The sequence below is a fragment of the Allobosea sp. genome (assembly GCF_017308015.1).
Taxonomy (GTDB): Bacteria; Pseudomonadota; Alphaproteobacteria; order Rhizobiales; family Beijerinckiaceae; genus Allobosea.
In genome coordinates, this window is the sequence record NZ_JAFKFW010000002.1 from 393,418 (window position 1) to 619,404 (window position 225,987).

General features: G+C 66.3%; 217 protein-coding genes, 1 tRNA gene and 1 riboswitch (2 of these 219 cut by a window edge). Of the genes, 106 read left to right on the forward strand and 112 right to left on the reverse strand.

The window, feature by feature from the left end:
• Together J0I42_RS01905 and otnK are read right to left on the reverse strand one after the other, a co-directional pair.
• Nucleotides 1-848 carry the 5' portion of a malonyl-CoA decarboxylase gene (locus J0I42_RS01905; protein ID WP_366509787.1) on the reverse strand. The gene continues 481 nt to the left of window position 1, outside the view, so 848 of the gene's 1,329 nt are visible here — the first part of the coding sequence; it begins with the start codon at nt 846-848; its stop codon lies off the left edge, out of view.
• A gap of 64 nt (nt 849-912) precedes the next feature.
• Nucleotides 913-2,178 carry a 3-oxo-tetronate kinase gene (otnK, locus tag J0I42_RS01910; RefSeq protein ID WP_291652240.1) on the reverse strand — a complete coding sequence of 422 codons (1,266 nt, stop codon included), beginning with the start codon at nt 2,176-2,178 and terminating at the stop codon, nt 913-915.
• 304 nt (nt 2,179-2,482) lie between these two features.
• On the opposite strand from otnK, the gene J0I42_RS01915 reads away from it, so the two are divergent.
• The 6 genes from J0I42_RS01915 (at nt 2,483) to J0I42_RS01940 (ending at nt 9,073) form a co-directional block, all read left to right on the forward strand.
• Nucleotides 2,483-3,988 (forward strand): ABC transporter substrate-binding protein, encoded by a 1,506-nt coding sequence (locus tag J0I42_RS01915; RefSeq protein ID WP_291652241.1) that lies wholly within the window; start codon nt 2,483-2,485, stop codon nt 3,986-3,988.
• A 27-nt stretch (nt 3,989-4,015) separates the two neighbouring features.
• Entirely contained in the window at nt 4,016-4,960 is a 945-nt protein-coding gene (locus J0I42_RS01920) for an ABC transporter permease (RefSeq protein WP_291652242.1), read from the forward strand.
• Nucleotides 4,960-5,841 carry an ABC transporter permease gene (locus J0I42_RS01925; RefSeq protein WP_291652243.1) on the forward strand — a complete coding sequence of 294 codons (882 nt, stop codon included), beginning with the start codon at nt 4,960-4,962 and terminating at the stop codon, nt 5,839-5,841. Before J0I42_RS01920 ends, J0I42_RS01925 begins: the two co-directional genes overlap by 1 nt.
• 17 nt (nt 5,842-5,858) lie before the next feature.
• Complete coding sequence (locus tag J0I42_RS01930; RefSeq protein WP_291652244.1) at nt 5,859-7,658, forward strand: gamma-glutamyltransferase family protein; 1,800 nt, start codon at nt 5,859-5,861, stop codon at nt 7,656-7,658.
• Between the two features lie 12 nt (nt 7,659-7,670).
• Nucleotides 7,671-8,399, forward strand: coding sequence for a DUF1028 domain-containing protein (locus tag J0I42_RS01935; protein ID WP_291652245.1), 729 nt, complete (start codon nt 7,671-7,673; stop codon nt 8,397-8,399).
• Between the two features lie 83 nt (nt 8,400-8,482).
• The gene (locus tag J0I42_RS01940; RefSeq protein ID WP_291652246.1) at nt 8,483-9,073 is read left to right on the forward strand and encodes a hypothetical protein; all 591 of its coding nucleotides are present in this window, start codon (nt 8,483-8,485) and stop codon (nt 9,071-9,073) included.
• Nucleotides 9,074-9,106: 33 nt separating this feature from the next.
• Here the strand turns inward: J0I42_RS01940 and J0I42_RS01945 are convergent, their stop codons facing one another.
• From J0I42_RS01945 to J0I42_RS01990, 10 genes are all read right to left on the reverse strand, one after another.
• Nucleotides 9,107-10,222, reverse strand: coding sequence for an alanine racemase (locus tag J0I42_RS01945; RefSeq protein ID WP_291652247.1), 1,116 nt, complete (start codon nt 10,220-10,222; stop codon nt 9,107-9,109).
• Between the two features lie 2 nt (nt 10,223-10,224).
• The gene (locus J0I42_RS01950; protein ID WP_291652248.1) at nt 10,225-10,683 is read right to left on the reverse strand and encodes a RidA family protein; all 459 of its coding nucleotides are present in this window, start codon (nt 10,681-10,683) and stop codon (nt 10,225-10,227) included.
• A gap of 51 nt (nt 10,684-10,734) precedes the next feature.
• A complete protein-coding gene (locus J0I42_RS01955) occupies nt 10,735-11,244 on the reverse strand; it encodes a GNAT family N-acetyltransferase (RefSeq protein ID WP_291652249.1) in 510 nt (169 codons plus the stop codon).
• A gap of 6 nt (nt 11,245-11,250) precedes the next feature.
• Entirely contained in the window at nt 11,251-12,414 is a 1,164-nt protein-coding gene (locus tag J0I42_RS01960) for an amidohydrolase/deacetylase family metallohydrolase (protein WP_291652250.1), read from the reverse strand.
• Nucleotides 12,415-12,435: 21 nt separating this feature from the next.
• Entirely contained in the window at nt 12,436-13,371 is a 936-nt protein-coding gene (locus tag J0I42_RS01965; RefSeq protein WP_291652251.1) for an N-carbamoyl-D-amino-acid hydrolase, read from the reverse strand.
• Between the two features lie 129 nt (nt 13,372-13,500).
• On the reverse strand, nt 13,501-14,355 hold the full coding sequence (locus J0I42_RS01970; RefSeq protein ID WP_291652667.1) for an ABC transporter permease: 855 nt from the start codon (nt 14,353-14,355) through the stop codon (nt 13,501-13,503).
• A 38-nt stretch (nt 14,356-14,393) separates the two neighbouring features.
• Complete coding sequence (locus tag J0I42_RS01975) at nt 14,394-15,335, reverse strand: ABC transporter permease (RefSeq protein ID WP_291652252.1); 942 nt, start codon at nt 15,333-15,335, stop codon at nt 14,394-14,396.
• Between the two features lie 132 nt (nt 15,336-15,467).
• Nucleotides 15,468-17,063 (reverse strand): ABC transporter substrate-binding protein, encoded by a 1,596-nt coding sequence (locus J0I42_RS01980; protein ID WP_291652253.1) that lies wholly within the window; start codon nt 17,061-17,063, stop codon nt 15,468-15,470.
• A gap of 216 nt (nt 17,064-17,279) precedes the next feature.
• Complete coding sequence (locus J0I42_RS01985; RefSeq protein WP_291652254.1) at nt 17,280-18,692, reverse strand: amidase; 1,413 nt, start codon at nt 18,690-18,692, stop codon at nt 17,280-17,282.
• 13 nt (nt 18,693-18,705) lie between these two features.
• Entirely contained in the window at nt 18,706-19,935 is a 1,230-nt protein-coding gene (locus J0I42_RS01990; protein WP_291652255.1) for a M20 family metallo-hydrolase, read from the reverse strand.
• Between the two features lie 145 nt (nt 19,936-20,080).
• On the opposite strand from J0I42_RS01990, the gene J0I42_RS01995 reads away from it, so the two are divergent.
• The 3 genes from J0I42_RS01995 (at nt 20,081) to J0I42_RS02005 (ending at nt 23,388) form a co-directional block, all read left to right on the forward strand.
• Nucleotides 20,081-21,487, forward strand: a complete 1,407-nt coding sequence (locus J0I42_RS01995; RefSeq protein WP_291652256.1) for an MATE family efflux transporter — start codon at nt 20,081-20,083, stop codon at nt 21,485-21,487.
• A 241-nt stretch (nt 21,488-21,728) separates the two neighbouring features.
• Entirely contained in the window at nt 21,729-22,439 is a 711-nt protein-coding gene (locus J0I42_RS02000) for a L,D-transpeptidase (RefSeq protein WP_291652257.1), read from the forward strand.
• A 154-nt stretch (nt 22,440-22,593) separates the two neighbouring features.
• The gene (locus tag J0I42_RS02005; RefSeq protein WP_291652258.1) at nt 22,594-23,388 is read left to right on the forward strand and encodes a DUF2076 domain-containing protein; all 795 of its coding nucleotides are present in this window, start codon (nt 22,594-22,596) and stop codon (nt 23,386-23,388) included.
• Nucleotides 23,389-23,482: 94 nt separating this feature from the next.
• Here the strand turns inward: J0I42_RS02005 and J0I42_RS02010 are convergent, their stop codons facing one another.
• Both J0I42_RS02010 and J0I42_RS02015 read right to left on the reverse strand, forming a co-directional pair.
• A complete protein-coding gene (locus tag J0I42_RS02010; protein ID WP_291652259.1) occupies nt 23,483-24,301 on the reverse strand; it encodes a L,D-transpeptidase in 819 nt (272 codons plus the stop codon).
• A 162-nt stretch (nt 24,302-24,463) separates the two neighbouring features.
• Nucleotides 24,464-25,894, reverse strand: coding sequence for a polysaccharide biosynthesis protein (locus J0I42_RS02015; protein WP_291652260.1), 1,431 nt, complete (start codon nt 25,892-25,894; stop codon nt 24,464-24,466).
• Between the two features lie 209 nt (nt 25,895-26,103).
• On the opposite strand from J0I42_RS02015, the gene J0I42_RS02020 reads away from it, so the two are divergent.
• The gene (locus J0I42_RS02020) at nt 26,104-26,595 is read left to right on the forward strand and encodes a GNAT family N-acetyltransferase (protein ID WP_291652261.1); all 492 of its coding nucleotides are present in this window, start codon (nt 26,104-26,106) and stop codon (nt 26,593-26,595) included.
• A complete protein-coding gene (locus J0I42_RS02025) occupies nt 26,592-27,434 on the forward strand; it encodes a DMT family transporter (RefSeq protein ID WP_291652262.1) in 843 nt (280 codons plus the stop codon). Before J0I42_RS02020 ends, J0I42_RS02025 begins: the two co-directional genes overlap by 4 nt.
• On the opposite strand, the gene J0I42_RS02030 is transcribed toward J0I42_RS02025, so the two are convergent.
• The 3 genes from J0I42_RS02030 to J0I42_RS02040 form a co-directional block, all read right to left on the reverse strand.
• Complete coding sequence (locus J0I42_RS02030) at nt 27,421-27,633, reverse strand: hypothetical protein (protein ID WP_291652263.1); 213 nt, start codon at nt 27,631-27,633, stop codon at nt 27,421-27,423. The two genes, J0I42_RS02025 and J0I42_RS02030, sit on opposite strands and share 14 nt — an antisense overlap.
• Before the next feature lie 250 nt (nt 27,634-27,883).
• Nucleotides 27,884-28,366 (reverse strand): PaaI family thioesterase, encoded by a 483-nt coding sequence (locus tag J0I42_RS02035; RefSeq protein ID WP_291652264.1) that lies wholly within the window; start codon nt 28,364-28,366, stop codon nt 27,884-27,886.
• Nucleotides 28,367-28,526: 160 nt separating this feature from the next.
• Nucleotides 28,527-28,988, reverse strand: a complete 462-nt coding sequence (locus J0I42_RS02040) for a MarR family winged helix-turn-helix transcriptional regulator (protein ID WP_291652265.1) — start codon at nt 28,986-28,988, stop codon at nt 28,527-28,529.
• A gap of 228 nt (nt 28,989-29,216) precedes the next feature.
• On the opposite strand from J0I42_RS02040, the gene groES reads away from it, so the two are divergent.
• The 5 genes from groES (at nt 29,217) to J0I42_RS02065 (ending at nt 35,829) form a co-directional block, all read left to right on the forward strand.
• A complete protein-coding gene (gene groES / locus J0I42_RS02045) occupies nt 29,217-29,504 on the forward strand; it encodes a co-chaperone GroES (protein WP_291652266.1) in 288 nt (95 codons plus the stop codon).
• Between the two features lie 54 nt (nt 29,505-29,558).
• On the forward strand, nt 29,559-31,196 hold the full coding sequence (groL, locus tag J0I42_RS02050; RefSeq protein WP_291652267.1) for a chaperonin GroEL: 1,638 nt from the start codon (nt 29,559-29,561) through the stop codon (nt 31,194-31,196).
• A 145-nt stretch (nt 31,197-31,341) separates the two neighbouring features.
• Nucleotides 31,342-32,256 (forward strand): phosphate/phosphite/phosphonate ABC transporter substrate-binding protein, encoded by a 915-nt coding sequence (gene phnD / locus J0I42_RS02055; protein WP_291652268.1) that lies wholly within the window; start codon nt 31,342-31,344, stop codon nt 32,254-32,256.
• Between the two features lie 153 nt (nt 32,257-32,409).
• Nucleotides 32,410-33,522 (forward strand): branched-chain amino acid ABC transporter substrate-binding protein, encoded by a 1,113-nt coding sequence (locus J0I42_RS02060; protein ID WP_465247625.1) that lies wholly within the window; start codon nt 32,410-32,412, stop codon nt 33,520-33,522.
• 213 nt (nt 33,523-33,735) lie between these two features.
• A complete protein-coding gene (locus J0I42_RS02065; protein WP_291652272.1) occupies nt 33,736-35,829 on the forward strand; it encodes an ABC transporter ATP-binding protein/permease in 2,094 nt (697 codons plus the stop codon).
• A 144-nt stretch (nt 35,830-35,973) separates the two neighbouring features.
• Here J0I42_RS02065 and J0I42_RS02070 read toward each other — a convergent pair whose 3' ends face one another.
• The 8 genes from J0I42_RS02070 to J0I42_RS02105 form a co-directional block, all read right to left on the reverse strand.
• The gene (locus tag J0I42_RS02070) at nt 35,974-36,459 is read right to left on the reverse strand and encodes an META domain-containing protein (RefSeq protein ID WP_291652275.1); all 486 of its coding nucleotides are present in this window, start codon (nt 36,457-36,459) and stop codon (nt 35,974-35,976) included.
• Nucleotides 36,460-36,593: 134 nt separating this feature from the next.
• The gene (hisG, locus tag J0I42_RS02075) at nt 36,594-37,571 is read right to left on the reverse strand and encodes an ATP phosphoribosyltransferase (RefSeq protein ID WP_291652669.1); all 978 of its coding nucleotides are present in this window, start codon (nt 37,569-37,571) and stop codon (nt 36,594-36,596) included.
• 5 nt (nt 37,572-37,576) lie between these two features.
• The gene (locus tag J0I42_RS02080; protein ID WP_291652277.1) at nt 37,577-38,689 is read right to left on the reverse strand and encodes an ATP phosphoribosyltransferase regulatory subunit; all 1,113 of its coding nucleotides are present in this window, start codon (nt 38,687-38,689) and stop codon (nt 37,577-37,579) included.
• A 135-nt stretch (nt 38,690-38,824) separates the two neighbouring features.
• Nucleotides 38,825-40,399 (reverse strand): histidine--tRNA ligase, encoded by a 1,575-nt coding sequence (hisS, locus tag J0I42_RS02085; protein ID WP_291652279.1) that lies wholly within the window; start codon nt 40,397-40,399, stop codon nt 38,825-38,827.
• A 205-nt stretch (nt 40,400-40,604) separates the two neighbouring features.
• A complete protein-coding gene (glcF, locus tag J0I42_RS02090) occupies nt 40,605-41,978 on the reverse strand; it encodes a glycolate oxidase subunit GlcF (RefSeq protein ID WP_291652282.1) in 1,374 nt (457 codons plus the stop codon).
• A 4-nt stretch (nt 41,979-41,982) separates the two neighbouring features.
• Complete coding sequence (locus J0I42_RS02095) at nt 41,983-42,618, reverse strand: DUF2585 domain-containing protein (protein WP_291652284.1); 636 nt, start codon at nt 42,616-42,618, stop codon at nt 41,983-41,985.
• Nucleotides 42,618-43,805: an FAD-binding protein gene (locus J0I42_RS02100; protein ID WP_291652285.1), complete on the reverse strand. Its 1,188-nt coding sequence runs from the start codon at nt 43,803-43,805 to the stop codon at nt 42,618-42,620. Before J0I42_RS02100 ends, J0I42_RS02095 begins: the two co-directional genes overlap by 1 nt.
• Nucleotides 43,802-45,238: an FAD-binding oxidoreductase gene (locus J0I42_RS02105; protein WP_291652288.1), complete on the reverse strand. Its 1,437-nt coding sequence runs from the start codon at nt 45,236-45,238 to the stop codon at nt 43,802-43,804. The genes J0I42_RS02100 and J0I42_RS02105 overlap by 4 nt, the downstream gene beginning before the upstream one ends.
• Before the next feature lie 135 nt (nt 45,239-45,373).
• Here J0I42_RS02105 and J0I42_RS02110 point away from each other — a divergent pair, with 135 nt between their 5' ends.
• Together J0I42_RS02110 and J0I42_RS02115 are read left to right on the forward strand one after the other, a co-directional pair.
• Nucleotides 45,374-46,279, forward strand: a complete 906-nt coding sequence (locus J0I42_RS02110) for a LysR family transcriptional regulator (RefSeq protein WP_291652290.1) — start codon at nt 45,374-45,376, stop codon at nt 46,277-46,279.
• Nucleotides 46,280-46,339: 60 nt separating this feature from the next.
• On the forward strand, nt 46,340-47,275 hold the full coding sequence (locus tag J0I42_RS02115) for an SMP-30/gluconolactonase/LRE family protein (protein ID WP_291652292.1): 936 nt from the start codon (nt 46,340-46,342) through the stop codon (nt 47,273-47,275).
• A gap of 18 nt (nt 47,276-47,293) precedes the next feature.
• Here the strand turns inward: J0I42_RS02115 and J0I42_RS02120 are convergent, their stop codons facing one another.
• From J0I42_RS02120 to mscL, 3 genes are all read right to left on the reverse strand, one after another.
• The gene (locus J0I42_RS02120) at nt 47,294-48,355 is read right to left on the reverse strand and encodes an AbrB family transcriptional regulator (RefSeq protein ID WP_291652294.1); all 1,062 of its coding nucleotides are present in this window, start codon (nt 48,353-48,355) and stop codon (nt 47,294-47,296) included.
• A gap of 119 nt (nt 48,356-48,474) precedes the next feature.
• On the reverse strand, nt 48,475-49,668 hold the full coding sequence (locus J0I42_RS02125; protein WP_291652296.1) for a pyridoxal phosphate-dependent aminotransferase: 1,194 nt from the start codon (nt 49,666-49,668) through the stop codon (nt 48,475-48,477).
• A gap of 120 nt (nt 49,669-49,788) precedes the next feature.
• Complete coding sequence (gene mscL / locus J0I42_RS02130) at nt 49,789-50,208, reverse strand: large conductance mechanosensitive channel protein MscL (RefSeq protein WP_291652297.1); 420 nt, start codon at nt 50,206-50,208, stop codon at nt 49,789-49,791.
• A gap of 272 nt (nt 50,209-50,480) precedes the next feature.
• Between mscL and J0I42_RS02135 the strand changes: the two genes are divergently transcribed.
• Nucleotides 50,481-54,053: a NahK/ErcS family hybrid sensor histidine kinase/response regulator gene (locus J0I42_RS02135; RefSeq protein ID WP_291652300.1), complete on the forward strand. Its 3,573-nt coding sequence runs from the start codon at nt 50,481-50,483 to the stop codon at nt 54,051-54,053.
• Nucleotides 54,054-54,057: 4 nt separating this feature from the next.
• On the opposite strand, the gene J0I42_RS02140 is transcribed toward J0I42_RS02135, so the two are convergent.
• Complete coding sequence (locus tag J0I42_RS02140; RefSeq protein WP_291652302.1) at nt 54,058-54,615, reverse strand: thioesterase family protein; 558 nt, start codon at nt 54,613-54,615, stop codon at nt 54,058-54,060.
• A 105-nt stretch (nt 54,616-54,720) separates the two neighbouring features.
• Here J0I42_RS02140 and J0I42_RS02145 point away from each other — a divergent pair, with 105 nt between their 5' ends.
• From J0I42_RS02145 to J0I42_RS02160, 4 genes are all read left to right on the forward strand, one after another.
• Nucleotides 54,721-55,233, forward strand: coding sequence for a tyrosine phosphatase family protein (locus J0I42_RS02145; protein WP_291652304.1), 513 nt, complete (start codon nt 54,721-54,723; stop codon nt 55,231-55,233).
• A gap of 148 nt (nt 55,234-55,381) precedes the next feature.
• Nucleotides 55,382-55,846 (forward strand): Lrp/AsnC family transcriptional regulator, encoded by a 465-nt coding sequence (locus J0I42_RS02150; RefSeq protein ID WP_291652671.1) that lies wholly within the window; start codon nt 55,382-55,384, stop codon nt 55,844-55,846.
• Nucleotides 55,847-55,921: 75 nt separating this feature from the next.
• Complete coding sequence (locus tag J0I42_RS02155) at nt 55,922-56,179, forward strand: exodeoxyribonuclease VII small subunit (RefSeq protein WP_291652306.1); 258 nt, start codon at nt 55,922-55,924, stop codon at nt 56,177-56,179.
• A 169-nt stretch (nt 56,180-56,348) separates the two neighbouring features.
• A complete protein-coding gene (locus tag J0I42_RS02160; RefSeq protein WP_291652308.1) occupies nt 56,349-57,269 on the forward strand; it encodes a pirin family protein in 921 nt (306 codons plus the stop codon).
• A gap of 10 nt (nt 57,270-57,279) precedes the next feature.
• Here the strand turns inward: J0I42_RS02160 and J0I42_RS02165 are convergent, their stop codons facing one another.
• Complete coding sequence (locus J0I42_RS02165; protein WP_291652310.1) at nt 57,280-58,509, reverse strand: MFS transporter; 1,230 nt, start codon at nt 58,507-58,509, stop codon at nt 57,280-57,282.
• A 181-nt stretch (nt 58,510-58,690) separates the two neighbouring features.
• Here J0I42_RS02165 and dxs point away from each other — a divergent pair, with 181 nt between their 5' ends.
• On the forward strand, nt 58,691-60,601 hold the full coding sequence (gene dxs, locus J0I42_RS02170) for a 1-deoxy-D-xylulose-5-phosphate synthase (RefSeq protein WP_291652312.1): 1,911 nt from the start codon (nt 58,691-58,693) through the stop codon (nt 60,599-60,601).
• Between the two features lie 10 nt (nt 60,602-60,611).
• Entirely contained in the window at nt 60,612-61,334 is a 723-nt protein-coding gene (locus J0I42_RS02175; protein ID WP_291652314.1) for a TlyA family RNA methyltransferase, read from the forward strand.
• A 14-nt stretch (nt 61,335-61,348) separates the two neighbouring features.
• On the opposite strand, the gene J0I42_RS02180 is transcribed toward J0I42_RS02175, so the two are convergent.
• Nucleotides 61,349-61,849 (reverse strand): hypothetical protein, encoded by a 501-nt coding sequence (locus J0I42_RS02180; RefSeq protein ID WP_291652316.1) that lies wholly within the window; start codon nt 61,847-61,849, stop codon nt 61,349-61,351.
• Between the two features lie 87 nt (nt 61,850-61,936).
• Here J0I42_RS02180 and J0I42_RS02185 point away from each other — a divergent pair, with 87 nt between their 5' ends.
• A complete protein-coding gene (locus J0I42_RS02185; RefSeq protein WP_291652318.1) occupies nt 61,937-62,704 on the forward strand; it encodes an SOS response-associated peptidase in 768 nt (255 codons plus the stop codon).
• Between the two features lie 53 nt (nt 62,705-62,757).
• The gene (locus tag J0I42_RS02190; RefSeq protein WP_291652320.1) at nt 62,758-64,353 is read left to right on the forward strand and encodes a gamma-glutamyltransferase family protein; all 1,596 of its coding nucleotides are present in this window, start codon (nt 62,758-62,760) and stop codon (nt 64,351-64,353) included.
• 212 nt (nt 64,354-64,565) lie between these two features.
• Here the strand turns inward: J0I42_RS02190 and J0I42_RS02195 are convergent, their stop codons facing one another.
• A complete protein-coding gene (locus J0I42_RS02195; RefSeq protein WP_291652322.1) occupies nt 64,566-65,978 on the reverse strand; it encodes an FAD-binding oxidoreductase in 1,413 nt (470 codons plus the stop codon).
• A 115-nt stretch (nt 65,979-66,093) separates the two neighbouring features.
• Nucleotides 66,094-67,332: a class I SAM-dependent RNA methyltransferase gene (locus J0I42_RS02200; RefSeq protein WP_291652324.1), complete on the reverse strand. Its 1,239-nt coding sequence runs from the start codon at nt 67,330-67,332 to the stop codon at nt 66,094-66,096.
• Nucleotides 67,333-67,473: 141 nt separating this feature from the next.
• Here J0I42_RS02200 and J0I42_RS02205 point away from each other — a divergent pair, with 141 nt between their 5' ends.
• Nucleotides 67,474-68,520, forward strand: a complete 1,047-nt coding sequence (locus tag J0I42_RS02205) for a cysteine synthase A (RefSeq protein WP_291652326.1) — start codon at nt 67,474-67,476, stop codon at nt 68,518-68,520.
• A 102-nt stretch (nt 68,521-68,622) separates the two neighbouring features.
• Nucleotides 68,623-69,681 (forward strand): magnesium and cobalt transport protein CorA, encoded by a 1,059-nt coding sequence (locus J0I42_RS02210; protein WP_291652327.1) that lies wholly within the window; start codon nt 68,623-68,625, stop codon nt 69,679-69,681.
• Here the strand turns inward: J0I42_RS02210 and J0I42_RS02215 are convergent, their stop codons facing one another.
• The 4 genes from J0I42_RS02215 to J0I42_RS02230 form a co-directional block, all read right to left on the reverse strand.
• On the reverse strand, nt 69,682-71,460 hold the full coding sequence (locus tag J0I42_RS02215; protein ID WP_291652328.1) for an SLC13 family permease: 1,779 nt from the start codon (nt 71,458-71,460) through the stop codon (nt 69,682-69,684).
• A 31-nt stretch (nt 71,461-71,491) separates the two neighbouring features.
• The gene (locus J0I42_RS02220) at nt 71,492-72,481 is read right to left on the reverse strand and encodes a magnesium transporter CorA family protein (RefSeq protein ID WP_291652330.1); all 990 of its coding nucleotides are present in this window, start codon (nt 72,479-72,481) and stop codon (nt 71,492-71,494) included.
• A gap of 103 nt (nt 72,482-72,584) precedes the next feature.
• Complete coding sequence (locus J0I42_RS02225) at nt 72,585-73,445, reverse strand: SDR family oxidoreductase (protein ID WP_291652332.1); 861 nt, start codon at nt 73,443-73,445, stop codon at nt 72,585-72,587.
• Nucleotides 73,429-74,310: an SDR family NAD(P)-dependent oxidoreductase gene (locus J0I42_RS02230; RefSeq protein WP_291652334.1), complete on the reverse strand. Its 882-nt coding sequence runs from the start codon at nt 74,308-74,310 to the stop codon at nt 73,429-73,431. Before J0I42_RS02230 ends, J0I42_RS02225 begins: the two co-directional genes overlap by 17 nt.
• A gap of 80 nt (nt 74,311-74,390) precedes the next feature.
• Between J0I42_RS02230 and J0I42_RS02235 the strand changes: the two genes are divergently transcribed.
• Nucleotides 74,391-75,185: a class I SAM-dependent methyltransferase gene (locus tag J0I42_RS02235; RefSeq protein ID WP_291652336.1), complete on the forward strand. Its 795-nt coding sequence runs from the start codon at nt 74,391-74,393 to the stop codon at nt 75,183-75,185.
• Between the two features lie 20 nt (nt 75,186-75,205).
• On the opposite strand, the gene J0I42_RS02240 is transcribed toward J0I42_RS02235, so the two are convergent.
• Nucleotides 75,206-76,981 (reverse strand): acyl-CoA dehydrogenase, encoded by a 1,776-nt coding sequence (locus J0I42_RS02240; protein ID WP_291652337.1) that lies wholly within the window; start codon nt 76,979-76,981, stop codon nt 75,206-75,208.
• Nucleotides 76,982-77,159: 178 nt separating this feature from the next.
• Between J0I42_RS02240 and J0I42_RS02245 the strand changes: the two genes are divergently transcribed.
• Together J0I42_RS02245 and J0I42_RS02250 are read left to right on the forward strand one after the other, a co-directional pair.
• Nucleotides 77,160-78,140: an L-threonylcarbamoyladenylate synthase gene (locus tag J0I42_RS02245; protein ID WP_291652338.1), complete on the forward strand. Its 981-nt coding sequence runs from the start codon at nt 77,160-77,162 to the stop codon at nt 78,138-78,140.
• A gap of 83 nt (nt 78,141-78,223) precedes the next feature.
• Nucleotides 78,224-79,123: a LysR family transcriptional regulator gene (locus J0I42_RS02250; RefSeq protein WP_291652341.1), complete on the forward strand. Its 900-nt coding sequence runs from the start codon at nt 78,224-78,226 to the stop codon at nt 79,121-79,123.
• Nucleotides 79,124-79,126: 3 nt separating this feature from the next.
• Here J0I42_RS02250 and acuI read toward each other — a convergent pair whose 3' ends face one another.
• Nucleotides 79,127-80,113, reverse strand: a complete 987-nt coding sequence (acuI, locus tag J0I42_RS02255; protein ID WP_291652343.1) for an acrylyl-CoA reductase (NADPH) — start codon at nt 80,111-80,113, stop codon at nt 79,127-79,129.
• A 97-nt stretch (nt 80,114-80,210) separates the two neighbouring features.
• A complete protein-coding gene (locus J0I42_RS02260; RefSeq protein ID WP_291652345.1) occupies nt 80,211-81,443 on the reverse strand; it encodes an MFS transporter in 1,233 nt (410 codons plus the stop codon).
• 224 nt (nt 81,444-81,667) lie between these two features.
• On the opposite strand from J0I42_RS02260, the gene J0I42_RS02265 reads away from it, so the two are divergent.
• Entirely contained in the window at nt 81,668-82,975 is a 1,308-nt protein-coding gene (locus tag J0I42_RS02265; RefSeq protein ID WP_291652347.1) for a cell wall hydrolase, read from the forward strand.
• Between the two features lie 569 nt (nt 82,976-83,544).
• Nucleotides 83,545-84,138, forward strand: coding sequence for a hypothetical protein (locus J0I42_RS02270; RefSeq protein WP_291652349.1), 594 nt, complete (start codon nt 83,545-83,547; stop codon nt 84,136-84,138).
• 299 nt (nt 84,139-84,437) lie between these two features.
• Here the strand turns inward: J0I42_RS02270 and J0I42_RS02275 are convergent, their stop codons facing one another.
• From J0I42_RS02275 to J0I42_RS02305, 7 genes are all read right to left on the reverse strand, one after another.
• Nucleotides 84,438-84,704 (reverse strand): hypothetical protein, encoded by a 267-nt coding sequence (locus tag J0I42_RS02275; RefSeq protein ID WP_291652351.1) that lies wholly within the window; start codon nt 84,702-84,704, stop codon nt 84,438-84,440.
• A gap of 8 nt (nt 84,705-84,712) precedes the next feature.
• Complete coding sequence (gene infA / locus J0I42_RS02280) at nt 84,713-84,982, reverse strand: translation initiation factor IF-1 (RefSeq protein ID WP_061964687.1); 270 nt, start codon at nt 84,980-84,982, stop codon at nt 84,713-84,715.
• A gap of 78 nt (nt 84,983-85,060) precedes the next feature.
• Nucleotides 85,061-86,524, reverse strand: coding sequence for a DEAD/DEAH box helicase (locus J0I42_RS02285; protein WP_291652357.1), 1,464 nt, complete (start codon nt 86,522-86,524; stop codon nt 85,061-85,063).
• Nucleotides 86,525-86,805: 281 nt separating this feature from the next.
• A complete protein-coding gene (locus J0I42_RS02290) occupies nt 86,806-87,015 on the reverse strand; it encodes a cold-shock protein (RefSeq protein WP_047578161.1) in 210 nt (69 codons plus the stop codon).
• Between the two features lie 223 nt (nt 87,016-87,238).
• The gene (locus J0I42_RS02295) at nt 87,239-87,952 is read right to left on the reverse strand and encodes an HAD family hydrolase (protein ID WP_291652360.1); all 714 of its coding nucleotides are present in this window, start codon (nt 87,950-87,952) and stop codon (nt 87,239-87,241) included.
• A gap of 9 nt (nt 87,953-87,961) precedes the next feature.
• Nucleotides 87,962-90,646 carry a pyruvate, phosphate dikinase gene (gene ppdK / locus J0I42_RS02300; protein WP_291652362.1) on the reverse strand — a complete coding sequence of 895 codons (2,685 nt, stop codon included), beginning with the start codon at nt 90,644-90,646 and terminating at the stop codon, nt 87,962-87,964.
• 187 nt (nt 90,647-90,833) lie between these two features.
• A complete protein-coding gene (locus J0I42_RS02305; protein ID WP_291652364.1) occupies nt 90,834-91,328 on the reverse strand; it encodes a YcgN family cysteine cluster protein in 495 nt (164 codons plus the stop codon).
• Nucleotides 91,329-91,549: 221 nt separating this feature from the next.
• Here J0I42_RS02305 and J0I42_RS02310 point away from each other — a divergent pair, with 221 nt between their 5' ends.
• The 3 genes from J0I42_RS02310 to J0I42_RS02320 all read left to right on the forward strand — a co-directional run bounded on the left by J0I42_RS02310 (nt 91,550) and on the right by J0I42_RS02320 (nt 95,179).
• Nucleotides 91,550-93,772, forward strand: coding sequence for a transglycosylase domain-containing protein (locus J0I42_RS02310; protein ID WP_291652366.1), 2,223 nt, complete (start codon nt 91,550-91,552; stop codon nt 93,770-93,772).
• Nucleotides 93,773-93,974: 202 nt separating this feature from the next.
• Nucleotides 93,975-94,550: a DUF1214 domain-containing protein gene (locus tag J0I42_RS02315; protein WP_291652367.1), complete on the forward strand. Its 576-nt coding sequence runs from the start codon at nt 93,975-93,977 to the stop codon at nt 94,548-94,550.
• Entirely contained in the window at nt 94,547-95,179 is a 633-nt protein-coding gene (locus tag J0I42_RS02320) for a DUF1254 domain-containing protein (protein ID WP_291652369.1), read from the forward strand. Before J0I42_RS02315 ends, J0I42_RS02320 begins: the two co-directional genes overlap by 4 nt.
• 1 nt (nt 95,180) lies before the next feature.
• Here the strand turns inward: J0I42_RS02320 and J0I42_RS02325 are convergent, their stop codons facing one another.
• Both J0I42_RS02325 and J0I42_RS02330 read right to left on the reverse strand, forming a co-directional pair.
• Nucleotides 95,181-95,942 carry a hypothetical protein gene (locus J0I42_RS02325; protein ID WP_291652371.1) on the reverse strand — a complete coding sequence of 254 codons (762 nt, stop codon included), beginning with the start codon at nt 95,940-95,942 and terminating at the stop codon, nt 95,181-95,183.
• Nucleotides 95,939-96,148 carry a hypothetical protein gene (locus J0I42_RS02330; RefSeq protein WP_291652373.1) on the reverse strand — a complete coding sequence of 70 codons (210 nt, stop codon included), beginning with the start codon at nt 96,146-96,148 and terminating at the stop codon, nt 95,939-95,941. The genes J0I42_RS02325 and J0I42_RS02330 overlap by 4 nt, the downstream gene beginning before the upstream one ends.
• A gap of 168 nt (nt 96,149-96,316) precedes the next feature.
• Here J0I42_RS02330 and J0I42_RS02335 point away from each other — a divergent pair, with 168 nt between their 5' ends.
• Nucleotides 96,317-97,450 carry a DUF2336 domain-containing protein gene (locus J0I42_RS02335; RefSeq protein WP_291652375.1) on the forward strand — a complete coding sequence of 378 codons (1,134 nt, stop codon included), beginning with the start codon at nt 96,317-96,319 and terminating at the stop codon, nt 97,448-97,450.
• 23 nt (nt 97,451-97,473) lie between these two features.
• Here J0I42_RS02335 and J0I42_RS02340 read toward each other — a convergent pair whose 3' ends face one another.
• From J0I42_RS02340 to J0I42_RS02350, 3 genes are read right to left on the reverse strand one after another with little or no spacing between them, the layout of a single operon-like run.
• A complete protein-coding gene (locus tag J0I42_RS02340) occupies nt 97,474-97,809 on the reverse strand; it encodes a DUF1491 family protein (RefSeq protein WP_291652377.1) in 336 nt (111 codons plus the stop codon).
• 15 nt (nt 97,810-97,824) lie between these two features.
• The gene (locus J0I42_RS02345) at nt 97,825-98,391 is read right to left on the reverse strand and encodes a hypothetical protein (RefSeq protein ID WP_291652379.1); all 567 of its coding nucleotides are present in this window, start codon (nt 98,389-98,391) and stop codon (nt 97,825-97,827) included.
• 14 nt (nt 98,392-98,405) lie between these two features.
• On the reverse strand, nt 98,406-100,214 hold the full coding sequence (locus J0I42_RS02350; RefSeq protein WP_291652381.1) for a PAS domain-containing sensor histidine kinase: 1,809 nt from the start codon (nt 100,212-100,214) through the stop codon (nt 98,406-98,408).
• Nucleotides 100,215-100,539: 325 nt separating this feature from the next.
• Here J0I42_RS02350 and J0I42_RS02355 point away from each other — a divergent pair, with 325 nt between their 5' ends.
• Both J0I42_RS02355 and J0I42_RS02360 read left to right on the forward strand, forming a co-directional pair.
• Nucleotides 100,540-100,809: a hypothetical protein gene (locus J0I42_RS02355; protein ID WP_291652383.1), complete on the forward strand. Its 270-nt coding sequence runs from the start codon at nt 100,540-100,542 to the stop codon at nt 100,807-100,809.
• A 40-nt stretch (nt 100,810-100,849) separates the two neighbouring features.
• Complete coding sequence (locus tag J0I42_RS02360; protein WP_291652384.1) at nt 100,850-101,278, forward strand: SufE family protein; 429 nt, start codon at nt 100,850-100,852, stop codon at nt 101,276-101,278.
• Nucleotides 101,279-101,284: 6 nt separating this feature from the next.
• On the opposite strand, the gene J0I42_RS02365 is transcribed toward J0I42_RS02360, so the two are convergent.
• From J0I42_RS02365 to J0I42_RS02375, 3 genes are all read right to left on the reverse strand, one after another.
• The gene (locus J0I42_RS02365; protein ID WP_291652387.1) at nt 101,285-102,079 is read right to left on the reverse strand and encodes a DUF6456 domain-containing protein; all 795 of its coding nucleotides are present in this window, start codon (nt 102,077-102,079) and stop codon (nt 101,285-101,287) included.
• Nucleotides 102,076-102,444 carry a helix-turn-helix domain-containing protein gene (locus J0I42_RS02370; protein ID WP_291652389.1) on the reverse strand — a complete coding sequence of 123 codons (369 nt, stop codon included), beginning with the start codon at nt 102,442-102,444 and terminating at the stop codon, nt 102,076-102,078. The genes J0I42_RS02365 and J0I42_RS02370 overlap by 4 nt, the downstream gene beginning before the upstream one ends.
• Nucleotides 102,445-102,640: 196 nt before the next feature.
• Nucleotides 102,641-103,057 (reverse strand): Ros/MucR family transcriptional regulator, encoded by a 417-nt coding sequence (locus tag J0I42_RS02375; RefSeq protein WP_291652391.1) that lies wholly within the window; start codon nt 103,055-103,057, stop codon nt 102,641-102,643.
• Nucleotides 103,058-103,386: 329 nt separating this feature from the next.
• Between J0I42_RS02375 and J0I42_RS02380 the strand changes: the two genes are divergently transcribed.
• The gene (locus J0I42_RS02380; RefSeq protein ID WP_291652393.1) at nt 103,387-105,558 is read left to right on the forward strand and encodes a S9 family peptidase; all 2,172 of its coding nucleotides are present in this window, start codon (nt 103,387-103,389) and stop codon (nt 105,556-105,558) included.
• On the opposite strand, the gene J0I42_RS02385 is transcribed toward J0I42_RS02380, so the two are convergent.
• Nucleotides 105,559-106,986 (reverse strand): hypothetical protein, encoded by a 1,428-nt coding sequence (locus J0I42_RS02385; RefSeq protein ID WP_291652395.1) that lies wholly within the window; start codon nt 106,984-106,986, stop codon nt 105,559-105,561.
• Between the two features lie 288 nt (nt 106,987-107,274).
• Here J0I42_RS02385 and J0I42_RS02390 point away from each other — a divergent pair, with 288 nt between their 5' ends.
• Nucleotides 107,275-107,871, forward strand: a complete 597-nt coding sequence (locus J0I42_RS02390) for a superoxide dismutase (protein ID WP_257732534.1) — start codon at nt 107,275-107,277, stop codon at nt 107,869-107,871.
• Between the two features lie 68 nt (nt 107,872-107,939).
• On the opposite strand, the gene J0I42_RS02395 is transcribed toward J0I42_RS02390, so the two are convergent.
• Complete coding sequence (locus J0I42_RS02395; protein ID WP_291652398.1) at nt 107,940-109,664, reverse strand: methyl-accepting chemotaxis protein; 1,725 nt, start codon at nt 109,662-109,664, stop codon at nt 107,940-107,942.
• A gap of 73 nt (nt 109,665-109,737) precedes the next feature.
• Entirely contained in the window at nt 109,738-110,571 is an 834-nt protein-coding gene (locus tag J0I42_RS02400) for a ChbG/HpnK family deacetylase (RefSeq protein ID WP_291652400.1), read from the reverse strand.
• Between the two features lie 200 nt (nt 110,572-110,771).
• Between J0I42_RS02400 and J0I42_RS02405 the strand changes: the two genes are divergently transcribed.
• Together J0I42_RS02405 and murJ are read left to right on the forward strand one after the other, a co-directional pair.
• Complete coding sequence (locus tag J0I42_RS02405) at nt 110,772-111,794, forward strand: glycosyltransferase family 2 protein (RefSeq protein WP_291652672.1); 1,023 nt, start codon at nt 110,772-110,774, stop codon at nt 111,792-111,794.
• A gap of 9 nt (nt 111,795-111,803) precedes the next feature.
• Nucleotides 111,804-113,330: a murein biosynthesis integral membrane protein MurJ gene (gene murJ, locus J0I42_RS02410; RefSeq protein WP_291652402.1), complete on the forward strand. Its 1,527-nt coding sequence runs from the start codon at nt 111,804-111,806 to the stop codon at nt 113,328-113,330.
• A 71-nt stretch (nt 113,331-113,401) separates the two neighbouring features.
• Here the strand turns inward: murJ and J0I42_RS02415 are convergent, their stop codons facing one another.
• The 4 genes from J0I42_RS02415 to J0I42_RS02430 form a co-directional block, all read right to left on the reverse strand.
• Nucleotides 113,402-114,379, reverse strand: coding sequence for an NAD(P)H-dependent flavin oxidoreductase (locus J0I42_RS02415; RefSeq protein WP_291652404.1), 978 nt, complete (start codon nt 114,377-114,379; stop codon nt 113,402-113,404).
• Between the two features lie 17 nt (nt 114,380-114,396).
• Nucleotides 114,397-115,269 (reverse strand): branched-chain amino acid aminotransferase, encoded by an 873-nt coding sequence (locus tag J0I42_RS02420; protein ID WP_291652406.1) that lies wholly within the window; start codon nt 115,267-115,269, stop codon nt 114,397-114,399.
• 126 nt (nt 115,270-115,395) lie between these two features.
• Nucleotides 115,396-115,713, reverse strand: coding sequence for an AzlD family protein (locus J0I42_RS02425; protein ID WP_291652407.1), 318 nt, complete (start codon nt 115,711-115,713; stop codon nt 115,396-115,398).
• Complete coding sequence (locus J0I42_RS02430; RefSeq protein WP_291652409.1) at nt 115,700-116,431, reverse strand: AzlC family ABC transporter permease; 732 nt, start codon at nt 116,429-116,431, stop codon at nt 115,700-115,702. The genes J0I42_RS02425 and J0I42_RS02430 overlap by 14 nt, the downstream gene beginning before the upstream one ends.
• Before the next feature lie 240 nt (nt 116,432-116,671).
• Between J0I42_RS02430 and J0I42_RS02435 the strand changes: the two genes are divergently transcribed.
• Nucleotides 116,672-117,193 carry a 4'-phosphopantetheinyl transferase family protein gene (locus tag J0I42_RS02435; RefSeq protein WP_291652411.1) on the forward strand — a complete coding sequence of 174 codons (522 nt, stop codon included), beginning with the start codon at nt 116,672-116,674 and terminating at the stop codon, nt 117,191-117,193.
• Here the strand turns inward: J0I42_RS02435 and J0I42_RS02440 are convergent.
• The 8 genes from J0I42_RS02440 to pheS form a co-directional block, all read right to left on the reverse strand.
• The gene (locus tag J0I42_RS02440; RefSeq protein ID WP_291652413.1) at nt 117,162-117,905 is read right to left on the reverse strand and encodes a TerC family protein; all 744 of its coding nucleotides are present in this window, start codon (nt 117,903-117,905) and stop codon (nt 117,162-117,164) included. The two genes, J0I42_RS02435 and J0I42_RS02440, sit on opposite strands and share 32 nt — an antisense overlap.
• A gap of 26 nt (nt 117,906-117,931) precedes the next feature.
• Nucleotides 117,932-118,636, reverse strand: coding sequence for a TerC family protein (locus tag J0I42_RS02445; RefSeq protein ID WP_291652415.1), 705 nt, complete (start codon nt 118,634-118,636; stop codon nt 117,932-117,934).
• Nucleotides 118,637-118,688: 52 nt separating this feature from the next.
• Nucleotides 118,689-119,765, reverse strand: coding sequence for a tartrate dehydrogenase (locus J0I42_RS02450; protein ID WP_291652417.1), 1,077 nt, complete (start codon nt 119,763-119,765; stop codon nt 118,689-118,691).
• The gene (locus J0I42_RS02455; RefSeq protein WP_291652419.1) at nt 119,762-120,664 is read right to left on the reverse strand and encodes an alpha/beta fold hydrolase; all 903 of its coding nucleotides are present in this window, start codon (nt 120,662-120,664) and stop codon (nt 119,762-119,764) included. Before J0I42_RS02455 ends, J0I42_RS02450 begins: the two co-directional genes overlap by 4 nt.
• Before the next feature lie 225 nt (nt 120,665-120,889).
• Complete coding sequence (gene pheT / locus J0I42_RS02460) at nt 120,890-123,313, reverse strand: phenylalanine--tRNA ligase subunit beta (protein WP_291652421.1); 2,424 nt, start codon at nt 123,311-123,313, stop codon at nt 120,890-120,892.
• Nucleotides 123,310-123,735 (reverse strand): ASCH domain-containing protein, encoded by a 426-nt coding sequence (locus J0I42_RS02465; RefSeq protein WP_291652422.1) that lies wholly within the window; start codon nt 123,733-123,735, stop codon nt 123,310-123,312. Before J0I42_RS02465 ends, pheT begins: the two co-directional genes overlap by 4 nt.
• Nucleotides 123,725-124,906 (reverse strand): ceramide glucosyltransferase, encoded by a 1,182-nt coding sequence (locus J0I42_RS02470; RefSeq protein WP_291652424.1) that lies wholly within the window; start codon nt 124,904-124,906, stop codon nt 123,725-123,727. Before J0I42_RS02470 ends, J0I42_RS02465 begins: the two co-directional genes overlap by 11 nt.
• A 28-nt stretch (nt 124,907-124,934) precedes the next feature.
• Nucleotides 124,935-126,017: a phenylalanine--tRNA ligase subunit alpha gene (pheS, locus tag J0I42_RS02475; RefSeq protein WP_291652426.1), complete on the reverse strand. Its 1,083-nt coding sequence runs from the start codon at nt 126,015-126,017 to the stop codon at nt 124,935-124,937.
• 138 nt (nt 126,018-126,155) lie between these two features.
• On the opposite strand from pheS, the gene J0I42_RS02480 reads away from it, so the two are divergent.
• Entirely contained in the window at nt 126,156-126,875 is a 720-nt protein-coding gene (locus tag J0I42_RS02480) for an LOG family protein (protein WP_291652673.1), read from the forward strand.
• 296 nt (nt 126,876-127,171) lie between these two features.
• On the opposite strand, the gene rplT is transcribed toward J0I42_RS02480, so the two are convergent.
• The 3 genes from rplT to J0I42_RS02495 form a co-directional block, all read right to left on the reverse strand.
• On the reverse strand, nt 127,172-127,546 hold the full coding sequence (gene rplT / locus J0I42_RS02485; RefSeq protein WP_291652427.1) for a 50S ribosomal protein L20: 375 nt from the start codon (nt 127,544-127,546) through the stop codon (nt 127,172-127,174).
• Nucleotides 127,547-127,574: 28 nt separating this feature from the next.
• The gene (gene rpmI, locus J0I42_RS02490; protein WP_047575639.1) at nt 127,575-127,775 is read right to left on the reverse strand and encodes a 50S ribosomal protein L35; all 201 of its coding nucleotides are present in this window, start codon (nt 127,773-127,775) and stop codon (nt 127,575-127,577) included.
• 192 nt (nt 127,776-127,967) lie between these two features.
• The gene (locus tag J0I42_RS02495; RefSeq protein ID WP_291652432.1) at nt 127,968-129,176 is read right to left on the reverse strand and encodes an MFS transporter; all 1,209 of its coding nucleotides are present in this window, start codon (nt 129,174-129,176) and stop codon (nt 127,968-127,970) included.
• A 126-nt stretch (nt 129,177-129,302) separates the two neighbouring features.
• Between J0I42_RS02495 and J0I42_RS02500 the strand changes: the two genes are divergently transcribed.
• Nucleotides 129,303-129,866, forward strand: coding sequence for a TetR/AcrR family transcriptional regulator (locus J0I42_RS02500; RefSeq protein WP_291652434.1), 564 nt, complete (start codon nt 129,303-129,305; stop codon nt 129,864-129,866).
• A gap of 126 nt (nt 129,867-129,992) precedes the next feature.
• Here J0I42_RS02500 and infC read toward each other — a convergent pair whose 3' ends face one another.
• Together infC and J0I42_RS02510 are read right to left on the reverse strand one after the other, a co-directional pair.
• The gene (infC, locus tag J0I42_RS02505) at nt 129,993-130,535 is read right to left on the reverse strand and encodes a translation initiation factor IF-3 (protein ID WP_047575650.1); all 543 of its coding nucleotides are present in this window, start codon (nt 130,533-130,535) and stop codon (nt 129,993-129,995) included.
• A 117-nt stretch (nt 130,536-130,652) separates the two neighbouring features.
• Entirely contained in the window at nt 130,653-131,870 is a 1,218-nt protein-coding gene (locus J0I42_RS02510; protein ID WP_291652436.1) for a glycosyltransferase family 4 protein, read from the reverse strand.
• Between the two features lie 107 nt (nt 131,871-131,977).
• Between J0I42_RS02510 and J0I42_RS02515 the strand changes: the two genes are divergently transcribed.
• Nucleotides 131,978-132,754 carry an alpha/beta hydrolase gene (locus J0I42_RS02515; RefSeq protein ID WP_291652438.1) on the forward strand — a complete coding sequence of 259 codons (777 nt, stop codon included), beginning with the start codon at nt 131,978-131,980 and terminating at the stop codon, nt 132,752-132,754.
• Between the two features lie 18 nt (nt 132,755-132,772).
• On the opposite strand, the gene J0I42_RS02520 is transcribed toward J0I42_RS02515, so the two are convergent.
• The 5 genes from J0I42_RS02520 to J0I42_RS02540 all read right to left on the reverse strand — a co-directional run bounded on the left by J0I42_RS02520 (nt 132,773) and on the right by J0I42_RS02540 (nt 135,303).
• Nucleotides 132,773-133,039 (reverse strand): BQ00720 family protein, encoded by a 267-nt coding sequence (locus tag J0I42_RS02520; protein WP_291652440.1) that lies wholly within the window; start codon nt 133,037-133,039, stop codon nt 132,773-132,775.
• A gap of 110 nt (nt 133,040-133,149) precedes the next feature.
• On the reverse strand, nt 133,150-133,578 hold the full coding sequence (locus J0I42_RS02525; RefSeq protein WP_291652441.1) for an Hsp20 family protein: 429 nt from the start codon (nt 133,576-133,578) through the stop codon (nt 133,150-133,152).
• Between the two features lie 183 nt (nt 133,579-133,761).
• Nucleotides 133,762-133,838, reverse strand: a tRNA-His gene (locus tag J0I42_RS02530).
• Nucleotides 133,839-133,987: 149 nt separating this feature from the next.
• Entirely contained in the window at nt 133,988-134,812 is an 825-nt protein-coding gene (locus J0I42_RS02535) for a phasin family protein (protein ID WP_291652443.1), read from the reverse strand.
• Nucleotides 134,813-134,907: 95 nt separating this feature from the next.
• Nucleotides 134,908-135,303: a phasin gene (locus tag J0I42_RS02540; RefSeq protein ID WP_291652445.1), complete on the reverse strand. Its 396-nt coding sequence runs from the start codon at nt 135,301-135,303 to the stop codon at nt 134,908-134,910.
• Between the two features lie 224 nt (nt 135,304-135,527).
• Here J0I42_RS02540 and J0I42_RS02545 point away from each other — a divergent pair, with 224 nt between their 5' ends.
• Nucleotides 135,528-138,479, forward strand: coding sequence for a sensor histidine kinase (locus J0I42_RS02545; RefSeq protein ID WP_291652447.1), 2,952 nt, complete (start codon nt 135,528-135,530; stop codon nt 138,477-138,479).
• A gap of 60 nt (nt 138,480-138,539) precedes the next feature.
• Here the strand turns inward: J0I42_RS02545 and mgtE are convergent, their stop codons facing one another.
• On the reverse strand, nt 138,540-139,907 hold the full coding sequence (mgtE, locus tag J0I42_RS02550; protein WP_291652449.1) for a magnesium transporter: 1,368 nt from the start codon (nt 139,905-139,907) through the stop codon (nt 138,540-138,542).
• A 322-nt stretch (nt 139,908-140,229) separates the two neighbouring features.
• On the opposite strand from mgtE, the gene J0I42_RS02555 reads away from it, so the two are divergent.
• The 7 genes from J0I42_RS02555 to J0I42_RS02585 all read left to right on the forward strand — a co-directional run bounded on the left by J0I42_RS02555 (nt 140,230) and on the right by J0I42_RS02585 (nt 146,827).
• The gene (locus J0I42_RS02555; RefSeq protein ID WP_291652450.1) at nt 140,230-140,892 is read left to right on the forward strand and encodes a glutathione S-transferase family protein; all 663 of its coding nucleotides are present in this window, start codon (nt 140,230-140,232) and stop codon (nt 140,890-140,892) included.
• 91 nt (nt 140,893-140,983) lie between these two features.
• Nucleotides 140,984-141,919: a DMT family transporter gene (locus tag J0I42_RS02560; protein WP_291652452.1), complete on the forward strand. Its 936-nt coding sequence runs from the start codon at nt 140,984-140,986 to the stop codon at nt 141,917-141,919.
• Between the two features lie 179 nt (nt 141,920-142,098).
• Nucleotides 142,099-143,082 (forward strand): LysR family transcriptional regulator, encoded by a 984-nt coding sequence (locus J0I42_RS02565; protein ID WP_291652455.1) that lies wholly within the window; start codon nt 142,099-142,101, stop codon nt 143,080-143,082.
• Nucleotides 143,082-143,600, forward strand: a complete 519-nt coding sequence (locus J0I42_RS02570; RefSeq protein WP_291652457.1) for a tripartite tricarboxylate transporter TctB family protein — start codon at nt 143,082-143,084, stop codon at nt 143,598-143,600. Before J0I42_RS02565 ends, J0I42_RS02570 begins: the two co-directional genes overlap by 1 nt.
• 3 nt (nt 143,601-143,603) lie before the next feature.
• On the forward strand, nt 143,604-145,106 hold the full coding sequence (locus J0I42_RS02575) for a tripartite tricarboxylate transporter permease (protein ID WP_291652459.1): 1,503 nt from the start codon (nt 143,604-143,606) through the stop codon (nt 145,104-145,106).
• Between the two features lie 64 nt (nt 145,107-145,170).
• Entirely contained in the window at nt 145,171-146,145 is a 975-nt protein-coding gene (locus tag J0I42_RS02580; RefSeq protein ID WP_291652461.1) for a tripartite tricarboxylate transporter substrate-binding protein, read from the forward strand.
• A gap of 250 nt (nt 146,146-146,395) precedes the next feature.
• The gene (locus tag J0I42_RS02585; RefSeq protein WP_291652463.1) at nt 146,396-146,827 is read left to right on the forward strand and encodes a DUF1236 domain-containing protein; all 432 of its coding nucleotides are present in this window, start codon (nt 146,396-146,398) and stop codon (nt 146,825-146,827) included.
• Nucleotides 146,828-146,932: 105 nt separating this feature from the next.
• On the opposite strand, the gene upp is transcribed toward J0I42_RS02585, so the two are convergent.
• From upp to J0I42_RS02615, 6 genes are all read right to left on the reverse strand, one after another.
• On the reverse strand, nt 146,933-147,574 hold the full coding sequence (upp, locus tag J0I42_RS02590; RefSeq protein ID WP_291652465.1) for a uracil phosphoribosyltransferase: 642 nt from the start codon (nt 147,572-147,574) through the stop codon (nt 146,933-146,935).
• Between the two features lie 39 nt (nt 147,575-147,613).
• The gene (locus J0I42_RS02595; protein WP_291652467.1) at nt 147,614-148,831 is read right to left on the reverse strand and encodes a URC4/urg3 family protein; all 1,218 of its coding nucleotides are present in this window, start codon (nt 148,829-148,831) and stop codon (nt 147,614-147,616) included.
• A gap of 25 nt (nt 148,832-148,856) precedes the next feature.
• Nucleotides 148,857-150,119, reverse strand: coding sequence for a GTP cyclohydrolase II (locus tag J0I42_RS02600; RefSeq protein ID WP_291652469.1), 1,263 nt, complete (start codon nt 150,117-150,119; stop codon nt 148,857-148,859).
• 103 nt (nt 150,120-150,222) lie between these two features.
• A complete protein-coding gene (locus tag J0I42_RS02605; protein ID WP_091855869.1) occupies nt 150,223-150,384 on the reverse strand; it encodes a Thivi_2564 family membrane protein in 162 nt (53 codons plus the stop codon).
• A gap of 319 nt (nt 150,385-150,703) precedes the next feature.
• Complete coding sequence (gene glyS, locus J0I42_RS02610; RefSeq protein WP_291652472.1) at nt 150,704-152,881, reverse strand: glycine--tRNA ligase subunit beta; 2,178 nt, start codon at nt 152,879-152,881, stop codon at nt 150,704-150,706.
• Nucleotides 152,881-153,783: a glycine--tRNA ligase subunit alpha gene (locus J0I42_RS02615; RefSeq protein ID WP_291652474.1), complete on the reverse strand. Its 903-nt coding sequence runs from the start codon at nt 153,781-153,783 to the stop codon at nt 152,881-152,883. The genes glyS and J0I42_RS02615 overlap by 1 nt, the downstream gene beginning before the upstream one ends.
• Before the next feature lie 256 nt (nt 153,784-154,039).
• On the opposite strand from J0I42_RS02615, the gene J0I42_RS02620 reads away from it, so the two are divergent.
• The 3 genes from J0I42_RS02620 to J0I42_RS02630 all read left to right on the forward strand — a co-directional run bounded on the left by J0I42_RS02620 (nt 154,040) and on the right by J0I42_RS02630 (nt 155,145).
• Nucleotides 154,040-154,312 carry a hypothetical protein gene (locus J0I42_RS02620; RefSeq protein WP_291652476.1) on the forward strand — a complete coding sequence of 91 codons (273 nt, stop codon included), beginning with the start codon at nt 154,040-154,042 and terminating at the stop codon, nt 154,310-154,312.
• 84 nt (nt 154,313-154,396) lie between these two features.
• Complete coding sequence (locus J0I42_RS02625; RefSeq protein ID WP_291652478.1) at nt 154,397-154,681, forward strand: hypothetical protein; 285 nt, start codon at nt 154,397-154,399, stop codon at nt 154,679-154,681.
• Nucleotides 154,682-154,836: 155 nt separating this feature from the next.
• Nucleotides 154,837-155,145 (forward strand): hypothetical protein, encoded by a 309-nt coding sequence (locus tag J0I42_RS02630; protein WP_291652480.1) that lies wholly within the window; start codon nt 154,837-154,839, stop codon nt 155,143-155,145.
• Here J0I42_RS02630 and J0I42_RS02635 read toward each other — a convergent pair.
• Nucleotides 155,136-155,921, reverse strand: coding sequence for a tRNA1(Val) (adenine(37)-N6)-methyltransferase (locus J0I42_RS02635; RefSeq protein ID WP_291652482.1), 786 nt, complete (start codon nt 155,919-155,921; stop codon nt 155,136-155,138). The two genes, J0I42_RS02630 and J0I42_RS02635, sit on opposite strands and share 10 nt — an antisense overlap.
• The gene (locus J0I42_RS02640) at nt 155,914-156,138 is read right to left on the reverse strand and encodes a putative signal transducing protein (protein ID WP_291652484.1); all 225 of its coding nucleotides are present in this window, start codon (nt 156,136-156,138) and stop codon (nt 155,914-155,916) included. Before J0I42_RS02640 ends, J0I42_RS02635 begins: the two co-directional genes overlap by 8 nt.
• A gap of 173 nt (nt 156,139-156,311) precedes the next feature.
• Between J0I42_RS02640 and J0I42_RS02645 the strand changes: the two genes are divergently transcribed.
• Nucleotides 156,312-157,328, forward strand: coding sequence for a polyprenyl synthetase family protein (locus J0I42_RS02645; protein WP_291652676.1), 1,017 nt, complete (start codon nt 156,312-156,314; stop codon nt 157,326-157,328).
• An 8-nt stretch (nt 157,329-157,336) separates the two neighbouring features.
• On the forward strand, nt 157,337-157,918 hold the full coding sequence (locus J0I42_RS02650; RefSeq protein WP_291652486.1) for an NUDIX domain-containing protein: 582 nt from the start codon (nt 157,337-157,339) through the stop codon (nt 157,916-157,918).
• A gap of 18 nt (nt 157,919-157,936) precedes the next feature.
• Here J0I42_RS02650 and J0I42_RS02655 read toward each other — a convergent pair whose 3' ends face one another.
• From J0I42_RS02655 to J0I42_RS02665, 3 genes are all read right to left on the reverse strand, one after another.
• The gene (locus tag J0I42_RS02655) at nt 157,937-158,812 is read right to left on the reverse strand and encodes a 4-(cytidine 5'-diphospho)-2-C-methyl-D-erythritol kinase (protein ID WP_291652488.1); all 876 of its coding nucleotides are present in this window, start codon (nt 158,810-158,812) and stop codon (nt 157,937-157,939) included.
• A 26-nt stretch (nt 158,813-158,838) separates the two neighbouring features.
• Nucleotides 158,839-160,605 (reverse strand): tetratricopeptide repeat protein, encoded by a 1,767-nt coding sequence (locus J0I42_RS02660; protein WP_291652490.1) that lies wholly within the window; start codon nt 160,603-160,605, stop codon nt 158,839-158,841.
• A 470-nt stretch (nt 160,606-161,075) separates the two neighbouring features.
• Nucleotides 161,076-162,755 (reverse strand): electron transfer flavoprotein-ubiquinone oxidoreductase, encoded by a 1,680-nt coding sequence (locus J0I42_RS02665; RefSeq protein ID WP_291652492.1) that lies wholly within the window; start codon nt 162,753-162,755, stop codon nt 161,076-161,078.
• A gap of 171 nt (nt 162,756-162,926) precedes the next feature.
• On the opposite strand from J0I42_RS02665, the gene J0I42_RS02670 reads away from it, so the two are divergent.
• From J0I42_RS02670 to ypfJ, 4 genes are all read left to right on the forward strand, one after another.
• On the forward strand, nt 162,927-163,757 hold the full coding sequence (locus tag J0I42_RS02670) for a uracil-DNA glycosylase (protein WP_291652494.1): 831 nt from the start codon (nt 162,927-162,929) through the stop codon (nt 163,755-163,757).
• A gap of 115 nt (nt 163,758-163,872) precedes the next feature.
• On the forward strand, nt 163,873-165,303 hold the full coding sequence (locus J0I42_RS02675) for a cytochrome ubiquinol oxidase subunit I (RefSeq protein WP_291652496.1): 1,431 nt from the start codon (nt 163,873-163,875) through the stop codon (nt 165,301-165,303).
• An 11-nt stretch (nt 165,304-165,314) separates the two neighbouring features.
• A complete protein-coding gene (cydB, locus tag J0I42_RS02680) occupies nt 165,315-166,319 on the forward strand; it encodes a cytochrome d ubiquinol oxidase subunit II (RefSeq protein ID WP_291652498.1) in 1,005 nt (334 codons plus the stop codon).
• 107 nt (nt 166,320-166,426) lie between these two features.
• Nucleotides 166,427-167,308, forward strand: a complete 882-nt coding sequence (gene ypfJ / locus J0I42_RS02685; protein WP_291652500.1) for a KPN_02809 family neutral zinc metallopeptidase — start codon at nt 166,427-166,429, stop codon at nt 167,306-167,308.
• A 30-nt stretch (nt 167,309-167,338) separates the two neighbouring features.
• Here the strand turns inward: ypfJ and J0I42_RS02690 are convergent, their stop codons facing one another.
• The 3 genes from J0I42_RS02690 to J0I42_RS02700 form a co-directional block, all read right to left on the reverse strand.
• A complete protein-coding gene (locus tag J0I42_RS02690) occupies nt 167,339-167,857 on the reverse strand; it encodes a 2'-5' RNA ligase family protein (protein ID WP_291652503.1) in 519 nt (172 codons plus the stop codon).
• 172 nt (nt 167,858-168,029) lie between these two features.
• Nucleotides 168,030-168,155: a hypothetical protein gene (locus J0I42_RS02695; protein ID WP_265058305.1), complete on the reverse strand. Its 126-nt coding sequence runs from the start codon at nt 168,153-168,155 to the stop codon at nt 168,030-168,032.
• A gap of 150 nt (nt 168,156-168,305) precedes the next feature.
• Nucleotides 168,306-168,791, reverse strand: a complete 486-nt coding sequence (locus tag J0I42_RS02700; RefSeq protein ID WP_291652506.1) for a hypothetical protein — start codon at nt 168,789-168,791, stop codon at nt 168,306-168,308.
• 233 nt (nt 168,792-169,024) lie between these two features.
• Between J0I42_RS02700 and J0I42_RS02705 the strand changes: the two genes are divergently transcribed.
• From J0I42_RS02705 to J0I42_RS02715, 3 genes are all read left to right on the forward strand, one after another.
• Nucleotides 169,025-170,110, forward strand: coding sequence for a PA0069 family radical SAM protein (locus J0I42_RS02705; RefSeq protein ID WP_291652678.1), 1,086 nt, complete (start codon nt 169,025-169,027; stop codon nt 170,108-170,110).
• 81 nt (nt 170,111-170,191) lie between these two features.
• Complete coding sequence (gene rnhB / locus J0I42_RS02710) at nt 170,192-170,803, forward strand: ribonuclease HII (protein WP_291652507.1); 612 nt, start codon at nt 170,192-170,194, stop codon at nt 170,801-170,803.
• 216 nt (nt 170,804-171,019) lie between these two features.
• Nucleotides 171,020-172,222: a DNA methyltransferase gene (locus J0I42_RS02715; RefSeq protein ID WP_465247626.1), complete on the forward strand. Its 1,203-nt coding sequence runs from the start codon at nt 171,020-171,022 to the stop codon at nt 172,220-172,222.
• Here J0I42_RS02715 and mutY read toward each other — a convergent pair.
• The gene (gene mutY, locus J0I42_RS02720) at nt 172,197-173,270 is read right to left on the reverse strand and encodes an A/G-specific adenine glycosylase (protein ID WP_291652511.1); all 1,074 of its coding nucleotides are present in this window, start codon (nt 173,268-173,270) and stop codon (nt 172,197-172,199) included. The genes J0I42_RS02715 and mutY overlap by 26 nt on opposite strands.
• Nucleotides 173,271-173,356: 86 nt before the next feature.
• Here mutY and J0I42_RS02725 point away from each other — a divergent pair, with 86 nt between their 5' ends.
• From J0I42_RS02725 to J0I42_RS02765, 9 genes are all read left to right on the forward strand, one after another.
• Nucleotides 173,357-173,854 carry a DUF721 domain-containing protein gene (locus J0I42_RS02725; RefSeq protein ID WP_291652514.1) on the forward strand — a complete coding sequence of 166 codons (498 nt, stop codon included), beginning with the start codon at nt 173,357-173,359 and terminating at the stop codon, nt 173,852-173,854.
• A 93-nt stretch (nt 173,855-173,947) separates the two neighbouring features.
• Complete coding sequence (locus J0I42_RS02730; protein ID WP_291652516.1) at nt 173,948-174,568, forward strand: DsbA family protein; 621 nt, start codon at nt 173,948-173,950, stop codon at nt 174,566-174,568.
• Nucleotides 174,569-174,691: 123 nt separating this feature from the next.
• On the forward strand, nt 174,692-178,147 hold the full coding sequence (locus tag J0I42_RS02735) for a chromosome segregation SMC family protein (protein ID WP_291652518.1): 3,456 nt from the start codon (nt 174,692-174,694) through the stop codon (nt 178,145-178,147).
• 401 nt (nt 178,148-178,548) lie between these two features.
• Complete coding sequence (locus J0I42_RS02740) at nt 178,549-178,899, forward strand: AtpZ/AtpI family protein (RefSeq protein ID WP_291652519.1); 351 nt, start codon at nt 178,549-178,551, stop codon at nt 178,897-178,899.
• A gap of 42 nt (nt 178,900-178,941) precedes the next feature.
• A complete protein-coding gene (locus J0I42_RS02745; RefSeq protein WP_291652521.1) occupies nt 178,942-179,712 on the forward strand; it encodes a F0F1 ATP synthase subunit A in 771 nt (256 codons plus the stop codon).
• 66 nt (nt 179,713-179,778) lie between these two features.
• Nucleotides 179,779-180,006, forward strand: coding sequence for a F0F1 ATP synthase subunit C (locus J0I42_RS02750; RefSeq protein WP_038360954.1), 228 nt, complete (start codon nt 179,779-179,781; stop codon nt 180,004-180,006).
• Between the two features lie 90 nt (nt 180,007-180,096).
• Nucleotides 180,097-180,708 carry a F0F1 ATP synthase subunit B family protein gene (locus tag J0I42_RS02755; RefSeq protein WP_291652523.1) on the forward strand — a complete coding sequence of 204 codons (612 nt, stop codon included), beginning with the start codon at nt 180,097-180,099 and terminating at the stop codon, nt 180,706-180,708.
• An 11-nt stretch (nt 180,709-180,719) separates the two neighbouring features.
• A complete protein-coding gene (locus J0I42_RS02760) occupies nt 180,720-181,196 on the forward strand; it encodes a F0F1 ATP synthase subunit B family protein (RefSeq protein ID WP_291652525.1) in 477 nt (158 codons plus the stop codon).
• 142 nt (nt 181,197-181,338) lie between these two features.
• On the forward strand, nt 181,339-182,145 hold the full coding sequence (locus J0I42_RS02765; RefSeq protein ID WP_291652527.1) for a dienelactone hydrolase family protein: 807 nt from the start codon (nt 181,339-181,341) through the stop codon (nt 182,143-182,145).
• Nucleotides 182,146-182,165: 20 nt separating this feature from the next.
• Here J0I42_RS02765 and J0I42_RS02770 read toward each other — a convergent pair whose 3' ends face one another.
• The 7 genes from J0I42_RS02770 to J0I42_RS02800 form a co-directional block, all read right to left on the reverse strand.
• Nucleotides 182,166-183,425 (reverse strand): L,D-transpeptidase family protein, encoded by a 1,260-nt coding sequence (locus J0I42_RS02770; RefSeq protein ID WP_291652529.1) that lies wholly within the window; start codon nt 183,423-183,425, stop codon nt 182,166-182,168.
• Nucleotides 183,426-183,549: 124 nt separating this feature from the next.
• Nucleotides 183,550-185,121 (reverse strand): aminomethyl-transferring glycine dehydrogenase subunit GcvPB, encoded by a 1,572-nt coding sequence (gene gcvPB, locus J0I42_RS02775; protein WP_291652530.1) that lies wholly within the window; start codon nt 185,119-185,121, stop codon nt 183,550-183,552.
• On the reverse strand, nt 185,121-186,461 hold the full coding sequence (gene gcvPA / locus J0I42_RS02780; RefSeq protein WP_291652533.1) for an aminomethyl-transferring glycine dehydrogenase subunit GcvPA: 1,341 nt from the start codon (nt 186,459-186,461) through the stop codon (nt 185,121-185,123). Before gcvPA ends, gcvPB begins: the two co-directional genes overlap by 1 nt.
• A gap of 164 nt (nt 186,462-186,625) precedes the next feature.
• Nucleotides 186,626-187,000, reverse strand: coding sequence for a glycine cleavage system protein GcvH (gene gcvH, locus J0I42_RS02785; protein ID WP_291652535.1), 375 nt, complete (start codon nt 186,998-187,000; stop codon nt 186,626-186,628).
• Nucleotides 187,001-187,036: 36 nt separating this feature from the next.
• A complete protein-coding gene (gcvT, locus tag J0I42_RS02790) occupies nt 187,037-188,191 on the reverse strand; it encodes a glycine cleavage system aminomethyltransferase GcvT (RefSeq protein WP_291652537.1) in 1,155 nt (384 codons plus the stop codon).
• A gap of 159 nt (nt 188,192-188,350) precedes the next feature.
• Nucleotides 188,351-188,442, reverse strand: a riboswitch (glycine riboswitch).
• Between the two features lie 77 nt (nt 188,443-188,519).
• Nucleotides 188,520-189,119, reverse strand: coding sequence for a hypothetical protein (locus J0I42_RS02795; protein WP_291652540.1), 600 nt, complete (start codon nt 189,117-189,119; stop codon nt 188,520-188,522).
• A complete protein-coding gene (locus tag J0I42_RS02800; RefSeq protein ID WP_291652680.1) occupies nt 189,116-189,622 on the reverse strand; it encodes an invasion associated locus B family protein in 507 nt (168 codons plus the stop codon). The genes J0I42_RS02795 and J0I42_RS02800 overlap by 4 nt, the downstream gene beginning before the upstream one ends.
• 347 nt (nt 189,623-189,969) lie before the next feature.
• Here J0I42_RS02800 and coxB point away from each other — a divergent pair, with 347 nt between their 5' ends.
• The 12 genes from coxB to J0I42_RS02860 all read left to right on the forward strand — a co-directional run bounded on the left by coxB (nt 189,970) and on the right by J0I42_RS02860 (nt 203,134).
• The gene (coxB, locus tag J0I42_RS02805; RefSeq protein ID WP_465247627.1) at nt 189,970-190,848 is read left to right on the forward strand and encodes a cytochrome c oxidase subunit II; all 879 of its coding nucleotides are present in this window, start codon (nt 189,970-189,972) and stop codon (nt 190,846-190,848) included.
• Between the two features lie 19 nt (nt 190,849-190,867).
• The gene (gene ctaD / locus J0I42_RS02810; protein ID WP_291652542.1) at nt 190,868-192,499 is read left to right on the forward strand and encodes a cytochrome c oxidase subunit I; all 1,632 of its coding nucleotides are present in this window, start codon (nt 190,868-190,870) and stop codon (nt 192,497-192,499) included.
• A 143-nt stretch (nt 192,500-192,642) separates the two neighbouring features.
• Complete coding sequence (locus J0I42_RS02815) at nt 192,643-193,587, forward strand: heme o synthase (RefSeq protein WP_291652544.1); 945 nt, start codon at nt 192,643-192,645, stop codon at nt 193,585-193,587.
• Nucleotides 193,584-193,757, forward strand: coding sequence for a hypothetical protein (locus J0I42_RS02820; RefSeq protein WP_291652546.1), 174 nt, complete (start codon nt 193,584-193,586; stop codon nt 193,755-193,757). Before J0I42_RS02815 ends, J0I42_RS02820 begins: the two co-directional genes overlap by 4 nt.
• Complete coding sequence (locus J0I42_RS02825; protein ID WP_291652547.1) at nt 193,757-194,368, forward strand: cytochrome c oxidase assembly protein; 612 nt, start codon at nt 193,757-193,759, stop codon at nt 194,366-194,368. The genes J0I42_RS02820 and J0I42_RS02825 overlap by 1 nt, the downstream gene beginning before the upstream one ends.
• A gap of 53 nt (nt 194,369-194,421) precedes the next feature.
• Nucleotides 194,422-195,282: a cytochrome c oxidase subunit 3 gene (locus J0I42_RS02830; protein ID WP_291652549.1), complete on the forward strand. Its 861-nt coding sequence runs from the start codon at nt 194,422-194,424 to the stop codon at nt 195,280-195,282.
• A 145-nt stretch (nt 195,283-195,427) separates the two neighbouring features.
• The gene (locus J0I42_RS02835; RefSeq protein ID WP_291652551.1) at nt 195,428-195,802 is read left to right on the forward strand and encodes a DUF983 domain-containing protein; all 375 of its coding nucleotides are present in this window, start codon (nt 195,428-195,430) and stop codon (nt 195,800-195,802) included.
• A 5-nt stretch (nt 195,803-195,807) separates the two neighbouring features.
• On the forward strand, nt 195,808-196,581 hold the full coding sequence (locus tag J0I42_RS02840) for an SURF1 family protein (protein WP_291652683.1): 774 nt from the start codon (nt 195,808-195,810) through the stop codon (nt 196,579-196,581).
• A gap of 177 nt (nt 196,582-196,758) precedes the next feature.
• Nucleotides 196,759-198,174: a threonine synthase gene (gene thrC, locus J0I42_RS02845; protein WP_291652553.1), complete on the forward strand. Its 1,416-nt coding sequence runs from the start codon at nt 196,759-196,761 to the stop codon at nt 198,172-198,174.
• 35 nt (nt 198,175-198,209) lie between these two features.
• Nucleotides 198,210-199,511: a M16 family metallopeptidase gene (locus J0I42_RS02850; protein ID WP_291652685.1), complete on the forward strand. Its 1,302-nt coding sequence runs from the start codon at nt 198,210-198,212 to the stop codon at nt 199,509-199,511.
• A gap of 6 nt (nt 199,512-199,517) precedes the next feature.
• Complete coding sequence (locus J0I42_RS02855; protein WP_291652555.1) at nt 199,518-200,117, forward strand: GNAT family N-acetyltransferase; 600 nt, start codon at nt 199,518-199,520, stop codon at nt 200,115-200,117.
• Between the two features lie 77 nt (nt 200,118-200,194).
• Entirely contained in the window at nt 200,195-203,134 is a 2,940-nt protein-coding gene (locus J0I42_RS02860; RefSeq protein WP_291652557.1) for an EAL domain-containing protein, read from the forward strand.
• A 26-nt stretch (nt 203,135-203,160) separates the two neighbouring features.
• Here the strand turns inward: J0I42_RS02860 and J0I42_RS02865 are convergent, their stop codons facing one another.
• Nucleotides 203,161-203,781, reverse strand: coding sequence for a YqgE/AlgH family protein (locus tag J0I42_RS02865; RefSeq protein WP_465247628.1), 621 nt, complete (start codon nt 203,779-203,781; stop codon nt 203,161-203,163).
• A 247-nt stretch (nt 203,782-204,028) separates the two neighbouring features.
• Here J0I42_RS02865 and J0I42_RS02870 point away from each other — a divergent pair, with 247 nt between their 5' ends.
• The 6 genes from J0I42_RS02870 (at nt 204,029) to J0I42_RS02895 (ending at nt 209,143) form a co-directional block, all read left to right on the forward strand.
• Complete coding sequence (locus J0I42_RS02870; RefSeq protein ID WP_291652559.1) at nt 204,029-204,892, forward strand: protein-disulfide reductase DsbD domain-containing protein; 864 nt, start codon at nt 204,029-204,031, stop codon at nt 204,890-204,892.
• A gap of 53 nt (nt 204,893-204,945) precedes the next feature.
• Nucleotides 204,946-205,434 carry a peroxiredoxin gene (locus J0I42_RS02875; protein WP_291652561.1) on the forward strand — a complete coding sequence of 163 codons (489 nt, stop codon included), beginning with the start codon at nt 204,946-204,948 and terminating at the stop codon, nt 205,432-205,434.
• Nucleotides 205,435-205,974: 540 nt separating this feature from the next.
• Nucleotides 205,975-206,742 carry a phosphatase PAP2 family protein gene (locus tag J0I42_RS02880; RefSeq protein WP_291652563.1) on the forward strand — a complete coding sequence of 256 codons (768 nt, stop codon included), beginning with the start codon at nt 205,975-205,977 and terminating at the stop codon, nt 206,740-206,742.
• A 491-nt stretch (nt 206,743-207,233) separates the two neighbouring features.
• A complete protein-coding gene (locus J0I42_RS02885) occupies nt 207,234-207,590 on the forward strand; it encodes an antibiotic biosynthesis monooxygenase family protein (protein WP_291652565.1) in 357 nt (118 codons plus the stop codon).
• Between the two features lie 261 nt (nt 207,591-207,851).
• Nucleotides 207,852-208,301 carry a GNAT family N-acetyltransferase gene (locus J0I42_RS02890; RefSeq protein WP_291652566.1) on the forward strand — a complete coding sequence of 150 codons (450 nt, stop codon included), beginning with the start codon at nt 207,852-207,854 and terminating at the stop codon, nt 208,299-208,301.
• A 20-nt stretch (nt 208,302-208,321) separates the two neighbouring features.
• Nucleotides 208,322-209,143 (forward strand): GNAT family N-acetyltransferase, encoded by an 822-nt coding sequence (locus J0I42_RS02895; RefSeq protein WP_291652568.1) that lies wholly within the window; start codon nt 208,322-208,324, stop codon nt 209,141-209,143.
• Here the strand turns inward: J0I42_RS02895 and rnhA are convergent.
• From rnhA to ispH, 3 genes are read right to left on the reverse strand one after another with little or no spacing between them, the layout of a single operon-like run.
• Complete coding sequence (rnhA, locus tag J0I42_RS02900; protein ID WP_291652569.1) at nt 209,124-209,576, reverse strand: ribonuclease HI; 453 nt, start codon at nt 209,574-209,576, stop codon at nt 209,124-209,126. The genes J0I42_RS02895 and rnhA overlap by 20 nt on opposite strands.
• Nucleotides 209,573-210,538, reverse strand: a complete 966-nt coding sequence (locus J0I42_RS02905) for a homoserine kinase (RefSeq protein WP_291652571.1) — start codon at nt 210,536-210,538, stop codon at nt 209,573-209,575. The genes rnhA and J0I42_RS02905 overlap by 4 nt, the downstream gene beginning before the upstream one ends.
• Nucleotides 210,539-210,559: 21 nt before the next feature.
• Nucleotides 210,560-211,531 carry a 4-hydroxy-3-methylbut-2-enyl diphosphate reductase gene (gene ispH / locus J0I42_RS02910; protein WP_291652573.1) on the reverse strand — a complete coding sequence of 324 codons (972 nt, stop codon included), beginning with the start codon at nt 211,529-211,531 and terminating at the stop codon, nt 210,560-210,562.
• A 198-nt stretch (nt 211,532-211,729) separates the two neighbouring features.
• Here ispH and J0I42_RS02915 point away from each other — a divergent pair, with 198 nt between their 5' ends.
• Genes J0I42_RS02915 through J0I42_RS02925 form a run of 3 tightly spaced genes read left to right on the forward strand, consistent with a single transcriptional unit; the run spans nt 211,730 to nt 215,915 of the window.
• Entirely contained in the window at nt 211,730-213,595 is a 1,866-nt protein-coding gene (locus J0I42_RS02915) for a monovalent cation:proton antiporter-2 (CPA2) family protein (RefSeq protein ID WP_291652576.1), read from the forward strand.
• Nucleotides 213,592-215,034 carry an MATE family efflux transporter gene (locus J0I42_RS02920; RefSeq protein ID WP_291652578.1) on the forward strand — a complete coding sequence of 481 codons (1,443 nt, stop codon included), beginning with the start codon at nt 213,592-213,594 and terminating at the stop codon, nt 215,032-215,034. Before J0I42_RS02915 ends, J0I42_RS02920 begins: the two co-directional genes overlap by 4 nt.
• Nucleotides 215,031-215,915, forward strand: coding sequence for a DUF937 domain-containing protein (locus J0I42_RS02925; protein ID WP_291652580.1), 885 nt, complete (start codon nt 215,031-215,033; stop codon nt 215,913-215,915). The genes J0I42_RS02920 and J0I42_RS02925 overlap by 4 nt, the downstream gene beginning before the upstream one ends.
• Before the next feature lie 85 nt (nt 215,916-216,000).
• Here the strand turns inward: J0I42_RS02925 and J0I42_RS02930 are convergent, their stop codons facing one another.
• Nucleotides 216,001-216,363, reverse strand: coding sequence for a DUF1127 domain-containing protein (locus J0I42_RS02930; RefSeq protein ID WP_291652582.1), 363 nt, complete (start codon nt 216,361-216,363; stop codon nt 216,001-216,003).
• A gap of 177 nt (nt 216,364-216,540) precedes the next feature.
• On the opposite strand from J0I42_RS02930, the gene J0I42_RS02935 reads away from it, so the two are divergent.
• Nucleotides 216,541-217,422, forward strand: coding sequence for a LysR substrate-binding domain-containing protein (locus J0I42_RS02935; RefSeq protein ID WP_291652584.1), 882 nt, complete (start codon nt 216,541-216,543; stop codon nt 217,420-217,422).
• A 56-nt stretch (nt 217,423-217,478) separates the two neighbouring features.
• Here the strand turns inward: J0I42_RS02935 and J0I42_RS02940 are convergent, their stop codons facing one another.
• The 3 genes from J0I42_RS02940 to J0I42_RS02950 all read right to left on the reverse strand — a co-directional run bounded on the left by J0I42_RS02940 (nt 217,479) and on the right by J0I42_RS02950 (nt 220,039).
• A complete protein-coding gene (locus J0I42_RS02940; RefSeq protein ID WP_291652586.1) occupies nt 217,479-217,655 on the reverse strand; it encodes a Flp family type IVb pilin in 177 nt (58 codons plus the stop codon).
• 90 nt (nt 217,656-217,745) lie between these two features.
• A complete protein-coding gene (locus tag J0I42_RS02945) occupies nt 217,746-219,125 on the reverse strand; it encodes a glutamate--cysteine ligase (protein WP_291652588.1) in 1,380 nt (459 codons plus the stop codon).
• A 167-nt stretch (nt 219,126-219,292) separates the two neighbouring features.
• Nucleotides 219,293-220,039, reverse strand: a complete 747-nt coding sequence (locus tag J0I42_RS02950) for a 16S rRNA (uracil(1498)-N(3))-methyltransferase (protein WP_291652590.1) — start codon at nt 220,037-220,039, stop codon at nt 219,293-219,295.
• Nucleotides 220,040-220,246: 207 nt separating this feature from the next.
• On the opposite strand from J0I42_RS02950, the gene J0I42_RS02955 reads away from it, so the two are divergent.
• Together J0I42_RS02955 and ubiA are read left to right on the forward strand one after the other, a co-directional pair.
• Nucleotides 220,247-220,714, forward strand: coding sequence for a hypothetical protein (locus J0I42_RS02955; protein ID WP_291652592.1), 468 nt, complete (start codon nt 220,247-220,249; stop codon nt 220,712-220,714).
• Between the two features lie 16 nt (nt 220,715-220,730).
• A complete protein-coding gene (ubiA, locus tag J0I42_RS02960; protein ID WP_291652594.1) occupies nt 220,731-221,711 on the forward strand; it encodes a 4-hydroxybenzoate octaprenyltransferase in 981 nt (326 codons plus the stop codon).
• Between the two features lie 2 nt (nt 221,712-221,713).
• Here the strand turns inward: ubiA and J0I42_RS02965 are convergent, their stop codons facing one another.
• On the reverse strand, nt 221,714-222,235 hold the full coding sequence (locus J0I42_RS02965; RefSeq protein ID WP_291652596.1) for a DUF6101 family protein: 522 nt from the start codon (nt 222,233-222,235) through the stop codon (nt 221,714-221,716).
• 248 nt (nt 222,236-222,483) lie between these two features.
• On the opposite strand from J0I42_RS02965, the gene J0I42_RS02970 reads away from it, so the two are divergent.
• The 5 genes from J0I42_RS02970 to lpxK all read left to right on the forward strand — a co-directional run.
• Nucleotides 222,484-223,311 carry a 3'(2'),5'-bisphosphate nucleotidase CysQ gene (locus tag J0I42_RS02970; RefSeq protein WP_291652597.1) on the forward strand — a complete coding sequence of 276 codons (828 nt, stop codon included), beginning with the start codon at nt 222,484-222,486 and terminating at the stop codon, nt 223,309-223,311.
• Between the two features lie 88 nt (nt 223,312-223,399).
• Nucleotides 223,400-223,642, forward strand: a complete 243-nt coding sequence (locus J0I42_RS02975) for a DUF4170 domain-containing protein (protein WP_291652600.1) — start codon at nt 223,400-223,402, stop codon at nt 223,640-223,642.
• Between the two features lie 28 nt (nt 223,643-223,670).
• A complete protein-coding gene (locus J0I42_RS02980; RefSeq protein WP_291652602.1) occupies nt 223,671-224,408 on the forward strand; it encodes a lysophospholipid acyltransferase family protein in 738 nt (245 codons plus the stop codon).
• Nucleotides 224,405-225,709, forward strand: a complete 1,305-nt coding sequence (locus tag J0I42_RS02985; protein ID WP_291652604.1) for a 3-deoxy-D-manno-octulosonic acid transferase — start codon at nt 224,405-224,407, stop codon at nt 225,707-225,709. Before J0I42_RS02980 ends, J0I42_RS02985 begins: the two co-directional genes overlap by 4 nt.
• Nucleotides 225,709-225,987, forward strand: partial view of a tetraacyldisaccharide 4'-kinase gene (gene lpxK / locus J0I42_RS02990; RefSeq protein WP_291652606.1) — the beginning only. Its footprint extends 726 nt past the window's final position; 279 of the gene's 1,005 nt are visible here — the first part of the coding sequence; it begins with the start codon at nt 225,709-225,711; its stop codon lies beyond the right edge, outside the window. The genes J0I42_RS02985 and lpxK overlap by 1 nt, the downstream gene beginning before the upstream one ends.

The window sequence follows — 225,987 nt, forward strand, 5'->3', positions numbered from 1 at the left end:
TCGGCGACCTGCTTGATCAGGAAATTACCGAAGGAGATGCCACGCAGGCCCTCCTGGCAGTTTGAGATCGAATAGAATACCGCCGTCGTCGCCTGCTGCGCTGGCAGGACCTCACGCTCAGGCTCCAGCACTTCGCTGATGCTGCGCGGGATATCCCCGGTCAGCGCTACCTCGACGAAGATCAGCGGGTCGTCGACGAGCTGGGGATGGAAGAAGGCAAAACAGCGCCGATCCGCAGGCTCCAGCCGGCGCCTGAGATCGTCCCAACCCTGGATCTCGTGGACCGCCTCGTAGCGGATGATCTTCTCCAGGACGTTTGCGGGGGTGCGCCAGTCGATCCGGCGCAGGACCAGGAAGCCGCGGTTGAACCAGGAGCCGAAGAGATGACGGAAATCGTCGTCGATGCCCTTCAGCTCCGGCTCCGCCGCGATCGCCTCGAACAGGGCTTCACGCATCCGCACCAGCACATGCGTGCCCTCGGGCGCAAGATTAAGGCGACGAAACAGTTCCTGCCGGCGCGGCTCGGACGCCTGATGCAGAGCCGCCACCGTCGCCGGGCAGGGCTTGGCGCGATAGGCCTCGATCGCCGCGTCGAGCCGCTCGTGATCAGGGCCGAAACGCTCCCGCAGCATGGTGAAGAAGGCGAGCCGGCCGGGCTTGTCGAGCTTCTGCCACGCTTCCAGCACGGCCTGCGCCAACGCCATCCCAGAGGCCTCGCCACGACCGGAGAGGAGATCCTCGCAGAGCTTGTCGATCGGGCGCGAGCGATTGCCAAGAAAGCGCTCGAAGCCGATCAGCGCGCGGCCGCGATCCGCCACGTTGATCAGAAGTTCGCCGAGAAATGCCATGTCCATACCGTTTCCCAGTTCGCGGGCCGAGCCTACAGGAGATTCAGGGCAGGAAAATCGGGCATCAGCGCAGCAAATTCCAGGCTTTCACGAAGAAATCCGGCGTGCCGAAATTGCCGGATTTCAGGGCCACGACCATTTCCGGCCCATCGACGACGCGCGTCCAGGGCACGCCTGGGTCAATTTCCGGGCCGATTTCGAGGGTGCGGATGCCCAAGCCCAGCACCGTTGCGCCCGAGGTCTCGCCGCCAGCGACGAGAAGCCGCGTCACACCGCCTTCGGAAAGCCGGCGCGCCAGCTCGGCGAAGGCGTGTTCGACGATGCTGCCGGCCCGCTCGCGGCCCAGCTTGCCCTGCACAGCCGCGACCTCAGCCGGATCATCGCTGGAATAGACGAGGAACGGTTTGTCGGCCGGCTGCGCCAGCGCCCAGGCGGCGAGGCCGACGGCATCCTGGCTGCCGTCGACCAGAGCGAAGGGATCGACCTTCAGCGCAGGAAAGCCAGCCGCGAGCGCCGCCTTGATCTGGCCGCGTGTCGCGGTGGAGCAACTGCCGGAAATGATACCGGCACGCCCGGCGGGCGCCTTCAAGTCCTGCGGGCCGGGACGCTCCGGCAGCAGGCCGGCGCGGCGGAAATTCTGCGGCAGGCCCATCGCGATGCCCGAGCCGCCGGTCAGCAGGACATGCTCCGACACGGCGTGGCCGAGCGTCATCAGGTCCTCGTTTGTCAGGGCGTCGGTCACGGCATAGCGGATGCCGTCAGCCTCCAGCTTCGCGAGCCGCGCCTTCACCGCGGCCGGGCCCGCGAGCACGGTGGCGTAGTCGACGAGACCGGTTTCGGTCTTCGCCTGCGTCGACATCAGGCGCATCAGGCTGGAATCCCGCATCGGCGTCAGCGGATGGTCCTTCATCGAGCTTTCATGCAGCGGCACGGCGCCGACGAAGAGATAGCCCTGATAGATCGAGCGGCCATTCGCCGGGAACGCCGGACAGATGATGGCGAGCCTGGCGCCCAGCCGTTCCGCCAGCGCATTCGCCACCGGCCCGATATTGCCCTGCGCCGTCGAATCGAAGGTCGAGCAGTATTTGAACAGGATCTGGCGCGCGCCAGCTTTCAGCAGCGCCTCGCAGGCGGCGAGCGAATCCGCGATGGCCTCAGCCACCGGATTGGTCCGCGATTTCAGCGCGACGACGACAGCATCGGCCTCCGGCAGCGCAGTGCCGGCCGGCGGCACGCCGATGACCTGGACGGTGCGCATGCCCGCCCGATTCAGCATCAGCGCAACATCGGTCGCGCCCGTCATGTCGTCGGCGATCACGCCCAGCAGCATGCCCAATCTCCCTCAGGCCCAGACGGCCCATGCCTTGTCGATCGCCGTTCTAGCTTCTGCCGAAAGAGGTGGCGACAGCCATGGCCGCATCGGGCACGCCCATCCCGGACATGGAACCCGCCTCACGGCAAGACGGTGCCCGCCCAGACTGCAGGCCGAGTTGCCAGCGAATTGATGCGGCGCATCATCGACGCCGGCCGCAAACTGAGTCAGGTTAGTGCCACAAGGAACGAATTGAGCAGAACGACCCGCTGCCAACGCGGCGGAAACGTTCGCCGACAACCGTCCGGAACGAGGGGAAATCATGAAGCTTTTGAAGGTTGCGATCTCGGCCGCCGCGCTCGCGCTCGCGACAATGCCGGCCCTGGCCCAGGCTCCGTCCACCCTGCGGATCGGGCTTCAGGAAGACCCCGACATGCTCGACCCGCACAAGGCGCGCACCTTCGTCGGCCGCATCGTCTTCATGGGACTGTGCGACCGGCTGGTCGATATCACGCCGGACCTGAAGCTGGTGCCGCGCCTGGCGACGGAATGGAATTTCTCCGTCGATGGCCTGACGCTGACGATGAAGCTGCGCAGCGACGCCAAGTTCCATGACGGCGAGGCCTTCAACGCCGAGGCTGCCAAGGCCAATCTAGACCGCGCCCGCACCTTGCCCGACTCGCTGCGCAAGGCCGAGCTCGGCTCGGTCGACAGCGTCGAAGCGCCCGACGCGACCACGCTGGTGCTGAAGCTGAAGCGCCCCGACGCCACCCTGCTCTCGCAGCTCACCGATCGCGCCGGCATGATGCTCTCGCCCAAGACCCTGTCGGGCGACGTCGCGGCGAAGCCGGTCTGCTCCGGCCCCTATAAATTCGTCGAGCGCGTGCAGAACGACCGCATCGTGCTGGAGAAGTTCAAGGAGCATTGGGAGGCCGACAAGTACAGTTTCGACCGTGTGCTCTACCGCTCGATCCCCGACACGACGGTGCGCCTCGCCAATCTGCGCTCGGGCGAACTCGACATGCTGGAGCGGCTGGCCCCGACCGACGTGAAATCGGCTCAGTCGGACAAGTCGCTGAAGGTCGAGAGCATCGCCAATCTCGGCTACCAGGGCATCACCATCAACACCAACAATGGTGAAGCCGCGAACCAGCCGATGGGCAAGGACAAGCGCGTGCGCCAGGCACTCTCCCTGTCGATCGACCGCAAGGTGCTGAGCCAGGTCGTGTTCGAGGGGCTCTACGCGCCGTCGAACCAGCCCTTCAACCCCGGCAACTACTATGTCAGCGCCGATCTGCCGGTGCCCGCCCGCGACCTCGCCAAGGCCAAGGCCCTGCTCAAGGAAGCCGGGCAGTCCAAAGTCTCGGTCGAGCTCTTCGTCACCAACAATCCGGTCGATGCCCAGCTCGGGCAGGTGATCCAGGCGATGGCCCAGGAAGCCGGCATCGACATCCAGATCCGCTCGACCGAATTCGCCAGCCAGCTGCGCGACCAGCAGCAGGGCAAGTTCCAGATGAGCCGCGTCGGCTGGTCCGGCCGAATCGATCCGGACGGCAACATCCATCCGTTCGCCCATTCGAAGGGCAACCAGAACGACGGCAAATACGCCAATGCGGAGGTCGACAAGCTCCTCGACGAGGCCCGCACGATCTACGAGCCGGCCGAACGCAAGAAGCGCTACGACGCCGCGCAGAAGATCCTGCAGGACGAGTTGCCGATCATCTACCTCTATAACCAGACGGTGTTCTTCGCGATGCGCTCCGACATGCAGGGCTTTGCGATCAACCCGGACGGGATGATCCGGCTGGCCGGGCTGAAGCGCTCGTGAGGACGTTCATGCTCTGAGAGGTGGCCCATGGCCACGCTCATCCTCCGCCGCATCCTGATCGCGATACCGACGCTGTTTCTGGTATCGCTCTTCGTCTTCGCCCTGCAGCGCGCGCTGCCGGGCGACCCGTTCCTCGTCATCGCCGGCGAGGAACGCGACCCCGAGGTGATCGCGCGGCTGCGCGAGATCTACCGGCTGGACGATCCGATCTTCGTCCAGTTCTTCGCCTGGCTCGGACAGGTCGTGCAGGGCGATTTCGGCCGCTCGCTGCGCACCGGCGAGCCAGTGCTGAACCTGATCCTGCAAAAGCTGCCGGTGACGATCCAGCTCGCCACCGCCTCGATCCTGGTCGCGATCTGCATCGGCATCCCGATCGGCATCCTGGCCGCACGGCGCAAGGGCACGATCGTCGACTACTCCGCCAGCGCGGTCGCGCTGTCGGGGCTGTCGATCCCGAATTTCTGGTTCGGGATCATGCTGATCCTGCTGGTCTCGGTGCATCTGAAATGGCTGCCGGCATCCGGTTATGAATCGATCTTCGTCCACCCCTGGGAGGCGATCCAGCGCCTGATCATGCCGGCCTTCGTGCTCGGCAACGGACTCGCCGCCTTCCTGATGCGCCACACCCGCTCGGCGATGCTGGAGGTGCTGCGGTCGGACTATGTCCGCACCGCCCGCGCGAAGGGGCTCGACGAGGATGCGGTCGTGCATCGCCATGCGCTGCGCAATGCGCTGATGCCGATCATCACGCTGACGACCCTGCTCTTCGGCGAATTGCTGGCGGGCGCTGTGCTGACCGAACAGGTCTTCACCATTCCCGGCTTCGGCAAGCTGATCGTCGATGCGGTGTTCAACCGCGACTATGGCGTGGTGCAGGGCGTGGTGCTGTGCACCGCCATCGGCTTCATCCTGATGAACCTCATCGCCGATATCCTCTATGTCCTCGTCAACCCGCGTCTGAGGACAGGCTGATGGCATCGCTCGATTCCATCTCCTCGACCGGGAGCGCGAGCGGCGTGAGCGCCCGCCCCGGCGTCTTCGCCCGGCTGATCCGCAACAAATCGGCGCTGATCGGCGGCAGCATCGTGCTGGTCTTCCTGCTGATGGCTGTCCTGGCGCCGGTATTGCCGCTGGCCGACCCGTTCAAGTCGAACTTCCTCGCCATCCGCAAGCCGCCGTCGGAACTCTACTGGTTCGGCACGGACGAACTCGGCCGCGATCAGGTCTCGCGGCTCTTCTACGGGGCGCAGGCCTCGCTGCTCGCCGGCATCGTCTCGGTGCTGATCGCGGTTGCGATCGGCCTGCCCTTCGGCATGCTCGCCGGCTGGTATGGCGGCTGGATCGACATCGTGATCTCGCGCGTCACCGAAGCCTTGCTCGCCTGCCCGTTCCTGATCCTCGCCATAGCCTTCGCCGCCGTGCTCGGCCCGTCGCTGACCAATGCGATGATCGCGATCGGCCTGTCGGCGGTACCGATCTTCATCCGGCTGATCCGTGGCCAGGTGATGAGCGTGAAGGCGGAGGATTTCGTCGAAGGAGCGCGGGCGGTCGGTGCGCGCGATCTCCGGTTGATGTTCCGTCATGTCCTGCCCAACACCCTGTCCCCCATCGTGGTGCAGTCGACATTGTTCATGGCGCAGGCGATCATCCTGGAAGCCGCCCTCTCCTTCCTCGGCCTTGGCCAGCAGCCACCTGCACCGTCCTGGGGGCAGATGCTCAACGTCGCCAAGAACTTCATGGAGCAGGCGCCGTGGATGTCGGTGGCACCGGGCATCTGCATCTTCCTCGCCGTGCTCGGCTTCAACCTGCTCGGCGACGGCCTGCGCGACGCGCTCGACCCGAAAGAAAACTAGGCTTCAGGGATACGCCCATGTTCACCACCCGCCCCGAAATCCTCGGCACCTTCGGCGTCGTGACCTCGACGCACTGGCTGGCGACCGCTTCCGGCATGGCCATGCTGGAAAAGGGCGGCAACGCCTTCGACGCCTGCGCCGCCGCGGCCTTCGTGCTGCAGGTGGTGGAGCCGCATCTCGTCGGGCCAGCCGGCGACATGCCTGCCGTGTTCTATTCGGCCGAAACCGGGAAGGTCGAGACGCTCTGCGCGCAGGGCCCCGCTCCTCAGGCGGCGACCATCGCCGCCTACAAGGCGCTCGGCCTCGACCTGATCCCCGGCTCTGGTCTGCTCGCGACCGTCATCCCCGGCGCCTTCGGCGGCTGGATGACGCTGCTGCGCGATCATGGCCGGCTGAAGCTGCGCGATGTCCTCGAACCGGCGATCGGCTATTTCGAGAACGGCCACCCGATGCTGCCGCGCGTCTCGGATTCGATCCGGGAACTGACCGATCTCTTCAGCAACGAGTGGTCGACCTCGGGCGAGGTCTACCTGCCGGGCGGCAATGTCCCGGAGGCGCGCAAGCTCTTCGCCAACAAAGCCGCGGCCGAGACCTACAAGCGCATCCTTTCGGAGGCGGAAGCCAAGGGCGGCGACCGGCAGGAGCAGATCCAGGGCGCCTATGACGCCTGGTACAAGGGCTTCGTCGCCGAGGCGATGGACCGTTTCTGCCGCACGCAGGAGGTGATGGATTCCTCCGGCCGCCGCAACAAGGGCCTGCTCACCGCGCAGGACATGGCGAACTACAAGCCGACCTACGAGACGCCGACCTCGGTGACCTATCACGACTGGGAGGTCTTCAAGATCGGCCCCTGGGGCCAGGGACCGGCCTTCCTGCAGACGCTGAAGATCCTGGAGGGCGTCGATCTCGCGGGAATGGGGCCGGCCAGCCCCGACTTCGTCCATCATGTCGTCGAGGCGATGAAGCTCGCCTTCGCCGACCGCGAGGCCTATTACGGCGACCCGGATTTCGTGAAAGTGCCGCTCGCGACGCTGCTCTCCGAGGACTACGCAGCCGGACGGCGCGGCCTGATCGGCGAGCGCGCCTCGCTAGAGCTGCGGCCCGGTACCGTCTCCGGCTACGAGGCGCAGGTTGCGCATGCCATGAGGGCGCTTGGCGCCATCGCCCAGCCAACCCAGGGCGGCGCCAGCGTCGGCGAACCGACCATGGCGTCGATGGTCGCAGCGGGACGCAAGGGCGACACCGTCCATATCGACGTCATCGACAGATGGGGCAACATGATCGCGGCGACGCCCTCCGGCGGCTGGCTGCAATCCTCGCCGGTCATTCCCGAGCTCGGCTTCCCGCTGAATTCCCGCGCCCAGATGTTCTGGCTGGAAGAGGGCCTGCCCTCATCGCTCGCGCCGGGCAAGCGGCCGCGCACGACACTGACGCCCTCGATCGCCTTCGAGCACGGCAAGCCCCGCCTCGCCTTCGGCACGCCGGGCGGTGACCAGCAGGAGCAGTGGCAGCTCGGCCTGTTCCTGCGCCGCGTCCATCACGGCCTCAACCTGCAGGAAGCGATCGACCTGCCACTGTTCCACACGCAGCACTTCCCCTCCTCCTTCTATCCACGCTCGTCGCGGCCTGGCCATATGATGATCGAGGAGAGCATCGGCGCTGCCGCACTGGCCGAGCTGGAGCGGCGCGGTCACGCCGTCGAGAAGGCACCTGCGTGGACCGTCGGCCGGCTCACTGCGGCAGAACGCAGCGACGACGGGCTCTTGCGCGCTGCCGCGACGCCGCGTCTGATGCAGGCTTATGCCGCTGGCCGTTGAGGAGCTGACTACATGACCTGGTCCATCGTCGCCCGCGACGCCGCGACCGGCGCCTATGGCGTCGCCGTCTCGACCTGCGCCTTCGCCGTCGGTGCCCGCGTGCCTTATGGCGGCGGGCGGATCGGCGCGATCGCCACACAGGCCTTCGTCAATCCGCTCTACGGCATCGACGGCCTCCGGCTGCTGCAGGAAGGGCGCTCGGCGGTCGAAATCATCGCGACGCTGACCGCGGCCGACGAAGGCCGCGCCCATCGTCAGCTCCATGTCATCGACCGCGACGGCAAGATCGCCTCGCATACGGGCGCAGCCTGCATCGACTGGTGCGGCGCCGTCGACGGGCCGCAGGTCTCGGTCGCCGGCAACATGCTCGCCGGACCAGAGGTCGTGCAGCAGACGCTGAAGGCCTATATCGCTTCCTCTGCGCTCGATTTCGACGAGAGGCTGCTGGTGGCGCTGGAAGCCGGCGAGAAGGCCGGTGGCGACAAGCGCGGCAAGCAATCCGCCGCGATCCGCATCTGGAACGGCGAGCCTGTGCCGAGCATCGATATCCGCGTCGACGACCATACCGACCCGCTGACGGAACTGCGCCGGCTCTGGCGCGTCGCGCATCAGCGCTCGGTGCCGTTCCAGCAGGCCTCGCCGTCGCGCGGGCGCCCTGCCGGCGTCACCGACCGGGCCGAGCTCGACCGCCTCTGCACGGAATACGCAGCCTCCTGGAACTCCCGACATCCGGAGACCTGAGCGGCCAAATGCATTCTCGGCGTAGCCGCGTCGTGATAGGCTGACGCTTCGTCATTCTGTCATGCCGACGAGCGGGGAATGCGATGGCCGATCCCAACACCGAAGCCCTCCAGAAGCGCATCGCCACGCTGGAGGCGCAGGTCGCAGCCCTGTTGCAGGCGATATCCGCGGATCGCGGCGGCAATGTCGTCATCAACGCGCCTGGTTCTCTGACCGTCAATTGCGGGATGGGCATCGCGTTCACAGCCGGCAGCGTGATGACGCTGACGGCGGGTGCCAACCTTGCAGTGACCGCAGGCGCCAATGCCACGATGGTGGTCGGTAACCGCCTGCGCGTCAGCAGCGGCCATGAAGCCTCGTTCGAGACACGAAGTTTCAACGTCGACGCGGCAGTGAGTTGCGAGATCGACAGCGGGCAAAACCTCGCCATCACAGCGGGCAAGGACATGGCGATGAGGATCGGAGCGGGTATGGCCGTCAGTGTCGGCAAGACGCTTGCGATCGAAAGCGCCGACGCAGCAACACTCAAGAGCGGCGATGCCAGGCTCAGCATGAAGAAGGATGGCAGCGTCGAATTGCAGGGGCGCGATATCGCACTCAAGGCTTCCGGACGCCTCGAAGCCAAGGCGTCCGGCAATGTCACGATCAAGGGATCGAAAATCCTGCAGAACTAGAGAACGCCGGCTTCTGACGGCGCTGTTCGATGTTCAGGTCAGACGACCCCGCGCCGCAACCGGCAGTTCCCCGATCAGCTTGTCGCCGCGCACGGTGATCAGGCGATCGACCATATTGACGACGACGCAGACATGGTTCGGCACGACGCGGACGACCTCGCCGACGAGCGGGCGCTTGTTCGAGGCGGAGAGATCGAGGAAGCCGTGCTCCTCGGCGAATTGCGCGATCCGCGCCGCCGGATATTCGAGGATATAGCCGTGGCCGTCGAGATTGCCCTTGTCGCTGGTCAGCGTCTTCGAGCCTGAATCGAGGATGCCGCGCTCAGGCCCGGCCCGGCTCACCACGGTCGCATAGACCATGAGCGCGCAATCATCGAGCGTCGCGACGCCGGCCGCGATCTGCATGCGGTCGTTGAAGATCGAGGTGCCCGAGCGATGCTCGGTCGAGCCCTTGAGCTTGCCGATATGGGGCAGATTGGGCGAGCCGCCGGTCGAGACGATGTCGGCCTTGAGGCCGACCTCGCGCAGGCCGGCATTGGCGGTGTCGAGGAAGGCCTGCGTGCGCTCCCAGCCATCCTCCGGCGGGTACATCAGGAAGCCGGCGAAGCGCAGGCCGGGCGAAGCCGCGACCATCCTGGCGAGCTCGACCGCTTCACCGGGCGTCTCGACGCCGGCGCGCTTGCGGCCGGTATCGCATTCGATGACGACCTCAAGATCACGACCTGCGATCTCCCCCGCCCGCGGCAAGCCGGAGATGGTGACGGGATTGTCGGCGGCGACGATCATGCGGACGCGTCTTTGCAACGCTCCCAGACGCCCCAGCTTCTCCTCGCCGAGGATGTTGTAGCTGATCAGGATGTCGTCGATGCCGCCATCGGCCATGATCTCGGCCTCGCCGAGCTTCTGGCAGGTGATGCCGCGCGCACCGGCCTCGATCTGGAGTCGGGCCAGCTCGGGCGATTTATGCGTCTTGATATGCGGGCGATTGGCCAGGCCGGCGGCGTCGCAGGTCGCCTGAAGGCGCGTGATATTGGCATCGACCTTGTCGAGATCGATCACAACGGCGGGCGTGCCGTAGACGCGGGCGATCTCGGCGGCGAGCGGGGTGGCGGCAGGCTGATCGACGGCCCTGGAGGTAGTTGCGGTCATGCTCATGAGTGCACCTTGACGATAACTTCGATCTCGACGGTCATGCGGTTCGGCAGGGAGCCCATGCCGACGGCCGAACGGGCATGTCGGCCGCGGTCGCCGAGGACGGCGACGAACAGATCCGAGCAACCATTGATGACCTTGGGATGATCGGAGAACTCGGGCACGGCATTGACCATGCCCAGCAGCTTGACCACCTCGACCTTGTCGAGCGAGCCGGCGGCCTTCTTCATCGCTGCTAGCAGGCCGAGGCCCGTGTGCCTGGCATGCTCGTAGGCCTGCTCGACCGTGACGTCGGCGCCGACCTTGCCGGTCGGATAGGTACCATCGGCCCGCCTCGGCCCCTGGCCGGAGAGATAGACCATGTCGCCGACCTGCTTGAAGCTGACATAGGTGGCGACCGGCGTCGGCATGGCCGGCAGGGTCAGACCCAGCTCCTTCAGCCTGTCTTCGGGGCTCATGGCGTTTCTCTCCTCAAATCCTGCCGGCATCTCGGGCGCCGGCCCGTCCTGTCAGTCGTTCAGTTCGCGGCGCATGTAGCGGGCCGCATCGTCATAGCTCGCGAGCTTGCGATCAAGCGCAGGGTCATGCACCTCGCGAAAGCCCTGCCGCCGCCAGAAGCCGGTCGAGTCGTTGACCGCGACGAGCGCGAGGCTCGTATGGCCGGCCGCGGCGGCATGGCGGGCGATCGCGGTGACGATCGCGACCGCCGCTCCGCTGCCCCGCCCGGCCGGCAGCAGCGCAAGGTCGTGGATATACCAGTTGGCGACGCCGTCCGGGATTCGGCCGAGCCGGGAATTCAGAGCCGGAACCGTATCCGCTGGCCAGGGATGGCTGACGAGATAGCCTTGAAGTGCCCCGCCACTTGCCGCGAGCACATGGCAGCCCTCGGGTGCCAGGCGCAAACGCTCGACGAAGATGGCCTCATCCTCGGGATAGTCCGGGTGCACGACGGCCGCGATCGCCATCACGGCCGGCATGTCGGCGGGCGCCATGCAGCGCCAGCCCGTTTCGTGTGACATGAAAACCTACGCCGCGACCTTCGGGAACTTGCCGGTGCGCTTCGGGTGCCACCACTTGCCCTTGAGCACAACACCTTCGGAGACGATCTTGCGGTCGCCCATCAGGTGCTCGCCGACGACGTCGACATAGTCGAACTTGCCTTCCTTGACGGTGAGGATCGTTGCGTCGCCGAGCGAGCCGACCTTGAGCGAGCCGTATTCCGGACGCTTCAGCGCCATGGCGGCATTCACGGTCGAGGCGGCGATGACGTTGTTCAGGCTCATGCCCATGCAGAGGAACTTCGACATGGTGGTGACCTGGTCATAGGCCGGGCCGTCGATGCAGAGCTTGTGCACATCGGACGAGATCACGTCAGGTTCGAAGCCGTTGGCGAGCATCGCGCGGGTGGTCTTGAACGAGAACGAGCCCTTGCCGTGGCCGATGTCGAAGATGACGCCGCGCTTGCGGGCGGCCAGCACCTCCGGCTTCACCGTGCCCTGAGCCGTCGAAGGCGCGTTCGGGAAGGGACGAAAAGCGTGAGTCAGCACGTCGCCCGGCCGCAGCATGCCGATGACTTCCTCATAGGACGGCGGCGGATGGTCGATATGGCACATCAGCGGCATGCCGACCTCGTTGGCGACCTGCAGCGCGATGTTGAGCGGCACGGTGCCGGAATTTCCGGAAGCATGCAGGCCGACGCGGACCTTGATCCCGACGATGTAGTCGCGGTTCTCGTCCGCGACCCTGGCGCAGTCGATCGGGTTCATCAGGCGCAGGTCGCCGCTCTCGCCCACCATGACGCGATGGTCGAAGCCGTAGATGCCGGCATGCGAGACGTGGAGATAGGCGAGGATGCGCGCCTGGCTCGGCTCGATGACATGCTTGCGGAATCCGGCCCAGTTGCCGGGACCGGCCGAGCCGGTATCGACCGAGGTGGTGACGCCGGAGACGCGGCAGAACTCGTCGGCATCGATGCCGAGCGAGGTACCGCCCCAATAGACATGGGTATGCAGGTCGATCAGACCGGGCGAGACGATGTAACCGGAGACGTCGCGGATCTCCTTGGCGCCCTTCAGGTCCTTGCCGAAGCCGGAGACCTTGCCGTTCGTGAAGGCGACATCGAGGATGCCGTCATGCTTCTGGGAGGGGTCGATGACGCGACCGCCCTTCAGGATGAGATCATGGGTCATTATGTGTCCTCTGGAGGCTGATCAAACCGGGGAGACGGCGCCCTTGCGCTCGACGATCAGGCCATAGGCCTGGGGCTCGCGATGCCTGGCGAAATTGAAGGTCGAGGCCTTGTAGCTCTTGCCGAGATCCATGTCGCAGCGGGCGATGACGAGCTCGTCATCCTCCGTCACAGCCTGGGCCACGACCTCGCCGGTCGGCGCGATGATGCAGGAGCCGCCGATCTGGTCGACGCCGGCCTCCAGCCCCGCCTTGGCCACGCCGACGACCCAGGTGGCGTTCTGGTAAGCGCCGGCCTGCATCACGAGCTGGTTGTGGAAGTTGCCGAGCCGATCATGGTCCGGAGCCGGCGGGTTGTGCTTGGGCGTATTGTAGCCGAGCACGATCAGTTCGACATCCTGCAGGCCCATCGAGCGATAACTCTCCGGCCAGCGGCGGTCGTTGCAGATCATCATGCCGATATTGGCGTCCATCGTCCGCCAGACCGGCCAGCCGAGCTCTCCGGTCTCGAAATAGCGCTTCTCCAGGTTCTGGAAGGACGCGGCGGGGCGGTGCTCGGGATGGCCCGGCAAGTGGATCTTGCGATACTTGCCGACGATCGAGCCCGATTTGTCGACGAGGATCGCGGTGTTGAAGCGGCGCTTGCGGCCCTGCTCGAAGGCAAGCTCGCAATAACCGAGATGGAAGCCGACGCCGAGGCGCTTGCTTTCCTCGAAGAGCGGCGCAGTCTCGTTCGAGGGCATCGCACTCTCGAAATGGCTGTCGATCTCGGCTTCGTCGTCGATCCACCAATGCGGGAAGAAGGCGGTGAGCGCGGCTTCCGGATAAACAACGAGATCGGCGCCGTGACTTTTCGCCTGCCGCATCAGCTCGACCATGCGGGCGACGGCCGAAACCCGGCTCTCGTCGCGCTGGATCGGACCGAGCTGGGCGGCGGCGACGGTGAGGATGCGGGTCACGTCATAAGCTCCGGATGAGGATCGCCGTGTAAGGCAAGGCTTCGATGTGCCGGGCCGGCGCGTCAAGCGCCGGCAATGCAGGGCGTGGGTTGTCCCAGTTGCGGGGCAGGCTCTCAGAGCGATTGCTTCTCAGAGGGTCTTGGCGAGCCTCGGATCGAGCGAGTCTCGCAGCCCGTCGCCGAGCAGGTTGACCGCGAGCACGGTGATCGAGAGGAAGACCGCCGGGAACAGGATGATGTGCGGCCGGACCTGCCAGAGTGCCCTGCCCTCGGCCATGATATTGCCCCAGGACGGCGTCGCCGGTGGCACGCCGGCGCCGATGAAGGACAGGATCGCCTCGACGATCATGGCGCTGGCGCAGATATAGGTCGCCTGCACGCTCATCGGCGCGAAGGTGTTGGGCAGGATGTGCCGGAAGATGATGCGCGGCACCCGCGCACCATTGGCGACGGCCGCCTCGACATAAGGCTGCTCGCGCAGGGAGAGCACGACACCGCGTACGAGCCGGGCCACGCGCGGAATCTCGGCGATGGTGATGGCGATGATGACATTCTGAATCGATCCGCGGGTCAGCGCCATCAGGGCGATGGCGAGCAGGATCGGCGGGATCGACATCATGCCGTCGATGATGCGCATGATCACGCCGTCGGCCCAGCGGATGAAGCCGGCGAAAAGGCCGATCGCCAATCCGATGACCGAGGACAGGACTGCCACGCTGAAGCCAACGAGCAGCGAGACGCGGGCGCCGTAGATCACGCGCGAATAGACGTCGCGGCCGAGCATGTCGGTGCCGAACCAGTAGAGCTCGGAGGGGACGCGGGTGCGGCGGGACGGCGCGATCGCGGTCGGGTCGGTGGTCCAGAGCAGCGGCGCGAAAATGCCGATCAGCGCCATCAGGATGAGGAGACCACCGCCGACGGCAACGGAAGGATGCCGGCGCAGATAGCGGCGGAAGCGTGCGGCGCGGCCGGGTTCGGCCTTCACCGGTTCAGCGGCAGTTGCCGCAACGGTCGATGGAGCGGTCAATAGCGTATCCTCGGGTCGACGAGGGTGTAGGTCAGGTCGATCAGCAGATTCACGAGCACGTAGACCAGGCTGAACATCAGCACGACGCCCTGGATGACGGGGTAATCGCGGCGCAGGATCGCATCGACGGTGAGCCGGCCGAGGCCGGGAATGGCGAAGACGCTCTCGGTGACGACGGCACCGCCGATCAGCAGCGCGATGCCGATGCCGATGATGGTCACGATCGGTACGGCTGCGTTCTTGAGGGAATGCAGGAAGAGCACGTCCTTCTGCGCCACGCCCTTGGCCTGGGCGGTGCGGACGTAATCCTGCTGGAGCACCTCGAGCATGGTGGCGCGGGTGATGCGGGCGATCAACGCGATATAGACCAGGCCCAGCGTGACGGCCGGCAGGATGAGGTTGCGGAGCCAGGGCCAGAAGCCCTGCGAGAACGGCGTGTAGCCCTGCACCGGCAGCCAGTCGAGCTTCAGCGCGAATACCCAGGCGAGCAGATAACCGACGACGAAGACCGGCACGGAGAAGCCGAGCACGGCGAAGCCCATCGCCGCCTTGTCGACCCAGCTTCCCGCCTTCCAGGCCGCGACCACGCCCATCGGCACGGCGACCACGACGGCAAAGATCAGCGTCAGCACCATCAGGGACAGCGTCGGCTCGATGCGCTGCGCGATGAGCTGCGTCACCGGCAGGTTGGTGAAGATCGAGGTGCCGAGATCGCCCTGGATCACGCGGAACGACCATTCGGCGAAACGAACCAGATAAGGCCGGTCCAGGCCGAGGCTGGCGCGGATGCGCTCGACATCGGCGGGGGACGCCTGGTCACCGGCGATGATGGCGGCGGGATCGCCGGGCGCGACATAGAGCAACGAAAAGACGAACAGCGCCACGAAAGCCATCACGGGGATGGTCGTGACGATGCGCCTGACGACAAAAGCGAGCATGGGGCCGTCGGACCTCGTTCACAGCGTATCCGGAGGTCGCGGCCGGGATTTCTTCCGGGTCGCGACGAAGCGAGGCAGCGGAGCCCGCGGGCTCCGGAAAGGCGGAGCGGCGTCGCCGCTCCGCGAGAGCGATCAGGCCTTCCCGACGTCCCAGAAGAACGGCAGCGGTCCGCTAACCACGCCGGTGACGTTCTTCCGCCAGGCCTGATAGCCTAGGTAGAAGCCCGTCGGCGCAAAGACGACATTTTCGACGGCGGCCTTGTTGAGGCGGGCCATCGCCGCTTTCTCCTCGGCCAGGTCCTTGGCGTTGAACCAGTTGGTGACCTCGGTCTCGACAGCCGGGACATCGGGCCAGCCGAACCAGGCCTTGTCACCATTGGCGCGGATTGCGGTGTAGGCCGCCGGATTGATGCAGTCGGCGCCGGCATGCCAGGTGTGGAACATGCTCCAGCCGCCCTGGCCCGGAGGCGTCTTCTGGGCGCGGCGAGAGCCGACCGTGCCCCAGTCGGTCGCGACGAAATCGACATTCATGCCGATGCTCTTGAGCAGCGCGGCGGTGACGTCGCCCATCGACTTCGTCGCCGCCATGTCCTGTGCGACGACGCAGACTACCGGCTCGCCCTTGTAGCCGGCTTCGGCGAGGAGCTTCTTGGCCTCGGCGACATTGCGCTTCTTCAGGATGTCGCCGCCTTCCTCGGTGTAGAGCGGCGTGCCCGGGGTGAAGAAGCCGGGCAGCGGCTTCCAGAGCTTTTCGTCGTCGCCGACGACGGCGCGCATATAGTCTTCCTGGTTCAGTGCCGTCAGAACGGCCTGGCGAACCTTCAGGTTGTTGAAGGGCGGGAACAGGTGGTTCATGCGGAAGGCGCCGACATTGCCGAGCGGGTCGCCGATGTCGACATTGATGTCCTTGTGGCCCTTCAGCACCGGCACGAGGTCGGCGAGCGGGGTCTCCCACCAATCGACCTCACCGTTCTGGAGCGCGGCGGCGGCCGTCGCCGCATCGGGCATGATCACCCATTCGACCCGGTCGACGAGGATGTTCTTGCCGCCGGCGAGCCAGTCCGCCTTCTCGGAGCGAGGCTTGTAGTCGGCGAATTTCTCGAACACTGCCTTGGCGCCCGGCACCCAGTCGCTGCGCAGGAACTTCATCGGGCCAGAGCCGATATATTCGGTGATCTGCGTGAACGGATCGGTCCTGGCGATGCGCTCGGGCATCACGAAGGAACAGGGCGCGTTGTTCTTGGCCAGTGCCAGCAACATCTTCGGGAAGGGCTGCTTCAGCGACCATTTCCACGTCAGCTCGTCGACAGGCGCGAGCTCGACCTGGATGGCGCGCAGCATCAACCCCATCGGATCGCGCGCCGACCAGCGCACCAGGCTTGCAACCACGTCCTTGGACGTGACGGACGTGCCGTCATGGAACTTGAGGCCGGAACGCAGCTTGAAGGTCCAGTTCAGGCCGTCGGAGGAGACCTCCTCGCTCTCGACCATCTGGCGCTGCGGCTGGAATTTCGAGTCGATGCCGTAGAGCGTGTCCCAGACCAGCGCCGCGGCGTTGCGGACGACGTATTGCGTCCCCCAGATCGGGTCGAAATTGGCGAGATTGGCCTGCGGTACGAAGCGTAGGGTCTTGCTCGGACTTTGCGCGAGGGCCGGCATCGCGAGCCCTCCGGTCGCGGCAGCCATGCCGGCGCCCGTCGCGGATTTCAGAAATGTCCTGCGATCCATCTTGCTCTCCCCTAAAGCGGCGCCTCTGAGCGGGCTGCCTTGGCGCGAGTTTGAGCAGAAAAATTCCGCCTGACAACACACCGCACCTCCCGGTCGAGGCTGCCGCACCGCTTGCACGGTTCGTGCCAGCCGGAACTTTCGGGCGGGGAACCCGCTGTTTCAGCTCCCGGACGCGCTCTTTTCGGCTCGTTCCGGGAAACGCGAAAAAATCCGCGGCTAGATCGGCGTGACAGGCTCGTCCACCCGAGCAAACGGGCGAGCCTGCTCGAAGGCCGCCGCCGCCCGGAGCACGAGTGCGTCCTTGCCGAAGGCGCCGACGATCTGGAGGCCGGCCGGCAGACCCGCCCTGGTCAAGCCGCAGGGCACCGAGACAGCCGGCTGCTCGGTGATGTTGAAGGGGTAGGTGAAGGGCGTCCAGCGCGTCCAGTCATCGCCATAGGCGCCGTGCTCGGGCGTGTCGCGCCCGACCGCGAAAGCCGGCAGCGGCAGGGTCGGCGTCAGCAACAGGTCGTATTGCTGGTGGAACTGCGCCATGCGGTAGGCCAGTGCATTGCGCTGGTTCAGGAGCGCATCGACATAGGCGGAGGCCGGGATGCGCTCCCCCTGCTCCGCCACCGCCACGAGGCCAGGGTCCATCTGTTTGCGGCCGGCGGCGTCGGTGTTCTTCAACGCCAGCGCGGCACCGGATGACCAAAGAGTCATCAAAATCCCGATCGGATCATCGAAGCCGGGATCGACCTCTTCCACCGCCGCGCCAAGCTCGGTGAAGACCTGCGCCGCTGCGGCCGTCAGAGCCGCGATCTCGGGATCGACCGTCACGCTCTGGCCAAGGCGCGGGGACCAGGCGACGCGCAGCCCCCTCATGCTGCCCCTGAGCCCGTCGACGTAGTCCGGCGGACGATCCTGCAGCGCGGTCATGTCGCGTGCATCGGGCTGGCCTATCACCTTCATGGCGAGCGCCGTATCCATGACGGTGCGGGTGAGCGGCCCGAGATGGGCGAGGAAGCCCATGACCGAGATCGGCCAGGCCGGGACGCGGCCATAGCTCGGCTTCAGGCCGACGACGCCCGTGAAGGCCGCGGGGATACGGATCGAACCCGCCCCGTCAGTCCCCATATGCAGGCAGCCGAGATTGAGCGCGGCACAGACAGCCGCGCCCGACGACGAGCCTCCCGGCCCCGTGCCGGTGCTCCAGGGATTGCGGGTGATCCCGGTCAACGGGGAGTCGCCGACGCCCTTCCAGCCGTATTCCGGCATGGTGGTCTTGCCGAGAAAGACCGTGCCTGCCTCACGCAGCCGTGCCGTGATAGGGGAATCCTCGGCGCTTGGCTCGGCGGAAGCGATGGCCGAGCCGCGCTGCATCGACCAGCCGGCGACGCCGAGATTGTCCTTGATCGTGACGGGCACGCCGTCGAGCGGACCAATCGCCTCGCCTTTCAGCCAGCGCCCCTGCGAGGCCTCTGCCATGGCCAGCGTCACCGCCTCGTCGCGGACGGCGAAGGCGTTGACCGTAGGTTCGAAGCGCTCGATGCGGGCGAGCGTGTCCCTCGCGACCTCGACCGGGGAGAGTTGCTTGCTGGCATAGAGCGGGCCGAGCTCGGCGGCGGAAAGCGAGGCGATCGTCGTCATGCGGAGAGACCTCTCAGGCGTTGGCGACGCGCCAGGCGGTGGTGAGCAGGATATTGGCGCCGGCGACCATGTCGTCGTCGGTGCTGAACTCCGCCGGATTGTGCGAGAGCCCGCCGACCGAGGGAATGAACACCATCGCCGTCGGGCAGAGCCGCGCCATCATCTGGGCATCGTGACCGGCACCGGAGATCATGCGGCGGATCGGCAAGCCGAACTCGCCGGCGCTGCGCTCGACTTCGGCGATGATCTCCTCGGCGAAGGGCGTCGCCGGGAAGCGAGCGAGATCGCGGAAGGAGATCTCGATGCCATCGCGCTCGGCCAATTCGGCGCAGAAGCGGCGCACCGCTTCCTCGGCCTGGGCAAGCGGCGCATCGAGCGGGTTGCGCAGGTCGAGCGTCATCACCACGGTCTCCGGCACGACATTGACGTTGCCAGGCTGCACCCGGATCACGCCGCTGTTGGCGAGCTGGTTGGGAATGGTCCTGGTCAATTCGTTGGCGAAGATGTTGATGCGGGCAGCGGCGAGGCCGGGATCCTTGCGATAGGCCATCGGCGTCGTGCCGGCATGGCTCGGGCGGCCCTTGAGCGTGAGTTCCAGCCAGCAGATACCCTGGATGCCCGTGACGGCGCCAAGCCCGCCGCCCTCGTTCTCGAGCACCGGCCCCTGTTCGATATGCATCTCGATATAGGCATGCGCCGGCAGGAAGCCCGGCTTCTCTGCGCCCTCGTAGCCGATGCGCTTCAATTCGGCGCCGAGCCCGATCCCATCGGAATCGACTTCCGCGTGTGCCGCCTCGACGCTCATGCCACCGGCCCAGACATAGGAGCCGAGCATGTCGGGGTGGAAGCGCGCGCCCTCCTCGTTGGTGAAGGCGATCACCGCCATGTCGCGCTTCGGCGTCAGGCCGGCGTCGCGGAGCGCCGCGAGAACCTCGACGCCGGCGACGACGCCGAGCGCTCCGTCAAAGCGCCCGCCCGTACCGACCGTGTCGATATGCGAGCCCATGATGACGGCCGGGCCGCTCTCCTGCCCCTTGAGGACGCCGACGATATTGCCGATGGCATCGACGCGGATATCGAGCCCGAGCCCCTTCATCTGGCCGACCAGCCAATCGCGCCCCTGCCTGTCCTCGTCGGTCAGGGCGAGGCGGCGGCAGCCGCCTTCCGGCGTCGCACCGATCTTCGAAAGCTCGGCAAGGCGCGAGGTCAGCCTCGCGCCATCGATCCTCAGATTGGTGCTCATCGGTTCAGGCTCTCCAGCAGTGTTCGAGGCAAGATGCAGACCACGACCGGACTTGTCGACCCGCGTCCAGCGCATCGGCTCCGGACGGTGAAGCGCGCAGCGGCGACTGTTTCGATGCATCGATCGGCGGTAGAAGCGGCGCCCCATGTCCGAGATCGCAGAATCCCGCCCGCATCATTCCTGGCTCGCGGAAGCCCGCGCCATGCTGGCCCTGAGCTGGCCGATGGTGCTGACCAATGTCGCGCAGACCGCGATGACGGCGACCGATGTCATCATGATGGGCCATCTCGGCCCGGATGCACTGGCGGCCGGTGCGCTCGGCACCAATCTCTACAATGCCTCGCTGATCTTCGGCATCGGCGCAATGGGCGCGGTCTCGCCGATGATCGCGATCGAACTGGGCCGCAACCGGCATGCGGTGCGCGATCTGCGCCGCACGGTCCGGCAGGGTTTCTGGGCCGCAGCCACCATGGTCGGGCCGATGTGGCTGTTCCTCTGGCAGGCCGAGTTCATTCTCACCGCGATGGGGCAGGACCCTGCCCTGTCCAGAGCGGCGGCCTCCTATATCCACACGCTGCAATGGGGCCTGCTGCCCTTCTTCCTCTATCTGTGCCTGCGCGGCTTCGTCGCCGCCCTGCAGCGGCCGCGCTGGGCCTTCATCGTGGTGCTGTTCGCGGTGGCGTTCAACGCCTTCGCCAACTGGTGTCTGATGTTCGGGCGGCTCGGCTTCCCGGCACTCGGCCTGCCGGGCTCCGGCATGGCGACAGCACTATCCTCGACCCTGATGTTCTTCGGCCTCGCGCTCGTCGTCTCGCTCGACCGGCGCTTCCGGCGCTACCAGCTCTTCGGCCGCTTCTGGGTGCCGGACTGGCCGCGCTACCGCGCTTTCTGGCGCATGGGCCTGCCGATCTCGCTGACACTCTCCTTCGAATCGCTGATCTTCTACGGCGCCGCCTTCATGATGGGGCTGATCGGAACGACCGCGCTCGCGGCCCACGCCATCGCGATCCAGATCGCTTCGCTCGCCTTCATGGTGCCGCTCGGCATCGGCCAGGCCGGGACCGTGCGGGTCGGTCGCGCCTTCGGCTCCGGCGACAAGGAGGGCATCCGGCGGGCCGGCACGATGGCGCTGATCCTGGCGCTGAGCTTCATGAGCTTCACGGCGCTCCTGATGGCGACCGTGCCGCACTGGCTGATCGCCCCCTTCCTCGACCGGTCGAAGCCCGGTGCGGAAGCTGTCGCCCAGATCGCCGTGATCTTCCTGTTCTATGGTGCGATCTTCCAGATCGCGGACGGGGCGCAGGTCATCGGCTCGTCGATCCTGCGCGGGCTGGGCGATACCCGCCTTCCGATGCTCTTCGCCGGCATCGGCTATTGGGGCGTCGGCCTGCCGCTTTCCGCGGCCTTGGGTTTCTTGACGCCGCTTGCCGGCCGGGGCATCTGGATGGGGCTCGTGATCGGGCTTTCCCTCGTCGCCGTGATGATGCTCTGGCGCTGGCGGGCCCGCGAAAGGCTGGGGCTGCTCAAATGGGGGCTCCGGGAAGCGGTCTGAGCCATCGGGCCGGATTTCCGGCAAGCGCACCGCCTGTTGCCGAACGGCCACAGCGTTGCACGGACACAATTTGGCCATCTCCTGTTCACCCCGAGGCCATCTCGGCAACCTTGAACGAAGGTCAGCAACGGCGCATGGAACCACCGCGCCGCCCAGCCGTTCATTCATGCCCGTAACGCCGAGTTGTCCGTCGATGTCCTCCGTCCGTCCGTCTCCCCCCCTCGCCCGGCCGACCCGCCGCATGTTTGCGGCCCTCAGCCCCCTTTTCCTCGCTGCCTGCGTCAGCCAGCGCCAGCAGCCGATCGAGGTCGCCGCGCATCAGGGTCCGCATATCAGCGCCGAATATCTGGCGATGTATGGCGAACGCCCGGATGAGCAGCATCCGCTGCCCGCGACGGATCTCTCCGAGGTCGAACCGCAGTTCCTGCGCCGCATCGTCTCCTACCCGACCCGCGAGCAGCCCGGCACGATCGTCGTCGATACCGACAACCGCTATCTCTATCTCGTGATGGAAGGCGGCCGGGCCGTGCGCTACGGCATCGGCGTCGGCAAGCAGGGCATGTCCTGGCGGGGCCGGGCAACCGTCGCCCGCAAAGCGCAGTGGCCGCGCTGGACCCCGACCCCGGCCATGATCGCCCGCGAGCCGGAACGGAATCGTCCCTGGGCCGGCGGCATGGCCGGTGGCATCGAGAACCCACTGGGCGCCCGCGCGCTCTATCTCTACCAGGGTGGCCGCGACACGCTGTACCGCATTCACGGCACCTCCGAGCCGTGGTCGATCGGCAAGTCGGTGTCGTCAGGCTGCATCCGCCTGTTCAACCAGGACATCATCGACCTCTACGGCCGCGTCCCGACCGGCACGACGGTCGTTGTGCTCAACCGCGGCACCCTGCAGGCGCCGTCCGAAATCGACGAGATGCCGCCGCCGGACGACGATTTCGGCAGCATCTGACGCCAGGCGGCCGACGGTTGCCGCATCGGTCCTTCTCAAACAGGAATCGGTTTTTCGGTGCGAAGGGGCCGCACCGCCGCCTTGATACCGTCACAGGCCGATCCCACTTCTCGTTGCGCGGCGCAACCGCACCGCGCAACGAGAGGAGATGACGATGACGCCGCAGGAACGCGACGTGATCGCCGGGATTTTCGACCGCCTTCGGCAGGCGGCCAATCAGCCCCGCGACCCCGAGGCTGAGAATTTCATTGCGGAACGCCTGCGCGAGCAGCCCTATGCGCCCTACGCCATGGCCCAGGCGGTTTATGTACAGGAGCAGGCGCTCGCCAACCTGAACCAGCAGGTCGAGACCCTGCAGGCGCAATTGCGTGAGGCGCAGAGCCGCGCCAGCGAGGCGGCACAGCCGCAGGCGGGCGGCTTCCTGTCCGGCATTTTTGGTGGTGGATCGGTGCCGCGCACCGGCTCGGTTCCGCCCGTGCCGCCGCGCAACGATGCCGCCGCGCCTTCCGGCGTCTGGAACACGCAGCCGCAGGCGCAGGGCGCTCCCGGCCAGGCCATGCCTATGCAGGCGCAGGGCCAGCCCGGCCCGTGGATCAATCAGCCGCAGCAGCAGTCCCGTGGCGGCGGCTTCATGGCAAGCGCGCTGACCACCGCGGCGGGTGTCGCCGGCGGCATGATGCTGGGAAATGTGCTGACCAACGCCTTCGGCGGCAGCAAGCCAGCGGCTCAGACCGCAAGCGACACCGGTTCGAGCTCCAGCCCAAGTTCAGCGGCCCCGCAACAGGCAGCCGATCAAAGCGCCGGTGCCCAGCCTGCGGCCGACCAGACCGCTCAGGATGGCGGCTACGGCCAGGGCTATGACGGCGAGGCCAATTACCAGAGCGCTGGCTATGACGATGCCGATCCCGGCTTCGACGATGGTGGTGGGGACGACGATAGCTGGGTCTGACGGCGCGCGTCGCCTCGGACTGACCAAGATATGAAAAGCGGCGGCCCGCGATGCGCGGCCGCCGTTTTTCATGGTGGTCGATCCGGCTTTCGCCTCAGATCACCAGCACCCTCGCGCCGACGCGGACGCGTTCGTAGAGGTCGGTGACGTCGTCATTGGTCATGCGGATACAGCCTGACGACACCGCCTGCCCGATCGTGTTCGGCTCGTTGGTGCCGTGGATGCGGTAGAGCGTCGAGCCGAGATACATGGCGCGCGCGCCCATCGGGTTGTCGGGACCGCCGGCCATGAAGCGCGGCAGGTCGGGGCGGCGCTTCAGCATCTCGGCCGGGGGCGTCCAGCTCGGCCATTCCGCCTTGCGGGTGATGGTCTTCATGCCGGCCCAGGAGAAGCCCGGCCGTCCGACGCCGATACCGTAGCGCATGGCGCGGCCGCCCGGCTGCACCAGGAAGAGGAAGCGCTGCGGCGTGTCGATGATGATCGTGCCCGGCTTGTGCGGGCCATCATAGGCCACTTCCTGCTTACGGAAACGCGGATCGACGATTTGCTGGATGCCCTGCTGCGGCTCGACCGGCTCGCCGAGCGCCGCCATCCGGCGGCTGGCGCGCGGCGGGCGGGCCGCCTCGAACGGATCGACCTCATAGCCGCTCTGCGGCAGCATGCGCTGGCCATAGGCATAGCCGCCGGGGCGATTGTAGACAGCGCCGCTGCGCCCGTGAGGCGTCGGATCGCGGCCGGTCATCAGCATCTCGATGAAGCCCCCGCCATAGTTGCCGCGCCCGCCGCCGCCCGCCATGGGGTCGTTCGGGGCGGCATAGCCGTGATTCTGGCGGTAGCCCTGCGCAAAGCCCGGCCCGGCCATGGCGAGGGCTCCGGCTGCTGCGAGGAGTGGGAGGACAATCTTTCGACGCATGACGCAATACTCTCGACATCGACTGCCGGAAGCCTGCGGCGTGCCCTGAAAGGAATGGTGAATCGTTGACTCTCAGGCGCGGAAACCGGCCTTACCCCAAGCAATTCGCAAAATTAACCTTAGCAGGCGGTCAAGCGACAGGGTGAAGGAACCCTTGCCGTCTCACCGGCGTGCCGAGCGCCGGGCGAGCCAGCGCAACTTCAAACCGGTGCGCCAGCGGCCAACATCGCAGGTCAGGATCACCCCCGCATAAACCAGCCCTCCAAGCCCGATCTGAAGCGGCAGCTCCAGCGCCGCCGGCAGCGCGTCGCGCAGCAGCCAGAGCGTAAGCCCCATCGCGGCACCGGCAGCAAGGATGCACATGATCTCCCGCAGCGGCGGCAGGACCGGCAGTGCACGCAGGGCGAATACGGCCATGACCAGCAAGGCGCACAGATAGGCGGCGCTCTGCGCCACCGAAACCGTCACCGGGGCCAACGCTCCCGGCAAAGCGAGGATGATCGCGAGATTGACCGCAAGCCCCACCAGCGAAGCGAGGATCGCGACGAGCGTGCGCTTCGCCAGCAGAAAGACCGGCGCGAGACCGGCCTGAAACAGCGCTATCGCCGCAAAGCCCGGCAGCAGCAACGCCATATGGCCGGCGAAATGGCCGCGGAAGCTCGCGGGAACGAAAAGTCGCTCGAAGGACGGCAGAACCAGCCAGAAGCCAAGCGCAACCGGCAGCACGCAGGCGACCACAACGACCATGTTGCGGGCGATGCGCTTCTGCGCGGCCACGCGCCCTCGCGTCTCGTCGAGGCGGATGACCTCACGCAGCAGCACGATCTCCAGCATCGAGGCCAGTACCGGGAAGAGCCTGAGGCCGATATCGGAAGCCAGCGAGAAATAGCCTGCCTCGGCGAAACCATGGCTCTCAGCCAGGATGGCACGGTTGAGGAGCGGGATTGCGGCATAGACCGCGTTGCTCGCGACCAGAGGCAGCGCGTAGCGCGCGAAACTGCGCATCAGGTCCGTCCGCAACGCTCCCGGTGCCGGTTTCCCATCGGCCAGTCGCCGGCGGTTGGCCAGAACTGCGGCGACCGCGCTGAGCACACCGCCAAGCAGGACGATGGTCGGGTCACGGGTCAACCAGGCACCGAAGACCATCAGCAGCAGGGCCGCGATGCTTCGGACAAGCACGAGCCGGGCATAGGCGGCATCGAGGAAACGGGCGCGGGCTATGGCCGCGTGGTAGTCGAACCAGCCTGCGGCGATGCCGCCAGCGACCGACACCATCAGCAACACAGCCGGGAGCCCGGCATCGATACCTGCGAGCAGTGCAGCCGCAAGGAGCGCGCAAAGCGACAGGGTGACGCCGAGGAAGAGCAGGTCGAGTGTCGCCCGGATACCGGGATCGCTCTCGCGAGTTCCGAGAGAGTAGAAGCGGACGACGGAAAGCTTCAGCCAGTCGAGCAGCGCCGTGTTGATGAGCACGACGGCAGCGGCGCCGATGGCGTAAAGCCCGAAGGCCTCCGGGCCGAGGAACAGGGCGACGAGCAGCCCAAGGACGAAATTCAGCCCGGCATTGACGATGAAGGGCAGAAGAACGGTCATCGTGCCTTCGCAATCGGTCCGATCTTCATGGGGCCTGGGTCAAAGCGCGCGACTCGATCGAACTGCACCGCAATCCGGGTAACCGGACGGGGCAGGTTTTCCAAGGGGAAGTTGTGGGGCCGAGCCAGCCGTCGGCCCTGCCGAACGGCACCGCCCGACGTCGCTTATGCATCTGTACTGCGGCAGGTTTTGGCTCTAAGGCAAGCGTCATGACGCCATCCATCCGCCTCGCCCGCGACGACGATTCCGGCCCGCTCTCTGCCCTCATCTCCGCAAGCTTCGCGGAATATCCGGGCTGCCTCTTCGTGCCGGAGGAGTTTCCGGAGCTTCGCCGGCCCGCGACAGCTTTTACGGCGAAGAGCGGCATACTCTGGATTGCCGACGGGTTAGATGGCCGCATCGCAGGCTCGCTCGGCGTCGCGCCCGTTCCCGAACAGAATGCCGTCGAGCTCACCAAGGTCTATGTCGACGGCGCCTTACGGGGTTCCGGCCTGGCGCAGGCCCTCTTCGCCAAGGCGCTCGACTTTGCGGAGCGCGGCGGGTTCTCCGAGATCATGCTGTGGTCCGATTCGCGTTTCGCGCGCGGCCATCGTTTCTACGAGAAGCTCGGCTTCGCGCGCTGGCCGGGCGAGCGCTATCTGGGCGATGTCTCGGAAAGCTGGGAATATCATTTCCGAAAGCGGCTTCGCGACGGCCCGTGACCCTTTCCGTCGCCTTCCGGGCCGCCCTCGGCATTGCCCTGCTCACCGCCATGGATGCGGTTATCAAAGGCCAGATGCAGCAGCACCCCTTCATCGTGGCGCTGTTCATGCGCTTCGTGATGGGCGGCATCTGCGCACTCGTCGTGCTCGCCGTCGCCCGCCCGCCCCGCCCGACGCAAGCGAGCCTGATCGGCAACCTGGCGCGGATTCCGCTGGTCGTGCTCACCGCCGGCAGCTTCTTCTATTCCGTTTCGGTGCTGCCGCTGGCGGAGGCCCTGACCCTTTCCTTCCTGGCGCCGGTTTTCGTGGCCCTGCTCGGCGGGCTCCTGCTCAAGGAGAAGATCGACAAGCGCATCCTTCAGGCGCTCGGTTTCGGGATCGCCGGCATGCTTGTGATGGTCTGGCCCCGCCTGCAGGGCCATGTCAGCGGCGCCGGTCTCGGGGTTGCCGCCGCACTGTTCTCGGCAGTGAGCTACGCCTTCAACCTGATCCTGCTTCGGCGCATCGCGCTCAGGGAACATCCGGCCGTCATCGTCGCCTTCCAGAATGTCGGGCCGGCGCTCTGCCTCGCCATTCCGGCCGCCCTCGCGTTCGTGCCGATGACGCCGACGGATTGCGCAGCCTATCTCTTCGCCGGAGCGCTCGGCGTCGCGGGCCATCTGACGCTGACCTCGGCCTATGCCAGAGCCGCCGCCTCGCGCCTGGCGCCGATCGACTATACGGCGCTGATCTGGGCAAGCCTGCTCGGCTTCCTCGTATTCGGCGAGGTGCCGCTCTATACGACCTATGCCGGTGCCCTGCTGATCGTCGCCGGCGCGGCCGCGGTCAGCCGGCGCTGACACCGCTCTTGCCGCGATAGGTCAGGGCAAGCGCGATGCAATGGTCGAGCGCCTCCAACGGAACCGCATCGTTGAGGCGGAACACCAGAGCTCGCTCGCCATCCACCCGCAGGATGCCCGGATAGAGCTGCCGGAACGTGCCCGCCAAGCTGGTCTGACAATGAACGTAGAGCGCATAGGCGTCGCATTCGCCCCGCATCGGGCCAAGGCGGATCGTCGTGCCGATGCGCGGCCTCTCAGGGTTTCGGCGATGGCACCGATGGCGGGCGTTGCTGCCGCAACCTCAAAGATGCGCTGGCGCAGCGCGAGCAACGGATTCTGGAGCGGCGCCGGGAAGGAACGGTATCGCGCCGCGACATCCGGGGCCTGGAATGGAACGAACGGCATCTGGCAGCTCCCGCAACGATACTCGCCCCATCGCGCAGCCGCATCAAGCCGAACAGCGCCCCTCAGCCTTCCGCGCGCTTGCCCGGCAGGATCAGGCAGGTCTCGGTGCCATGCGCGAGCAATTTGCCGCGGGCATCGACGAGGCGCCCCTCCGTCGTCACCACCGTATTGCCACGGTGGATCAGCTTGCCCTCGCAGCGCACCACGCCGCTTTCCGGCATGACCGGGCGGACATAGTTCAGCTTCATCTCCAGCGTGGTGTAACCCTCGCCCGGCCGCAGCGTCGCGTGCGCGGCGCAGGCCATGGCGGAATCGAGGATGGTCGCTGTCCAGCCGCCATGGATCGTGCCGAGCGGGTTGAAGAAACGCGGCGAGGGGCGCCCCACGAACACCACCCTGCCCTCGTCCGCCTCGGCCAGTTCGAAATCCATGGCATCGGCGAAGGGCGGCGCCGGGTTGGTGCCGGCGATGATCCCGCGCAGGAAGCTCAAGCCATCGCCCGCGACCAGTTCCTCGCGAGACACCACTCCAACCGCGCGCTTCATGTCGATCCCCATTCGTGTATCTGCACGATATGAAAGGAATTGGGAACGCGTCAACCGGCGCGAGGAGGCGAACCTTCAACCCTGCGCCATCCCGGACGCAGTGAAGCGGAGATCCGGGGTGACCGCTGAAAGGCACGAATTCGACTTCGGGAACCCGGCTTCAGCGTTGGCGTTCGCCGCGCGCGGCACGGCGCAGGGCCTTGAGGCCGTCCCGGGTTTCGCGCCAGCGCTCTTCACCGAAGCCGCCCTCGATCTTGTCCTGCGCAGCACGCCAATAGGGGATCGCGACCTCTATCGCAGCCCTGCCCTTCTCCGTCACCGCATAGACCGAGGCCCTGCCGCGGCACTCGACCGGTTCGACCATGCCTTCCACCGCCAGAAGCTGGAGATTGCGTGTCAGCGAGGTCCGCTCCAGAGCGAAGCGTTCCGCCAGTTCCGTGACGGATTTCCACTGCCCGGTGCTGAGCGCCGAAAGGAGCACGAACTGGGTGATCTTGAGGCCGCTCGGCCGCATCGCCTCGTCATAGGCCCGCGTCACCGCCCGCGCCGTCATGCGGACATGCAGTGCAACGCAGGAACGGGCGATGGCGTCGAGGCGCGGATCGGGCGAGGGCGTCGTCATTCGGCCATGTTAGCGTGTTCAAGCGCTGGTGCCAGCAGGCCCGAAGCGACCTGCGACACTGCATCCGCCAGCGTTCACTTTATCGCGGAGTGCTTCCTTGACTCTCCGCACCCTCGCGCCTATCTCCCCGCCATCTGTTAGCACTCCCTCCAGGAGACTGCTAACAGCTTCCCCCGGGAGCCCTTCAGCGGCACCCGAACCGAATAAGACCGAGAGGAAGACAGAACCATGAAGTTCCGTCCGTTGCATGACCGCGTCGTGGTCCGCCGCCTTGACAGCGAAGAGAAGACCAAGGGCGGCATCATCATCCCCGAGACCGCCAAGGAAAAGCCCCAGGAGGGCGAGGTCGTCGCCGTGGGTCCCGGCGCGCGTGACGAAGCCGGCAAGCTCGTTGCCCTCGACGTCAAGAAGGGCGACCGCGTCCTGTTCGGCAAGTGGTCGGGCACCGAGGTGAAGATCGATGGTCAGGACCTCCTGATCATGAAGGAATCCGACATCATGGGCGTCGTCGGCTGATAGCCGCCTGACCGCTTCGTTACCTTTTCAGTTCCAGTCCAAGGAGTAGCTCTCATGGCTGCCAAAGACGTCAAATTCGGCACCGATGCCCGCGACAAGATGCTGCGCGGCGTGGATATCCTCGCCAACGCCGTGAAGGTCACGCTGGGCCCGAAGGGCCGTAACGTCGTGATCGAGAAGTCGTTCGGCGCTCCGCGCATCACCAAGGACGGCGTCACCGTCGCCAAGGAGATCGAGCTTGCCGACAAGTTCGAGAACATGGGCGCCCAGATGGTCCGCGAAGTCGCTTCGCGCCAGAACGACCATGCCGGCGACGGCACCACGACCGCCACGGTTCTCGCCCAGGCGATCGTCCGGGAAGGCGCCAAGTCGGTTGCGGCCGGCATGAACCCGATGGACCTGAAGCGCGGCATCGATCTCGCCGTGGACGCCATCGTCGCCGACCTCAAGAAGAACTCCAAGAAGGTCACGTCCAACGCGGAAGTCGCGCAGGTCGGCACCATCTCGGCGAACGGTGACGAGTCGGTCGGCAAGATGATCTCGACCGCCATGCAGAAGGTCGGCAACGAGGGTGTCATCACCGTCGAGGAAGCCAAGACCGCCGAGACCGAACTCGACGTCGTCGAGGGCATGCAGTTCGACCGCGGCTATCTCTCGCCGTACTTCATCACCAACTCGGAGAAGATGGTCGCCGAGCTGGAAGACCCCTACATCCTGATCTTCGAGAAGAAGCTGTCCTCGCTTCAGGCGATGCTCCCGATCCTCGAGGCCGTGGTGCAGACCGGCAAGCCGCTGCTCATCATCGCCGAGGACGTCGAGGGCGAGGCCCTGGCCACGCTCGTCGTCAACAAGCTCCGTGGCGGCCTGAAGGTCGCGGCCGTCAAGGCTCCGGGCTTCGGCGATCGCCGCAAGGCCATGCTCGAGGACATCTCGATCCTGACCGCCGGCCAGATGATCTCGGAAGATCTCGGCATCAAGCTCGAGACGGTGACGCTCAACATGCTCGGCCGCGCCAAGAAGGTGCGCATCGAGAAGGAGAACACCACGATCATCGACGGCGCCGGCAAGAAGAAGGACATCGAGGCTCGCGTCGGCCAGATCAAGGCCCAGATCGAAGAGACCACCTCGGACTACGACCGTGAGAAGCTCCAGGAGCGTCTGGCCAAGCTCGCCGGCGGCGTCGCGGTCATCCGCGTCGGCGGCGCGACCGAGGTCGAGGTCAAGGAGAAGAAGGATCGCGTCGACGACGCGCTGAACGCGACCCGCGCTGCGGTCGAGGAAGGCATTCTTCCGGGTGGTGGCGTTGCGCTCCTGCGCGCCCTGTCCTCGGTGAAGGGCCTCAAGACCCAGAACGACGACCAGAAGACCGGCGTCGAGATCGTCCGCAAGGCGATCGCTGCCCCGGCCCGCCAGATCGTCGACAACGCCGGCGATGACGGCGCGGTCGTGGTCGGCAAGCTGCTCGAGGCGAAGGAATACGCCTGGGGCTACAACGCCCAGACCGGCGAGTACGGTGACCTGGTCAAGGCCGGCATCATCGACCCGACCAAGGTCGTGCGTACGGCGATCCAGGATGCGGCTTCGATCGCGGGCCTGCTGATCACCACCGAGGCGATGGTTGCCGAGCAGCCGAAGAAGGACGCCCCGATGCCCCCGATGGGCGGCGGCGGCATGGGCGGCATGGACTTCTGATCCATCGCTCCCAGCGAGAAGACAGGAAGGCCCGGCGCAAGCCGGGCCTTCTTTCGTTTCACGGCACTGTCATCGGCCCGCCATCCGGCCGTCGTGCTGGGCGCGCATCAAGGCGCGATCGGATTCCACCGCGCCAGAGACCATCATGCCGACACGCCGTTCCGTTCTCGCCGGCCTCGCTGCCAGCAGCCTCACGCCTGCCCTCGCCCAAGGTTCGGATTGGCGCCAGAGCGTCAAGGAGGTCCGTTTTGGCGTCTCCTCCGCCGAGAACGAGGCGGGGGCCATCGCCCGCACCCAGCCGATGGTGGATTACCTGTCGCAACGCCTCGGCGTGCCCGTCCGCTTCTTCAGGGTCTCGGATTACGCCGGCCTCGTCGAGGCGATGCGGGCAGATCAGGTCGACTTCGCCCGCTTCGGGCCCGCGGTCTATGCGCTCGGCCGACGGGTGCTCGGCAACAAGCTCCAGCCGCTGATCCGCGACGTCGATAACCAGGGGCAAGAAGGCTACTATTCCGTGCTGCTGGTCCGCGCCGAGAGCCCTTATCAGAGCGTTGCCGACCTCAAGGGCAAGGTGATGGCCTTCGCCGATCCGAACTCGACTTCCGGCTACGCCTTCCCCTCCTATTTCCTGCGCAAGCAGGGCATCGACCCGAAAGTCCATTTCAGCGGCACGGTCTTCTCCGGCGGCCATGACAATTCGGTGCTGGCACTGGTGCGGGGCCAGTTCGACGTCGTCGCGACCTATCAGGTCAATGCCGAGCATGGTGTCGCGCAACGGCTCGCCCAGAAGGGTATGATCCCGGCCGGCTCGACCAGGGTTCTCTGGACCTCGCCCCTGATCCCGGCGAGCCCGTTCTCGACCCGCGCCAACCTGCCGCAGGGGCTGAAGGACGATTTCGTTGTCGCCATGAACGCGATGAAGGAGGCCGCCCCGGAGGCGTGGAAGAGCTTCACCGACGGCTATGTCTCGCGCTATGCGCCGGCCCGGCACGAGGATTATCTCGACGTCATCGCCGTCACCGAGGAGCTGGAAGCTCAACGCAAGGCTCGCAGCGGCTGAACGCGTACATCGCCCCTGCCGTATCGCCATGCATTTCCCGACGAGGCTGATGAAAGCGCAAGCAGTGCCCTTCGCCGCATCCTGGCCTATACAGGCTGCAAGCGATCCCGCGCGGGATCGCGCGCTAAAATTGCATGTCGTAGGGAGATGCAGATGAAAAAGTCCCAACTCCTGTCAGGCGCCGCGCTGGCCGCCGCCCTCTTCTTCTCCGCCCAGGCCGCGCAGGCCGACATCACCATCGGCCTCGTCGCGCCGCTGACGGGCCCCGTCGCCGCCTATGGCGACCAGGTCAAGAACGGCGCCCAGACCGCCGTCGATGTGATCAACAAGAATGGCGGCGTGCTCGGCGAGAAGCTCGTGCTGAAGCTCGCCGACGATGCCGGCGACCCGAAGCAGGGCGTCTCTTCCGCCAACCTCCTGGTCGGTGAGAAGGTCAAGTTCGTGGTCGGCCCGGTGACCTCCGGCGTCGCCATGGCGGTCTCCGACGTGTTCTCCGAGAGCGGCGTGCTCATGGTGACGCCGACCGCGACCTCGCCGGCCCTGACGACGCGCGGCCTGACCAATGTCTTCCGCACCTGCGGCCGCGACGACCAGCAAGCCGATATCGCCGCTTCCTACGTCCTCAAAAATCTGAAGGACAAGAAGATCGCGATCGTTCACGACAAAGGCACCTACGGCAAGGGCCTGGCCGATGCCTTCCAGAAGGGCGTCAATGCCGGGGGGATCAAGGAGGTCATCGCGCTGACCGTCAACCCCGGCGACAAGGACCTGTCGGCCGTGGTGACGCGGCTGAAGGCTGCGAATGTCGAGGTGATCTATTTCGGCGGCTATCACCCCGAGGGCGGCCTTCTCGCACGCCAGCTCGCTGATGCCGGCGTCAAGGCGACGATCATCGGCGGCGAAGGCCTGTCGAACACCGAATACGCCGCGATCGGCGGGGACCATGCCACCGGTACGCTCTTCACCAACGCAACCGACGCGCTGAAGAACCCCGACTCGGCGCAGGCCGTCGCCGCTCTGAAGGAGAAGGGCATTCCGCCCGAGGCCTTCACGCTGAACGCCTATGCCGCGGTCGAGGTGCTCAAGGCTGCGATCGAGAAGGCCGGCAAGCCGGGCGACGCGAACGGCGCCGCCAAGGCTCTCCAGTCCGGTATGCCGGTCAAGACCGCGATCGGCACGCTGACCTACGGCAAGACGGGCGACCTGAGCTCGCCGAGCTTCTCGATGTACAGGTGGGACGCCGGCAAGATCGTCGCTGCCGAGTGACCGGCCGGGCGGCGAACCGCCAGCCCATATCAGTTTTGCGCCCCGGTCGAGCTCCGCTCGTCCGGGGCGTTCCGTTTCCGGAAGGCCAGTTCGCCGCCGCCTCTCCGCCCGATGACAATTTGCTCATTCGGGCGTGTCGCCATTGAAAGGCCGCCACTGCTGCGACATGGTCCGAATCGTGGCATTCACCGTCTCCCGCCAGGATTCCCATTTATGCGCCTGTTGAGCATCCTCGCCGCCCTGCTGGCGGCTGCCACGCTGGTCGCCGGCCAACAAGCCGGCTCCGCCGCACTGATCGGCATGGGCGTCATCGGCCTGCTGCTGGCGGCGGTGACCTTCCGTTCGCCCACCCTGCCCTTCTTTCTGCGGATATTTTCCGGCGTCTTCGCAATCGAGTACCTGCTGTTCGGCGCGGCCGCGGTTGCCGCCCAGCTCGGCTGGTGGCCGGAAGCGCTTGGCATCCCACCGGTCCCGACCAGCCTGCCGACGACGGTCGGCGTCTTCGCGATCCTGATCTACGCCATCTCGTTCGTGCCGGTGATCGCGCGCATCGCACGGCTGGCCTCGCCGTATTTCGAATCCGATGAGGTCACGACCGCCAATCTCTGGCCGATCGGGCCGTTCAAGATCCGGCTCGGCGCCCTCGCGGTCTCGCTCTTCGTCTTCCTGATCGTGCTCAACCAGATACAGGTCGGCATCACGCTGCGCCTCTCCTTCTTCAACCGCGACATGTACGACGCGCTGCAGAACAAGGATGCGACGGCATTCTGGTACCAGCTCTTCTACGTCTTCTGCGTCTGGGCGGTGCTCTGGGTCGCCTCGAATCTGATCGAGCTGTTCGCCAACTACACGATCCTGATCCGCTGGCGGCAGTTCATGGCGAACGCCTATACGAAAGCCTGGCTCGACCACGCCACCCACTACCGGATCGCGCTCGCCGGCAGCGTCGACAACCCCGACCAGCGCATCGCCGAAGACACGCGTTCCTTCGTCAACCAGACCTACGGCTTCGCGCTTCCCCTGCTCTCGCAGGTCTCCACGCTGGTCTCGTTCTCTATCATCCTCTGGAACATTCAGGTCAGCTTCACCCTGCCGGGCACATCGCTTGCGATACCCGGCTATGTCTTCTGGGTGGCGTTCTTCTATGCCGCGGCGGCCACCTGGCTCACCCATATGATCGGCCGCCCGCTGATCCGCCTCGAATTCGAGCAGGAGAAGCGCGAGGCGAATTTCCGCTTCGCTCTGGCGCGCCTGCGCGAATACTCCGAGCAGATCGCGCTGATGGTCGGCGAGCCGACCGAGCGCAGCCATCTCGCCCAGCGCTTCCGCGATATCGTCGAGAATTTCTACCGGCTGGTCTGGCGCCGGCTGAAGCTGACGAGCTTCACCCTGTCCTACAACCAGCTCAGCGTCGTCCTGCCCTATATCATTCTTGCGCCGTACTATTTCGCGGGCACGATCACGCTCGGCATCATGATGCAGGTCGCCGGCGCCTTCGACCGGGTCCAGACCGCGCTGTCCTTCATCATCAACAGCTATTCCTCGATCGCCCAGTATCTCGCCGCCATCAGCCGTCTGACCACCTTCGAGGCCGCGGTCTCCGATGCGCAGCACGGCGCGATCAGCGAGGAGGCACTCGGCCGCGAGACCTCGCGCGACGACAGCCTGCATATCCGCGACGCCACGCTTCTCCTGCCGAACGGCCGGCCGATCGTGAAGCTCGGCGCGCTCGATCTCGGCACCGCGCGCTCGACGCTGCTGATCGGCCCTTCCGGCTCCGGCAAGTCGACGCTGTTCCGCGCCATTGCCGGAATCTGGCCCTTCGGCGATGGCAAGGTCGGCATTCCCGCGGAAGCCGAGATCATGCTGCTGCCGCAACGCCCCTATCTGCCGCAGGGCTCGCTCAGGGCGGCACTCGCCTATCCGGCCGAGGAAGGCGCATATGACGACGCCGCCATCCGTGCCGCGATGGAGAAGGTCAAGCTCGGCCATCTCGCCGACAAGCTCGACGAAATCGACCTGTGGGGGCAGCGCCTCTCGGGCGGCGAACAGCAGCGGCTTGCCGTCGCGCGCGCGCTTCTGAGCAAGCCGGACTGGCTCTTCCTCGACGAGGCGACCGCCTCGCTCGACGAGAAGCTGGAAGGCGAAATCTACGCGACGATCGAGCGCGAGCTGCCGCAGACCCGCATCGTCTCGATCGGCCACCGCACGACGCTGCGCGCGATGCACGACACCGTCGTCGTCATGGAGCCGAACGCGGACGGAACCTTCACGCCGATGCCGACCGCAAAAACGCCCACTGCCTGAGGCTCAGGCCAGCTGCGCGCCGTGACAGCGCAGAATGTTCGCCGATGCGCCAGACATCGCATCGGCGAAACAGAAAAAGGTCGCTCACGCGACCCTTTCATTGGCTGATATTGTGCCCTCCCGAAGGGCGGAGAAACGCGCTGGTCAGAGCGAGCGGCTGAGGGTCAATTCTCCAGCGCCGCCCTTCAGGACGAGACGGCCATTGACCAGATCCCATTTCTGGGTCGCCCGCAGGGCCATCAGGAACGCCTTCTCGAAACCGAGCAGCCCCTTGTCGCAACTGCGCTTGGTGATAGCGATCGGACCGACCGCCAGCCCCTGCTGACGCAAGGGATAGGCCGAAGCCGAGAAGGTGTTGCAGCCAGCAAAGCCGGTGCCGCGCAGATTCTGGTCGATCATCAATGTTGCACGCCGATCCTGAACCGGCTTGCCATTCAGCGCCACAACGCTCCAGCTCGCGCCAAGTGGGAAGGTCTTCTCCTGCTGCGGCGTCGGGATCGGCGCGGTCCCGCCGGCCCTCTCCTCGGCGGAGATCGCCGCCCCGCGGCGCTGCGCAGCCGCCTCGTCAGGCATCAGCATCGGCACGGCCAGTGCCGCAAGAACGGCCGCAAGGCCAAGGCGTCGGATCATGATCGTCTTACCTGCATTCACTCGCGCGGCAACGCGACGTGCCGCCAAACCGGTTAACACGCCTAGAGGCCAATTCGTTCGGGATCAAGGCTGAACCGCGGGCGATCCCGTCATTCCGATGACGCCACGCGGCATCAGATGCGGGCGTTCAACCGCTCCTGAAGACGGTTTGCACGGCGAAAAACGTAGGCCGGAGCACCGACGGTCACATCGTCCGCACCGAGGCCGCCGAGATGCTCGACCAGCGCGAAGACGGCTTTTTCCGGACAATGCAGTGTCAGCGGCGTGCCGGCAGCGGGCGGCCCGAACGGCAGGCGGGCCGCAAAGCGCTCCTCCAGCCCGGCCAGCGCATCCGGAGCAAGGTCGAGCCGGGCGCGGACTTCGCGGAGCGTGCGCCCCTCCTCCTCGGCCGCGATCCGCGACAGGATGGTCTTCGCCGCCGCCTTCGCCCGGCCGCCCCAGGCCGCCCGCATCGAGGCCACGAGATTGGCTTCGGAGGCCAGCATCACACCGTCGTCGAGCACCTTCAGCGCATTCGCGGAGAGGGTCGCTCCGGTCGTGGTGATGTCCACGACGATCTCGGCCGTGCCGGCGGCGGGAGCCCCTTCGGTAGCGCCGAGGCTTTCGACGATGCGATAATCGGCGAGGCCGTGCTCAGCGAAGAAGCGGCGGGTCAGGTTCACGTATTTGGTCGCAACGCGCAGCTTCTTGCCGTGGCGAGCCCGCATGGCAGAGGCGACGTCGTCGAGATCGGCCATGTTGCGCACGTCGATCCAGGCCTGCGGCACGGCGACGACGACATTGGCGTGGCCGAAGCCAAGCGGGGTGAGCATCTCGACCGCCGCATCGGCATCGGAGAGCTGTTCGCGGACGAGATCCTCACCGGTGATGCCGATATGGGCGGCACCGGAGGAGAGCTGCGCGACGATCTCGGAAGCCGACAGGAAGGCGACTTCCGCGCCATCCACGCCAGCAATGGCGCCGCGATAATCGCGCTCGCCGCGCGACTTGACGAATTTCAGGCCGGCGCGGCCGAAGAAGGCGGTGGCGTTCTCCTGCAGGCGCCCCTTGGAGGGGACCGCGAGGACGAGCGGGGCGTCGTTGTCCGGCATCTGGCTCATGCAGCGTCTCCCGTCAGGCGGTCGAGCCAGAGCGAGGCGCCGACAGCCGGGATCGGGCGGCTCGCGCCCAGTCGTCCGAGGACGTTGTCGTAGCGACCACCGCCGGCAACCGGCTTGCCGTCACCGCGGGCCGAGTCGTGAAGCTCGAAGATGAAGCCGGTATAGTAGTCGAGATTGCGGGCGAAGCCGGCCGAGAAGCGGATCGCGCCGATATCGACGCCGCGTGCGGCAAGGAAGCCGGTGCGCTCGTCGAAGGCGTCGAGCTGGCGACCGATATCGAGCGAAGCCTGATCGGCGAGCGCCCGCAGCGAGGCCGAGGCCGCATCGGGATCACCGGAGACCGCGAGCACCCGCGCCAGCAGCGCCTTGACGTCGCCATTGACCGGGTTTTCGCGCTCGGCTGCACGCGCCAGGAAGCGCTCGGCGATATCGGCAGCGGAGCGCCCGCCGACGGTCGAGATGCCGGCGATCGAGAGCACATCCTCGACGAAGGCGCGGGCGGCCTTGGGGTCCTGTCCTTCCAGCGCCTTGAGCAGGCCGGCATGGGCGGCCTCACCCTCGGCGGTCGGAGGATCGAGCGCATCGACAGCGTCGGTACCCTTGCCCTGGACCACGGCGCGGACCAGCCTGCGGCGGGCGCCCTGCGGCACCGCAAGTCCGTCCAGCAGCGCGCCGAGCACGGCGACATCGCCCATGACAATGCGCGGCTCGGCAAGGCCGAGCATGGCCGTAGCCTCGATGGTCAGCGCCATGATCTCGGCATCGGCGGCAGTGAAATCGTCGCGGCCGAAGGATTCAATACCGGCCTGCAGGAACTCGCCCGGCTCCCCGGAGCGCATCCGGAAGACCGGGCCGGCATAGGCATAGGCCGCCGGCTCGGTCTTGCCCGAGGCGATGTGATCGAGCGCGACGGGGATGGTATATTCGGGCCGCAGGCACCAGTCGCGGCCGTCGGCATCCTGCGTCATGAAGATGCGGCGGCGAATGTCCTCGCCGGAGAGATCGAGGAAGACATCGGCTGGCTGCAGGATCGCCGGCTCGGCATGGGCATAACCCTCGCCGGCGAAGAGCGCGATCACGGTCTCGATGCTGGCGCGGCTTGCGGGCACGGCTCGTCCTGTCCTGTTGCGAGCGCCGTCCTAGCAGCGATGCAACGCATTTTCGAGGGATTTGAGGGAAATGGGTGAACGGGAATCGAAAGACTGAGCGGAACCCTCTCCTGCCGGGAGAGGGTTCTCAGTGCCTTACGAATGTCGCGCGAGCACCCGCTTCACGCCCTCGACCAGTTCCGCGACCGGCACGGCGAATTGGGCCTCGGCCTGCTTGGCCTTGTGCTCGGCGGAATCCTTGACGTCGCGGCTCGCGGCAGCGAGCTCGGCGCCGAGGATCAGGTCCTTGATGACGACCGTCCCGGCCTCGCGCTCCGACGAGCCCTGGATGATCGCGCAGGTCGCGCCGCGGCGGTCGGCATATTTCATCTGGGCATTGAAGCCGGAGGCGCCGAGATAGAGATCGGCACGCAGCAGCGGCTTGCCCTCGGCATCCTTGGCCTGACGCAGGCCTGCGACCATCGCCTGATAGCCCGGCATGAATTCCGGCGACTTGTTGTCCATCGCCGTGACAACGACGAGCGGCAATTCGTTGCGGCTGTCGACGATCGGCGATTTCACCGCCTTCAGCGCCGAGAACAGCCGCGAGACGCCGATCGAGAAGCCGGTCGCCGGCACGGGCTCGGCGCGGAAGCGGCCGACGAGCCCGTCATAGCGCCCGCCGCCCGCGACCGAGCCGAAGCGCACGACCTGGCCGTCGTCATTGGTGACCGGAAAGGTCAATTCCACCTCGTAGACCGGGCCGGTATAGTATTCGAGGCCGCGGACGATCGAGGGATCGATGATGATCCGCCCGAGATAGCCCGCCGCCGTGATCAGCTCGCGGATCTGCTCCAGCTCCGCGATGCCAGCCTGACCATTCTCGGCGCCTTCGACGAGACCGCTGAGATCGGTGAGCGCTGCGGCCGAGAGCCTGGCAGAGCCTTCGCTGTCCTGAGCGTTGGTCTTGCCCAGTTCCGCGAGCTTCTGGCCGAGTTCGAGATAGCGCAGGATGCGATCGGACTGCGCGTCCGAGAGGCCTGCGCCCTTGGTGAAGTCGCCGCTTTCGTCCTTGCGGCCTTCGCCCAGAAGCTTGCGAACTTCCTCAAGCGGAAACTTATCGGCCTTGTCGATCGCCCGCAGCACGGTGAGGCGCGCGGCTGGGGCGATCCCGGCCGCATCCATCACGCCGTCGAGCACCTTGCGGTTGTTGACCTTCACCACATAGTCGCCGCGCCTGATGCCGAGCTTTTCCATCGTGTCGGCGGCGAGCATGCAGATCTCGGCATCGCCCGCGACGGTACCGCTACCCACGATATCGGCATCGAACTGCATGAACTGGCGGAAGCGGCCCGGCCCCGGCTTCTCGTTGCGGAAGACGTAGCCGACGCGATAGCTGCGATAGGGCTTCGGCAGCGCGTCGAAATTCTCCGCGACATAGCGGGCGAGCGGCGCCGTCAGGTCATAGCGCAGCGAGAGCCACTGCTCGTCGTCGTCCTGGAAGGAAAAGACGCCCTCGTTCGGCCGGTCCTGATCCGGCAGGAACTTGCCGAGCGCGTCGGTGTACTCGACGAAAGGCGTCTCGACGGGATCGAAGCCATAGACGGAGAAGCTCTCGCGGATGACGGAGAGCATGCGCTCGGTGGCGGCGACATCGGCCGGGCCACGATCGACGAAGCCGCGCGGCTGGCGGGCCTTCAGCTTGGCAGGGGCGGATTTGTCGGCGGACATGGCGTGCGGAACTCAATCAGAGTGGAAGGTCGTGCATAAAAAATTATGCACGCGGGTTAGACCGCCACGACGCATGGAGCAAGTCACGGGGCGTCATTCTCGGGCGGAGCAGAGCGCAGACCCGAGAATCTCAGGACACGAAGGTACCGACGCCCTCTTCGGCAAGAGATGCTCGGGTCAAGCCCGAGCATGACGCGCTGCTTGGCTATTCGGCCGCCGCCAGCGCCTTTTCCTGTAACGGCCGATCCTCGATCCCCGCCCGCGCCAGCTTCTCCGGCAACGGGCCGCCGGTCGCCCAGTCCAGCAATTCGGCCGTGTGCACCACCGGCGTCGTCGCGCCCTTGTCCGAAAAACCCTTTGCGAGCTGGGTCATGCAGCCGATATTTCCGGTCGCGACCAGCACCGGCCTGGTGCGCTCGATATTGCCGATCTTGCGCTCACGCAGTTGCCCCGCGATCTCGGGCTGGAGGATGTTGTAGACGCCGGCCGAGCCGCAGCAGATATGGCCCTCCGGAACTTCCTTGACCTTGAATCCGGCACCGGAGAGCAGGCGCTTCGGCCCGTCCTTGAGCTGCTGGCCGTGCTGCATCGAGCAGGCCGAGTGATAGGCGATAGGCATGGCGACATCGCGCACCGGGGCAAGCTCCAGCGTCTCCAGGAATTCGGTGACGTCCTTCGCCAGCGCGGAGACCTTCGCCGCCTTCTCGGCATAGGCGGGCTCGTTGCGGAACATGAACCCGTAGTCCTTGATCGTGGTGCCGCAGCCCGAGGCGGTGATCAGGATCGCGTCGAGCCCCTCGCCGTCGACCTCCGCCACCCAGGAGTCGATATTCGCACGGGCGAAGGACAAGGCATCGTGCTCCTGCCCCATATGATGGACGAGCGCGCCGCAGCAGCCCTCCCCCTTCGGTAGCACGACCTCGACGCCATGGCGGTTGAGCAGGCGGATCGTCGCCTCGTTGATGGCGGGATCGAGCACCGGCTGGGCGCAGCCGGAGAGGAGCGCGACGCGGCGCTTGCGCTCGGCCGGCGGCGGGAAGTTCTGCGGGCCTTCCATGGCGGAGCGTGTCGGCAAGCGCGCGGGCGCCAGCGCCAGCATCGCCTTCAGGCGCGAACCAACAACCGGGAGCACGCCCAGCACCGGAGCAAGCGGCTTGCCGATCAGCGCCATCAGCATCGCCGCGCGGAAACGGCCGGGATAGGGCAGGATCGCCGCCAGCACCTTGCGCAGCAAACGGTCATGCCAGGAGCGCGTGTAGGTCTCCTCGATATGGGCGCGGGCATGGTCGACGAGGTGCATGTAGTGCACGCCCGAGGGGCAGGTCGACATGCAGGAGAGGCAGGAGAGGCAGCGGTCGACATGCTTCACCACCTCTTCGGTGGCGGGCTTGCCGTTCTCCAGCATGTCCTTGATCAGGTAGATGCGCCCGCGGGGGGAATCGAGCTCGTCGCCGAGCAGGAGATAGGTCGGGCAGGTCGCGGTGCAGAAGCCGCAATGCACGCAGGTCCGCAGGATCTTCTCCGAAGCCGGCATGCGCGGATCGGAGGCGAGGCGCTCGGGAGTGAAGTTCGTCTGCATCGGTTCAGGCCCCGCCCTGCCAGGCTTTGATCCAGTCCATCGGCCAGAGCAGCATGATGACGTTGAGGGTGAGGTTGTCGCGGATCAGCCAGCCGACGATCAGCTCCATCGCCAATGCGCTGGCCACCGTCAGCCAGACGGGCGCGAAGCGAGCGACGAGGAAGCCCAGCGCCATTGAGAGGATGTCGCAGACCGAGTTCAGGACGCTGTCGCCGTAATAGTCGAGCGAGATCGTCGCCGAGCGGTAATGCTCGATCACGCCATTGGTGTTCTCGGCGATCTCCCAGGCGCCTTCGAGCAGGATCGAGAGGAGAAGCGCGAGCCCGAACGAGATCGGCAGGCCGGTAACGCGACGGATCAGCCAGAACAGGCCGTAAAACAGGAAGCCGTGGATGATGTGCGAGAAGGTGTACCAGTCGGCGATGTGCTGGGAGTTCTCGGAGGACATCACCGTGCCTTGCCAGAACTTGATCGTCCCGCATTTGCAGATCGGCTCGCGGCCCATCCAGAGCAGGATCGCAGCGACGCCCGCGATCAGCAGCGCGGCGACCAGCACGAGCGCCAAGGGGCCGAGCCGGTTCGGCGCCCAGCTTGCGCGGCTGTCACGGGTTTCAGCGGAAAGCGTGTCAGCAAGCGTCATCAGATCCCCGCATAGATCCGGCCGGGCTCGAAGATGCCGGCGGGATCGAAGCTTTTCTTGATGCCGGCCGTCACCCGCATCAGCGGCTCGGCCAAGGGCTGGAACACATCGACGGTGGCGCGGATCGCATCGGGCGCGCGCACCAGCGTCGCATGGCCGCCAAGCGGCTTCAGCGCGGCGCGGATCGTAGCAGCACCGGCATCGCCATCGGCGGTAGCCGCAAGCCAGACCAGCCCGCCGCCCCAATCGTAAAAGCAGCGCGCGGCAGGGACCATGCGAGCGATGGCGGCGGCCGCCTTCGGACCGTTGGTCGGCGCGAGCGAGAGACGCCAGACCGCCTCATCGCTGCCAGCGAAGAAGGAAGCGTCGCGGATATCGGTCCAGAGCGCGGTCGGCGCGGCTCCTTCGAGACGCTCCGGCACGCCGTATTCGCCGAGCAGCAAGGCGAGCTCGCCGGAGCGGTATTCGATCGAATCCGAGAAATTCTCCAGCCGCAGCAGCGTGCACGCTACGTCACCCGCCAGCCCGGCAGGCAGATGCGCGGCCGCCATCGGCTCGAAGGGTGAGCCCAGAGCCTTGCACAAGAGCGCGACGCCGTCACTGTCCGACAGGCCGCTCCATTGCAGCGTGACGATGCGCTCCGGCCGCGGCAGCACGCGGAAGGTGACTTCCGTGAGGAAACCGAGCGTGCCGTGGCTACCGCTGAGGAGCTTCACCAGATCGAGGCCGGTGACGTTCTTCATCACGCGTCCACCGGATTTGATCATCTCGCCACGGCCGTTGACCAGCCTGACGCCGATCAGGGAATCGCGAGCGGCACCGGCATTGATCCGGCGCGGGCCGGAGATATTGCAGGCGGCGATGGCGCCGATGGTCGGCTCGCCCTCGCTGCCATAGAGGGCGCGATGGTCCATCGGTTCGAAGGGCAGCATCTGGCCGCGTTCAGCCAGCGTTTCCTGCACCAGCGCGAGCGGCGTGCCGGCGCGGGCAGCGATGACCATCTCGGCCGGCTCGTAGAGCGTGATGCCGGTGAGGCCCGCGCTGGAGAGCGTGCTCGCAGCCTGGGCCGGGCGGCCGAGGCCAGCGCGCGTGCCGCCGCCGCGCAGGGTGAGCGGCACGGCGTTGTCGACGACCGATTTCACGACGGCGCAGGCCTGCGCCTCGGTAGTAGGAGTATGGACGATCACGCTGCCACCCTGCCTTCCAGCGGGAACACCTTCGCCGGGTTGAGCAGCCAGCGCTCGTCGAACACCGCCCTCACCCGCATCTGCTGGGCGAGGTCTTCCGGGTTGAACTGGAAGGTCATCAGGTCGCGCTTCTCGATCCCGACGCCGTGCTCGCCGGTGAGGCAGCCGCCGACCTCGACGCAGAGCTTGAGGATGTCCATGCCCGCATCCTCGGCCTTCTGCGCCTCGACCGGGTCGTTGCAATTATAGAGGATGAGCGGGTGGAGATTGCCGTCGCCGGCGTGAAAGACGTTGGCGACGCGCAGGCCATAGCCCTTCACGATCTCGTCCATGCGCCGGAGCACATAGGGCAATTGCCCGGTCGGGATCGTGCCGTCCATGCAGATATAATCGGCGATGCGGCCGGTAGCGCCGAAGGCCGACTTGCGACCCTTCCAGATCGCCGCAGCCTCCATCGCCGATTTCGATTCCTTGACGGTGCTGACGCCGTGCTCCCGCGCTATCGCGACGATGCGGGCGAGCTGAGCGTCCATCTCGTCGTCGGAGCCCTCGACCTCGATGATCAGGAGCGCCTCGACATCCATCGGGTAGCCGGCCTTGGCGAAGGCTTCGCAGATTTCGATCGCCGGCTTGTCCATGAATTCCATCGCGACCGGAATGATGCCGGCGCCGATGATGGCGGCGACCGCCGCCCCCGCCTGCTCGCTGGTCGGGAAGCCGAACAGCACGGGGCGCGCGCCTTCAGCCGTGCGCAGGATGCGGACGGTCGCCTCTGTGACGATGCCGAGCTGGCCTTCCGAACCGTTGATCAGGCCGAGCAGGTCATAACCGGGCGCGTCGAGATGGGAGCCGCCGATCTCGACGATCGAGCCGTCGAGCATGACCATCGTGACACCGAGCACATTGTTGGTTGTAACGCCGTATTTCAGGCAGTGCGCCCCGCCCGAATTCATGCCGATATTGCCGCCGATAGAGCAGGCGAGCTGCGAGGACGGATCGGGCGCGTAGAAAAAGCCTTCGGCCGAGACCGCGCCGGTGACGGCGAGATTGGTGACGCCGGCCTCGACCCGTGCGACGCGGTTGGCATAGTCGATCTCGAGGATGCGGTTCATCCTGGAGACGCCGATGACCACCGCATCCTCCTGCGGAATCGCGCCGCCCGCGAGCGAAGTGCCGGAGCCGCGTGGCACCACCGGCACGCCTTCCTCCCGGCAATAGCGCAGGACGGCCGCGACCTCCCGCGTGGTCGAGGGCAAGACGACGGCGAGCGGCATGCGGCGATAGGCGGTCAGAGCATCCGTTTCATAAGGGCGACGCTCGTCTTCGCTGGTGATGAGGGCCTGTGGCGGGACAAGGCGCGCGAGGCCGGCGACGATCGATTCGCGGCGGGCGAGAATGCCGGCGTCCGGCACCGGAAAGGCTATCGCGCTCATCTCTCCCGTCGACCTCCATGGCTCGCGGCACGCTACGCACGCGTTCTGTCTGTGCGACAGATTAGAGCAATTCAATGGCACTTGCAGCGCGGTCAAAGCCAGCCATTATTTCCAGATTGGAAAAGGTGCGCAGCTATGGACCGGTTCGGCGATCTCGACGTGTTCGCTCATGTGGTGACGACCAAGAGCATGTCGGCGGCCGGGCGGCAGCTGAACCTGTCGCCGGCGGTGATCTCGAAGCGCATCCGCAGGCTGGAGGAAAGGCTGGGCGTGCGGCTGCTCCAGCGCACAACGCGGCAGCTCGCCCTGACCGAGGCGGGACAGGGCTTCTACGAGCGCGTCGTCTCGATCCTGTCCTCGATCGAGGAGGCCGAATCCTGGGTATCGAGCGGTGCCGGCCAGGTGCGCGGCACGCTCAGAGTATCGGCACCGACCTCCTTCGGCCGGATGCATGTCGCGCCGCATCTCAAGCGCTTCCTCGATGCCAACCCGCTGGTGACGGTCGAGCTCGTGCTCAGCGACGCCTTCGTCGACGTCGTCGGCGAGGGCTTCGATCTCGCGATCCGCATCGCCGATCTGCAGGATTCGAGCCTCGTCGCCAAGCGCCTCGCCCGCAACCACCGGGTGCTCTGCGCGACACCCGGCTATCTCGCGGAGCATGGTACTCCGGCCGATATCGCCGAGCTGCCGCGCCATACGCTGATTGCGCACAATGCCGATCATTGGCGGCTGGACGGGCCGGAAGGGCCGATCTCGGTGCGGGTCAACGGCCCGCTCAGGACCAATTCGAGCGAGGTCGTGCGCGAGGCTCTGCTGGGTGGCGTCGGCATCGCCCTGCGCTCGACCTGGGATGTCGGGCCGGAGCTGAAATCGGGAGCGCTGCAGCGCGTCCTGCCTGCCTATGCGGTCGGCTCGCGCGTCGCGGTCTATGCGGTCTATCCGAGCCGTCGGCACCTCGAACAGAAGGTGCGCGCCTTCGTCGACTATCTCGGCGAGCTCTACGGTGCCACGCCCTATTGGGATGCGGGGCTTGCGCTGTAGGGCATTGCCCTGTCCCGCGCGGGCAGTGATGCTCCAGCCTGAATTTCAGGGAGGTTTGGTATGTTCGGCCTGCTCGAAGGCACGGGAGTTACGGTCCTCGATCCGCGGTTCCATGGCGTCATTCCGGGCTCGGCCCGGGTTGAGCGGCTCTGGACAGGTGCGCGCTGGTCGGAGGGGCCGGCCTGGTTCCCTGCCCATAACACGCTCATCTGGTCGGACATCCCGAACGACCGCATGCTGCGCTACGACGCGCTGAGCGGCCAGGTCGGCACCTTTCGCCAGCCTGCGCGCCATTCCAACGGCAACACGGTCGACGCACAAGGGCGCCTCGTGACCTGCGAACATAGCGGGCGACAGGTGACGCGCACCGAGCATGACGGCTCGATCACCGTTCTCGCCAGTCATTTCGGAGGCAGGCGATTGAACTCGCCGAACGATGCGGTGGTGAAATCCGACGGATCGATCTGGTTCACCGATCCCGACTACGGCATCCTAAGCGATTACGAAGGCGACAAGTCCCCGAGCGAGATCGGCGCCTGCCATGTCTACCGGATCGACGGTCGAACCGGCGAGATCGCCGTTGTCGCCGATGATTTCGTCAAGCCCAACGGCCTCGCCTTCTCGCCGGACGAAAGCATCCTCTACATCGCCGATACCGGCGGAAGCCATGATCCCGAGAACGGGCCGCGGCATATCCGCAGCTTCAGGATGGGGCGGGACGGCATCACACTCGGCGCTTCAAAGGTATTCGCCACCTGCACTGCCGGGCTGTTCGACGGCTTCCGTCTCGATATCGAGGGCCGAATCTGGACCAGTGCCGCCGATGGCGTCCATGTCTACCATCCGGACGGCACGCTGATCGGCAAGGTCGCGATCCCGGAGATCGTCGCGAATGTCTGCTGGGGCGGACCGAAGCTCAACCGCCTGTTCATCTGCGGCACGACCTCGCTCTACTCCGTCATGACCCATACGAACGGAGCGCAGCATCCGGGTTAAGGACGCTCGTGCTGGCGATCAACGCGGCGGCGCGCTCTTCACGCGGCTCAGAACCAGCGGCATCGCCAGCCCGATCGCGACGAAACGCACGAGATGGTGCGCGCCGACATAGAGCGTATCGAGCCCCATCGCGAAGGCGAGCATCGCCATCGCCTCCAGCCCACCCGGCGCGAAGGCCGCCATGCCGCTGGCGTAGGAGACATTGGCGAGCCAGGCGGCCGGCCAGGCGAAGAGAAAAGCGACGCCGATCGAGACGGCGAAACCGCCGATGGCGAGCGGGAACAGCCCCTTCAGCTCGCCCCGCGGAATATGTGCGATGCGCCCACCCATGGTGGCACCGAGCAGGATCTGCACCGCGATCTGGATCGGCATGGGCAGAGCGCCCTCGACAAGGCCGCTGCCATGCAGGGAGGCACTGGCGAAGGTCGCGCCGAACATCAGCGGCGCGGAGAGTCCGAGCCGCTCGAAGACGAGCCCGAGCGCCAGCCCCGCCATGGCCACACCGAACATGGTACCGGCATCGACCGACTTGATGTCGGGAACCGGCATACCGGCAGCGGCGCCGCTCAATTGCATGACGCTCGGCAGCAGCGCCACCAGCACGAGCAGGCGAAACAACTGCACGACCGAGATGCGGCCGATATTGGCGCCTTTCTCCTGAGCCACCGCCAGCACAGTCGACAGGGCGCCGGGCGCAGAGGCCAGCAGGGCGTCGATCCAGGGCCAACGCGCGACATGGCGCAGATAGGCGCCGGTGGCGAACATGATCACGGTGGCGCCGACGAGCAGGAGAACGAGGGAGGTCGGATAGCGCGCCACAGCCGCGAGCGCCTCCGGCGTCACCGCCGAGCCGAGGATCGCGCCGGAGAGCATCATGGTCGAGTCGAACCAGGGCCGGCGTAGGTTCGGCAGCGGGCGCACCAGCGCGACGACGGCGCTGATCAGCATCGAGCCGGAAAGCCAGGCCGCCGGCATGCCGAGCAGGGCGAAGGCTCCGCCTCCGACAGTCGCCAGCCCGATGACCAGCGCTTCCCGCCAGAATATGACCAGCCGGTTCGTAGGATAGCCGAATGGTTTCATCGCGTTCCCGTCGCGCCGGGAACGGGCGGCGCCGGGTGTTCATGGCGATGGCCCGGCGACGGGTCAACCGACCCGCTGCCCACCGCATGCAGGGCGGCGATGCGCCGCCCGCCTCGAACTCAGGCGGCGGCCAGAGCCTTCTGCAGACGCGCGACGGCCTCAACCAGATCGCTGGACTTGCGCGCGAAGCAGAGGCGCAAGCCCGTCTCGCCGCCGGGGCCGAAGGCGGTGCCGGGCGCAAGGCCGACATTGGCGCTGTCGACCAGATCGAGTGCGAGCTTGCGCGAGTCCTCGCGGCCATCGACCGAGAAGAACTGGTAGAACGCCCCGACCGGGGCCGAGAGCGTGACGCGGTTCGTCGCCTTCAGGCCCTCGAACACGATGCGGCGCCCTTCGGCCGCGCGCGAGATCTGCTCGGCGACGAAGCCCTCGCCCTCGTCGAGGGCGGCGATGGCGCCCCGCTGGACGAAGACCGGCGAGCCGGAAGTCGAATACTGGATCAGGTTCTCGACGACCTGCCCGAAAGCGAGGGGCACCTCGATCCAGCCGATGCGCCAGCCAGTCATCGCCCAGTTCTTCGAGAAGGTCTGGACGAAGATGACGCGGTCCTCCGCCTCCATGATGTCGTGGAAGGAAGGTGCGCGCTCCGAGCCATCATAGATGAAGCGGCCGTAGATCTCGTCGGCGACGATCCAGATACCATGCTTGCGCGAGAGCGCGAGCAGCGCCTCCTGCTCGGCCCTGGTTGCAGTCCAGCCCGTGGGGTTCGACGGCGAGTTCACGAGGATGCCGCGGGTGCGCGGCGTGATCGCAGCGGCGAGTCTGTCGAGATCGAGAGTGAACTGGCCGTGAGCGTAGTCCATCGGAACGCAGACGGTGCTCGCGCCGCTGATCGAGACTGCGGCGCCGAAATTCGGCCAGGCCGGAGTCGGGATCAGGATCTCGTCGCCGGGGCCGGAGATCATCCGCACCGCGATCTGGACCGACTGCATGCCCGAGCCGGTGACGTAGAAGCTTTCAGGTGAGAATGGGCGGCCATAGAGGCGCTGATGATAGCGGGCGAGCGCCTCGCGCAGCTCGGGGATACCGCGCTGCCAGGTGTAGAAGGTCTCGCCCGCTGCGAGCGAGCGCGCCGCCGCATCGGCGATGAAGGCGGGGGTCGAGAGGTCGCCCTCCCCGACCCAGAGCGGGATCAGGCCGGGCTTCAGCCGGCCGTGATTGACCACCTCCACGATCCCGCTTTCCGGCGCGTTGCGGGCCTCGGGGCGAAGCTCGGCAAGCAGGGTGCTGCCCGGCAGGATGGCGCTGTTCATAGGTTCGGCCTCGCGAAACTCGATGGCCCACCTTTAGCCGATCGCGGCGCGGCGAGGCATGAAATCGCGAGATCGGGTCGATCGGCGGCCGTGATGATTCACGGCCGCGCGAGGCTGCGATCAGACCTGCTTCTGCTTCAGCAGGTCGCGGATCTCGCCGAGCAGGACGACGTCCTCGGCCTTGGCCGCAGGAGCCTCTTCCTTCGGCGGCTGCTGCTTCTGCAGCTTGTTGATGCCCTTCACCACCATGAAGAGGACAAAGGCGATGATCAGGAAGTTGATGCCCACCGTGACAAAGTTGCCATAGGCGAGCACCGCACCCTGCTTCTTGGCCTCGGAAAGGATCGGCGAGGTGACGGCGCTGTTGAGACCGATGAAGTAGTTCGAGAAATCGACGCCGCCGAGCGCGCCGATAAAGGGCATGATGATGTCAGCGACGAGGGAGTCGACGATCTTGCTGAAGGCCGCACCGATGATGACACCGATGGCGAGATCGACGACATTGCCCTTCAGGGCGAATTTCTTGAATTCTTCGAACATGAAACACCCCTTGAGAATCGGCAAGGCTACCCCGACAGCCTGAGCTCGACGCTAGACCAGCCGCGCAGAACAGGGAAAGCCCGAAAACACGTCGAAGCCGGCCCAACGGCGCGTGAAACGCAAAGAGTTGGGGATGAATCCGTCGCGAAGGCTTGGGCCAATGACCTATGGCGAGCCGACGGACCGTCCGATACTCTGCGGAGAATTCCGAAGCGGAAAACCATGACGCCTGTACCCCGGCCTGTTTGGCATACAGCCTCCGTGAGTTTGGCATGATCCCCGCTTGGTCAGTGGTACTGGTCGCGCTTGCCTATCTGTGCGGGCTCTTCGCCGTCGCGCACATGGCCGACACGTCCGGGCGCAAGCTGATGACAGGCCGGGCGCGGACGACGATCTACGCGCTGGCGCTGGGTGTCTATTGCACCTCCTGGACCTTCTACGGCTCTGTCGGCTTCGCCAATCGCGCCGGCTTCGACTTCCTCGGCATCTATGTCGGGCCGATCCTCGTCATCGGGCTGGGGCATCGTTTCGTCGCCCGCATCGTCAGCATCGCCAAGTCGCAGAACATCACCTCGATCGCCGATTTCGTCGGCGCCCGCTACGGCAAGAGCGAGCGCGTCGCCGCTCTGGTCTGCATCGTCGCGGTGATCGGCGCCCTGCCCTATATCTCCCTGCAGCTCAAGGCCGTCGCCAACTCGCTTTCGGTCTTCCTGGCGGCGACCGGCGGCCATCCCCCGACGCCGGACGTGCCCGTGCTCAGCGACCTGCCCTTCCTGGTCGCCATCGTGCTCGCCGGCTTCGCCTGCGCCTTCGGCACCCGCCATATCGATGCGACCGAGCACCAGGACGGACTCGTCCTGGCGATCGCGGTCGAGTCGCTGATCAAGCTCGTCGCCTTCCTCGTGATCGGCTTCTTCGTCGTCTATGGACTGTTCGGCGGTCCGGGCGACCTGCTGGCACAGGCGGCGAAACCCGCCGGAGACGCGCTGCCGATCTGGGAACGGACCTCGAACTGGCCGAACTTCCTGACGCTGACGCTCCTGTCGAGCTGTGCCGCGCTCCTGCTGGCGCGGCAGTTCCACATGACGATCGTCGAGAACCGCGACGTGCGCGACGTGCGCCGGGCGGCCTGGATGTTCCCGCTCTACCTCGTGCTGATCAACCTGTTCGTGCTGCCGCTGGCAACGGCGGGCGAGATCCTGATTCCCGGCAGCGGCATCGACCGCGACATGACGGTGCTGTTGCTACCGCTGCAGCGCGAGGCCGGGGTGATCGCGCTCCTGGTCTTCGTCGGCGGCCTCTCGGCAGCGACGGCGATGGTGATTGTCGCTTCCGTCGCGCTCGCGATCATGATCTCGAACCATCTCGTGATGCCGCTGCTGCTGCGCGGGCAGCGGGGGCTGAGCGATCCGGGGCGAACGGTCCGGCTGTTCGGCGGGCGCGGCACCGGCAACAGCAATCTCGGCGGCGACCTCGGCTCGCAGGTCGTGATCATCCGGCGGCTGAGCATCTTCCTCGTGATCCTGCTCGGCTATCTCTATTACCGTGCCTCCGGCGAGGCCGCGCTCGTCTCGATCGGCCTGCTTTCCTTCGCGGCGACGGCGCAGATCGCACCGGCCTTCTTCGGCGGCCTGTTCTGGCGGCGCGGCACGGCGCTGGGCGCCGCAGCGGGACTGACGATCGGGACGCTGGTCTGGGCCTATACGCTTCTGATGCCGAGCCTCGCATTGCCCGGCGGCTGGTGGAGCAGCATCGTATCCAACGGCCCGTTCGGGGTCGGCATCTTCAGGCCGGAAGCGATGTTCGGACTGGAATGGCAAGCGCTGCCCCATGGCGTCTTCTGGAGCCTTGGCTTCAACATCCTCGCCTATATCGGCTTCTCGCTGCTGCGGCCCGCAAACGCGATGGAGCGGCTGCAGGCCAATGCCTTCGTCGAGTCACAACCGACGACGATGGCACAATCCTTCTCCCTCTGGCGCACCACGATCACCGAGGGCGAGCTGCAATCGACGATCGCGCGCTATCTCGGAGCGGAGCGCACCCAGCGCGCCTTCGAAGGCTTCAACAGCGGCCGCGGCGAAGCCTCGGAAAGCGCACGCCAGGCCGATATCCATCTGCTGCGTTTCGGCGAGCACCTGCTGTCTTCGGCCATCGGCGCGGCTTCTTCGCGCCTCGTGCTGTCCTTGCTCCTGAAGCGGCGCAACCTCTCGACCGAAGCCGCCTTCAAGCTGCTCGACGATGCCTCTGCCGCGCTCCAGTACAATCGAGACATCCTCCAGCACGGGCTCGACCATGCCGGCCAGGGCATCACCGTGCTCGACCGGGATCTGCGCCTTCTCGCCTGGAACCAGGCCTTCATCCAGCTCTACGACCTGCCGGCCTCGCTGGTCCGGTTCGGCACGGGCCTCGACGAGATCGTCCGCTACAATGCCGGGCGCGGCGCCTATGGCACCGGCGCGCGCGACGAATTGATGGCAGCGCGGCTCGAAAGCTTCATCAACGACCGCGAACCCGTCCGCCTCAAGCTCTACCCGTCAAAGAAGGTCATCGAGGTTCGCACCAACGCGCTGCCGGATGGCGGCTTCGTCACGACCTATACCGACATCACCGACACCGTCGCCGGCGAGGAGGAACTCGAACGCGCGAACGAGAGTCTCGAACGCCGCGTCGCCGAACGCACCGAAGAGCTGCTGCACGTCAATGCCGAGTTGCAGCGCGCCAAGGCCGAGGCCGAGGCTGCCAACGCCTCGAAGACCCGTTTCCTCGCCGCCGCCAGCCATGACATCCTGCAGCCCCTCAACGCCGCACGGCTCTATGCGACCTCCCTGGTCGAGCGCGACCGTGGCAGCGGCCAGCCCGAACTCGCCGAGAACATCGACGCCTCACTCGACGCCGTCGAGGAGATCCTGACCGCGCTCCTGGAAATCTCGCGGCTCGACGGCGGGGCACTCAAGCCGGAGCTCTCCTCCTTCCGGCTCGACGAACTGATGCGCCAGCTCCAGCGTGAGTTCGAGCCGAGCGCGCAGGAAAAAGGCCTGAAGCTCGTCTTCATGCCGACCAGCCTGACCCTGCGCTCGGACCGGCGCCTGCTGCGCCGCCTGCTGCAGAACCTGATCTCGAACGCGATCAAGTACACTCCGAGCGGCAAGGTTCTGATCGGCTGCCGGCGCCGGGGCAACCAGGTCGCGGTCGAGGTGATCGATACCGGCCTCGGCATCCCCCAGAGCAAGCAGAAGACAGTCTTCCGCGAATTCCAGCGGCTCGACCAGGGCGCGAAGGTGGCGCGAGGCCTGGGTCTCGGGCTCTCGATCGTGCAACGCATCGCCCGCGCGCTCGACCACGGGCTGACACTCGATTCGGCGCCCGGACGGGGTACGCGCTTCTCGGTCTCGGTCCCACGCGCCGCACCACTGCCGGCGATGACCACCGCAGCCGCGCCCCGCCATGCTCCAGCCGGACAACTCGCCGGCATGCGGCTTCTGGTCTTGGACAACGAACCCGCCATCCTCGACGGCATGAAGCGCCTTCTCGAAGGCTGGGGCTGCCGCGTCACGATCGCCGCCAGCCTGGAGGAGGCGCTGCCGCATGTCGGTTCAAAGGGCGAAGCGGATGTGCTGATAGCCGACTATCATCTCGACCATGGCAACGGGCTGACCGCGATCGGCGCTTTGCGGGCGCGAGCCCGCACGCCGATGCCGGCGATCCTGCTCACCGCCGACCGGACCCAGCATGTGCGCGAGGCCGCGAACGCGCTCGACGTGCATCTGCTCAACAAGCCGCTGAAGCCGGCCGCGCTGCGCGCGCTGCTGGCGCAATGGCGGGCGACGCGGCTGGCGGCGGAATAGCCCTTCAACCGGCCGCCGCGGCGCTGCGCATGGCATCCTCGGTCGCCAGGAAGGCTGCGACTTCCGGACTCGGCTGCGGGCTATCCGCGGACACCCCGATCTCGCCCAGCAAACGCGCCACCGGAACGTAGGCCCGCGCTCTCTTGTCGTAGAGCGCCGCCCGCACCAGCGCGACCGCAGCGACGATCTCCGTGCGATCCCGGCCCTGCATCAGCATGCGGTGCTGCATCACCAGCCAGTTGTCGCTCCAGCACAGGATCGCCGTCTCGACCCGGAACGGCCGGAACAGGCGCATCTCGCGACGGAAGCGGATGGTGCCGGCATTGACCACCGGCAGCCAGCGATGGCGCAGCACCGCGCGCCAGAGACCGCTGCGCAGCATCAGGTCGAGCCGCCCCAGATCCATCAGCGACCAATAGCGCCCGTTGTTCATGTGCAGGCTGGTGTCGAGATCGTGGAACCAGACCCGGAAGGGCAGGACCGAAGCCTGCCCGGGGAGGTTGAGCCGCGGGCGGAAGCGCGTCGTCAGCAGGAGCCAGATCAGGCGGAACCAGAGATTCATGGGAGCTTTTCAGGAGCGGGATCGATCAGATTCTCGCCTCCATCTCATGGAGACGCCGACGATGTCGATCATGCTATCGTCGGCCCGTTGTCCCGGAGTCAGCCCTTGCCCACCCTTCATGTTTCCCCGCTGTCGCGACTCGACGAAACCGTCACGGCCGTCCGGGCCCGCCATCTCGTGACGCTGATCAATGTCGGCACGACGGTCGTGCCGCCGGCCGGAATAGCGCCGGACCGGCATCTCTTCCTGGGCATGTCCGACATCAATCAGGCGCTCGACGGCCATGTGCTCGCCGGCCAGGAGCATATGGCGCGGCTGCTCGCCTTCCTGCGCGACTGGGATCGCACTGAACCGATGGTGATCCATTGCTGGGCCGGGATCAGCCGTTCGACGGCGGCGGCCTATATCGCCGCCTGCATGCTCGGCCCCGATCGGGATGAGGAAGAAGTGGCCGGCGCGCTGCGCGTCGCCGCCCCGTCCGCTACCCCCAATGCCCGGCTCGTCGCGCTGGCCGATGCGGCGCTGGCGCGCCGGGGCCGGATGATCCGCGCCATCGAACGCATCGGACGCGGCGCCGATGCCTTCGAAGGCACGCCATTCACCATGCCATTGACTTGATCTCTCGATTCTCAGCACGCATCTTCCTGCGCGCCTTCTTCATTAACGTTGTGAAAACTACGCTCCCTTCCCTGGTTCGCTGCAGAAAATTGCTTGCATTGCAAGAATTTTGCGACGATGCATCGCGCGGGAGGCTTTTACCGTGACCATGACGATCGAGCTCGATTCACGCGACCGCTCCATCCTGCGGATTCTCCAGCAGGATGGGCGCATCACCAATTCGGACCTCGCCGAGAAGGTGCATCTCTCGCCTTCTGCCTGCCTGCGCCGCGTGCGCCAGCTCGAGGAAAGCGGCCTGATCCGCAGCTATGCCATGGTGCTCGATGACAAGATCGCAGGCTTTCCCGGCACCGCCTTCGTCTTCGTCACGCTCGACCAGCAAGGCCGCGCCTCACTGGAGAGCTTCGAGCAGGCTGTGCAGAGCCTGCCCGAGATTCTCGAATGCCATCTGCTGGCCGGCGCCCATGATTACCTGATGCGCGTGATCTATCGCGACAGCGCCGATTTCGAGCGCATCCACACCGATATCATCACGCAATTGCCTGGCGTCACACGCGTTCAGTCGACGCTGACGCTGCGCACGATCAAGAAAACCTCGGCCCTGCCAGTCTGAGGCAGGATCGCCGCGAAGCGGGTTGCGGCCGGACGCGCTCCGGCCGATAAGCTCCCCGCAGAGAGGAATCAGGCCGTGAGCGAAGAGAACACCAACGCCAATGTCGCCACCCTGCCCTTCGAGGCGGCGATGAAGGAACTCGAGGCCATCGTCGCGCGACTGGAACGCGGCGACGTTCCGCTCGAGGAATCGATCGCGATCTACACGCGCGGCGAAGCGCTAAAGGCGCGCTGCGACGCGCTGCTGAAGCAGGCCGAAGCCCGGATCGAGCGCATCACGCTCGGTGCCGACGGCAAGCCGACGGGCGTAACGCCGCTCGACGTCGAGAACTGAGCCAAACGAACAAGCGCCTTTTGGCCGCGGAGCCGAAAGCTCATCGTCGCGCAATGCCGCGACGGCCCTGCCGTGACGGCATTGCATTTCCGCCAGCGGCCGGTTGCAACGGGGCGCTTGCCTGTGAGCCTCCACAGGGCCAGATTCGGCCTCAACCAAGGAGGCCATCATGTCGCAACTCCCCGCTGACGATCCGGTCCTGGGCGATGCCCGCTCCTGCGAGGCGATCGAGAAGGTGATCGTGCCTCGCTCGCACGATCTCGGCGGCTTCCAGGTTCGCCGGGCGCTGCCGGCCATCGGCCAGCGCATGGTCGGCCCCTTCATCTTCTTCGATCAGATGGGCCCGGCGGAGTTCCATCTCGGCGAGGGGCTGGACGTGCGCCCGCACCCGCATATCGGCCTCTCCACCGTGACCTATCTCTTCGACGGCGAGATCATGCATCGCGACTCGCTCGGCACGGCACTCGCCATCAAGCCGGGGGCGGTGAACCTGATGACGGCCGGGCGCGGCATCGTCCATTCCGAGCGCACGGGCATGGAGGCCCGCGCCACCGGGCCGAAGCTCTACGGTATCCAGGCCTGGCTGGCCCTGCCGAAGACGCATGAGGAGGTCGCGCCCGAGTTCAAGCATCACGGCGCGCAAGACCTGCCGCGCATCGTCGAGGGCGGCAAGCGCATCAGCCTGATCATGGGCTCGGCCTATGGCCAGACCTCGCCGGTGCAATTCCCCTGGGACGCTCTCTATGCCGAAGCCGTGCTCTCGCCCGGCTCGATCCTGCCGCTCGACCCCGACTATGACGAGCGCGCGATCTATATCGTCTCCGGCAAGATCGACATCGCCGGAGACGAGTTCGGCGCCGGCCAGCTCCTCGTCTTCAAGCCGGGCGACCGCATCTCGATCCTCGCCATCGACCAGAGCCGCGTGATGATCGTCGGCGGCGAGCCGATGGACGGCCCGCGCAACATCTGGTGGAACTTCGTCTCCTCCTCGAAGGAGCGCATCGAGCAGGCCAAGCAGGAGTGGAAGACAGGCCGCTTCGACACCGTGCCCGGCGACGAGAGCGAGTTCATCCCGCTGCCTGAGGGCTGAGGCAGTCGCCTCAGACCGCCTCGGAGATGTCCCGCAGCTTCGGCACCTGCGAGAAGCCGATCACCAGCAGCTGGACGAGGAAGCCTGCAGCCGCGAGGCCAAGGCACGCGGCAATGCCGAGATGCGCGGCCACGATGGCGCCGATCGCGGCACCCACCGGCCGCGCGCCGAAGGTCGCCGTCATGATCAGGGCCGAGACCCGGCCGAGCATCGCATTGGGCGTCACCGCCTGGCGCAATGTCATGGTCGAGATCGTCCAGATGATCGGCCCGACGCCGAACAGGAAGAAGCTCGCAGCGACGAGATAGACCGAGGGCAGCCACAGCGTCGCGAACATCACGCCTGCGGCGCAGAGCCCGGCGAAGGGGCCGAGCAGGATCAATGTCCCGAAGGTGACCTGCTTCGAGATGGCCGGCGCGAGGACGGCACCGACGATCATGCCCGCGCCGTAGATGCCGAGCGAGATGCCGACCTGCGTCGCGCTCAGGCTCAGATCCTGCACGGCATAGGCGACATAGACCGCCTGGAAGATGAACCACGAGACGTTGAAGAACACCGCCGTCATCAGGATCGGCCGGAGCAGGTCATGGCCGGCGACGAAGCGGGCGCCTTCCTTCAGATCATGCAACAGGTCGCGCCGCGGACCTGACGGCGCCTCGTCCCTCGGCAAGCCGGCCAGCAGCATCGCCGCGAGGACCGAGAGCCCGGCAGCCAGGCCATAGGCCGTCGAGACCCCGATCCAGCCGACGAGCGCTCCGCCCAGCGCCGGCCCGCCGGCATAGGCGGCGCTGCGGGCCAGCTCCAGCCAGCGATTGGCGTCGGCGAGCCGCTCGCGGGGCACGATCGAGGGAACGAAGGCCGGCGCTGCGACGCTGTAGCAGACCGTACCGATGGCGCCGAACGCACCAAGCAGGGCGAGCCAGCCCAGGTTGAGGCTGCCGACGGCGAGCAGCAGCGGGATCGTCAGCAGGGATACCGCGCGCAAGGCTTCCGTGCCGACCATAAGCCGGCGCCGCGAAGCCCGGTCGACCATCAGGCCGGCGGGAATCGAAAGCAGAAGGAAGGGCAAGGTCTGCGCCGTCTGCAGCCAGCCGGTCTCGGCGGGACCGGCCGCGAGCAGCAGCACTGCGGCCAGAGGCGCAGCGGCAAGCGCGACCTGCTCCGAGAACTGGGCAAAGAGATTGGACCAGCCGATGCGACGAAATGCCGTCGGCAATGGTGCGATATCGGTCGATTGCATCGTGTCACGTCCCCGGAAGCGGTCGTGACGGTACTGAAATCCGTTGCCGACATGGGAACCACCCGTTTCGTGGGAAGACGAGCGCAGATCGACGATCCGACCTGCAAGCACAACTGTGGTTTGCAAGCGCGCCGCGCAGGCTCTATTTCGAAGGCACCCCAGCGAAGGATCAGACAGCCTCGTGCCCCGTCCCGCCACGCCGCTCCTCGACACGATCCACGACACCGCCGATCTGCGGGCCCTCGACGACGCGAAGCTGCGCCAGGTCGCCGACGAGCTTCGGCTCGAGACGATCGACGCCGTCTCCGTCACCGGCGGGCATCTCGGCGCCGGACTCGGCGTAGTCGAGCTCACCGTCGCGCTGCATCATGTCTTCGACACCCCCCGCGACCGCCTGATCTGGGATGTCGGGCATCAGGCCTATCCGCACAAAATCCTGACGGGGCGGCGCGAGCGCATCCGCACGCTGCGCCAGCCGGGCGGCCTTTCCGGCTTCACCAAGCGGGCCGAGAGCGACTACGACCCGTTCGGCGCGGCGCATTCCTCGACCTCGATCTCGGCCGGGCTCGGCATGGCGGTCGGTCGCGATCTCTCCGACGGGCGCAACAACGTCATCGCCGTGATTGGCGACGGCGCCATGTCGGCCGGCATGGCCTATGAGGCCATGAACAATGCCGGCGCGCTCGGCTCGCGCCTGATCGTCATCCTCAACGACAACGACATGTCGATCGCCCCGCCGGTCGGCGCGATGTCGGCCTATCTCGCACGGCTCGTCTCGGGGCGAACCTATCGCTCGATCCGCGAGGTTGCCAAGCAACTCGCCGAGAAGCTGCCGCGCTTCTTCCACGACAAGGCCAGGCGCACCGAGGAATATGCCCGTGGCTTCTGGACGGGCGGGACGATGTTCGAGGAGCTCGGCTTCTACTATGTCGGGCCGATCGACGGGCATAATCTCGACCATCTGCTGCCGGTGCTGCGCAATGTGCGTGATGCCGAGAGCGGGCCGATCCTCGTCCATGTCGTGACGCAGAAGGGCAAGGGCTACGCCCCGGCCGAGGCCAGCGCCGACAAGTACCATGGCGTGGTCAAGTTCGACCCGGTCACCGGCCAGCAGGCCAAGGCACCGGCGAATGCGCCGAGCTACACCAATGTCTTCGCCCAGGCCCTGATCAAGCAGGCGCGGGAGGACGACAAGGTCGTGGCCGTCACCGCCGCGATGCCGTCCGGCACCGGGCTCGATGCCTTCGGCAAGGAATTCCCCGGCCGCACCTTCGATGTCGGCATCGCCGAACAGCATGCGGTGACGTTTGCGGCCGGTCTCGCCACCGAGGGCTTCAAGCCTTTCGTCGCGATCTACTCGACCTTCATGCAGCGCGCCTACGACCAGATCGTTCATGACGTGGCGATCCAGAAGCTGCCGGTGCGCTTCGCGCTCGATCGGGCCGGCCTCGTCGGCGCGGACGGCGCGACGCATGCCGGCTCCTTCGATATCGCCTATCTCGCCTGCCTGCCGGACATGGTGGTGATGGCGGCGGCCGACGAGGCCGAACTCACCCATATGGTCGCGACCGCTACCGCCTATGACGAGGGGCCGATCGCCTTCCGCTATCCGCGCGGCGAAGGCGTCGGCGTCGAGATTCCCGATGTCGGCGTGCCCCTCCCGATCGGAAAGGGCCGCATCGTCCGCGAGGGTACGCGGATCGCAATGCTCTCGCTCGGGACGCGCCTTGCCGAATGCCTCAAGGCCGCCGATCTGCTGGCGCAGCGCGGCCTATCGACCACGGTCGCCGATGCGCGCTTCGCCAAGCCACTCGACGAGGCGCTGATCCTCAAGCTCGCCCGCGAGCACGAGGTTCTCGTCACCGTCGAGGAGGGCTCGGTCGGTGGCTTCGGCAGCCATGTCCTGCATCTGCTGGCGCAGAACGGCGCGCTCGATGCCGGCCTGAAGATCAGGAGCCTGACACTGCCCGACGTCTTCCAGGACCATGACAAGCCGGACGCGATGTATGCCGCCGCCGGGCTCGATGCCGCCGGCATCGTCAAGGCCGTCGAGACTGCACTGGGCCGGCCCAGTGCCGTGAAACTCGCCTGACGACCCGGCCATGAAGAGCCGTGCCGACCAGTTGCTCGTCGAGCGCGGCTTCTTCGAAAGCCGTGCGCGTGCGCAGGCCGCGATCGCAGCCGGGCTCGTCACCGCCAATGGTGCGCCCGTCCGCAAGGCCTCGGAGATGGTGGCCGATGATGCGGAGCTGACTGCGCAGGCGCCGCACCCTTACGTCTCGCGTGGCGGACTGAAGCTGGCCGGAGCGCTCGATGTTTTCGGCTTCGATCCGCAAGGGCTTGTCTGCCTCGATGTCGGCTCCTCGACCGGCGGCTTCACCGACCTGCTGCTCCAGCGTGGCGCACGCCATGTCGTCGCCGTCGATGTCGGGCGTGACCAGCTCCACGCCTCCCTGCGTGCCGATCCGCGTGTGACGAGCTTCGAAGGGCAGGATATCCGGACGCTCGATGCGAGTGTGCTGCCAGAGCGTCCGAGCGTCGCCGCCATCGATGTCAGCTTCATCTCGCTCAAGCTGGTGCTGCCAGCGATCGCAGCGCTCCTCGCGCCTGCGGCCGGCATCGCCGCATTGATCAAGCCGCAATTCGAAGCCGGCCGCGCCGCACTCAAGAAGGGCATCGTGCGCGACGAGGCGATCCAGCTTCAGGTTTGCGACGAGATCGTCGCCGTGTTGCAGGGACTAGGTTTTACGGTGCAGGGACCGATCCCCTCCCCGATTGAGGGCGGCGACGGCAATCGCGAGTTTCTTGTGGCGGCGCGGCGCTGAGGCAAAAGCCCTGATCAGCGCGCGAGCAAGGCATCGATCTGGGCCTGTAGGGCCGTATCCTCGAACTTTCCGATATCGATCGTACCGTTCGCATTGATGAACTGGGTCGCGCGGGCGATCTGCCGGCGCAGCGCCTCGCCGGCGACCTCGACGATCTCCGGCAGTTCCGGCGAGGGCGGGGTTTCCGCGAGCAGCGCCGTCACCGTGCGCACCAGACGCGTCATCGCGTGGCAGGCCTCGTCGAAGGCCCGGGCCCGGTTCGGGTTCAGATCGTCATAGGCGGCGAGAGCCGAGGCGGCACAGCGCAGGGCAGAAGTGGCGAAATGCTCGCGGTAGCCGACGGCTTGCCAGGTCTGAAGATCAGAGAGGATGGTCTCGTCCATCGCGACCATCTCGATCAGCATCAGGGCTTCGCTGTAGCGGTTGAGAAAGTCGGTCGACAGACGCGGATGGACACCGGCGTCGAGCCGATCGGCCGCCGTTCCAGCCAGCATGTCCGTCGCGATGACGCTCATCCGCTACCCCAAATCGGCGCGACTATGTTCGTGCAACCGCAAATAAAGTGTTGCTTCCATCCGCTCGTCTCGACGTAAACAGCGGGCATGTGCGGACGCTATGCGATCACCCTGCCCCCCGAGGCGATGCGCGAGACCTTCGGCTATCGCGAGCAGCCGAACTTCCCGCCGCGTTACAATATCGCGCCGACACAACCGGTGCCGGTCGTCAGGCCTCATGACGGGGCGCGGCAGTTCATGCTGATGCGCTGGGGCTTCATTCCCGGCTGGGTGAAGGATCCCAAGGATTTCCCGCTCGTCATCAATATCCGGATGGAGAGCGCCGCCGAAAGGCCATCCTTCCGCAACGCTCTGACGCGGCGGCGCTGCCTGCTGCCGGCTGATGGCTTCTACGAGTGGCGGCGCAGCGGCACCGGCAAGCAGACCCGCAGCGAGGCCTTCCTGTTCCGCAAGCGCGATCGCAGCCTCTTCGCCTTCGCCGGGCTGTGGGAGACCTGGCATTCGCCGGATGGGTCCGAGATCGACACGGTCGCGATGATGACGGGGCCGGCCAACGGCACGATGGCCCCGATACACCATCGCAGCCCGATCATCATCGACCCGCGCGATCACGACGCCTGGCTCGATCCGCAGGCGACTTCGGAACAGACCGGGCGCCTGCTGAAGCCGCCCCCGGACGATCTGCTGGAAGCCGTGGCGATCGGCAACGCCGTGAACAAGGTCGCCAATGACGCGTCCGAGATCCAGTTGCCGCTGGCCGAGCTTCCGCCGGAAGAAGCCCCCGAAGAACCCAAGCGCCATGCGCGCAAAGCGACCCGGCCTCCCGCAGATGACGGGCAAGGCAGCCTGTTCTAGCGCCGAATTCGTGCTCTGATCGTCGCCGGAAGACGACGAGGAGGAGACTGAAGATGCATGGCCGCCGCCCCACGATGACGTCCCGCCACGGCATGGTTGCCGCGGCCCATCCTTTGGCGGCACAGGCCGGCGCAAAACTGCTGGCGCAGGGCGGCAATGCCTTCGATGCGGCAGCCGCCACCGCGGCCGCTCTCAACGTAGTCGAGCCCTTCATGTCGGGCCTAGCCGGCATGGGCCTGTCGACGATGTGGGTCGCGGCTGAGAAGCGGGTCCGCGTGCTCGATTTCGTGCCGCCGATCCCGGCGAGCTTCCCGGCCGACCGCTTCAGCAAGCGCACCGATCTCGAACGCGGCGCACTCGCCATCGCCTCGCCCGGCAATCTCGCCGGCTGGTGCGAACTGGTGAAGACCTATGGCCGCAAATCGCTGGCGGATGTCTTCGCGCCGGCGATCGCGCTGGCCCGGGACGGGTTCGCGCTGGCCGAGTTCGGCGCGGCAGAATTCGAGGAGAACGACCCGCTGCTGGAGAAGATCCCGGCGCTCTATCCGGCCTGGTCGAAGAACTACCAGCCCAATGGCGCGATGCATCTCGGCTCCGTGCTCGTCCAGTCCGATCTCGCTGGGACATTGAGCGAAATCGCCGAGAAGGGGCCGGATCATTTCTATCGCGGCGCGCTCGGCGAGAAGATCATCGCGCATCTGCAAGCGCTCGGCGGCTCATTGACCATGGCCGATCTCGCGGCGGTGAAGATGGTCTGGCGCGAGCCGATGGCGGTGAGCTTCAAGGGACTGTCGGTGCATGTGCCGCCGCCGCCCTGCGAGGGCTTCCAGTTCCTGCTGACGCTCAAGCTGCTCGACGGGATCGACCTTGCGTCGAAGCCGAGGGATGGGGCTGACCATCTCGACCTCGTCTATCGCGCGATACGCCTCGCGGCGGGCGCGCGCATCGCCCATAACAACCCCTCGCCGGAGAAGCTCGCCGAGATCATGTCGGAGGCTTCGGTCGCGCTCTTGCGCCAGCGCCTGACCGACGGCAAGCCGGTGACCGGCCCGACCGAGCAATGGGTGCCGCAGGACAAGGAAGACCCGGCGCACACGACCTCACTCTCGGTCGCCGACAGCGATGGCAACCTGATCTGCATCACGCAGAGTCTCGGCAGCCCGTTCGGCAGTGGCGTCGTCGTGCCCGGGACGGGACTCTGCTTCAACAACTTCCTGTACTGGGCCGACGTCCAGCCCGGCAGCCCGAACCGCTCCAAGCCTGGCGACGAACTGCCGATGTGCATGTCGCCGACGCTCTCGACCCGCGACGGCAAGCCGGTGCTCGCGCTCGGCACGCCCGGCAGCTACGGCATCATGCAGACGCAGGCGCAGGCCATGGTCCAGCATCTCGTCTACGGCCTGCCGCTTCAGGATGCGATCGAAGCGCCCCGCGCCCGGCTCTGGGACGGCCGCCTCGTCGAGATCGAGAACCGCATCGCGCCGGAGACGATCGCCGAGCTGGTCAAGCGCGGACACGAGGCGCGCCCCTTCGATGTCGGCTGGACGATGCGTTGCGGCGGCATGCAGGCGGTGGCGGTCGATCCTGCGACCGGGGTGTTTACGGGCGCCGCCGATCCGCGTCGCGATGGCTATGTCGCGACGCCCTGAGACGTCACAGCTGGGTTCAGGAAAAGGCGCGGGATCCCCTCTCCTGTAAGGAGAGGGGTAGGGGTGAGGTGTCGGCCCTGGACCAGTTCGTATTGATCTCACAGCAGCAGCGATCGGGTCGCGTTCAAACGACCAACGGCCTACCCCTCACCCTGCCCTCTCCCTATGGGAGAGGGTTCCCCGCGCTGTCCGAGCCTACTTGGTGATCTAGCCTATTTGACTGCCAACACGGCGCCCGGGTTCAGGATGCCCTTCGGGTCGAGCGTCTGCTTGATGGTCCGCATCAGGTCGAGCTCGACCGGATCCTTCACGCCCGGCAGCAGGTCGCGCTTCAGACGACCGATGCCGTGCTCGGCCGAAATCGAGCCGTGGAGCTCCGCGACGATGGCGTGGACCGCCTCGTTCATCTCGCTCCAGCGCGCGAGGAAGCCCGCTTTGTCCGCGCCAACCGGCTGGCTGACGTTGAAGTGGATGTTGCCGTCGCCGAGATGACCGAAGGGCACCGGCCGGCAGCCCGGCACCATCGCCTCCACCGCCGCGATGGCCCGCGCCAGAAATTCCGGCGTTGCGTGGATCGGCACGGAAACGTCGTGCTTGATCGAGCCGCCCTCATAGGTCTGCACCTCCGAGAGCATCTCGCGCAGCTTCCAGAAATCGGCGCGCTGGGTCAGCGACCCCGCCAGGGCCGCGTCGGTGACGATGCCCTTCTCCAGGGCTTCGCCGAGGAAGGCCTCGACATGCTCGTCGAGCCCCGAAGCCTGCTGGGCGGAAACCTCCATCAGCACATACCAGGGCGACGGCTCGGAGAGCGGGTCGCGCGTGCCGGAAGCGTGGCGCAGGACGAAGTCCATCCCGATGCGCGGCATCAGTTCGAAGGTCGTCAGCGTGCCGCCGGCGCCGGCCTTGGCGGCGTTCAGGAGTTCGAGCGCCGCCGCCGGATCGGGCACGGCGAGGAAGGCGGTGGCGCGCGCCGCCGGCGCGGGGAAGAGCTTCAGCACAGCGGCGGTGATGATGCCGAGCGTGCCTTCGGCGCCGATGAAGAGGTTCTTCAGGTCGTAGCCGGTATTGTCCTTGCGGAGCTGGCGCAGGCCGTTCCAGATGCGGCCGTCCGGCAGCACGACCTCAAGGCCCATGCAGAGTTCGCGGGCATTGCCATAGGCGAGCACGGCGGTGCCGCCGGCATTGGTCGAGAGATTGCCGCCGATGGTGCAGGAGCCTTCGGAAGCCAGAGAGAGAGGGAAGAGCCGGCCAGCGGCTTCCGCCGCATCCTGCGCGCGCTTCAGGGTGACGCCGGCCTCGACGATCATCGTGTCGCCATCGGTATCGACGGCGCGGACCTTGTCGAGGCGCTGCAGCGAGAGGATGACCTCCTTGCCCTCGGAGATCGGGATCTGGCCACCGACGAGGCCGGTATTGCCGCCCTGCGGCACCAGCACCGTGCCGGTCTCGGCCGCCAGTTTCACCAGCTCGGCGACTTCGGCGGTCGAGCTCGGGCGAACGATACCCTGCGCCTTGCCGCGGAACAGATCGCGCCATTCCTTGAGGTAGGGCACCATCGCGTCGGCATCGGTGATGACGTTCTTCGCGCCGACGATAGCGGCCATGCGATCGAGAATTGCGCTCATCCTGAAGCCCTGCCTTCGAGAAATTCTGCGGTTCTGCAAACCGCAGAACGTCTCTCAATTTTGCCCTACCGCATTTTCTTCACGCGAACCGGTACCCACTTCGCTCGAAAATGCCTCAACCCTTCCTGCTACGCCGGAACACGCCGACGAGCTCGACATGAGCGGAATAGCGGAACTGATCGACCGGCGTCACGGTCTCCAGCGCATAGCCGCCCGCAACGAGGGTCGCGGCGTCGCGCGCGAAGCTCGCCGCATCGCAGGAGACGTAGATCACGTCCTTGACCTTGGAGGCCGCCAATCGCTTGACCTGCGCCTCCGCGCCGGCGCGCGGCGGGTCGAGCACGATGACATCGAAACCGTTGAGCTCATGTTCCAGAAGCGGGCGGCGGAACAGGTCGCGCGTCTCGGTCGCGATCGGCTTCAGGCCTTGTGTCGCGCCCGCGCCCTTGGCGAGTGCCAGCATCGCGGCCTTGTCGCTTTCGATGGCGAGCACCTGCATCTTCTCGGCAATGTGGAAGCCGAACGGGCCACAGCCGGCGAAGAGGTCGGCCGCGCGCTTGCCCTTGGGTAGCGCCGCCATGACGAGCCCGGCCAGCACCTCCTCGCCTGCCGCCGTCGCCTGCAGGAAGCCGCCAGCGGCCGGCGCGACCAGCGCCTTGCCCATGCGCTGCAAGGGCGGGCGGCGCTCGACGACGATCTCGCCATGGTTGGAGAGCCGGGCGAGATCGAGCCGCTCGGCCAACTGCGTCAGGGCGAGCCGAAGCTTGTCACCGAGCGGGCCATGGCCGCGGATATCGACATCGAGCCCGGCTTCCGAGGCGGTGACCTGGATATCGAGCGGCTTGTTGGCCCCGCCCATGCGGTTCGCCAACATCAGGGCGACGGCCGGGGCGCGGTCGAGCCCCGGCGCCAGCACCGGACAGGCTTCGACGGAAATCAGGTCATGGCTGCGCGCCGCCATGAAACCGACGACCATCGCCTCACCCTGCCGGCGGGCATGGAAAGTGACACGGCGACGGCCGGCACCATGGGCATCGACGAGATCGCCGACCGGCGCCTCGATGCCGGCGCGGCTCAAGGCGGTGACGACTTGCTGGCGCTTCCATTCACGGTAGAGGCCGGGCGCCATGTGCTGGGCCGCGCAGCCGCCGCAGCGGGTGAAGAGCGGGCAGATCGCGGCGATGCGGGAATCCGACGGGGTGATGATCTCGACGAGCTGGCCGCGCTCGCCATCGACCACGGCGCGCACGGTCTCGCCGGGCAGTGCATAGGGAATGAAGATGCTGCCGGAGGCAGCCTGCACGATGCCGTCACCCTTCTGGCCGAGGCGATCGACGCTCAGGATTTCATTCATGGCGAGCTTCGGAGAAGAATCGTCTCCGGCGTGCGACTTGGCGACTGGCATTGTTCCGAATTCGGGGCGAAAGGCCCGCTCACTGATGACCGCTGAGAGGCTTTCGCCTATCAGGTTGGAGAGAAATTGGGAAATCCTGGCATGACCATCCGCAACGGCGTCATCGAAGCCATCGGCAGCACCCCGCTCATCAAGCTCGAACGCGCCTCGGCGGACACCGGCTGCATCATTCTCGGCAAAGCCGAGTTCATGAATCCCGGCCAGTCGGTGAAGGACCGTGCCGCGCTCGCCATCATCCGCGATGCCGAGGCGAAGGGGCAGTTGAAGCCCGGAGGCATCATCGTCGAGGGTACCGCGGGCAATACCGGGATCGGCATCGCGCTCGTCGGCAACGCGCTGGGCTATCGCTCGGTCATCGTCATCCCGGAGACACAGAGCCAGGAAAAGAAGGACATGCTGCGGCTGGCCGGCGCGACGCTGGTCGAGGTGCCGGCGGCTCCTTACGCCAATCCGAACAACTATGTGAAGGTCTCGGGCCGTCTCGCCGAGGAACTGGCGAAGACCGAGCCGAACGGCGCGATCTGGGCCAACCAGTTCGACAATGTCGCGAACCGGCAGGGCCATCTCGAAACGACCGGCCCGGAAATCTGGGAGCAGACGGCAGGCAAGGTCGACGGCTTCATCTGCGCGGTCGGCTCAGGGGGAACGCTGGCCGGTGTCGGCATGGCGCTGAAGGCGCGCAATCCCAAGGTGACGATCGGGCTGGCCGATCCGATGGGCGCAGCGCTCTATTCCTATTACACGGCGGGCGTGCTCAAGGCCGAGGGCTCCTCGATCACCGAGGGCATCGGCCAAGGCCGGATCACCGCCAATCTGGTCGATGCGCCGGTCGATATCGCCTTCCAGATTCCCGATGCGGAAGCGGTGCAGATCGTCTTCGACCTGCTGGAGCATGAGGGGCTGTGCCTCGGCGGCTCGTCCGGCATCAATGTCGCCGGAGCGATCCGGCTGGCGAAGCGGATGGGACCGGGCCACACCATCGTGACGGTGCTGTGCGACTACGGCACGCGCTACCAGTCGAAGCTGTTCAATCCGGAATTCCTACGTTCAAAGAACCTGCCGGTTCCCGGCTGGCTGGAGCGGAGTGGCTCGGCCCTGCAGCAGTTCGTGGCGAAGGTGATGGCCTGAGGCACGGCTTCGACAATTGGCGCAGCCGCAAAAGTGGTTTCCACGAGGACCGAACGGTCCTAGCCTGCGCTTCGATGATCCAGCGATCGGCGAGGTGGTCGCATGTCAGTCTCGGAAACCCGGCTCACATCCGCCACCGCGCGGGAAGCGGCCCCCGCTGCCATCCCGCTCGGACAGGGCCACCCGCATCAGGACGGTGTCATCGCGTCCGGCGTCTATGTCCACGGCGTGCGTGTCGCCGATATTCCGGTCATGGAAGCGGGGGAATGGGCCCGCAAGGACGACCATGTCGTCTGGATCGGCCTGTTCGAGCCTGAGCCCGCGCTCCTGCGCTTGGTGCAGCAGCAATTCAACCTGCATCCCCTCGCGGTCGAAGATGCCACCAACGCCCATCAGCGGCCCAAGCTCGAGCAATACGGCGACGCGCTCTTCGTCGTCGCCCGCACGGCCCAGTTGATCGATGGGCGCATCGCCTTCGGCGAGACGCATATTTTCGTCGGCCGCGGCTATATCGTCAGCGTGCGGCACGGCGCCTCGACCTCCTACAAATCGGTCAGGCAGCATTGGGAGACCTGCCCGACCTCGCTGGCGAAGGGCGAGGATTTCATCCTCTATGCGATCCTGGATTTCATCGTCGACAATTACATGCCGGTGCTGGAAGCGATCCATGACGAGGTCGAGGAGATCGAGGACAAGGTCCTGGCCAAGCCGATGGGACGCTCCGATATCGAGCGGCTCTACATGCTCAGACGTGACCTGCTGCGCCTGCGCAACGCGGTGGCACCGCTGGTCGATGTCTGCCAGCGCCTGATGAACGGCACGGTGCCGCAGGTCCGGCCGACGCTCGCCCCGATGTTCCGCGACGTGACAGACCATGTCCGCACCGTGCAGGAGAAGATCGACAGCCTGCGCGAAGTCCTCGCCTTCGCCTTCGAGGCGAGCCTACTGGTCGGGCAGAGCCAGGAAAGCCTGATCACCAAGCGCCTCGCCTCATGGGCCGCCATTCTGGCCGTGCCGACGGCGGTCGCCGGCATTTATGGCATGAACTTCAAGAACATGCCGGAACTGGAGATGCACTACGGCTATTACGCCGTGATCTGCGTGATCGTGACGGCCTGCTCGTTCCTGTACTGGCGCTTCAAGCAGAACGGTTGGCTGTAGTTATCTCAAGGGCCAGACCAGCAGGATCATCGGCACGGCGAGCAGGATGACCAGCAGCGACAACGGCGCGCCGAGCCTCGCATAATCGCTGAAGCGATAGCCGCCCGGCCCCATCACCAGCGTATTGCACTGGTGGCCGATCGGCGTGAGGAAGTCGCAGGCGGCCCCGATCGCCACCGCCATCAGAAAGGCGTCGGGATTGTAGCCGAGGTTTTTCGCGAAGCCGGCCCCGATCGGCGCCATCACCAGCACTGTCGCGGCATTGTTCAGGAAGGGCGTCACCGCCATTGCCGCGACGAGGATGAGCGCGACCGACGCCCAGCCCGGCAAGCCACCGCCGATCATCGCGAGCCAGGAGGCGAAGAGATCGGTCGCACCGGTGGTCCGCAATGAGTCGGAGACCGGGATCAACGCCGCCAGCATCAGCAGGATCGGCGCATCGATGCTGTGATAGGCCTCGCGCAGGGGCACGCAACGGAACGCGATCAAGAGCACCGCCGCGGCAAAGAAGACGAAGGGAACCGGAGCAAGCCCCGCCGCCAGCGCGACGATGGCGGCGAGCGCGATCGTGACGGTCAGCACGACGCGGCGGGTCGAGCCAAGCGGCACCAGCCGGTCGGCCAGCGGCAACAGGCTGAGCTCTGAGAGCTTTTCCGGCAGCAGCTTCTCGTCGCCCTGGATGACGACGATGTCGCCGGCCCGCAGGCGGATATCGCGCAGACGCTGGCTGAAGCGCTCGCCGGAACGGCTGATCGCGATCATGTTGACACCGAAGCGGCGATGCAGCGCGATATCGCCAGCCGACTGGCCGATCAGCGTCGAGTCCGGGCCGATGATGGCCTCGGCGATACGGTCGGGATCGAGCGCATCCTGCTTCTGCGTCGGACGGTCCTTGCCGGTGAGATCGAGCCCGCCTTCCGCGACCACCCGTTCCAGTACCGCGGCATCGCCGCGCAGCAGCAGGATATCGCCAGCCTTGAGCGAGGCGTCTGGCAGCGGCGCCTGGGCGCGACGCGTGTTGCGAAGGATCGAGACGATCTCGATGGCCTCACCGCCGATCGCCTTGAGATCGGCGACCGTCCTGCCGGCGAGCGGCGACTTCTCGCGGATCTTGGCTTCGGTCAGGTAATCCTTGATGTCGATCGCCTGGTCGAGCGAGACCGCACCGCGGCGCTCGCGCGGCAGCAGGCGATAGCCGACGCTGAGAAAGAGGCAGCCTGCGACGGCCACGACGATGCCGACCGGGGCAAAATCGAACATGCGGAAGGGTTCGCCGCCGAGCTCCTGCCGGACGCGGGCGACGATGACGTTCGGCGAGGTGCCGACCAGCGTGACGATGCCGCCGAGCAGCGAGGCGAAGGCCATCGGCATCAGGAAGACCGACGGCGATTTCCCGCTCTTGCGGGCAAGCTGGTAGGCGATCGGCAGCATCATCGCGAGCGCGCCGATATTCTTGATGATCGCCGACATCACCGCGACGACGAAGACGAGCAACGGTACCTGCAACTGCGTCGAGGTCAGGCCCGAGCCCAGCTTCGAGAACAGCCGCTCGATGATGCGCGAACGTGCGACTGCCGCGCTCAGGACCAGCGCGCTGCCGACGATGATGACGATATCGTCCGAGAACCCCTTGAAAGCCTCCGCTGCCGGCACCAATCCCAGCAGAACCGAAAGCAACAGCGCCAGCATGGCGACGATGTCATAGCGCAGCCGCCCCCACACGAAGGCGGCCATCATGCCAGTGACGAGAAGAACGGAGAGAATCTGCGGCTGGGTCATCCGGCCTTCGATGAATCGCGCGGTGAATGGCTCACAACCACTTCTTCCACCGGAAGAACATATAGGGCAGCACGGCGAACAAAATCATCAGGCCGACCGCCATCGGATAGCCCCACTGCCACTCCAACTCCGGCATCGTCTTGAAGTTCATGCCGTAGATCGAGGCGATCAGCGTCGGCGGCATCAGCGCCACCGAAACGACCGAGAAGAGCTTGATGATCTTGTTCTGCTCGATCGAGACGAGGCCGAGCGTGGCATCCATCATGAATTGCAACTTGTTCGACAGGAAAGCGGCATGCTCCTCGATGGCCTGTACGTCGCGCACCGCGGAACGCCATTCCGCTGAGAAGCCGGTCTGCGCCTTCTTCGGCCGCGTATAGTTGGCCGACAGGAAGAGCAGCACGCGCTCGACCGAGACCATGCTCTCGCGGACATTCGAGATGATGTGCTCGTACTGACCGATCTTCTGGATCACGACCTGATAGACCCCGCCGCGCTCGACATCCTGCGCCCGCCCGGCAAAGACGCGGCGCGAGGCGATATCGATCCTGTCGCCGACGCCGCGCAGTACCTCGGCGGCACGATCGACGATGGCCTCGATCAAACCATCCAGCACGGCTTCGGGCTGCTGGCCGCAGCCGCCGGGCTTGGTCGCACGGTTGAGGAAGATGTTGAAGGCGCCCGGCTCGTCATAGCGCACCGTCACCAGCGCCTTGTCGGTCAGGATAAAGGTGACGTCAGCCAGCAGCGGAACGATGGTGTCGGACTGGCAGATGATCCGCGCCGTCATGTAGCGCGCACCGTTCTCGGTATAGATGATCTCGGAGGGCTCGAGATCGTGCATTTCCTCGCGCGTCGGGATCGAGATGCCCAAATGCTTCTCGACCCGCCTGTCCTCTTCAGGCGTCGGCTTGAGCAGGTCGATCCAGACGACATCTTCTGGAAAATCCCCGTACGGGTCGAGCTTACCGGGCCGAAGCTTGTCGCGCGTGTCGGGGCAGGTGCCGTGGATCGTCAGCATGGGCGCGAATCTCGCTGCACGGTCGGGATGGAAACCGGCAGGAACTCCGATCCGAGCCGCGTGTCAAACCGATGACGGCCCGGACCGAAGTGCTGCCGCAGCGTCAGACGCCGCCCGTTACGCCCTGCGGCGGCAGGCTGTCGGCCGGCACAAAGAAATCCGGCATCAGTGGCACGGAGGGATCGACGCGGTACTGGCCGAAATCGGTGACGCCCTCGCCGGCCATGAAACTGTCGTCGATCAGGAAGTTGCCGGAGAACTCGCGGGAAGGCTTCGAGAAGATCATATGGGCGGCATCGGCGAGAATCTCCGGCGTGCGGCTCGCCTGCACCATCTTGTCGCCGCCGAGCAAGTTCTGGACGGCTGCGGTCGCGATCGTGGTGCGCGGCCAGAGCGCATTGACCGCGATCCCCTGGCGCGCGAGCTCGCCGGCAAGGCCGAGCACGCACAGGCTCATGCCGTATTTGGCGATCGAATACGCCAGGTGCGGCGCGAACCACTGCGTCTTCATGTCGAGCGGCGGCGAGAGCATCAGGATATGCGGGTTCTGCGCCTTCTCCAGATGGGGAATGGCGTATTTCGAGACCATGAAGGTGCCGCGCGTGTTGATCTGATGCATCAGATCGAAGCGCTTCATGTCGGTCATCTGCGTGTTGGTGAGCTGGATCGCGCTGGCATTGTTCACGACGATATCGATGCCGCCGAAGGTCTCTGCGGTTTTCGTGATCGCCTCGGCAACGCTCTGTTCGTCGCGGACATCGACCATCAGGGGCAGGCATTTGCCGCCGGCCGCCTCGATCTCGGCGGCAGAGGTATAGATCGTCCCGGGGAGCTTGGGATGTGGCTCCGCCGTCTTTGCGGCGATGGTGACATTGGCGCCATCTTTCGCCGCCCGGAGCGCGATGGCGAGGCCGATGCCACGCGAGCCGCCGGTGATGAAAAGCGTCTTACCCTTGAGCGACATCGCCGCCTCCCTGTTCATTGGTGATGACGTAGCGGGCCGGCTGCGAACCATTCCGGTCGGTGAAGCCATAGGCGCGCGCGAGGTCAGCGACATGCAGCACCTGCCCCGTGTGACGGGCGACATCGGGATCGCCAGCGAGCGCCACGACGGCGCGGCCAGCATAGAGCGGGGTTTCGGTCGTCTGGTCGCCGAGGCCGGCGTCGCGGACGCGCTCGGTCAGGACATGGCCGGGCGACAGGCCCAGCGCCGTGACGCCGAAGGGCTCCAACTCCTGCGCCATCGCGAAGCTCAGGCGGTTCATCGCCGCCTTGGCGAGGTCGTAGAAGACATCGCCAAGATAATCGCCCGCCATCTCGAAGCTCAGCGTGACGATCAGCCCTGAGCGCGCCTGCACCATGGCCGGGGCCACTGCCCGCGCCAAAAGCAACTGCGCGTAGACGCCGCTCTCGAAGCTCTCGCCCAAGCGCGCCGCCGGACGACGCCAGAACGGCGTGCCGAAACCGGAGCCGTCAGGATAGCGCTCGCCGTCATAGCCTTCATTGCCGCCCCAGACCGCATCGACCACGCAGTCGAGCCGGCCGAAGCGGCGCAGGGCCCAGGCGACGAGCCCGTCGACATCACGCTCGCTGGTATGGTCGCAGCGATAGGGATAGCCCTTGCCGCCGGCCGCCTCGACCTCGCGGGCCGTGTCCTCGAAGGTCTCGGAGCGCTGGTCCGTGCGCGGCCCCGCCTCGCTGGAGCGGCCAGTGACGATGACGGTCGCGCCAGCCTCGCCAAGAGCCCTGGCGATGCCGCGCCCTAACCCGCGCGAAGCGCCCGCCACGAGACAGATGCGGCCGGAGAGGGACGGTTGGGCCGTGGTCATGCGAATCCCCGGCGAATCGTCTCTGGCGTTGACTGGCCGGCTGCTCTATAGCCCCGCTCCCCTCGCGATGGAGCAGCACCATGGACAGCATCGATGTCGCCGCCTGCTGGGAGGCCAATGCCGAAACCTGGACCCGGCATGCGCGGGCCGGCTACGACCTCTATCGCGACGCGCTGAACACCCCGGTCTTCCTGGCGAATCTGCCAGATATCGCCGGGCTCACCGGCCTCGATATCGGCTGCGGCGAAGGCGCGAACACGCGCAAGCTGGCGGAAGCCGGCGGGCGCATGATCGCCGTGGACATCGCTCCGACCTTCATCCGCCATGCGCAGGAGGCCGAGGCCGCCGCACCGCTCGGCATCGACTACCGGCTCGGGGACGGCACCGCCCTGCCCTTCCCGGATGCCCAGTTCGATTTCGCCACGGCCTTCATGTCGATGATGGACATGCCGTTTCAGAACAGGGCGCTGACGGAGGCCGCGCGCGTGCTGAAGCCGGGTGGCTTTTTGCAGTTCTCCATCCTCCACCCGTGCTTTGCGCCGCCCTATCGCAAGGTGCTGCGCGACGATGCCGGGAACATTCGCGCGATCGAGGTCGGCCGCTATTTCGACGGCATCGACGGCGAGATCGAGACCTGGCGCTTCGGCGCCGCCCCGGTCGCGGTCAAAGCCAGTGTCGAGCCGTTCCGCGTGCCGCGCTTCCACCGCACGCTGAGCGAGTGGGTGGCGATGATCGTCGCGGCCGGGCTCACGATCGAGCATATGGCCGAGCCGCATGTCGATGCGGAGACGGCGAAGGCCATCCCCTATCTCGCCGACACGCATATCGCGCCACTGTTCCTGCATATCCGCGCCCGCAGGGGCGCCGCAGCCTGACCGGAGCGCTGCTGCAAGGCTCACGCGTCGAAGACCGCTGCCGCATCGGCTATGGCGCCTGCGCCTTCCGTCACCGCGAGTTCGAGAGCCGGGGCCTCGGTCGCAATGCATTCGGCATGGAAGCGGGCAGTTGCGAGATCGGCCGCGCCCTCCGCCTCGGAACGGGTCGCGAGCGCCTTCTTCGCCAGCCCCGTACCGCCCTGCGCCAGCGCGAAGAGCTTCAGATAGGGCGTGGCGCCCGCCAGCGCGTCGGCCTGGCTCGTGCCAAGCGTGTTCAGCATCCAATCCGTCGCACGCTCCAGTGCATCGACGGCGGCGCCGAGCCGGGCGGCGGCGTGACCGAAGCCCGGATTATTGGCGCGCTCGACCTCGCCGACGATGCCGCGCAACTCCATGATCAGCGCCTTCACCGCCCCGCCGCCGGAGAGCGGCAATTTGCGGGTGACGAGGTCGATCGCCTGGATGCCGTTGGTGCCCTCGTAGATCGCAGCGATGCGGGCGTCGCGCAGATGCTGGGCGGCGCCGGTCTCCTCGACGAAGCCCATACCGCCATGGACCTGCACGCCGGTCGAGGCCACATCGATGCCGATATCCGTGGCATAGGCCTTGGCGATGGGCGTGAGGATGGCGGCGCGCTCGGAGGCGACCTTGCGCTTGCCCTCGTCGGTCTCGCGATGCGAGCGGTCGAGCGCCTCCGCGACCTGATAGGAGATCGCGCGGGCACCCTGCGTCTTGGCGCGCATGTCCATCAGCATGCGGCGCACGTCCGGATGGACGATGATCGGGCTCATCGGGGCGCCCTTGGGCGCATCGAGCGCCGCGCCCTGCTTGCGCTCATGAGCAAAGGCGAGCGCCTGCTGATAGGCGCGCTCGGCAATGGCGACACCCTGCAGGGCGACGTTGAGGCGGGCGTTGTTCATCATCGTGAACATGCAGGCGAGACCGCGATTTTCCTCACCGATCAGCCAACCGATCGCGCCGCCATTGTCGCCAAAGGCCATCGAACAGGTCGGCGAGGCGTGGATGCCGAGCTTGTGCTCGATGCCGGAGCAACGCAGATCATTGTGAACGCCGAGCGATCCATCGGCATTGACGATGAATTTCGGCACGAGGAAGAGCGAGATGCCGCGCGTGCCGGCAGGGGCGTCCGGCAGGCGCGCCAGCACGAGATGCACGATGTTCTCGGTCAGGTCGTGCTCGCCATAGGTGATGAAGATCTTCTGGCCGGTGATGCGATAGGTGCCGTCGCCGACACGCTCGGCCTTGCTGCGCAGCGCGTTGAGGTCCGAGCCGGCCTGGGGCTCGGTCAGGTTCATCGTACCCATCCACTCGCCGGAGACGAGCTTGGCGAGATAGGTCTCCTTGAGATGGTCGGAACCATGGGCATGGAGCGCCTCGATCGCGCCGACCGTCAGCAACGGGCCGAGAGCGAAGGCGAAGGCCGCCGAGTTCCACATCTCGATGCAGGCCGATTGCAGCAAGGTCGGCAGCCCCTGCCCGCCATAGGCTTCCGGCGCCGGGAGCGCGTTCCAGCCCGCTTCGGCCCAGGCCTTGTAGGCCTCCTTCCAGCCCGGCGGGGTGGTGACGGCGCCGTCCTTCAGCTTCGAGCCGTTGAGATCGCCGACACGGTTCAGCGGCGCGATCACGTCGGCGGCGAATTTCGCGGCCTCGTCGAGCACGGCTTCGGCGACGCCGCCGTCGAGCTCCGGCGCGAGCCCGTCGGCGATGAGCCGGTCGAGCCCCGCAACGTGGCGCATGGTGGAGAGCATGTCGGAAACCGGGGCGCGATAGCTCATAGGTCGTCTCTCCTCGAGGCCGCTACTTACCCATGAAAGCAGCCGCAGCCTGCATTTGCCGTTGCCGCGATGGTAGCGAGGAACTATCGCCTAAGCCACGCGCAAGCGAGCGCGACCTTCGTCCCGTGTCGTGCTCACCAGTTAGTTTATATATAAACCATCATCGGTCAATCGCGTCGTGAACCAGCTCCTGCCCTCCTCCCGCCAGACGAAGCTCCTCGCCGCCGATGTCTCCAGCATCGCTGATGCGGCGGCGCTGCTGCGCGCAGGCGGGCTCGTCGCGATGCCGACCGAGACCGTCTACGGGCTCGCGGCGGACGCGACTTCGGGCACGGCGGTTGCCGGCATCTACGCTGCCAAGGAGCGTCCGAGCTTCAACCCGCTGATCTCGCATCTGCCCGATCTCATGAGCGCGCGCCGTCAGGGCCTGTTCGATGCGAACGCACTGGCGCTGGCGCAAGCATTCTGGCCGGGGCCATTGACGCTGGTCGTGCCGGCTTCGTCAGGCTGCACCGTCAGCGATCTGGCGCGGGCGGGACTTCCGTCCGTCGCATTGCGCGTCCCGTCCCATCCGGTCGCACATGCTGTGCTGGAGGCTGCCGGACGGCCGATCGCGGCGCCCTCCGCCAACCGCTCCGGGCGGATCAGCGCGACCAGCGCCGCTCATGTGCTGGCCGACCTTGAAGGCCGCATCGACGCCATCCTCGATGCCGGTTCGACCGAGGTCGGGGTCGAATCCACCATCGTCGCCTGCCTCGACGGCGCGCCGCGCCTGCTGCGCCCGGGCGGCGTTCCGCGCGAGGCGATCGAGCATGTGATCGGCCGGCCGCTGGTCATCGCGGGCGATGCCGGCCATGCGCCGATCTCGCCCGGCATGCTCGCCTCGCATTATGCGCCGGCAGCGCGGGTCAGGCTCGACGCCGACGCGCCCGATGATGGCGAAGCCTGGCTCGGCTTCGGCCCCGAGGAGCACAAGCATCCGGCTTCGCTCAATCTCAGCCCGAGCGGCGACCTGCATGAGGCTGCCGCCCATCTCTTCGGCTACATGCGCCGGCTCGACGAGATGGGGCGGAAAACCATCGCAGTTGCCCGCATCCCCGAGCGTGAGCTGGGCGAGGCGATCAATGATCGTCTGCGGCGCGCCGCCGCGCCGCGCTGATTCCGCTCTCTCGGATTTGAACTCCTCCAGCTTGCATCACTGCAAGATATCGGCTTGCGTGCCCGCAGGAGGATGCCTCGCCGATGAACGCCAAACTCGCCTGGGACGATTTCCGGCTTATCAAGGCCATTGCCGATCATGACGGGCTGACCGGGGCGGCGGCCGCGCTATCCGTCAATCATTCGACCGTGTTCCGGCGGCTCGGCCAGATCGAGGAGCTCGTCGGCCTGCCGCTCTTCGAGCGCCGCAAGTCCGGCTATGTCGCGACCGTCGCCGGTGCCGAGATGGCAGCGCTGGCAAGCCGAATGGACGAGGATGTCACCGCCTTCGCGCGACGCCTCGCCGGGCGCGACGTCGCCCCCTCGGGCGAATTGCGGATCACCACGACCGACACGCTCTACCAGAACGTGCTGCTGCCGATCTTCGCGGCCTTTCGCCGGGCGCATCCCTTGATCCGGCTCGATGTCGTCATCGGCAATCAGGCGCTCAACCTGTCGAAGCGCGACGCCGATATCGCGATCCGCGCCAGCGACACGCCGGGCGAGACGCTGGTCGGCCGCCGCATCGCCACCATCGCCTGGGCGATCTACGGCCGCGCCGCGGACGGGATCACGACCGAGGAGGAAGCGAGCCCCGCCCTGCTCTATCAGCGCGACTGGGTCGCGCTCGGCGACCAGCTCTCGCATGTGAAGGCAGCCCGCTTCGTGCGCGAGCATGTCGTGCCGGAGCGGATCGCGCTGAAAAGCTCGGCGGTTCTCGGCATCGCGGAAGCTGTCGCGCAGGGCCTCGGCATCGGACCGCTGCCCTGCTTCATCGCCGACCAGCGGTCCGACCTGATCCGGCTCCTGCCGCCGAATCCGGATTTCGCCACGGGTCTCTGGGTGTTGACACATCCCGATATCCGGCACGTGCCGCGTGTACGCGCCTTCATGGATTTCTGCAGCAACGAGCTCGCCAGGCAGCGGGCGCTGTTCGAGGGATAGGCCTCAGCCGATCTCGACGACGACGCGGCCCTTGACCTTGCCGTCCACGATGGCCTTGCCGGTCTCGACCACGGCTTCCAGCGGGATCGTCGTGGTGATCAGGGCGAGCTTGTCGCGATCGAGGTCGCTGGCGAGGCGCCGCCACGCCTCGATCCGGCGCGGCTTCGGGCACATCACCGAATCGACGCCGAGCAGGGCGACGCCGCGCAGGATGAAGGGCGCGACCGAGGCCGGCAGGTCCATGCCCTGCGCCAGACCGCAGGCAGCAATGGCGCCGCCGTACTTGGTCATCGAGAGCAGGTTCGCCAGGGTATGCGAGCCGACCGCGTCGACGCCGGCAATCCAGCGCTCCTTGCCCAGCGGACGGCCGGGCGCCGCCAACTCGTTGCGGTCGATGATCTCGGCCGCGCCGAGGCTCCTCAGGTATTCGGCCTCCTCCGCCCGGCCGGTCGACGCCATGACCTGCCAACCGGCCTTGGCCAGGAGCGCTATCGCGACCGAGCCGACGCCGCCGGCAGCGCCCGTGACCACGACCGGGCCGTCGGCGGGTTTCAGACCGTGCTTCTCGAGCGCCAGCACGCAAAGCATCGCTGTGTAGCCGGCCGTGCCGATCGCCATCGCCTCGGCAGGGGTCAGGCCCGCCGGCAGCGGCACCAGCCAGTCGCCCTTGACCCGGCTCTTCTGGGCGTAGGCGCCGAGATGCGTCTCGCCGGTACCCCAGCCGTTGAGCACGACGAGATCGCCCGGCTTGAACCCGGGGTGTTCGGAGGACTCGACCCGGCCAGCGAAGTCGATGCCGGGGATCATCGGCCAACGACGCACCACCGGCGCCTTGCCGGTAATGGCGAGCCCGTCCTTGTAGTTCACCGTCGAGTGGGTGACGCGGACGGTGACGTCGCCCTCCATCAGGTCGCTCTCGGCAAAATCGGTGAAGGCGAGATTCGGCCCGGTCTCGCCCTTGGTCGCCACGAGGGCCTTGAACGTCGTCATCACCATCTCCGAAACCTGCAAACGCGAAGGCCGACAAGGTTGCAGCGGCGTGGCGCCACCGCAACCCCATCGGCCGTGTGTAGACGCGCCATCCCGATCAGGCGGGCTGCGCTTCCGGCCGCTGCACCGGCCGCTCAACGATCGGCAGGTTGATCAGGGCCGAGGCGACGCCGAGCGCAACCGAGAGCCACCAGACGAACTGGTAGTTGCCCATCGATTCGTAGAGCACGCCACCGAGCCAGACCCCAAGAAACCCGCCGACCTGATGCGAAAAGAAGGCGAAACCGTAGAGCATCGCCATGTACTTGGTGCCGAACATCAGCATGACCAGCGACGAGGTCGGCGGCACGGTCGAGAGCCAGAACAGACCGATGACGATACCGAAGGTGATCGCCGTGGTTGGGCTCGGCGGCAGCAGGATGAAAGCGGCGATCGCGACCGCCCGGCCGAGATAGATCCAGGCGAGGAGATGGCGCTTCGGCATCCGCGTCGAGAGCCAGCCCGAGGAAAGCGAACCCACGGCATTGGCGAGACCGATGACCGCGAGCGTCCAGCCGCCGACCCAGGCCGGCAGGCCGGCATCCTTGAGATAAGCCGGCATATGCACGGTGATGAAGGCGAGCTGGAAGCCGCAGGTGAAGAAGCCGAGCACGAGCAGGACGTAGCTGCGATGCTTGAAGGCCTCGCTCAGCGCCTGCACGATCGTCTGGTTGGGCAAATTGGCTGCTGCAGCGCCTGCCGCAACACCGGTCTTGCGCGTCGCCAGCACGACCGAGATCGGCAGGATCGGCAGCAGCGTGAAAGCGAAGACGATAAGCGCCTGCTGCCAGCCCAGCGTGTCGATCAGGATGTTGCCGATCGGCGGGAACAGGAACTGGCCGAAGGAGCCCGCGGCAGTCCCGGCGCCGAAGGCCATCGGCCGCCACTGCTCCGGCAGGAGCTTGCCGAAGGCGGCGAGCACGAGGTTGAACGAGCAGGCAGAGAGGCCGAAGCCGATCAGCACGCCGGCACCCAGATGAAGCTGGAGCGGCGTCGTCGCATACGCCATCATGACGAGGCCGGCGGCATAGAGGATGGCCCCGACGCAGAGCACGCGCACCGTGCCGTAACGATCCGCGATCGCGCCGGCGAAGGGCGCGCCGAGCCCCCAGAGCAGGTTCTGGATCGCCAGCGCCAGGCCGAAGATATCGCGGCCCCAGTTGAACTGAACCGTCATCGGGATCTGGAACAGACCGGCACTGGCACGCGGGCCGAAGGTGATCAGGGCGATCAGGCAGCCGGCAGCGACGATGATCTCGGGAGCGTAGCTGCGCGCTGGCGTGGACGTCATGGCTATCTCCGAGGCGTCGTATGTGTGTCTACACGTTACCGCCCTGCCCTCAGGGCAACCAACGCGATTTCGTGAAATCTCGCATCACGACAACGCATGGAAGGCAAGGGGTGTGTGCGCTGTTAACCGGTGCTCAACCTTACCGAGGTGATAACGGATTCCAACGAAGGCGCGCGGGTATGGCTGCGTTTTTCGTTCCGTGCGATCGGGACGGGTGTGTCGCTTTGAGTCATTGGCGTGTGCACAGGCATGGGCGGAAGGCGCGCCCCCTCGGCATCAGATGGGCCGCGAGCACCGTCGCGCCCTGGGCCCTGTCCGTCGGCATGCTCGTCTCCTTCACCGCCTCCGCCGGCCAGAACTTCGGGCCGACAGGCCTTCCCTCCAGCGCCATTCCACGAGTTGCGCCCGGCCCGGTCTCGGAACTGGCCGAAGGCCCTTCGATGCTGGTCGCAGCCAGCGCGTTTCGACTGCCCGGCCTCGCCCTGAGCTCGGCCGTGATGCAGGCGAAGCTTTCTTTCGAAGACCCGGAGCGGCGCATCGTCGTCGACCCGCGCGCGCCGCGCGAGGACATGAAGCGTTCCGCCGCAGCGACCTTTCCCGAGGTCGACCGCACCGCCAAGGGCGACATGCTGCCGAGCCTGCGACCAGGCCTCACCGAACATCCTTCCATCGAGCTGGAACGCGTGGTCTTCGGCGATACCCAGCCGAAGCTGATTTCGGGCGGCTTCTCCATCGACGCGATGCGGGCGGCCGAGGCCGTCGACGGACCGCAGACCGGTTTCGAGCCCTATGCCGATGACGAAGGGCTGACCGATCCGGCGTTGTCCGACTCCTCGCCCATCTCGCCACTGAAGCCGAAGATCCTCTCGGCGCGGCAAGCGGAGCTGCACCTCGAAAGCATCGACGGCTCGTCGCCCTCGGTCCCGCCTGCGAGCCAGGTTTCCTCGTCGACACCGCTCGTCGGCTCGGTCATGGGTACCCTGACGCCATCCGCCCTGCCGGCCCATCCGGCGCCACAGCAGCGGGGACGCATCGCAATGGCCTCCGCGCCGGCCAATCGCGACCTGCGGCTCGCCGAGCCCGGCGTGAAGCAGGACTACACCAAGCTGATCGCGCCGGAGAACATGGCGAAGGAACAGCGCTGCCTTGCAGAAGCGGTTTATTTCGAGGCTCGCTCCGAGTCGCTTCAGGGACAGGCGGCCGTGGCGCAGGTGGTGCTCAACCGCGTAAAGAGCGGGCTCTATCCGAGCAGCGTCTGCGGCGTGGTCTACCAGAACAGCAACCGCTATCTCTCCTGCCAGTTCACCTTTACCTGCGAGGGCAAGTCGCTGCGCATCACCGAGCCCGCCGCCTGGCGCGATGCGGTCAGGATCGCTCGCGAGGTCTATGACGGCACGAGCTATCTACCGGAGGTCGGCGCCTCGACGCATTATCACGCCAATTACGTGCGTCCCTATTGGGCGAAGAAGCTGAAGAAAATGGATACGATCGGCCAGCACGTCTTCTACCAGTTGCGGCCGGGGCAGACGTGAGGACGGCAGGCTCCTCCGCCCTCTTGGGGCCCGGGAAGGCGAACCGGCGCGAAGGCTACCCGAACAGGAAATGCCAGAAGCCGTAGCCGACCACACCGAGCCAGCCCAGCGTTACGACCGTGGTCAGGCCCAGATAGAGCGCTATAAGCGCGTTGTCCTTGATATCCCCCATGCAACCTTCCGCGAAGAGTACCGGGCGATCTGTTCCGGCACCGGACCGGCCCGCCAGGATTCGGCATGAGCCGACGCGCGCCCGGCGTAGGTCGTAGCGACAAGCGGATGAAATCGACATCCTGCGTTCGAAGGACGCGACCGGGGGCAGGCCGCTTCGGACATCGCCCCAGCCGTCAAGACGCTGGGTCCGCGCCGTCGCTCGCGGGCGGGGCGGCAAAACACTAAAAAGCGAGCGTTCCCATTCATTTGAGCGCAAGCTGCGTGAATGCGCCGAGCTGCCCCGAACTGGTTAATTTTACCTTGTTTTAGCGTTTACCTTGCGTTCATCACTTCCAGCGGGCTTCCTGTCCCCAACGAACGGCGTCTGGCGCCGAAACCGACAGGTCAGGTCCAACATGGTGCGCTCGCTTTCCTCAGGGTTCATCGCCGCTTCCGGCCTCGCAACCGCACTTGTGCTCGGCGCCTCGGCCGCCCAGGCCGGCAGCGGATGCCGCGGCTCCGCCTGCTACAACCTCGTCAACACGCCGCCGGTCTATGGTTCGATCAACGAGACCTACCAGGTTCGGCCGGCCCAGGTGCAGCGCCGCATCATCCCGGCCGAGTACGAGACGGTCACCGACAATGTGATGATCGCCCCCGAGCGCCGCATCCCGCATCACCGCGCAGCGGTCTACGAGACCGTGACCGAGAAGGTGATGATCTCGGCAGCCACACGCCGCTGGGAGGTGACCCGGGACGCTTATGGCAACACGGTCGGCTGCTGGGTCAATGTGCCGGCCCGCTACGGCTACCAAAGCCGCCGTGTCGAGGTTTCCCCGGCGACGATCGATTACGAGACGGTGCCCGCCGTCTACACGCAGCGTCAGCGCCAGGTGATGGTGCGTCCGACCCAGGTGGTGCGGGAAGAGATCCCCGCCGTCTACGAAACCCGGCAGCGCCAGGTGATGGTCAGCCCCGGCGCGCAGTATTGGTCCCGCGCCCGCTATTGAGCGGATCGGGACAGAGTTTCACGCAGACCCTTTTTTACCACGGAACGACCACTTTCACCCCGGCCTTGCGCCGGGGTTTTTTCTTGGGCGGTTTTTCCTGGGCCGTTTTCACAGCATCTCGTCAATCCCGGGAGACGGCAAAGCCATGAGCCCGGAATTCAGAGCAGCAGAATCTGACGGAGGAGAACGAAGAACGTCGACGCCGTTCCGAAGGGCGACGTCGGTTCCGGATTCCGGGCCCTTCGCTGATACGAAGCACCGGAATGACGGCGGCGTTCAGCGCGACGCGAAGAGCCCGCTTAAGCGAACTTGTCGCCGAGCAGAACGATGCAGACGCCGACGACGAAGGCCAGGAAACGGGCGGGCATCCCCACCAGCGTGCCGGGCGAACGGCCCGCCGCGTAACCGACGAGCAGTTCGACGAAGCCCAGGCCGATCAGCACTATGGCGAAGGGCGGCAGGGCGCCGTTGGGAGCCACGAGGCCGGCCTTGACGGCGTAGGCGACGACAGCACCAAGGACGGCGCCCAGCGCAACGAACAGGAGCTCGTTTCGCGACAGGCGCATCGCGTTGATCAGCGCCGGCGGAAGTTCTGGCGCGGCGGACCGCCCGGAGCGGGACCAGCCGTCTTCTGACGGAAATTGATACGGCCGCGATCGAGATCGTAAGGTGACATTTCGACGATGACGCGATCGCCCGCGATCGTACGGATGCGGTTCTTCTTCATCTTGCCGGCAGCATAGGCCAGGATGATGTGCTCGTTGTCGAGCTTCACCCTGTAGTTGCCGTCGGGGAGCACCTCGACCACCGTGCCGTCGAATTCAAGCAGTTCTTCTTTCGCCATCTGTCGTCCTTCGTGAGCCCTAGGGCGCGTGGGCGAGCCATTGTTTCAGAGGCTCGCCCTGTTCTGGTCGATCGCGCGTCAGCGCGCGCGCCGCCGGGCGCCGTTGGTGCGTGGTTGCTGTGTTCTTTGCTGCAAGAACGCGACGCCGCCAAGCCCTTCTTTTGCGGAAGCGCCGTCTTTTCGCTGTACCGCCTGCTCAGGGCGCGGGCCGCGCTCGGGGTGACGGGGGCGCTCGTGACGCTCCTGACGCTGACTGCCGTTGGCCGGCTGGCTGCGCTGGCCGCCCTGCTCAGGCTTGCCGACGCGTGGCTGCTGCCCCTGCGGGCGAGCTTGACCGCGCCCGCCGCCGTTCTGCTGCTGGCCGCGGCCGCCGCGCTGGTTCTGCGGCGGCTTCTTCGGCGTGCGGCCGTCCCAGTAGGGCACCGCGCCGATCGGGGTGATCGCGACCTTGGTCAGCTTCTCGATCGCAGCGAGATCGCCGCGCTCTTCCGGCGTGCAGAAGGCGATGGCGAGGCCCGACGCGCCGGCGCGCGCCGTGCGGCCGATGCGATGGACATAAGTCTCCGGCACGTTCGGCAGGTCGAAATTGACGACATGGCTGATGCCGTCGACATCGATACCGCGCGCCGCGATGTCGGTGGCGACGAGGATGCGCAAGGAACCGTCGCGGAAGGCGCCGAGGGCGCGCTCGCGCTGGCTCTGGCTCTTGTTGCCATGAATCGCGGCCGCCTCGATGCCGGAGGTGCCGAGCTGGCGCACGACCTTGTCGGCCCCGTGCTTGGTGCGGGTGAAGACGATGGCGCGCTCGAGTTCGGGCACGTTCAGCGTCTTCGCCAGCAGTGCCGGCTTGTCGTGAGCTTCCGTGAAGATGACGCGCTGGTCGATCTTCTCGGCGGTGGTCGCGACCGGCGCCACCGCGACCTCGACCGGATCGGTGAGATAAGCGGAGGCGATATCGCGGATCGGCTTCGGCATGGTCGCCGAGAAGAGCAGCGTGTGGCGCTCCTTCGGGATCAGGGTCGCGATGCGGCGCAGCGCGTGGATGAAGCCGAGGTCGAGCATCTGGTCGGCCTCGTCGAGGACGAGGAACTCGATCTCGCGCAGCGAGACCGCGCGCTGATCGACAAGGTCGAGCAGGCGGCCGGGCGTGGCGACGAGGATGTCGACCTTTTCGCCGAGCGCACGGATCTGCTTGCCGACGGGCACGCCGCCGAAGATCACCGTCGATTTCAACGAGGTGAAGCGGGCATAGGTACGGATGCTCGCCTCGATCTGGGCCGAGAGCTCACGTGTCGGCGACAGGATGAGCGCACGCACGGCACGGGCCGGCATCTGGCGCGGCTTGGCGAGCAGGCGATGCAGCATCGGCAGCGAGAAGGCAGCGGTCTTGCCGGTGCCGGTCTGGGCGGCGCCGAGCAGGTCGCGGCCCTGAAGAATATGGGGGATCGCCTGCGCCTGGATCGGCGTCGGCGTTTCATAGCCCTCGGCCGCGAGCGCCTTGAGAAGGGGCTCGGCGAGGCCGAGATCGGTAAACTTGGTCAAGAAGGATCTTTCCGGACGCCGCGATGCGAGGGGCGCATGTGGGTTTCGGCTGCGCCGCAGGCCCGCATCCGGCCTGTACTTGTCTTTAGTCGGACCTGCCGGCGAACCGCTAGCCACAGCGCCGGCAGGCTTGTCGTGGACCGGGGCCGCTACAGCGTCGGACCGAAAAGCGGAATCCACTCTTCGGAAAATTCCGATGCGGCAACAAAGAGATGAATCACCATTACCGCGTCCTATCGGACGCTTGATGATCCAGGCACTCCCGGTCGATCAGGATCAGCTCAGGCGACGACGAGGTTGCCAGCCGAGGTCTTGCCGGTCTTGCGATCGGCAACGAGTTCGTAGGAGACGACCTGGCCGTCACGCAGTTCGCGCAGGCCGGCCCGCTCGACGGCGGAGATGTGGACGAACACGTCCTGGCCGCCGTTCTCAGGGGTGATGAAGCCGTAGCCCTTGGTGGCGTTGAACCACTTCACGGTGCCTTTTTCCATGGCATGGAATCCTTACGTTTCAGATCCGCGTATCGTTCGACCCAGAGCTCGACGCGCGGACGCCTTGCAGTGGTATTGTAGCGATGTGTGGTGGATCTGAATCGTGCCCGCCGACCGGATTACCCGCGCGGAGGATTGGCCAGAACCCGGCCGCATCTCGTCATACATCTGTGCGGATAGCACGAAATGCAAGAACCGTCCAGCAACCGCCTCAAGCCCGCCGCTATCGCACGGCCGGGCCGAGCTGCCGCAGGATTTCGCCGAGCCCGCCGAGGTCGCCGATCCTGCGATAGCGATCATGTTCCGCCGGTTCGTCGGCATGCTCCAGCACCCAGGTCAGCTCATGCGGAACATGGACGGCCCAGGAACCGGCCTCCAGCGCCGGCAGGATGTCGGACTTCAGGGAGTTGCCGACCATCATCGCCCGCCCTGCCCCGTCACCATGGCGGGCGAAGATGCGGCCATAGGTTTCCGGCTTCTTGTCGCTGACGATCTCGACCGCATGGAAGAAATCACCAAGGCCGGATTGCGCGAGCTTGCGCTCCTGATCGAAGAGATCGCCCTTGGTGATCAGAACCAGCCGGTAGTCGCCGGAGAGCGCTGCGAGCGTCTGACGGACATGCGGCAGGGTCTCGACGGGATGGGCCGCCATTTCGCGACCGGCGGCTAGAATTTCGGCGATGACTGCAGCGGGAACCTGTCCCTTGGTGATGTCGATCGCCGTCTCGATCATCGAGAGCACGAAGCCTTTGATGCCGAAGCCGTAGACGCCGATATTGCGCTTCTCGGCCTCGAGCAGGCGCTCGGAAATCCCGGCCGCCTCACCATGCTCGCCGAGCAGCGCGACGAAGCGTTCCTCCGTCATCCGGAAGAACTGCTCGTTCTGCCAGAGCGTGTCGTCGGCATCGAAGCCGATGATGGTCAGCTTCGATGCCATGACGGGTTCTCAGCCATCCTTCGGCTTGATCGCACCCAGAGCCGCCTGCGCGGCGGCAAGCCGGGCGATCGGCACACGGAAGGGCGAGCAGGAGACGTAGTCGAGGCCGACACTCTCGCAGAAGCCGATCGAGGCCGGGTCGCCGCCATGCTCGCCGCAGATGCCGAGCTTGATGCCGGAGCGGGTCTTGCGGCCCCGCTCGGCGGCGAGCTTGACCAGTTCGCCGACACCGTCCTGGTCGATGGTGACGAAGGGGTCGGCGTCGAGCAGGCCCTTGGCGGTGTAGGAGCCGAGGAAGGAGGAAGCGTCGTCGCGGCTGATGCCGAGCGTCGTCTGGGTCAGGTCGTTGGTGCCGAAGGAGAAGAACTCCGCACTCTCGGCGATCTCGGCGGCGCGTAGGGCTGCGCGCGGCAGTTCGATCATCGTGCCGACCTGATAGTCGATCTTGGTGCCGCTCTCGGCGATCACGGCCGTGGCCATGGCGTCGATGCGGGCCTTGACGAGGTCGAGCTCGGGCTTGCCCATGACGAGCGGCACCATCACCTCGGGGATCACCGGCTTGCCGGTCTCCTTGGCGGCGATCACCGCCGCCTCGAAGATGGCGCGAGCCTGCATCTCGGCGATCTCGGGGAAAGCCACCGCCAGACGGCAGCCGCGGAAGCCGAGCATCGGGTTGAACTCGTGCAGTTCTGCAGCACGGTGCTTCAGTGCGTCGGGCGTGACGCCGAGCGCGGCCGCGACCTCGCCGATCTCCTTCTCACCCTGCGGCAGGAACTCGTGCAGCGGCGGGTCGAGCAGGCGGATCGTCACCGGCAGACCGCTCATGATGGTGAAGAGCTGGACGAAGTCCTGGCGCTGCACCGGCAGGAGCTTGGCAAGCGCAGCCCGCCTGCCCTTGTCGTCCTGGGAGAGGATCATCTCGCGGACGGCCTGGATGCGGCCCTCGTCGAAGAACATATGTTCGGTGCGACAGAGCCCGATGCCCTCGGCCCCGAACTCGCGTGCGGTCTTCGCATCCTCCGGCGTCTCGGCATTGGCGCGGACCTTGAGGCGGCGGACCTTGTCGGCCCAGCCCATCAGCGTTGCGAACTCGCCGGACAGCTCCGGCTTCTGCATCCTGATCTCGCCGAGGAGCACCTGGCCGTTGCCGCCGTCTATGGTCAGGAAGTCGCCGGCCTTCAGCGTGGTCGGGCCGACGGAGAGCGTGCCCCTGGCATAGTCGACGCGGATCTGACCGGCGCCGGAGACGCAGGGCTTGCCCATACCGCGCGCCACGACGGCCGCATGCGAGGTCATGCCGCCACGGGTGGTCAGGATGCCCTCGGCTGCGTGCATGCCGTGGATATCCTCAGGCGATGTCTCGACGCGGACGAGGATGACTTTCTTGCCGGCCTTCTTCGCGGCTTCCGCATCGTCGGAATTGAAGACGATCTCGCCGGCCGCGGCGCCGGGCGAGGCCGGCAGGCCGGTGGTCAGCACGCGGCGCTCGGCCTTGGGATCGATCGTCGGATGCAGGAGCTGGTCGAGCGCGCCGGGCTCGACGCGGCCGACGGCTTCCTCCTGCGTGATCAGCCCTTCGCTGGCGAGATCGACCGCGATCCTGAGCGCGGCCTTGGCAGTGCGCTTGCCGGACCGGGTCTGCAGCATCCAGAGCTTGCCCTCCTGGATGGTGAACTCCATGTCCTGCATGTCGCGATAGTGCTTCTCGAGGATGCCGTAGATGCGGCAGAGTTCGGCATAGGCCTCCGGCATCTCCCTTTCCATCGAGGGCTTGTCGGACCCCGCCTCGACCCGCGCGGCCTCGGTGATGTCCTGCGGCGTGCGGATGCCGGCGACGACGTCCTCGCCCTGGGCGTTGATCAGGAACTCGCCGTAGAGCGCGTTCTCGCCGGTCGAAGGGTTGCGGGTGAAAGCGACGCCGGTCGCGGAGGTGTCGCCCATATTGCCGAACACCATCGACTGGACGTTGACCGCCGTGCCCCAGCTCGCGGGGATGCTGTTCAGCTCGCGATATTTGATGGCGCGGGCATTCATCCAGGAGGAAAAGACGGCGCCGACGGCGCCCCAGAGCTGCTTCTGAGGGTCCTGCGGAAAGTCGGAGCCCAGCTCCGCCTTCACGATCTCCTTGTACCTGCCGACCAGCGCCTTCCAATCTGCGGCCGACAAGTCGGTATCGAGATGGAGGCCCTTGCGCTCCTTGTAATCCTCCAAGGCCTCCTCGAAGAGACCGTGGTCGATATCGAGGACGACATTGGAATACATGGTGATGAAGCGGCGATAGCTGTCCCAGGCGAAGCGCTCGTCGCCCGAAGCCTTGGCCACCGCCTCGACCGTCTCGTCGTTGAGGCCGAGATTGAGGACGGTGTCCATCATGCCCGGCATCGAGGCGCGGGCGCCGGAGCGGACCGAGACGAGAAGCGGGTTGGCGGCATCGCCGAAGGTCTTGCCGGTGAGCTTGGCCATGCCGGCGAGCGCGGCCTTGACCTGCCCGTCGAGTTCGGCGGGGAAGCTCTTCCCGTTGTCGTAATAGGCGGTGCAGACTTCGGTGGTGATGGTGAAGCCGGGCGGAACGGGCAGACCCAGATTGCTCATCTCGGCGAGGTTCGCGCCCTTGCCGCCGAGCAGATTCTTCATTCCCGCCTCACCCTCGGCCTTGCCGTCGCCGAAGGTGTAGACCCACTTCCCACCTGCCATCACATAGCCTCTTCTGTTCAACCGGACAGGGCAAACGCGATGCCGGCACGAAAGTTTCGAGCGCGTGCCGCCGATAACCATAGGTCATCGACAGCGGGGATGAGGCGCTCATGCCCAAAACGACATGAACAATCAATGAGCGTGTGCAGCATCGGCTGATGCGGCGCAATAGCACGGCTGGGTTGCGTCACGCTCCCTTTCCGCGCGCGGCCCGGGGCCAGCGCAGCGGCCAGTTGACGATGCGCTCTGCGACCTCTTCCTCCGGCACCTCATCCTCGTTGGCGAAGACGCGGCCGCGCACGGAGACACCGGCAACGACCACCGTCTCGGGATCGCCCGAAACGAGCGGATGCCACCAGGGCAGGTCCTTGCCTTCGGCAACGAGGCGATAGCCGCAGGTCGGCGGCAGCCAGGGCAGCGTGCGGACGTCCTCGGGCGTCAACGTCACGCAATCCGGTACCTTCTGCGAGCGGTTTGGGTAGTCCCGGCAGCGACAAGTGCCGGCCTCGAACAGGCGGCAGCCGACGTCAGTCGCGAAAATGCGCCCGGTATCCTCGTCCTCGAGCTTGACGAGGCAGCAGCGGCCGCAGCCATCGCAGAGCGATTCCCATTGCTCCGTCGTCATCGCCTCCAATGGCGTCGTCAGCCAGAAGGGTTGCTGTTTCGGCGGGGTTTGCGTCATGGCAGGCTTATGCGCCCGCAGGCGGCAAGATGGAAGGCCGTGCAGGGGATGGCACAATCGCACCAGTGCATTTCCTGCTCCAGCCGACGAAATTTACCGTCCCGCCTCTTATCCGGAAGCTGAACGTCCCTATGTGTCGATTCCCGGGCGCCGTGCTGTTGCCAAGATGACGATGGCGCGGCAGGACTGTGTCGGGGGCCATTCGGAAGCCTGGAACGGCCATGGAGTTCAGGAAGGCTGGCTGGAGGACGCGGCTGAAGCGCTTCGCGCTCGCTGCCGATTCATGGCTGGACGACGGCCTGTGGGGGGCCGGGCGCCGCGCCGGCGAGATTCATGAACGTATCCGCAGCTTTGCCGACCGGCTGACCGTCACCGGCGGCAAGCGCATCGCTACCGAATTCGCCAGCGAAGGGCTGAATATCGGCATCGTCGGCGCCCTCCTCCTGCTGATGCTGGCTCTGCCCGCCTTCCGGATCGGCAATGAAGACGCGCTGAAGAATCAGGTCTTCGCCGTCACCTTCCTCGACCGCTACGGCATGCCGATCGGGCATCGCGGGGCGCGGCACGACGATTCGCTCAAGCTGGAGGAGATGCCGGACCATCTGCTCAAGGCCGTGCTCGCCACCGAGGACCGCCGCTTCTACGACCATTTCGGCATTGATCTGATCGGCACGCTCAGGGCGGTGACGGTGAATGCCCGCGCGTCCGGCGTCGTCCAGGGCGGCTCCTCGCTGACCCAGCAACTCGCCAAGAATCTCTTCCTCAACAACGAGCGCTCGCTCGACCGCAAGATCAAGGAAGCCTTTCTCGCACTGTGGCTCGAGACGCGACTGACCAAGAACGAGATCCTCAAGCTCTATCTCGACCGCGCCTATATGGGCGGCGGCACCTTCGGCGCGGCCGCGGCAGCGGAATACTATTTCGGCAAGTCGGTGAAGGACGTCTCGCTGGCGGAGGCGGCGATGCTCGCCGGCCTGTTCAAGGCGCCGACGAAATACGCCCCCCATGTCAACCTGCCTGCCGCCCGCGCCCGCGCCAACGACGTGCTCAACGCCATGGTCGATGCCGGCTTCATGACCGCCGGCCAGGTCGACAGCGCCAAGCGCAACCCGGCGACACCGGTCGACCGCAAGCGCGATTCCAGTCCCGATTACTATCTCGACTGGGCCTTCGACGCGGTGAAGGAGCTGGCGAACGAAGGCAAGCTGGGCGCCGATCGGGTGCTTACCGTAAAGACGCCGCATGATTCGGCGATCCAGCAACGCGCCGACGAGGCGATCGAGACGATCCTGCGTCAGCATGGCCCGGCCTATCGCGTGAAGCAGGCGGCAACCGTGGTGATGGACCCGGACGGCGCCGTGCGCGCCATCGTCGGCGGACGCGACTATGGCGCGAGCCAGTTCAACCGGGCCACCGCAGGCCTGCGCCAGCCGGGCTCCTCGTTCAAGCCGTTCGTCTATGCCGCCGCGCTCTCGGCCGGGCTCTACAAGCCGAATACGATCGTCACCGACCGGCCGGTCTGCATCGGCAACTGGTGCCCGAACAATTACGGTCGCTCCTATGCCGGCTCGATGCCGCTGACGGTCGCGCTGGCGAAGTCGATCAACACGATCCCCGTCCAGATGTCGATCGCCATGGGCCGGGCGACCGGCGAGACGCATGAGGCGCGGGCGGCTGCGATCGGCCGCAAGAAGATTGTGGAGACCGCCCATGCCATGGGTCTGACGACACCGCTGACCGACACCGTCTCGCTGCCGATCGGGGCGGGCGAGGTCACGGTGATCGACATGGCGGCGGGCTATTCCGTGCTCGCCAATGGCGGGCGCCGGGCCAAGCCCTATGCCGCGATCGAGATAGCCAACTCGCAGGGCGAGGTGATCTATCGCCATGACCGCGACGAGCCGGAGCCGAAGCAGGTCTTGAGCCCGCAGGTAGCGCAGGACATGAATTTCATGCTCTCGAAGGTGCCGACCGAAGGCACGGCCCGGCGCGCCGCGCTCGACGGCGTCGTCACCGCCGGCAAGACCGGGACCACCAACGGCTACAAGGACGCCTGGTATGTCGGCTATTCCGGCAATCTCGTCGGCGCAGTCTGGTTCGGCAACGACAACTCCGCCGAGACCGCGAACATGACCGGCGGCTCGCTCCCCGCGATGACGTGGAAGGAGATCATGCAATTCGCTCATCAAGGGCTCGAATTGAAGCCCATTCCCGGAGTTCCGACGGCCGATCCGAAGGGCGCGGCGATTGCCAAGGCGGGCAGCGCCGCGACACCTGCCAGCGCAGCGTCCGGCCCCGGAGCCGGCCATATGCCGCGCCAGTCCTTCGAGGTGCTCTCCGCCGTCAGCTCGCTGTTCAAGTCCGTCGAGCCACGGCGTATCGCGAGCCGCCCCGTGCAGGTCGGAATCCGCGAGATCTCGGGCGGCGAGCCCCGGTTGCGCTGAGGCGAAGGCGGTTGACGATGGCCGGCGCTGCGGCTCAACTCTTTCTTGTCATGGAAGCGCGAGTGCACCCGGACGCAGTGCAGCGAAGATCGGGGGTCCACGCCTGAACCTTGACCGGAAGCGCTCCGGAATGGCCCCCGGGTCGAACCCGGAATGACGGCGCGCTTCCACTGACAATCAGCCGCCAAGGCGGAAGGACAGCGTGCGGATTTTCGACCTCGCCTATATCCTTGCCCTCGGAGCCGGACTTGGCCTCGGCTCCGCGCATTGGGCGGTGGCCGGGCGCCCCGCTATCGGCAAAGTCGAGGTCGGCGCGTGGACGGCCTGGCCGCGCAGCGGCGGCCGTGAGGTCGATCCCTATATGCGCGCCTATCTCGCCCGCGGCATCCATCTGCCCTTCGGCTCGGGGGAAGGCCTCGAATTGATCGCCGAACGGGACGACCTGGGACAGACACTGGACGGGCGCTGCCGCTACAGATTGTCCGGCGCAACGCCGACCACGCGAGGCTGGACCATCGGCATCACCGATGGCGACGGCCTGCCTTTCCGCCTGCCGCTGGAGCGCGCGAGCTTCACCGATTCGGAGATCGTCCGCCCCGAGGACGGCGGCCTTGCCATCCTCGCCTCCTCCACGCCGGAGGCCGGCAACTGGCTGCCGCTGCCGGCGAGCGGGCGCTTCCAGATTCGCCTGCGTCTCTACGACACCCCGATATCGAGCCAGACCGGCGAAACCCGCGCCAGCAACCTGCCGCGCATCACGCGCGTCGACTGCCGATGAGTGCCGTCAACCACGAGCCACCGGCGGAGCGAAGCTCGCCCTTCACCGGCTGGCGGCCAAGCCTGCGGGCAGGCTCGGCACGCTTCGTCATGACGACGCTGGCCGGGCTGGTCCTAGCGGCCATTGTGCATATCATCACGATCCTGGCGATCCCGGCGCTCTCGCAGCGCGACGCCGCCCATGCCTATCGCGAGCTCGGCACCGAGGGGCATGCCGAACCGATCCCCGCCCCCGGCAATATCCGCGGGCTGCCGGCTCTGCGTGAGGCCGACCCCAACGTCGTCACCGCCATCTGCAGCTACGATCTCTCAGCCGGCCCGATGCGGATCGTCGCCCGCACCGGCTCCCTGCCGCTCGGCCTGACGCTGCACCGGCAGGGCGGCGGCGTGCTCTACGCGATCACCGACCGCGCGGCGATCCGCGGCACGCTCGAATTCCTGGTGATGACCGAAGCACAACGAGACGAACGCATCGCCGCAGACGAGGAGGGCGAGACCAGCCGCGAGCTCCGCATCGTCTCCGATACCGAACAGGGGTTGATCGTCGCCCGCGTGCTGCTGCGTCTGCCGTCGGACAGGGCCGATGCGGAGGCGCTCGCGACAGGTGTGGCCTGCGGCCTCGCGAATTGAACTATCCTTTGTAGACGACCGGGCGTTTGCCCTCGCCGAAGGCACCGTTGATCTGCATCTGGCAGAGCGGCTTGGCTTCCATCTCCAGCGCCATGATCGCACGCTCGGCCTTCACGGCTTCGCGCGACGGCATCTCGACGACGAGATTGGCCAGCGCGTAGCGGTAGCTGCGGATGCGGAAATCGACGCGCTCGCAGACCCAGAAGACCAATCCTTCGTTCTCGACGACGCGCGCATGAGCCGGAGCCTGCTTGTCGACGGGCACATCGGGAGAGCCCTCGGCGGCCTTCATCCGGACCCGGTCCATGTTGACGACGCGTCCGGCGTTGGCGCGGAACGGGCCGATCAGCAGGCGGTCGGCATTCGCGTCCTCCGACAGGCGATTGTAGCGCGAGGCCTGCGAGGCGAAGGAGATCGAGGTCAACCCGCGGAAATAATCGGAGACATCGGTCGACTGGGCCGCGACCGGCAGGATGCGGGTATGGGCGAGATTGGAGACCTCGCCCTGGAAAACACTGTGGAGGCTTGACGGCGTGACGAAGCGCCAGGCGCGGTCACGCATTCGCTCCTCGTCATCGGTCAGGCGGAAATGCGAAGTCTCCTCTCCGCGCAAGGTGGCGGACCAGAAACCCGCCTCAGGCGCGACGAGCTGCGACCAGATCGTCGGCCGCGGCCGGCCGAGATCGCCCGTCGTTGCAGTGCAGGCCGAGACGGCCGCCGCCACCAGCATGGCGAGCAGTAACTTGGACGGCCCTCGTGTCACGCAGGCTGCCTGCGGGCGCTCTTGCGCACAACGATCTTGCGCTGGCGTGCCCCGGCAGTCGCCTTCCCGGCCGCCGGCCGGGCCTCCGGCGCGCGCTCGTAACGCACGCCCGTGAAGAACAGGATTTCCGCCGTCTGCGGCGGAAGGGGGCAGGCCGAAGCCTGCTGCAAGCGCCGCTTCAGCGCAAAGGGGATGACGATGGCCATGATGCGCCTCCTTATCCAGCGCCAGAGTTGCAACGCGAGAATCGGCGAGGTGCGGGCAGCACCAGATCGCAAGCCCCGCATGCCCATCAGGCCCGGACATGGTTAACGCAGCCTTAACAGTCGGGGATTAATGCTGTTCCACCGTCGGTTTCCAGCCCGAGCCTGCCAATGCCCGCATCCGTTTCCAAGGAACTCGCCGACCTCGCTCGCCTGGCGCGCGAGGGCGGTCTCGACCTCAGCCCGATCTCCCTGCGGGTCAAGGCCGACCTGCTGCTCTCGACGCCGCAGCCCGCGTTCGGCGACCTCGCGGCCTTCAGCGAGATGGCCGAGGCATTGCTGCCGGGCATCGACGAGGCGACGGCCCTCATCCTGGCGCGAAAGCTCGCCGGCTGGCCGCATACGCCGGCACCGGTCCTGACCGGGCTCGCGGCCAAAGGCGGAAGGATTCTGGCGGAATTGCTGCGCCACGGCATGCCCGTGGCCGCGACCGAGATCGAACGCCTCGTCGAAACCGGCGATGAACCGATGCGGGCGGCCCTCGCCATCCGGGCGGACCTTACCGCCCAGGCCGTCATCATGCTGCTGTCGGATCAGAAGCCTGATCTCGACCGCGCGCTGATCGCCAATCACAATGCTCCGATGCCTCGCGCGGCCGTCGACACCCTGATCGCCCGTGCGCGCATCGAACCTTCCTATCGACCCGGATTGCTGGCGCGCCCAGATCTGTCCAATCTCGAGCTCGCGCCACTCTTCCTGCAGGCCAGTGCCGAGCGACGCCTCGCGATCCTCGAATCATTGATGGCACGCGAAGCGCTGCATCCCAGCGAGCGGCGAACGGCCCTGTCCGGGCCGGCCTTCGCCGGCTGGCTCGACCTCGCGGCCGAGGATCGCGACGCCGCCTTCGCCGCCATCGCCAACCATCTCGGCGGCGGCGCGGCACTCGCCGGTGCCCTCGCCGCCGATAGCTCGCGGGACCTCGCGGCGCTCGCGTTGACCGCTAGCGGCGCCACGGTCGAGGAAGCGACGCGCTTCCTGATCCGGCTCGGCGACGATGCGGCCCATTCGGTCGAGCGCATCTTCGCGCTCGTCGCGCTGATGCGCTCGGTCAGGCCCGCCATCGCTTTCCGCCTGACGATGCACATCGCCGGCACGACGGCGATGGCGCCTCAGCGCCGGAGTCAGCATCAGCCCGCGATGGATCCGAGCGGCACGCCGTCGCGCGCCGGCCAGGGCCGGCCGGAGGCGCCGCCGTCCCTGTCGGACGTTTTCGGAAAGATCGGGGCGAAGCGCGAGCGAGGCTGAACAGACGCGCTTGACTGGACCGGTCAGCTCTCGACGATCAGAAGTCGCGGATCACCGGCCCGATTCTCGATCTCGACCAGCCAGAGATCGCCGTCGAATCGCAGCTCCCGCTCGACACGGTCCTCGATCGCAAGGGGATCGGCATCGATCAGGAGCTGGAAGCGGCGCTCGCCGTCATCCGCGGCCAGCGCCTGCGGCGCCGGGCCATAGAGCGCGGCCGTACCGTCCAGGCGGTCCAGCTTGACGAAGACCGCGCCCGCCTCGCGAGCGCCGCGGCGGCGCAACACAGCCACAAGGCCGACAAGCCCCGCCTGCCGCAGATAGGCCGAGACCCAGAAATCGGAGGTCAGGCGCGCCATGCCGGGCGCCGCCGATCAGGTCCGCGGGGCTGCGGTTGAACGACCGGCCGACCTGACGTCCGCCGGCGGGCGCAGGTCGCCATTGATCAGGTCGGCTATGGGGTCACGCGCAGGAGCCGCGGCAGCGCGAGGCGCGGCCACCGGAGCCGGCGCGGTGGCGCGCGGCGCGGCCTGAACAGGGGCCGGCGGGCGGGGCTGGGCCTCGCGGGCGGACTGCGTCTGCGAAAGGGCGTTCGGCCGCGCCGGCGGACGAATCTCTTGCGCTGCGGGCGCCTCGGCGGCCGGAGCGGGTGCCGGCTCGGCCCGGCGCTCGGCCGTGGCCCGCGGCTGCGAGACCGGCGCAGGAGCGGAAAGCATCGGGGCCGGATGGCGCGCTTTCTGGAACATCAGCGCATTGGCGACGATGGCGAGAGAGACGATACCGAAAGCCAGCAAGACGAGCGCCCTGCCCGGCCGTTTGCCGGCGACGCGGGCGACCCGGCCGAGCCAGGAGGTCTTCCGGCGGGCCGGCCGGGCGGGGCGGCGCACCGGGGCGGACAGGGAAGCGCCGGAATGGGCGCGGGCGGCCATGGTCACGGACATCAGTCAGCTCGTCTTCAGGCGGTCAGGCGGAGAGGTTCTTTGGTGTCGAGGCCGCGGCGCGGGGCTCGGGCGAAAGTCACGATCTTGGCAGGCTGTTCGACACTGTCGGCACCGGCGGCCGGCAAGCGGACGGAGACGCGCGTGCCGATGCCCGGCGCGCTCTCGACCGTCAGGCGGCCGCCATGCAGGCCTACGAGCCCACGCACGACAGAGAGGCCGAGGCCGGTGCCCTCATGGGGCCGGTCATAGGCACCCTTGGCCTGGAAGAAGGGATCACCCAGCCGCGGCAGGTCGGCAGCCGCGATGCCGATGCCGGTGTCGGAGACGGAAAGGTCGATCGTATCGCCGTCGCGTACGACGGCAAGCGTCACCCGCCCGCCGGCAGGCGTGAACTTGATGGCGTTGGACAGGAGGTTGAGCACGACCTGCTTCAGCGCGCGCCGATCGCCTTCCATAGCCGGGAGGCCCGGGCCGACCACACGCTCCAGCGCGATGTCGCCAGTCTCGGCACGCAGGGCCATCAACGCACAGCAATCCTGCGCCACCGCGGCGAGGTCGAGCGGCTCGCGCTCGATGGTCATCGCGCCGCTCTCGATCTTGGAGATGTCCAGCAGCGTATTCACGACATCGAGCAGGTGATGGCCGGAGGCATGGATGATGCGGGCATATTCGAGGCGCTTCTGCGCATCGAGCCAGCCATTATCCTCGGCGCTCAGCATCTCGGAAAAGCCGATGATCGCGTTCAGCGGCGTGCGCAACTCGTGGCTCACCGTCGCCAGGAACTGGCCTTTGATATCGTTCGCGCGCAGGGCCTCGGCATGACCGCGCTCGCGGATTTCCTCGACAGCCCGGCGCTGGGTCACGTCGCGCATCACGCAGACCACGGCGGCGCCATCCGCAGCCGCAGCGCCGGCAACGCGGCAGGCCTGCATCTCCAGCCAAAGCGAGACCGGCAGGCGGGCTTCGCCCGTGCCCTCGCGCGGCACGAAGAGCGTGCGGAAACAGGCAGTGACGCCCTCCTCGCCATGGGCGGCATCGCTCAGCGCCTTCAGGAAGAGCGGCCGGTCAGCGATGTGGACGCGCTCGAACAGACCGCGCCCGAGCAATTCGCGCGGGTCGGCGCCGGCCAGCGCGCGCGCCGCGGCGTTGGCGAAAACGACGGCCCCGCTGGCGTCGTGCCAGGTGACGAGATCGCCGACATGATCGAGCAGGAGCTGCGAGCGCGCGTCGGCGATCCGCTGCTCGCGCTCCTCGACATGGCGCCGACGCAGCAGGACAGCGGTCACGACCAGCGCCTGAGCAAGGGCGGACATCGCCAGAAGCGGCACGGCATCGCCGGTCCACGGCCTGGGTTCGGCAAACAAGCCGAGCCACTGCAATCCGATGGCCGCGAACAGCGCAGCCACCGCAATCCAGCCGGCCCGCAGCATGAAGTCACGCGAACCGAAAAGCGCCGCCTCCACCGGCACCACCGCCAGCCAGAGCAGGAGGGGCGAGGACATGCCGCCGGTCGCGCCTGCCAGCGCCACGATGAAGAGGGAGAGCGCGGCTGAAGACAGCGCGTGCGCCGCGTCGAGACGACCGGTGCGGGAGACCAGCGCCACGGAGAAAACCGCGAGCGCGGCGGCGGCGATCATCGCGGCCTCGAAGGCGCCCGGCGCACCGCGCCAGGCCAGATAGGCTGGAGCGAGGCCGAGCATGCCCCCGCCAACGAGCAGGCGCGACAGAACGAAACGTTCGTGACGCTGCCGTTCCGCCGGGTCCGGCTGCACCGATGCATGCACCAGTGCCGCCGCCTGTGTCCTCAGTGCTGTGATCGCCATACGGAACGCAACGCCTTACTCTCGCGGATATCCCCATCCGCTCGACGCATCTCGCCACGGCGGATTTAAGCGGGGCTTAAGGCGAAGGAGGACGAAAGGCATCGCCGAATCGAGACGCTGCATTTTCCGACGATTTTTCATGTAGTTATCTAAAATTCGCTCGATTTCCCGACAGCTCGCGATGTTGGCGGCAAGGTGAACGGAAACTGAAGATCGCCTGCGGCATTCGACTCGCATTTGAGTGTTCCAAATGACGCGATTTTTCGAGATCCCGGTCTAGGTTGCTTTCGCGGCGCATCGAAAAGCGCCGACGACGGAGACCGACATGGCCCATCTGCTGCGCAAGATCGCGATCATCGGCCTGATCGCGGTGAATTCGCCGGTCCACAGCGGCAAGCCCGCTGATGCCGACCTGCCGCAGGCCGCAAGGCAGGCCACCGAGACAGCCAGGTCCGAGATGCGCAACGTCGCCGGAAGCCTGACGGCAGCGCGCGAGGCGGCCGAAATCCTGGCGGGAATGGATCCAGTCCTGCGCGAGCGCATCCTGCACGCCGCCGCGTCAGCAGTCGTCGGAAAACCGAGCACGCCGCGCTGAATGCTTGACGCCTCCCCGCAATCGCGGGAAGAGCCCGGGCATGACCACCAACCTCGACGACATCGTCGCGAATTTCGAACTGCTCGACGAGTGGGACGATCGCTATCGCTACCTCATCGAACTCGGCAAGAGCCTCGAGCCCCTGCCCGAGGCGGATCACATCGACGCCAACAAGGTGCGGGGCTGCGCGAGCCAAGTCTGGCTCGTATCCCATCGCGAGGAGGGCAGCGGGGCGCAGACCAGGCTTCGTTTCGTCGGCGACAGCGACGCCCATATCGTGCGCGGGCTTGTGGCGCTGGCGTTGGCGATCTTCTCCGGGCGCGAAGCATCCGATATTCTCGCGACCGACGCCTTCGCCATTTATGAGCGCCTCGGCCTCGCTGCCCATCTCACGCCGCAGCGCTCGAACGGCGTGCGCGCGATGATCGACCGGATCAAGCGTGACGCCCAGGCGGCCGTCGGGGCCTGAACGCCGTCAGCCGGTCGCCGGGAATTCGCTCGGCCGGGCATCCGATGCCTGCCAGCTCCGCGTCCGGCGCCGCCGAGCAGCGCGATCCAGTCCATAATGGGTCACCAGCGCCCCCAGTGCCACCCGCAGCACGACCTTGGCCGAACGCGGCGGCCAGCGACGCTCCTTCTCGACGAGATCGAGTCCCTTGAGAAAGCCACAGATATCGATCGCGAGGCCCGAAAGCTCGGGCCCCAGCCGGGCGCAGGCGAGCCTCACGCGCTGGCGTGCGGCGACCGCGGTGTCGGACGAGCCGGCGATATCACGCGGGCCGGCTCCCGCCTGTTCAGGGGCGAACGCCGCATCCCAGTTCATCGTCGTGCGCGGCAGCATGCCAGCCAGGGTGATGTCGGCCCGGAAGCGCTCGCCCGCCGCGAATTCATCACTGCTGATTTGCGGCCTGCCGCCCTTTCCAGCGCGGCGATACAACCAGAGCAGCGGGCTCTCGCGATTGTCCATCGCGGGGGTTGACGGCGCATCCGCCCCGGATTGTGCCTTCTTGGCCGCGGAAGAACCCGGCGCGGATGGCACGAGCCCGAGCCGAGCCGGTTTCGTGTCTTTCGACCAGGAGACGAGGCCCTCGGCCTGCAGGGACTGCACCGTTTCCGCCGAGACATAGCCGGCGCCGAGGCTCGTGCCGTTCACGGTACGGAAGAGCGCGATGCGGCCACAGCCCAGCGGCGAATCCAAGCCGTAGCATCCGGGCCCGGCGAGGTGCTTCAGCAGGCGGCCGGCCTCGTTGCTTGCGATCTCGACGGTCATCGGCGAATCTCCACGGGCGGTTCGACCAATCTCGCCATCATCGCCAGAAGTGCGGCCTCCAGCGCCGCAAGGCCGAATTCGAGGGCAGGATCGTCGCGGCGGTCCTCGATCAGAGCGCAGGCATAACGAACGGTCGTGCGGTCGCGGCCGAAACAGATGCCGACGCGGGTGAGACTGAGTCCGAAGGCGACATGGGCGAGATACATCGCGGTCTGCCGGGCCAGCGCGATCGATTTCCTGCCCCGGCTCGCAGCGCGCAGGCCGGCCAGCGGAATGCGGATCGCGGCAACGATTGCCGCTTCCGCCAGTCGCGCCCCGGCGGTCGCGTGCAAGGCCACATGCAATTTGTCACACGCAATGTTCATGTTATGTTCCTATTTAAGCGCCGCCATTTCCGAAGGCGCCGCATGAATAGGATTATATTCTTATAACCTGAATGGCAAGCGGGAGCAGGGTTTATCCCCGCTCCTCCCTCCGCAAGGCGCGCAAGAAAAAAGCCACCGAGATCGTCGGCGGCTTTTTCTACACGGCGGCGCGTTCATTCCGCGCCGGGCCGATCACTCAGCGGCGCTTGCGGCGCTGCTGGCCCAGACCCATTTTCTTCGCCAGTTGAGAGCGCGCCTCGGCATAGTTCGGCGCGACCATCGGATAGTCCGGCGGCAGGCCCCACTTCTCGCGATACTGCTCGGGCGACATGTTGTACTGCGTGCGCAGGTGCCGCTTCAGCGACTTGAACTTCTTGCCGTCCTCAAGGCAGATCAGGAAATCGGCCGTGATCGACTTCTTGACTGGAATCGCCGGCTTGGGAGCCTCGACCTGAACCACCGGTGCAGCGCCACCGATCACGCGGCTCAGCGCCGAGTGAACTTCGCTGATCAGAGCCGGCAGATCGGAGGCAGGCACGGAATTGTTGGAGACATAAGCGGAAACGATATCCGCCGTCAGTTCGATGAAATCCGCTCCGTCGTTCTCGGTCATGGCGATGTCTCTCCTTATCGTTCTTGGTAGCGATTTGCGCTGATCGTCCACCGCCTCGTATCCGATAGCCTGATTAATATTACCAATAGTGGGTCAAGCACCATCGGCTCAGAATCGGACAACGCGGACTGATCAAGATATGCGTTTATTCGATACCGTTTATTCGTGCAAGTCAGCAATTCCCAACAATTGATGAATGCAAAGCTCAACAATTCGCCGGCAGGAATTTGCGTTGAACTGAACGACGAAATCAAATCCGTAGCGTCCCCGCTATCTTGCAAGCTGTTGCCGCCACCTCTACCTGTCGGCTCCCAATGCCGGAGATCGCCATGCGCCTGGATCAGAACTCTCGCTCCTCAAGCACTGCAGCAGGCCGGCGCCGCCGCGTGCCGGCTCCGCCGAGAGCCCAGATCCGCTCGACGGAAAAACAGATCCACGGCGTCACGCTGCGCGACGACTATGACTGGTTGCGCGCCGCCAACTGGAAGGACGTCCTGCGCGAGCCCGACGTCCTCCCCGCCGATATCCGCCGCTATCTCGAGGCCGAGAACGCCTATTGCAAGGCCCTGATGGGGCCGACCCGGGCGTTGCAGAAGGAGCTGGTCAAGGAGATGCGCGGGCGGATCAAGGAAGACGATTCGAGCGTACCGCAGCCCGATGGGCCGTTCCTGTACTATTCGCGCTACCGCAAAGGCGCGGAGCATCCCCTGATCTGCCGCAAGCCGCGCAGCAAGGCGGACGGAAGCGGACGGGCGGGCGAACAGATCATGCTCGATGCCGACGCACTGGCAGATGGCAAGGATTTCTTCGATCTCGGCGATGCAGAGCACAGTCCCGATCACCGTCTGCTCGCCTGGAGCGCCGACGAGGCCGGCTCGGAACTGCACACGATCCACGTCCGCGACCTGGAGACCGGCGGCGCCCTGCCGGACCTCGTCAAGGACACGACCGGCGAGATCATCTGGGCCCGCGACTCCCGCTCGTTCTTCTACGTCGCGCTCGATGACGACCATCGCCCGTCACGGGTGAAACGTCACCGGCTGGGAGAGCCCGCCGAGACTGACGAATTGCTGCACGACGAGGCCGATGCCGGCATGTTCGTCGATATCGACAAGACCCAGTCCGGCCGCTTCCTGCTGATCACGATCAGCGATCACGAGACCTCGGAAACGCGCATCCTCGATCTCGACCGGCCGGAGGCGCAGCCGATGCTCGTCGCGGCGCGCGATCCGGGGCGCCAGTACAGCATCGAACATCACGGCGATGTATTCGCGATCCTGACCAATGCGGACGGCGCCGAAGACTTCAAGATCGTCACGGCCCCCGTAGATGCGCCCGATCCGGCGAACTGGCGCGATCTGATCGCACACAAGCAGGGGCGCCTGATCCTCGACCATATCTGCCTGAAGGGGCGCCTGATCCGGCTGGAGCGCGAGGACGGACTGCCGCGCATCGTCATCCGCGATCTCTCCCAAGGCGCGGAGAGCAGCATCGCCTTCGACGAGGAGGCATACGGCCTCGGCATGGATGCGGGCTACGAATTCGAGACGAATACGCTGCGCTTCATCTACGCCTCGATGGCGAGGCCCGCCGAAACCTATGACTACGACCTCGACACCAGCGCGAGAACCTTGCTGAAGCGGCAAGAAGTGCCCTCCGGCCATGATCCGGCCAGCTACAAGGTACGCCGCATCTTCGCCACTGCATCGGACGGCGCGCGCGTGCCGATCTCGATCCTGCATCGGGCCGATCTCGTGCTCGATGGCAGCGCGCCCTGCCTGCTCTACGGGTACGGCTCCTACGGCTCTGCGATGTCGGCCTCGTTCCGCACGCGACCGCTCAGCCTGGTCGATCGCGGCTTCGTCTATGCGATCGCGCATGTGCGCGGGGGCACCGACAAGGGCTGGCGCTGGTATCTCGACGGCAAGCGCGAGAACAAGCGCAACACCTTCACCGATTTCATCGCCGTCGCGGAGGCGCTGGCCGATACCGGCTTCACCGGTCGCGGGCGCATCGTCGCCGAGGGCGGCAGCGCCGGCGGCATGCTGATGGGCGCGGCCGCCAACATGGCGCCGGAGCTCTTCGCCGGCATCGTCGCCGAAGTACCTTTCGTCGACGTGCTCAATACGATCCTGGACGACACCCTGCCGCTGACCCCACCGGAATGGCCGGAATGGGGCGACCCGATCCGGGATGCGAAGGCGTTCGAGACGATCCGCAGCTACTCGCCCTATGACAACGTCACAGCGCAAACTTATCCGCCGATCCTCGCCATGGCGGGGCTCACCGATCCGCGCGTGACCTACTGGGAACCGGCGAAATGGGTCGCGCGATTGCGCGCGACGATGACCGGCGGCGGGCCTGTGTTGCTGCACACCAATATGGAAGCCGGCCATGCCGGATCAGCCGGGCGCTTCGACTCGTTGAAGGAGACGGCGCTGGCCTACGCTTTCGCCATCCATACGGTCGGCGAGGGCTGGGATGCGGCAAAGGGCGACTGATCAGACGCCCAGCCGGCTCTTTTCGCTGGCTAGATAGACCTTGAGTTCATCCATCGAGGCGAAGCTGTATTCGCCGTCGGGCGTACGCGCCCGGATTGAGCCGTCGGCGAAGATAGTGAAATGTGCGTCGCCGACCTGATAGGCGCCGACGATGCCCTCGTCCGAAGCGGCGCGAGCCTCCGGGACGGCCGGCGCATCCTCGGCCGGCGGCTCGGCGGGTTCCGCCTGAACGGCCACCGGCTCCGCCTCCGGGCTCCCGGCATCCGGCCGTTCACCCTGATGCGGCGGCTCGGCGGCGCCGGCCATCGCCGCAGCCTCGGCCGCGTCGTTCACGGGCTCCCCCGGAGCGTCGAAGGCATGAGCCTCAGTGCGCGGCGGCCAGACCAGAGGCTCCGCTTCGGCGGCAGCCTGTTCCTCGGCCGGCGGCGTGTCGAGCCAGGGTTCACGGCGCGGCGACGCGCGATCCATCCAGGATTCCGCCGCAGCGAAAGGATCCGGCTCCGGGGAGAAGGATGGCTCGATGCGGCCGGCTCCGGGTTCCGGCTCGTTCAAATGCCCGGCAAGGCTCGCACGCAGGGCGCTGAACTCGTCGAGTTCGTCGTCTGTATGGATCCCAACCAATGTTTCCGCCGTCTCGTCATGCCGCGCCGGCTGTTCGTCTCCAACGTGCTCATCCGAGGCCTGATCGTCGACAGGCACCTGCCCGTCATGCTGTCTGAAGGCCCAATCCTCATCCGAAAGCCGTATTCTGGCCGGGGCGGGTTCGACCGGCTCATGCGCTTCGGCCTCGATCTCGGCCGGCATTTCAGCCGGCTTCTCAGACGGCGCCGATAGCTCTTCCGGTGGCGTCGAAAGCGCTTCGTCGAACATGTCGGGCAGCGGCTCGGCCGTTTCGACCGGGGCTGGAAAGGACTGCTGAGCGTCCTCGGGCTCATGCCCGGCAACCGGCTCCTGGTCCTCAAGGCTGCGCGTCACGAGCGCGCCGAACAGGTCCCTGTCCCCGGACGCGGGCGGCTCCTCGGCGGATGCACCGGCCTTCTCATCGTCGGAAGACGGCAGCGCATGTGCAAGGGCACCCGTCGCCATTGCGCCGGCCACCGCACCGAGCGCAGCCGGAGCTGCCTTGTCCGAGAAGGACGGGAGTTCAGGCCGCACAGGCATGACCGGCTGCGGCTCCGTCGGCACAGCCGCCGGAACCGGCTCCTCCGGACGGAACGCCATTGCTTCGACCAGTGCGCGCCGGGTCGCCTTGACTTCCTTCAGGACCCAGGCAAGCGACAGCATGACCAGGCCGGCGCTGCTCGCGATCGAGCCGATGATGACCTGCGTGAAGCCGCGCTCAAGCACGAGATAGGGCCAGCCGTCATAGACAGCGTAGCCGCCTCCGCCTAACAAAAGCAGGCCCAGAACAGTAAAAATCGCGATCAATTCAGTATCCTTGGCAGGGCCGTGCCAGCGCTGGGCTGAGGCGACCGTCGCGTGATTATCTAACGTATTGAATAAGGGAGAGTTTCCAATCCAGGCCGCTTAGAGCGAGAAATCTGGCGCGATTGTGGCGACCTGTCGAGAAGACATATGCTTTTCGCAGCCGGAGCGGTTGTCGACCGGCGCGGAGACGCTTAACTATCGCAGGGAATGACAGGGCCGCCACGGCCCCGCCTGCCCCGGGCAGGCCATTCTCATTTCAAGCGATTTCACAGCCCGAGGAGAGGCCTGATGTCCTTTACCCTTCCCGATCTTCCCTACGCGCATGATGCGCTCCAGCCCTTCATGTCGAAGGAGACGCTCGAGTACCATCACGACAAGCACCATCTCGCCTACGTGACCAACGGCAACAATGCCATCAAGGGCACGGAGTTCGAGGGCAAATCGCTGGAGGAGATCGTCAAGGGCTCCTACGGCAAGAACCCGGCCGTCTTCAACAATGCCGGCCAGCATTACAACCACCTCCATTTCTGGAAGTGGATGAAGCCGAATGGCGGCGGCAAGATTCCGGGCGCGCTCGAGAAGGCGATCGTCGACTCGTTCGGCTCGGTCGACAAGTTCAAGGAAGACTTCGTCGCCGCCGGCGTCGGCCAGTTCGGCTCGGGCTGGGCCTGGCTCGAGGTCAAGGGCGGCAAGCTCGCCGTCAGCAAGACCCCGAACGGCGAGAGCCCGCTCGTCCATGGCGCCACACCGATCCTGGGCGTCGACGTCTGGGAGCACTCCTACTACATCGACTACCGCAACCGTCGCCCCGACTATCTCAAGGCCTTCCTGGAGAGCCTGGTTAACTGGGACTACGTGGCCGAACGCTTCGACGCCGCCAAGTAATCGACCGATAGTGGATACGAAAACGGGGCCTCACGGCCCCGTTTTTTATTGTCTCGTCCGTGGCTCCCTCAGGCGGCGACGTTGCGGAGAAACTGGTCGACGGTCGAATCCAGACGCTGCGCCTGACCTGCGACCTCGCCAGCCGCGCCACGCACCTGCTCGGCCGAACGACCGGTTTCCTCGACGCTGTCGGCCAGCACGCTGAGGTCGCTCGATACCGAGAGGGCCGAGGTGCTCGCCATGGCAACGCCGCTGGCAATCTCGCCGGTCGCGATGGCCTGCTGCTCGATCGAGGCGGCGACCGAGTTCGCAAATTTCTCGATGGCGTTCATGCGCTCGGCGATATTCTGGATGGAGCCGACGACCTGGCCGGTCGCTCCCTGGATCGCGGCGACCTGCGCCACGATCCGGTCGGTCGCGTCAGCGGTCTGGGCCGCCAGAGATTTGACCTCCGAGGCCACGACCGCGAAGCCGCGGCCCGCCTCGCCCGCACGCGCCGCCTCGATGGTGGCGTTGAGGGCGAGCAGATTGGTCTGGGAGGCGATGTCGCGGATCAGATTGACGACCTCCCCGATGGCGCGGGCTGTCTCGTCGAGCGCCTGCACGGAACCCGCCGTATCGCGCGAGACGGAGGCAGCCTCGACGATCTCGGTGCGGACGCGGCGGACCTGGAACTCGACCTCGCGAATGGCCGCCCCCATCTCTTCGGCAGCCTGCGCGGCATTCTCGACGTTGCCCGACGCGCCATGGGCATTGTCGGCGGCACGCGCTGCGCGCTCGGAGGATTCGGCGGCGACGTGGGCAAGTCCGTCGGAGGCCTCACGCATGCGCTCGGCATTGCTCTTGAACGCTTCCAGCGCGAGACCAACCTCGGAGCGGAACAGGGTGATCGCATGGTCGACGCTCTGCTGGCGCGAGCGCCGCTCGATCTCGGCCACGCTCTGCTTCTCCTCCAGGGTCGCACGCTCGGCGAGGCGGACCTTGAGGACGCTGAGCGCGCGAGCGATCGCACCGATCTCATCGCTCCGGTCCAATGCGTCGATCGGCGTCGAGAGATTGCCATCGGAGATGCTGACGATCGCCTTGGTCATACTGCGCAGCGGCCGCATCGCCCGCGACAGCGAGAACCAGAGCACCGGACCGAGCACGAGCAGGATGAGCAGGCCGAACCCCATGGTCACGAACTGCTCCCAGGCGGCGCGCGCCACCAGGCGCGACTTGTCGAAGCGCAGCGCGACATAGCCGATCTGCGAATGCTGGGTGCCGACGCGCACGGCATGGAGCTTCGTCAGGTAAGTATCGTCCTCGATATCGATCTCGGTCCGGCTCTCCAGCGCCTTCCAGGGCTGTTCGCCGATCGCGGCGGCCAGCCAACGCGGTGTCAGCGACAGGCGGGCTTCCATGGTACGCCCCGCAGAGGCCAGAGCGACGATATCATCCCCGACGATGCCCGCATCGAAATCGGGGTCGCGTTCCAGCGAAGCGAGAATGGACCCTAGCGTACTGTTGTCCCGCGACAGGATCAGGGACGGCGCGGCGTTGACCACCATCAAGGTCAGTGCCGTGACCCTCTGATCGAGATCGGCACGTGTGCGGGCGTCATTGTAACGGGCGACCGCCAGCACCACCAAGATGATCGCGACAGCAACGATCGCGACTGCGGCCATGGCGATCTGCCGGCTGAGCGAGCCCAGGCCCTGCCCGCCCGGCTGCGCCGGCTCTCCCGCCCCGGCGGCGCGCCTGAACACCCTCATCGAGCCGATCATCTCCGAAACCGGCGCATGCTTCTGCAAGGAGCGGCGCCTCCAATTCGCCGCCACAATGACCGAATCCGGTAAACAAATCGCTTGCGGTAGCCGCTCGCGCTCAGCCTTCCAACGCGCCGAAACGGCTCAGCGGCAAGCCTCGCGGCGGCACGAAGGTAGCGATCGCGGCGTGCTCGACGGGGCGCGACGCGACAACGGGATCGAGCGTGGCGAGTTCGTCATCGAGGAAGCCCGGATGGCACATCACGAGATGGCATGGCCCCGGCGCGATCAGGAAGCTGGTCAGGTCAGCAGCGAAATCCCGCTGCGGATCGAACGGCGCCACACCGGAAAAGCCGCGGTTGACGCGCAGGCCCCGCTTCAGCGCCGCACTGCGGAAGCCGGTGGCGAGGCCCGCGATGACCAAGGCCTTGCCGACAGCCACGCCCCGCGCGCGAATCGCGGAAAGACGATCCGCCGGATCGCGCACATAAAGAGAGCCTGCCGGATAGCGCCGGGCCAAGGTATCGAGCAGCACGTGCCGCACGCCGGGCAGCACATGCACGTGCTGGTGACCATCGACGAAATCCGGCGACCGGCCGAGAGCATCCTCGAAGGCGTCGAGCTGGCGCACGATCTCCACCGCGATATCCGCACGCGCCGCGGGGGAAACCGCGGCGGCACGCGCAACCGCCTTCAAGCCCGGGAGGGCACCGGCGGGAGCAAGCCGCGGCATGGCCGAAAGCGGCGCGGCACAGGTCAGGTTGAGATGCAGCCCGAGATCGGCCCTGCCGGCGAAGGCGCCGAGCTCCGGTGCCAGCCGGCGCCAGTGCGGACGATTGGTCATCGCGCCCGTTGCGGTGAGTTTGCCGCGCTCGAGAAGGTCCAGGATCGCGCGGCTGACGCCGTCCGTCAGGGCGAAATCATCGGCGCACAGGATGAAGCCCTTCGCCATCGCGCGTGTCGTTCCTCGTTGACCCGGCTCGCGCTATAGCGCGACGCCTCGGCGATGGGAACGCGCGGCCATGAAGCCGCACGCTTTACCAGGGCCGTTTTGTCGCGCCGGGCTTGTCGCCCGGCAAGCTTTGCGGTTCTGTGCGTCGCGCATCGCTCCGAAGCGATGCGTATCAGGTCGAAAGGTCGTTCGTGTCGGATATCGGGTCCCAGCCGGTTCAGCATGCGCCTCGGGCTTCGCACAGGCCCGAGCTTTCCGTTGTCGTGCCGGTGCATAATGAAGCCGACAATCTGCCCCGGCTCGTCGAACGCCTGCGGACGGCCCTGACCGGGGAAGTCGCCTCTTGGGAGGTCGTCTTCGTCGACGACGGCAGCGGCGACGGAACGCTGGCCGTGATCCGCGGCCTCAATGCGGCCGATCCCCGGATCAGTGCCGTTTCTTTCAGCCGCAATTTCGGCAAGGAGATCGCGATTGCGGCCGGGCTCGATCACGCACTGGGCGACGCCGTCGTCATCATGGACGCCGATCTCCAGCACCCGCCGGAGACGATCCCCGCCTTCCTCGCCAAATGGCGCGAGGGCTATCTCAACGTCTACGGCCAGCGTACGGATCGCGCGGGCGAGACCCGGATGAAGCGCGGCTTCGCCAAGATATTCTATCGCATCTTCGGTTATTTCGGCGAAACGCCGCTGCCTGAAGGCGCCGGTGATTTCCGCCTGCTCGACCGCAAGGCCGTCGACGCGCTGCGGGCCCTGCCGGAGCGCGCGCGCTTCTCGAAGGGGCTCTATGCCTGGGTCGGCTTCCGCTCGGCAGGCGTGCCTTTCCATGTCGCGGAGCGCGAGCACGGCCAGTCCAAGTTCAAGTATCGCAAGCTGTTCTCCTTCGCCTTCGACGGCCTCTCGTCCTTCTCGACCGTGCCGTTGAAGATCGCGACCTGGTCAGGAGCCATCATCGCCGTCATCGCAACGTTCTCGGCGCTCTACTTCATGCTGCGGACGCTGCTCTTCGGCACCGACCTGCCCGGCTTCCCGTCGCTGATCGTCTCGATCATGTTCTTCTCCGGCATCCAGCTCGTCTCACTCGGCATGATCGGTGAGTATGTCGGACGCATCTTCGCCGAGGTGAAGCGCCGGCCGCTTTACCTGATCGGCGAGCGCGTCGGCTTCGACGCCCGCACCGTCGACCACCCGCGCGGCGACGCCCTGCCGCCGCTGATCCGCTAGACCGCGTCCATGCTGAAAAACATCCTGTCGGTCGGCGGCTATACGCTGATCTCGCGCATCACCGGCTTCGTGCGCGACATCGTGCTGGCCGCGGTACTGGGCGCCGGCGCGACGATGGACGCTTTTTCAGTCGCGCTGCGCCTGCCCAACCACTTCCGCGCCATCTTCGGCGAAGGCGCGGTCAATCAGGCCTATGTGCCGACCTACGCCCAGATCGCCGAGAAGGAGGGGTCGGCGGCGGCCAGTCTCTTCGCCGACCGGCTCTTCACCGTGCAATTGATCGTGCAGGTCGTGCTGCTCGCCCTGGCGCTGCCGCTGATGCCCTGGCTGGTCCGGCTGCTGGCACCCGGCTTCAGCGCGGACCCCGCGGTCTTCGAACTCGCGGTCGCGCTGACGCGGATCACCTTCCCCTATCTGCTGTTCGTGACCATGGTCACCTTTCTCGGCGCGACGCTGAATGCCGTGGAGCGCTATGCCGCCTTCGCCGCGGCGCCGATCCTGCTCAACGTCTTCATCGTCGCGGCGCTGGCCGTGCCCTTCCTGTTTCCAAGTGCGGCTCATGCTGCAGCCTGGGGCGTGGCAATCTCGGGGGTGGCGCAATGGATCCTGCTCTACGTTGCCGCCCGGCGGGCCGGGGTATCGAGCAAGCTGGTTCGCCCGCGCGCGGATGCCGGCGTCCGGCGCTTCCTCAAGATGTTCGGACCGGCCGTGATCGGCTCGGCCGGCGTGCAGATCGCGATCTTCGCCGACACGATCATCGCCTCGCTTTTACCCCGCGGCGGCTATGCGGCGCTCTACTATGCAGAGCGGCTCTATCAGTTGCCCCTCGGGCTGATCGCGATCGCGGTCGGCACCGTCGCGCTCTCCGCGATGAGCCGCGCCATCGCCCGGGGCGACGAGGCCGCCGCCAACCGCGCGCAGAATCGCGCCATCGCGATCTCGCTCGTCGCCAGTGCGCCCTTCGTCGCCGCCTTCGTCGCCGTGCCGGAACTGATGGTAGCGGGCCTGTTCCAGCGCGGAGCCTTCGACGCATCAGCGAGCGCCGCGGCAGGTTCCGTGCTCTTCGCCTATGCGCTCGGCCTGCCGGCGATCGTGATGATACGCGCGCAGGTCTCGGCCTTTCAGGCACGCGGCGACACGACGACGCCGATGCTGGTCGCCCTCGCGGCCATCGCCTGCAATCTCCTGCTGAAGCTGCTGCTCTGGCGCGACTGGGGCGCGCCGGGACTGGCACTCGCGACCGCTGCCGGCGCCTGGGTCAACCTGTTGACGCTGTTCGTGCTGGCGCGCCGCCGCCGCTGGACCGAGCCAGACCGGCGCCTGCCAGGCTTTGCGGGCATCGTCTGCGGTGCTGCGGCGATCTGCGGATTTCTGGCCTGGTGGGGCAAACCTCTGGCGCTGAAGTTCACGGCCGCCCTGCCCTTCGAGCCGCTTCTGATGACAGTGCTGCTGGTGTCCGGCGTCGCGGCCATCGTCTATGCCGTGCTTGCCGGCGGACTGTTGAAGGTGACGGGACTGCTCAGGCTGCTGCGCTAGGAGAGCTTGAACCTCAGCCGTCATTCTCGGACGCAGCGAAGCGCAGACGCGAGCATGACGGAGGGTGTCCTTCAGGCCAGGAAGCGCCCCGCCCCACCAAGCAACGCCGCCGCCTCCGCCACCATGCGCTCGACGAGCTCGCCGGCGCTGGGAATATCGGAGATCAAGCCGGCAGCCTCGCCAAAAATGACAGCGGCCTTGTCGGGATCGCCAGCCATGAAGGCTTCGCGATAGGCCGGGCCTTCGACGGCAATGGCCTCCTTGAGCGCAGCGTCGCGGCCGGCCCAGCTTGCAATGAAAGCGTTATCCGAGACGCGGATGTCGAAGGGACTCGGCCAGTCGAGCTGGCGGGCGATGTCCGGCAGCGACGATCGCACGGTCTGGTCGCCGGTTGCGGCGACGGCTGCTGCGTGGTGGCGCTCATGCACCATCGCCTCGCGGCTCGCCCAGAAGCGCGTCCCGGCGAGCACGCCATCGGCGCCGAGCATCAACGCCGCAGCCAATCCGCGGCCATCGGCGATGCCGCCGGCAGCGACGAGCAGCGTATCGGGACTTTCGCGGGCGATCAGGTCAGCCGCTTCAGGAACGAAGGGCAGCGTCGCGCGGCTGGCACCATGCCCGCCAGCTTCGGAGCCCTGTGCGACGACGATCGCAGCGCCGGCTTCAAGCGCCTGCCGGACATGGACGAGCGACTGGCACTGGCAGATCAGCGGCACGCCGGCAGCCGCGATCTCGACGGCGAAGGGGCGCGGGTCGCCGAAGGAGAGCATCAGCGCGGCCGGCTTATGAGCCAGCGCCTGCGTCAGAAGCTCCGGCTTCTTCGCCATCGACCAGGTGATGAAACCGCAGCCGACCTGCGTATTGCCGGCAGCGGCGAATTGCTGCGCGATCCAGGCCTCATCGCCATAGCCTCCGCCGATGAGGCCGAGGCCGCCGGCGCGCGTGACCGCCGCGGCCAGCGCCCCGCCGCCTGCCAGCGCCATCGGCGCCGACAGGATGGGATGGGCGATGCCGAGGCGTTCGGTCAGTCGCGTGGCGAGGCGCGCCATGGATCGGGCCTTCAGACTCAGGCGGCCTTCGGCTTGCTGTGAGCGTAATCCATGTAGAGTTCGCGAGCGCGGCGGAAGAGCGGGCCGGGCTGGAGCGTGCGGTTGTCGATGCGGGTCACCGGCATGCACTTGGAGTAGTTGCCGGACATGAAGATCTCGTCGGCCTGCTCGAAATCCTCGTAGCGCAGGCTGCATTCCTCGACCGGAATGCCGCTCTCGCGCATCAGCTTGATGACGCGCTGGCGGGTGATGCCGTTCAGGAAGGTGCCGTTCGGAACAGGGGTCTTCACGACGCCGTCCTTGGCGAGGAAGATATTCGAGGTCGCGGTCTCCGCGACATTACCCTGCATGTCGAGCACCAGCGCGTTGTCGAAGCCGGCAGCCTTCGCCACCTTCAGCACGCGGGCATTGTTCGGGTAGAGGCAGCCCGCCTTAGCGTCGGTCGGAGCGGTCTCATAGCTCGGGCGGCGGAAGGCGCCCTTGGTCACCGAGAAGCCGGCGGTCGGCTGCGGCATCGCCGCCTCGAACAGGCAGAGCGCGAACTGGGTGGATTCCGGATCGGGCATGATGGTGGACGGGCCGTCCGCCTCGCCCCAGTACATCGGCTTGACATAGATCGCCGTGCCGGGCGCGAATTTCTTGACGCCCTCGAACATCTTGCCGACGATGAAATCCGCCTCGACGGTCGGCTTCAGGCCGAGCGCCGTCGCCGAGCGATTCACGCGGGCGGCGTGCAGGTCGATATCGGGCGCAACGCCGTCGAAATAGCGGCCGCCGTCGAAGACCGAGGAGCTCTGCCAGAGCACATGGCTGCGCGGACCGACGATGCCGGGGTTGCCCTCATGCCAGGCGCCATCGAACCAGGTCCACGTCTGAGAATACCATGCCATGACGGCGCTCCATTGTAGGCGATTTAACTCCGCCGCACCGTCCTCCCCTCACCGCTCGCCGTCAACATGCGGCGATGCATATCGGGATGACGTGATGTGATGGAAGCAATCGGCCCGCGTGATGGATCAGAAGCCCAGCGCGCGCAGGCCCGAGATTGCGGCCATGCCGACGAGCAGAGCCAGCAACTCGCTGCGCCGCAGGATCATGGTGCCGATCGCCGCCAGCAATGCGATCGCAGCCGCCGCACCCAGCCGCTCGATCAGGGGCAAGACGGTCGCCACGACGATGGAGCCCGGCAGGGCCGCGAGCCCGCGCCGGACATGCGGCGTCAGCGGGATGATACTCATCAGAGCCACGCCGGAGATGCGGCAGAGATAGGTCGCCGCCGCCATCGCAGTGATGGCGATGATCGCGCCCCAGGTGCCGGGATCAGGCAGCGTCATCGCGGAACGCTCCCGTGATCGCGCCGGCAAGCGAGCCGACGATGATGAAGGCATAGCCGTCGACCAGCCGGGCCGTGACCAATGCGACGAGGCCGGCGACGACCCAGGGCACCATGCCCCGCTTGCCGCGCCAGAGCGGCACGATCATCGCGGCGAAGAAGATCGGCATGACGAGGTCGATACCGTAGCGGCGGGGGTCGCTGACGAGCGCGCCGAGCATGTAGCCGCCTCCCGTCGCGACGATCCAGACCAGCCAGAGCGTCAGCCCCGCCCCGATCAGCACGCCGAGATCGCGTCCGCCCTCGGCCCGGTAGCGCGTGCCGATCAGCCAGTTGGCATCGGTGAAGAAGAAGAGGTGGAAGGCGTTGAGTATCTTGGGGTATTTCGCAAACCAGGGCTGCAGCGAGGCGCCCTGCAGCACCATCCGCGCATTGACGGTTGCGGTGACCACCGCGATGCCGGCAATCGCACCCCAGCTCCATTCCGGACGCCAGAGCTCCAGCGAGACCAGTTGCGCGACGCCGGCATAGACGAAGCCGCTCATCAGCATGGTTTCAAAGAAAGACAGCCCCTTGGCTGCAGCGGCTGCACCGAAGGCAACGGCGAAGACGATGATCCCAGGCACCAGCACCGCGACCTTGCGCAAGCCGAGCATCATGCCGGCGGCAGTGATCGGCGCCTCCGAGGCGACCGGTTGCATGTTCGGATCGGCTGACATCACTCTCCACAAGCGGAATGCCTGCACGAACGTCAACGCGCAGGAACGGCGCGCCCGCATGAATTCCGTGCAGGGCGCGACAGTATCCGGCAGGAGTTCTAGAGACGGGCCATGCACTGGTTTGACAATGCCGACGCCATCGCGCCAGCCCTGCCCGCGACCTGGCTCATCCGCACGGATGCTGCTCCACGCAACCTGACGGAGCGTTCCGCGCTGCGGCGCAGCCTCGCGCGGCGGCTCGTGGCGCGCCAGCTCGGGCGCCAGGAGGAGGAGGTCGCCATCGCCCATGACGCGGCCGGACGCCCGCGGCTCGATCTCCCCGGAGGAACCGGCCTCCATCTTTCACTGGCCACGCGGACCGGGGTCGTGGCCGTCGGCCTGGCACGCCAACCCCTCGGGGTCGACGTCGAACAGGTCGATGAACGGGCAACGCCGCCATTCGCCCTGCTGCACCCGGTCGAGCGAGAAGTGCTCGCAGCAGCGGATGCTGCCCAGCGATGCTCGCTCTTTGCCCGCCTCTGGGCCGCGAAGGAGGCCTATGTGAAGGCGCTGGGAACGGGCTTTCGGCGGGCGCCGGAGAGTTTCGCGATATCGCTTCTGTCGGAAACGGCGTTTCGGGTAACCGACGCCTCTATACCCGCCGAGTCCACCGGCACGCTTCGCATCATGAGAAACGGCGGCCATGAGATCATGGCCGCCGCGATCGTCGTTGCCGGCCAGGCTGCAGCCATCAGCCCGCCTGATCGATCGGCTTCCTCTTGAGGGCGTAGGCTACGATGCAGACGAAGGCCGCGCCGAGCACCGCTGCAGTGTAGAACGGCACCTTTGCAGGCATAAGCCCGGCCGGGTTCGTGTCTGAGACCGGCACGCTTTGGACCCAGCTCGGCATGTTGACCTGGAGCCACTGCATCACCGCCATATCGCTGAGCAGCATCTCGCCCGCGATCCAGCCGAGGAGCGCCGCACCGAACCAGATCAGGATCGGGAAGCGCTCGAGGACCGACGACAGCAGGCGGGCGCCGAAGATGATCAGCGGGATCGTCAGCAGCAGGCCGAACACAAACAGCTCGAAATGGCCGCGGGCCGCCGCCGCGATCGCGAGCACGTTGTCGAGGCTCATCACCGCGTCCGCAATGGCGATCGTGCGTACCGCCTTCCAGAGACTGTCGCTGGCTGCGATGTCGCCATGCGCCTCTTCCTCACCCTTAGCGAGCTTGATCGCGATCCAGAACAGGAGCAGCGCGCCGACAACCTTCAGGAAGGGGATATTCAGGAGGTAGCTGACGACCACCGCGAAGATGATGCGCAGGCCCACTGCCGCACCGGCGCCGAGCCAGATGCCGACCTTGCGCTGCTTCTCCGGCAGCGAACGCACGGCGAGCGCGATCACCACCGCGTTGTCGCCCGACAGCAGCAGGTCGATCCAGATGATCTGGAGCAGCGATGTCCAGAAGGCGGAAGATGCGAAATCCATCGGTCAGGTTGCCCCTTTTCGGTTTGTCAGAGAGCCGGGTCGGGCCGGCGTGACTTGATGAAGTAGCCGAGGCCGAGCACGAGCAGCGCGCCCAGGACCGCAGCCGGGTATTCCAGCTTGTGCAGCAGTTCCTCTCCGAAGCGGGCGATCAGCCATGGATCGCTCTCGAACATCTCGCCAGCGACCCAGCCGAGCAGGGCCGCTCCGGCCCAGACCAGGATCGGGAAACGCGTCAGCAGGTTCGTGATCAGCGAAGCACCGAGCACGATCAGCGGAATCGAAATGACAAGGCCGGCGATCAGCAGCGGGATCGAATCCTTGGCGACGGCCGCGATGGCCAGCACGTTGTCGAGGCTCATCACGATGTCCGCAATGGCCACCGTCTGCACTGCCTTCCAGAGCTTGCTGCTGGCCGCGATCGAATCCTCGTCCTGGCCCTCGTCCTCGACGATCAGCTTCACCGCGATCCAGATGAGCAAGCCGGCGCCGACAATCCGCAGGAAAGGCGTGTTCAGGAGCGAAGCGATCAGCACCGTGAAGAGCACACGCAGGACGACCGCAACACCGGCGCCGAGCGCGATGCCCTTGGTCCGCTGCGCGGGCGCCAACGCGCGACAGGCGAGCGCGATGACAACGGCGTTGTCGCCAGAAAGCACGATATTGAGCAGCACGATCTCGGCCAGCTTGCCCCAGGCCAGGGGATCGACGAAGGACACCGACGACAGATCCATCACTTCAAATCCTTGCCTTCACATCACCTTGCGGCAGCCGGCCGGGGCCACGCTAGAGCGCCTGCTCGACCGCCCTGCCTGCGGCTTCCGTGCCGAGCGAGCCGCCGAGATCGCGGGTCCGGGTCCGGGCATCGCCGAGCGCGCGCTCGATCGCGGCCTCGATGCCCTTGGCGGCCTCGTGCTCGCCGAGATGGTCCAGCATCATCGCGCCCGACCAGATCATGCCGACGGGGTTGGCGATGCCCTGCCCGGCGATGTCTGGCGCCGAGCCGTGGACCGGCTCGAACAGCGAGGGATAGTCGCCGGTCGGGTTGATATTGCCGGACGGAGCGATGCCGATCGTGCCGGTGCAGGCCGGGCCGAGATCGGAGAGAATATCGCCGAACAGATTGGAAGCGACGACCACGTCGAAACGGTCCGGGTTCAGCACGAAATGCGCGGTCAGGATGTCGATATGGTACTGGTCGACGGCGACGCCCGGATAGTTCTTCGCCATCTCCTTCACCCGCTCGTCCCAATAGGGCATGGTGATCGAGATCCCGTTCGACTTGGTGGCGGAGGTCAGCTTCTTGCGCGGGCGGCGCTGGGCCAGCTCGAAGGCGTATTTCAGCACGCGGTCGACACCGACGCGGCTCATCACCGTCTCCTGGATGACGATCTCGCGCTCGGTGCCGGCATACATGCGCCCGCCGACCGAAGAATACTCGCCCTCGGTGTTCTCGCGCACGACGAAGAAGTCGATGTCACCCGGCTTGCGGTTGGCGAGCGGGCCCGGCACACCCGGCATCAGCCGGACCGGGCGCAGGTTGACATACTGGTCGAACTCGCGCCGGAACAGCAGCAGCGACCCCCAGAGCGAAATATGGTCCGGCACCTGATGGGGCATGCCGACGGCGCCGAAATAGATCGCGTCGTGGCCGCCGATCGCTTCCTTCCAGTCGTCCGGCAGCATCTTGCCGTGCTTGGCGTAGTAGTCGCAGGAGGAGAAATCGAACTCGTCGAGGCGCAGTTCGAAGCCGTATTTCTTGGAGGCTGCAGCAAGCACGCGCAGGCCCTCGGGCATCACTTCCTTGCCGATGCCGTCGCCGGGGATCACGGCGATGCGGTAAACGCGATTGGTCCTGGTCATGCGGTTTCTCCGAAGAAAGCCTCGAACTCCGCGGCGACGAGATCGGGAACCTCCTCCGCGAGATAATGTCCGCCCGGCAGGGCACGGCCGCGCACATCCTGCACACGCTCGCGCCACAAGGTCAGAGGGTCGAAACACTTGCCGATGATGCCGCGCTCGCCCCAGAGCGCGAGCAGCGGACAGGCGAGCTTCCGGCCGGCATCGCCATCGTCGTGGGCGATGTCGATCGTCGCGGCGGCGCGATAGTCCTCGCAGCTCGCATGGATCATCGCGGGATCGCGGAAGCAGCGCAGGTATTCCTGCAGCGCCTCGGGCTCGAACAGGCGCATGTCGGAGGCGCGCCGGCTCGTCCAGTAGAAATCCGGATCGCTCCCGATCATCCGCTCCGGCAGCGGCGCAGGCTGGATCAGGAAGAACCAGTGCCAGTAGGCGCGGGCGAAGGAATCGGTCGCGTCGCGATACATCTCGCGCGTCGGTGCGATGTCGAGGGTCGCGAGCTTCAGCACCCGCTCGCCATGATCGAGCGCCAGCCGATGCGCGACACGGGCGCCGCGATCATGCGAGCCGACGAAGAAGCGCGCATACCCAAGCGCGCTCATGACCTCGGCCATGTCCTGCGCCATGGCGCGTTTCGCATAGGGCGAGTGCTCGGTGTCGCTCGGCGGCTTGTCGGAATCGCCGTAGCCGCGCAGGTCCGGGCAGATCAGGGTGAAGCGCTCGGCCAATCGCGGGGCAATCCGGCGCCACATCACATGGGTCTGCGGATAGCCGTGCAGCAGCAGGAGCGGCGGCCCCTCTCCACCCGCCCGCACGCGAATCCGCGGCCCTGACGTCTGAACGTCGAGCAGGCGAAAACCGGGGAACAGATTGTCCCTGACGGGACGTTCGGTGAGGCTCATAGGACCGCGAAGATGCAAGAATGCGCAGCGGATACCCCGAAAACTCCGGGATTGCTCGCACGGATTATTACATAATGTCGATCAATGGTGAGTCCGGTTTAAGTGGCGCACGCACCAAAGCCCCGCCGTCATGCTCGCCCTTGTGACAAGCATCCCGTCGTGGACGCAGCCTTCGGCCGGCGAAGACATGGTCGGGACAAGCCCGACCGTGACGACGTAGCGTTGTCAGCCGCGCAGCGTCGCGCCGTAGCGCTTGCCGATCTCGGCGACAATCTTGCTGCCGACAGCCTCGATCTCGGCCTCGGTCAGCGTCTTCTCGGTCGGCTGGAGCGTGACCGCCAAGGCGACCGACTTCTTGCCGGCATCGACGCCCGCGCCCTCATAGAGATCGAAGACGCCGACATTGGCGACGAGCGCGCGATCAGCGCCCTGCGCCGTCTTGACCATGTCGCCCGCTGCCACCGCCTTGTCGACGATAAAGGCGAAGTCGCGCGTCACCGGCTGGAAGTCGGAGAGAGCGAGCTTCGGCCTCACCTTGGTCGGCTTGGCCTTGGGCAGAGGCAGCGCGTCGAGATGGATCTCGAAGGCGACCAGCGGCCCCTTGACGTCCAGTGCCTTGAGGATCTTGGGATGGACCTCGCCGAAGGCGCCGATCACACCCCTGGGGCCGAACTGGAGCGTGGCCGAGCGGCCGGGATGAGCCCAGGCCGGGCCGCCCGCGACGATCTGGAGGCCGCCCGTCGGGATGCCCAGCCCCGAAAGCAGACCGAGCACGTCCGCCTTGGCGTCGAAAACGTCGACATTCTTCGCCCCGCCATCCCAGCGACGGCCAGTGCCGTCCAGGCGGGCGGTTCCGCGGCGCAGGCCGGCCGCGGCGATGAGCTGTCCTTCCGGCTCGTCGCTCCTGAAGACCTGCCCGACCTCGAACAGTGCGATATCGGGGAAGCCGCGATCGGCATTGCTCTGCGCGGCGCGGATCAGGCCGGGCAACAGCGAGGGCCGCATATCCGAGAGATCGGCCGCGATCGGGTTGGCAAGCGCGAGCCTGGGCGAGCCGCCGCCGAAGAGTTTCGCCTGATCATGCGAGATGAAGGACCAGGTCACAGCCTCGACGAGGCCACGTGCCGCAAGCGTGCGCTTGGCCATGCGAGTGCGCTTCTGAAGCACGGTCAGAACCGGCTTGACGACCTCGCCCTTGATGCGCGGCAGCGGCGTCGAGGCGACGCGGTCGAGGCCGGCGATGCGGACGATCTCTTCGACGAGATCGGCCTTGCCGCCGACGTCGGCACGCCAGGACGGCGGAGCAACCTTGACCCGGTCACCCACACCCGAGACGTGGAAGCCGAGTGAGGTCAGCGCCAGCTTCATCTCAGCCTGCGGCAGGTCAAGCCCGGTGAGGCGCTTGACCTCGGACCAGGGGAAGTCGATCGCGGCCGGGCTGTCGGGCAGGTCACCGACAAACTCCATCTCGGACGCCTCGCCGCCGCAGAGTTCGATCACCAGCGCGGTGGCGAGATCGAGGCCGAGACGCGCGAAATCGGGATCGACGCCGCGCTCGAAGCGATAGCGGGCGTCGGAATTGATGCCGAGAGCCCGCCCGGAGCGAGCGATGTTCAGCGGGTCCCAGAGCGCGCTCTCGATCAGCACGTCGGTGGTCGTCTCGCTGCTGCCCGAGGCCTCGCCGCCCATGATGCCGGCGAGCGACTCGACGCCATGCTCGTCGGCGATCACGACCTGCTCGTCGGTCAGCGTATAAGTCTTGCCGTCGAGGGCGAGGATCGTCTCGCCCGCCTTGGCGCGGCGGACGGTCAGATTGCCCTTCACCTTGGCGGCATCGAAGACGTGCAGGGGCCGGTTGCGATCGAGCGTCATGAAATTGGTGATGTCGACCAGCGCGTTGATGGGGCGCAGGCCGACAGCGCGCAGGCGCGCCTGCAACCAGTCCGGCGAGGGGCCGTTCCTGACGCCGCGCACCAGGCGCAGCGCGAAGGCCGGGCAGAGCCTCCGATCGTCCTCGGCGAAATCGAGCGTGACCTTGACCGGGCACGGGAAGGAGCCGCGAACCGGCTGGACCGCCTGCGACTTGAGCTTGCCGAGGCCGGCGGCGGCAAGATCGCGGGCAATACCGGCAACGCCGAGCGCGTCGGCGCGGTTCGGCGTCACGGCGATCTCGATCACGGCATCGTCGAGACCGGCATAGAGGGCGTAGGGCTTGCCCACGGGCGCATCCGCCGGCAGTTCGATGATGCCGTCATGGTCGTCGGACAATTCGAGTTCGGCCTCCGAGACCAGCATGCCGTTCGATTCGACGCCGCGGATGACGCCCTTGCCGAGCGTGACCTTCTTGCCGGGGATGTAGCTGCCCGGCGGCGAGAACACGCCCTTCATGCCGGTGCGGGCGTTCGGCGCGCCGCAAACCACCTGCACAGGCTCACCGGCGCCGGTATCGACCATGCAGACGCGCAGGCGGTCGGCATTCGGATGCTGCTTCGCCTCGATGACATAGGCGATGGTGAAGGCCGAGAGCGCGGCGGCGCGATCCTCGATCGCCTCGACCTCGAGGCCGACACGGGTCAGGGTTTCGGCGATCTCCGTAACGGAGGCGTCGGTGTCGAGATGCTCTTTGAGCCAGGAGATCGTGAACTTCATGCGTCTACGTCCATCGGGGCGAGAACTTCCACCAGACGGAAGCGTTCGCAAAGCAAGGGCATGTCGGGGCTGAAGACACCGGCGCGCCGGAAATAGGATTCGTGGGCGTCCCGCCAGAAGGCCAGGGAGCGGTCTCCCTCCCCTTCGTCGAAGGCGAAGGCCTCGTCAACTTCGTCGAAGCGGCGGGGGATGAGTTCGAGCGTCTCGATGACGCAGACGGGCCGCCCCGTGCCGTCGAGCACGATCCAAAGCTCATTGAGCTTGGGGCAGTCGGGCGCATCGAGCGTGTTCACCGTCGCGATCTTGCGGCCGCTGACGACCAGCGCCGCGAGTTCCGTCGCCAGTTCTGGACTGTCGCCGAAGGAGAAGCTCGGGCAATCGCGATAGCGTTCGGGCACGGATGCGTTCAGGTCAGCGGCCATCGCGCCCCGCCTGTGCCGGCGCCGACGGCAGCGCATCGTTGAGCTGGTTGGCGCCGTCCGTACGGATCTTCATCGCGTTGCCGCGCCAGCTCACCTCGCCGCCGATGAAGGCGTAGGCCCAGATGCCGGGGAAGGCAATGTCACGCGCCAGCATGGCGAAAGGCGAGCGCCAGTTCAGGAACCAACCGAGACTGGCCGAGAGCAGAATGTCGCCGACATACCAGACGAGCACCACGAGGAGCGGCGCAAGCCAGACTGACAGGCCAAACGCCGAAGCGCCGCACGCGGCGAGCACAGCGGCGAGGAACGGCGTGGAGAGGATCTCCAGCGCGAAGAAGGGCAGGAAGGTCACGCGCCGCAGACGCGCCCAGCGGAACTGGCGCTGGACGGCGTCCCTCAGTCGGCGCCGGCCAAGCGGCTGCTCGAAGGGCTGACCGACGAGATGGACCTGCCGGCCGGTATTGCGCACCAGCTTGGTCGAGGCGGCATCCTCGGCGATCTCGGCGCCGAGCGCGGCAATGCCGCCATTGGCGTCGAGGAAGGGCTTGTTCCAGAGCATCGACTTGCCCTGCGCGAAGCCGAGACCGAGCGCCTCGCCGACATATTGCCAGCGCGCCTGGAAGGCATTGAGGAAGGCGCACTCGACCTCGGCACCGAAGCACAGCGGCCGGGAGCCGGCCGGCGTCGAGCAGACAAGACCGGTCGTCGGCTGCCACGCCGCGAGCATCCGCTGGATATAGTCCCGGGGCATCAGCACGTTGGAATCGGCGAGGATGACCCAGTCGGTCGGAGCCGCCTCCCAGCCGCGCACGCAGTTGTTGAGCTTGGGATTGGCGCTGACCGGCACGTCGCCGACGATCAGGCGGACCTTCTCGGCGCCGTAGATGCTGATCAGTTCCTTGATCAGCGGGATGATCGGGTCATTCGCGTCGGCAACGCAGAAGATCGTGCTGTAGCGGGGATAGTCGAGCTCGAGGCCCGAAACCGCGGTCTCGCGACTGAAGGCCTCGATGCCGCGCACGGGCCGGACGATCGTGACCGGCGGCAATTCGTCGAGCAGGGCTGAGCGCTGCAGGGGCCGGCGCAGCCGCCAGAGCGCGATGACCTGGCTCGCCAGGTTCATCACGACCAGCAGCACGGCGATCGCCGCCGCCCAGCCCGCAGGCGTCATCGCGCCCTCCCTTGCCCGATCGATGCCGTCATGAGGAGAGACCGCCCGTCAGCGTCGGCAGGTCGAGCGGGCGGAAGCCGTAATGCGCGAGCCAGCGCACATCAGCCTCGAAGAAGGGGCGAAGGTCCGGCATGCCGTATTTCAGCATGGCGATACGGTCGATGCCCATGCCCCAGGCGAAGCCCTGATAGACCTCCGGGTCGAGCCCGCAATTCTTCAGCACGTTCGGGTGAACCATGCCGCAGCCGAGGATCTCCAGCCAGTCGTCCCCCTCGCCGAAGCGGATTTCGCCGCCCTTGCGCGAGCACTGGATGTCGACCTCCATGGAGGGCTCGGTGAAGGGGAAGAAGGACGGACGGAAGCGCATCTTCACGTCGTCGATCTCGAAGAACGACTTGCAGAATTCTTCCAGAATCCACTTGAGGTGGCCGAGATTGGCCGATTTGTCGATGACAAGCCCCTCGACCTGATGGAACATCGGGGTGTGGGTCTGGTCGGAATCGTTGCGATAGGTCCGGCCCGGGCAGATCACGCGGATCGGCGGCTCCTGCACCAGCATGGTGCGGACCTGGACCGGCGAGGTATGAGTGCGCAGGAGCTTGCGCTCGCCATTGGCATCCGGCGCGAAGAAGAAGGTGTCGTGCATCTCGCGGGCGGGGTGGCCGACCGGGAAATTCAGCCTGGTGAAGTTGAGGTCGTCGGTTTCGACGTCCGGCCCTTCGGCGATAGCGAAGCCCATGTCGCCGAAGATCGCGGTGATCTCATCGATGACCTGGCTGATCGGATGGATGCGGCCGCGCGCCTCCGGGCCGTCCTGCACCGGCAGCGACACGTCGACGCGCTCCGCGGCGAGCCGGGCTTCGAGAGCAGCCTCGCCCAGCGCCTCCTTGCGAGCCGCGATCGCGCTCTGAACCCGATCGCGCAGACCGTTGATCTGCGGGCCTTTCTCCTTGCGCTCATCCGGCGTCATCGCGCCCAGCGTCTTCAGCAGCGCTGAGATCGAGCCGGACTTGCCGAGGGCTGCGATGCGCACATCCTCGACGGCGGCTTCATCGGCGGCAGTATCGATCGCGGCGAGAACGTCGCGTTCCAGGGTGACGATATCGGTCATGAATGGGTCGCATGCTTCCGGGGCGTGGGAACGGGCGCGTTCTAGCGGGAACGGCCGGGTTATGCCAGAGCCAAGCGACGACATGAGGAGGATGCCTTGCCCGACAACACTCGCCAGAAAGAATCGCCCTCTTACCGGATGGCTGCGCTCGACCCGGATTTCATCCTCGGGGATTCGATGCGCGGCGCGCGCTTCATGCTGGAGTACCAGAAGGCGGAGGACAGCCTCAGGGCGCGCGGCGTCGTCTCGACCATCGTGGTCTTCGGCTCGGCCCGCGTGCACGAGGGCAATCCATGGTACGAAGCGGCCCGCACCTTCGGCCGCATCGCCTCGGAACGCGGCGGCGCGCTGCGCGACGGCGATACCGGCCGCCATCACGTCATCGCCACCGGCGGTGGGCCTGGCATCATGGAAGCGGCCAATCGCGGCGCGACCGAAGCCGGCGCCATCTCGATCGGCTTCAACATCACCCTGCCGCACGAGCAGGAGCCGAATGCCTGGTCGACGCCGGACCTGACCTTCCTCTTCCACTATTTCGCGATGCGGAAGATGCATCTGGCGATGCGTGCGGCGGCGCTGGTGGTCTTCCCCGGCGGCTTCGGCACACTCGACGAATTGTTCGAGATCATGACGCTGGTACAGACCGGCAAGATGGGCCCGGTGCCGATCGTGCTCTACGATTCCGCCTACTGGAAGGGCCTGCTCAATCTCGACGCGATGGCGGCGGCGGGCTTTATCCGGCCTGACGATCTCAAGCTGTACAGTTATGCGGACTCGCCGGAGGAGGCCTATGAACGGATCGTCGAAGACGCCGGCGAAGACTGGCACCCGCCGAAGAACGGCAGCGTGCAGACGTAAGGGCGCCGACAGAGAACCCCTCTCCCGTAAGGAGAGGGGTAGCGGCAGGTGTAGGCCTTTGGACCGATAGAATTTCGCCATCACCGCAGCAGCAGGGTCATGGCCAAAGCGTCCAACGGCCTAACCCTCACCCTGCCCTCTCCCTCCGGAAGAGGATCCCCCGCGCTGTCCGCATCATTTCCCGCATGAGATCCTCGGGTCTCCATTGGGTCGCCCGAGAATGAAGCCCGGCTTCGACACAACGAAAAAGGCCGGCGTCACCGCCGGCCTTTTCCAATTCAGCATCGCAAGGCCGATCAGGCGGCCTTGGCTTCGGCGCCCAGCACGCCCTTGACCGTCTCGACCACGGCAGCGAACGAGGCTGCGTCGTCAATGGCCATGGCCGACAGGGTCTTACGGTCGAGCTCGATGCCCGACTTGATCAGGCCGCCCATGAAGACCGAATAGGTCAAGCCGTGCTCGCGAACCGCAGCGTTGAGACGCTGGATCCAGAGAGCGCGGAAGGTGCGCTTCTTGTTCTTGCGGTCGCGATAGGCGTACTGCATCGAGCGATCGACGGCCGCCTTGGCGGCACGGATCGTATTCTTGCGGCGGCCATAGAAGCCCTTGGCGGCCTTAAAAGTCTTCTTGTGCTTGGCGTGGGCCGTAACGCCCCGTTTCACGCGAGCCATGTCATGATCTCCGGACTATCAGGTGGCGTCAGCCGTTGGGAAGGAAGAACTTCTTCACGTTGGCAGCATCGCCCTCGAAGAGGGTCGTGGTGCCGCGGTGATTGCGGATCTGCTTGTTGGTCCGCTTGATCATCCCGTGACGCTTGCCGGCCTGGGCATAGAGCACCTTGCCGGTTCCGGTGATCTTGAACCGCTTTTTAGCGGCCGATTTCGTCTTGATCTTGGGCATTTCAGCTCCTCAATGGTCGTGGCTGCACGTCTTGTGAACGCGTTGCCAATGTCTTGCTTTCGGGAAGCAAAGCACGATCGCCACGGCAGCCCTTATCAGCCGGGCGATCGAAGGCGGGCCTATCGCAGAAATTGGCGGCTTTTGCAAGTGCGAAGCCGGCAATGTCCCACGAGGTGTGGCCTCCTGCGTCCCTCAGGCGGCTTCGCAGACAAGAGTTTCGGCCCGCGCGTCGAGAAGACGACCATAGCCTGCAAGCACGACCAGCAAGGCGGCAGCACCCGCTCCCACCGAAATCCAGAAGCCGCCATGAGCGCCGAAGGCGTCGATCAGCAGGCCCGCAGCCGAGGCGCCGGCAGCCATTCCAATGCCAATGCCGGTGATCGCCCAGGTCATGCCTTCGGTGAGCTGGCGCGCCGGTACCAGACGCTCGACCAGGCCCATCGCGATGATGATCGTCGGCGAAACCGCCGCGCCGGCCATGAAGAAGACCAGTGCCAGCGAGCCGAGCCCCGTCACCGCCAGCAGCGGCAAGGTCGTCGCCCCCGCCAGCGCGACCGCCGCGAGGAATTGCGTGGCGAGCGAAGCCTTGAGCTTCAATGTTCCGAAGACGAGACCGACGATCAGCGAGCCCGCCGCGTAGATGGCAAGAACGAAGCTCGCAGCGGCCTTCTGGCCCTGCGCTTCCGCAAAGGCAACGGCTGTGATCTCGGCCGTGCCGAAGATCGCACCGATGGCGACCATCGCGAGCACGACGACCTGGACGCCACCGAGGCCTATGACCGAGATATCAGCCCCCGCAGCATGGATGCGGACCGGCGGCTCCGTCCGCCTTTGCGCACATAACAAGGGAACGCCGACGACGAGGAAGATCAGGGCGGCAAGCGGCCCGGCTTCAGGAAACAGACTGACACTGAGCCCGATCGCCACGATCGGCCCGACGATGAAGATGACCTCGTCGACCACCGATTCGAAGGCGAAGGCAGTGCGCAGTTGCGGAGTGTCGCGATAGAACTCGGTCCAGCGCGCCCGGACCATCGCGCCGATGCTCGGCATCAGACCGGCGAGCAGCGCGAAGACGAAGAGCAGCCAGTTCGGCGCACCCGTCCAGGTCGCGACCATCAGACCGCTCAATGCAAGCGCCCCGGCGGCGGCCGCCGGCAGCAGCACGCGGCGCTGCCCATAGCGATCGACGAGGCGTGAGACCTGCGGCGTGATCAGCGCGCTGGCGAGCGCGAAGGTCGCGGCGACGGCGCCAGCGATCGCATATTCCCCTCGCCGCTCGGACAGCATGGTGACGATGCCGAGGCCGACCATCGAGGCCGGCAGGCGGGCGATGAAGCCGGCGGAGGAGAAGGCGACGGCTCCAGGCGCCCGGAAGATCTCGCGATAGGGATTGGGCATGGTTCGGACCGGACAAGGCGGAGAGGGGCCGCGGGTGAAAGCGGATAATTGCATACGTTGCGTATGTCAATTAACATACGCAACGTATGTGAAGAGGATATGATGGCTCGCCGACTTCGTGCAGACATGGTCGCGGAGACTCGCGCCCGCCTGATCGCCGCCGCGCGGGAGGCGTTCGGCACGGTCGGCTATGCGGCGGCCTCGATGGACGAAATGACCGCGACGGCTGGGCTGACCCGCGGCGCGCTCTATCACCATTTCGGTGACAAGAAGGGGCTCTTTTCCGCTGTCATCGACCAGATCGATGCTGAGATGACCGTGCGGCTGCGCGCTGTCTCGGCCGAAGCGGAGGATCGCTGGACCGGGTTCCGCGACTCATGTGTCGCCTATCTCGCGATGGCGCGAGAGGCGGAAATCCAGCGCATCATGTTGCGTGACGGCCCGGCCGTGCTGGGCGATCCCTGGAGCTGGCCAACCCAGAACGACTGCATCCGGATGATGGCCCTAGGACTGGACGAACTCGTTACCGAAGGCGTGCTGACACCGCTCGATCCGGAAGCCATCGCCCGGCTGATCTTCGGCGCGACCCAGCATGCAGCGCAGTGGATCGCGCATGCGCCCGATCCGGGAGCGGCGCTCAAGGCCGCGACCGACGCCTTCGACGCGATGCTCGCCGGCCTGTTGCGGTAGTTCGCTTATCGTATCTTCTTCACGCGAACCGGCATCCGCTTCGGTCGAAAATGTTTCCGCGACATGAAAAAGGGCGCCGTCGGCGCCCTTTTTCCGATCCGCAAGGAACCGCCGACGACGCGCGCCTCAGCGCGGCGCGAGCACCATCACCATCTGGCGACCTTCGAGCTGCCAGTCGCTCTCGACCTTGGCGATCTCGGCGGTATCGACCTTGACCCGCTCGAGCACCTTCACGCCGAGGTCCTGGTGCGCCATTTCGCGGCCGCGGAAGCGCAGGGTGACCTTCACCTTGTCGCCTTCCTCGAAGAAGCCGTGCATGGCCTTCATCTTCACGTCGTAGTCATGCTTGTCGATGCCGGGGCGCAGCTTGATTTCCTTGATCTCGATGGTGCGCTGCTTCTTGCGCGCCTCCGAAGCCTTCTTCTGCTCGAGAAAGCGGAAGCGACCGTAATCAAGGATCTTGCAGACCGGCGGAACGGAGTTCGGGGCAATCTCGACGAGGTCGAGACCGGCATCCTCGGCGAGCTTCAACGCATCGAAGAACGAGACCACGCCACGGTTGGCACCGGTATCGTCGATGAGCTGGACTTCGCGAACTCCGCGAATGTCGCGGTTCGAGCGGGGACCTTCCTTGGTCGGGGTCGGGGCAGCGCGGTAAGGACGACGAATGGGGGTATTCTCCTGTACTTGGCGCCTTCGCGCCGTTGTTGCAGACACATTGCACAAAGATGGGCGATGTCAATGCATGACACCGCGATGGCGGTCATCTCCCACCGGAGAGGCCGGTCAGCGACCCAGCAACGCGCAATAAACGTCGAGGGTTTCCGCAACCATCGCTTCGAGCGAGAAATGCCGCTCGACATGGACGCGCGCGCGCCGTGCCAGGGCATCGCGGGCGGAAGGACGCAAAGCCAACGCCTCGTTGAGGCCGGCAGCCAGCGCCGCGGCATCGCCCGGAGGTATGCGCCAGCCGGTGCGCTCGCCGGGCTGAACCTGCGGCGGGGCCAGAACGGTTTCGGGCACGGCACCGAGATCGGAGACGACGACGGGCGTACCCATCGCCTGCGCCTCCACTGCGACGCGCCCGAAAGCTTCCGGATCGGTCGAGGGCACGGCGACCACCGCGGCCGAGAGCATCGCTGCCGGCATGTCCGAGCAGTGGCCGACACGCTTTACGCGGCCTTCCAGCCCGGCCTTGGCGATCAGCGCATCGAGTTCCTTGACGTAGCCGTCCCTGCCCTGCGCATCGCCGGCGAGGATGAAGGCCGTGTCGGTATCCCCGCTATCGCGCATCAGGCGCGCGGCTTCGATCAGCACGCGTTGGCCCTTCCAGTTGGTCAGGCGGCCGGGCAGAAGCACGATGCGTTGATGAGGCTCGACGCCCCAGGCTTTGCGCAGGGCCTGTACGCGCTCCGCGCCAACCGCAGCCGGCGCGAAGGCCGAGAAATTGGTGCCGCGATTGACGACCCTGACCCTGTCGCCGGCGACAGGGTGCTTCGCCTGGATCAGGCCGGCCGTGTAGTGGGAATTGGCGATGACGACATCGCCGCGCGCCATCACCGAATTATAGAGCGTCTTCACCGACGAGCGGCTGTTATAGGAGCCGTGATAGGTGGTGACGAAGGGCAGCTTCAAAAGCCGAGCCGCGCCGAGCGCGACCCAAGCCGGGGCGCGCGAGCGGGCATGGATCAGTTCGACCCCCTCCTGCCTGCAGAGCCGCGCGAGCTTGCGGATGTTGAAGAGCATCGAGAGAGGGTTCTTGGAGGCAGCCGGAAACGGCAACCAGACCCCGCCCTTGGCCTGCAACTCGGCGACGAGGCGCCCGCCTTCGGTCGCGACCAGCGCGCGCGCGCCGGCATCTGTCAGTCCCTTGGCGATATCGACGGCGGTGCGCTCGGCCCCGCCGGCTTCTAGCTCGGGAATGATCTGCAGGATCGTCCGCCCCGCCAGCGGATGCGTTTCGGTCGACGGCAGAGAAAGATGGGCACCCGGCTTGAAGGACATTCGCTCTCGGTCTGGAATTTCGTTAACAGGGGCGAATATGCCCCCATCGGATAGACGTCGCAGCCCTTAATCGCCGCGGCGCCCTGATTCGTCACAGGAGATTTGCCTTGGAGCACCAGCCGCCGCAATGGCTCGAGGTCGGAGACGGCCCCTCAAGACGCCGCCTCGCCTACCTCCTGCAGGAGGGAAGCGGCGCACCGGTGGTCTGGCTCGGCGGCTTCCGCTCGGACATGCGCGCGACCAAGGCCGAGGCGTTGGCCGACTGGGCACGCGGTGCCGGCCGTGCCTGCCTGCGCTTCGACTATGGCGGCCATGGCGAGAGCGACGGCGATTTCGGCAGCTTCACCCTGTCGGACTGGCTCGCCGACGCGCTCGCTGCGATCGAAAGCCAGTGCCGCCAGCGACCGATCCTCGTCGGTTCCTCGATGGGCGGCTGGCTGGCCCTGCTCGCGGCGCGCAAGCTGTTCGGCTCAGCCTTGCAGCCTGCGGGTCTCGTCCTGATCGCGCCCGCCGTCGATTTCTCCGAGGATCTGATGTGGGCGCAGATGCCCGATTCGATCCGCCAGACGATCCTCGAAGAGGGCGTCTGGTTGCGGCCTTCGGAGTATTCGCCGGAACCGACACCGATCACCCGCGCGCTGATCGAGGACGGGCGCCGGCACCTGCTCTTCGGCGGCGAAATCAGGACCGGCTGCCCTGTGCATATCTTGCAGGGCATGCGCGATCCAGACGTGCCCTGGCGCCAGGCGCTGAAGCTCGTCGAGCATCTCAGCGGCGACCCGGTCGTGCTGACGCTGATCAAGGACGGCGATCACCGCCTGTCCACGCCGGACGATATCGAGAGGCTGCAATCGGCGGTCGCCGGAATGGCGACCGCACCCTGAGTACGGAAATGACCGGCGTCAGTGGACGCTGACCATCCTGAGATCGTGCTCCCAGGCATTGGCCGTAGCGGCCTCGCGCGAATCCGTGACGAGGATCGGAGCGCCGTCGGCCGAAAGCAGGGTGAAGAGCTGCAAGCCGGACTCGATCTTGGGAGCCTGCGGGAAGATCCGCATCAACTCGTCCGAGCTCATCGACTTGAGATAGGCGACCTCGCCGGTGCCGAGCGCGGCGAATTCCGCGGGGGTCAGCGGGTTGGTCTGGATGAGATTCCTGTCCTGTTTCATCGCGCCCTCCTTCAGAGCAGTGCGAATGCGGTTCTGATACTGCGCCTTCAATTATGAACAGATGCGAAAACCGCGACCGCATCCTTCAAAGCTGGACGGGAGCCCGTCCTCTACTCACGGCTCATGATATCGATACGCCGGATGAGCCGTTCCGGTTCCGGCCTGACCAGATCAATCGCGAGCAGGCCGTTCGACAGATCAGCGCCCAGGACCTGCATTCCGTCTGCCAGCAGGAAGCTGCGCTGGAACTGGCGGGCGGCGATGCCGCGATGCAGGAACTGGCGATTCTTGTCGTCGCTCTGGCGGCCCCGGATCGTGAGCTGGTTCTCTTCCAGCGTGATCTCGAGCTGTTCCCGAGCAAAGCCCGCGACGGCCAGGGTGATGCGCAGGCGGTCCGGCTCATCCTCCGTCCGGGTCAACCGCTCGATATTGTAGGGCGGGTAACCCTCGCTCGCGCCCTTGGCGACACGATCGAGCGCACGCTCGATATCGTCGAAGCCGAGCAGGAACGGGTGGGACAAGCTAGGCGTACGCGTCATCTTCCAGGCCCTCGAAAGGCGCCTCATGGACATCGGGACCCGCCGCCGGGCAGCATCCCGCAGGCGAAAGGCGAACCCTTCCGCTTGAGCCAGATATGGCGAAGCGCGGAGGCTGCTTCAAGGGGCGACGTCTAGCCAGCACGTTTGCGGGGCGGAGTGTGCCGACGATGCCTGGAAGGAGAATGGTACAGCCACCCCGGCTTGAACGGGGGACCTCTAGATCCACAATCTAGCGCTCTAACCAACTGAGCTATGGCTGCCCAAACCAGGCTTCGCGACCGGCCGCCGTGGCGGGGGTCGTCAGCGGCGCGGACCCTAGTGCCGAGTTTCCGCTTTTGCAACCGCGTAATTCAACTCCGGCCATGGAATTTCGGCGAGGCCTGCGCGCGCGCCGAATCCGGCCGCTCGATCAGTCCTTGCGCAGGGCCGCATTGGCCGTGCGCGCCAGCTCCTTGAGATGCTCGGCATAGGATTCGTAGCTGCGGCGCACCGCCTTGGCCTGCAAAGCGATAGCCTCTGAGGCGCTGCTGCTGCGCGCGAGCGACTGCGCATCGCCGAGCGTCGCCTCCAGTTCGGCGCAGGCATGGTCGAGCATGCGGGCCTGTAAGGCACCGAAGGCACGCGCCATGGTCAGCGCCTGGCTCATCGCCGTAGCCGTGACGACAGCAGCGGCCTCGGGCGGGCGCGGCAGGGGCAGCGAATCGAGGGTTGCGGATTGCGGCGGAGGCGCCTTTGCGGCCGGCACAGGAGCGGATTCCGCCGGTCTGGCGACAGGTGCGACCGGCTCGGGCTTGGCGGGCGCAGGCTTGACAGGCGTCGATTCGACGACGGTCGGCTTGACCGGGACCGGCTTCTTCTCGGCAGGAACGGGGCTGGACACCGCTGAGGCAGGTTTGACAGCCTTGGCGGCAACCTTCGGCCCCGCGACCTTCGCCGCAGGCTTCCCAACCCGAATCTTGACCGGGGCTGCCTTCTTCGGGAGGTCGGCAGCGATGGGGTTACTGGGGGGAGCCGACTTGGTCATAGCGACGGAAGCCGACGAGGGCGCCGGAGCCGCGATCTTGACAGGCGGGGGCTTGACCGGAGCCGCGGCGGCGGACGGCGCGGGAGTCGTCGGCTTCTCGGGCGCGGTGGCGGATGGGGGCGTCGCGGTGGGTGCGGGTGTCAGCGCCTTCACCGGGGACAGGCTGACCGGAACCTTGGACTTGATCCGGGTCGGAGTGGGCTTGACCATGACAGCTCTCCTTCAGCGGCAAACGACAAAGGCCGGACTCAGAAAGCCCGGCCGAAGACAGCGCCGGCGCATCGATGCGCCGGATCGACCAGGCTTCAACGGCCCTTGGCCGCCTTGCTGACGGTCTCGGCGGCCTTGGTGGCGGCGTCCTGCGCGGCGGTGCCCAGGTCCTTGATCTGGCTCTGGAGCGCGGCGACCTGCGACTTCAGGAACTCGGACTGATGCTGCATCACCTCGGTCAGGTCCTTCGACTTCACCAGCTTCTGAGCGAAATCGAACGCAGCCGCGACGTTGTTCTCGGCATAGGCGATGGCCTTGCGGGTCGCTTCCTGAGTGTTGGCGCGGGCACTCTCGGCCGAGCCATGGGCATTGTCCACAGCCTTATGGGCCGCGCCCATGAAGCCGTCGAACGCCTTGCGGGCCTGCTCCACACTGCGCTCGGCGAACTCACGCATTTCGGTGGGCACTTCATAAGGCAGCTTGCCGTTCATCGAATCCTCCTGTCGTGTAGTGATCCATCCCTAGATCATTGTGCACTGCAATATCATTGTTGCATCGCAATGACAACAGCGTGACAACTGGTGACGTCGGCCATGTTAACGCTGTTTCGATGAGAAGCGGGAGAGTGATCTTCGGTTCCATGGATTTGCCGCCGTTTGGGGTCTATTAAGGCTTTGTTAGGCATAACAGGCGCGGATCGAGCGAGCAGGCGGGCATGAGCGAGGCCGGAGAGGACTGGGCGAAGTGGAGCGTGGCGGCGGCTGAGGACGCCGCCCTTGCATCCTTTGCTGCCGGCGGCGCCCTGCTGCTGTGGGATCCCGCCACCGAGAAACCCCATTTCGTCAATGCGGCAGCCGAAGCGCTGCTCGGCGGACAGGCGAGCCTGCCGGCGCCGACCCGGCAGCGCCTGAACGTGCTGGCCGGCGGCGTCGCCTCGGCCAGCGGCATTCGCCTGGAACGCCTGCGCCTGATCGCAAGCTTCGCGGCCGTTCCGGTCACCTGCGGCAGCAAGCTGGTGTCGCTGGCCGAGGGCCGCTCCGCCCTGGCCATCGCCGTGCAGGCCTCCGAACTACGCCGCCTCGGCATCACCGTTCCGCAGACCACCGTCGCCGAAACGGCGCCGACCGTGGCCCGGCCTCGCCACGAAACCCCCTCGCCCGCCAAACCGTCCATGGTCCGCTTCCTCTGGCAGAGCGACCGCGAGGGCAAGCTGACGAAGCTCTCGGACAATATCGCAGCCCTGACCGGGGAAGCGGCAGCGGCCAGCCTCGTCGGCCAGCGTTGGCAGGACTTGCTCGGCTCCAGCCTCGCCGACTGCGATGGCGGGCTGACCGACCGGTTTGCCAAGGCCGCGACCTGGAGCGGCCATAGCCTGCTGTGGCGCACCGCTTCTCCCGATGAGGCGGCGCCGGTCGAGCTCTCCGGCATGCCGGTGCTCGACGCCGCGCGCCAGCTCACCGGCTTCCGTGGCTTCGGGATCGCACGCCTGAACGAGCTCTCCCCGTTCCCTATGGCCGATGCCGCGGCGCCGGATGCCGCGGCTGCTGCTGAACAGATTGCCCCGGCCGTCGAAAGCGTATCGGAAGACGCGTTGCGGCCGGCCGCCGATCGCGTGACCATGGAGGAGATCGCTTCGGACACGGCGCCTATCACCGAGGACCTGAATGCGCCGGCCACATCGGCAGCGAGTGCGGAAACTCCCACTGCCGATGGATCCGAAGCAACCGAACTCTCGGATCTGCCGGAGGATGACCAGGAGGACGGGGAAGATGCCGCCGCCCTGGCCGCTCTCGATCAGACGGCGGATGAGCCCGCGCAGGGGCACGCTGCCGAGGCGCCGATCGCGCCCGAACCCGATGAGGTGCAAGGCAAGATCGTGCCGCTGCGCAACGGCCATCTGACGGCGATCCGGCCAGTGCTTGAACCGTCTAAGTCGCATCTGAGCTCGGCCGAGCGCAACGCCTTCCGCGAGATCGCCAAGGCCCTGGGCGCCAGGCTGGCCGGCGACGACGAGCCGAGCACGCCGCGCCTGCCGCCGGTGGCACCGTTGCAGGTCAGGGACAAGGAAGAGGCCTCGGCGGCGAATCTCGCCATGGAGACCGAGGCCACGACACCGGCCCGGCAACGCAATTCCCATGCGGACGTGCTCGACCGGCTGCCGATCGCCGTTCTGGTCAATCGCGGTGACGAAGCGCTCTATGCCAACCGCACGCTGCTGCAACTGCTGGACTATGCCGATCTCGCCGATCTGAAGGCCGGCGGCAAGGTCAGCCGGCTGATCAAGGACGCCGCGCGCACCGATGGCGGCACGATGACGCTGCTCGACCGGCTCGGCCATCTCGTTCATGTCGATGCCGTGCTGTCGAGCGTGAGCTGGCAGGACGAGCCGGCGACGCTGATGGCCTTCCGCCATCCCAATGGCGATGGCGGCGACGTGCCGGTGCTGACGCCGGAAGAGGCGGAGGAAGCCGAGCTCGCGGCCGAATTCGCGGCGGAGGAAGCCGAATCGGCGGCCCGCGTCGAGGCGCTTCGGCTCGATGCCGATGCGCGCGATGCCCGCATCGGCGAGCTCACCGCCATGCTCGACACCGCGACGGACGGCGTCGTCACCATCGATGACCGCGGACGCATCCTGTCGCTGAACAAGGCGGCCGAGGCACTGTTCGGCTATGACCAGCGCGAGGTCACCGGCGAGTTGTTCACCCTTCTCTTCGCCGGCGAGAGCCATGCCCCGGCGCTCGACTATCTCGAAGGACTGAAGGGCGGCGGCGTCGCCTCGGTGCTCAACGATGGACGCGAGGTGCAGGGCCGCGTACGCCAGGGCGGCAAGATCGCACTGTTCATGACGATGGGCCAGATCGCCCATGGCAGCGAGCCGCGCTTCTGCGCCGTACTGCGCGACATCACCGCCTGGAAAAAGACCGAAGGCGAACTGGTCGACGCGCGCAAGGCTGCCGAGATGGCGAGCGCCCAGAAATCGGACGTGCTCGCCAAGATCAGCCATGAGATCCGCACCCCGCTCAACGCGATCATCGGTTTCGCCGAGGTTATGGCGGAGGAGCGCTTCGGGCCCATCGCCAACGAGCGCTACAAGGAATATCTGCGCGACATCCACCAGTCCGGCGGCTACGTCATCAGCCTCGTCAACGACCTGCTCGACCTGGCCAAGATCGAGGCCGGCAAGCTCGATCTCGACTTCGTCAGCGTCAACCTGAACGAGATCGCGCTGTCGACCGTGTCGCTGCTCCAGCCGGAGGCGCAGCGCGGTCGCGTCGTGCTGCGCTCGGGGCTCTCGCCGAAGCTGCCGCCGGTCGTCGCCGACGAGCGCTCCATCCGCCAGATCGCGATCAATCTGCTCTCAAACGCGGTGAAGTTCACCGATGCCGGCGGGCAGGTCATCATCTCGACCGCACTCGGCGACCAGGGCGAGGCGATCCTGCGGGTCCGCGACACCGGCATCGGCATGGATGACGACGAGCTTCGCCTCGCGCTCGAACCTTTCCGCCAGGTGCCGACGACGCGCCGCGCAGGCGGCACGGGCCTCGGTCTGCCGCTGACCAAGGCTCTGGTCGAGGCGAACCGCGCCGCCATGGCGATCACCAGCGTCAAGAAAGAAGGCACGCTGGTCGAGATCACCTTCCCGCCGCAGCGCGTGCTGGCGAGCTGATCCGGCAGAAACCGCAATACCAAAACGCCCCGAGCGGATGCTCCGGGCGTTTTCGTCTGGTCAGAGCAACGTACCGCTCAGGATCACGGCTGCGACGCCGAAATAGATCACCAGGCCGGTGACATCGACCAGCGTCGCGACGAAGGGGGCCGAAGCGCTGGCAGGGTCGAAGCCGAGCCGTTTCAGGGCGAAGGGCAGCATCGAGCCGGCAAGCGAACCGAAGGTGACGATGCCGAGAAGAGCGCCGCCGACCGTCGCGGCCACCAGCATCCAGTGCGGCCCATAGTCATAGAAGCCAGCCCATTGCCAGAGCGTGACACGCGTCACGCCGATGGCCCCGAGGATCACGCCGAGCGTGATGCCGGTCGGCAGCTCGCGCAGGGCGATCCGCCACCAGTCCTTCAGCGCGATCTCGCGCAGCGCCAGCGCCCGGATGATCAGCGAAGTCGCCTGCGAACCGGAGTTGCCGCCCGAGCTCATGATCAGCGGAATGAAGAGCGTCAGCACGATCGCCTTCTCAAGCTCGCCCTCGAAGAACTGCATGACGGAGGCGGTCAGCATCTCGCCGAGCAGCAGGATCGAGAGCCAGCCGGCGCGCTTGCGGATCATCGAGACGAAACCGATCTCGTTATAAGGCTTATCGAGCGCCTCCATGCCGCCGAGCTTCTGCACGTCCTCGGTCGTCTCGGCGATCATCGCATCGATGACGTCGTCGAAGGTGACGATGCCGAGGAGCTGCTGCTCGGCATCCACGACAGGCACCGCGAGCAGATCGTATTTCGTGATGAAGCGGGCCACTTCCTCGCGATCGGTCTCGGGGGTGACACAGATCGGCTTGTGCGCTGGGACGACCGATTCGACCGGTGCTTCCGGGTCCCCGCTGATCAGGCGCCGCAGCGAGACCGCGCGCACGAGCCGGTGCGTCACGGTATCGAGCACGTAGATCGCATAGACCGTTTCACGCGTGCGCTCGACGCGTCGGATATGGTCGAGCGCCTGCTGCACAGTCCAGTTCGAGGGCACGCTGACGAACTCGGTCGTCATGATCGAGCCGGCGCTGTGTTCGGGATAGGCCAGCAGCTTCTTGAGGTCGGAGCGGGTCTGGCGGTCGAGGCGGCCGCTCAGCCGCGCCCGCGTATCCTCGTCGAGCTTCTGGAAGACGTCGGCCGCCCGGTCCGGCGCCATGGCGGAGAGCAGCGCGCCGGCGCGCTGATCCGGCAGCAGCGCCATCACCGCGGGGGCCGTGGTGAGTTCGGGCTGGTCGAGGACTTCTACGGCACGCTCGAACGGCAATTCGGCCAGAACATGCGCGATGGTCGCGTCATCCTGGTCGTTCAGCGTCTCGACGATGTCGGCGACGTGTTCCTGCGTCAGCCTCTGGGCCAGCGTCGCGGCAAGGAGGTGCGTCGTGGCGGCGGTATCGTTCATAGCTCTATTCCTTGCGATCGGGCCGTCTTGGCCGGACCGCAGGCGAGCCGGGTAACCCGGTCAGGCGCGCGCGGCGGCGGACGGCTTCGACTGTCGGCTGGGACTGTCGCTTGGCATCGGGTCGGGGTTTCCTGTGGGCAACCGGCCGCAGAGGCCGGGAGCAGAAGGCCAATGCACGGCTAAAGCGCTCGCGTCAAACGGTTTCTGCGCCGCGCATCATTGGCATTGGCTGATGCAACTGGCCCGGCCTATTGTCGCGATGACGGACCGGTACCCGCTACCGGCTTCGTCGTCGTTTGCACTCTCTCGCTGGATCCCGCCGATGTCCCTGACCATCTATGGCTGTTACCGTTCGCGCGCGACGCGCGTCATCTGGCTCGCCAACGAACTCGGCCTGCCCTTCAACCATGTGCCGGTGATCCAGGCCTATCGCCTGCCCGACCCGAACGCGCCAGGCGTGCCGCTGCATACCCGCAGTGCGGACTTCCTCAAGATCAACCCGAACGGCCACATCCCCAGCATCGACGACAACGGCTTCAAGCTGCACGAATCGCTGGCGATCAACCTCTATCTCGCCCGCAAGCATGGCGGCCCGCTCGCGCCGAAGGATGCGCAGGAGGAGGGGCTCGCGATCATGTGGTCGCTCTGGGCCGCGACCGAATGCGAGAGCCATGCGCTCAACCTGCAGTTCCATCTCGCCGCCTATCCACCGGAGAAGCGCAAGCCGGAACTGGTCGAGGCCGCGCTCGCCGCCCTGCCCGGCCCCTTCGCAGTGCTCGACAGGACGATTGCCGAGAATGGCGGCTATGTCATGGGCAACCGCTTCACCGTCGCCGACATCAACGTCGCGGAAGTCATTCGCTACGCCAAGCCGGCGACGCAGCTCTTCGATGCCAATCCGCACGTGAAGGCCTGGCTCGACGCCTGCCATGCGCGCCCGGCCTTCCAGGCGATGTGGCAGGCGCGCGACGCGGAAGCCGCCTGAGCAGGACAGGCTGCATGGAAACCGGGTGGCCGGACCTCGTCCGGCCACCTACTGACGCGGAATGACCCAGCCAGCGAGCAGAGCTTCCGCCATGACCCAGCCGACCTCCGTTCCCGCGCTGCGCATGGGGCCGCTCGAATGGCTCCTGCTGATCGTCCTGTCGATCCTGTGGGGCGGCTCGTTCTTCTTCAACAAGCTGACCGTCGCCGAATGGCCGCCTTTCGCGGTGGTGCAGGTGCGCGTCGGCCTCGCAGCTCTGGCACTGCTCCTGGTGGTACGGATCGCCGGGCAGTCGATGGCGGTCGGGCGCAAGCTCTGGCTCGCCTTCTTCGGAATGGGCATCCTCAACAACCTGATCCCGTTCAGCCTGTTCCTCTGGGGCCAGCAGCAGATCGCGAGCGGGCTCGCATCGATCCTGAACGCGACCACGCCGATCTTCGCCGTGCTGGTGATGCATTGCTTCGGCGACGAGAGGGCGACGGGCCTGAAGCTCGGCGGCGTGCTGGCCGGCCTCCTCGGCGTCGCCATCCTGATGGGACCTGACGCGATCAGCGGCCTGGGCACCAATCTGGCGGCACAGCTCGCCTGTATCCTGGCAGCGGTCTCCTACGCCTTCTCCGGCCTGCTCGGCCGGCGCTTCCGCGGCGTGTCGCCGCTGGTTGCTGCCACCGGCCAGCTCTCGGCCTCGACACTGATGATGATCCCGATCGTCTTCGTGATGCATCCGCCCTGGACGCTGCCGATGCCGTCCCGGCAGGCCATGCTCGCCCTTGTCGGGCTGGCTCTGATCTCGACGGCTCTGGCCTATCTCCTGTTCTTCCGGATCATGCGCGCGGCTGGCCCGAGCAACGTCATGCTCGTCACCTTCCTGATTCCGGTCAGTGCGATCGTGCTCGGCTCCGGGCTGCTGGGCGAGGCTCTGCTGCCGCGCCATATCGCCGGGATGGCCGCGATCTTCGTCGGGCTTGCGCTCATCGATGGCCGCATCGTGCACATGGCCCGGACAAGCCCCGCGCCAACCTCCTGACCCGCCGCCGTTATCCTGTGTCTCGTGCGGCCGGCGCACGCCGCCGCGCTGAGCCGAAAGGCTTTGTTGCCAAAAGATTATGAATTTCGATAGGATCGACACCTTGGCGGGAACCGCTATTGGCCACGGCCACCAATAGAGATATCGCGGCAAGCGATACACGGGACAGGGGACGGCTTATGGATGTGCGGCAACTGCGATGTTTCATCGCGGTGGCAGAAGAGCTGCATTTCGGCCGCGCTGCCGAGCGGCTCGGCGTAGCGCCCCCCGCGCTATCGCGCCAGATCAGCGCTCTCGAGGACGAACTCGGCGTCGCCCTTCTGACCCGCACCACCCGGCAGGTCGCGATGACGCGTGCCGGGTTGATCATGCTGGAGGAAGCCAAGGGCATTCTCGTCAAGATGGAGCACGCGTCGCGCTCGGTGCGCGAGGCCTCGCTGGCGTCCGGCAAGGTCCTGCGCGTCGGCGCAATCGATGCGGCCTCGTCGAGCTTCGTGCCGGAGGCGCTGATGGCGTTCCGCGCCGGTTTTCCGGGCATCGAGATCAAGTTCGTCGAGGCGATGACGGCAGCGCTCGTGCAGATGCTCGAAGCCGGCAAGCTCGACCTCGCGCTGACCCGCCCGCCACGCAAGCCGACAGACTGCGCCTTCGAAATTCTGCGTGTCGAGCGCCCCATCGTGGTGCTGAACGAGAATCATCCGCTCGCCGCGCGCGAGCATCTGACCATGCTCGACCTCGTGGGCGAGCCCTTCGTCGTGCCGTCCAAGCGTATCCGCCCCTATGCCTACGATCTGGTCATGGCCTATTTCGAGAGCGTCGGAGCGGTGCCGAACGTCACCATCGAGGCCACCGAAAAACCGGCGATGATGTCAGCGGTCGCCGCCGGGCTCGGGATGGCGCTGGCTCCGGACTGGGTCTCGCGGCTGTCCTTTCCCGGCGTGACCATGCGGCGCCTGCGCGGCGCCATGCTGGATCCGCCGCCGCCGGGCGCGCTTGTCGGCGTATCCTGGCGCCCGCAGCAGAAGCTGTCGTCCCGCGACGATTTTCTCGCGATTCTCAGGGAAAGCGTGACCCTGCTCGACGACCGCCACGTCCTGCCCTTCGTTGCACCGAAACCGCAGAAACGAACCGCCCGCACCGAGTCGCCAGTCGGAGGAGCTTGATGAGTTTGAACCAGATAGAGCGGGCGCAGGGCCTGCGCGTAAGGTCAACGCAGGATCTGGCCGGCGGCCTGTTCATGATCCTGCTCGCGCTCGGCGCCTTCGTCTTCTCCTGGGAACTGCCGGCCGGCACGCTGCGTCAGCTCGGGCCCGGCATGCTGCCCAAGGCCTTCGCGGTGATCTGCGGCGCGCTCGGCCTCATGCTCGCGCTGGCCTCGCTACGCTACAATGGCGAAAAGCTCGAGGGCTGGTCGTGGAAGGGCATCTTCTTCGCACTCGGCGGCGCCTGCCTGTTCGGGCTGACCATCCGCGGCTTCGAATTCGGTCCGATCCAGGTACCGGCGCTCGGCCTTCTGGTCTCAGGCCCATTGCTGATCTTCTTCTCCGGGCTTGCCGCCGATGACCGCAAGCTCAAGGAGCTGCTGATTTTCGCCGTGGCCATGTCGCTCGGTTGCATCCTGCTGTTCAAATATGCGCTGAGCCTGCCGATCCCGCTCGCGCCCTGGCTGCTGGGTATCTGAGCGATGATGGAGACCCTTTCCCACCTCTCGCTCGGCTTCGGCGTCGCGCTCACCTTCAAGAACATCGCGCTCTGCTTCGCCGGCTGCCTCGTCGGCACGCTGATCGGCGTGCTCCCCGGCGTCGGGCCAATCGCGACGATCTCGATCCTGCTGCCGATCACCTTCGGCCTCGACCCGACCGGCGCGCTGATCATGCTCGCCGGCATCTATTACGGCGCGCAGTACGGCGGCTCGACCACGGCGATCCTGGTCAACATTCCCGGCGAGGCGACCTCGGTCGTCACCACGCTGGACGGCCACCAGATGGCCAAGCAGGGCCGTGCCGGCGTCGCGCTCGGCACCGCCGCGATCGGCTCCTTCTTCGCCGGCTGCGTCGCGACCGTGATCATCGCCGCGCTCGGCGCGCCGCTGACCAAGATGGCACTGCTCTTCGGTCCGGCCGAGTATTTCTCGCTGATGGTAATGGGCCTGTGCTTTGCCGTGGTGCTGGCGCGCGGCTCGATCCTGAAGGCCTTCTGCATGATCATGCTGGGCCTGCTGTTCTCGACCGTCGGCACCGACCTCGAGACTGGCCAGGAGCGCCTGACCTTCGGCGTCGCCTCCCTCTCCGACGGCATCGACTTCTCGGTGCTGGCGATGGGCGTGTTCGGCTTCGCCGAGGTGCTTCGCAATCTCGAAAGCCCGGAGGCGCGCGACGTCGTCAAGGGCAAGATCGGCCGGCTCCTGCCCGGCTGGGAGGATCTCAAGCAATCCGCGGCACCGGTGCTGCGCGGAACCTTCATCGGCGGCATCCTCGGCATCCTGCCGGGCAATGGTGCGGTGCTCGGCCCCTTCGCCAGCTATACCGTCGAAAAGAAGATCGCCAAGGACCCTTCGCGGTTCGGCAAGGGCGCGATCGAAGGCGTGGCCGGGCCGGAATCGGCCAATAATGCCGGCGCACAGACCGCGTTCATCCCGCTGCTCACGCTCGGCATCCCGCCGAATGCGGTGATGGCGCTGATGGTCGGCGCGATGACGATCCACGGCATCATCCCCGGCCCGCAGGTGATGACCCGCAACCCCGAACTGTTCTGGGGCATGGTGGCCTCGATGTGGATCGGCAACCTGATGCTGCTGGTCATCAACCTGCCGCTGGTCGGCATGTGGGTGAAGCTGCTGCAGGTGCCCTACCGGCTGATGTTCCCGGCGATCCTGATCTTCTGCTGCATCGGCATCTACTCGGTGAACAACCAGCCGCTCGACGTCGCCTTCACGGCGCTGTTCGGCCTGTTCGGCTACCTGCTGATCAAGCTCGGCTTCGAGCCGGCGCCCATGCTGCTCGGCTTCGTGCTGGGCAAGCTGATGGAGGAAAAGCTGCGGCAGGCGCTGATCATCTCGCGTGGCTCGTTCTGGACCTTCGTCGAGCGGCCAATCTCGGCTGGCCTGCTCGTCGTCGCAGTCCTGGTGCTCGTCATCGCGCTTCTGCCCTCGATCTCGAAGAAACGCGACGAGGTCTTCACCGAATGACGGGGTTGCCGCCCCGGCGGCGCCCCTCCAGTCTCACCTTCAATCGTCTCTGGGAGGAATACGCATGAAGAAGCTTGTTCTCGGCCTTGCCGCAGCCGCCACGCTGGCTCTCGCCGGCGGTGCGCAGGCACAGGGCTATCCGACAAAGCCGATCACGATGATCGTGCCGTTCGCGGCCGGCGGCCCGACGGACATCATCGCCCGCATCGTCGCCGACAACATGTCCAAGACGCTTGGCCAGCAGATCGTCATCGAAAACGTCGCCGGCGCTGGCGGAACGACCGGCATCACCCGCGCGGTTACCGCAGCGCCCGATGGCTACACCATCGCGATGGGGCATCTGGGCACTTTCTCGGCCGCACCTGCCACCTATCCCGGCCTGAAATACGACCCGATCAACGGCATGCAGACCATCGGCCTGGCCGGCGGCACCCCGATCCTGATCGTGGCCCGCAAGAACCTCGAGGCGCCTGACCTCAAGGGCTTTGTCGCCGCCATGAAGGCCAACCCGGACAAATTCAACGAGGCCCATGCCGGCCTCGGCTCGGTTTCCTGGACCACCTGCACCCTGCTGAAGGGCATTCTCGGCACGCCGAAGATCAATGCCGTCGCCTATCGCGGTACCGGCCCCGCACTGAACGATCTCGTCTCGGGCCAGGTCGACTTCATGTGCGACCAGATCGTCTCGGTCGCCGAGCAGGTCCGCGCCAACACGATCAAGGCTTATGCCATCGCCTCGGCCCAACGCTCGCCCGCGCTGCCCGACGTGCCCACCACCAAGGAGGCCGGCCTGCCCGACTACCAGATCGAGGCCTGGAACGGCATCGCAGGTCCGAAGGGCATGCCGAAGGAGGCCGTGGACAAGCTGGTCGACGCGCTGAACAAGGCGCTCAACGACGAAGGCACCAAGAAGCGCCTGCTCGATCTCGGCACCGTGCTGCCGACCGCCGAGGAGCGCACGCCTGCCGGCTTCGCCGCTCTGATCAAGCGCGATGCCGACAAGCTGACGCCGGCACTCTCGGCCGCACCGAAGCAGTAACAGACGCCTGAACAGAACGATCATGCGGCGGGCCCTCGGGTCCGCCGTTTTCGTTTCCGGATCCAGCGGCGTCCCGCAGGATCATGGGCCGGCTGCTGCCATGACCCGCATAACCTGACAAATCACTGATCCCAAATGCGTTTCTTCCACAGATTGCGGAACGTTAACATCTCGTGACCCGAAATCCGGGAACCGTTCCGGCACGTTGCGGTTGTCCTCGCCGAAGGTTCGCTTCGAAAGGAGACATACCATGTTGAAGAAGCTTGCACTTGTTGCCGCCCTGACCGTGACCCCGGCGATCGCTTTCGCCCAGAACCAGCCCTCGGGCGGGGCGGTCGGCGGAGCGACAAGCGGTGCCGCAGCCGGCGCGGTCGGCGGCGCGGTTGTCGGTGGGCCGGTCGGCGCGGTGGTCGGCGGTGTCGGCGGCGCCGTAGTCGGCGCGATCGTCGGCGATGCGGCCGAGCCGAAGTTCCGCACCTATGTCGTTCAGCAGCGTGTTCCGTCCTATACCTATGCCGAGCCTGTGGCGGTCGGCACGGTGCTTCCGGCGCAGGGCGTCGTCTATCATCGTCTGCCGGCGGAATATGGCCCGAACGCCCCGAATTACAGCTATACGGTGGTGAATGACCGCACAGTCATCGTCGAGCCGCAGACGCGCCGCGTCGTGCAGATCATCGAGTGACACGGCTCACGAGCCGAACGGCGGATGGTTTAACCCCGGGCCATCCGGCCTCTCACGACAGGCCCGCTCCGGAAACGGGGCGGGCCGCCTTGTGTCAGGGAGAGTTCAGCGTGTGCCGAACATGCGGTCCCCGGCATCTCCAAGGCCAGGCACGATATAACCGTGATCGTTCAATCGCTCGTCGATCGCAGCCGTCCAGATGCGGACATCGGGATGGGCCCCGCGCAAGCGGGCGACGCCTTCCGGCGAAGCCAGCAGGCAGACGAAGCGCAGATCCCTGGCGCCACGCTCCTTCAGGCGCTCGACCGCCGCCACGGCTGAGTTCGCGGTCGCCAGCATCGGGTCCATCACCACGATCATGCGGTCGGCGATGTCGGACGGTGCCTTGAAATAATACTCGACGGCCTGCAGTGTGTCGGGATCGCGATAAAGTCCGATATGGGCGACGCGTGCAGCCGGGACTAGCTCCAGCATGCCGTCGAGGAAGCCGACGCCGGCCCGCAGGATCGGAGCGAAGACCAGTTTCTTGCCGGAGATGACCGGCTGCATCGATTTCTGCAACGGCGTCTCGATCTCGATCATCTCGGTCGGCAGGTCGCGCGTCACCTCGTAGCAGAGCAGCATGCCGATCTCGTTCAGGAGCTGGCGGAAGCTCTTGGTCGAGCGGTCCTTCTCGCGCATCAGCGTGAGCTTGTGCTGGACCAGCGGGTGGTCGACGACGGTGACGCCGTCCTGGCTCGAAGTCATACGCCGGGTATCCCTCTATCTCTCGGACTTGGCTTACCCTCAAAATACCGTGCCATCGCTGACGATGGTCAAGGGCGGACCGCCATCCACACGCTTTTCGCGCGCGATCCGGCGCCCGGCCGCCCAGGTCCCGCCTTCCAGCACCTTGGCGAGCGGGAGTTCATCGCGCGAGCGGCCAAGCCGCTGGCGGATCAGCGCCGCGACTTCGTCGAGCAGAGCCACGGTCAGCGCCCGCCACTCCACGACGAGCGGCGATGAGACCTCATGCGCCTTCGTCCGGTCCGCCTCGTCCTTCAGCGCGATGACGCCGCTGTCGAGGAAGAGCCCGCCATTGCGGTATTCCGGCAGGCCGGTCATCTCGTCGATATCGACCACGGCGATACCGGCCCATTCCAGCGGCTCGATCAGCGAATAGGTCAGCCATTGCGAGAGCTTGTGGAAGGGTACGAGCCCCTCTGTCGGCTTACCCGGCGCGATCAGGGGATGGCGCCAGGTGTCGCCGAGGGCCACGCCGGCCAGCGTCAATCGCGAGGGCCATATTCCGCCAAAGGTGCCGAGCACCTCGGCGAGCATGTGGGGAGCCCGCAGCGAGCCGGTATCGGCAGACGCGGCGAAGCGGTCGAACAGCGCGCCGGGACGAGAAAGCCCCTGCCGCTCCAGCTCTTCTCCAAGGCGGTTGAGCAGAGCAGCGCGGCCTTCGAGCGCCAGGAGAGGATTGTCCGGCCCGGCCTGGAAGCCGCGCGCCAGCGCGGCCGCGTCGAGCCGCTTCAAACCGGTCGCATCAGCCTGCAAAGGTCGAGCGGGGTCGCTGGAGAACAGGCCGTCGGCGAACATGTCGAGCGAGGCGAGCGCAAGCCCCTCCGAGCGCCCGATCTCGCGACCGGTCGCGGCATCGCGATAGCGCCAGTCCCGCCCGGCGCCGGCATCGAGCAGGACGCTGACGACCGCGAGATCATAGGCAGCGCGCCCCCGCGCCGCGGGGTTGGCGAAGCCGGCAGACTGATCGAGCTTGTGCCAGCGATCCTCGCCATCGACAGCGAAATGACGCCAACGCGCGTGGAAGGGGATATCGAACGCCGGATAGTTCGCGCGGATCGTCTCCAGCACGTAGTCGGCGCAGGCTTCGAGCCGCTCCGGGTGAACGCTGAAATGGAGCAGCTTGCCCGCGAGCCCGAGCTCCAGCATCTCCTGCGCGCGCTCGCGCACGGCCGTGGGTTTCAACAGGGTGCGGAAGGCCTCGGGATCGCGGTCGGACATCATCTACTCGGTGAGCGTGGCGGAATCAGAATTTGTCGAGGTCGCGGCCGACGGTGGTTTTCAGGGCGTTGTCACCGGGCGCGCCGTCCGGCGCATAGTAGCCGGCCGCCTTCTTGGCCTCGATCTCGACGGAAGCATCGGGCGGGATCAATTCGGGCGGGATCGCGACGCGCTCGCCGATGGCGATGCCGCTTTCGACCATGGCGTCGTATTTCATGTTCGACATCGACATCAGCCGGTCGATATGGGTGACGCCGAGCCAGTGCAGCACATCCGGCATGAGCTGCTGGAAGCGGGCATCCTGCACGCCGGCGACGCATTCGGTGCGCTCGAAATAGGTCGCGGCGGAATCGCCGCCCTCCTGACGCTTGCGGGCGTTGTAGACGAGGAACTTGGTGACCTCGCCGAGCGCCCTGCCCTCCTTGCGATTGTAGACGATCAGGCCGACCCCGCCGCTCTGGGCCTCCTTCACGCATTCCTCGATGCCATGCGTGAGATAGGGCCGGCAGGTGCAGATGTCGGAGCCGAACACGTCCGAGCCGTTGCATTCGTCATGGACGCGGCAGGCGATGCGCGTCTTCGGGTCGGCGAGCCGCGAGGCGTCGCCCATGACGTAAGCCGTGATCGAGCCGATCGGCGGCAGGAAGACCTTGAGGTCCGGCCGCGTGACGAGCTCGGGATACATGCCGCCGGTCTGCTCGAACAGCGTGCGACGCAGGTCGCTCTCGGTGGTGCCGAAGCGTTCGGCGATACCCGGCAGATACCAGACCGGATCGACCGCGATCTTGGTGACGCTGATATCGCCGGACGCGTGCAGGATGTGGCCGTCCGCGGCGAGGCGATGCGCGCCCATCGCGGCGAGGATCTCGGGCAGGTTGAGCCTGGCCTTGGTGATCGCGATCGAGGGGCGGATGTCGATGCCCTCGCCGATCAGCTTGCCGAAATCCTGCGCGACGGTGTGGCCGAAGGGATCGAGCGAGACGATTCTTTTCGGGTCTGCCCATTGCGGCTGCGGCAGGATTTCCGCCGTCGGATGGGTGTTTGTCAGGTCCGGGCGCTGCTGCGGATTCATCGTGCGGGCGGAGATCGCGAGCGCCCGATAGACCGAATAGGAGCCGCCATGGGCGCCGATGACGTTGCGGTCCGCCGGGTTGGTGGTCGAGGCGATGATCGGGCCGCGCTCGGCGGCGGTCGGTGCGCCCCATCGGATCGGGAAACGCGCGGCGGCGCTGCCCGGCTCGGGATGGGAGGTCAGCCTGATATGGCCGTTGCGGTTCGGCGCATTCATCGCGGTCACGTCCTGAAAACGGAAGAAGGCCCCGGGACGGGATCGTCCGGGGCCTTCTGGACCTCACGAAGTCTGAACCAGCGCGGCGGCGCCGTCAATCGCCTTAGAAAACAGCAAGATAGCGCAGCAGCGAGATGATACCGATCACGATCACGATGATCTGCACGACGTTCTTGATCTGCCCGTCGAGCGGCAGCATGCGCACGAGATAGAGCACGAGGCCGATGACGAGAACGGTGATCAGCAGCGAAATCAGAATGGACATGCTTGCAGCCCTTTATCTCGGCCGGTAGCCGGCCCCCCGGAGCCCAGCCGCGACGCATTCGCGGCCTGTCAGCCCCGGCGAAAGAACGTCGCGGGGCGGGAATAGGTTCCGGGGTGGGATTTTGGGGGCGAAAGGGGGTGGCTGCGGTTTTCAGGGAGCGTGTGGGAGCCGCAAACAGAATACCCCTCTCCTGCATCGAAGTCAGCTGTTGCCGACTTCGATGCAGGAGAGGGGTAGGGGTGAGGTGTAGGCCGCTGGACCAGTCTGGCGCGGAACCAACCGCAGCCGCGGTGAGGGCACAGCAAGGGCGACCAACGGCCTACCCCTCACCCTGCCCTCTCCCTCCGGGAGAGGGTTTCCAGCGCTGTCCTCGCCTCAGCAGGCGATGCGGTCGATTGTCGAAGAAGGCATCGACCGCCGGGCGGATTTCGGCGAGCGCGGCCATGGCGCCCTCGTAATCCTCGGCGGCGACGGAGGCTTGCGCCTTCGGTGTCGCCTGCGCGAGTGCGACGGCAAGCGCCTTCTCCTCGATCAGGCCGGCCTCGGCGATGAGATGGAGGTCCGGAGCCTCGGCGAAAGCACCCTCCCCATCCTTCTTCTCCTCGACCTTGAGGATATTGGCGGCGCGCTTGTAGCCGGCGAGTAGGTTCTTGCCGTCCTCGGTGTCGAGGAAGCGGCCGAGCGCATCTGCCGTTCTAACGATGATCGAAATGACCCTAACGTTGGCCATGCCCGGCATCATCGCCTCGCGTCGAATGCCTTGACGCGCAACCGCATCGACTACGTCGTGAGCAATTCCGCGATCACGCAACATGACCTTCAGACGCTCGAGGATGAAGTCGATCAGGTCGAACGCTGCAATCGGTGCGTCCACATTTGGCCACTTGTCGAATAGGGGCGTCAGGATCTGTTCGAGCTGAAGACGGTTCAGATTGTTTTCATCGCAGATTCGGCAAATGCCCAACGCCGCGCGACGCAGCGCATAGGGGTCCTTGCTCCCGGTCGGCTTCTCATCGATCGCCCAGAAACCGACGAGCGTGTCGAGCTTGTCGGCGAGCGCGACCGCGACCGAAACCGGATCGTTCGGCACGCGATCCGAAGGCCCGAGCGGCTTGTAATGCTCCTCGACCGCCGCGGCGACGGATGCATCCTCGCCCTGAAGCTCGGCATATTTCCGGCCCATCAGGCCCTGCAGTTCCGGGAACTCGCCGACCATCTCGGTCGGCAGGTCGGCCTTGGCGAGCCTGGCGGCGCGCTCGGCCTTCTCGGGATCGGCCCCGACGATCGGTGCCAGTTCCCGCGCCAGCGCGGCGATGCGCTGAACGCGCTCACCTTGCGTGCCGAGCTTGGCGTGGAAGACGACGCCGAGCTTGTCGAGCTTGGCCATGCGCTGGTCGAGCGGCTTGGCGAGATCGAGCCCGAGCTTCTCCGCGCTGTCCTTGAAAGTGTCGAGGTCCGGCAGCGCGCCGCGATCGGTCTGCCAGAAATAGGCGGCGTCCGAGAGGCGCGCGCGCACGACGCGGCCATTGCCGGCGGTGATCGCCACGCCGCCGTCGCTGGCGGCGAGGTTCGAGACCAGGATGAAGCGGTTGGCGATGTTACCGGTCGCGGGATCGCGCAGCACGAAGCATTTCTGGTTGGCGCGGATGGTGGCGCGGATCGCTTCGCCGGGAATGTCGAGGAAGCGCTCCTCGAAGGAGCCCATCAGCACGACCGGCCATTCGACGAGGCCGGCGACCTCCTCCAGCAGGCCCTCATCCTCGACGAAGTCGAGCCCCTGCGCGAAGGCGAGGTTGCGGGCGTCGGTGAGGATGATCTCCTTGCGGCGGTCAGCGTCGAGCACGACCTTCGCTTTTTCGAGCGAGGCGACATAGTCCTCCAGACGCTTCACTGTGATCGGGCCGGGCTCGTGGAAGCGGTGGCCATGGGTCACGTTGCCGGAGACGATGCCATCGACCTCGAAGGGCACCACTTCCGGGTCCTCGGTCTCGGCGGCGCCGAAGGTGCAGAGGATCGAATGCAGCGGGCGAACCCAGCGCAAGCTGGCGCCAGCGGCCGAAGCCTTGCCCCAGCGCATCGATTTCGGCCAGGGGAAGGACCGGATCACCGCGGGGACGATCTCCGCGATGGCCGCGGCGGTCTCCTGGCCGGGCTTCTCGATGATGGCGACGTAAGAGTCGCCCTTCTTGGGATCGCTGACGATAGTTGCCTGATCGATTGACGAAAGGCCGGCGGCCTTGAGGAAGCCCTGCACGGCGGCGTCGGGTGCGCCGACGCGCGGACCTTTTCGCTCCTCGCGCACGTCGCGGCCGCGCACGGGCAGGCCGGCGATGTGCAGCGCGAGCCGGCGCGGCGTCGCGAAGGCCCTGGCGCCCTCATAGACGAGGCCGCGCTCGACCAGCGCATCGGTGACGAGCTTCTTCAGGTCTTCAGCCGCCTTGCGCTGCATGCGGGCGGGAATCTCTTCCGAGAACAGTTCAAGCAGAAGATCGGGCATCAGTTCGCTCCCCCGCCGGCGGTCTTCAGCCAGGCCGCGCCGCAGGCCTTGGCGAGCTCGCGCACGCGCAGGATGTAGCTCTGCCGCTCGGTGACCGAGATCACGCCGCGCGCATCGAGCAGGTTGAAGGTATGGCCGGCCTTGAGGCACTGATCATAGGCGGGCTGCACCATGAGATGGCGCTCGCCGGCCTCGCCCTTCTGCAGGAGGGCGCGGCACTCGGCCTCCGCCGCGGCGAAGCGCCGGAACAGGGCATCGGTATCGGCGTACTCGAAATTGTAGCGGGAATATTCCTGCTCGGCCTGCAGGAAGACGTCGCGATAGGTGACCTTCTCGTCGCCCTCGAGCCCGTTGAAATTGAGCTCCATGATGCTCTCGACATTCTGCAGATAGCAGGCGAGGCGTTCGAGACCGTAGGTAAGCTCGCCGGAGACCGGCGCGCATTCGATGCCGGCCACCTGCTGGAAATAGGTGAACTGGCTGACTTCCATACCGTCGCACCAGCATTCCCAGCCGAGGCCCCAGGCACCCAGCGTCGGGTTTTCCCAGTCATCCTCGACGAAGCGGATATCGTGCAGGGCCATGTCGATGCCGATAGCTGCGAGCGACTGGAGATAGAGCTCCTGCAGGTTCGGCGGGTTCGGCTTCAGGATGACCTGGAACTGGTAATAATGCTGCAGCCGGTTGGGATTCTCGCCATAGCGGCCGTCCTTGGGCCGGCGCGAGGGCTGGACATAGGCCGCCCGCCAGGGTTTTGGCCCAAGCGAGCGCAGCATCGTGCCGGGATGGGAGGTGCCGGCGCCGACCTCCATGTCGTAGGGCTGCAGCACCACGCAACCTCGCTCGGCCCAGAAGCGCTGCAAGGTCAGCAGCAGCCCCTGGAAGGAGCGGGTCGGGTCCATCGCCGGGGAGGAAGCCGGGATGGATGAATGCGAGAGTGGCGCGGGGGCGGACAAGTGCCTGCAACCTTCCGATAACGAGGGAATGGTGCGGTGATTAGGGTTCGGGCCTGTCATGGTCAAGCGCGGGCCGGAACCGGACGCGGACAGCTTTCGTTCATAACCGGTCTGATATCGACAAAGGCAACCGCACGGTGCGCGATGTTCGGGGCGAGCATTTGATGACGGACCGGCGGCTGTACAACCAAGGAGTAAGCCCATGTTGACAACCCGCATCATTGCCGCCGCCTTCGGCGCAGCAACCTTGCTCGGTGCCGCCATGAGCACCGCCCCGGCCTCCGCGGCCCCGATTTCCGCGGGCACGGCCTATGGCGCGGGCGCCGAGACCGGCCTCGTCCAGCAGGCCTGGCACCATGGACGCCCGCATTACCGCCCGGGCCGCCCGCATTATCGTCCGCGCTGCTGGACCGAGTCCCGCCGCGTTTGGAACGGCTATCGCTGGATCAGACGCACGGTGCGCGTCTGCCGCTGAGGCGAACGCCCATTTTCGAAGACGACAGAACGGCGCGGTCTCGCGCCGTTCGCGTATCCATCTGCCGAGCCGACGAAAAGATCCATGGAGACGACGATGTTGCGGGCAGCCATCCTAGCGGCAGCGGCGGCCATGGCTCTCGGCGGTGGCGCCCTGATGACGACATCGGCCGCCGCAGCGCCGGTCGTCGCCGCGGCGGACCGGCCCGCGCGAGCGGAGCGCGGGCTCATCGCACTGGCCCAGCATTACCGCCCGCGCCGCTACTACCGGGCGCGCATCTCCTATCCTCGCCCGCTCTGCTTCTGGTCCGACCGCCGCGTCTGGAACGGCTGGCGCTGGGTGGTCCGACCGATGCGCATCTGCCGCTGAGCTGAAACAAGGATGGCCGCAATGCGGCCATTGGCTGAAGGCAAGCTGAACGAGGCGCTCCCGTTCCGTTCAGGTTCGGGGGCCTAATGTTCAGTTCAAGGGCGGCGTTTTCATCCGACGGCAGGGACTGCCGACGCCATCTCATGGAGGTTTTCATGTTTCGGACAATGATCGTCACCATGGCGACCGCCGGCGCGCTCGGCGTGGCCGGCATCGCCGCCACTCCCGCCTCCGCCGCCCCGATCGGGGCTGGGCCGATCGCAGCCGCTCCTGCGGTCACAAGCGAAGGCATGGTGCAGCAGGCGCAGTATTATTACGGCCCGCGCCGCTATTACGGGCCGCCGCGCTATTACGGCCCCCGCTATTATGGGCCGCGGCGATATTATGGTCCGCCGCGCTACTACGCCCCGCGGCCCTATTACGGCCCGCCGCGGTTCTACGGCCCGCGCCCCTATTACTGGTAATCGGGGCCCAGCCTCCCGCGACCGCGATGCACCGCATCGCTTGCGGGCGACAGCTTGCCGTCGGGGCCATTGATCACGAAAGCCGGCAGCAGCATTGCCGGCTTTCTGCTGTTGAGGATGGCCGTGACGATGATTCGGATCGCCGGCCTGTCGGCGAAGGCGTGGACCGGGCGGACCGCGACCGCACCGAAGCCGGTTTCGAGAGCGGCCAGCACCTCAGGCAACGCCTCGACCCGGTGAATCAGCGCGAGATGGCCACCCGGCCGGAGCAGGCGCCGCGCGGTCCGCAGCCATGGGGCAAGCGCTCCCTCCGCGACATGAGCCGCCTTGCGGTTGGGAACAGGCGAGGCTTTGCTGCCTCCCGGCGGATAGAAGGGTGGATTCATCGCGACGGCGTCGAAGGAGGCCGGTGCGAGCCCCCGTTCAGATAGGATAGCCGCCCGCGACGTGACATCCCCGGCCACGACAGTCACCCGCCCGGCGATGTCGTTGAGCCCCGCATTGCGCCCAGCCAGCGCGGCGAGCGCCGGATCGCGTTCGAGCAGCGTGACACGCAGTTCCGGCTGCATCAACGCCGCCGCGAGGCCAACCGTGCCTACGCCGGCGCCCAGATCGAGCAATGCGCCCTGCTCCAGCCCCGGAAGGGCTGCGGCGAGCAGAATCGCATCGCTCCCCGCACGGTGCCCCTTGCGTGGCTGAAGCAGCCGCAACCGGCCATCAAGCAAGCGATCCTCCACGATCTCGCCGAGCGCAGAGGCCGGGCTGCTCTCACTCATCGCGCAGTTCTGCGCCGTAGCCGGCCTCGATCAGGAGCGCCCTTGCTCGCCGGCGATCGGCCTCGCGCACCAGCAGGCGGCGCGGGAAGGCACCGATCATGCCCTCCAGCGAGCTGATATGCTGGTCGGCGATCAGACAATCGAGATCGGCCGAAGCCAGCAGGGCCTCGACGGCGCCGAGCAGGATGAGATCGTTGGTGCGAATGAGTTCGTGCATGGCGCCATGGAGCCCAACCATCGTCGCCTGCGCAAGAGCCGAGGGCTTTCGGGCCCGTGTTCACGCAAAGGTGCGGCGTCACGGCGGTTTGCAGGGGCTGGCGTCCCATGCGACGGTTGTGGCATGGCACAGGCGCGCCGCTCGGCGCGAGGATCCGACTCGGAGTGCGTTCAGTGGGTGTCGTCGTCTCCCTTGAGGAACGGGAATCGAACCAGGCCAGCATCGAGCCGCTGGTCGCGCTGACGCGCGCGGACATGGAACGCGTCAACGCGATGATCCTGTCGCGCACCGGCTCGGATGTGACGATGATCCCGGAGGTCGCCAACCACCTGATCTCCTCGGGCGGCAAGCGTTTGCGGCCGATGCTGACGCTCGCGATGGCCGATCTCTGCGGCTACCAGGGCGAAGGCCATGTCAAGCTCGCGGCCTCGGTCGAGTTCATGCACACGGCCACGCTGCTTCACGACGACGTCGTCGACGAGAGCGACATGCGCCGCGGCAAGCTCGCGGCCCGCATGCTCTGGGGCAACGAGGCAAGCGTGCTGGTGGGCGACTTCCTGCTCGGCCAAGCCTTCAAGATGATGGTCGAGGTCGGCTCACTGCGCGCGCTGGATATCCTGTCGACCGCCGCCTCCGTAATCGCGGAAGGCGAGGTGCTGCAGCTTTCGGTCGCCAAGAATACGGAAACGACGGAAGACGAGTATCTCTCGGTGATCCGCGGCAAGACGGCCGAGCTCTTCGCCGCCGCCTGCGAGGTCGGACCGGTGATTGCGGGCTCCTCCAAGGCCGATGCCGCCGCCTGCCGCAGCTATGGCCTCAATCTCGGCATTGCCTTCCAGCTCATCGACGATGCGCTGGACTATGGCGGCGTCGCGGCCAAGCTCGGCAAGAACACCGGCGACGACTTCCGCGAGGGCAAGATCACCCTGCCGGTCGTGCTCTCCTTCCGCCGCGGCGACGAGGCCGAGCGCGCCTTCTGGAAACGAACGCTGCAGGACGCCGATGTCCGCGATGGCGATCTGGAGGAAGCCCGGGCGATCATGTTCCGGCACAAGGCGCTCGACGACACGATCGCCCGCGCCGAGCATTACGCGCGCATGGCCAAGGACGCGCTCGGGTTATTCCCGGCGTCCCCGATGAAGCAGGCGCTCAACGCCGCAGTCGATTTCTGCGTCGCGCGCGCGCACTGAGCGCGACGATGACTTCGGCGGACAAACCGGAGATCGAGACCCTCTCGACTCGGATCGTCTACCGGAATCGCTGGATGACCGTCCGCGAAGACGCCATCCGGCGGCAGGATGGCTCCCGGGGCATCTATGGCGTCGTCGAGAAGGTCGATTTCGCCGCGATTGTTCCCGTCGAGCCCGATGGCAGCATTCATCTCGTCGAACAATATCGCTATCCCGTCCGGGCACGTTTCTGGGAAGTTCCGCAAGGTTCATGGGAATCGAGCCCGGAGGCAGATCCCCTGACCGTGGCCCAAGGCGAGTTGCGCGAGGAAACCGGCCTTCAGGCGGCCGAGATGGCCAAGCTCGGCTATCTCTTCGAATGCTATGGCTATTCGAACCAGGGCTGCCATGTCTTCCTGGCGAGGGGGCTGACCCAACAGGCACGCGATCTCGATCACGAGGAGCAAGGCCTGATCTGCCGCTGTTTTCCGGCGCGAGACGTGATGGCCATGATCCAGAACGGCCAGATCAGAGACGCCACCACGGTCGCCGCCATCGGGATGCTCGTGATGAAGGGCCTGTTGCCGCAAGCCTTCGCTTCACCTGCCTGAACCGGGCGGCAAACCTCTTCACCCCAACAGCGTCGGCTTGATCCACCAATCCGGGTGCTCGCGCTGCAGAGCCTTCGCTGCCGCAGCGCTGACTGTGCAATCGTCGAACAGCGCGTAACAGGTCGCGCCGGAACCCGACATTCGGGCGAACCGGCAGCCGGGCAATGCCACAAGCCGCTCCAGAACCTCATTGATCACCGGCGCGATCCGCAGTGCGGGCGCGGCGAGATCATTGGTCGTGGACGTGAGGTAACTGATCAGTTCAGCAGCCGACCCCGGCGCCGCGAGGCTCCCTGCGCGTGCAGCAGATAGCATCTTCCCGGCCTCAAGTCCGAGCATGCGGAACACGCCGACTGTCTCGACGCCCACGCCGGGATTGACCAGCAGCGCGAAAAGCGGTGGCAGCCTGAGGACCGGGCCGAGCCTCTCGCCGATGCCCGCCATCAGCCGGGCACGCGAATCGAGGCAGACCGGCACATCGGCACCGACGCCTGTAGCGACCGCCCGCAGGAGCGGATCGGCTGGCGCGATACCGTTCAGGCGCGCCAGCAGGCGCAACGCTGCAGCCGCATCGGCCGAGCCGCCGCCGATCCCGGAAGCGATCGGCAAGCGCTTGACGAGATGGAAGCCACCGAGACGAAGGCCCGGGCGTGCGGCAGCGAGCGCCCGGGCGGCGCGCAGAACGAGGTTATCCTTATCGACGGCGAGCTTTTCGGCCCGCGATCCGGCAAGCGTGAGTGCAAGCGGCGCGTCAGGAGCGAGCGAGAGCGTGTCGCCCACACCCGCGAAGGCAACAAGGCTTTCGAGTTCGTGATAGCCGTCGGCGCGACGGCCGAGCACGCGCAGGTCGAGATTGACCTTGGCGCGGGCGCGTGTCGTCAGCGGCAGGACCATGGCGTCAGGCCGGCAACGCCACGGCGTCAGCCGCCATCCTTCTTGGTCTCTTCGACGGCGTTCGCCGAAGGATCGTCCATCCCGCGCTCGATCTTGCGGAGAATCTTCTCGAGATCCTCGGGCTCGGGCTTGAGATCGCGGGCGTGATTCCACTGGAACTTCGCCTCGAGCTGACGTCCCGTCTTCCAATAGACGTCGCCGAGATGGTCGTTGATCACCGGATCGGACGGGCGCAGCTCAGAGGCCCGCTCGATCTCGCGTGAGGCATCCTCGTAGCGGCCCAGGCGATAGTAAGCCCAGCCGAGCGAATCGATGATGTAGCCGTCGCGGGGCCTGAGCTCGACGGCGCGGCGCAGCATGTCGAGCGCCTCGTCGAGCTTGAGATGCTTGTCGACCAGCGAATAGCCGAGATAGTTCAGCACCAGCGCGCGCTCGCGACCGAGCGGATCGGGCAGCAACTCCAAGGCCTTGCGCAAGTCAGCTTCGGCCTCCGGCCAGCGATTGATGCGCTCGCGGGCAATGCCGCGGAAATAGAACAGGTCCCAGTTGGCGCGGCCGGGCGAAGCCAGCTTGGCGATCGCCTTGTCATACGCGGCAGCCGCCTCGGCGAACTGCTTGCGCGAACGATAGATATTGCCGAGCGCGGAGAGCGCGTCGACATCGTCCGGCCGCTCGGCAATGACCTTGTCGAGATGTTTCACCGCCTCTTCCGGCTTGCCCAGGTTTTCCAGCGCCAGCCCGGCCTGGATTTCGGCATTCGGGCGCAGCGGCGAGGAGGCCGGCATCTTGTCGTAGACGGCGACCGCGTCCTCCGGCTGGCGGGCGCGCTCGAGAATATCGCCCAGCGTCAGGATGGCGAGGTCGTGGCCGGGATCCAGGTAGATCGCCATGCGCAGGTAGAGCAGCGCGGCAGCCTCGTCGCCCTGACGATTGCCGGCGCTGGCGAGGCCGTAGAGCACTTCGGCCGCGCCCTGCTGCGGCGTCGAGATCTGACGCGGCGGCGCATCCTTCCTGCCGACGAGTGCCATGCCTTCGCGAATGATCGGGTGGTTCGGGAGCAGGCGGTCGAAGGCGGCATAGGTTTCGGCCGCGCCGGTGAAGTCTCCCGTGCGAGCCTGGAAGCGCGCCCAGAGGTCGACCAACCGGAGCGTGGTCTTCTCGGCGTCATAGGCCGATTTGAGGCGTTTCGCGGCATCGGCCTTCCGACCGGCGGCGTCGAGGATCAGTCCGGCGTGATAATCACGGAAGAGATTGTAGGAGGGTTCGCCCTTGAGGCGCTCGAGCGTCTCGATGGCACGGCGCGAGTTGCCCGATCCGAGATAGGACCAGGCCGAAAGCAACGTCGCAGTGATGTCTGCCGCGCGGCCCCGGCCGCCGCGCTGAAGATGGTTGCGCGCCGTCTGGTAGCTCTTCTGTTTGATCGAGCGGATGCCAATGACGAGCTGGGCCAGACCGTTGCTCGGATCCTGCTGGATGAGCCTGTCAGCCGCGCGGAAGGCATCCGGCATGGCACCGTCGGCCAGGAAGGCAACGAAGGCGCGCTCGGTCAGGTCGTTGTTCTGCGGATCCTCCTTGATCGCCTCGCGCAGATAGACGGAGGCCGCGCCGAGATCGCGCGAGGCACCGGCGACGATCGCCGCGAGGTAATTGCCCTCGAGGCTGTCGCCTGGTTCGAGCGTGTCGGCCGCACGCGGCTGTGTCGCGCCCTGAGCGGCGGCCACGGCTGGCAGGAACATCAACAGCGACAACACAGCAGCCGTGCCGGAGGCACGCACCTTCTTCAATAATGTCACGACTGCCATTCTCCCTCGGTCCGCGGCCTCACCATCTCGGGGCGCACTCTTCCAGCGGACCGTGATCGCTTCGCGTAGGCCGCCAAGATGGCGGTTTCCGGGCGGGCGGGCAAGCCGGCCGCCTCGTGAATGCGGCGGCTTCGTAGCAGCGGCGCAACACTCGCCGAAATCCGGATGACGGAGCGGCCGGCACCGGAAAACAGCGATCATCGCGCAGGAATATCAAGCCTATGATTGCCCTCGTCTGCAGATTACGCAGCGATTCCACTGGGACTATTCCAATGAAGAAGATCATTCTGAGCGTTGCCGCCGTCGCGCTCCTCGGCGGCTTCGCCGCCGGCTGCGCCAAGGAAGAGACCAAGCCCGTCGCGCCGATCGTCCGGAAGGGCTGATCGGCTCAAGCCCAGACAACAAAGGGCGCGCCCGCCGGCGCGCCCTTCCTGATTCCCGAGACCGCGAATCGAACGCGATCACATATTCGCGTAGCCAGGCCCGCCACCGCCTTCCGGCACCGTCCAGGTGATGTTCTGGGCTGGGTCCTTGATGTCGCAGGTCTTGCAGTGGACGCAGTTCTGCGCGTTGATCACGAAGCGCGGATTGGTCCTGGCCTCCGCGTTCTCATAGACGACCTCGTAGACGCCCGCCGGGCAATAGAGCCGCGCCGGCTCGCCATAGAGCGGCAGGTTCTGCGTGATCGGGACCGAGGGGTCGGTCAGCTTGAGGTGCGCCGGCTGGTCTTCCTCGTGATTGGTCGAGGACAGGAAGACCGAGGAGAGCTTGTCGAAGGAGATCTTGCCGTCCGGCTTCGGATAGGCGATCGGCGTGACTTCGGCGAGCGGCTTCAGCGTCGCGAAATCCGGCTTGCCGTGCTTCAGCGTGCCGAAGGGCGACCAGCCGAAAAGCTGGTTCAGCCACATGTCCATGCCGCCGAGCCCGATGCCGAGGAGCGTGCCGAACTTCGACCAGAGCGGCTTGACGTTGCGGACGCGCTTCAGATCCTTGCCGATGGCGCTGTCCCGCCAGCTCGTCTCGATCTCGACGACCTCGTCGTGCTGACGACCGGCTTGCAGGGCCGGAACCAGCTTTTCGGCGGCTAGCATGCCCGACAGGATGGCGTTGTGGCTGCCCTTGATGCGGGGCACGTTGACGAAGCCCGCCGCGCAGCCGATCAGCGCGCCGCCCGGGAAGGTCAGCTTCGGCACCGACTGCCAGCCGCCCTCGGTGATCGCGCGCGAGCCATAGGCGATGCGCTTGGCGCCATCGAATGTGTCGCGGATGAGCGGATGGGTCTTGAAGCGCTGGAACTCATCGAAGGGCGAGAGCGTCGGGTTCTGATAGTTCAGGTGCACGACGAAGCCGACCGACACCAGATTGTCGTCGAAATGATAAAGGAACGAGCCACCGCCGGTGCTGTTGTCGAGCGGCCAGCCGAAGGAGTGCTGGACGCGGCCCTTGTGGAATTTCTCCGGCTTCACCTGCCAGAGCTCCTTCAGGCCGATGCCGTATTTCTGGGGTTCGCGGCCCTCGTCCAGCGCAAAGCGCTTGATCGCGATCTTGGAGAGCGAGCCGCGCGCGCCTTCTCCCAGCAGCGTATAGCGGCCGCGCAGCTCCATGCCGCGCGTGAAGCGGTCGGAGACCGTGCCGTCCTTGGCGATGCCCATGTCGCCGGTCGCGATGCCCGCGACCGAGCCATCCTCGTTGAAGAGCAGCTCCGCAGCGGCGAAGCCCGGATAGATCTCGACGCCGAGCGCTTCGGCGCGTGCGCCCAGGAACTTGGCGACCAGCCCGAGCGAGCCGACGAAATTACCGTGATTGTCCATCAGCGAGGGCATGCCGAAATTCGGCAGGCGGATGCCGTTCGGCTGCGTCAGGAGATAGAAGAGGTCCTCCTTGACCTCGGTGGTCAGGGGGCGCTCGGGATCGTCGCGCCAGTCCGGCACCAGCCTGTCGAGGCCGATCGGGTCGATGACAGCTCCCGAGAGGATGTGGGCGCCGACCTCTGCGCCCTTCTCGACCACGACGACGGTGAGGTTCTCATCGAGCTGCTTCAGCCGGATCGCGGCAGCCAGGCCCGCAGGGCCCGCGCCGACGATGACGACGTCATAGTCCATGCTCTCGCGCGGTTCGCTCTGCGCTTCCTTGAGATCCATCCTGCCCTCCGCCTCAGCAGCCGCGCCGCACAATAGTTTATATATGAACTATCTCACCGGCTCATTCAATGCCGGCCTTCGTCCAGTCTGGAACCCCTCTATCCAAGCGCGCGTTCCATTTTGCAACTGCGTCGGCTCGCGAATTGGCCTCTCAGGGTATAGGATGTCTCCATGAGCCTGTCCGATGCAGCCGGCCCCGACGCGCCCGATCCTTATGAGCTTTTGAGCTGGTACGCCGAGATGGGCGTGACCGAGGCGCTCGACGAGACTCCGCGCAATCATTTCGCTGATCCGGCTCCTATCGGCGAGCGCGGCAATGAACAGCCGCGTTTTCGCTCTCTACCCGGTCGTCCGGTCCCTCCAGCGCGACCGATCGCGGCCGCAGCCACGCCCCCCGACGACGCGACACTCAGTGCCAGGACACTGGCACGCGAGGCGCGCACGCTCGATGAGTTGAAGAGCGCACTGGCCAGATTTGAAGGCTGCGCGCTGAAGGCCACCGCCAAGAACCTCGTTTTCGCCGATGGCAATGCGCAGGGGCGGGTGATGATGGTGGGCGAGGCGCCCGGCGCCGACGAGGACCGGATCGGCCTGCCCTTCGTCGGGCGCTCCGGGCAATTGCTCGACCGCATGCTCGCCGCGATCGGGCTCAGCCGGAAGGACGACGTCTATATCGCCAATACCGTGCCGTGGCGGCCACCCGGAAACCGCACCCCGACGATACAGGAAACGGCGATCTGCCTGCCCTTTATCCAGCGCCAGATCGAACTCGCCGACCCCGATATCCTCGTCTGCATCGGCAAGCCCTCCTCACAGGCTCTCCTCGGCTTCAAGAGCATCACGGCCTCGCGCGGCAAATGGGTTGAATACGACACCGGCACCCGGCGTATCCGTGCGATCGCGACCCTCCACCCGGCCTATCTGCTGCGCCGCGCGCTCGACAAGCGTCTCGCCTGGCGGGACCTGCGCGCGCTGAGGGCCGCGCTCGACGGGAAGAATTGACGCAGCGACGTTGCGCGCAGGGGCGTCGCAAGGCAGACTTGCCTTAGATCGCATCCAGAAATGCCCCAGCGGGCATCACCTAGCGCCTGTGCGGCGTGGCCGACGGAGTTCTGCGATGGTCATCGATGCATTTCTGCTCTCACGCATCCAATTCGCCTTCACGGTTTCCTTCCACATCGTCTTCCCCGCCTTCACGATCGGGCTTTCGGCCTATATCGCGACGCTGCTCGGACTGTGGTTGAAGACGGGCGACGCGAAATTCCATCTCCTGGCGCGCTTCTGGACCAAGATATTCGCCGTCTCCTTCGCCATGGGCGTGGTCTCCGGCATCGTCTTGTCCTACCAGTTCGGCACCAACTGGAGTCGATTCTCGACCGCGGTCGGCAACGTGGTCGGCCCGCTGATCGGCTACGAAGTGCTTTCCGCCTTCTTCCTCGAGGCTTCCTTCCTCGGCGTGATGCTGTTCGGATGGAAGCGCGTGCCGCCCTGGCTGCATTTCCTGTCAGCGGTCATCGTCGCAGGCGGCACGGCGCTCTCGGGCTTCTGGATCCTCTCGGCCAATAGCTGGATGCAATACCCGGCGGGGCACGAGGTGCGCGACGGCATCGCCTACCCCGTCGACTGGATGAAGATCGTCTTCAACCCGACCTTCCCGCTGCGCTTCGCGCATATGATGACGGCCGCCTATCTGACGACCGCCTTCGTCGTGCTGGCGACCGGCGCGCGCCACCTGCTCGCCGGGCATCGCACCGAATCGGCCAAGACGATGGTCCGGATGGCGATCCTGATGATCGCCCTGACCGCGCCGCTGCAGGCCGTGATCGGCGACTTCCATGGCCGCGACACCGCGACATATCAGCCGGCCAAGCTCGCCGCGATCGAGGCGCACTGGGATTCATCGAAGCCCGGCGCGCTCGTGCTCTTCGCCTGGCCCGACGAGAAGGCCGAACTCAACCGCTTCGAGATTTCGATCCCCGGCGTCGCCAGCCTCGTCACCCATGGCAGCATGAACGCGCTCTTCCCGAGCCTGAAGGATTTCAAGGTCGAGGACCGCCCGCCTGTGCTCATTCCCTTCTTCGCCTTCCGGGCGATGGTCGGGATCGGCGTGCTGATGATCCTGTTCGGCTGGGCCGGCGCCTGGCTCTGGCGCAAGGGCACCGTCTTCGAAGCGCGGCGCTGGCTCTGGATCGCGCAATACACCTGGCCGGCGGGCTTCATCGCTATCCTGGCCGGCTGGTTCGTGACCGAAGTCGGGCGCCAGCCCTGGCTGGCGACCGGCATCATCCGCTCGGCCGACGCCGTCTCGCCGGTCACCACGCTGCAGGTCGCGATCTCGCTCGCTTTGTTCGTCTGCGTCTATTCCGTCGTCTTCACGGCCGGAATCCTGCTGATCAACCGCCTGATCGACAAGGGACCGGACGAGATATCCGGCGAGGATGCGCCCGAGCAACCGTCCAAGCGCCCGCTCAAGGCTGCGCAGGGTGAGGCCGCCGCAATCTTCGGCGACGGCAAGCCCGGCGACGACAAGATTCAACCGGCACTCTGAGGAGACAAGCCATGGAATGGTATCTCCCCGTGATCTGGGCCGGGCTGATCGGCACCGCCGTGATGCTCTATGTGGTGCTCGACGGCTTCGACCTCGGCATCGCCATCCTGTTCCCGACGACGAAGGACGAGAGCGAGCGCGACCAGATGATGAATTCGGTCGCGCCGTTCTGGGACGGCAACGAGACGTGGCTTGTCCTCGGCGGCGGCGGGCTCTGGGTCGCCTTCCCGCAAGCCTATGCCATCATCATGCCGGCCTTCTATATCCCGGTCATCCTGATGCTGCTGGCACTGATCTTTCGCGGTGTCGCGTTCGAGTTCCGCTGGGTCGCCAAGCCGCATCACCACCGCTGGGACATCGCCTTCTGGCTCGGCTCCACCGTCGCCGCCTTTTCGCAGGGATTGATCCTCGGCGGCCTGATCCAGGGCGTCACGGTCGCGAACGGCCAATTCGCCGGAGGGCCGTTCGACTGGCTGACGCCCTTCACCGTGATGTGCGGGATCGGCGTCGTGGTGGGCTATGCCCTGCTCGGCGCGACCTGGCTGATCTTCAAGACCGAAGGCCCGGTCGCGGAACGGGCCCGTCGGCAGGCCAGGACGCTGCTGCTGGCGCTGATGGGCTTCGCCGCGCTGGTTTCGCTATGGACACCCTTCGCGCATCCGCGAATCGCCGAGCGCTGGTTCACGCCGGGCAATCTCGTCCTGCTCTGGCCCTTCCCCGCACTGACGGCGTTCTGCGGCTACATGGTCTGGAAGCGGCTCCAGGGTGCGCATGAATTCACGCCCTTCGCCTTTACCATCGCGATCTTCCTGCTCTGCTTCCTCGGGCTGTCGATCTCGAACTTCCCCTATCTCGTACCGCCCTCGGTAACGATCTGGGACGCGGCGGCCGCCCCCTCCTCCCATGTCTTCGTGCTGATCGGCGTCGCCTTCCTGCTGCCGATGATCCTGTTCTACACGGCCTTCGTGTACTGGACCTTCCGCGGCAAGGTCAGAGCGGACAGCGGCTACCACTGAGCGGAACCAACGCGGTCACGCGACGTTCAGGTCCAGCCTGCAAAGACGACTTGAGTTCCCCGCATCTCCCGGCGAGATTGCGGGGGAGCTTCGCCGAGGATGCCTTCATGCAATGGGAAGATTACCGCCAGTCCGATAATCTCGAGGACCGGCGCGGCAGTGGCGGCGGCTTCGCCGGCATGCCCGGTGGACGTGGCGGCGTCGGCATCGGCACGATGGTCGTGCTCGGCCTGCTCGGCTGGGCGCTCGGCATCGATCCCCGCCTGCTCATCGGCGGTGCAGAACTGATCGGCGGCATCGGCGGGCGCGAGCAGACACAGGAAACGCGCCGCTCCTCCGGGCCGCCGCAGGACGAGATGGGCCGCTTCGTCTCGGCCGTGCTGGCGCAGAACGAGGACATCTGGTCCAAAATCCTGCCGCAGCAGGCCAATACCCCCTACCAGCCGCCGCGACTCGTGCTCTTCTCCGGCGTCGACCGCTCTGGCTGCGGAACCGCGCAATCGGCGATGGGACCGTTCTACTGCCCGGTCGACAAGAAGGTCTATCTCGACACCTCCTTCTTCCAGGAGATGCAGCGCAAGCTCGGCGGCGGCGGCGACTTCGCCTATGCCTATGTGATCGGCCACGAGGTCGGCCATCACATCCAGAACCTGCTTGGCATCCTGCCCAAGGCGAATCAGATCCGCGAGCGTTCCTCCGAACGTGACGCGAACGCGATTTCAGTGCGAATCGAATTGCAGGCCGACTGCTTCGCCGGCGTCTGGGCCCACAACATCCAGGCGATGGGCCGCCTCGACCAGGGCGATATCGAACAGGCGATGCGCACCGCCTCCGCCATCGGCGACGACAAGCTGCAGAAGGCGGCGCAGGGCGTGGTCGTGCCGGATTCCTTCACGCATGGTTCCTCGGCGCAGCGCACGAAATGGTTCACCACAGGCTTCCAGTCCGGCTCGATGCAGAGCTGCGACACGTTCCGGAATCAGGTGTAACCGGCGCCTCCCGATAGGAGGGAGGCAGCTTCAGCCGCGGAGTTGCGCCGTCTCCAGCACACGCACCGGCAGCCAGGAGACGCTTTCGATTATATCGAAGGCTAGGCTGAACGGCTCGAAGCACCCGGCTGCCAGCGCAATCGCTTCTTCACGCCGATTCGCCGGAATGGCCATCGCGATCGTGAGATGCGGGGTCCATTGCCCGGGCCGATAATGCGGATCACAGAGGGCTGGGTCGATGCTTTCGTGAATTCGGGCATGCAGGCCGATCAGACTCTGATCGTTGCGGGGCGACAGCCACAGGACCAGCGGATCGACATCGAACAGACCGATCCGGTCGAAGGTCAGCGGAACCGGCTTCTCATGTACGCACCGGGCGAGGGCTTCGCGCAGAATGTCCGCAGGGAGATCGGGATAGCGCGCAAGCGTGAGATGGGGCGGATAGCCCAAGGCCCTGATCGAGGGGACCATCTCCCAGGCTGAAGCCCTGTCGACCCATTGCCAGAACGGACGCGCTTCCGATGACGTGCACAGGGTGATGCCGATCATCAGCGGGAGAGCCTTTGGATTCGCCAGAACCGGCGAACCCTAACAGAGCCTGCAATATCCCGGAATTCCGCGCGGAGGGCTGCATTCAGCCCTCCGCCTTGTTGTCATGGAGCTGCCGGATCACCATCGACGGCGATCCGGACCCTTTGCGCGGCACCGGATGATCCGGCACCTAGCTCCAGAATCCTTCCTGATGAACGCGAGGTGAGAACGTATCCTCGTCCTCCTGCTGCTCCTCGCGCTTGTCCTCGTCGCGCTCGGCTTCGAGCGCTGAACAGGAATCGTGCCGTTCAAGCATGGATCTCTCCTTTCGAGGTCTGGGGGAGGCGCTTCAGGCAACCGTCAACATATGAACTTATGTTGCACCGCACAAGTTCCGGAATGAGTTTCGTTCTGCCATGCGCCGCAGGCATAGCTCGTTCCAGGTGCCGCAACCGATCGAAACGGCCTAGCCCGCTCGTTCCCGCAGGACCGGCAGCCTGACCGGAGCCCGATCAAGACGACCGGTCAGCGCCATAGCCTTGGGGATCACTAGCCCTGGCCCGAGCCCGCGAGCGCCGATGGAAAACCGGACACGCTCGCACAGCGATGTCGCAATCGCACGCGACGGAATCAGGGCCGGCTTCGCCGCTGCAATCAGAAGATGACGCTCTACCGCCTGAATCCAATGGGACTGCGGTATATCGCCGGCATCGAAGAGGACGAGACGATCGCCGCGCGCCTTGGTTGCCGCATCCGGCCAAGCCCGCTCATGACTCGCGCGCAGATAGCAGGCGCCGGTCGCGTCAGCCGCCCTCTCGGCTTCGGGCGAGCCGATCGCATCGACGAGAACCGCATGGCCGAGAAAGCCTTCCGCTACCGCCGGAATCAGCACGGCCAGCGTCGCGGCAAGCGCCTGCGGGGAACCATTGCTGCGGATCACGGCTGTGAGCATGGGCAAAATTCTATGCCGCAACGCAGCATATCACAATCCCGCCACTTGCGTTCTGTTCCCTTTATGTTCACTTTGAATGAGACCAGAACGTGCCGATTCCCGGCGTCCGACGCGGTTCGAATACCATGCCCCAGGCCAGACCCACTTCAAGGCCCTTCCCCGCGGCCCAACCCCTGCGGCGCACCGACCGAGAGCCGAGCCTCTCGGCGCCGGTCGTCGCTCCGGCCGATGCGATGGCCTATGTCGGTCATCGCATCGATCCCGACAGGCGGCGCGGGCGCGGCGCGACGGTCAATCCCGGTGGTCGCTACGAGTCCGAGCAGCGCGTCGTCGAGGATGACGGTTGGGGCTCGCTGGAGGAGCTGCCGCCGTTCTCGACCGAGATCGCCTATGAGAAGGCGCGCACCATCATCACGCGCAACGACTCGCCGGACATTTCCTTCGATCGCTCGATCAATCCCTATCGCGGCTGCGAGCATGGCTGCGTCTACTGCTTCGCCCGGCCGACCCATGCCTATCTCGGCCTGTCGCCGGGTCTCGATTTCGAGAGCAAGCTGACGGCGAAGCCCGATGCGGCGGCACTGCTGGAGAAGGAGCTGTCCTCGCCCTCCTACCAGCCGCGGACCATCGCGATCGGCACCAATACCGACGCCTATCAGCCGATCGAAAAAAAGCTGCGGATCATGCGCCAGATTCTGGAGGTGCTGGCGAAGTTCAACCACCCGGTCGGCATCGTCACGAAATCGGCGCTGGTCCAGCGCGACATCGATATCCTCGCGCCGATGGCGGAGAAGGGGCTGGTCAAGGTCGCGCTCTCGGTGACCACGCTCGATCCGAAAACCGCACGCGGCATGGAGCCGCGCGCTGCCTCCCCCGCCAAGCGGCTGGAGACGATCCGCAAGCTGTCGGAAGCAGGTATTCCCGTCACGGCACTGGTCGCACCGATCATCCCGGCGATCAACGAACATGAGATCGAGCGCATTCTCGATGCGGCCAAGGCCGCGGGCGCCGAGGCCGCCGGCTACGTGCTGCTCAGGCTGCCGCTCGAAGTACGCGATATCGTGCAGGAATGGCTGCTGACGCATCATCCCGACAAGCTGCGGCATGTGATGTCGCTGATCCGTTCGACGCGCAGCGGCAAGGACTACGATTCGCAATGGGGCCAGCGCATGGTCGGCTCCGGCCCCTATGCCTGGATGATCGGGCGCCGCTTCGAGATGGCGGCCGAGCGCATCGGCTTCAACGCGACACGGCGCCGGCTGCGAACCGACCTGTTCGTGAAACCGGAGAAGGAGAAGGCGCAATTGAGCTTGTTCTGAGAGTTCGGGCTCGCCGCTTTCAGCGGTGGGGCGTGCTCCACCGCTCTGGCCCGGCGCCGCACTCTGCTGCATAACCCCGCCATGCCTGCCGATTTCAGCCGCGAGACCTCTGCCATCGCCAACGGCCTGTGGCCGCTCGCCGGGATCGACGAGGTCGGGCGCGGGCCGCTTGCAGGTCCCGTCGTCGCAGCGGCCGTGATCCTCGACCCTGCCCGGGTTCCGCATGGCCTCGACGATTCGAAGAAATTGACGGCAGCGACACGCGAAGAACTCTTCGGCGAGATCATGGAGCGGGCGCTGGCCGTTTCGATTGCGAGCGCGACGGCTGCCGAAGTCGACGCCGTCAACATCCGCCAGGCGACCCTGCTGGCGATGCGCCGGGCGGTGACCGGCCTGCCAGTGGCGCCACGACATATCCTGGTCGACGGCAACGACCCACCGCAATTCGCCTGCTCCTGCGAGGCGATCGTGCAGGGCGACGGTCGGGTCGCCTCGATCGCAGCGGCCTCGATCGTCGCCAAGGTGACGCGAGACCGGATGATGGCGCGGCTGTGCAAGCGCTACCCGGCTTATGGCTTTTCCGGCCATGTCGGCTACGGCACGCCGCAGCACCGCAAAGCGATCGCCGCGCACGGCCCCTGCCCCGAACACCGCTATTCCTTCGCGCCGGTGAAGGGCGTCTGGTTCCGCTGAGGCCTGCAGCCTCCGGCATGGTTCCCAATCCCCGCGCGCTGCCGTAACGGCAGCCTCAGACGTTAACCGCCGTTTACAAATTTCCCTTGATTGACAATGGGCTAGGCAAAAGTTGCAGCCCCAGAATGGGACGCATTTTTTTCAAAGCGGAAACCCGACCTTTACCCTGTCTGACCAATATCGCCCTCGTTGAAGTTGCGTAACGGTCTTGGCGTCATGGGTATTCTGCGTACCGGGACCGCCAGTGCTCCCGTCCGGATTCAGGTTTCGCGTACCGGACGGCCTGCACTGGGGGCTCGGATGAAGGCCAAGGGCCTTCCCGAACATATCGGCATCCCTCAGGAGCTGCCGCTGGATCAGATCCTCGTCGGCGACTGCGTCGCGGCGATGAACGCCTTGCCTCCGGCGAGCGTCGACCTGATCTTTGCCGATCCTCCCTATAATCTCCAGCTTGGCGGCGATCTGCGCCGGCCCGACGACAGCCTCGTCGATGCCGTCGACGACGACTGGGACAAGTTCGCCTCCTTTTCCGACTACGACCGCTTCACCCGCGACTGGCTGTCGGCAGCCCGCCGCATCCTGAAGCCGGACGGAGCGCTGTGGGTCATCGGCAGCTATCACAACATCTTCCGCGTCGGCGCGACGCTGCAGGATCTCGGCTTCTGGATGCTGAACGACATCGTCTGGCGCAAGGCCAATCCGATGCCGAATTTCCGCGGCCGGCGCTTCACCAACGCGCATGAGACGCTGATCTGGGCGGCGCGCGGCGAAGCTTCCAAATACACCTTCCATTACGAGGCGCTGAAGGGCGGCAATGACGACCTTCAGATGCGCTCGGACTGGTATCTGCCGCTCTGCACCGGCGACGAACGCCTGAAGGACGAGAACGGCGCCAAGGTGCATCCGACGCAGAAGCCGGAAGCCCTGCTCGCCCGCGTGCTGCTCTCGGCCTCGAATCCCGGCGACGTCATCCTGGATCCGTTCTTCGGCACGGGCACGACAGGCGCCGTGGCCAAGGCGCTCGGCCGCCGCTTCATCGGGCTCGAGCGCGATCCCGTCTATGCGAAAGCTGCGCGCGAGCGCATTGCGGCAGTGACGCCGCTGGCGCCGGAAGCCTTTTCCGCCGCGCCATCCAAGCGCAGCGAGCCGCGCGTGCCGTTCCTCAGTCTGGTCGAGGCCGGACTGGTGAAGGCCGGCGAGACCGTCCATGACGAGAAGCGCCGCTACAAGGCTACGGTGCGGGCCGACGGCACGCTGCTGCTCGGCCCGGCGGTCGGCTCGATCCACAAGGTCGGCGCGCTGGCGCAGGGCCTGCCGGCCTGCAACGGCTGGACCTTCTGGCATGTCGAGCGCGACGGAGGCCTCACGATCCTCGATGCGCTGCGCGGTGAGATCAGGGCGCAGATGGCGGCTGCCTGAGCGCCGCCAACCCTGCTTCCACGACCTTCTGCATCAGGCTCGGCAGCGGCTCCTCGCCGAGCCGGGCCTGCGCAGTGAAGCGCATCCCGGCCGGCGCCTCGGTTCCTGCGGCAACACGCCCGATCAGCACCGACAATTCCAACGGAAAATGCGTGAAGACGTGCCGCACCGGCACGGGCAGGCGCTGCCAACGCAAGGACAGCGGCGCATCCTGCGCGGCGCCGTCAAGTTCGTAATCGGCCCGCCATTCACTGGTCGGCACCTCGGCCATGCCGCCGAGCAGACCCTTCTCCGGCCGTGTCCGCAACAGGATCGCACCATCGTCCCGGGTCAGCACGAAGGCGGCCCCATAGCGGGTGACGCCAGCCTTCTTCGGCGCCTTGCGCGGAAAACTCTCCTGCGTGCCCTCGACCCGCGCCCGGCAAGGCTCGCGCCAGGGGCAGAGGCCGCAGGCCGGATTGCGCGGCGTGCAGATGGTGGCGCCGAGATCCATCAGGGCCTGGGCGAAATCGCCCGGCCGGGCGTGCGGCAGCAGCGCCAGCACGCGCTCGCGAATCACAGACCGGGCACCCGGCAATTCGTCCTCGATCGCGAACAGCCGGCTCATGACGCGCTCGACATTGCCGTCGACGGCCGCCGCAGGCCGGTCGAAGGCGATCGCAGCAACGGCGCCCGCCGTATACGCGCCGATGCCCGGCAGTGCGCGCAGGCCCTCCTCCGTGTCGGGAAAGCGGCCGCGATGGTTCTCCATCACCGCTTTGGCGCAGGCATGGAGATTGCGGGCGCGGGAATAGTAGCCGAGCCCGGCCCAGGCCTGCATGACCTCTTCCGACGGAGCCTCAGCGAGGGCCTTCACGGTCGGGAAGCGGGCCATGAAGCGCTCGTAATAGGGCTTCACGGCCGTGACCGTGGTCTGCTGCAGCATGATCTCGGAGGCCCAGACCCGGTAGGGATCAGGCCGCTCGCCCGTATTCGCGCGCCAGGGCAGCACGCGGCGATGGCGATCGTACCAGGCGAGAAGATCGGCGGCGCGGGCCTTGGCGGTCATGCCCCGGATGTAGCGCAGTCACCAATGACCGCAAGCGACTTCACACTCCGCTTGCGAGCCTCGCGGCGCGCGCCCACAATAGACTCATGTCCGCCAAGCCCCTCGCAGAGCTGATCGACGACTGCATCGCGCCCGCGCTCGCCGCACAGGGTTTTGCGGGGCGTGCCATCGTCTCGCTCTGGCCGGAGATCGTCGGCGAGCGGCTGGCGGCACGCTCGCGACCGCTCAAGATCGACTGGCCGCGGCGACGCCCGGCGCCGGGCGAAACCTCCGAGCCGGCGACGATGGTGGTGCGCGTGGAAAGCGCCTTCGCGCTGGAGATGCAGCAGCTCGGGCCGTTGCTGGTCGAGCGCGTCAACACGCATCTCGGCTGGCGCGCCGTCGGCAAGCTCGTGCTCAAGCAGGGACCTGTCGCTGCGCCCGTCGTGGCGAAGCCAACGCCCAAGCTCGACAGAGAGACGGCGGCGCGCGTCGAGGCGCAGGTTTCGGGCGTCGCGGACGAGGACTTGCGCGAGGCTCTGGCCCGACTCGGCCGGGCGGTGGCGCTCAGCGCGAAAACGCAAGGCGATGACACGGCTTCGTGAGCAGCGGCCTGCGCGGCACGATGCGCTCTTGCCACAATCGCACTGGTCTCTATAGCTCCAACCGATTTCGACCTTTCCTGAGGATCCCCTACGATGACGAACAGGCGACAGCTCCTGACCGGCGCAGCCGGCATCGCCGCTGCCGCGCTCGCGGGCGGCACCGCCGCGCGGGCCCAGACCAAGCTGCCCGATGCCGGCCCGCTGGGCGATGTCTGGCTCGGCCCGGCTGACGCCAAGGTCACCATCGTCGAATACGCCTCGCTGACCTGCTCGCATTGCGCGACCTTCCACACGACGACCTGGCCGGAGCTGAAGAAGAAGTACATAGACACCGGCAAGGCGCGCTTCACGCTGCGCGAATTCCCGCTGGACCCGCTGGCGACAGCGGGCTTCATGCTCGCCCGCTGCAACGGCAACGACAAATATGTCCCGATGACCGACCTGCTGTTCGCGCAGCAGCGCAACTGGGCCTTCACAGACAAGCCGGTCGATGCCCTCTCCTCGCTGGTGAAGCAGGCCGGTTTCACACAGGAATCCTTCGAAGCCTGCTTGAAGCGCCAGGATATCTATGACGCCGTTACGGTGGTGAAGGATGGCGGGGCCAAGGTTGGCGTGGATTCGACGCCAACCTTTTTCATCAATGGGCAGAAGCGTTCCGGTGCGCTCACGATCGCCGAATTCGACAAGATCCTGGAGCCGCTCCTCGGCAACTGAGGCGGCGGTTTTTCGCTCGCGCGCACTCCACCTGAGCTTCATAACAGCCCTTGTCGGGCGGAACCGCCCTGCGGCTTTCCGCAGGACTAGGGCTGAGTTGTTTCGAGCCGTCGAGGCGCAGCCATGCATCTGACGCGCCTCAAGCTCACCGGCTTCAAGACCTTCGTCGAACCGACGGAATTCCCGATCGAGCCGGGCTTGACCGGCGTCGTCGGGCCGAACGGCTGCGGCAAGTCCAATCTCGTCGAAGCCCTGCGTTGGGTGATGGGCGAAAGCTCGTTCAAGAACATGCGCGGCTCGGGAATGGACGACGTCATCTTCGGCGGCTCCAACGAGCGCCCGGCCCGGAACATGGCCGAGGTCTCGCTCACTCTCGACAACAGCGACCGCAAGGCGCCGGCCGCCTTCAACGAAGCCGATGTGCTGGAGGTCACGCGCCGGATCGAGCGCGAGGAAGGCTCGACCTACCGCATCAACGGCAAGGAGGTGCGAGCCAAGGACGTGCAACTCCTCTTCGCCGATGCGGCGACCGGCGCGCGCTCGCCGGCCCTCGTCCGGCAGGGGCAGATCAGCGAGATCATCTCGGCCAAGCCGCAATCGCGTCGCCGTATTCTGGAAGATGCCGCCGGCATCGCCGGGCTGCACAGCCGCCGGCACGAGGCCGAACTGCGTCTGCGCGGCGCTGAAGACAACCTGACCCGGCTCGAAGACGTGCTCGGCGAGATCGACGGACAGATCGAAGCGCTACATCGTCAGGCGCGGCAGGCGGGTCGCTATCGCAGCCTCGCCGCCGATATCCGCCGGGCCGAGGCGATGCTCGCCGTCATCACCCTGCAAGACGCCCGCGCCCAGGAGGCGCAGGCCGCACACGTGCTGGAAGAGGCGGTTCGCGGTGTCGTCGACCAGACCGGCCTCCAGGCCGAAGCTGCGAAACGGCAGGCCATCGCCTCCCATGAACTGCCGGCGCTGCGCGAGGGCGAGGCGACGACGGCCGCTGCCCTTGTGCGCTTGAAGCGCGGACTGGACGAGCTAGAAGCCGAGAATCGCCGGGCTCGCCAACGCGCCGAAGAACTCGGGAAGCGCCTTGCCGAATTGCAGGCCGACCTGTCGCGGCAGAAAAATGTCGAGCGTGACGCCTCCGAAAGCCTCGCCCGGCTGGCGGAGGAAGATGCCATCCTGGTTCGGGAAGGCGACGGTGCCGGCTCAAGTGCGGAGACGGCAGCCGCGACACAGCGCACGGCCGAAACCGCGCTCGCCGCTGCAGAGGCCGAGCAGGTTGCCGCGCAGGCGGCGTTGTCCGATCTCGCCGCCCGACGCGGCGCACTGGGACGATCGCTGCATGAGGCGCGCGAGCGGCAGAATCGCGCAGGAGCCGAGAGCGACAAGCTGCGCCGCGAGCTGGACGTGCTCGACACCTCCGATGCGAAGACGCTGCTCGACAAGCTGCGCGAGGCGCTGATCGCCGCCGAGAAGGTGCTGAAGACCGCTGATGCGGATGTCCTCACAGCGCGCGCGGCTGTCGCCTCGGCACGCGAGCGCGAAGCCGGGCAGCGCGGCCCCCTTGCCGAAGCCGACCGCCGGGCGCAGCGCCTCGACACCGAGATCGGCACGCTGCGCAAGCTGCTGGCGCCTGCGGCGGGCGATCGCTGGCCGGCGATCCTCGAAGCGGTCAGCGTTGCCAAGGGCTACGAAATCGCGCTCGGTGCCGCGCTCGGCGATGATCTCGATGCCTCTACCGAGGCGAACGCCCCTGCTCATTGGGACGATACCGGCGAAGGCCGAGACGACCCCGCCCTGCCTGCGGGCATCCAACCGCTGCTTGCGCATGTCAAGGCGCCGGCGGCGCTCCGGCGGCGGCTGGCACAGATCGGGGTCGTCACGACCGATGAGGGCGAGATTCTGCGACAAACCCTGAAGCAGGGCCAGATTCTGGTGTCGCGAGCAGGCGACCTTTGGCGCTGGGACGGTTTCACGAGCGCGGCTGATGCGCCATCACCCGCCGCCCGGCGGCTGTCGGAGAAGAATCGCCTCGCCGATCTCGAACGAGAAGCACGAGCGGCCCGAGAGGCGGCGGAAGCCGCGCGCCGGATACTGGATTTCGTCAGCGCCGAGGCGCGGCTGGCGGCGCAAGCCGAGAGTGTTACGATCGAGGCTGCGAAGCAGGCGCGGCGCGACGTCGATCAGGCGCGCGAGCAATTGGCCGCTGCCGAGCGCAAGGCCGCCGAGACACTGGTCAAGCGCTCGACGCTGGCGGAAGCGATCAAGCGCCTCGGCCAGTCCGTCTCCGAAGCCGCGCAACAGGCCGCGGCCCAGGAGGCGGGGATTTCCACCCTGCCCGCCTCTGCCGAGCTGGAGAATGTGCTCCTCAGGGCCCGCGTGCTACTGGGGGAGGCTCGGGCCGCCGCCTCTGATGCGCGGGCCCGTCTCCAAACGCTGGCGCGGGAAGCGGACCTGCGGAGCCGCCGCCGCGACGCCATCGCCGCGGATATCAGTGCCTGGAACCAGCGGGTCGCCGCGAGCCTCCAAAGCGCCGAGGAAACGCGGCGCCGGATCGAGGCCGCCAGCGCCGAGCGGAAGACGCTACTCGAGGCGCCCGATACGTTCCTGACCGAACGGCGGCGCCTCGTCGCCGAAATCGAGCAGGCGGAGGGTGCGCGCCGGGAAGCCGCCGACAGGCTGGCGGCCGGCGAGACCGCGCTGGCCGAGGCCGACCGGCAAGCGCGCCTCACACTGGAAGGCCTGTCCGGTGCGCGGGAGCGCCGGGCCTCGGCCGAGGCCCGGCTCGATGCCGCCCGCCAGCGCCTCAGCGATATCGTCCGGCAGATCGAGGACGGGCTGGATACCGGGCTCGACGGCTTGCAGACGATCGCCGGAATCAAGGCAGGCGACGCCTTGCCGGAGCCGGAGGCGATCGAGCGGCGGCTTGCCAATCTGAAGGGCGAGCGCGAGCGGCTCGGCGCGGTCAACCTGCGCGCCGAGGACGAATTGACCGAGGTGAAGGCCAAGCGCGAAGGCCTCTCGGGAGAGCGCGACGACCTGACCGAAGCCATCCGCCGCCTGCGGCAGGCGATCGGCGCGCTCAACCGCGAAGGCCGCGAGCGCCTGATCGCTGCGTTCGACGTCGTCAACGGCCATTTCCAGCGGCTCTTCGGCGTGCTGTTCGGCGGCGGAGAGGCCGAGCTCAGGCTGGTGGATTCGGAAGACCCGCTCGATGCCGGGCTGGAGATCTTCGCCCGCCCGCCCGGCAAGAAGCCGCAAGTGATGACGCTGCTTTCCGGTGGCGAGCAGGCGCTGACCGCGACCGCGCTGATCTTCGCTGTGTTCCTGACGAATCCCTCGCCGATCTGCGTGCTCGACGAGGTCGATGCTCCGCTGGACGACGCCAATGTCGAACGCTATTGCGACCTGCTCGTCGACATGGCGCGCAATACGCAGACGCGGTTCATCCTGATTACGCATAATCCGATCACCATGGCCCGGATGGAGCGTCTCTTCGGCGTGACCATGGCCGAGCGCGGGGTCAGCCAGATGGTTTCGGTCGATCTGGCGACGGCCGAGCGCATCCGCGATGCGGGGTAGCCCGGGGGCACACCGTGACGCTCAGGCTCGATCCGAGCATCTTCCGCCGACGAAAACTCCGGTAACCCGCTGTCTCCAGATTCTCGGGTCTGCGCTTCGCTCCGACCGAGAATGGCGGCCTCGCGGATGCGCCGCTTTGGCGACGAACACCGTGGGAAAACGCGCCGCGGCCGCTGAAAAAATGCCACATTCGGTCCCGCAATGCGGCAAGATTGTCGCACTTCGCCAGAATTTGTAAATATTCCAATACGTTAGATAGAATTCTCCTGCCTTGACAGCGCGGGGGGCTGCCAATAAAGGAGGCCGTGCTGACGACGGCTCGATGCGCGGGATTGGTCGTGGTTATAGTGGTTTTTCGCGGGATCGCGGCGTAAACGCGATCGAGACGGAGGCCCAAGACCATGTCCGAACCCGAACCAAACGCCTCAGACTCGGAGTTGCGCGCAAGACTGGGTTCCCTGAAGTCCGCGATCAGGCGGGCGGAAGAGAACGAAAAGCCGGGCGCGAGCCCGGTTGGAGAGGACAAGGCGCTTGCGGGTGCCATGTCCTCAGGTTTTCGCGCCGCGACGGATCTCGCAGGTGGCATCATCGCAGGCGCCCTGATCGGGTACCTCGGCGACCGATGGCTTGGAACGTCCCCGTTCCTGCTGATCGCCTTCCTGGTGATCGGTGCCATCGCGGGCTTCAGATCCGTCTATCGGCTCGGTTCGCGCCCGACCTCTGGGTCGACGGGCGACCCGAAGGTGAAATAATCGAAAGGCGGCCCTTCCGGCCGCGCGACGAGGAACGAGACCATGGCGGCCGGCGGCGGAATTGATCCGATCCACCAATTCCACATCGCTCCGATCGTGGAGCTGAAGCTGTTCGGCCTCGATCTGTCCTTCACCAACTCCACGCTGTGGATGGTGGTCGTGCTGGCTGTCGTCTCCGCCATCATGGTCTACGGCTCGAGCCAGCGTTCGGTCGTTCCCGGCCGCCTGCAGTCACTCGCCGAGATGGCTTATGAATTCGTCGCCTCGACGATGACGGGCGTGATGGGCAAGGACGGCCTGAAGTTCTTCCCGTTCGTGTTCTCGCTGTTCATGTTCGTGCTGGCGTCGAACCTGCTCGGCCTGCTGCCGGGCTCCTTCACCGTGACCAGCCAGATCATCGTCACCGCGGCGCTGGCGCTGCTCGTCATCAGCATCGTGGTGATCTACGGCGTCGTGAAGCACGGCACCCATTTCTTCGGCCTGTTCGTGCCGTCGGGCGTGCCCGGCTGGCTGCTGCCCTTCATGGTGCTGATCGAGGCGGTTTCCTTCCTGTCCCGGCCGGTTTCGCTCTCGCTTCGTCTGTTCGGCAACATGCTCGCCGGCCATATCGCGCTCAAGGTCTTCGGCGGCTTCGTCGTCGCGCTGACCACCGGCGCCGCCGCTGGCCTGTTCACATACGCCATCGCACCGCTGCCGCTGCTGCTGGCGGTTGCGCTGACCGCGCTCGAAGTGCTCGTCGCCGTCCTGCAGGCCTATGTCTTCGCGATCCTGACCTGCGTCTATCTCAACGACGCGCTGCATCCCGGCCACTGAGGCCAGGGCAGCGCTCGCGAGAGTTCATCCCACCCCGTCATAAAGTTCCACACTGGAGATAAGACCATGGATCCTGTTGCAGCCAAGTTCATCGGCGCCGGCCTCGCCTCGCTCGGCATGGGCCTCGCCGCCATCGGCGTCGGCACCATTTTCGGCAACTTCCTCTCGGGCGCCCTGCGCAACCCGTCGGCCGCCGACGGCCAGTTCCCGCGCGCCTTCATCGGTGCGGCGCTCGCCGAAGGTCTGGGCATCTTCGCGTTCGTCGTCGCGCTCGTCCTGCTCTTCGTGGTCTGACGCTTTCGTCGACCGCTTTCTCGTCGCGCGTTCGGGCCATCCGGCCAATCGCGCGACGGTTTCCTGTCTTTAAGCGCTGAAAGGCACGCTATGCCGGTTCGATCTTCAGGGTTCGCGCGACAAGGATGGCTTCTGGCTGTCGGCTCGTTCGCCACTCTGCTGGCGGGTGCGGCGCAGGCTGCCACTCCGGGCCTGAGCGGCGAGAAGGCGTCCTTTCCGCCCTTCGACCCCGCCCATTTCGCCAGCAACCTGTTCTGGCTCGCGATCACCTTCGCAGTTCTCTACTGGCTGATGTCCAAGGTCGCCCTGCCGCGCCTCGGTTCCATCATGGAAGAGCGTGCAAGCACGATCGGCCGCGATCTCGACCAGGCCGCGCAGTTGCAAGGCAAGGCCGAGGAGATGGCGCAGGCCTACGAGAAGGCTCTCGCCGAGGCCCGCAAGAACGCCCAGGGCATCGCCCAGACGGCGCGCGAAGCCGGTGCCAAGGCCAGCGACGCCCAGCGTCACGCCACCGAGGCCGAGCTTGCCGCCAAGATGGCGCAGGCCGAAGCGACCATCGCCAAGACCAAGACTGACGCGATGGGCAATGTCCGCGACCTCGGCAGCGACATCGCCGCCGCCATCGTCAGCAAGCTGACCGGTCAGGCTCCCAGCGCCAGCGAGGCGGCTGCGGCCGTCGACCAGGCCTTGGCGCGCGGCTGAGGAGAGATCAGATGGATACTTTCTGGGTCGGCGTCGCGCTCGTCATCTTCCTGGCCATCCTGGTCAAGTTCGGCGTGCCGGGCCTGATCGTCAAGGCGCTCGACGCTCGCGGCGAGAAGGTCGCGCAGGAGCTGGCGGAAGCCCGCCGCCTGCGCCAGGAGGCCGAGAAGCTGCTCGCCGAGTACGATGCCAAGCGCAAGGCCGCCGAGGCCGAGGCGGCCGAGATCGTCTCCTCCGCCAATGACGAGGCCAAGCGTCTCGCGGCGGAAGCCGAGGCCAAGCTTGCCGACTTCGTCGTCCGCCGGACCAAGGCGGCCGAGGAGAAGATCGCACAGGCCGAGAGCCAGGCCGAGGCCGAGGTTCGCGCCGCGGCTGCGGAGGCCGCCACCAAGGCTGCCGAGACCATCCTGCGCGGCCAGATGGCCGGCAAGGCCGGCGACGCTGCCTTCGCGGCCGGGCTGACCGAGGTCAAGGCCAAGCTCAACTGAGCTTTGGCCAGCCGCTCGATATGATGACGCCGCGCCCGCAAGGACGCGGCGTTTTTCTTTGCCGCTCTCCCGCCGGAACTGCCGGGCAGGATACGATGATGGCGCTTTTCCATCGCGTGCCTGCAAGCCATGGAGTTTCGGAATGATCGGTCGCCGCGCCCGCGTGCTCGCCATCACGCTCCTGACGTTCGTAGCGGCGACCACTGCCGCAAGCGCGTTCGAGAAGGTGAGCTTCCCGTCGCACGATTCGCGTGACCTCGTGGGTTGGCTGGCACGCCCTGCAGGAGGAGGTCCCTTCCCGGCCGTCATCGGCCTTCACGGCTGCGCCGGGCTTTATCGGCGCTCGGGGGAGATCAATGCCCGAGAGAGCGACTGGGCACAGCGCTTCAACGCGGCCGGCTATGCCGTGCTTCTCGTCGACAGTTTCGGATCACGCGGGATCAAGGCCCTGTGCAACGACCGTGTGCGCGCGCTGACGCCGGCCGGACGTGCCCGCGATGCCTTCGCCGCCATAGACTGGCTGGAGAAGCAGGACTTCGCCTTGAGGCAGCGCATCGCCCTGATCGGCTGGTCGAATGGTGGCTCGACGGCGCTGCGCGTCGCGGCTGCGCCCGAAGCGAAACGCCTGCGCCATGTCATTGCCTTCTATCCCGGCTGCCGCGTCATCCTGAAGCGCGGCTGGCAGGCGCAGACCGATACCGCGATCTTCCAGGGTCTGGCCGATGACTGGACGCCGGCTGCGCCCTGCGAAGAGCTAGCCCGCAGCGGCGGCGCCCGTTTCGTCGGCTTTCCCGGCGCCTATCATGATTTCGATCATCCCAACTTGCCGCTACGCGAACGCAAGGCGGCCTATTCGCAGCGTGACGACGGACTGGTCACGATCGGCAGCGACCCGAAGGCCCGCGCCGAGGCGATCGACGCGGTGATGGCGATCCTGAGGAAACCTTGAGGCTGCTCCTATCAGAGCCCTCAGTTACTGGCGGTCGCCGTCGGGGCGGCCGGATTGCCGGCAGCCGCCACCGGCGCAGCAGCAGGCCTTGCCGGCGGCACGACAGCCGCCTTCGGCTTTGGCTTGCGCGCCTGGATCGTCGAGGTGACGATGCCCTGCGGCGTGTCGAGGCCATAGATGTCGTCGCGGAACTGGACCTGCCCGTCGGCGCCCTGCCAGCCGGTGAGATAGACCCAGGCGACCGGAACCGACTTCTTCAGCGTGATGTTCTTGCGCTCGCCCTTGGCGATCTCGTCCTCGATCGACTGGCGGTTCCATTCCGAGCCTTCGAGTAACCAGGCCCCGAGGTCGCGGACGCCCTCGATGCGGGCGCAGCCGGAGGAATTGAAGCGCACGTCGTTGCGGAACAGCGTCTTCTTCGGCGTGTCGTGCATGTAGACCGCATCGCCGTTGGGCATGTCGATTTTCATCTGGCCGAGCGAATTGGTCGGCCCCGGCTCCTGACGCACATAGAAATAGGGATTCTTCAGGGTCGCCCAGTTGACGCTCGCCGGGTCGATTTCCTTATTCTCCGCACCGAGCAGTTTCATATTGGACTTGGCGATGAAGCCGGGATCCTTGCGCATATGCGGAATGATGTCGGCTTTCACGATCGACGTCGGCACCGTCCAGTACGGATTCAGGTTGACCGAGGTGATGTTCGCCTGAATCACCGGCGAGGGACGGTCCGGCCGACCGACGATGGCGAGATGGCGCTGGGCGACCGTGCCGTTTTCGACCGCTTCGACGCTGGCGCCGGGGATGTTCACCACGACATAGCGGCTGGCGAAGTTGAAGCCGTTGCCCTTGAGACGCTCCAGCGTCGCAGTGAGCTGGTTCAGGCGCGATTCCACCGGCGTGTTCATCGCCTTGAGGGTCAGGCGGCCGACCGTGCCGAGATCCGACAAACCATGGCGGCGCTGAAAGCGTTTCACGCCTTCGACCACATTGGCGTCATAGACGTCGCCGGGCATGGTCTCGGGCGCAAGATCGCCGCTGGCGAGCAGGCGCTGCTTCAGCGCCACGACATCGGCGCCTTGCGAATCCGGCTTCAGCGACGTGACGCCCGGCGGCACCTTGGGCCAGCCGCCGCGATTGGCGACATCCTCATGGGTGATCAGTGCCTCGAGCGTGCGGTCATAGGTGTTCGGGCCATAGCTCGGCTCATTGGCACCCACGAGCGCCGTCGAGGCCAGCAAAGCAGCGGCCGCAAGAGCGAGGATGGAGGGACGCGCAGACATAAAAACCCCCGGGCCACAGAGAGCGGCACCGGGGGATCATTCCGCGACATGGTCAAGGAATGCTTAAGAAGCGATCGACACCCTTCACCATGCTGACGAAGGCCGTCAGCATGGTGGGGGCATCTCATTCCGCCGCCTGCGCAGAAGCCGGCTTTTCCCATTTCAGGACCGGCGAACGGGCGGCGCGTGTCTCGTCGAGGCGACGGATCGGGGCGTGATGCGGGGCGCTGGTGAAGCGCTCCTTGTCATTGCCCTTGGCCGCGATGGCGAGGTCGCGCAGCGTCGCGATGAAGAGGTCGAGCGCCGCCTTCGACTCCGACTCGGTCGGCTCGATCAGCATGGCCCCATGGACGACGAGCGGGAAATACACCGTCATCGGATGGTAGCCCTCGTCGATCATTGCCTTGGCGAAATCGAGCGTCGAGACGCCCGTGCCCTTGAGCCATTCGTCGTCGAACAGCACTTCGTGCATCGACGGATGGTCCGGGAAGGGCAGCGACATCAGGTCGGCGAGGCCGGCGCGGATGTAGTTCGCGTTCAACACCGCATCCTCGGAGGCCTGGCGCATGCCGTCCGAGCCGTGGCTGAGCATATAGGCGAGCGCGCGGACATACATGCCCATCTGGCCGTGGAAGGCGGTCATGCGACCGAAGGGCTGGTTGCCCTTCGGCGCCTCACCGCGCGACTCGATCAGATGCGGCTTGCCATTCTCGACATGGATGAAGGGGACCGGCGCAAAGGGCGCCAGACGCTCGGAGAGCACGACCGGGCCCGCACCGGGACCGCCGCCGCCATGCGGCGTCGAGAAGGTCTTGTGCAGGTTGATATGCATGGCATCGACGCCGAGATCGCCAGGCCGAGCCTTGCCGACGATGGCGTTGAAATTGGCGCCGTCGCAGTAGAAATAGGCGCCCGCTTCATGCATCGCCGCGGCGATCTCGACGATCTGAGGCTCGAAGATGCCGCAGGTGTTCGGGTTGGTCAGCATGATCGCGGCGATGTCCGGCCCGAGCAGCGCCTTGACATCCTCAACCGCGACGGTGCCGTCCGGACGGGCCGGAACCGCCTTCACCGAGAAGCCAATCAGGGCAGCCGTGGCCGGGTTGGTGCCGTGGGCCGATTCGGGGACGAGCACGACGTTGCGGGTCGCGCCCTCGCCCTTGGCTGCAATCGCGGCCTTGATCGCCATCATGCCGCAGGCCTCGCCATGGGCGCCCGCCTTGGGGCTGAGAGCGACGGCCGGCATTCCGGTCAGCGTCATCAGGTAGCGGGCGAGCTCCAGCATCAGGTCAAGGGCGCCGGGCACGGTCGAGACCGGCTGGAGCGGGTGCACGTCCGAGAAGCCCGGCAAGCGCGCCATCTTCTCGTTGAGGCGGGCATTATGCTTCATCGTGCAGGAACCGAGCGGGAAGAGCCCGGTATCGATGCCGTAATTCTTCTGGCTGAGGCGCACGTAGTGGCGCATGGTCTCGGGCTCGGAGAGGCCGGGCAGGCCGATCTCGCCCTGGCGAGCGTGTTTACCGAGGCGCGACTTGAACGGTGCGGGCTTGTCGATATCGACGCCGGTCGCCTCGTGATGACCGATCTCGAAGATCAGCGGCTCGATCTGCTGCAGCGCCTTGTTGCCGGTAAAAGTGGCGTGTTCGGCGTGAGAGGCCTCGCCGGCCTGGGTGGGACGTCCCTGACGGTTCAGCATCACAGCACCTCCACGAGCGCCGCCACGAGGGCCGCCCGGTCTTCATCGGTATTCACCTCGGTCGAGGCGATGATCAGCAGATCGTCCAGCCCGGCCTTGGGCAGGAGCCGCGAGACGGGGACACCGGCCAGGATGCCCTTCGCAGCCAGCACCTCGACGACCTCGGCGGCCGGCTTCTTCAGCTTCACGGTGAACTCGTTGAAGAAGCTGTCGTTGAGGACAGTCACGCCTTCGACGCCCGCGAGCGCGTCGGCGAGCTTCACGGCATTGGCGTGGTTCACCTCGGCGAGACGGGCGAGGCCGGTCTGGCCAAGCAGCGTCATGTGGATGGTGAAGGCCAGCACGCAGAGGCCGGAATTGGTGCAGATGTTCGAGGTCGCCTTGTCGCGGCGGATATGCTGCTCGCGGGTCGAGAGCGTCAGCACGAAGCCGCGCTGGCCGGCCGAATCGACCGTCTCGCCGCAGAGCCGGCCCGGCATCTGGCGGATATATTTCGACTTGGCGGCAAAGAGGCCGACATACGGGCCGCCGAAGTTCAAGGCGTTGCCGATCGACTGGCCTTCGCCGACGACGATATCGGCATCCTGCGCGCCCGGGGGCACGACGGCGCCGAGCGAGACGACTTCGGTGAAGACCGCGATCAGGAGGGCACCATGGGCATGGGCCTTCTCGGCGATCGGCTTCAGGTCTCGCAGGTTGCCGAACACGTCCGGCGACTGGACCACGACGCAGGAGGTGCTGTCGTCGATCTGCGAGAGGATGTCCTCGCTGGCCGAAACGTCGGGCTTCAGCGCCACGACCTCGTCATTGGCCATCTCGGAGAGGGTCTCGACGACCGCGGTGTAATGCGGGTGCAGGCCGCCGGAGAGCACGGCCTTGCGGCGCCTGGTGACGCGATGCGCCATCAGCACCGCCTCGCCGGTACCGGTCGAGCCGTCATACATCGAGGCGTTGGCGACCTCCATGCCGGTCAGCGCGGCGACCTGGGTCTGGAACTCGAAGAGATATTGCAGCGTGCCCTGCGCGATCTCGGGCTGGTAGGGCGTGTAGCTGGTCAGGAATTCCGAGCGCTGGATCAGGTGATCGACCGTCGCCGGGACATGGTGCTTGTAGGCGCCGGCGCCGACGAAGAAGGGCACGGCCGAGGCGGCGGTGTTCTTGCCGGCCATCTTGCCGAGGATGCGCTCGACCTCGAGCTCGCCCCTGGCGCGGGGCAGATCGACCGGGGCCTTGAGCAGCTTTCCGGCCGGCACGTCGCTGAACAGCGCGTCGACATCGGAGACGCCGATCCGCGCGAGCATGTCCTCGCGGTCGGTATCGGTGAGCGGGAGATAGCGCATGGGGTGATTCCGTTTCGGGGTGTCATCCCGTGTCTGCGCCGCAGCGCTTGAGCGATGCGGCGCAGACACGGGAGCGTGCGACGAGAAGGCGCTTCTTTCGGAAGGCGGTCCCGCATCTGCACGGCGGCATTCACATGCCGCAGCGCGTGCGGGATGACACCCGCTCAGAGCGTCTTGACGTAGTCCTGGTACTCGGCCTCGCCCATGAGCGCGTCGAGCTCGGCCGCGTCCTTGATCCTGATCTTCAGGAACCAGCCCTTGCCGGCCGGATCCTCGTTGACGGTGCCCGGCGCGGCTTCGAGCTCGCCATTGACCTCGACGACCTCGCCGGAAACCGGGGCATAGACTTCGGAAGCGGCCTTGACGCTTTCGACCACGGCAGCCTCGCTGCCCTTGGCCAGCGCCTTGCCCACAGTCGGCAGCTCGACGAAGACGACGTCGCCGAGCTGGGACTGGGCGTAGTCGGAGATGCCGACGGTGCCGACGTCACCCTCGATGCGGATATATTCGTGGTCCTTGCTGTAACGGGTCTCGGCCATGGGTTCCTCCTGGCGTCGGTTGTCTGGAAAAGGGGTTCAGCGCTTGTAGCCGTGCGGCACGAAGGGCATCGTCGCGATGACGGCTGGCAGCGGCTTGCCGCGCACGATGAGGTTGAGCTGCGTGCCCGGTGCGGAATGAGCCTTGGCGACATAGCCCATGGCACAGGGTCCGTTCAGCGTCGGACCGAAGCCGCCGGACGTCACGACGCCGATCACCTCACCCTCGGGCGTCGCGATCTCGGTGCCCTCGCGAGCAGGCGCGCGCCCTTCCGGCTTGAGGCCGACGCGGACGCGCGCCGTGCCCTCCGTCAGCTCGCGCTGGATGCGCGCGGCGCCCGGGAAACCGCCCTCCTCTCGACGGCGCTTCTGGATCGACCAGTTCAATCCGGCCTCGATGGGGGAGGTCGTCGTGTCGATGTCATGCCCATAGAGACACAGGCCAGCTTCGAGGCGCAGCGAATCGCGGGCACCAAGCCCGATCGGCTTGACATTCCCATCCAGCAGCAGCGTGTCCCAAATCTCGCCGATCTTGCTGGCGGCAGCGGAAATCTCGAAGCCGTCCTCCCCGGTATAGCCGGCGCGGCTGACATTGGCCTTGATGCCCGCGACCTTCATGGTGCGAGAGGTCATGAAGCCCATCTCGGCCGCTTCGGGGGCGATGGCCGCGAGCGCAGCCGCCGCGCCAGGCCCCTGCAGCGCGACGAGGCCGCGATGCTCGGCACGGACGAGCTTCACATTCGACGGCAGGCGCGCCTCGATATGGGGATAATCGGCTTCCTTGCAGGCAGCGTTGACGACGAGATAGAGCGCGCCATCCTCATCGGGATCGATCGAGCGCGTCACCATCAGATCGTCGAGGATGCCGCCCTCCTCGTTGAGAAGCTGCGAATAACGCTGCTTTCCCGGAGCAAGGTTGACGATATCGGCAGGAACCAACGCCTCCAGTGCCCTGGCCGTAGTCTCGTGGTCGGGGCCGACCAGGAAAGCCTGCCCCATATGCGAGACGTCGAAGAGGCCGGCCTTCTCGCGCGTCCAATTATGCTCGGTCAGGATGCCGGTCGGGTACTGAACCGGCATGTCGTAACCGGCGAAGGGCACCATGCGGGCGCCCAGCGCGACATGGCGCGCATGCAGTGGGGTCTTCAACGGCGCGACAGCGCCGGCGGTATCGGTATTGGCCTCGGCAGCCATGGCATGCCCCTTCCAGAATCGAGCGCAAGCCCCGGACGATGGTGTCCGGAACGCGCCCCCTCTGTCTCGGCACCTGAGAGATTTCCCCGTCCGGCCATAGCCGGACAAGTTACACCCGTCGGTGGGCGGGCATCACTGCCCGCCGCTTTCCAGAGCGCCAAATCCCCAGCGGCCCTTTTTGCCTGAGCGTTTCCGGGGCGGTTGCGCCTTCGGCGCCGGGCTCGGAGCCCGGTCTCTCCCGCGGGGATATGCGGCTTCGGCACAGATACAAGACGCGCCGGCTTAGTCAATCGGCGCGCCACCGTCTTTCACGGCAAAGCCGGCCTTGTCAGCGACGCCGACGCGCCGGCGCGGCAGCGCCGCCACCGCCCAGACCGACGAAGATCTCGACATCCCCCTTGCCGGCCGGCACCACGATGCCATCCTCGACATGGGTGAAATCGGCGCCGCTCTGGCCAGACGGAATCGCCGCCCCGACACGCGCGCTGCGCTTGCCGACGACGTTGTTCGCCCGGGTCACGGTGGTGACAAGGGTCGCACCATAATTGCCCGGACTGCCGGCCGGGCCGAGCAGCACCCTGCCCTCGACGCCGACCTTCAGGCGGAAGCTACCATTTCCGATCGCCGTGCACTGACGCGCGACGTTGGAGATGGAGATCTGGTAGCGCAGGCCGCTCGAATCCTGCCCGGACTGGGCGCGGATCGCAGCCCCGCCATCGGAGACGATGACATCCGGACAGATCAGCGGATCCTCCTCGTCATCCTTCGGCAACTGATCCGCCGGCGGAGGCGTCGTCGACTGAAACATGATGACATTGAGCGCGGTATTGCCAGCCGATGACGACGAGCCGGAGCCGCAGCCGGCAAGGCCGAGGCACAGCAGCGGCAATGCGAGCCAGCGGCCCTGACGAAGAGTTTGGTCGATCACGGCAGCGCCTCCACGCCCGGGCCGAAGCCATTGAGGGAGATGGGCACGCCAACCCCCTCTTCCGGCGTCTGGAATACGATGAAAGTCGCGCTCTTGCCGCCCTTGAGCTGGCCAAGCAGGGTATCGTCCATGACGACCTCCGCCACGCAACCGGTGGTCAGGCAGCGCACGAAGCCCGCGCGGCCGATATCCTTGTCGTCGATCTTGAGACCCAGTCCCGAGGGCAGCAGCACGCCGAGCGGAGCGACGACGCGCAGGAGCCGGCTCTTCTGGTCCGCCGTCTTCAGCACGATGACGAGAAGCGTCAGATTGGGGCGGTCCTCCGCCGCGACGTTCTGAACAAGCGCGCATTGCTCCGCCTTGGCACCCGGGGGAACCTCGCAGCGCATCTGCCAGTCGCCATGTGTGGAGCGCACCGCGCCCTGCGCGAAAGCGGAGCCGGCGGCGAGGCTCGTCCCCATGAGCGCCAGCGCCAGGGCACCGAGCGCTCCGATGATCCTCATCATCCCTGCCATCCCTTCCAAACCGGACTTGCCACCGCAGCAGGAGCGCAGAATTCAGGCAAAACGCCGACCGCGCCAGAGAAACCCGCCACCCTTCAACATAAAACGCGTTGGGACCACGCAGGTCCGGTCCTGTCAAGGCGGCATGACGGTTCGGCGTTGCATCGAGGACTCGCGCGATTATGCCGCACGGTCGTTGGGGGCAGTCTTCATTGTCCCACTGGCGCAAGCGCGATCTTTGATCTATCGCAATCTCAAAGAATGAGGCGACTTCGCGGTCGCCCCTTCATGCGTGGGGCAAAGCCGGTCGGCTCCCTCGCAAGTCGATTGAGGAGCATGTCGGATCGATGCAACTTCTGAGCAGGACCTTTGCAACAGCGGCCGCCACGGCCCTTGCCGTCACCGCGCTGGCGACTGTACCGGCTCTCGCCGGCACCGGCATGCCCTCCGACTGGCAGATGAACCTGCAGGGAGCGGTCACTCCCGTCGCTGAGTTCATCCGCTGGTTCAGCGACTGGCTCAACGTCATCATCAGCGTGGTCACGCTCCTGGTGCTGGCTCTGATGCTCTACGTCGTTTTCCGGTTCAACGAAAAGGCGAACCCGGTTGCTTCGAAGACCACGCACAACGCCTTGCTCGAAGTGTGCTGGACCGTGATTCCGGTGCTGATCCTCGTCGTCGTCGCGGTTCCGTCCTTCCGCCTCCTCAAGCTCCAGCTCGAAGTCCCGCAGGCCGACATGACCCTGAAGGTCACCGGCAAGCAGTGGTACTGGTCTTATGAGTATGCGCAGGAAGGCGGCAATTTCGGCTTCGATTCGCTGATGCTCGACGAGAAGCAGCGCGCAGAGGCGATCGCCAGCAACAAGATCGCCGCCGCCGAGGCCCCGCGTCTGCTCGCGGTCGACAACGAGGCGATCGTGCCGGTCGGCAAGATCGTCCGCGTGCAGGTGACCGGCGCCGACGTCATCCACAAATTCACGGTGCCGTCCTTCGGCATCAAGATCGATGCCGTCCCCGGGCGCCTGAACGAGACCTGGTTCAAGGCCGAGCGCGAGGGCATCTACTACGGCCAGTGCTCGTTCGTCTGCGGCCAGAATCACGCCTATATGCCGATAGCCTTCCGTGTCGTCAGCCAAGAGCGTTATGCCGCCTGGCTCGCGGAAGCTAAGCAGAAATTCGCCAATGCAGAAGACGCGGGCAGCAAGCTCGCCGCTGCGTCCAAGTAAGTCGCCGAGGAGAAGAACGATGGCAACAGCGGCTCAGCACGCTCAGGGCCACGGTCATGATGAGGCCCATCACGACCACCCGACCGGATGGCGCCGGTGGCTCCTGTCCACCAACCACAAGGATATCGGCACGCTCTACCTGATCTTCTCGATCATGGCGGGCCTCGTCGGCGGCTTCCTCTCGATCATGATGCGCATCGAGCTGCAGGAGCCCGGCCTGCAGATCTTCGCCAACGGCCAGAGCTACAACGTCTTCGTCACCAGCCACGGCCTGATCATGATCTTCTTCATGGTCATGCCCGCGGTGATCGGCGGCTTCGGCAACTGGTTCGTGCCGCTGATGATCGGCGCGCCGGACATGGCCTTCCCGCGCATGAACAACATCTCGTTCTGGCTGCTCGTCGCGGCTTTCGTCCTGATGGTCATCTCGATGTTCATGGAGGGCGCGCCCGGAGCCATGGGCGCCGGCACGGGCTGGACGATCTATCCGCCGTTCTCCACGACCGGCCACCCCGGTCCGTCCGTCGATTTCGGCATTCTCTCGCTCCACCTGGCCGGCGCTTCGTCGATCCTGGGCGCGATCAACTTCATCACCACGATCCTGAACATGCGGGCGCCGGGCATGACCATGCACCGCATGCCTCTGTTCGCCTGGGGCGTGCTGGTCACCGCCTTCCTGCTGCTGCTGTCGCTCCCGGTTCTGGCGGGCGCCATCACCATGCTGCTGACGGATCGTAACTTCGGCACGACCTTCTTCGATCCCGCCGGCGGCGGCGATCCGATCCTCTACCAGCACCTGTTCTGGTTCTTCGGCCACCCCGAAGTGTACATCATGATTCTGCCGGCCTTCGGCATCATCAGCCACATCATCTCGACCTTCTCGAAGAAGCCGATCTTCGGCTATCTCGGCATGGCCTACGCCATGGTCGCGATCGGCGTCGTCGGCTTCATCGTGTGGGCACACCACATGTACACCGCCGGGCTGTCGCTCAACACACAGCGCTATTTCGTGTTCGCGACGATGGTGATCGCAGTGCCGACCGGCATCAAGATCTTCTCCTGGATCGCGACGATGTGGGGCGGCTCGATCCGCTTCACCGCACCGATGATCTGGGCGATGGGCTTCATCTTCATGTTCACGGTCGGCGGCGTGACCGGCGTGGTGCTGGCCAATGCCGGTGTCGATCGCTCGCTGCACGCCACCTATTACGTCGTCGCGCACTTCCACTACGTGCTGTCGCTCGGCGCCGTGTTCGGCATCTTCGCGGGCTTCTACTACTGGTTCCCGAAGATGAGCGGCTATGTGATGCCGGACTGGATCGGCCGGCTGCATTTCTGGATCGCCTTCATCGGCGCGAACCTGCTGTTCTTCCCGCAGCACTTCCTCGGGCTCGCCGGCATGCCGCGTCACTATGTGGACTATCCGGACGCCTTCGCGGGATGGCATTTCTGGTCGTCGATCGGCTCCTACATCTTCGCCTTCGGCCTGCTGGTGTTCTTCTACGGCCTCATCGTCGCCTTCACGAAGAAGCAGCTCGCCGGTGACAATCCGTGGGGCGAAGGCGCGACGACGCTGGAGTGGACGCTGTCCTCCCCGCCGCCCTTCCACCAGTTCGAGACGCTGCCGCGCATCACCGGCTCGGACCACTAAGACTACAGGCGGCGGGCCTCACCGGTCCGCCGCCGCCCTTCCCCCGAGCGCCCGAGGGGCGTTCCGGAGACGGGCGGCAACATCGCCGCGACCAACCTGCGCCCACGGGCGCCGCTCACAAGAGTACGAAGACGATCCGACTGATGTCTGCTGCGTTCGAAACCCGCACCGATAGCCTGACGGTCTCCACCGGCGAAGCGCGCGATTTCTTTGCGCTGCTGAAGCCACGCGTGATGTCGCTGGTGATCGTAACGGCGCTGACCGGGATGGTTACCGCGCCGGGCTCGGTGCATCCTGTTCTCGGCCTTGCGGCGCTTATCGCGATCGCGGTCGGCGCCGGCGCGTCGGGTTGCCTCAACATGTGGTACGACGCCGATATCGACGTGCTGATGAGCCGGACCGCCAAACGGCCGATCCCGTCGGGCCGGATCCTGCCATCGGAGGCGCTGGCATTCGGGCTGACCCTGTCGATCGGCTCGGTCCTGGTTCTGGGTCTCATTGCCAACGCGCTCGCCGCAGCGATGCTCGCCTTCACCATCTTCTTCTATGCTGTCGTCTATTCGATGTGGCTGAAGCGCTGGACGCCGCAGAACATCGTGATCGGCGGCGCCGCAGGCGCATTCCCGCCGATGATCGGCGAAGCCGTCGTGACCGGCGATTTCGGCTGGCACTCGCTGGTCCTGTTCGCGATCATCTTCCTGTGGACCCCACCGCATTTCTGGGCGCTGGCGCTGGTCAAGTCCGACGACTACGCGCGTGCCGGCGTTCCGATGATGCCGAATGTCGCCGGCCCAGCCGCGACCCGCCGGCAGATCGTGCTCTATTCGCTGATCATGGCGCCCGTCGCCGTTCTGCCCGCGCTGATGGGCTTCGGTGGCCTGCTCTATCTCGTCGTGTCCGTGACGACCGGGCTCGCGATGGTCTGGCTCTCGCTGCGGGTCTGGCTGCGCAGTGAAGGTCCGCCCGCGATCAAGGCGTGCTGGTCACTGTTCGGCTTCTCGATCCTTTATCTGTTCCTGCTCTTCGCCGTGCTGATCGTCGAGAACGGCTTCGGGCTGATGTGGGCGCTGCCCAAGGTGCTGGGATGAGCGAGCAGCATCCGCGGCAACCCGCTCCTCCCCCGTTCTCGCCTGAAGACCTGGCACGCCGCCGCCGCCGCTCCATCGCGTTGGCGCTTGTGCTGGGCGGACTCGTGATCTTCTTTTTCGCGGTGACGCTGGTGAAGATCGGCCCCGCGGTCCTGAACCGGCCGCTGTGATGACGAACGCTGCTCCCCAGAGGCCGAGAGGCAATCCGGCGCGCACCGCCCTCATCTGTGTCGGCGTCGCCTTCGGCATGCTCGGAGCCTCCTTCGCCGCGGTTCCGCTCTACGATCTGTTCTGCAGGGTGACCGGCTTCGGCGGCCGGCCCTTGGTCGGAACGGCCGGTACCGGCAAGATTCTCGACCGGACCATGTCCGTGCGTTTCGACGCCAATGTCGCACCGGGACTGGGCTGGAAGTTCGAGGCAGAAAGTCCCGAGATCAAGGTCCAGGTCGGCGCGACCCAGACCGTGTTCTACAAGATGACGAATCGCTCCGACCGCACCGTGACGGGCATCGCGACCTACAATGTCGCTCCCGAGAAGGGCGCCGCCTATTTCGTCAAGATCCAATGCTTCTGCTTCACCGAGCACACGTTGAAGCCCGGCGAGAGCTTCGAAGCGCCGGTGGTGTTCTATATCGACCCCGAAATCGCCGAAAATCGCGAGCTCGACGGGGTCCACGCCATTACGCTGTCGTACACCTATTTCGCCTCCAAGTCGGGCCAGCCCGTCGCGGAAGGCAAGGCCGGCCCCGTCAAGGGTGACGCGGGCAATTCGAAACTGTAGAACGCGCTAGAGCAGAGGCGCGGACAAAAAGCCGTACGCGGAGACTGAACAAGATGGCCGGGGCCCATACGAAGCACCACGACTACCACCTCGTCGATCCGAGCCCGTGGCCGCTCGTCGGCGCAGCGAGCGCGACGATCATGGCGATCGGCGCAGTGATGTGGATGAAGACGCTGCCGATCGGCGGCATGCATATCGGCCCGCTGGTGTTCGGCGTCGGCCTGCTCGGCGTGCTCTACACCATGCTCTCCTGGTGGATGGACGTGGTGCGCGAGGCCGAAAGGGAAGGCCACCACACCCGCGTCGTCCAGCTCCACCACCGCTACGGCATGATCATGTTCATCGCCTCCGAGGTGATGTTCTTCGTCGCCTGGTTCTGGGCCTATTTCGACGCCAGCCTCTTCGCCGGCGAGCAGATCAACTACCTGCGTTACGACTTCACCGGCGGACACTGGCCGCCCAAGGGCATCGAAACCTTCGACCCCTGGCATCTGCCGCTGCTCAACACGCTGATCCTGCTGACCTCGGGTACCACGGTGACCTGGGCGCATTATGCCCTGATCAACAACGATCGCGCCGGTCTGAAGCAGGCGCTGTGGCTCACCGTGATCCTCGGCGTGCTGTTCACGATCTGCCAGCTCTACGAGTATTCGCACGCCACCTTCGCCTTCAGCGGCAACATCTACGGCGCCACGTTCTTCATGGCGACGGGCTTCCACGGTTTCCACGTCTTCATCGGCACGATCTTCCTCGCGGTCTGCCTCTACCGGGCCTATCTCGGCCACTTCAAGCCGGAGCAGCATCTCGGCTTCGAGTTCGCCGCCTGGTACTGGCACTTCGTCGACGTGGTCTGGCTGTTCCTGTTCGCCGCGATCTATGTCTGGGGCGCCGGCGCTCCGGCAGCCGGGCACTGATCCCACACTCTCAACCGCGCCTCGCGGTCATCGTCTGACGAAAGGCGGCCGCGAGGCCGCCTTTCCTGTTTCGGTTCTTTGATTTGACGTCTTCGTTCCCGAAAACCGTATTCCACTTTTCGGGTCGATCTTCTGGGAGGCTGCGATGACCAGTCCTGAACCCACGTCTCCCTCCCCCTATTCGACAGGGCTGGCCGGGCGCTGCCCGCGCTGTGGCGAGGGCGCACTGTTCGACGGCTTTCTGAAGCTCAAGCCGCGCTGCAATGCCTGCGGTCTCGACTACTCATTCGCCGATTCGGCGGATGGCCCCGCCGTGTTCATCATGCTGATCGCCGGCTTCATCGTGCTGGGCGCGGCGCTCTATGTCGAAATCGCCTATGAGCCGCCGATCTGGCTGCACCTCATGATGTGGCTGCCATTGGCCATCGCGCTCTGCCTCGGCCTGCTCCGGCCGATGAAGGGCCTCGCGGTTGCCCTGCAATATGCCCACAAGGCCGAGGAAGGCAGGCGCAGACCGTGACGACGATGGCGACGCCCGCTTCCCGCAAACCCGGACTGCTTCTGCCGGCACTGCTGACGATCGCGGGCGTGATCGTACTGTGCATGCTCGGCGCCTGGCAGCTCGAGCGCATGGGCGAGAAGCACGCCTATCTGGACCGCCTGCAGCGGGAGGCAGCGGGAACCCCGGCGCCGATGCCGCCGAGCGCTGATTGGGCGAAACTCGACGCCGCTGCGCTCGACCTGACCCATGTCGTTGCCAAGGGCAGCTATATCGACGACCGCATCGCCGGGGTGCGCACCACGATCGCAGCCGGCCCGCCCGGCAGCCGGCAGCTCTCCGGCTTCGGGCGCTGGATCTTCCAGGCGTTCAGGCTGGAGGATGGCGGCATCATCCTCGTCAATCGCGGCTTCGTGCCGGAAGGGCGACTTGGCCAGATTAGCCCGGCCAGCGGCCCCGACACGATCAAGGGATTCCTGCGGGCGCCGGAGAGCCGCAACAGCTTCACCCCGCAGGATCTGCCGGCGCTCCGCGAGTTCTACACGCGCGATCCCGCCGCGATCGCAGCCTCCCTCGGCCAGCCGCCGGCACCGTTCTATCTGGAGGCCGCCCGCGAAGGCGACGGCATGACACCGCCGGCCGGCGTCGATGTGCGCGAGCTGATCGCGCGGATTCCGGACAACCACCTGCAATATGCGCTGACCTGGTTCGGGCTGGCGCTGACCCTGCTCGGCGTGTTCGCCGCTTTCGCCTGGCAGGTACGGAAGGGCACGGATAGCGCTGCGAAGCCGTCATCCTGACGAGCGAGCGACAGCTTGCGTCACGAAGGATGCCCCAAGAGGCTTGCTCGCGAACGGAAGCGCCTGCAAGACGCCCTTCACGCGGCTCCTCTGGATGAGGGCTCGTTGGTCAAACGGTTTTGCCGAATGCGCCGGACCAGCCTATAGCAACAGGCTGAGATCACCGAGGCTAAGATCGTGCTGCATGTTTCCACCCGGGGTGAAGCCCCGGTGCTCAGCTTTTCCGACGCATTGCTGACCGGGCTTGCCCGCGATGGCGGGCTCTACCTGCCGCAGAGCTGGCCAACGCTGTCAACGACGGAGATCGCCGGTTTCGCCGGGAAACCTTATACGGCCGTAGCCGAGCGCGTGCTCGGCGCGCTCGCCGACGGCGATATTGAGAGCCGCGCGCTCTCCGGCATGATCCATGGGGCCTATGCCGGCTTCCGGCACCCGGCCGTCTGCCCGCTGACGCAGATCGGCGACAATCTCTTCGTGCTGGAGCTGTTCCACGGCCCGACGCTCGCCTTCAAGGACGTGGCGATGCAGCTGCTCGGGCGCCTGATGGACCATGTTCTCGGCCAGCGCGGCCAGCGCGCCACCATCGTCGGCGCGACCTCGGGCGATACCGGCGGCGCAGCGATCGACGCTTTCAAGAGGCTGAAGAGCGTCGACGTCTTCATCCTCTATCCACAGGGCCGCGTCTCGGACGTGCAACGCCGGCAGATGACCACGGTCGATGCCGACAACGTCCATGCCATCGCGGTCGAAGGCACTTTCGACGACTGCCAGAATCTCGTGAAGGCGATGTTCAACCATCACGCCTTCCGCGACGAGATCGGGCTCTCCGGCGTCAATTCGATCAATTGGGCGCGCATCGCCGCCCAGGTGGTCTATTACTTCACGGCCGCCGTCTCGCTGGGCGGGCCGGGGCGCAAGGTGTCCTTCACGGTCCCGACCGGCAATTTCGGCGACATCCTCGCCGGCTGGGTCGCCAAGCAGATGGGGTTGCCGATCGAGCGGCTGGGTATCGCCACCAACAGCAACGATATCCTGGCGCGCACGCTGGAAACCGGCGCCTATGAGATGCGCGGCGTCCAGGCGACGACATCGCCTTCGATGGACATCCAGATCTCCTCGAATTTCGAGCGCCTGCTGTTCGAAGCCCATGGTCGTGACGGGGCTGCCGTGCGCAGGTTGATGCAGTCGCTGCAGCAATCCGGCCGCTTCGAGATCGCGCCTGAACCGCTCCAGCGTATCCGCGGTGAGTTCGACGCGGCTTCGCAGAGCGAAGACGAGATCGCAGCCGAGATCAGGAAGAGCTGGACCGAGGCCGGCTACCTGCTCGATCCACACACGGCGATCGGCGTCGGCGCGGCGCGTCAGGCGCTGAAGCGCGATCCGGCAACCCCGATGATCGTGCTCGGCACCGCTCATCCCGCCAAATTCCCGGCGGCGGTCAAGGCTGCGAGCGGCGTCGAACCGGCGCTGCCTGCCCATCTCGCCGACCTGATGGAGCGCAAGGAGCGCGTGACGCTGCTGCCGAACGATCTTGGCAAGGTCGAGAGCTTCGTGCGCGAGCATGCGCGGGCCGTGCGTGGAGCGGCAGCGTGAGCGCGCCCGCACCGGGCGAAGCCGTCGAGCTGGCCGTGCCGGCACGGCCGGAAGGCCGGCACGATCCCGATGTCGCGCTAACCACCCTGCCCTCGGGCCTGCGCGTCGTCTCGCAGCGCATGGACCATGCCGCGACCGTGTCGCTCGGAATCTGGATCGGCGCCGGTTCGCGCGACGAGCTTCCAAATGAGCACGGGCTTGCGCATCTGCTCGAGCATATGGCGTTCAAGGGTACGGCGCGCCGCAGCGCGCTCGCGATCGCCGAGGAGATCGAGAGCGTCGGCGGAGACCTCAATGCCGCGACATCGGTCGAGTATACCTGCTATACAGCCCGCGTGCTCGGCTCGGACCTCGGTCTCGCCGTCGATATCCTCGCCGACATCATCACCTCTCCGTCTCTGACCGAGGAGGAGCTGAAGCGCGAAAAGGGCGTGATCCTGCAGGAGATCTCGGCCGTTCAGGATACCCCCGACGATCTGGTGTATGACCGCTTCCTGCAGGCGGCCTTCCCGGACCAGCCGATCGGCCGGCCGATTCTCGGCACCGCCAAGACGGTGAAGGGCTTCACGCCCGATGCGATCCGGGCCTATCTCGCGCGCAACTATCATGCCGGCAATATGGTGCTCGCCGCCTCCGGCGCCGTCGACCATGAAGCGCTCGTGGCGCTCGCCAAGGAGCATCTGTCGAAGCTCCCGCCGCCGCAGCTCACGCTACTCACCCGTGAGGCCGGCGAATATCGCGGCGGCGAAGCCCGCATCGGCAGTGACGAGGAGCAGGTCCATCTCGTACTCGGCCTGCCTGGCCTGCCCTTCACCGGGGGCACGCATTATCCGCTGCAGATATTCGCCTCGGTTCTCGGCGGCGGGTTATCCTCGCGCCTGTTCCAGGAGGTGCGTGAGAAGCGCGGCCTCGCCTATGCGATCGATGCTTTCCACTGGCCTTTCTCCGATTGCGGCGTCTTCGGCATCGGAGCCGGCACCGCGCCGGAGGATGCTGGCGAGTTGATCGAGGTCGCGCTCGGTTGCTTGCGCCAGGCGGCAGAGGATGTCAGCGAGGCCGAGGTCGCGCGCGCCCGCGCCCAGATGAAGGTCGGCCTGCTGGCTTCGCTCGAAAGCCCGGGCGGCAAGCTGGAGCAGATGGCGCGGCAGGTCCTGCTCTTCGGCCGGGCGATCCCGCGCGAGGAACTCGCAGCCCGGCTCGATGCAGTGACGCTCGACGACGTGCGTGCCGCCGGCCGTTCCCTGCTGGGGCATCAGCCGACGATCGCCGCGGTCGGCCCGACCCATGGTCTGCCGCCGGCCAAACGCCTGCGCCACGCGGCCCGGGCGGCGGACTGACCGGCGATGGCGCTCTTCCGTTTCCCGAGCGAGCCGCCGAGCCGCCCGCTGATCCGGACGCCGAACCTCTATCTGCGCGCGCCCCAGGCCGGTGACCACGCCGCCTGGGCCATGCTGCGCATGGAAAGCCGGGAATTCCTGACGCCCTGGGAGCCCACCTGGAACGAGGACGACCTGACCCGCGCCTCGTTCCGCCTGCGCGCCAAACGCGCGGCCCGCGAAATCTCGACCGACGAGGCCTATTCGCTCTTCATCTTCGAGACGCATACGGAAACGCTGCTCGGAGGGCTGACGCTCGGGCTGATCCGGCGCGGCGTCGCCCAGGCCTGCACGCTCGGCTACTGGATGGGGCAGCGCCATTCCGGCAGGGGCCATATGACCGAGGCCGTGCGCGGCGCCCTGCGCTTCGCCTTTTCCGATCTCGCCCTGCACCGCGTCGAGGCTGCCTGTCTGCCGAACAATGAGCCGTCGCGGCGCCTGCTGGAACGCGTCGGCTTCCAGCACGAGGGGCTGGCACGGGCCTATCTCAAGATCAACGGCAACTGGGCCGATCACCTGCTCTATGCGGCGCTCTCGAGCGACGCCCTGCCCGGAAGCAGGTCGTGACGGCTGCGGTTGACCACAGCCGCGCTTCGCCTTGCCCTTGCCATGAGCGGCCGATAGGGCTTTTCGTTAAACTTGTAATGATCGCCTCCCGCCTGATAGCCGAGCAGAGCTTGTCCATTTCCGAGCGCATTTTTCGGGCCGGCCTCGCCCTGGCCGGCCTTGTCCTGTGGTTCTGTGCTGCTGCCTTGCCGGCGCAAGCCGTCGAGCCGGTGCGTGTCCCGGTCGACGCCCCCGTCATCGACCTGACGAATGCGGTCGAGCGCAACAAGTCCGACGGCGACGTCATCCAGATCTCGACCGCACCGGGCCCCGACGGCATCGTCAGGCGTATCGCCGTCAAGGCGCGCGAGGCCGGCGCCCGCCCGGACTGGATCGTCTTCGCACTCACCAACGATTCCGACGAGCAGATCGACCGTCTGCTGGTCGCCCCCTTCCACCGGTTGATCGGCTCCGGCGTCATCTGGCCCGATCTCGGCGACAAGCGCATCGAGGCGGTCACCGCGAGCCAGGGCCTCGCCCCGGATCGCGAGCCCAGTCCGGATGCCGACATCTTCCTGATCACGCTCGACCCCGGCACGACCGTCACCTTCGTCGCCGAGCTCAAGTCTCCCAATCTGCCGCAGCTCTATCTCTACGAGGCAGAGGCCTATCGCCAGAAGACCAACGGCCTGACGCTCTACAAGGGCATCATCATCGGCATCGCCGGGTTGCTGGCGCTGTTCCTGACCATCATCTTCGTGGTCAAGGGCGCGGTGATCTTTCCGGCCGCCGCGGCGCTGGCCTGGGCGGTTCTGGCTTATGCCGGCCTGGATTTCGGGTTCTTCCAGCGCTTGTTCCCGCTTACGCCGGCGATCGAGCGAATCTATCGCGCCGGAGCCGAGGTCGTGCTGGCGGCGACGCTGCTCGTCTTCCTCTTCGCCTACCTCAACCTGTCGCGCTGGCATGTCCGCTACGGCCATGTCACCGCACTGTGGATTCTCGGGCTGGCCGGCCTGATCGGCCTTGCCGTCTTCGACGCGCCGATGGCGTCCGGCATCGCGCGCATCTCGATCGCAGCCGTCGCTGCCGTCGGCTTCATCCTCGTCGTGCATCTGGCGACCCATGGCTACGAGCGGGCGGTGATGCTGATCCCGACCTGGTTCCTGCTCGCCGTCTGGGTCACCGCCGCGAGCTTCACCGTGACCGGACAGTTCCAGCGCGACCTTGTCGCGCCTGCCCTGCTAGGCGGCCTCGTCCTGATCGTGCTGCTGATCGGCTTCACCGTCATCCAGCACGCCTTCGCGGGTGGCGCGATCTCGCAGGGGCTGGTCTCGGATACCGAGCGGCGGGCGCTCGCCCTCTCCGGTTCGGGCGACCTCGTCTTCGACTGGGATGTCAGCTCCGACAAGGTCTTCGTATCCCCGCAGATCGAGACGCTGCTCGGCCTGCCCAAGGGCTCGCTCGAAGGCTCGGCAGCGCGCTGGCTGGAGCATATGCATGTCGCCGATCGCGACCGCTATCGCGTCACGCTCGACGCCGTACTGGAGCAGCGCCGCGGCAAGCTCAATCTCGACCTGCGCCTGCGCGCCGCCAGCGGCGCCTATCACTGGATCAACGTCAAGGCCCGGCCGGTGATCGGCTCGGACGGCGAGGTCATCCGCGTCATCGGTACGCTCGCCGATGTCACCGAGCAGCGCACCGCCCAGGAACGCCTGCTGCACGATGCCGTCCACGACAACCTGACCGGCCTGCCCAACCGCAAGCTGTTCCAGGACCGGCTCGGCGCGATCTTCGGCTTCACCCGCGCCGACGACAATATCCGCCCAACCGTGCTCGTCATCGATGTCGACCGCTTCAAGCAGGTCAACGAATCCGTTGGCTTCTCGGCCGGCGATTCGATCCTGCTGACGCTGGCGCGCCGGCTCGGCCGTCTGCTCAGGGCGCAGGACACGCTTGCCCGCATCGGCGGCGACACCTTCGCGATGATCCTCGTCTCTGAGCGCGATCCCGAACGCATCCTGGCGCTGGCCGAGCTGGTGCGCCGCGCCGTCTCGACGCCGATCACCTATGCCGAGCGCGAGATCGTGCTGACGCCCTCGATCGGCTTGGCCCTGTTCGACCCGGCGCCGGCCTCGCGCAAGGAAGACGCGCTGAAAAATGCCGAGCTCGCGATGGCCCATGCCAAGCGCCAGGGCGGCAACAAGATCGAGGTCTTCGTGCCGGCGATGCGGACCGACCGCAACGACCGCCTCGCCCTGGAAAGCGATTTGCGCCGGGCGATCGAGCGCAACGAGATCCAGGTGATGTACCAGCCGATCGTCCGGCTGGAGGATCGCACCATCGCCGGTTTCGAGGCGCTCGTGCGCTGGGATCATCCGCGCGAAGGCCGGCTGATGCCACAGGATTTCCTCGCCATTGCCGAGGAGACCGGGCTGATCGTCGATCTCGGCGTCTATGTCATGGACAAGACAGCGCGCGAGCTGGAGGCCTGGCAGGCGGCGCTCGAGGTCGACCCGCCGATCTTCGCCAGCGTCAACGTCTCGAGCCGGCAGTTGCTGCGCCACGATCTGCTACACGACGTGAAGACCGTGCTGGGACGCCGCCGCGTGCTGCCGGGAACGCTGAAGCTCGAAATCACCGAAAGCCTCGTCATGGAGAACCCGGAATACGCCGCGCAGATGCTGCAGCGCATCCGCGATCTCGGCGCCGGCCTCTCGCTCGACGATTTCGGCACGGGCTATTCCTCGCTGTCCTACCTGCAGCGCTTCCCGTTCGACACCATCAAGATCGACCAGAGCTTCGTGCGCCAGATGGGCAACGGCCGCCCGCCGGTGATCCTGCGCTCGATCGTGCAGCTCGCCGCCGATCTCCATATGGACGTGGTGGCGGAGGGCGCGGAGAGCGAGTCGGATGCGATCGAGCTCTACCAACTCGGCTGCCAGTACGCGCAGGGCTACATCTTCGGTCAGCCGATGACGGCGGCGGAGGCACGGCGCCTGATGGGGGCTGCTGCTGCGGCAGCCACCGAGGCGGCCTAGTATCCTTCTTCCCGAGGGGGCTGGATTTAAGCGTGCCCCGCCTCGCGCGACAGGAACGCGGGGTCTATGCCGATCTTGCCGAGCGCGCGCTGATATTTCGTCTCGACGCTCTCGTCGAAGAGCAATTCGGGATCCGCGGCGCAATGCAGCCAGCCATTCGACTGGATCTCGGCCTCCAACTGTCCTGCAGCCCAACCGGCATAGCCCAAAGCCAGCACCGCATTCTCAGGCCCATCGCCATTGGCAATGGCGCGCAGGATATCCAGCGTCGCAGTCAGGCAGATGCCCTCATCGATCGGCAAGGTCGCCGATTCCAGGAAGAAATCGGCCGTGTGCAGGACGAAGCCGCGTTTGGTTTCGACCGGGCCGCCGCGAAGCACCTGCATGCGCTCCGCCCGGCTCGGCAACCGGATCGCCTCCTCCGAGGGGATCACGTCGAGCTGGACGAGCAACTCGGGAAATTTCGTGTCGCCCGCCGGCTTGTTGACGATGATGCCCATCGCCCCGTCCTCGGAATGGGCGCAGACATAGACGACGCTGCGGCTGAAACGTGAATCGGCCATGCCCGGCATCGCAATCAGGCATTGCCCGTCGAGATAGCTGCGGCCGCTGGCGCGCGATTGTGAGCCGATCTTCATACGGTCCATGCTAATGGCTCTCGGGCCGGATCGGCAAGGCTTGGCTGAGCCACGGCGAACCAAAGGCGGATTCCGACCCTCGATTCATTCCAGATCACGTTCACGTGCGCGGGAGGGACGAGACGCGGACATCTCGCCGCTATCGCGATTGCGCCCTAATCCTGCGCAAAGTTCGCCGCGTGTCACGGGGCACCGACCGGCGGAGGAAGTCAGGTTTTGTTCGCTTTTCAGGCTCGCAATCGGTAAAGGCAGGGCCGTGAACCGCATTCTTCCCTTGCTGGCCCTGCTGCCGCTGACATTCAGCCCCGCTGCCCGTGCGCAGGAAGCGGCAAACGAGGCCGCCACCTCGCCGTGGTCGCCGAGCGAGCATGCCAGGCTGCGCCTGATCGCCGGGCCGACCACCGCCACCGGCAAGCAGCGGGTCGGCGTCGAGATCATGATGTCGCCGGGCTACAAGACCTATTGGCGCAGCCCCGGACAGTTCGGCGTGCCGCCGACCTTCGACTGGTCGGGCTCGACCAATATCGGCGGGCTGGACGTACGCTGGCCCGTGCCGGAACGCTTCCAAGACTCGGCCGGCTATTCAATCGGCTATGTCGGCGAGGTCGTAATTCCGATCTCGGTCCAGCCGGTCGACCCGTCACGGCCGGTCCTGGTCGTGCTCAAGCTCGACTATGCCGTCTGCGAGAAGATCTGCATTCCCGCCAAGGGCGAGGCAAGCCTGTGGCTCGAGCCCGGCGTGACGACCGTGACGTCATCGCGCCTCGAGAGCTTCGAGGCGCGCGTGCCGGTTCCCGCCAAGCCCGGCCCGCACAAGGAGAAGATCGCGATCGTCGAGGCCGGGCCCGACGACGGCGTGGTCGATCCGGGCCTGCGCCTCGTCCTGCAGCCCCCGGCGGAAGGCCGGATCGAGGACGTCTTCATCGAGGGCTCCGGCATGTGGTCCTTCGGCAAGTCCCGTCTGACGCCGCAGGCGGACGGCACGGTCCTCGCCCAGATTCGGATCGACGAGCGGCCGAAAGGCGCCGCCGGCCCGACGCCGCTGATCTTCACCGTTCGCGGCACGCCACGACCGATCGAGACACGGCTGGAACTCGACATCCCCGCCGGCAAGCCCTAATCCGTGAGGCCGGGCGGTCCCTTCGGCCGCCGGCTTTACGGAGAGACAGGCTGATGACGACCATCAAGGTGGGTGACAAGCTTCCCCAGGCGACGTTCCGCGTCATGACCGCCGACGGCCCGGCCGCGCGCACCACCGACGACCTGTTCGCCGGCAAGAAGGTGGTGCTCTTCGCCGTGCCCGGCGCCTTCACCCCGACCTGCCATCGCAACCATCTGCCGGGCTACCTGGAGAAGGCGGCCGAGATCAAGGCGAAGGGCGTCGATGCCATCATGGTCACCAGCACCAACGACGTCTTCGTCATGGATGCCTGGTCGAAGGCGACCGGCGGCGCCGGCGTGATCGAGTTCCTTTCAGACGGCAATGCCGATTTTGCGAAGGAGATCGGCCTCTCGATGGACGGTTCCGGCTTCGGCCTCGGCACCCGCTCGCAGCGCTATTCGATGCTGGTCGAGGACGGCGTGGTGAAGCTGCTCAATGTCGAGGAGGCAGCCGGCAAGGCGGAAGCCTCCGGCGCCGCGGCGATGATCGACCAGCTCTGAGCCTGGCGACCGGCCAATCGATCCGAGCCCGCGCAGTCGCTGCGCGGGCTTTTGCTCCGGCAACCCGGACAAGACCCTTGATTTGATAGGTGTCTCACGCGAGCTGCATCAGACGTTCAGTATCCAAGCGGCAAGTTTCGACTTTCGGGCATGGAACCGGAGGTCGTCCTCAATGCGAGGCCCGGGGCGAAATCGCGGGGCGCTGGACGCGCCTCCATTGGATTGAGCGGCGCGCTGCCAGGCCATAGATGATGCAGACGAATGTGACCGCCTGTTAACACAATTCGAAAGAATCACGATTACCGTTGCGGCAGTGCGAATACTGCGTCGAGAATTCCAAAAATGGAAATATTTCCAAGCCGGATATCATATATTTTGATTATCGCTATCGCAATAATCAATGCTATACTAATATATAACTCAAATATAATATTTCCAGTAGATCAATTGTTAACGCCAGCAATCAGCTCAGCTATACTTTTATTTATTTCAATAATTCTTTTTAGTGTAAATTATACCATATTAACACTGAAAATAATCATGACAAAAATTGCCTACATATTTCAAGGAATTATATTCCTTCAACTGGCATGGATAAATGTTAGAGTCCTTAACCACGCTAGCATGGCTTTATCTTTTCCATACGCAGATGATATCCTGATTAATTGGGACAGATTTCTCAATTTTAATTGGAAACAATATTTTTATTTTGTACAGAATAATGAGATTGTTAAAACAGTATTTGATTATAGCTATACATCTCTTACATTTTTCAGTTTTTGGAGCTTTATCATCCTCGTTGTCCAAAAAGATTTGAAAAGAACCTGTTTTTTCCTTGAAACATTTCTGTTTACTGCCGTCATCTGTACAGCGATCGGGATGTTTTTCCCAGCGAAAGCAGCCGTTGCAATGTACTATGGCGACGCAAAAACACTTGCAAATCTCGATACTCTCCCAGGCGTCTACCATATCGAAGCGATGCAAAGATTGCGAAGCGGATTACCATTCTCGCTCGATCTGAACGATCTTCCGGGTCTAGTGACGTTTCCTTCTTTCCACACGGCGGCAGGAATCATTCTCGTCATCAGCTTTTGGCGAACTGCTCTTTTTCCCGTCATCCTCCTCTATAGCGCGACCATGATCGCCTCCACGCCTGTGCTCGGCGGGCACTACTTTGTCGACCTGATCGGCGGCACAATGGTGGCGGTTCTGGTTGCCTTCGCCTTCGGAGCCCTTCCCGCCTACAGAGGCCTGTTCGTTCAGGCGGGCACTGAACTCCCTTCAACCAGACCGGCGACAACCGGTTAGCGCCTCGCTGCCGTACTTCCAGCATTCCTGAATCGTCCGACCTCCATCGCTCCACAATTCACCGCGATGTTCGCGATCATCGTCGGCGTCGTGGAGACGGCTCACTCGTGCTACGCGCTGCTGGCTTTGCGAATAAGCTCGAGGTTCGTGGACCATGGAGGCAAGCAGCGGACGGTACGCGCCGCAGGCCTGAGCTTTGCGGCCCCGGGCGCGGGGCTTTACGATTGTCGGCATCGGGGCGATTGCGTTAGCAAAGCACCTCCGGCAGCCTGCGCGAGAGCCTCCTCTCCCGCCATAAGCACTCGTCGATAGCCGACCGAGCCCCAACTTCCTCGGCATAATCGGCCAGGAACAGACATTCACTGTCCCAGTTTGTCATCAACGATCAGATACGAAGAGCCCAGAAGCGATAGTTCGGCCCTTGCCGTAACATCCGGACTTTCGAACGGTTATCGTGCCTCCCGACGCGAAATTGCAACAGGAAGCACTTGATGATCGTAATGGTATTCGAATTCGAAGTCGACCCAAACGAACTCGATGAATATTTGAAGGAATCCGCCAATCTCAGGCAGCATCTTGCAGGCATAGACGGCTTCATCTCTGTGGAACGTTTTGAAAACACCGCGCAGCCGGGACGTTTCGTTGCGATCGGTTATTTCGGGAACGAAGATTCCGTCCAACGCTGGCGAAATTTGCCTCAGCATCGACGCGCACAAACACTAGGTCGCAGCAAATTCTTCACGGGTTACCGACTCGTGATGGCGGCCGTGACGCGCGATTATACGCGCGATCTGCGCGCAACGGCCCCACAGGACAGCAATATGGCCCACGCCGTCCAAAAGGGATGACATATGTTCGAGCTGACATGTATTTGAACCGCTCCCCGGTGTTGGCAACCAACCAGATGACGAGTTGGCAAATATCGCGGGCATCGTCCCGGAACGACAGCCCACATCTTCTGATCTGCCATTGGTGCGGGCCAACCACTTCACAATGCGCATCTGACGCCCCCCTTCCCCACCCCTCATTCCGGCTGATCGATCCGATCTGCGCTTGTCATGAGACAAGCCACGAAGCGCCAGCTAGCGTCCGTGCGGAGGAGAGAACCGATGGCCGAAATCACCATTCGTCCGCTTGCCGCGACCGACCGGGATGCCTGGACCCCGCTCTGGCATGGCTACCTGACCTTCTACAAGGCGACGCTGCCGCCGGAGATCGACGCGATCACCTTCGGGCGCCTGACTGGAGGCCAGGAACCGATGGGTGGCTTCATCGCCCTCCAGGGCGACAAGCCTCTGGGCATGACCAACTGGGTGCTCCACCGCACGACCTGGAGCGAGAAGCCGATCTGCTATCTGCAGGATCTTTTCACCGTGCCGGAATCACGCGGCACCGGCGTCGGCCGCAAGCTGATCGAAGCCGTGAACCAGATGGCGCGGGCGAAGAACTGCTTCCGCGTCTACTGGCAGACGCATGAATCCAACCTGCAGGCGCAGGAACTCTACAACAAGGTCGCCGACAAGTCAGGCTTCATCGTCTACCGCCAGCCGCTCGGCTGAGAAACCAGGCGGAAGCGATCATGATCGCGATCCGCGACAGAGGGGAGATCGTCGAGTGGCTCGCAGCCGAGCCACTCGCCAATGTCGTCCTGCTCAAGCATCTGCACGCCTTTCCGCGACATGCACGGGCGGTTCAGTACCGCTCGCAGGCACGCACGGCGACGCTCGTCCTGCTCGACACCGCAGCGAGCGACTACGACCGCAAGACCTATCCGACGATGGCCCATGCCGCTCTCATCCGCAGCGACGACGCGGCGCTGACGGAAGCGCTGCTCGCCGAGCTTCCGGCGGATGGCGGAATCGTCTTCAAGCTGTGCAGCGCGGCCGAACACGATGTCGTCCAGCGACGCTATCCACTCATCCGCAGAACCAGCTTCCTGTCCTTCACATCGCCCGCACACATTTCCGACCGTGACGGCGTCATCGTTACGAACAGAGCGACGGATGCGATGTACGCGCTCTATCAAACGCAGGATCATGCGCGGGACTGGCTTTCGCCGCTTCTGGCAAGCGGAAGCGCCTTCACCTGCATGATCGGCTCAGACGACCAACCGCTCTCCGTCTGCTTAGCCTTCGAGAGCCATGGCGAAGTCTGGGAGATCGGCGGCGTGGTCACCCGGCCCGACCAACGCGGGCGCGGTCTCGGCGCGCGCGTGGTCGGCGCAGCGCTCGACGAGCTGGCGCGGCGCAGGTTGCTGGCGCGCTATCAGGTCCATGAGGACAATATCGCCTCGATCCGGCTGGCCAACGCGCTCGGGATGAGGTCGCTGCTGCGCCTGACCCACTACCTGCACGAGCATCGGCCGCCGGACTCAGCTGGCGTCAGCGGCCGCCGCTCTTGAACGGCGCCATGCCGGCACGCGCCAGGGCGTCGGCTCGCTCGTTCATCTCGTCGCCAGCGTGACCTTTGACCCATTTCCATTCGATCTTGTGGCGGCCGAGCGCGGCTTCGAGGCGCTGCCACAGTTCGGCGTTCTTGACCGGCTTGCGATCGGCCGTCTTCCAGCCGTTCTTCTTCCAGCCGTGGATCCAGCCAGTGATGCCCTGCCGCAGGTACTGGCTGTCCGTGTGCAGCGCGACCGTGACCGGGCGCTTCAACGCCTCCAGCGCCGCGATTGCCGCCATCAATTCCATGCGGTTGTTGGTGGTCTGGGCCTCGCCACCGGAGAGCTCCTTCTCGACGCCGTTGAAGGTCAGGATCGCCCCCCAGCCGCCGGGCCCTGGGTTCCCGGAGCAGGCACCGTCCGTCCAGACTTCGACCGTGTCGCCGCTCACCGTTTCAGCCCGTATTCGCGAGCATCGGCAACGCGCTGGTGGAAGGCAAGCTTGCGGTCGTATTCGAGCGGGTCATGCGGCTTGACCAGCGCCCCAGATGGTACGTTGAGCCAGTCGACCAGGCGCGTCAGCAGGAAGCGCAAGGCGCTGCCCCGGCAGAGCTGTGGCAGTGCCTCGACCTCCGCCTCGTTCAGCGGCCGGACGCTCTCGTAACCCGCGAGCATGGCCTGGCCCTTGGTCAGGTTGAACGAGCCGTCGGCCTCGAAACACCAGGAATTCAGGCAGATCGCGAGGTCGTAGGCATAGGCGTCGGTGCAGGCGAAATAGAAATCGATCAGGCCCGAGAGCCGGTCGCCGATGAAGAAAACGTTATTGGGGAAGAGATCGGCATGGATCACGCCGCGCGGCAATCCTTGCGGCCAGCTCGCCTCGTGCACGGCGATCTCGGCGGCGACCCGGCGGGCAAGACCGGGCGAGACCTTGTCAGCGTCTGCGCCAGCCTGATCCGCCAGCGGCCGCCAGCCCGGCACGGAGAGCGCGTTGACCCGCTCCATCGCGAAATCGGCGCCGGCCTGATGCAGCAGGGCGAGGCCGCGGCCAAGTTCCTGGCAATGGGCGGATGTCGGGCGACGCACCGAGAGGCCGTCTAGGAAGGTGACGATTGCTGCCGGGCGGCCGGCAAGGCGGCCGAGCATCTCGCCCCGGCTGTCGCTGACCGGCTGCGGGCAGATCACCCCTCGCGAAGCCAGATGCTGAATCAGGCCGAGGAAGAACGGCAGGTCGTCCGGGTTCACCCGCTTCTCGTAGAGCGTGAGGATGAAGGCGCCCTGCGTGGTGCGGATCAGATAGTTCGAATTCTCGACGCCCTCGGCGATGCCCTTGGCGGAGAGGAGGTCGCCGATGCCGTAGCGCGCCACGAAAGCGGCCATCTCGTCATCGGGCACTTCGGTATAGACGGCCACGATCGTACTCTTCTGCTGGAACTATTCGGCCGCGTCGGACGCCGCCTCGCCGCGCAACTCGCGGGGCAGGGGGAAGAAGACGTTCTCGTCGGCAGTCGAGACGGTCTCGACCCGTACCTCGTAGCGGGCGGCGAAAGCGTCGATGATTTCCTCGACCAGCACCTCGGGCGCACTGGCACCGGCGGTGATGCCAAGACTACGGATATTCCCGAAGACCGACCAGTCGATCTCGTCGGTGCGCAGGACGAGCCGCGCAACCGGGCAGCCGGCCCGCTCGGCCACCTCGCGCAGGCGCTGCGAGTTCGAGGAATTGGGCGAGCCGACCACGATCAGCCCGTCGACCTGCGGCGCGACGCGCTTCACTGCCTCCTGGCGGTTGGTCGTGGCGTAGCAGATGTCTTCCTTGTGAGGAGCGATCAGCTCGGGGAAACGGGCCTGCAAGGCTTCGACGATCTCACGGGTGTCATCGACCGAGAGGGTGGTCTGCGTGACATAGGCGAGCGGCTGCCCCTCCGGCGCGATCAACGTGGCGACGTCGTCCAGCGTCTCGATCAGCGTGATCGCGCCCTCGGGCAATTGGCCCATCGTGCCGATCACTTCGGGATGGCCGGCATGGCCGACGAGCAGGATATGGCGGCCGCGCTTGTGGTGAACCTCGGCCTCGCGATGGACCTTGGTGACCAACGGACAGGTCGCGTCGATGGCGAAAAGATTGCGCGCCTTCGCCGCCGCCGGCACCGCCTTGGCGACACCATGGGCCGAGAAGATCACGGGGCGCGTTTCGTCGGGCACCTCGTCGAGCTCGGCGACGAAGACCGCACCCTTCCGCTTCAGGGATTCGACGACGTATTTGTTATGGACGATCTCGTGGCGGACATAGACCGGCGCGCCATGCAGCATCAACGCCTTCTCGACGGCGTCGATGGCGCGCACCACCCCGGCGCAGAAACCGCGCGGGGCGCAGAGCAAAATGTCGAGCGGTGGCTTGGTCACGCGCGAAGATACCTCCATCGATCCGCGTCTTCTTTCGGCGGGATCGGGGCGATGTCAAGGAAGCGAAGCAGCGCAGGCGAGGCCGCCATGCCGATTGCCTCTCGCAGGATCGTCATCGAAAGCCTAGATAGAGCGACGGCCCGCCACGCCGCGCGTCGCGCCTGACCGTAAAACCCGTTCCCAAACCCTGAGTGCCGTATGGCCGACGCCGCCTCGCATGCCAGCTATCTGCCACCGATCCTGACGTTCTGCGCCGGGGCGGTGATCGCCGTCCCGCTCTTCCGCAAGCTCGGCCAGTCGGCGGTGCTGGGCTATCTCGCTGCGGGCATCGTCATAGGCCCCTCGCTTCTCGGCGTGATCAAGGATCCCGGCACGATCCGCGGCACCGCCGAGATCGGCGTCGTGCTGCTGCTCTTCCTCGTTGGCCTCGAACTGCAGCCGTCGCGGCTCTATTCGATGCGCAAGGACATCCTGGGCTCAGGCCTCACGCAGATGGGGCTCAGCGCCGCCGGCATCGGCCTCGCCGGCTGGTGGTTCGGCCTGTCGGCAGCCGGAGCAGTCGCCGTCGGCGTCGCGCTCGCCCTGTCGGCGACCTCGATCGCGCTGCAATTGCTGGAGGAGCGCGGCGACGGCAACGAAACCTATGGCCGCCGCACCTTCTCGATTCTGCTGTTCCAGGACATGGCGATCGCGCCCGTGCTGGCGCTGCTGCCGTTGCTCGCGACCACCGGCGGGCAGCAAGCCGGCAGCCTGATGCGGGCGCTGGCAAGCCTCGGCATCGCGCTCTTCGCGCTGGTGCTGATCGTGCTGGCCGGGCGCTATGTCATGAACCCGTTCTTCCGCATCCTGGCCCATACCGGCGCGAAGGATGTGATGACGGCCGCCGCGCTGCTGATCGTGCTCGGCGCGGCCTTGCTGATGGAGCATGTCGGGCTTTCAATGGCGATGGGCGCCTTCCTCGCCGGCGTGATGCTGGCTGACTCGCATTTCCGGCACGAGCTGGAGGCCGACATCGAGCCGTTCCGCGGCGTGCTGCTCGGCCTGTTCTTCATGGCGGTCGGCATGTCGCTCGACCTCAAGCTCGTCGCCGACAACTGGATGCTGCTGGCGCTCGCTGCGCCGCTTCTGGTGCTGTTCAAGATCGCGGTGGTGACCTCGATCCTGCGGCTCTCCTGCTCGTCATGGCTCGAGGCGATCCGGGCGGGTGCCCTGCTCTCGCCGGCCGGGGAATTCGCCTTCGTGCTTCTGCCGCTCGGCCTCGCGAAGGGGCTGCTGACCGCGCAGCAATCGGCAATGGTCACCGCGCTTGCCGCGATCAGTATGCTGCTCGGCCCGATCGTCGCCAAGCTGATCGACGCCATGCTGCTGGCCCGCGTCCAGCCCGCGACGATGGACGAGGATTACGAGGGCGCCGGCGACAGCCCGGTGATGGTGATCGGCTTCGGCCGCTTCGGGCAGATCGTGACGCAGGCTCTGCTGCTCCAGCATATCGACGTGACGGTCATCGATTCCGATGTCGAGCGCATCCGCTCGGCCGCACAGTTCGGCTTCAAGATCTATTACGGCGACGGCACGCGGCTCGACGTGCTGCGCGCCGCCGGCGCCGGCAAGGCCCGCGTCATCTGCATCTGCGTCGACGACAAGCAGGCGGCGCTCCGGATCGTCGAGATGGTCAAGGCGGAGTTCCCCAGCGCGCGCCTGCATGTGCGGGCGTATGACCGCATCCATGCGATCGAACTGATGAAGGCGAATGTCGACTTCCAGATGCGCGAGACCTTCGAATCGGCGCTCGGCTTCGGGCGCGTCACCCTGGAGACGCTGGGCCTGACCCGCGACGAGGCGGATCTCGTCATCGACCATGTCAGGGACCGGGACGCGCAGCGCATGGAGATCCAGTTCCATGAGGGGCTCGCCGCAGCGATCGACCGCGTGCCACGCGTCTCGCCCGAACCTCTGGTCACGCCCAAGGCCAAGTCGAAGCCGCTCACGCCGGAGACGCGGCAGGTCATCGAGGATGGTGGAGCCGAGGTCGCGGTCGGCGGCGTCGGGGAGCCCGAAAGATGAGCCAGGCCTCGGCCCGGCCGCAGGCCGTCTTCCTCGAAGGTCCGCTGATGCGCCATGTCGCGGTAATGACCGCGACGGGTTCGATCGGCCTGATGGCGGTCTTCGTCGTCGACCTGCTGTCGCTGCTCTATGTCTCCTGGCTCGGACGCCCGGAAGCAACGGCCGGCGTCGGCTTTGCTACCATCGTGCTCTACCTGATGGTTTCGGTGAATGTCGGCCTGATGATCGCCGTCACGGCGCTGACCTCTCGTAGCATCGGTGCGGGCGACCGTCCGGCAGCGCGACGCATCGCGGCCTCGACCCTGGTCCTGGCGGCGCTCGTCGCACTCGTCCTGTCGCTGGCGGCGCTGCCTTTCCTGCCGAAACTGCTGAGCCTGCTCGGCGCGCGCGACCAGTCGCATGCCGTCGCCCTTTCCTTCCTCTACATCGTGCTGCCATCGAACATCCTGATGGCGATCGGCATGGGCTTGTCCGGCATCCTGCGCGCGGTCGGCGACGCCAGGCGAGCGATGTTCGTGACGCTCGGCGGCGGCATCGTCACGGCCGGGCTCGACCCGCTGCTGATCTTCGGGTTCGGGCTCGGACCGGACGGCGCCGCCATCGCCATCGTGCTCGCACGGGTCATCATCTGCGCCATCGGCTTCCATGGCTGCGTGGTGATCCATGACATGATCGAGAAGCCGCGGCTCTCCTTCATCCGGCAGGACAGCGCCCGGACCTTCGCGATCGCGGGACCGGCGATCCTGACCAATCTCTCCAATCCGATCGCCAATGCGGTCTTCGCCGGTGTCGTCGCGCGTTTCGGCGACGCGGCCGTGGCGGCACTCGCGATCATGGACCGGCTGGTGCCGGTCGCCTTCGGCGTGCTCTTCGCGCTGTCAGGCGCCGTCGGGCCCATCCTCGGCCAGAACTGGGGCGCCGGTCGCTTCGACCGGATGCGCCGAGGCCTGACCGATGCAGCGATCTTCGCCGGCGCCTCCGTGCTCGTCTCCTGGGCGCTGCTCTTCCTCTTCCGCGGCGCCGTCGTCTCCGCCTTCCATGCGACGGGGCTGACGGCGGAGCTCGTGCTCTTCTTCTGCCTGATCGCCGGGCCGATGTGGATCTTCGTCGGCATGCTCTTCGTCGCCAATGCCGCCTTCAACAATCTCGGCATGCCGTTCCTGTCGACGCTGTTCAGTTGGGGCCGGGCCACGCTCGGCACGATGCCGCTGGCCGTCCTCGGCGCCCATCTCGCCGGCCCGAAGGGCGCGCTCGCAGGCTCGGCTCTGGGGGCGGTCGCCTTCGGCGTGCTGGCGCTGGTCTTCGCCTTTCGCGGCATCACGCGCCTGGAGCGCAAGGCCGCGCAGCGCCGGGCTGCCATCGATTTGCCAGGCAAGGACACCCTGCTATCGTCGCCCCAGAACCGCAACCAGGAGCCGGCCGGGGAGAGGCATCGATGATGAACCTGTTCGATATCATGCAGTCGGCCCAGAACGGCCAGGCCCTGCCGAACCTCGCCCAGCAATACGGCCTGAGCCTGCAGCAGACGCAGGCCGCGCTCGACGCCCTGCTGCCGGCCTTTTCGATGGGGCTGCAGCGACAGACGCGTGATCCCTACGCGTTCGGATCTCTCGCCCAGATGATGACCGCCTCGCCCTATGCCCGTTTCTTCGAGGCTGGCGGCTACGGCATTCCGGCCGGCGCCCAGAATGCCGGCAATGACGTGCTGAGCCAGATTTTCGGCTCCCGAGAGGTCAGCCAGGCGATCGCGGCGCAGGCGGCTGCGACCAGCGGCGTCTCGCAGGCGATCCTCAAGCAGATGCTACCGGTCATCGCCGCGATGCTGATGGGCGGTCTGTCCAAGACATCGAGCAACGAGGGACTGGGCGGCATCCTCGGCCAGTTCGCGGAGATGATGCGCGGCCAGATGCCCGGCACGCAGCCGGCACCGCAGCAGCCGATGCCAGGCAACCCGTTCGAGGCGATTCTCAAGGGTATGTTCGGCCAGGCCGGCGGCCAGCCGCAGCCCACTCCACAGCCGGCTCCGTCCGATCCCTTCGGCGGCGCTCTCGGCCAGATCCTGGGCGGCATGTTCGGCGGGATGGCACCGCAGCAGCCTGAGCCTGCCCCAGCTCCACGCAGTGCCCCCCGGCGCGCGCCAGCCCCGGAACCCGAGCCCGAAGAGGCCCCGCCCTCATCCCCGGCCAACGGACCAGGCTCGATCGGCCTCGACGCACTCAACCAGATGTTCGAGCATGGCCGTCAGATTCAGGACGATCACCAGAACGCGCTGAAATCGATCCTCGACGCGATGCTCGGCGGTGGGCAGGGCCGCCGCTGAGGCAGTTCCGCCCCCTTAATGTCAAAGACATGAAAAAGGGCGGAAGCACGAAGCTCCCGCCCGCAGGGACGCTGGCGCCAAGGGGTCAGGCGCAGCGTGCAACCGCAATATCGGCTTTCGCGGCCAGCATCGGCTTGGAACCGGCATGGCGCAGGGCGTGCTCGCGCCGCGCGGCGGCGAGGCTCGACGCGGACCGCGAGCGCTCCGCCAGTACGGCAGAGGGGTCGTCCAGCCAGGATGTCGCCAGCGCACCGTCGATATCCGAACGGACGAGGCCGATATCCTTGAGCGCGCGCTCATCGAGCTCGGTAGAAAGGCGCATCACCTCACGGCGATGGGCGAGAGCGCGCACGAGTTGGATCGTTCCGCTGAATCCGATGGCGGCGGCACGCGCGACTCCGGCCGAAACGGACGAGAGCGACTTCGCGGCAATGGTCATGAGCAGCATGACGGCCTCCTCTGGCGGTGCGGAGCGTTGATCTGAGCCTCTCCCCCTGCCCGGACGCGCCATTGACAGGAACCTCGGAGAGCACGCCGACCCTAGCGAAGCTCTGGCCATCAGCCAAACGAATGGTTATGATGTCTTGCAACACTGATTTTGATGAACAGTGGACGAGGATCGCCAATGGCTCATGTGCTCGACGCCGATCAGCTCAAGACCTTCGTCGCCATCGCCGACACCGGCTCCTTCACCCGCGCCGCCGAGATCGTCTTCAAGACGCAATCGGCCGTTTCCATGCAGATGAAGCGGCTGGAAGAGCGGGTCGGCAGGCCTCTTTTCGGGCGCGACGGGCGGCACGCCAAGCTGACGGAGGATGGCGAGCGCCTGCTCGACTATGCTCGCCGGATCGTCAGGCTGAACCTTGAATGCGTCGCCTCCTTCGCGGATGCGGACCTTAAGGGCCGCATCCGGCTCGGCGTGCCGGACGACTATGCCGATCGCTACCTACCGGAAATCCTGGCGCGCTTCGCCCATTCGAATCCACGGGCCGAGGTCACCGTCGTCTGCGAGCCGACGCCGATGCTGGCGGAGCGGATCGCGACCGGCGACATAGACCTTGCGATCATCACCCATGTCGAAGGCCGCGGTCAGGGCGAGATCATCCGCATCGAGCCGCTGCTGTGGGTCACCTCCGCGCGCCACGGCGTGCATGAGGAAGATCCGCTGCCGCTCGCGCTGGGGCGGCCGACCTGCAACTGGCGGCAGGCCGCGGTCGATGCGCTGGAGTCGAAGGGCCGCCGCTTCCGCGTGCTCTATGCGAGCTGGAATTCCACCGCGGTCGGAGCCGCCGTTCTGGCCGGGCTGGCGATCTCTGTCCTGCCTGAAAGCGCGGTCAGGCCGGGAATGCGCATCCTCGGCCCGTCCGAAGGCTTCGCCACCCTGCCCTCCTGCAAGATCGGGTTGCTACGGACCCGTTTCGACCCTTCGGTTCTGTCGAACGCGCTGGCCGAGCACATCATCCAGAGTCTCGACAACCTCGCGAGCTTCAAGACAGCGGCGGAATAGGCGCCGGTTTCTCCCCCATCAAATCAAGGGAAACGGCGCGTCAGCCTCGTCGGGCCTCAGGGCGTGAAACCCGCGGCCATCGACTGGAAGAAGCGGATGACCGATTCGCCAATCAGAGTGGCACTCGTGATGATGGTCAGCGAGATCAGGCTGACGACAAAGCCGTACTCGATCATCGTCGCGCCGCGTTCGTCGCGAAGAAAAACAGCAAAGCTGGCGCGGAGCTGGTCCATACCGCAAGGTTATCGCCGCGAACTGCAGCCAAATCGTTAATTCTCCCGCTGCAATGCCGGAGATATCGCGATTTTCCGTATCGGCAGAGTCTACAGCGCCAATTCCGTGAAGACCGGTTCGACGGTGCTGCCCCATTCGTTGCGATAGCGCGCCGCGAGATGTTGAGCGAGCGTCTGCCCGCGCTCCACGATCCCATGCAAGGGATCGAGATAGACGGCTTCATCCTTGCCGGCGGCATTGCGAAGCGCCCGCCGCGCGAGGCCGGCCCGCGACAATTCCAGCACCTCCACGGCGATCTCGCCGAGGCTGCGCCCGCCGATGGTCGCAGCGAGGCCTTCGCGCGGAACCGCATCGCGCAACGCCTGACGCTCCTCCGCGCCCCAGCCTTTGACGAGGTCCCAGGCCGCATCGAGCGAAACGGAATCATAGAGCAGCCCGACCCAGAAGGCCGGCATCGCCGTCAGCATATCGGGCGGGCCGGCGTCACAGCCGCGCATTTCCAGGAAGCGCTTGAGCCTGACCTCGGGGAAGAGCGTCGAAAGGTGGTTGGCCCAGTCGGACATCGTGGCCTTCTCGCCCGGCAATTGCGGCAGGCGGCCGGCCAGAAGGTCGCGGAAGGAGGCCCCGGTGACGTCATGATAGATGTCGCCGCGCTTGACGAAATACATGGGAACGTCGAGCGCCCAGTCGACATAGCCCTCGTAGGACATGCCCTCCTCGAAAGCGAAGGGAAGCATGCCGGAACGGGCGTTATCGGTATCGCGCCAGATCTCGGAGCGCATCGACTGGAAGCCGTTCAGCTTGCGCTCCAGAAAAGGCGAGGAGGCGAACAGCGCGGTCGAGAGCGGCTGCAGCGCAAGCGAGACCCTGAGCTTGCGAACCATGTCCGCCTCGCTGGCGAAGTCGAGATTGACCTGCACGGTGCAGGTCCGGAACATCATGTCGAGGCCCTTCGTGCCGACCTTCGGCATGTAGTTCGCCATGATCTTGTAGCGGCCCTTCGGCATCACCGGCGTCTCGGCGCGGGTCCAGAGGGGCGAGGCGCCGAGCGCGACGAACCCGATACCGTGGGGGGCGGCTACGGCCTTGACGTCGGCAAGATGGGCCTGAAGCTCGGCCTGCGTCTCGTGCAGCGTGGCCAGCGGCGCACCCGACAACTCGAACTGTCCGCCGGGCTCCAGCGAGATCGCGCCGCCGCCATCCGGCCCAGCCAGCCCGATGATATGACCGGCATCGACGATCGGTTCCCAGCCAAGCCGCTGCTGCATGCCTTCCAGCAGGGCGCGGATGCCGCCGGCGCCGCCGCGGCCTTCATAGGGAACGGGAGCGAGATCGCTCTGATAGAACGGGAATTTCTCGTGCTCGGTACCGATCCGGAAGGACGAGGTCGGTTTCTCGCCGGCAGCGATCCACGCAATCAGTTCAGCCTTGGAACCAATCGGGGTCGAATCGGACACGTCGCGAGCCATGGGCGCTCCGGCAGATGAGGCAAGACGACCGGCCCGACACCGACGATGCGGAGGAAGCCGGCAGAGGATGCACAGACATAGGCGAGCGCCGGGCGCTCGACAACGATCGGTCCTGTGCATTCGCGCAAAGGCGACCGGCGCTGGCGGCAGGTCTTGCCGCCGTCCGGTCAGGTGCGAGGCCAGTCTCCGAGCACCGCTTGAACCAGCGCGAGCGCCGCAACCGCGGCCGTGTCCGCCCGCAGGATGCGAGGCCCGAGCGAGATCGGCAGAGTGTTGGGTCGTGCCCGGATCAGGCTCCGCTCGGCTTCGTCGAAACCACCCTCGGGCCCGATCAGGACGGCCAGCGGGCCAGGCTCGCGTTGCGCCAGCGCCGAGACCGGGCTCGCCTCCGCCATGCCCTCGTCACAGAAAATCAGCAACCGCTCCGGCCCCAGCCCTGCGAGCGCGGCTTCGAGCGGCCGTTCAGGCTCGATTCCGGGCAGGCTGAGGATGCCGCATTGCTCGGCCGCCTCGATGGCATTGGCGCGCATCCGATCGAGGTTCAATCGCGAAACCTGGGTGCGTCGGGTCAGGACGGGTTGCAGCACGCCCGCCCCCATCTCCACGGCCTTCTGCGCCATATAGTCCAGCCGCGCATGCTTCAGCGGGGCAAACAGGTAATGCAGGTCGGGAGCAGGAGGCTGTAGTCTGGTCTGACGCGTGAGCTCCAGATTCGCCTGTTTGCGGCCTTCGGGCACGAGGCGCGCCAGCCATTCGCCATCTCGCCCATTGAAAGCGAGAACCGTGCCATCAGCCCGCAGGCGCAGGACGTTGAGCAGGTAGTTGGCCTGCTCCCGCTCGAGCGGGAGAATCGCCGACTGCGAGAAGGGATGGTCGACGAAGAGCCGGTGCCGGGCGAAATCGGGAACGGACATAGGCGCAGGCGCCTCCAGGAGTCGGTAATATTCGGTGGGAGCAACGCGAAAAACGCCACAATCCCCTTGTAGCAGGCGGCGCATCCCACAAGACCACCCATGGACTCGCAAGAGTCGTTGGCGTTAACAGCGCCTGCTGTTAAGGACGTATTTAACGATCGGCCGGGCGGGCCGGCAATCCGGAGTATGGACACCATGCGGCGTTGGATGGCTTCAGGCGTTATCGCGGTGCTCGGCCTTGCCGTGGCCCCGTTCCTGGCGGCTGCTCCCGCAAACGCGCAGGCTTCGGGCTGCGAGCAGATTCAGAAGCTCCTCGGCGAGCGCCAGTCCATCGTGGCGCGGCTTTCGGCTGCCCAGAAGGCCAAGAAGAAAATGACGCCGCAGGAGGCGTGCAGCTCCTTCGGCCGCCTCGTCAGCAACGGCGACGCCGCAATCAAGTTTGCCACCGCCAATCAGGACTGGTGCCAGATTCCGCAGACCTTCATCGAAGGCATGCAGGCCGACAACAAGAAGGTGGCCGGCTTCCGCACCCAGGCCTGCAACGCCGTGAAGCAGCAGGCCGCGATGCAGCGCCGCGCCCAGCAGCAGGCGCAGGGCGCCAATCCGTTCGGCGGCGCCGATTCCATCACCGGCGGTGCCGGCGGCGGGATGCGCGTCCCGCAAGGCGCGCTCTGACCGGCGCCGCGGCGCCATGTCCGACCCGTCACCTCCAGGGGCGATGCCGGGGCGTGACGCCCCCCTCCCCGATACGCCCTTGCCCGATGCACTCACGGGGCATTGGGTCGACACGCGGGCGCCCCTCGCGACCAGGCCGTTCCTGAAGCTTGCCCGCATCGAGCGACCGATTGGCTGGTGGCTCCTGCTGATGCCCTGCTGGTGGGCTGCGGGACTTGCCGCCATCGCCGCCGGGCAGCCCTATCCCAATCCCTGGCACTGCCTGCTCTTCTTCGTCGGAGCGGTGCTGATGCGCGGCGCAGGCTGCACCTTCAACGACATCATCGACCGCAAGCTCGACGCCGAGGTGGCACGCACCCGCGGGCGCCCGCTCCCGTCCGGACAGGTCACGGCGAAAGCGGCCGCGCTGTTCATGATCGCGCAGGCGCTGGCGGGGCTCGTCGTGCTCCTGCAGTTCAACCGCTTCACGATCATCCTCGGAATCGCGTCACTCGTGATCGTCGCGATCTATCCGTTCATGAAGCGGGTGACGAACATGCCGCAGTTCGTGCTGGGCCTTGCCTTCTCATGGGGCGGGCTGATGGGGTGGAGCGCCGTCTTCGGCCGGCTCGATCCGCCGGCCTATCTGATCTACGCCGCTTCGATCGCCTGGACGGTCGGCTACGACACGATCTATGCGATGCAGGACCTGGAAGACGACGTCATCGCCGGTATTCGATCGAGCGCGCGCTATTTCGGCGACCATACGCGCGAGGCGGTGGCGCTGTGCTTCGCGCTGGCCGCCATGCTCACAGGGATCGCGATCTGGCTGGTTGGCGGCGGCCCCGTCGCCTGGCTCGGCTTCGCCGCCTTCGCCCTGCATCTCGGAGGGCAAGTGACGCGCATCAATCGCGCGACGGCGCCCGAAGCTCTGCGGATATTCCGGTCGAACCGCGATGCCGGCCTGCTGCTGGCAGCCGGGCTCGCGCTCGATGCCGCGAGCCGAGGCTGGTTCTAGGATCAATCCGTCATCCGGTCGCCGCCGACAATCACCGGCAGTTCGGCAAGTCGGCCGGTCTTGCGGCGGGTCAGGAAGCGCGGACGACGGCCGTTGAGCAGGCCATGGCGGCGGCGAATGCGAATCGCTCCCAGAGCGACCCGGCCAAGCTGCGGAAAGGGTTCGCTCACCACCCCATCGACAGCCTCAAGCAGCAGAGGCAAGCCACTGGCCCGGCCGAAATCCCGCCAGAGCGCCACCGCATCGTCCTGATCGGCTGAAGCCACCACGATGGAGCGGCCATCCCCGGCCGTCAGAGTTAGCTCGAAACGCTCGTCGTCACCGCCCGGGTTGGCCAGACGCAACGCGACGCCGCGCCAATTGGCGCCGCCGCGCAGAATCCGCACCGAGCCAACACGCTCGATCGCCGGCGCGATCGGCCGAGCCGGCATCGGGTTGCGGGAAACGATCGCTGTGGTGGTCGGACCGCCGGAGAGAACTGGCACGAAACCGCTCTCTCCGGCAGCCGGCGTGACGCTGGCCATCGGTTATAACGCCTCTCTTGATCCCTGCTGCAACGGAGCCCTCTGTCGATGCCGGGGCTCTCGTGCTTGCCTTGCGAGGATGGCTGCCAGCCGTGTCCGAGCGCTTAAAGGGTTGGGTTAAAGGAAGGTGATTTTGGCCCGATCCGGCCCGAAACGGGCGCTTTCCCGCCAGATGCTTGACGGAATCTTTCGATCCGCAGCCGCATTTTCGGCTTGAAACGGCGACTTTCGCGGCCGATAGGAAACGCATGAACGCAACTACGCTACCGATCGCGCCCGAGCTGCTCAAGGCCGTCGGCGAAAGCTGCCTGGAAGCCGGCACGATCGCCCTGGACCTGTTCCGGCCCGGCGAGGCTACGGCGGCGCGGACCTGGTCCAAGAGCGGCGGATCGCCCGTCACAGAAGCCGATATCGGCGTCGACACTTTTCTCCGGATCAGGCTGTCGGAGCTGCTGCCGGAGGCCGCCTGGCTCTCCGAGGAAACCGTCGACGACGCGCAGCGGCTCTCGCATCGCTACGTCTGGGTCGTCGACCCGATCGACGGTACGCGCGCCTTCATGCAGGGCTCGCCGGACTGGGCCGTCTGCGTCGCGCTCCTCGACCAGGGCTCGCCTGTCCTCGGCATCGTCCACGCTCCCGCCTGTCAGGCGACCTATCGCGCGCTCGCCGGCAGCGGTGCGACGTTGAATGGCGCAACCATCAAGGCCTCAGCCGCTGGCGCACTGACCGGAGCGCGCATCGCCGGCCCCAAGCCAATGCTCGAGGCGCTGGCGCAATTCGAGAGCTTCGAGGCCGTCGGCCGGATTCCGTCGCTCGCGCTGCGCCTGACACGCATCGCCGACGGCAGCATCGATGCCGGCCTGATCTCGCCCGATGCTCGCGACTGGGATCTGGCCGCTGCCGATCTCGTGCTGAGCGAGGCCGGCGGGCGACTCACCGATGGCGAGGGCCGGCCCGTCGTCTACAATCGCGAGCTGCCGATCCATGGCATGCTCGCCGCAAGCAACGGCAAGCTCGCGACCCCGCTGCAAGCGGCGATCGAGCGGCTGCGCGACGGACGGACGCAGCCCGCCTGACGATTTTTTTCAAGGCTTCGGGCGTGGCGCGCTCGCATGGGCCGCCGGGATGGCTTATGGGGGCGAAACGCCCCCGCAGGAGAGTTCGATGAGCGCGGAACCGGAACAGAAACAACTCCTTCACCTCGTCCTTGGTGGCGAGCTCGCATCGCTCGACGGCATCACCTTCAAGGACCTGACGAAGCTCGACATCGTCGGTGTCTTCCCGAACTATGCCACCGCGCATACGGCCTGGAAGGCCAAGGCGCAGCAAACCGTCGACCAGGCGCAGACGCGCTATTTCATCGTCCATCTCCACCGCCTGCTCGACCCCGAAACCGCCAAGGGCTGAGCCGCGGCAGGCTCGAACGGCAGAATCAATGGGTTTCTCGATCCTCAAGACGCGCGTGGCGCAGGAAGCGCTCGGCAGGATGCTGGCCGGCTATCTGCGCCTCGTCCAGCGCACGAACCGGATCGTCTTCGAACCTGCCGACATCTACGACCATGTCCGGCCGGATCTGCCACTCATCTTCGCGATGTGGCACGGCCAGCACCTCATGATCCCCTTCGCCAAACCGGACTGGATGCCGGCCTGCTCGCTGGTCTCGCGGCATGGTGATGGCGGCTTCAACGCGGTGGCGCTGCGCGAGCTCGGCATCGGCGCGATCCGCGGCTCTGGCGCGCTCGGCAAGAAGATCCGCGAAAAGGGCGGCGCAAGCGCCTTCCTCGCGATGGTCAGGCGCCTCGCGGCGGGCGAAACCATGGTTCTGACCGCCGATATTCCCAAGCGAGCGCGCATCGTCGGCCCCGGCATCATCGCCCTGGCGCGCGCCTCCGGCCGGCCGATCCGCGCGGTCGCCGTGGTGACGAGCCGGCGGATTGACTTCAATAGCTGGGACCGCGCCTCGATCGGCCTGCCCTTCGGGCGCTGCGCCATCGTCGTCGGAGAGCCGATCCTGGTCGCGCGTGACGCCGACGAAACAACGCAGGAAGCGGCACGTCTCGCGCTTCAGGCCAGCCTCGATGATGTCCATGCCCGCGGTTACGCACTCGTCGGCGGCCGCGATCCGGGCGCTGGCCTGCGCGAGAAGCACCTGAATGCCGGGGTGCCGGCATGAGCGGCAAGGGCGCGATCCTCCACGGCTATCGCTATGCGACCTCGCTGCTGGAGCCGGCGGCGGCAGGACTCCTGTTCTGGCGCCAGCGGCGCGGCAAGGAGGATGCGGCGCGTCTCGCCGAACGGCGTGGCCACCCTGGCGTCAAGCGGCCGAGCAAGCCGCTGATCTGGCTGCATGGCGCCAGCGTCGGCGAAACCGTGACCCTGCTGCCCCTGATCGCCAAACTGCAGAAACGCGGCTTCGCGGTGCTGGTGACCTCCGGCACGGTCACCTCCGCCAGATTGATGGCGGCACGGCTGCCGGGTGGCGTGATCCATCAGTACATCCCGCTCGACGTACCGCGCTATATGCGCCGCTTCATGGATCACTGGCGCCCGGACCTGTGCCTGATCTGTGAGTCCGAGATCTGGCCAAACCTGCTGATCGAAGCGCAACGCCGCGACCTGCCCGTCGTGATGGTCAATGGCCGGATGTCGGAGCGTTCCTTCGCGCGCTGGTACAAGATGCCGAAGACCTCGCGTTTCCTGCTCTCCTGCTTCGAGGCCTGCCTTGCGCAATCGCAGGGCGATGCCGAGCGGCTGGCACAGCTCGGTGCGCCGCGCGTCAGCGTCGCCGGCAACCTGAAATTCGACGTGCCCGCCCCGCCCGCCGACGCCGACACGCTCGCCATCCTCGACGGGCAAACGACCGGCCGACCGGTCTGGATCGCTGCGAGCACGCATCCGGGCGAGGATGAGCTGGTGCTCGCCGCCCATCTCGCGATCAAGCCCTATCTGCCGAAGCTGCTCACCATCATCGCGCCACGCCACCCGCAGCGCGGTCAGGAGATCGAGGCGCTGGCGGAGGCGAACGACGTCGCCGTCTCGCGCCGTTCGGCCGGTGGCGGCCCGGAGCGCAACGTCGATCTCTATGTCGCCGACACCGTCAACGAACTCGGCCTGTTCTACCGTCTGTCGCAGGTCGCCTTCCTCGGCGGTTCGCTGGTTCAGGGCATCGGCGGGCATAATCCGATCGAGCCGGCCAAGCTCGGCTGCGCGCTGCTGCACGGACCCTATGTCCATAACAATGCCGAGATCTTCGCCGCCTTCGATCGCGACGGCGGCTCGCGCGAAGTCGCCGATGCGCAGGCTCTGGCCGGCGCCGTCCATCGCTGGCTGAACAACCCGGCAGAGGCTCGGCAGGCGGCTCGCGCCGCCGCGCAGACCGCAACCGAGCTCGGCGGCGCGCTGAACCGCACGCTGCACGCGATCGAGCCCCTGCTGATGCGGGTCGCGATCGGCCAGCGCGAGAGCGCGCCCTGATGCTGCGTGCCCCGCGCTTCTGGTGGCGGGAAAAGCCCACGCTGCTCGCCCGACTGCTCCAGCCATTCGGCTTCCTCTACGGCCGGATCACCCTTCGGCGGATGCGGCAGCTCGGGACCGATATCGGCCTGCCCGTGCTCTGTATCGGCAACTTCATCGCCGGCGGCGCCGGCAAGACACCAACAGCGATCGCCATCGCGCGCTTGCTGAAAGAGCGCGGTGAGAAGCCGTTCGTGCTGATGCGCGGTTATGGCGGGCGGCTTGCCGGACCGGTTGAA

Coding starts and splice junctions, on each gene's coding strand:
- J0I42_RS02800 (WP_291652680.1), bottom strand. CDS start 189,622: ATGAGGATCATCGGAGCGCTCGGTGCCCTGGCGCTGGCGCTCATGGGG.
- J0I42_RS02885 (WP_291652565.1), top strand. CDS start 207,234: ATGATCGTAATGGTATTCGAATTCGAAGTCGACCCAAACGAACTCGAT.
- J0I42_RS02380 (WP_291652393.1), top strand. CDS start 103,387: ATGCGCCTGGATCAGAACTCTCGCTCCTCAAGCACTGCAGCAGGCCGG.
- J0I42_RS02630 (WP_291652480.1), top strand. CDS start 154,837: ATGTTTCGGACAATGATCGTCACCATGGCGACCGCCGGCGCGCTCGGC.
- J0I42_RS02655 (WP_291652488.1), bottom strand. CDS start 158,812: ATGGTCCTGCCGCTGACGACACGCGCCCGCGCCAAGGTCAATCTCGAC.
- J0I42_RS02150 (WP_291652671.1), top strand. CDS start 55,382: ATGACGATCGAGCTCGATTCACGCGACCGCTCCATCCTGCGGATTCTC.
- mscL (WP_291652297.1), bottom strand. CDS start 50,208: ATGTTCGAAGAATTCAAGAAATTCGCCCTGAAGGGCAATGTCGTCGAT.
- J0I42_RS02440 (WP_291652413.1), bottom strand. CDS start 117,905: ATGGATTTCGCATCTTCCGCCTTCTGGACATCGCTGCTCCAGATCATC.
- J0I42_RS02020 (WP_291652261.1), top strand. CDS start 26,104: ATGACGCCATCCATCCGCCTCGCCCGCGACGACGATTCCGGCCCGCTC.
- rpmI (WP_047575639.1), bottom strand. CDS start 127,775: ATGCCCAAGATCAAGACGAAATCGGCCGCTAAAAAGCGGTTCAAGATC.
- J0I42_RS02445 (WP_291652415.1), bottom strand. CDS start 118,636: ATGGATCTGTCGTCGGTGTCCTTCGTCGATCCCCTGGCCTGGGGCAAG.
- ubiA (WP_291652594.1), top strand. CDS start 220,731: ATGTCCGACCCGTCACCTCCAGGGGCGATGCCGGGGCGTGACGCCCCC.
- J0I42_RS01960 (WP_291652250.1), bottom strand. CDS start 12,414: ATGACCCATGATCTCATCCTGAAGGGCGGTCGCGTCATCGACCCCTCC.
- J0I42_RS02730 (WP_291652516.1), top strand. CDS start 173,948: ATGACGAACAGGCGACAGCTCCTGACCGGCGCAGCCGGCATCGCCGCT.
- J0I42_RS02920 (WP_291652578.1), top strand. CDS start 213,592: ATGAGCCAGGCCTCGGCCCGGCCGCAGGCCGTCTTCCTCGAAGGTCCG.
- J0I42_RS02500 (WP_291652434.1), top strand. CDS start 129,303: ATGGTCGCGGAGACTCGCGCCCGCCTGATCGCCGCCGCGCGGGAGGCG.
- pheT (WP_291652421.1), bottom strand. CDS start 123,313: ATGAAGTTCACGATCTCCTGGCTCAAAGAGCATCTCGACACCGACGCC.
- J0I42_RS02270 (WP_291652349.1), top strand. CDS start 83,545: ATGGTGCGCTCGCTTTCCTCAGGGTTCATCGCCGCTTCCGGCCTCGCA.
- J0I42_RS01925 (WP_291652243.1), top strand. CDS start 4,960: ATGGCATCGCTCGATTCCATCTCCTCGACCGGGAGCGCGAGCGGCGTG.
- J0I42_RS02015 (WP_291652260.1), bottom strand. CDS start 25,894: ATGACCGTTCTTCTGCCCTTCATCGTCAATGCCGGGCTGAATTTCGTC.
- J0I42_RS02840 (WP_291652683.1), top strand. CDS start 195,808: ATGGCGACGCCCGCTTCCCGCAAACCCGGACTGCTTCTGCCGGCACTG.
- hisS (WP_291652279.1), bottom strand. CDS start 40,399: ATGTCCGCCGACAAATCCGCCCCTGCCAAGCTGAAGGCCCGCCAGCCG.
- J0I42_RS02950 (WP_291652590.1), bottom strand. CDS start 220,039: ATGTCCGTTCCCGATTTCGCCCGGCACCGGCTCTTCGTCGACCATCCC.
- J0I42_RS02540 (WP_291652445.1), bottom strand. CDS start 135,303: ATGAACGGCAAGCTGCCTTATGAAGTGCCCACCGAAATGCGTGAGTTC.
- J0I42_RS02565 (WP_291652455.1), top strand. CDS start 142,099: ATGGATGTGCGGCAACTGCGATGTTTCATCGCGGTGGCAGAAGAGCTG.
- mutY (WP_291652511.1), bottom strand. CDS start 173,270: ATGACCGCCAAGGCCCGCGCCGCCGATCTTCTCGCCTGGTACGATCGC.
- acuI (WP_291652343.1), bottom strand. CDS start 80,113: ATGACGACGTTCAAGGCCCTCGTGGCGACCAAGGGCGAGACCGGGCCG.
- J0I42_RS02650 (WP_291652486.1), top strand. CDS start 157,337: ATGACTTCGGCGGACAAACCGGAGATCGAGACCCTCTCGACTCGGATC.
- J0I42_RS02010 (WP_291652259.1), bottom strand. CDS start 24,301: ATGCGTCGAAAGATTGTCCTCCCACTCCTCGCAGCAGCCGGAGCCCTC.
- J0I42_RS02125 (WP_291652296.1), bottom strand. CDS start 49,668: ATGAACAGCGCCATCCTGCCGGGCAGCACCCTGCTTGCCGAGCTTCGC.
- J0I42_RS02375 (WP_291652391.1), bottom strand. CDS start 103,057: ATGACCGAGAACGACGGAGCGGATTTCATCGAACTGACGGCGGATATC.
- phnD (WP_291652268.1), top strand. CDS start 31,342: ATGCCGACACGCCGTTCCGTTCTCGCCGGCCTCGCTGCCAGCAGCCTC.
- J0I42_RS02240 (WP_291652337.1), bottom strand. CDS start 76,981: ATGAGCTATCGCGCCCCGGTTTCCGACATGCTCTCCACCATGCGCCAC.
- J0I42_RS02065 (WP_291652272.1), top strand. CDS start 33,736: ATGCGCCTGTTGAGCATCCTCGCCGCCCTGCTGGCGGCTGCCACGCTG.
- J0I42_RS01980 (WP_291652253.1), bottom strand. CDS start 17,063: ATGGATCGCAGGACATTTCTGAAATCCGCGACGGGCGCCGGCATGGCT.
- J0I42_RS02120 (WP_291652294.1), bottom strand. CDS start 48,355: ATGAAACCATTCGGCTATCCTACGAACCGGCTGGTCATATTCTGGCGG.
- J0I42_RS02000 (WP_291652257.1), top strand. CDS start 21,729: ATGTTTGCGGCCCTCAGCCCCCTTTTCCTCGCTGCCTGCGTCAGCCAG.
- J0I42_RS02425 (WP_291652407.1), bottom strand. CDS start 115,713: ATGACGCTGCCTGATCCCGGCACCTGGGGCGCGATCATCGCCATCACT.
- J0I42_RS02815 (WP_291652544.1), top strand. CDS start 192,643: ATGTCTGCTGCGTTCGAAACCCGCACCGATAGCCTGACGGTCTCCACC.
- J0I42_RS02275 (WP_291652351.1), bottom strand. CDS start 84,704: ATGCGCCTGTCGCGAAACGAGCTCCTGTTCGTTGCGCTGGGCGCCGTC.
- J0I42_RS02470 (WP_291652424.1), bottom strand. CDS start 124,906: ATGACGCCTGCGGGCTGGGCGGCGGCGATCGCCGTGCTGCTGGTCGTG.
- J0I42_RS02195 (WP_291652322.1), bottom strand. CDS start 65,978: ATGAGCGCAATTCTCGATCGCATGGCCGCTATCGTCGGCGCGAAGAAC.
- J0I42_RS02915 (WP_291652576.1), top strand. CDS start 211,730: ATGGCCGACGCCGCCTCGCATGCCAGCTATCTGCCACCGATCCTGACG.
- J0I42_RS02535 (WP_291652443.1), bottom strand. CDS start 134,812: ATGGTCAAGCCCACTCCGACCCGGATCAAGTCCAAGGTTCCGGTCAGC.
- J0I42_RS02420 (WP_291652406.1), bottom strand. CDS start 115,269: ATGGCATGGTATTCTCAGACGTGGACCTGGTTCGATGGCGCCTGGCAT.
- J0I42_RS02295 (WP_291652360.1), bottom strand. CDS start 87,952: ATGGCATCGAAGCTGACCATCATCGGCTTCGATGCCGACGACACGCTC.
- J0I42_RS02330 (WP_291652373.1), bottom strand. CDS start 96,148: ATGGCCATCGTCATCCCCTTTGCGCTGAAGCGGCGCTTGCAGCAGGCT.
- J0I42_RS02945 (WP_291652588.1), bottom strand. CDS start 219,125: ATGGCTCGCGACGTGTCCGATTCGACCCCGATTGGTTCCAAGGCTGAA.
- J0I42_RS02260 (WP_291652345.1), bottom strand. CDS start 81,443: ATGACGTCCACGCCAGCGCGCAGCTACGCTCCCGAGATCATCGTCGCT.
- J0I42_RS02430 (WP_291652409.1), bottom strand. CDS start 116,431: ATGTCAGCCGATCCGAACATGCAACCGGTCGCCTCGGAGGCGCCGATC.
- ctaD (WP_291652542.1), top strand. CDS start 190,868: ATGGCAACAGCGGCTCAGCACGCTCAGGGCCACGGTCATGATGAGGCC.
- mgtE (WP_291652449.1), bottom strand. CDS start 139,907: ATGAACGATACCGCCGCCACGACGCACCTCCTTGCCGCGACGCTGGCC.
- J0I42_RS02665 (WP_291652492.1), bottom strand. CDS start 162,755: ATGGATCTCAAGGAAGCGCAGAGCGAACCGCGCGAGAGCATGGACTAT.
- J0I42_RS02320 (WP_291652369.1), top strand. CDS start 94,547: ATGAGTGCCGTCAACCACGAGCCACCGGCGGAGCGAAGCTCGCCCTTC.
- J0I42_RS02035 (WP_291652264.1), bottom strand. CDS start 28,366: ATGAAGCGCGCGGTTGGAGTGGTGTCTCGCGAGGAACTGGTCGCGGGC.
- J0I42_RS02965 (WP_291652596.1), bottom strand. CDS start 222,235: ATGGCCAGCGTCACGCCGGCTGCCGGAGAGAGCGGTTTCGTGCCAGTT.
- J0I42_RS02465 (WP_291652422.1), bottom strand. CDS start 123,735: ATGGCCGCTGACCTGAACGCATCCGTGCCCGAACGCTATCGCGATTGC.
- J0I42_RS02235 (WP_291652336.1), top strand. CDS start 74,391: ATGGACAGCATCGATGTCGCCGCCTGCTGGGAGGCCAATGCCGAAACC.
- J0I42_RS02890 (WP_291652566.1), top strand. CDS start 207,852: ATGGCCGAAATCACCATTCGTCCGCTTGCCGCGACCGACCGGGATGCC.
- J0I42_RS02715 (WP_465247626.1), top strand. CDS start 171,020: ATGGGTATTCTGCGTACCGGGACCGCCAGTGCTCCCGTCCGGATTCAG.
- J0I42_RS02175 (WP_291652314.1), top strand. CDS start 60,612: ATGAAGAGCCGTGCCGACCAGTTGCTCGTCGAGCGCGGCTTCTTCGAA.
- J0I42_RS02835 (WP_291652551.1), top strand. CDS start 195,428: ATGACCAGTCCTGAACCCACGTCTCCCTCCCCCTATTCGACAGGGCTG.
- J0I42_RS02305 (WP_291652364.1), bottom strand. CDS start 91,328: ATGACGCAAACCCCGCCGAAACAGCAACCCTTCTGGCTGACGACGCCA.
- ppdK (WP_291652362.1), bottom strand. CDS start 90,646: ATGGCAGGTGGGAAGTGGGTCTACACCTTCGGCGACGGCAAGGCCGAG.
- J0I42_RS02640 (WP_291652484.1), bottom strand. CDS start 156,138: ATGCACGAACTCATTCGCACCAACGATCTCATCCTGCTCGGCGCCGTC.
- J0I42_RS02555 (WP_291652450.1), top strand. CDS start 140,230: ATGTCCCTGACCATCTATGGCTGTTACCGTTCGCGCGCGACGCGCGTC.
- J0I42_RS02955 (WP_291652592.1), top strand. CDS start 220,247: ATGGCTTCAGGCGTTATCGCGGTGCTCGGCCTTGCCGTGGCCCCGTTC.
- J0I42_RS02860 (WP_291652557.1), top strand. CDS start 200,195: ATGATCGCCTCCCGCCTGATAGCCGAGCAGAGCTTGTCCATTTCCGAG.
- J0I42_RS02345 (WP_291652379.1), bottom strand. CDS start 98,391: ATGTCCGTGACCATGGCCGCCCGCGCCCATTCCGGCGCTTCCCTGTCC.
- J0I42_RS02820 (WP_291652546.1), top strand. CDS start 193,584: ATGAGCGAGCAGCATCCGCGGCAACCCGCTCCTCCCCCGTTCTCGCCT.
- J0I42_RS02450 (WP_291652417.1), bottom strand. CDS start 119,765: ATGACCAGGACCAATCGCGTTTACCGCATCGCCGTGATCCCCGGCGAC.
- J0I42_RS02570 (WP_291652457.1), top strand. CDS start 143,082: ATGAGTTTGAACCAGATAGAGCGGGCGCAGGGCCTGCGCGTAAGGTCA.
- groES (WP_291652266.1), top strand. CDS start 29,217: ATGAAGTTCCGTCCGTTGCATGACCGCGTCGTGGTCCGCCGCCTTGAC.
- J0I42_RS02825 (WP_291652547.1), top strand. CDS start 193,757: ATGACGAACGCTGCTCCCCAGAGGCCGAGAGGCAATCCGGCGCGCACC.
- J0I42_RS02105 (WP_291652288.1), bottom strand. CDS start 45,238: ATGAGCGCGATAGCCTTTCCGGTGCCGGACGCCGGCATTCTCGCCCGC.
- J0I42_RS02700 (WP_291652506.1), bottom strand. CDS start 168,791: ATGCTCACAGCCGTGATCCGCAGCAATGGTTCCCCGCAGGCGCTTGCC.
- J0I42_RS02030 (WP_291652263.1), bottom strand. CDS start 27,633: ATGCGGGGCGAATGCGACGCCTATGCGCTCTACGTTCATTGTCAGACC.
- J0I42_RS02455 (WP_291652419.1), bottom strand. CDS start 120,664: ATGAGCCTCACCGAACGTCCCGTCAGGGACAATCTGTTCCCCGGTTTT.
- J0I42_RS02060 (WP_465247625.1), top strand. CDS start 32,410: ATGAAAAAGTCCCAACTCCTGTCAGGCGCCGCGCTGGCCGCCGCCCTC.
- J0I42_RS02210 (WP_291652327.1), top strand. CDS start 68,623: ATGTCAGTCTCGGAAACCCGGCTCACATCCGCCACCGCGCGGGAAGCG.
- gcvT (WP_291652537.1), bottom strand. CDS start 188,191: ATGGCTGCCGAGGCCAATACCGATACCGCCGGCGCTGTCGCGCCGTTG.
- J0I42_RS02585 (WP_291652463.1), top strand. CDS start 146,396: ATGTTGAAGAAGCTTGCACTTGTTGCCGCCCTGACCGTGACCCCGGCG.
- J0I42_RS02495 (WP_291652432.1), bottom strand. CDS start 129,176: ATGCCCAATCCCTATCGCGAGATCTTCCGGGCGCCTGGAGCCGTCGCC.
- J0I42_RS02400 (WP_291652400.1), bottom strand. CDS start 110,571: ATGGCGAAGGGCTTCATCCTGTGCGCCGATGATTTCGCCCTGACGGAC.
- J0I42_RS02135 (WP_291652300.1), top strand. CDS start 50,481: ATGATCCCCGCTTGGTCAGTGGTACTGGTCGCGCTTGCCTATCTGTGC.
- J0I42_RS02200 (WP_291652324.1), bottom strand. CDS start 67,332: ATGAATGAAATCCTGAGCGTCGATCGCCTCGGCCAGAAGGGTGACGGC.
- J0I42_RS02510 (WP_291652436.1), bottom strand. CDS start 131,870: ATGTCCTTCAAGCCGGGTGCCCATCTTTCTCTGCCGTCGACCGAAACG.
- J0I42_RS02875 (WP_291652561.1), top strand. CDS start 204,946: ATGACGACCATCAAGGTGGGTGACAAGCTTCCCCAGGCGACGTTCCGC.
- J0I42_RS02765 (WP_291652527.1), top strand. CDS start 181,339: ATGATCGGTCGCCGCGCCCGCGTGCTCGCCATCACGCTCCTGACGTTC.
- J0I42_RS02985 (WP_291652604.1), top strand. CDS start 224,405: ATGAGCGGCAAGGGCGCGATCCTCCACGGCTATCGCTATGCGACCTCG.
- J0I42_RS02340 (WP_291652377.1), bottom strand. CDS start 97,809: ATGGCGCGCCTGACCTCCGATTTCTGGGTCTCGGCCTATCTGCGGCAG.
- J0I42_RS02635 (WP_291652482.1), bottom strand. CDS start 155,921: ATGAGTGAGAGCAGCCCGGCCTCTGCGCTCGGCGAGATCGTGGAGGAT.
- J0I42_RS02580 (WP_291652461.1), top strand. CDS start 145,171: ATGAAGAAGCTTGTTCTCGGCCTTGCCGCAGCCGCCACGCTGGCTCTC.
- J0I42_RS02855 (WP_291652555.1), top strand. CDS start 199,518: ATGGCGCTCTTCCGTTTCCCGAGCGAGCCGCCGAGCCGCCCGCTGATC.
- J0I42_RS02560 (WP_291652452.1), top strand. CDS start 140,984: ATGACCCAGCCGACCTCCGTTCCCGCGCTGCGCATGGGGCCGCTCGAA.
- J0I42_RS02930 (WP_291652582.1), bottom strand. CDS start 216,363: ATGCTGCTCATGACCATTGCCGCGAAGTCGCTCTCGTCCGTTTCGGCC.
- J0I42_RS02355 (WP_291652383.1), top strand. CDS start 100,540: ATGGCCCATCTGCTGCGCAAGATCGCGATCATCGGCCTGATCGCGGTG.
- glcF (WP_291652282.1), bottom strand. CDS start 41,978: ATGCAGACGAACTTCACTCCCGAGCGCCTCGCCTCCGATCCGCGCATG.
- murJ (WP_291652402.1), top strand. CDS start 111,804: ATGCTGAAAAACATCCTGTCGGTCGGCGGCTATACGCTGATCTCGCGC.
- rplT (WP_291652427.1), bottom strand. CDS start 127,546: ATGGCTCGCGTGAAACGGGGCGTTACGGCCCACGCCAAGCACAAGAAG.
- glyS (WP_291652472.1), bottom strand. CDS start 152,881: ATGCCCGATCTTCTGCTTGAACTGTTCTCGGAAGAGATTCCCGCCCGC.
- J0I42_RS02675 (WP_291652496.1), top strand. CDS start 163,873: ATGGTCATCGATGCATTTCTGCTCTCACGCATCCAATTCGCCTTCACG.
- J0I42_RS02390 (WP_257732534.1), top strand. CDS start 107,275: ATGTCCTTTACCCTTCCCGATCTTCCCTACGCGCATGATGCGCTCCAG.
- J0I42_RS02545 (WP_291652447.1), top strand. CDS start 135,528: ATGAGCGAGGCCGGAGAGGACTGGGCGAAGTGGAGCGTGGCGGCGGCT.
- J0I42_RS02600 (WP_291652469.1), bottom strand. CDS start 150,119: ATGAATGCGCCGAACCGCAACGGCCATATCAGGCTGACCTCCCATCCC.
- J0I42_RS02745 (WP_291652521.1), top strand. CDS start 178,942: ATGGCGGCCGGCGGCGGAATTGATCCGATCCACCAATTCCACATCGCT.
- J0I42_RS02350 (WP_291652381.1), bottom strand. CDS start 100,214: ATGGCGATCACAGCACTGAGGACACAGGCGGCGGCACTGGTGCATGCA.
- J0I42_RS02755 (WP_291652523.1), top strand. CDS start 180,097: ATGCCGGTTCGATCTTCAGGGTTCGCGCGACAAGGATGGCTTCTGGCT.
- J0I42_RS02520 (WP_291652440.1), bottom strand. CDS start 133,039: ATGAAACAGGACAGGAATCTCATCCAGACCAACCCGCTGACCCCCGCG.
- J0I42_RS02865 (WP_465247628.1), bottom strand. CDS start 203,781: ATGGACCGTATGAAGATCGGCTCACAATCGCGCGCCAGCGGCCGCAGC.
- J0I42_RS02215 (WP_291652328.1), bottom strand. CDS start 71,460: ATGACCCAGCCGCAGATTCTCTCCGTTCTTCTCGTCACTGGCATGATG.
- J0I42_RS02760 (WP_291652525.1), top strand. CDS start 180,720: ATGGATACTTTCTGGGTCGGCGTCGCGCTCGTCATCTTCCTGGCCATC.
- groL (WP_291652267.1), top strand. CDS start 29,559: ATGGCTGCCAAAGACGTCAAATTCGGCACCGATGCCCGCGACAAGATG.
- J0I42_RS02880 (WP_291652563.1), top strand. CDS start 205,975: ATGACAAAAATTGCCTACATATTTCAAGGAATTATATTCCTTCAACTG.
- J0I42_RS02935 (WP_291652584.1), top strand. CDS start 216,541: ATGGCTCATGTGCTCGACGCCGATCAGCTCAAGACCTTCGTCGCCATC.
- J0I42_RS01930 (WP_291652244.1), top strand. CDS start 5,859: ATGTTCACCACCCGCCCCGAAATCCTCGGCACCTTCGGCGTCGTGACC.
- J0I42_RS02940 (WP_291652586.1), bottom strand. CDS start 217,655: ATGGACCAGCTCCGCGCCAGCTTTGCTGTTTTTCTTCGCGACGAACGC.
- J0I42_RS02005 (WP_291652258.1), top strand. CDS start 22,594: ATGACGCCGCAGGAACGCGACGTGATCGCCGGGATTTTCGACCGCCTT.
- hisG (WP_291652669.1), bottom strand. CDS start 37,571: ATGCCGGACAACGACGCCCCGCTCGTCCTCGCGGTCCCCTCCAAGGGG.
- J0I42_RS02625 (WP_291652478.1), top strand. CDS start 154,397: ATGGAGACGACGATGTTGCGGGCAGCCATCCTAGCGGCAGCGGCGGCC.
- J0I42_RS02070 (WP_291652275.1), bottom strand. CDS start 36,459: ATGATCCGACGCCTTGGCCTTGCGGCCGTTCTTGCGGCACTGGCCGTG.
- J0I42_RS01945 (WP_291652247.1), bottom strand. CDS start 10,222: ATGACCGCAACTACCTCCAGGGCCGTCGATCAGCCTGCCGCCACCCCG.
- J0I42_RS02695 (WP_265058305.1), bottom strand. CDS start 168,155: ATGCTTGAACGGCACGATTCCTGTTCAGCGCTCGAAGCCGAGCGCGAC.
- J0I42_RS02165 (WP_291652310.1), bottom strand. CDS start 58,509: ATGCAATCGACCGATATCGCACCATTGCCGACGGCATTTCGTCGCATC.
- J0I42_RS02525 (WP_291652441.1), bottom strand. CDS start 133,578: ATGACGCGTACGCCTAGCTTGTCCCACCCGTTCCTGCTCGGCTTCGAC.
- gcvPA (WP_291652533.1), bottom strand. CDS start 186,461: ATGCGCTATCTCCCGCTCACCGATACCGACCGCGAGGACATGCTCGCG.
- J0I42_RS02770 (WP_291652529.1), bottom strand. CDS start 183,425: ATGTCTGCGCGTCCCTCCATCCTCGCTCTTGCGGCCGCTGCTTTGCTG.
- J0I42_RS01990 (WP_291652255.1), bottom strand. CDS start 19,935: ATGAGCACCAATCTGAGGATCGATGGCGCGAGGCTGACCTCGCGCCTT.
- J0I42_RS02595 (WP_291652467.1), bottom strand. CDS start 148,831: ATGTCCGACCGCGATCCCGAGGCCTTCCGCACCCTGTTGAAACCCACG.
- J0I42_RS02335 (WP_291652375.1), top strand. CDS start 96,317: ATGCCCGCATCCGTTTCCAAGGAACTCGCCGACCTCGCTCGCCTGGCG.
- J0I42_RS02980 (WP_291652602.1), top strand. CDS start 223,671: ATGGGTTTCTCGATCCTCAAGACGCGCGTGGCGCAGGAAGCGCTCGGC.
- J0I42_RS01940 (WP_291652246.1), top strand. CDS start 8,483: ATGGCCGATCCCAACACCGAAGCCCTCCAGAAGCGCATCGCCACGCTG.
- J0I42_RS02735 (WP_291652518.1), top strand. CDS start 174,692: ATGCATCTGACGCGCCTCAAGCTCACCGGCTTCAAGACCTTCGTCGAA.
- J0I42_RS02230 (WP_291652334.1), bottom strand. CDS start 74,310: ATGACCACGGCCCAACCGTCCCTCTCCGGCCGCATCTGTCTCGTGGCG.
- J0I42_RS02360 (WP_291652384.1), top strand. CDS start 100,850: ATGACCACCAACCTCGACGACATCGTCGCGAATTTCGAACTGCTCGAC.
- coxB (WP_465247627.1), top strand. CDS start 189,970: ATGCAACTTCTGAGCAGGACCTTTGCAACAGCGGCCGCCACGGCCCTT.
- J0I42_RS02310 (WP_291652366.1), top strand. CDS start 91,550: ATGGAGTTCAGGAAGGCTGGCTGGAGGACGCGGCTGAAGCGCTTCGCG.
- gcvH (WP_291652535.1), bottom strand. CDS start 187,000: ATGGCCGAGACCCGTTACAGCAAGGACCACGAATATATCCGCATCGAG.
- infA (WP_061964687.1), bottom strand. CDS start 84,982: ATGGCGAAAGAAGAACTGCTTGAATTCGACGGCACGGTGGTCGAGGTG.
- J0I42_RS02670 (WP_291652494.1), top strand. CDS start 162,927: ATGAGCCTGTCCGATGCAGCCGGCCCCGACGCGCCCGATCCTTATGAG.
- J0I42_RS01985 (WP_291652254.1), bottom strand. CDS start 18,692: ATGACGACGATCGCCTCGCTTTCCGCCGCCGAGCTCGGCCCGCTCTAT.
- gcvPB (WP_291652530.1), bottom strand. CDS start 185,121: ATGCTGAACCGTCAGGGACGTCCCACCCAGGCCGGCGAGGCCTCTCAC.
- J0I42_RS02615 (WP_291652474.1), bottom strand. CDS start 153,783: ATGGACCCGACCCGCTCCTTCCAGGGGCTGCTGCTGACCTTGCAGCGC.
- J0I42_RS01920 (WP_291652242.1), top strand. CDS start 4,016: ATGGCCACGCTCATCCTCCGCCGCATCCTGATCGCGATACCGACGCTG.
- J0I42_RS02190 (WP_291652320.1), top strand. CDS start 62,758: ATGCATGGCCGCCGCCCCACGATGACGTCCCGCCACGGCATGGTTGCC.
- J0I42_RS02180 (WP_291652316.1), bottom strand. CDS start 61,849: ATGAGCGTCATCGCGACGGACATGCTGGCTGGAACGGCGGCCGATCGG.
- J0I42_RS02205 (WP_291652326.1), top strand. CDS start 67,474: ATGACCATCCGCAACGGCGTCATCGAAGCCATCGGCAGCACCCCGCTC.
- J0I42_RS02040 (WP_291652265.1), bottom strand. CDS start 28,988: ATGACGACGCCCTCGCCCGATCCGCGCCTCGACGCCATCGCCCGTTCC.
- J0I42_RS01935 (WP_291652245.1), top strand. CDS start 7,671: ATGACCTGGTCCATCGTCGCCCGCGACGCCGCGACCGGCGCCTATGGC.
- J0I42_RS02690 (WP_291652503.1), bottom strand. CDS start 167,857: ATGATCGGCATCACCCTGTGCACGTCATCGGAAGCGCGTCCGTTCTGG.
- ypfJ (WP_291652500.1), top strand. CDS start 166,427: ATGCAATGGGAAGATTACCGCCAGTCCGATAATCTCGAGGACCGGCGC.
- otnK (WP_291652240.1), bottom strand. CDS start 2,178: ATGCTGCTGGGCGTGATCGCCGACGACATGACGGGCGCGACCGATGTT.
- J0I42_RS02140 (WP_291652302.1), bottom strand. CDS start 54,615: ATGAATCTCTGGTTCCGCCTGATCTGGCTCCTGCTGACGACGCGCTTC.
- J0I42_RS02975 (WP_291652600.1), top strand. CDS start 223,400: ATGAGCGCGGAACCGGAACAGAAACAACTCCTTCACCTCGTCCTTGGT.
- pheS (WP_291652426.1), bottom strand. CDS start 126,017: ATGACCGATATCGTCACCCTGGAACGCGACGTTCTCGCCGCGATCGAT.
- J0I42_RS02250 (WP_291652341.1), top strand. CDS start 78,224: ATGAACGCCAAACTCGCCTGGGACGATTTCCGGCTTATCAAGGCCATT.
- J0I42_RS02605 (WP_091855869.1), bottom strand. CDS start 150,384: ATGTCCATTCTGATTTCGCTGCTGATCACCGTTCTCGTCATCGGCCTC.
- J0I42_RS02895 (WP_291652568.1), top strand. CDS start 208,322: ATGATCGCGATCCGCGACAGAGGGGAGATCGTCGAGTGGCTCGCAGCC.
- J0I42_RS02370 (WP_291652389.1), bottom strand. CDS start 102,444: ATGAACATTGCGTGTGACAAATTGCATGTGGCCTTGCACGCGACCGCC.
- J0I42_RS01955 (WP_291652249.1), bottom strand. CDS start 11,244: ATGTCACACGAAACGGGCTGGCGCTGCATGGCGCCCGCCGACATGCCG.
- J0I42_RS02220 (WP_291652330.1), bottom strand. CDS start 72,481: ATGCTGACGATCCACGGCACCTGCCCCGACACGCGCGACAAGCTTCGG.
- J0I42_RS02925 (WP_291652580.1), top strand. CDS start 215,031: ATGATGAACCTGTTCGATATCATGCAGTCGGCCCAGAACGGCCAGGCC.
- J0I42_RS02575 (WP_291652459.1), top strand. CDS start 143,604: ATGATGGAGACCCTTTCCCACCTCTCGCTCGGCTTCGGCGTCGCGCTC.
- J0I42_RS01915 (WP_291652241.1), top strand. CDS start 2,483: ATGAAGCTTTTGAAGGTTGCGATCTCGGCCGCCGCGCTCGCGCTCGCG.
- J0I42_RS01950 (WP_291652248.1), bottom strand. CDS start 10,683: ATGAGCCCCGAAGACAGGCTGAAGGAGCTGGGTCTGACCCTGCCGGCC.
- rnhB (WP_291652507.1), top strand. CDS start 170,192: ATGCCTGCCGATTTCAGCCGCGAGACCTCTGCCATCGCCAACGGCCTG.
- J0I42_RS02970 (WP_291652597.1), top strand. CDS start 222,484: ATGAACGCAACTACGCTACCGATCGCGCCCGAGCTGCTCAAGGCCGTC.
- J0I42_RS02415 (WP_291652404.1), bottom strand. CDS start 114,379: ATGGCGCGCCTCGCCACGCGACTGACCGAACGCCTCGGCATCGCCCAT.
- J0I42_RS02290 (WP_047578161.1), bottom strand. CDS start 87,015: ATGGAAAAAGGCACCGTGAAGTGGTTCAACGCCACCAAGGGCTACGGC.
- upp (WP_291652465.1), bottom strand. CDS start 147,574: ATGACTTCGAGCCAGGACGGCGTCACCGTCGTCGACCACCCGCTGGTC.
- J0I42_RS02480 (WP_291652673.1), top strand. CDS start 126,156: ATGGCTGCGCTCGACCCGGATTTCATCCTCGGGGATTCGATGCGCGGC.
- J0I42_RS02185 (WP_291652318.1), top strand. CDS start 61,937: ATGTGCGGACGCTATGCGATCACCCTGCCCCCCGAGGCGATGCGCGAG.
- J0I42_RS02110 (WP_291652290.1), top strand. CDS start 45,374: ATGGACCGGTTCGGCGATCTCGACGTGTTCGCTCATGTGGTGACGACC.
- J0I42_RS02160 (WP_291652308.1), top strand. CDS start 56,349: ATGTCGCAACTCCCCGCTGACGATCCGGTCCTGGGCGATGCCCGCTCC.
- J0I42_RS02740 (WP_291652519.1), top strand. CDS start 178,549: ATGTCCGAACCCGAACCAAACGCCTCAGACTCGGAGTTGCGCGCAAGA.
- J0I42_RS02225 (WP_291652332.1), bottom strand. CDS start 73,445: ATGTCGCTCAAGGGTAAGACGCTTTTCATCACCGGCGGCTCGCGTGGC.
- J0I42_RS02620 (WP_291652476.1), top strand. CDS start 154,040: ATGTTGACAACCCGCATCATTGCCGCCGCCTTCGGCGCAGCAACCTTG.
- J0I42_RS02115 (WP_291652292.1), top strand. CDS start 46,340: ATGTTCGGCCTGCTCGAAGGCACGGGAGTTACGGTCCTCGATCCGCGG.
- J0I42_RS02365 (WP_291652387.1), bottom strand. CDS start 102,079: ATGACCGTCGAGATCGCAAGCAACGAGGCCGGCCGCCTGCTGAAGCAC.
- J0I42_RS02705 (WP_291652678.1), top strand. CDS start 169,025: ATGGCCTATGTCGGTCATCGCATCGATCCCGACAGGCGGCGCGGGCGC.
- J0I42_RS02725 (WP_291652514.1), top strand. CDS start 173,357: ATGTCCGCCAAGCCCCTCGCAGAGCTGATCGACGACTGCATCGCGCCC.
- J0I42_RS02750 (WP_038360954.1), top strand. CDS start 179,779: ATGGATCCTGTTGCAGCCAAGTTCATCGGCGCCGGCCTCGCCTCGCTC.
- cydB (WP_291652498.1), top strand. CDS start 165,315: ATGGAATGGTATCTCCCCGTGATCTGGGCCGGGCTGATCGGCACCGCC.
- J0I42_RS02830 (WP_291652549.1), top strand. CDS start 194,422: ATGGCCGGGGCCCATACGAAGCACCACGACTACCACCTCGTCGATCCG.
- J0I42_RS02095 (WP_291652284.1), bottom strand. CDS start 42,618: ATGACGCTTGCTGACACGCTTTCCGCTGAAACCCGTGACAGCCGCGCA.
- J0I42_RS01975 (WP_291652252.1), bottom strand. CDS start 15,335: ATGCTCGCTTTTGTCGTCAGGCGCATCGTCACGACCATCCCCGTGATG.
- J0I42_RS01995 (WP_291652256.1), top strand. CDS start 20,081: ATGTCCGAGATCGCAGAATCCCGCCCGCATCATTCCTGGCTCGCGGAA.